220 protein-coding genes, 1 tRNA gene, 2 pseudogenes and 4 riboswitches (2 of these 227 only partly in view) are annotated in these 224,053 nt (G+C 68.2%); of the genes and pseudogenes, 109 read left to right on the top strand and 114 right to left on the bottom strand.

Annotation, left to right across the window (positions count from 1 at the left end):
* Together FHS55_RS12395 and FHS55_RS12390 are read right to left on the bottom strand one after the other, a co-directional pair.
* Nucleotides 1–77, bottom strand: partial view of a phosphodiesterase gene (locus FHS55_RS12395; RefSeq protein ID WP_183190059.1) — the 5' end (the start) only. 721 nt of this gene lie to the left of the window's left edge; 77 of the gene's 798 nt are visible here — the first part of the coding sequence; the start codon lies at nt 75–77; its stop codon lies off the left edge, out of view.
* A 139-nt stretch (nt 78–216) separates the two neighbouring features.
* On the bottom strand, nt 217–876 hold the full coding sequence (locus tag FHS55_RS12390) for a hypothetical protein (RefSeq protein ID WP_246340087.1): 660 nt from the start codon (nt 874–876) through the stop codon (nt 217–219).
* Between the two features lie 299 nt (nt 877–1,175).
* On the opposite strand from FHS55_RS12390, the gene FHS55_RS12385 reads away from it, so the two are divergent.
* The 8 genes from FHS55_RS12385 (at nt 1,176) to FHS55_RS12350 (ending at nt 7,398) form a co-directional block, all read left to right on the top strand.
* Complete coding sequence (locus FHS55_RS12385; protein ID WP_183190058.1) at nt 1,176–1,862, top strand: cysteine hydrolase family protein; 687 nt, start codon at nt 1,176–1,178, stop codon at nt 1,860–1,862.
* A 125-nt stretch (nt 1,863–1,987) separates the two neighbouring features.
* Nucleotides 1,988–3,604, top strand: coding sequence for a regulator (locus FHS55_RS12380; protein WP_183190057.1), 1,617 nt, complete (start codon nt 1,988–1,990; stop codon nt 3,602–3,604).
* A 119-nt stretch (nt 3,605–3,723) separates the two neighbouring features.
* Nucleotides 3,724–4,077 (top strand): cupin domain-containing protein, encoded by a 354-nt coding sequence (locus tag FHS55_RS12375; protein WP_183190056.1) that lies wholly within the window; start codon nt 3,724–3,726, stop codon nt 4,075–4,077.
* A 122-nt stretch (nt 4,078–4,199) separates the two neighbouring features.
* Nucleotides 4,200–4,754: a hypothetical protein gene (locus FHS55_RS12370; protein ID WP_183190055.1), complete on the top strand. Its 555-nt coding sequence runs from the start codon at nt 4,200–4,202 to the stop codon at nt 4,752–4,754.
* 2 nt (nt 4,755–4,756) lie between these two features.
* Nucleotides 4,757–5,440, top strand: coding sequence for a ribonuclease T2 family protein (locus FHS55_RS12365; protein WP_246340137.1), 684 nt, complete (start codon nt 4,757–4,759; stop codon nt 5,438–5,440).
* Between the two features lie 55 nt (nt 5,441–5,495).
* The gene (locus FHS55_RS12360) at nt 5,496–6,371 is read left to right on the top strand and encodes a 23S rRNA (adenine(2030)-N(6))-methyltransferase RlmJ (RefSeq protein WP_183190053.1); all 876 of its coding nucleotides are present in this window, start codon (nt 5,496–5,498) and stop codon (nt 6,369–6,371) included.
* Between the two features lie 99 nt (nt 6,372–6,470).
* Nucleotides 6,471–6,686, top strand: coding sequence for a cold-shock protein (locus tag FHS55_RS12355; RefSeq protein ID WP_183190052.1), 216 nt, complete (start codon nt 6,471–6,473; stop codon nt 6,684–6,686).
* Nucleotides 6,687–6,789: 103 nt separating this feature from the next.
* The gene (locus FHS55_RS12350; RefSeq protein ID WP_183190051.1) at nt 6,790–7,398 is read left to right on the top strand and encodes a glutathione S-transferase family protein; all 609 of its coding nucleotides are present in this window, start codon (nt 6,790–6,792) and stop codon (nt 7,396–7,398) included.
* Nucleotides 7,399–7,525: 127 nt separating this feature from the next.
* On the opposite strand, the gene FHS55_RS12345 is transcribed toward FHS55_RS12350, so the two are convergent.
* Nucleotides 7,526–8,170, bottom strand: a complete 645-nt coding sequence (locus FHS55_RS12345; RefSeq protein ID WP_183190050.1) for an outer membrane protein — start codon at nt 8,168–8,170, stop codon at nt 7,526–7,528.
* A 398-nt stretch (nt 8,171–8,568) separates the two neighbouring features.
* Entirely contained in the window at nt 8,569–9,180 is a 612-nt protein-coding gene (locus FHS55_RS12340) for an outer membrane protein (RefSeq protein WP_183190049.1), read from the bottom strand.
* A gap of 326 nt (nt 9,181–9,506) precedes the next feature.
* On the opposite strand from FHS55_RS12340, the gene FHS55_RS12335 reads away from it, so the two are divergent.
* Complete coding sequence (locus FHS55_RS12335) at nt 9,507–10,289, top strand: SDR family oxidoreductase (protein WP_183190048.1); 783 nt, start codon at nt 9,507–9,509, stop codon at nt 10,287–10,289.
* 14 nt (nt 10,290–10,303) lie between these two features.
* Here the strand turns inward: FHS55_RS12335 and FHS55_RS12330 are convergent, their stop codons facing one another.
* Nucleotides 10,304–11,308 carry a DMT family transporter gene (locus FHS55_RS12330; RefSeq protein WP_183190047.1) on the bottom strand — a complete coding sequence of 335 codons (1,005 nt, stop codon included), beginning with the start codon at nt 11,306–11,308 and terminating at the stop codon, nt 10,304–10,306.
* A gap of 312 nt (nt 11,309–11,620) precedes the next feature.
* Here FHS55_RS12330 and uvrC point away from each other — a divergent pair, with 312 nt between their 5' ends.
* The 4 genes from uvrC to FHS55_RS12310 all read left to right on the top strand — a co-directional run bounded on the left by uvrC (nt 11,621) and on the right by FHS55_RS12310 (nt 15,303).
* Entirely contained in the window at nt 11,621–13,735 is a 2,115-nt protein-coding gene (gene uvrC / locus FHS55_RS12325; protein ID WP_183190046.1) for an excinuclease ABC subunit UvrC, read from the top strand.
* Between the two features lie 183 nt (nt 13,736–13,918).
* Nucleotides 13,919–14,512: a CDP-diacylglycerol--glycerol-3-phosphate 3-phosphatidyltransferase gene (gene pgsA, locus FHS55_RS12320; protein ID WP_183190293.1), complete on the top strand. Its 594-nt coding sequence runs from the start codon at nt 13,919–13,921 to the stop codon at nt 14,510–14,512.
* On the top strand, nt 14,509–14,760 hold the full coding sequence (gene moaD / locus FHS55_RS12315; RefSeq protein ID WP_183190045.1) for a molybdopterin converting factor subunit 1: 252 nt from the start codon (nt 14,509–14,511) through the stop codon (nt 14,758–14,760). Before pgsA ends, moaD begins: the two co-directional genes overlap by 4 nt.
* Nucleotides 14,761–14,844: 84 nt before the next feature.
* A complete protein-coding gene (locus tag FHS55_RS12310) occupies nt 14,845–15,303 on the top strand; it encodes a molybdenum cofactor biosynthesis protein MoaE (protein ID WP_183190044.1) in 459 nt (152 codons plus the stop codon).
* 84 nt (nt 15,304–15,387) lie between these two features.
* On the opposite strand, the gene FHS55_RS12305 is transcribed toward FHS55_RS12310, so the two are convergent.
* The gene (locus FHS55_RS12305; protein ID WP_183190043.1) at nt 15,388–16,275 is read right to left on the bottom strand and encodes a branched-chain amino acid aminotransferase; all 888 of its coding nucleotides are present in this window, start codon (nt 16,273–16,275) and stop codon (nt 15,388–15,390) included.
* 249 nt (nt 16,276–16,524) lie between these two features.
* Between FHS55_RS12305 and FHS55_RS12300 the strand changes: the two genes are divergently transcribed.
* The 3 genes from FHS55_RS12300 to FHS55_RS12290 are packed head-to-tail and all read left to right on the top strand — an operon-like array spanning nt 16,525 to nt 19,313.
* Nucleotides 16,525–17,175 (top strand): MarR family winged helix-turn-helix transcriptional regulator, encoded by a 651-nt coding sequence (locus FHS55_RS12300; RefSeq protein WP_183190042.1) that lies wholly within the window; start codon nt 16,525–16,527, stop codon nt 17,173–17,175.
* A gap of 12 nt (nt 17,176–17,187) precedes the next feature.
* Nucleotides 17,188–17,913, top strand: coding sequence for a response regulator (locus FHS55_RS12295; protein WP_183190041.1), 726 nt, complete (start codon nt 17,188–17,190; stop codon nt 17,911–17,913).
* Nucleotides 17,910–19,313, top strand: a complete 1,404-nt coding sequence (locus FHS55_RS12290) for an ATP-binding protein (protein ID WP_425485808.1) — start codon at nt 17,910–17,912, stop codon at nt 19,311–19,313. The genes FHS55_RS12295 and FHS55_RS12290 overlap by 4 nt, the downstream gene beginning before the upstream one ends.
* Before the next feature lie 51 nt (nt 19,314–19,364).
* On the opposite strand, the gene FHS55_RS12285 is transcribed toward FHS55_RS12290, so the two are convergent.
* The 5 genes from FHS55_RS12285 to FHS55_RS12265 form a co-directional block, all read right to left on the bottom strand.
* A complete protein-coding gene (locus tag FHS55_RS12285; protein WP_183190040.1) occupies nt 19,365–19,718 on the bottom strand; it encodes a tRNA-binding protein in 354 nt (117 codons plus the stop codon).
* Between the two features lie 27 nt (nt 19,719–19,745).
* A complete protein-coding gene (locus FHS55_RS12280) occupies nt 19,746–20,543 on the bottom strand; it encodes a TetR/AcrR family transcriptional regulator (RefSeq protein WP_246340086.1) in 798 nt (265 codons plus the stop codon).
* Nucleotides 20,544–20,682: 139 nt separating this feature from the next.
* A complete protein-coding gene (gene proC, locus FHS55_RS12275; protein WP_183190039.1) occupies nt 20,683–21,507 on the bottom strand; it encodes a pyrroline-5-carboxylate reductase in 825 nt (274 codons plus the stop codon).
* A 372-nt stretch (nt 21,508–21,879) separates the two neighbouring features.
* Nucleotides 21,880–22,377, bottom strand: a complete 498-nt coding sequence (locus FHS55_RS12270) for a type III secretion system chaperone family protein (RefSeq protein ID WP_183190038.1) — start codon at nt 22,375–22,377, stop codon at nt 21,880–21,882.
* Between the two features lie 238 nt (nt 22,378–22,615).
* Nucleotides 22,616–22,882 (bottom strand): accessory factor UbiK family protein, encoded by a 267-nt coding sequence (locus FHS55_RS12265; protein WP_183190037.1) that lies wholly within the window; start codon nt 22,880–22,882, stop codon nt 22,616–22,618.
* Nucleotides 22,883–23,119: 237 nt separating this feature from the next.
* Between FHS55_RS12265 and lgt the strand changes: the two genes are divergently transcribed.
* From lgt to FHS55_RS12200, 13 genes are all read left to right on the top strand, one after another.
* A complete protein-coding gene (gene lgt, locus FHS55_RS12260; RefSeq protein ID WP_183190036.1) occupies nt 23,120–23,986 on the top strand; it encodes a prolipoprotein diacylglyceryl transferase in 867 nt (288 codons plus the stop codon).
* Nucleotides 23,983–25,098, top strand: a complete 1,116-nt coding sequence (locus tag FHS55_RS12255; RefSeq protein WP_183190035.1) for a class I SAM-dependent methyltransferase — start codon at nt 23,983–23,985, stop codon at nt 25,096–25,098. Before lgt ends, FHS55_RS12255 begins: the two co-directional genes overlap by 4 nt.
* Nucleotides 25,088–25,849: a peptidoglycan editing factor PgeF gene (gene pgeF / locus FHS55_RS12250; protein ID WP_183190034.1), complete on the top strand. Its 762-nt coding sequence runs from the start codon at nt 25,088–25,090 to the stop codon at nt 25,847–25,849. Before FHS55_RS12255 ends, pgeF begins: the two co-directional genes overlap by 11 nt.
* A 179-nt stretch (nt 25,850–26,028) precedes the next feature.
* A complete protein-coding gene (locus FHS55_RS12245) occupies nt 26,029–27,180 on the top strand; it encodes a M24 family metallopeptidase (protein ID WP_183190033.1) in 1,152 nt (383 codons plus the stop codon).
* Nucleotides 27,181–27,281: 101 nt separating this feature from the next.
* Nucleotides 27,282–28,040 carry a hypothetical protein gene (locus FHS55_RS12240; protein ID WP_183190032.1) on the top strand — a complete coding sequence of 253 codons (759 nt, stop codon included), beginning with the start codon at nt 27,282–27,284 and terminating at the stop codon, nt 28,038–28,040.
* Nucleotides 28,041–28,195: 155 nt separating this feature from the next.
* Nucleotides 28,196–29,149 (top strand): ribose-phosphate pyrophosphokinase, encoded by a 954-nt coding sequence (locus FHS55_RS12235; protein WP_183190031.1) that lies wholly within the window; start codon nt 28,196–28,198, stop codon nt 29,147–29,149.
* Nucleotides 29,150–29,283: 134 nt separating this feature from the next.
* A complete protein-coding gene (locus FHS55_RS12230; RefSeq protein WP_183190030.1) occupies nt 29,284–30,201 on the top strand; it encodes a hypothetical protein in 918 nt (305 codons plus the stop codon).
* A gap of 197 nt (nt 30,202–30,398) precedes the next feature.
* Nucleotides 30,399–31,022, top strand: a complete 624-nt coding sequence (locus tag FHS55_RS12225; protein WP_183190029.1) for a 50S ribosomal protein L25/general stress protein Ctc — start codon at nt 30,399–30,401, stop codon at nt 31,020–31,022.
* Nucleotides 31,023–31,174: 152 nt separating this feature from the next.
* Complete coding sequence (gene pth, locus FHS55_RS12220) at nt 31,175–31,786, top strand: aminoacyl-tRNA hydrolase (RefSeq protein WP_183190028.1); 612 nt, start codon at nt 31,175–31,177, stop codon at nt 31,784–31,786.
* 104 nt (nt 31,787–31,890) lie between these two features.
* On the top strand, nt 31,891–32,988 hold the full coding sequence (gene ychF / locus FHS55_RS12215; protein ID WP_183190027.1) for a redox-regulated ATPase YchF: 1,098 nt from the start codon (nt 31,891–31,893) through the stop codon (nt 32,986–32,988).
* A 217-nt stretch (nt 32,989–33,205) separates the two neighbouring features.
* Nucleotides 33,206–33,667, top strand: a complete 462-nt coding sequence (locus tag FHS55_RS12210; protein WP_183190026.1) for a MaoC family dehydratase — start codon at nt 33,206–33,208, stop codon at nt 33,665–33,667.
* A gap of 14 nt (nt 33,668–33,681) precedes the next feature.
* Nucleotides 33,682–34,158: a MaoC/PaaZ C-terminal domain-containing protein gene (locus FHS55_RS12205; protein WP_183190025.1), complete on the top strand. Its 477-nt coding sequence runs from the start codon at nt 33,682–33,684 to the stop codon at nt 34,156–34,158.
* Entirely contained in the window at nt 34,158–34,907 is a 750-nt protein-coding gene (locus FHS55_RS12200) for an endonuclease/exonuclease/phosphatase family protein (protein ID WP_183190024.1), read from the top strand. The genes FHS55_RS12205 and FHS55_RS12200 overlap by 1 nt, the downstream gene beginning before the upstream one ends.
* Before the next feature lie 214 nt (nt 34,908–35,121).
* On the opposite strand, the gene FHS55_RS23820 is transcribed toward FHS55_RS12200, so the two are convergent.
* From FHS55_RS23820 to petA, 3 genes are read right to left on the bottom strand one after another with little or no spacing between them, the layout of a single operon-like run.
* Entirely contained in the window at nt 35,122–35,964 is an 843-nt protein-coding gene (locus FHS55_RS23820) for a cytochrome c1 (protein WP_246340085.1), read from the bottom strand.
* Nucleotides 35,965–35,987: 23 nt separating this feature from the next.
* Entirely contained in the window at nt 35,988–37,262 is a 1,275-nt protein-coding gene (locus FHS55_RS23815; protein ID WP_183190022.1) for a cytochrome b, read from the bottom strand.
* Nucleotides 37,263–37,286: 24 nt separating this feature from the next.
* Complete coding sequence (gene petA, locus FHS55_RS12185) at nt 37,287–37,853, bottom strand: ubiquinol-cytochrome c reductase iron-sulfur subunit (RefSeq protein WP_183190021.1); 567 nt, start codon at nt 37,851–37,853, stop codon at nt 37,287–37,289.
* Between the two features lie 283 nt (nt 37,854–38,136).
* Between petA and FHS55_RS12180 the strand changes: the two genes are divergently transcribed.
* Nucleotides 38,137–38,601, top strand: coding sequence for a tRNA (cytidine(34)-2'-O)-methyltransferase (locus FHS55_RS12180; protein WP_183190020.1), 465 nt, complete (start codon nt 38,137–38,139; stop codon nt 38,599–38,601).
* A 40-nt stretch (nt 38,602–38,641) separates the two neighbouring features.
* On the opposite strand, the gene hemF is transcribed toward FHS55_RS12180, so the two are convergent.
* Both hemF and FHS55_RS12170 read right to left on the bottom strand, forming a co-directional pair.
* A complete protein-coding gene (hemF, locus tag FHS55_RS12175) occupies nt 38,642–39,523 on the bottom strand; it encodes an oxygen-dependent coproporphyrinogen oxidase (RefSeq protein WP_183190019.1) in 882 nt (293 codons plus the stop codon).
* Nucleotides 39,524–39,623: 100 nt separating this feature from the next.
* Complete coding sequence (locus FHS55_RS12170; protein WP_183190018.1) at nt 39,624–40,319, bottom strand: VIT1/CCC1 transporter family protein; 696 nt, start codon at nt 40,317–40,319, stop codon at nt 39,624–39,626.
* Between the two features lie 132 nt (nt 40,320–40,451).
* On the opposite strand from FHS55_RS12170, the gene FHS55_RS12165 reads away from it, so the two are divergent.
* Nucleotides 40,452–42,314, top strand: coding sequence for an ABC transporter ATP-binding protein (locus FHS55_RS12165; RefSeq protein WP_183190017.1), 1,863 nt, complete (start codon nt 40,452–40,454; stop codon nt 42,312–42,314).
* A 26-nt stretch (nt 42,315–42,340) separates the two neighbouring features.
* Here the strand turns inward: FHS55_RS12165 and FHS55_RS12160 are convergent, their stop codons facing one another.
* From FHS55_RS12160 to FHS55_RS12140, 5 genes are all read right to left on the bottom strand, one after another.
* Nucleotides 42,341–43,558, bottom strand: coding sequence for a DUF3616 domain-containing protein (locus FHS55_RS12160; protein ID WP_183190016.1), 1,218 nt, complete (start codon nt 43,556–43,558; stop codon nt 42,341–42,343).
* 121 nt (nt 43,559–43,679) lie between these two features.
* Nucleotides 43,680–44,927, bottom strand: a complete 1,248-nt coding sequence (locus FHS55_RS12155; protein ID WP_183190015.1) for a CCA tRNA nucleotidyltransferase — start codon at nt 44,925–44,927, stop codon at nt 43,680–43,682.
* Nucleotides 44,924–45,184 carry a DUF6111 family protein gene (locus tag FHS55_RS12150; RefSeq protein ID WP_183190014.1) on the bottom strand — a complete coding sequence of 87 codons (261 nt, stop codon included), beginning with the start codon at nt 45,182–45,184 and terminating at the stop codon, nt 44,924–44,926. Before FHS55_RS12150 ends, FHS55_RS12155 begins: the two co-directional genes overlap by 4 nt.
* Nucleotides 45,184–45,816 (bottom strand): CoA pyrophosphatase, encoded by a 633-nt coding sequence (locus FHS55_RS12145; protein ID WP_425485807.1) that lies wholly within the window; start codon nt 45,814–45,816, stop codon nt 45,184–45,186. Before FHS55_RS12145 ends, FHS55_RS12150 begins: the two co-directional genes overlap by 1 nt.
* 44 nt (nt 45,817–45,860) lie before the next feature.
* Nucleotides 45,861–46,451, bottom strand: coding sequence for a DUF1285 domain-containing protein (locus FHS55_RS12140; protein ID WP_183190012.1), 591 nt, complete (start codon nt 46,449–46,451; stop codon nt 45,861–45,863).
* Nucleotides 46,452–46,667: 216 nt separating this feature from the next.
* Here FHS55_RS12140 and FHS55_RS12135 point away from each other — a divergent pair, with 216 nt between their 5' ends.
* The 5 genes from FHS55_RS12135 (at nt 46,668) to FHS55_RS12115 (ending at nt 54,454) form a co-directional block, all read left to right on the top strand.
* Nucleotides 46,668–47,678: an AAA family ATPase gene (locus FHS55_RS12135; RefSeq protein WP_183190011.1), complete on the top strand. Its 1,011-nt coding sequence runs from the start codon at nt 46,668–46,670 to the stop codon at nt 47,676–47,678.
* 125 nt (nt 47,679–47,803) lie between these two features.
* Entirely contained in the window at nt 47,804–48,775 is a 972-nt protein-coding gene (locus FHS55_RS12130; RefSeq protein WP_343056134.1) for a DUF58 domain-containing protein, read from the top strand.
* 5 nt (nt 48,776–48,780) lie between these two features.
* Nucleotides 48,781–51,654: a DUF4159 domain-containing protein gene (locus FHS55_RS12125; protein WP_183190290.1), complete on the top strand. Its 2,874-nt coding sequence runs from the start codon at nt 48,781–48,783 to the stop codon at nt 51,652–51,654.
* 109 nt (nt 51,655–51,763) lie between these two features.
* Nucleotides 51,764–53,836, top strand: coding sequence for a hypothetical protein (locus FHS55_RS12120; protein ID WP_183190010.1), 2,073 nt, complete (start codon nt 51,764–51,766; stop codon nt 53,834–53,836).
* A gap of 75 nt (nt 53,837–53,911) precedes the next feature.
* Nucleotides 53,912–54,454, top strand: coding sequence for a dihydrofolate reductase family protein (locus tag FHS55_RS12115; RefSeq protein WP_183190009.1), 543 nt, complete (start codon nt 53,912–53,914; stop codon nt 54,452–54,454).
* Nucleotides 54,455–54,466: 12 nt separating this feature from the next.
* On the opposite strand, the gene FHS55_RS12110 is transcribed toward FHS55_RS12115, so the two are convergent.
* A complete protein-coding gene (locus tag FHS55_RS12110) occupies nt 54,467–54,979 on the bottom strand; it encodes a GNAT family N-acetyltransferase (protein ID WP_183190008.1) in 513 nt (170 codons plus the stop codon).
* Between the two features lie 257 nt (nt 54,980–55,236).
* Here FHS55_RS12110 and FHS55_RS12105 point away from each other — a divergent pair, with 257 nt between their 5' ends.
* The 3 genes from FHS55_RS12105 to FHS55_RS12095 all read left to right on the top strand — a co-directional run bounded on the left by FHS55_RS12105 (nt 55,237) and on the right by FHS55_RS12095 (nt 57,404).
* Nucleotides 55,237–55,800: a helix-turn-helix domain-containing protein gene (locus FHS55_RS12105; RefSeq protein ID WP_183190007.1), complete on the top strand. Its 564-nt coding sequence runs from the start codon at nt 55,237–55,239 to the stop codon at nt 55,798–55,800.
* Nucleotides 55,801–55,820: 20 nt separating this feature from the next.
* On the top strand, nt 55,821–56,336 hold the full coding sequence (locus tag FHS55_RS12100) for a GNAT family N-acetyltransferase (RefSeq protein ID WP_183190006.1): 516 nt from the start codon (nt 55,821–55,823) through the stop codon (nt 56,334–56,336).
* Between the two features lie 99 nt (nt 56,337–56,435).
* Nucleotides 56,436–57,404: a glutathione S-transferase family protein gene (locus FHS55_RS12095; RefSeq protein WP_183190005.1), complete on the top strand. Its 969-nt coding sequence runs from the start codon at nt 56,436–56,438 to the stop codon at nt 57,402–57,404.
* Here FHS55_RS12095 and FHS55_RS12090 read toward each other — a convergent pair.
* From FHS55_RS12090 to mnmA, 3 genes are read right to left on the bottom strand one after another with little or no spacing between them, the layout of a single operon-like run.
* The gene (locus FHS55_RS12090) at nt 57,401–58,666 is read right to left on the bottom strand and encodes an alpha/beta hydrolase family protein (RefSeq protein ID WP_183190004.1); all 1,266 of its coding nucleotides are present in this window, start codon (nt 58,664–58,666) and stop codon (nt 57,401–57,403) included. The genes FHS55_RS12095 and FHS55_RS12090 overlap by 4 nt on opposite strands.
* 46 nt (nt 58,667–58,712) lie before the next feature.
* A complete protein-coding gene (locus tag FHS55_RS12085; RefSeq protein ID WP_183190003.1) occupies nt 58,713–59,396 on the bottom strand; it encodes a class I SAM-dependent methyltransferase in 684 nt (227 codons plus the stop codon).
* A 57-nt stretch (nt 59,397–59,453) separates the two neighbouring features.
* Nucleotides 59,454–60,641 (bottom strand): tRNA 2-thiouridine(34) synthase MnmA, encoded by a 1,188-nt coding sequence (gene mnmA, locus FHS55_RS12080; protein WP_183190002.1) that lies wholly within the window; start codon nt 60,639–60,641, stop codon nt 59,454–59,456.
* Nucleotides 60,642–61,051: 410 nt separating this feature from the next.
* Here mnmA and sciP point away from each other — a divergent pair, with 410 nt between their 5' ends.
* Nucleotides 61,052–61,327 carry a CtrA inhibitor SciP gene (sciP, locus tag FHS55_RS12075; RefSeq protein WP_144342224.1) on the top strand — a complete coding sequence of 92 codons (276 nt, stop codon included), beginning with the start codon at nt 61,052–61,054 and terminating at the stop codon, nt 61,325–61,327.
* A gap of 167 nt (nt 61,328–61,494) precedes the next feature.
* Here sciP and phnN read toward each other — a convergent pair whose 3' ends face one another.
* From phnN to phnG, 9 genes are read right to left on the bottom strand one after another with little or no spacing between them, the layout of a single operon-like run.
* Nucleotides 61,495–62,085: a phosphonate metabolism protein/1,5-bisphosphokinase (PRPP-forming) PhnN gene (gene phnN, locus FHS55_RS12070; protein WP_183190289.1), complete on the bottom strand. Its 591-nt coding sequence runs from the start codon at nt 62,083–62,085 to the stop codon at nt 61,495–61,497.
* Between the two features lie 53 nt (nt 62,086–62,138).
* Nucleotides 62,139–63,278 (bottom strand): alpha-D-ribose 1-methylphosphonate 5-triphosphate diphosphatase, encoded by a 1,140-nt coding sequence (locus tag FHS55_RS12065; protein ID WP_183190001.1) that lies wholly within the window; start codon nt 63,276–63,278, stop codon nt 62,139–62,141.
* A 7-nt stretch (nt 63,279–63,285) separates the two neighbouring features.
* Nucleotides 63,286–63,987 (bottom strand): phosphonate C-P lyase system protein PhnL, encoded by a 702-nt coding sequence (gene phnL / locus FHS55_RS12060; protein ID WP_183190000.1) that lies wholly within the window; start codon nt 63,985–63,987, stop codon nt 63,286–63,288.
* Between the two features lie 10 nt (nt 63,988–63,997).
* Nucleotides 63,998–64,774, bottom strand: a complete 777-nt coding sequence (gene phnK, locus FHS55_RS12055; protein ID WP_183189999.1) for a phosphonate C-P lyase system protein PhnK — start codon at nt 64,772–64,774, stop codon at nt 63,998–64,000.
* On the bottom strand, nt 64,771–65,250 hold the full coding sequence (locus FHS55_RS12050; protein WP_183189998.1) for a GNAT family N-acetyltransferase: 480 nt from the start codon (nt 65,248–65,250) through the stop codon (nt 64,771–64,773). The genes phnK and FHS55_RS12050 overlap by 4 nt, the downstream gene beginning before the upstream one ends.
* Complete coding sequence (locus FHS55_RS12045) at nt 65,247–66,161, bottom strand: alpha-D-ribose 1-methylphosphonate 5-phosphate C-P-lyase PhnJ (RefSeq protein ID WP_425485806.1); 915 nt, start codon at nt 66,159–66,161, stop codon at nt 65,247–65,249. The genes FHS55_RS12050 and FHS55_RS12045 overlap by 4 nt, the downstream gene beginning before the upstream one ends.
* Entirely contained in the window at nt 66,158–67,243 is a 1,086-nt protein-coding gene (locus tag FHS55_RS12040) for a carbon-phosphorus lyase complex subunit (RefSeq protein WP_183189997.1), read from the bottom strand. Before FHS55_RS12040 ends, FHS55_RS12045 begins: the two co-directional genes overlap by 4 nt.
* Nucleotides 67,244–67,247: 4 nt before the next feature.
* Nucleotides 67,248–67,856 (bottom strand): phosphonate C-P lyase system protein PhnH, encoded by a 609-nt coding sequence (phnH, locus tag FHS55_RS12035; RefSeq protein WP_183189996.1) that lies wholly within the window; start codon nt 67,854–67,856, stop codon nt 67,248–67,250.
* A 1-nt stretch (nt 67,857) separates the two neighbouring features.
* Entirely contained in the window at nt 67,858–68,271 is a 414-nt protein-coding gene (phnG, locus tag FHS55_RS12030) for a phosphonate C-P lyase system protein PhnG (protein ID WP_246340084.1), read from the bottom strand.
* Nucleotides 68,272–68,441: 170 nt separating this feature from the next.
* Between phnG and phnF the strand changes: the two genes are divergently transcribed.
* A complete protein-coding gene (phnF, locus tag FHS55_RS12025; RefSeq protein WP_183189994.1) occupies nt 68,442–69,218 on the top strand; it encodes a phosphonate metabolism transcriptional regulator PhnF in 777 nt (258 codons plus the stop codon).
* A 9-nt stretch (nt 69,219–69,227) separates the two neighbouring features.
* Nucleotides 69,228–69,836 carry a pyridoxamine 5'-phosphate oxidase family protein gene (locus FHS55_RS12020; protein ID WP_183189993.1) on the top strand — a complete coding sequence of 203 codons (609 nt, stop codon included), beginning with the start codon at nt 69,228–69,230 and terminating at the stop codon, nt 69,834–69,836.
* A gap of 54 nt (nt 69,837–69,890) precedes the next feature.
* On the opposite strand, the pseudogene FHS55_RS12015 reads toward FHS55_RS12020, so the two are convergent.
* From FHS55_RS12015 to FHS55_RS12000, 4 genes and pseudogenes are all read right to left on the bottom strand, one after another.
* Nucleotides 69,891–70,016, bottom strand: a pseudogene (locus FHS55_RS12015) (tyrosine-type recombinase/integrase); the annotation flags it as partial.
* A 65-nt stretch (nt 70,017–70,081) separates the two neighbouring features.
* Entirely contained in the window at nt 70,082–70,729 is a 648-nt protein-coding gene (locus FHS55_RS12010) for a GntR family transcriptional regulator (protein WP_183189992.1), read from the bottom strand.
* Nucleotides 70,730–70,890: 161 nt separating this feature from the next.
* Nucleotides 70,891–71,937, bottom strand: coding sequence for a Gfo/Idh/MocA family protein (locus FHS55_RS12005; RefSeq protein ID WP_183189991.1), 1,047 nt, complete (start codon nt 71,935–71,937; stop codon nt 70,891–70,893).
* Nucleotide 71,938: 1 nt separating this feature from the next.
* Nucleotides 71,939–73,354 (bottom strand): NAD(P)/FAD-dependent oxidoreductase, encoded by a 1,416-nt coding sequence (locus FHS55_RS12000; RefSeq protein WP_183189990.1) that lies wholly within the window; start codon nt 73,352–73,354, stop codon nt 71,939–71,941.
* A 218-nt stretch (nt 73,355–73,572) separates the two neighbouring features.
* Here FHS55_RS12000 and FHS55_RS11995 point away from each other — a divergent pair, with 218 nt between their 5' ends.
* The 6 genes from FHS55_RS11995 (at nt 73,573) to FHS55_RS11970 (ending at nt 80,169) form a co-directional block, all read left to right on the top strand.
* Complete coding sequence (locus FHS55_RS11995; RefSeq protein WP_210286954.1) at nt 73,573–74,460, top strand: transporter substrate-binding domain-containing protein; 888 nt, start codon at nt 73,573–73,575, stop codon at nt 74,458–74,460.
* Nucleotides 74,461–74,698: 238 nt separating this feature from the next.
* Nucleotides 74,699–75,607 (top strand): amino acid ABC transporter permease, encoded by a 909-nt coding sequence (locus tag FHS55_RS11990; protein ID WP_183189989.1) that lies wholly within the window; start codon nt 74,699–74,701, stop codon nt 75,605–75,607.
* Nucleotides 75,608–75,615: 8 nt separating this feature from the next.
* Nucleotides 75,616–76,410, top strand: a complete 795-nt coding sequence (locus FHS55_RS11985) for an amino acid ABC transporter ATP-binding protein (RefSeq protein WP_183189988.1) — start codon at nt 75,616–75,618, stop codon at nt 76,408–76,410.
* A gap of 39 nt (nt 76,411–76,449) precedes the next feature.
* A complete protein-coding gene (locus tag FHS55_RS11980; protein ID WP_183189987.1) occupies nt 76,450–77,922 on the top strand; it encodes an aldehyde dehydrogenase in 1,473 nt (490 codons plus the stop codon).
* A 77-nt stretch (nt 77,923–77,999) separates the two neighbouring features.
* Nucleotides 78,000–79,037, top strand: coding sequence for an Ldh family oxidoreductase (locus FHS55_RS11975; RefSeq protein ID WP_183189986.1), 1,038 nt, complete (start codon nt 78,000–78,002; stop codon nt 79,035–79,037).
* Between the two features lie 169 nt (nt 79,038–79,206).
* Complete coding sequence (locus FHS55_RS11970) at nt 79,207–80,169, top strand: dihydrodipicolinate synthase family protein (RefSeq protein ID WP_183189985.1); 963 nt, start codon at nt 79,207–79,209, stop codon at nt 80,167–80,169.
* A 219-nt stretch (nt 80,170–80,388) separates the two neighbouring features.
* Here the strand turns inward: FHS55_RS11970 and FHS55_RS11965 are convergent, their stop codons facing one another.
* The 6 genes and pseudogenes from FHS55_RS11965 to FHS55_RS11940 form a co-directional block, all read right to left on the bottom strand.
* Nucleotides 80,389–81,294 (bottom strand): dihydrodipicolinate synthase family protein, encoded by a 906-nt coding sequence (locus tag FHS55_RS11965; protein WP_183189984.1) that lies wholly within the window; start codon nt 81,292–81,294, stop codon nt 80,389–80,391.
* A gap of 22 nt (nt 81,295–81,316) precedes the next feature.
* Entirely contained in the window at nt 81,317–82,375 is a 1,059-nt protein-coding gene (locus FHS55_RS11960) for a proline racemase family protein (protein ID WP_183189983.1), read from the bottom strand.
* The gene (locus FHS55_RS11955; protein ID WP_183189982.1) at nt 82,372–83,481 is read right to left on the bottom strand and encodes a mandelate racemase/muconate lactonizing enzyme family protein; all 1,110 of its coding nucleotides are present in this window, start codon (nt 83,479–83,481) and stop codon (nt 82,372–82,374) included. The genes FHS55_RS11960 and FHS55_RS11955 overlap by 4 nt, the downstream gene beginning before the upstream one ends.
* A 251-nt stretch (nt 83,482–83,732) precedes the next feature.
* Nucleotides 83,733–84,340 (bottom strand): annotated as a pseudogene (locus tag FHS55_RS23920) (tyrosine-type recombinase/integrase).
* A 248-nt stretch (nt 84,341–84,588) separates the two neighbouring features.
* Nucleotides 84,589–84,665, bottom strand: a tRNA-Met gene (locus tag FHS55_RS11945).
* A 154-nt stretch (nt 84,666–84,819) separates the two neighbouring features.
* Nucleotides 84,820–85,317: an NUDIX domain-containing protein gene (locus FHS55_RS11940; protein ID WP_183189981.1), complete on the bottom strand. Its 498-nt coding sequence runs from the start codon at nt 85,315–85,317 to the stop codon at nt 84,820–84,822.
* Between the two features lie 30 nt (nt 85,318–85,347).
* On the opposite strand from FHS55_RS11940, the gene FHS55_RS11935 reads away from it, so the two are divergent.
* The gene (locus tag FHS55_RS11935; RefSeq protein ID WP_183189980.1) at nt 85,348–86,277 is read left to right on the top strand and encodes a metallophosphoesterase; all 930 of its coding nucleotides are present in this window, start codon (nt 85,348–85,350) and stop codon (nt 86,275–86,277) included.
* Here FHS55_RS11935 and FHS55_RS11930 read toward each other — a convergent pair.
* A complete protein-coding gene (locus tag FHS55_RS11930) occupies nt 86,264–86,863 on the bottom strand; it encodes a hypothetical protein (RefSeq protein WP_183189979.1) in 600 nt (199 codons plus the stop codon). The genes FHS55_RS11935 and FHS55_RS11930 overlap by 14 nt on opposite strands.
* A 333-nt stretch (nt 86,864–87,196) precedes the next feature.
* Between FHS55_RS11930 and FHS55_RS11925 the strand changes: the two genes are divergently transcribed.
* Nucleotides 87,197–88,324, top strand: a complete 1,128-nt coding sequence (locus tag FHS55_RS11925; RefSeq protein ID WP_183189978.1) for an alpha-hydroxy acid oxidase — start codon at nt 87,197–87,199, stop codon at nt 88,322–88,324.
* A 93-nt stretch (nt 88,325–88,417) separates the two neighbouring features.
* Here FHS55_RS11925 and FHS55_RS11920 read toward each other — a convergent pair whose 3' ends face one another.
* Nucleotides 88,418–88,657, bottom strand: a complete 240-nt coding sequence (locus FHS55_RS11920; RefSeq protein ID WP_183189977.1) for a hypothetical protein — start codon at nt 88,655–88,657, stop codon at nt 88,418–88,420.
* A 384-nt stretch (nt 88,658–89,041) separates the two neighbouring features.
* On the opposite strand from FHS55_RS11920, the gene FHS55_RS11915 reads away from it, so the two are divergent.
* Complete coding sequence (locus tag FHS55_RS11915) at nt 89,042–89,254, top strand: hypothetical protein (protein ID WP_246340082.1); 213 nt, start codon at nt 89,042–89,044, stop codon at nt 89,252–89,254.
* 103 nt (nt 89,255–89,357) lie between these two features.
* Here the strand turns inward: FHS55_RS11915 and thiC are convergent, their stop codons facing one another.
* Nucleotides 89,358–91,184 (bottom strand): phosphomethylpyrimidine synthase ThiC, encoded by a 1,827-nt coding sequence (thiC, locus tag FHS55_RS11910; protein ID WP_183189976.1) that lies wholly within the window; start codon nt 91,182–91,184, stop codon nt 89,358–89,360.
* Between the two features lie 96 nt (nt 91,185–91,280).
* A riboswitch (TPP riboswitch) is annotated at nt 91,281–91,414 on the bottom strand.
* A 180-nt stretch (nt 91,415–91,594) separates the two neighbouring features.
* Between thiC and FHS55_RS11905 the strand changes: the two genes are divergently transcribed.
* From FHS55_RS11905 to FHS55_RS11890, 4 genes are all read left to right on the top strand, one after another.
* On the top strand, nt 91,595–92,299 hold the full coding sequence (locus FHS55_RS11905) for an SDR family oxidoreductase (protein WP_183189975.1): 705 nt from the start codon (nt 91,595–91,597) through the stop codon (nt 92,297–92,299).
* Between the two features lie 216 nt (nt 92,300–92,515).
* Complete coding sequence (locus FHS55_RS11900) at nt 92,516–92,707, top strand: hypothetical protein (RefSeq protein WP_183189974.1); 192 nt, start codon at nt 92,516–92,518, stop codon at nt 92,705–92,707.
* Between the two features lie 174 nt (nt 92,708–92,881).
* Complete coding sequence (locus FHS55_RS11895) at nt 92,882–93,799, top strand: LysR family transcriptional regulator (protein WP_183189973.1); 918 nt, start codon at nt 92,882–92,884, stop codon at nt 93,797–93,799.
* A 350-nt stretch (nt 93,800–94,149) separates the two neighbouring features.
* Complete coding sequence (locus FHS55_RS11890; protein WP_183189972.1) at nt 94,150–95,259, top strand: glycosyltransferase; 1,110 nt, start codon at nt 94,150–94,152, stop codon at nt 95,257–95,259.
* Between the two features lie 56 nt (nt 95,260–95,315).
* On the opposite strand, the gene FHS55_RS11885 is transcribed toward FHS55_RS11890, so the two are convergent.
* Both FHS55_RS11885 and FHS55_RS11880 read right to left on the bottom strand, forming a co-directional pair.
* Entirely contained in the window at nt 95,316–95,819 is a 504-nt protein-coding gene (locus FHS55_RS11885; protein WP_246340081.1) for a BA14K family protein, read from the bottom strand.
* 273 nt (nt 95,820–96,092) lie between these two features.
* Nucleotides 96,093–96,527, bottom strand: coding sequence for a GlcG/HbpS family heme-binding protein (locus FHS55_RS11880; RefSeq protein ID WP_183189971.1), 435 nt, complete (start codon nt 96,525–96,527; stop codon nt 96,093–96,095).
* Between the two features lie 307 nt (nt 96,528–96,834).
* On the opposite strand from FHS55_RS11880, the gene FHS55_RS11875 reads away from it, so the two are divergent.
* A complete protein-coding gene (locus tag FHS55_RS11875) occupies nt 96,835–97,248 on the top strand; it encodes a hypothetical protein (RefSeq protein ID WP_246340080.1) in 414 nt (137 codons plus the stop codon).
* Nucleotides 97,249–97,259: 11 nt separating this feature from the next.
* Here the strand turns inward: FHS55_RS11875 and FHS55_RS11870 are convergent, their stop codons facing one another.
* Nucleotides 97,260–97,859, bottom strand: a complete 600-nt coding sequence (locus tag FHS55_RS11870; protein WP_183189970.1) for an FMN-dependent NADH-azoreductase — start codon at nt 97,857–97,859, stop codon at nt 97,260–97,262.
* A 62-nt stretch (nt 97,860–97,921) separates the two neighbouring features.
* On the opposite strand from FHS55_RS11870, the gene FHS55_RS11865 reads away from it, so the two are divergent.
* A complete protein-coding gene (locus FHS55_RS11865) occupies nt 97,922–98,404 on the top strand; it encodes a winged helix-turn-helix transcriptional regulator (protein WP_183189969.1) in 483 nt (160 codons plus the stop codon).
* A 450-nt stretch (nt 98,405–98,854) separates the two neighbouring features.
* On the opposite strand, the gene FHS55_RS11860 is transcribed toward FHS55_RS11865, so the two are convergent.
* From FHS55_RS11860 to FHS55_RS11840, 5 genes are all read right to left on the bottom strand, one after another.
* Nucleotides 98,855–99,868 carry an amino acid ABC transporter substrate-binding protein gene (locus FHS55_RS11860; protein ID WP_183189968.1) on the bottom strand — a complete coding sequence of 338 codons (1,014 nt, stop codon included), beginning with the start codon at nt 99,866–99,868 and terminating at the stop codon, nt 98,855–98,857.
* A gap of 169 nt (nt 99,869–100,037) precedes the next feature.
* Nucleotides 100,038–100,658 (bottom strand): L,D-transpeptidase, encoded by a 621-nt coding sequence (locus FHS55_RS11855; protein WP_183189967.1) that lies wholly within the window; start codon nt 100,656–100,658, stop codon nt 100,038–100,040.
* A gap of 231 nt (nt 100,659–100,889) precedes the next feature.
* Complete coding sequence (gene xylA / locus FHS55_RS11850) at nt 100,890–102,215, bottom strand: xylose isomerase (RefSeq protein WP_183189966.1); 1,326 nt, start codon at nt 102,213–102,215, stop codon at nt 100,890–100,892.
* Nucleotides 102,212–103,669: a xylulokinase gene (gene xylB / locus FHS55_RS11845; protein ID WP_183189965.1), complete on the bottom strand. Its 1,458-nt coding sequence runs from the start codon at nt 103,667–103,669 to the stop codon at nt 102,212–102,214. The genes xylA and xylB overlap by 4 nt, the downstream gene beginning before the upstream one ends.
* A gap of 38 nt (nt 103,670–103,707) precedes the next feature.
* Nucleotides 103,708–104,745, bottom strand: coding sequence for a LacI family DNA-binding transcriptional regulator (locus FHS55_RS11840; RefSeq protein WP_183189964.1), 1,038 nt, complete (start codon nt 104,743–104,745; stop codon nt 103,708–103,710).
* 280 nt (nt 104,746–105,025) lie between these two features.
* Between FHS55_RS11840 and xylF the strand changes: the two genes are divergently transcribed.
* The 8 genes from xylF (at nt 105,026) to FHS55_RS11800 (ending at nt 111,672) form a co-directional block, all read left to right on the top strand.
* Complete coding sequence (gene xylF, locus FHS55_RS11835; protein ID WP_183189963.1) at nt 105,026–106,066, top strand: D-xylose ABC transporter substrate-binding protein; 1,041 nt, start codon at nt 105,026–105,028, stop codon at nt 106,064–106,066.
* Nucleotides 106,067–106,154: 88 nt separating this feature from the next.
* Nucleotides 106,155–107,474 (top strand): sugar ABC transporter permease, encoded by a 1,320-nt coding sequence (locus FHS55_RS11830; RefSeq protein ID WP_183189962.1) that lies wholly within the window; start codon nt 106,155–106,157, stop codon nt 107,472–107,474.
* A gap of 10 nt (nt 107,475–107,484) precedes the next feature.
* Nucleotides 107,485–108,300, top strand: coding sequence for an ATP-binding cassette domain-containing protein (locus tag FHS55_RS11825; protein ID WP_183189961.1), 816 nt, complete (start codon nt 107,485–107,487; stop codon nt 108,298–108,300).
* Nucleotides 108,301–108,402: 102 nt separating this feature from the next.
* Nucleotides 108,403–108,783 (top strand): hypothetical protein, encoded by a 381-nt coding sequence (locus tag FHS55_RS11820; RefSeq protein ID WP_183189960.1) that lies wholly within the window; start codon nt 108,403–108,405, stop codon nt 108,781–108,783.
* A 90-nt stretch (nt 108,784–108,873) separates the two neighbouring features.
* Nucleotides 108,874–109,422 carry a copper chaperone PCu(A)C gene (locus FHS55_RS11815; RefSeq protein WP_183189959.1) on the top strand — a complete coding sequence of 183 codons (549 nt, stop codon included), beginning with the start codon at nt 108,874–108,876 and terminating at the stop codon, nt 109,420–109,422.
* 101 nt (nt 109,423–109,523) lie between these two features.
* The gene (locus FHS55_RS11810) at nt 109,524–110,897 is read left to right on the top strand and encodes a PepSY-associated TM helix domain-containing protein (RefSeq protein ID WP_183189958.1); all 1,374 of its coding nucleotides are present in this window, start codon (nt 109,524–109,526) and stop codon (nt 110,895–110,897) included.
* An 88-nt stretch (nt 110,898–110,985) separates the two neighbouring features.
* Nucleotides 110,986–111,423: a winged helix-turn-helix domain-containing protein gene (locus FHS55_RS11805; RefSeq protein WP_183189957.1), complete on the top strand. Its 438-nt coding sequence runs from the start codon at nt 110,986–110,988 to the stop codon at nt 111,421–111,423.
* Between the two features lie 51 nt (nt 111,424–111,474).
* Nucleotides 111,475–111,672 (top strand): hypothetical protein, encoded by a 198-nt coding sequence (locus tag FHS55_RS11800; RefSeq protein WP_183189956.1) that lies wholly within the window; start codon nt 111,475–111,477, stop codon nt 111,670–111,672.
* Here the strand turns inward: FHS55_RS11800 and modC are convergent, their stop codons facing one another.
* From modC to FHS55_RS11780, 4 genes are all read right to left on the bottom strand, one after another.
* Nucleotides 111,673–112,773: a molybdenum ABC transporter ATP-binding protein gene (modC, locus tag FHS55_RS11795; RefSeq protein ID WP_183189955.1), complete on the bottom strand. Its 1,101-nt coding sequence runs from the start codon at nt 112,771–112,773 to the stop codon at nt 111,673–111,675.
* Complete coding sequence (gene modB / locus FHS55_RS11790) at nt 112,770–113,468, bottom strand: molybdate ABC transporter permease subunit (RefSeq protein WP_183189954.1); 699 nt, start codon at nt 113,466–113,468, stop codon at nt 112,770–112,772. The genes modC and modB overlap by 4 nt, the downstream gene beginning before the upstream one ends.
* Before the next feature lie 124 nt (nt 113,469–113,592).
* Nucleotides 113,593–114,435: a molybdate ABC transporter substrate-binding protein gene (modA, locus tag FHS55_RS11785; RefSeq protein ID WP_183189953.1), complete on the bottom strand. Its 843-nt coding sequence runs from the start codon at nt 114,433–114,435 to the stop codon at nt 113,593–113,595.
* Nucleotides 114,436–114,658: 223 nt separating this feature from the next.
* Nucleotides 114,659–114,898 (bottom strand): hypothetical protein, encoded by a 240-nt coding sequence (locus FHS55_RS11780; protein WP_183189952.1) that lies wholly within the window; start codon nt 114,896–114,898, stop codon nt 114,659–114,661.
* Between the two features lie 310 nt (nt 114,899–115,208).
* On the opposite strand from FHS55_RS11780, the gene FHS55_RS11775 reads away from it, so the two are divergent.
* Complete coding sequence (locus tag FHS55_RS11775; protein ID WP_183189951.1) at nt 115,209–115,460, top strand: hypothetical protein; 252 nt, start codon at nt 115,209–115,211, stop codon at nt 115,458–115,460.
* Here FHS55_RS11775 and glgX read toward each other — a convergent pair.
* From glgX to cbiE, 10 genes are all read right to left on the bottom strand, one after another.
* Nucleotides 115,423–119,592 carry a glycogen debranching protein GlgX gene (glgX, locus tag FHS55_RS23810; RefSeq protein WP_183189950.1) on the bottom strand — a complete coding sequence of 1,390 codons (4,170 nt, stop codon included), beginning with the start codon at nt 119,590–119,592 and terminating at the stop codon, nt 115,423–115,425. The two genes, FHS55_RS11775 and glgX, sit on opposite strands and share 38 nt — an antisense overlap.
* Nucleotides 119,589–121,046, bottom strand: a complete 1,458-nt coding sequence (gene glgA, locus FHS55_RS11765; protein WP_183189949.1) for a glycogen synthase GlgA — start codon at nt 121,044–121,046, stop codon at nt 119,589–119,591. Before glgA ends, glgX begins: the two co-directional genes overlap by 4 nt.
* 149 nt (nt 121,047–121,195) lie before the next feature.
* Nucleotides 121,196–122,464 carry a glucose-1-phosphate adenylyltransferase gene (glgC, locus tag FHS55_RS11760; protein ID WP_183189948.1) on the bottom strand — a complete coding sequence of 423 codons (1,269 nt, stop codon included), beginning with the start codon at nt 122,462–122,464 and terminating at the stop codon, nt 121,196–121,198.
* Between the two features lie 13 nt (nt 122,465–122,477).
* Nucleotides 122,478–124,730 carry a 1,4-alpha-glucan branching protein GlgB gene (gene glgB, locus FHS55_RS11755; protein ID WP_183189947.1) on the bottom strand — a complete coding sequence of 751 codons (2,253 nt, stop codon included), beginning with the start codon at nt 124,728–124,730 and terminating at the stop codon, nt 122,478–122,480.
* A gap of 170 nt (nt 124,731–124,900) precedes the next feature.
* Complete coding sequence (locus FHS55_RS11750; RefSeq protein WP_183189946.1) at nt 124,901–127,405, bottom strand: glycogen/starch/alpha-glucan phosphorylase; 2,505 nt, start codon at nt 127,403–127,405, stop codon at nt 124,901–124,903.
* 85 nt (nt 127,406–127,490) lie between these two features.
* Nucleotides 127,491–127,868 (bottom strand): DUF423 domain-containing protein, encoded by a 378-nt coding sequence (locus FHS55_RS11745; protein ID WP_183189945.1) that lies wholly within the window; start codon nt 127,866–127,868, stop codon nt 127,491–127,493.
* Nucleotides 127,869–127,903: 35 nt separating this feature from the next.
* Nucleotides 127,904–129,214 (bottom strand): cobyrinic acid a,c-diamide synthase CobB, encoded by a 1,311-nt coding sequence (locus tag FHS55_RS11740; RefSeq protein ID WP_183189944.1) that lies wholly within the window; start codon nt 129,212–129,214, stop codon nt 127,904–127,906.
* Nucleotides 129,211–129,969: a precorrin-4 C(11)-methyltransferase gene (cobM, locus tag FHS55_RS11735; RefSeq protein WP_183189943.1), complete on the bottom strand. Its 759-nt coding sequence runs from the start codon at nt 129,967–129,969 to the stop codon at nt 129,211–129,213. Before cobM ends, FHS55_RS11740 begins: the two co-directional genes overlap by 4 nt.
* Nucleotides 129,966–130,364, bottom strand: coding sequence for a cobalamin biosynthesis protein (locus tag FHS55_RS11730; RefSeq protein ID WP_183189942.1), 399 nt, complete (start codon nt 130,362–130,364; stop codon nt 129,966–129,968). Before FHS55_RS11730 ends, cobM begins: the two co-directional genes overlap by 4 nt.
* Nucleotides 130,361–131,674, bottom strand: coding sequence for a precorrin-6y C5,15-methyltransferase (decarboxylating) subunit CbiE (gene cbiE, locus FHS55_RS11725; RefSeq protein WP_246340079.1), 1,314 nt, complete (start codon nt 131,672–131,674; stop codon nt 130,361–130,363). The genes FHS55_RS11730 and cbiE overlap by 4 nt, the downstream gene beginning before the upstream one ends.
* Nucleotides 131,675–131,726: 52 nt before the next feature.
* Here cbiE and FHS55_RS11720 point away from each other — a divergent pair, with 52 nt between their 5' ends.
* Nucleotides 131,727–132,512: a cobalt-precorrin-6A reductase gene (locus FHS55_RS11720; RefSeq protein WP_183189940.1), complete on the top strand. Its 786-nt coding sequence runs from the start codon at nt 131,727–131,729 to the stop codon at nt 132,510–132,512.
* Between the two features lie 17 nt (nt 132,513–132,529).
* Here the strand turns inward: FHS55_RS11720 and FHS55_RS11715 are convergent, their stop codons facing one another.
* The 6 genes from FHS55_RS11715 to cobW form a co-directional block, all read right to left on the bottom strand.
* Nucleotides 132,530–133,318 carry a precorrin-3B C(17)-methyltransferase gene (locus tag FHS55_RS11715; protein WP_183189939.1) on the bottom strand — a complete coding sequence of 263 codons (789 nt, stop codon included), beginning with the start codon at nt 133,316–133,318 and terminating at the stop codon, nt 132,530–132,532.
* A complete protein-coding gene (locus FHS55_RS11710) occupies nt 133,315–134,052 on the bottom strand; it encodes a precorrin-2 C(20)-methyltransferase (RefSeq protein WP_183189938.1) in 738 nt (245 codons plus the stop codon). Before FHS55_RS11710 ends, FHS55_RS11715 begins: the two co-directional genes overlap by 4 nt.
* Entirely contained in the window at nt 134,049–134,684 is a 636-nt protein-coding gene (locus tag FHS55_RS11705; protein WP_425485805.1) for a precorrin-8X methylmutase, read from the bottom strand. Before FHS55_RS11705 ends, FHS55_RS11710 begins: the two co-directional genes overlap by 4 nt.
* A gap of 14 nt (nt 134,685–134,698) precedes the next feature.
* Nucleotides 134,699–135,964, bottom strand: coding sequence for a precorrin-3B synthase (gene cobG, locus FHS55_RS11700; protein WP_183189937.1), 1,266 nt, complete (start codon nt 135,962–135,964; stop codon nt 134,699–134,701).
* Nucleotides 135,961–139,251 carry a cobaltochelatase subunit CobN gene (gene cobN, locus FHS55_RS11695; RefSeq protein WP_183189936.1) on the bottom strand — a complete coding sequence of 1,097 codons (3,291 nt, stop codon included), beginning with the start codon at nt 139,249–139,251 and terminating at the stop codon, nt 135,961–135,963. Before cobN ends, cobG begins: the two co-directional genes overlap by 4 nt.
* Before the next feature lie 127 nt (nt 139,252–139,378).
* The gene (cobW, locus tag FHS55_RS11690; RefSeq protein ID WP_183189935.1) at nt 139,379–140,446 is read right to left on the bottom strand and encodes a cobalamin biosynthesis protein CobW; all 1,068 of its coding nucleotides are present in this window, start codon (nt 140,444–140,446) and stop codon (nt 139,379–139,381) included.
* 116 nt (nt 140,447–140,562) lie between these two features.
* A riboswitch (cobalamin riboswitch) is annotated at nt 140,563–140,779 on the bottom strand.
* Nucleotides 140,780–140,858: 79 nt separating this feature from the next.
* A riboswitch (cobalamin riboswitch) is annotated at nt 140,859–141,064 on the top strand.
* Nucleotides 141,065–141,097: 33 nt separating this feature from the next.
* On the opposite strand from cobW, the gene FHS55_RS11685 reads away from it, so the two are divergent.
* The 6 genes from FHS55_RS11685 (at nt 141,098) to FHS55_RS11660 (ending at nt 144,988) form a co-directional block, all read left to right on the top strand.
* The gene (locus FHS55_RS11685) at nt 141,098–141,283 is read left to right on the top strand and encodes a CbtB domain-containing protein (RefSeq protein ID WP_183189934.1); all 186 of its coding nucleotides are present in this window, start codon (nt 141,098–141,100) and stop codon (nt 141,281–141,283) included.
* A 19-nt stretch (nt 141,284–141,302) separates the two neighbouring features.
* Nucleotides 141,303–142,034 (top strand): CbtA family protein, encoded by a 732-nt coding sequence (locus tag FHS55_RS11680; RefSeq protein WP_183189933.1) that lies wholly within the window; start codon nt 141,303–141,305, stop codon nt 142,032–142,034.
* A gap of 4 nt (nt 142,035–142,038) precedes the next feature.
* Nucleotides 142,039–142,545, top strand: a complete 507-nt coding sequence (gene cobU, locus FHS55_RS11675) for a bifunctional adenosylcobinamide kinase/adenosylcobinamide-phosphate guanylyltransferase (RefSeq protein WP_183189932.1) — start codon at nt 142,039–142,041, stop codon at nt 142,543–142,545.
* Nucleotides 142,542–143,159, top strand: a complete 618-nt coding sequence (gene cobO / locus FHS55_RS11670) for a cob(I)yrinic acid a,c-diamide adenosyltransferase (protein ID WP_183189931.1) — start codon at nt 142,542–142,544, stop codon at nt 143,157–143,159. The genes cobU and cobO overlap by 4 nt, the downstream gene beginning before the upstream one ends.
* A 124-nt stretch (nt 143,160–143,283) precedes the next feature.
* Nucleotides 143,284–143,508, top strand: coding sequence for an NINE protein (locus tag FHS55_RS11665; RefSeq protein ID WP_183189930.1), 225 nt, complete (start codon nt 143,284–143,286; stop codon nt 143,506–143,508).
* A 40-nt stretch (nt 143,509–143,548) separates the two neighbouring features.
* A complete protein-coding gene (locus FHS55_RS11660; protein WP_183190282.1) occupies nt 143,549–144,988 on the top strand; it encodes a cobyric acid synthase in 1,440 nt (479 codons plus the stop codon).
* Nucleotides 144,989–145,097: 109 nt separating this feature from the next.
* On the opposite strand, the gene cbiB is transcribed toward FHS55_RS11660, so the two are convergent.
* On the bottom strand, nt 145,098–146,072 hold the full coding sequence (gene cbiB / locus FHS55_RS11655) for an adenosylcobinamide-phosphate synthase CbiB (RefSeq protein WP_183189929.1): 975 nt from the start codon (nt 146,070–146,072) through the stop codon (nt 145,098–145,100).
* Between the two features lie 114 nt (nt 146,073–146,186).
* Between cbiB and recQ the strand changes: the two genes are divergently transcribed.
* The 4 genes from recQ to tmpT all read left to right on the top strand — a co-directional run bounded on the left by recQ (nt 146,187) and on the right by tmpT (nt 150,551).
* The gene (recQ, locus tag FHS55_RS11650; RefSeq protein WP_183189928.1) at nt 146,187–148,040 is read left to right on the top strand and encodes a DNA helicase RecQ; all 1,854 of its coding nucleotides are present in this window, start codon (nt 146,187–146,189) and stop codon (nt 148,038–148,040) included.
* 127 nt (nt 148,041–148,167) lie between these two features.
* The gene (locus FHS55_RS11645; RefSeq protein ID WP_183189927.1) at nt 148,168–148,713 is read left to right on the top strand and encodes an SRPBCC family protein; all 546 of its coding nucleotides are present in this window, start codon (nt 148,168–148,170) and stop codon (nt 148,711–148,713) included.
* A 141-nt stretch (nt 148,714–148,854) separates the two neighbouring features.
* Nucleotides 148,855–149,796, top strand: a complete 942-nt coding sequence (locus tag FHS55_RS11640; protein WP_246340129.1) for a YVTN family beta-propeller repeat protein — start codon at nt 148,855–148,857, stop codon at nt 149,794–149,796.
* A gap of 116 nt (nt 149,797–149,912) precedes the next feature.
* Nucleotides 149,913–150,551, top strand: coding sequence for a thiopurine S-methyltransferase (gene tmpT / locus FHS55_RS11635; RefSeq protein ID WP_183190280.1), 639 nt, complete (start codon nt 149,913–149,915; stop codon nt 150,549–150,551).
* Nucleotides 150,552–150,578: 27 nt separating this feature from the next.
* On the opposite strand, the gene FHS55_RS11630 is transcribed toward tmpT, so the two are convergent.
* Entirely contained in the window at nt 150,579–151,679 is a 1,101-nt protein-coding gene (locus tag FHS55_RS11630; RefSeq protein WP_183189926.1) for a sulfate/molybdate ABC transporter ATP-binding protein, read from the bottom strand.
* Nucleotides 151,680–151,828: 149 nt separating this feature from the next.
* Here FHS55_RS11630 and FHS55_RS11625 point away from each other — a divergent pair, with 149 nt between their 5' ends.
* Nucleotides 151,829–152,455, top strand: a complete 627-nt coding sequence (locus tag FHS55_RS11625) for a GNAT family N-acetyltransferase (RefSeq protein WP_183189925.1) — start codon at nt 151,829–151,831, stop codon at nt 152,453–152,455.
* A gap of 3 nt (nt 152,456–152,458) precedes the next feature.
* On the opposite strand, the gene FHS55_RS11620 is transcribed toward FHS55_RS11625, so the two are convergent.
* Nucleotides 152,459–152,857, bottom strand: coding sequence for a flagellar export protein FliJ (locus FHS55_RS11620; RefSeq protein WP_183189924.1), 399 nt, complete (start codon nt 152,855–152,857; stop codon nt 152,459–152,461).
* Between the two features lie 548 nt (nt 152,858–153,405).
* On the opposite strand from FHS55_RS11620, the gene ctrA reads away from it, so the two are divergent.
* Nucleotides 153,406–154,107, top strand: a complete 702-nt coding sequence (gene ctrA / locus FHS55_RS11615; protein WP_183189923.1) for a response regulator transcription factor CtrA — start codon at nt 153,406–153,408, stop codon at nt 154,105–154,107.
* A gap of 161 nt (nt 154,108–154,268) precedes the next feature.
* Here ctrA and copM read toward each other — a convergent pair whose 3' ends face one another.
* The 4 genes from copM to chpT all read right to left on the bottom strand — a co-directional run bounded on the left by copM (nt 154,269) and on the right by chpT (nt 157,232).
* Nucleotides 154,269–154,580: a CopM family metallochaperone gene (copM, locus tag FHS55_RS11610; protein WP_246340128.1), complete on the bottom strand. Its 312-nt coding sequence runs from the start codon at nt 154,578–154,580 to the stop codon at nt 154,269–154,271.
* A gap of 206 nt (nt 154,581–154,786) precedes the next feature.
* Nucleotides 154,787–155,218 (bottom strand): hypothetical protein, encoded by a 432-nt coding sequence (locus FHS55_RS11605; protein WP_183189921.1) that lies wholly within the window; start codon nt 155,216–155,218, stop codon nt 154,787–154,789.
* Between the two features lie 119 nt (nt 155,219–155,337).
* Entirely contained in the window at nt 155,338–156,465 is a 1,128-nt protein-coding gene (locus FHS55_RS11600; protein ID WP_281379591.1) for a chemotaxis protein CheW, read from the bottom strand.
* 71 nt (nt 156,466–156,536) lie between these two features.
* A complete protein-coding gene (gene chpT, locus FHS55_RS11595; RefSeq protein ID WP_183189919.1) occupies nt 156,537–157,232 on the bottom strand; it encodes a histidine phosphotransferase ChpT in 696 nt (231 codons plus the stop codon).
* A gap of 175 nt (nt 157,233–157,407) precedes the next feature.
* On the opposite strand from chpT, the gene cysQ reads away from it, so the two are divergent.
* From cysQ to FHS55_RS11570, 5 genes are all read left to right on the top strand, one after another.
* Nucleotides 157,408–158,259 (top strand): 3'(2'),5'-bisphosphate nucleotidase CysQ, encoded by an 852-nt coding sequence (cysQ, locus tag FHS55_RS11590; RefSeq protein WP_183189918.1) that lies wholly within the window; start codon nt 157,408–157,410, stop codon nt 158,257–158,259.
* A gap of 155 nt (nt 158,260–158,414) precedes the next feature.
* A complete protein-coding gene (locus FHS55_RS11585) occupies nt 158,415–158,996 on the top strand; it encodes a DUF1134 domain-containing protein (RefSeq protein ID WP_183190279.1) in 582 nt (193 codons plus the stop codon).
* Nucleotides 158,997–159,176: 180 nt separating this feature from the next.
* On the top strand, nt 159,177–160,574 hold the full coding sequence (locus tag FHS55_RS11580) for a coiled-coil domain-containing protein (protein WP_183189917.1): 1,398 nt from the start codon (nt 159,177–159,179) through the stop codon (nt 160,572–160,574).
* A gap of 129 nt (nt 160,575–160,703) precedes the next feature.
* Nucleotides 160,704–162,074, top strand: a complete 1,371-nt coding sequence (locus tag FHS55_RS11575) for an NAD(P)H-dependent oxidoreductase (RefSeq protein WP_183189916.1) — start codon at nt 160,704–160,706, stop codon at nt 162,072–162,074.
* 319 nt (nt 162,075–162,393) lie between these two features.
* Complete coding sequence (locus tag FHS55_RS11570) at nt 162,394–162,948, top strand: DUF2087 domain-containing protein (protein ID WP_183189915.1); 555 nt, start codon at nt 162,394–162,396, stop codon at nt 162,946–162,948.
* Between the two features lie 34 nt (nt 162,949–162,982).
* On the opposite strand, the gene FHS55_RS11565 is transcribed toward FHS55_RS11570, so the two are convergent.
* The 5 genes from FHS55_RS11565 to FHS55_RS11545 form a co-directional block, all read right to left on the bottom strand.
* A complete protein-coding gene (locus FHS55_RS11565) occupies nt 162,983–163,588 on the bottom strand; it encodes a thiamine phosphate synthase (RefSeq protein ID WP_183189914.1) in 606 nt (201 codons plus the stop codon).
* Nucleotides 163,589–163,596: 8 nt separating this feature from the next.
* Nucleotides 163,597–164,427, bottom strand: coding sequence for a thiazole synthase (locus tag FHS55_RS11560; protein WP_246340075.1), 831 nt, complete (start codon nt 164,425–164,427; stop codon nt 163,597–163,599).
* Nucleotides 164,428–164,438: 11 nt separating this feature from the next.
* The gene (gene thiS, locus FHS55_RS11555; protein ID WP_183189913.1) at nt 164,439–164,636 is read right to left on the bottom strand and encodes a sulfur carrier protein ThiS; all 198 of its coding nucleotides are present in this window, start codon (nt 164,634–164,636) and stop codon (nt 164,439–164,441) included.
* Nucleotides 164,614–165,618: an FAD-dependent oxidoreductase gene (locus tag FHS55_RS11550; protein ID WP_183190277.1), complete on the bottom strand. Its 1,005-nt coding sequence runs from the start codon at nt 165,616–165,618 to the stop codon at nt 164,614–164,616. Before FHS55_RS11550 ends, thiS begins: the two co-directional genes overlap by 23 nt.
* Before the next feature lie 50 nt (nt 165,619–165,668).
* A riboswitch (TPP riboswitch) is annotated at nt 165,669–165,789 on the bottom strand.
* A gap of 124 nt (nt 165,790–165,913) precedes the next feature.
* Nucleotides 165,914–168,232, bottom strand: a complete 2,319-nt coding sequence (locus FHS55_RS11545; RefSeq protein ID WP_183189912.1) for an MHYT domain-containing protein — start codon at nt 168,230–168,232, stop codon at nt 165,914–165,916.
* A 357-nt stretch (nt 168,233–168,589) separates the two neighbouring features.
* Between FHS55_RS11545 and FHS55_RS11540 the strand changes: the two genes are divergently transcribed.
* A complete protein-coding gene (locus FHS55_RS11540) occupies nt 168,590–169,327 on the top strand; it encodes a phosphatase PAP2 family protein (RefSeq protein WP_343056131.1) in 738 nt (245 codons plus the stop codon).
* Nucleotides 169,328–169,414: 87 nt separating this feature from the next.
* Complete coding sequence (locus tag FHS55_RS11535; RefSeq protein WP_183189911.1) at nt 169,415–169,624, top strand: hypothetical protein; 210 nt, start codon at nt 169,415–169,417, stop codon at nt 169,622–169,624.
* 129 nt (nt 169,625–169,753) lie between these two features.
* Here FHS55_RS11535 and FHS55_RS11530 read toward each other — a convergent pair whose 3' ends face one another.
* Nucleotides 169,754–170,152: an MAPEG family protein gene (locus FHS55_RS11530; RefSeq protein WP_183189910.1), complete on the bottom strand. Its 399-nt coding sequence runs from the start codon at nt 170,150–170,152 to the stop codon at nt 169,754–169,756.
* Between the two features lie 177 nt (nt 170,153–170,329).
* On the opposite strand from FHS55_RS11530, the gene FHS55_RS11525 reads away from it, so the two are divergent.
* A complete protein-coding gene (locus tag FHS55_RS11525) occupies nt 170,330–170,740 on the top strand; it encodes an NUDIX hydrolase (protein ID WP_246340073.1) in 411 nt (136 codons plus the stop codon).
* A 15-nt stretch (nt 170,741–170,755) separates the two neighbouring features.
* Here the strand turns inward: FHS55_RS11525 and FHS55_RS11520 are convergent, their stop codons facing one another.
* Nucleotides 170,756–172,012 (bottom strand): multidrug effflux MFS transporter, encoded by a 1,257-nt coding sequence (locus FHS55_RS11520; protein ID WP_246340071.1) that lies wholly within the window; start codon nt 172,010–172,012, stop codon nt 170,756–170,758.
* Nucleotides 172,013–172,302: 290 nt separating this feature from the next.
* Between FHS55_RS11520 and FHS55_RS11515 the strand changes: the two genes are divergently transcribed.
* Nucleotides 172,303–172,794 (top strand): hypothetical protein, encoded by a 492-nt coding sequence (locus FHS55_RS11515; protein ID WP_183189909.1) that lies wholly within the window; start codon nt 172,303–172,305, stop codon nt 172,792–172,794.
* A gap of 70 nt (nt 172,795–172,864) precedes the next feature.
* On the opposite strand, the gene FHS55_RS11510 is transcribed toward FHS55_RS11515, so the two are convergent.
* The 8 genes from FHS55_RS11510 to FHS55_RS11475 form a co-directional block, all read right to left on the bottom strand.
* Nucleotides 172,865–174,277 carry a TRAP transporter large permease gene (locus FHS55_RS11510; RefSeq protein WP_183189908.1) on the bottom strand — a complete coding sequence of 471 codons (1,413 nt, stop codon included), beginning with the start codon at nt 174,275–174,277 and terminating at the stop codon, nt 172,865–172,867.
* A 68-nt stretch (nt 174,278–174,345) separates the two neighbouring features.
* On the bottom strand, nt 174,346–174,885 hold the full coding sequence (locus FHS55_RS11505; protein ID WP_183189907.1) for a TRAP transporter small permease subunit: 540 nt from the start codon (nt 174,883–174,885) through the stop codon (nt 174,346–174,348).
* A gap of 295 nt (nt 174,886–175,180) precedes the next feature.
* Complete coding sequence (locus FHS55_RS11500; protein ID WP_183189906.1) at nt 175,181–175,534, bottom strand: hypothetical protein; 354 nt, start codon at nt 175,532–175,534, stop codon at nt 175,181–175,183.
* Between the two features lie 385 nt (nt 175,535–175,919).
* Nucleotides 175,920–176,756, bottom strand: a complete 837-nt coding sequence (locus tag FHS55_RS11495) for an alpha/beta fold hydrolase (RefSeq protein ID WP_183189905.1) — start codon at nt 176,754–176,756, stop codon at nt 175,920–175,922.
* A 245-nt stretch (nt 176,757–177,001) separates the two neighbouring features.
* The gene (locus FHS55_RS11490) at nt 177,002–177,190 is read right to left on the bottom strand and encodes a hypothetical protein (RefSeq protein WP_183189904.1); all 189 of its coding nucleotides are present in this window, start codon (nt 177,188–177,190) and stop codon (nt 177,002–177,004) included.
* A gap of 203 nt (nt 177,191–177,393) precedes the next feature.
* A complete protein-coding gene (locus FHS55_RS11485; protein ID WP_343056130.1) occupies nt 177,394–179,016 on the bottom strand; it encodes an MFS transporter in 1,623 nt (540 codons plus the stop codon).
* A complete protein-coding gene (locus FHS55_RS11480) occupies nt 178,997–180,115 on the bottom strand; it encodes an HlyD family secretion protein (RefSeq protein WP_183189903.1) in 1,119 nt (372 codons plus the stop codon). The genes FHS55_RS11485 and FHS55_RS11480 overlap by 20 nt, the downstream gene beginning before the upstream one ends.
* A 30-nt stretch (nt 180,116–180,145) precedes the next feature.
* Nucleotides 180,146–181,048 carry an AraC family transcriptional regulator gene (locus tag FHS55_RS11475; protein ID WP_183189902.1) on the bottom strand — a complete coding sequence of 301 codons (903 nt, stop codon included), beginning with the start codon at nt 181,046–181,048 and terminating at the stop codon, nt 180,146–180,148.
* 421 nt (nt 181,049–181,469) lie between these two features.
* Here FHS55_RS11475 and FHS55_RS11470 point away from each other — a divergent pair, with 421 nt between their 5' ends.
* The 8 genes from FHS55_RS11470 to FHS55_RS11435 all read left to right on the top strand — a co-directional run bounded on the left by FHS55_RS11470 (nt 181,470) and on the right by FHS55_RS11435 (nt 190,504).
* Nucleotides 181,470–182,672 carry an efflux RND transporter periplasmic adaptor subunit gene (locus FHS55_RS11470; protein WP_183189901.1) on the top strand — a complete coding sequence of 401 codons (1,203 nt, stop codon included), beginning with the start codon at nt 181,470–181,472 and terminating at the stop codon, nt 182,670–182,672.
* Between the two features lie 2 nt (nt 182,673–182,674).
* Entirely contained in the window at nt 182,675–185,776 is a 3,102-nt protein-coding gene (locus tag FHS55_RS11465; protein ID WP_183189900.1) for an efflux RND transporter permease subunit, read from the top strand.
* 195 nt (nt 185,777–185,971) lie between these two features.
* Entirely contained in the window at nt 185,972–187,438 is a 1,467-nt protein-coding gene (locus FHS55_RS11460) for a PAS domain-containing sensor histidine kinase (RefSeq protein WP_246340069.1), read from the top strand.
* Complete coding sequence (locus FHS55_RS11455) at nt 187,435–188,082, top strand: response regulator transcription factor (protein ID WP_183189899.1); 648 nt, start codon at nt 187,435–187,437, stop codon at nt 188,080–188,082. Before FHS55_RS11460 ends, FHS55_RS11455 begins: the two co-directional genes overlap by 4 nt.
* Before the next feature lie 120 nt (nt 188,083–188,202).
* Nucleotides 188,203–188,580 (top strand): response regulator transcription factor, encoded by a 378-nt coding sequence (locus tag FHS55_RS11450; RefSeq protein ID WP_183190272.1) that lies wholly within the window; start codon nt 188,203–188,205, stop codon nt 188,578–188,580.
* A 79-nt stretch (nt 188,581–188,659) separates the two neighbouring features.
* Nucleotides 188,660–189,187, top strand: coding sequence for a hypothetical protein (locus FHS55_RS11445; protein WP_183189898.1), 528 nt, complete (start codon nt 188,660–188,662; stop codon nt 189,185–189,187).
* Between the two features lie 152 nt (nt 189,188–189,339).
* Nucleotides 189,340–189,858 carry a Dps family protein gene (locus FHS55_RS11440; protein WP_183189897.1) on the top strand — a complete coding sequence of 173 codons (519 nt, stop codon included), beginning with the start codon at nt 189,340–189,342 and terminating at the stop codon, nt 189,856–189,858.
* Nucleotides 189,859–190,099: 241 nt separating this feature from the next.
* Nucleotides 190,100–190,504, top strand: a complete 405-nt coding sequence (locus FHS55_RS11435; protein ID WP_183189896.1) for a (R)-mandelonitrile lyase — start codon at nt 190,100–190,102, stop codon at nt 190,502–190,504.
* 28 nt (nt 190,505–190,532) lie between these two features.
* Here the strand turns inward: FHS55_RS11435 and FHS55_RS11430 are convergent, their stop codons facing one another.
* The 4 genes from FHS55_RS11430 to ppk2 all read right to left on the bottom strand — a co-directional run bounded on the left by FHS55_RS11430 (nt 190,533) and on the right by ppk2 (nt 193,738).
* Nucleotides 190,533–191,765, bottom strand: coding sequence for an HlyD family secretion protein (locus FHS55_RS11430; protein WP_183189895.1), 1,233 nt, complete (start codon nt 191,763–191,765; stop codon nt 190,533–190,535).
* On the bottom strand, nt 191,758–192,189 hold the full coding sequence (locus tag FHS55_RS11425) for a hypothetical protein (RefSeq protein ID WP_183189894.1): 432 nt from the start codon (nt 192,187–192,189) through the stop codon (nt 191,758–191,760). Before FHS55_RS11425 ends, FHS55_RS11430 begins: the two co-directional genes overlap by 8 nt.
* A gap of 176 nt (nt 192,190–192,365) precedes the next feature.
* The gene (locus FHS55_RS11420) at nt 192,366–192,866 is read right to left on the bottom strand and encodes a hypothetical protein (RefSeq protein ID WP_183189893.1); all 501 of its coding nucleotides are present in this window, start codon (nt 192,864–192,866) and stop codon (nt 192,366–192,368) included.
* A 65-nt stretch (nt 192,867–192,931) separates the two neighbouring features.
* Complete coding sequence (ppk2, locus tag FHS55_RS11415) at nt 192,932–193,738, bottom strand: polyphosphate kinase 2 (protein WP_183189892.1); 807 nt, start codon at nt 193,736–193,738, stop codon at nt 192,932–192,934.
* 413 nt (nt 193,739–194,151) lie between these two features.
* Here ppk2 and FHS55_RS11410 point away from each other — a divergent pair, with 413 nt between their 5' ends.
* The 3 genes from FHS55_RS11410 to fabI all read left to right on the top strand — a co-directional run bounded on the left by FHS55_RS11410 (nt 194,152) and on the right by fabI (nt 198,195).
* On the top strand, nt 194,152–196,377 hold the full coding sequence (locus FHS55_RS11410) for a DUF3141 domain-containing protein (RefSeq protein WP_343056129.1): 2,226 nt from the start codon (nt 194,152–194,154) through the stop codon (nt 196,375–196,377).
* The gene (locus FHS55_RS11405) at nt 196,370–197,335 is read left to right on the top strand and encodes a phosphate acetyltransferase (protein WP_183189891.1); all 966 of its coding nucleotides are present in this window, start codon (nt 196,370–196,372) and stop codon (nt 197,333–197,335) included. Before FHS55_RS11410 ends, FHS55_RS11405 begins: the two co-directional genes overlap by 8 nt.
* A 74-nt stretch (nt 197,336–197,409) precedes the next feature.
* Nucleotides 197,410–198,195 carry an enoyl-ACP reductase FabI gene (gene fabI, locus FHS55_RS11400; protein WP_183189890.1) on the top strand — a complete coding sequence of 262 codons (786 nt, stop codon included), beginning with the start codon at nt 197,410–197,412 and terminating at the stop codon, nt 198,193–198,195.
* A 42-nt stretch (nt 198,196–198,237) separates the two neighbouring features.
* Here the strand turns inward: fabI and fabG are convergent, their stop codons facing one another.
* Entirely contained in the window at nt 198,238–199,017 is a 780-nt protein-coding gene (gene fabG / locus FHS55_RS11395; RefSeq protein WP_183189889.1) for a 3-oxoacyl-ACP reductase FabG, read from the bottom strand.
* A 235-nt stretch (nt 199,018–199,252) separates the two neighbouring features.
* Between fabG and FHS55_RS11390 the strand changes: the two genes are divergently transcribed.
* From FHS55_RS11390 to FHS55_RS11360, 7 genes are all read left to right on the top strand, one after another.
* Nucleotides 199,253–200,404 carry an ABC transporter substrate-binding protein gene (locus tag FHS55_RS11390; RefSeq protein ID WP_183189888.1) on the top strand — a complete coding sequence of 384 codons (1,152 nt, stop codon included), beginning with the start codon at nt 199,253–199,255 and terminating at the stop codon, nt 200,402–200,404.
* Nucleotides 200,405–200,502: 98 nt separating this feature from the next.
* Nucleotides 200,503–201,636 carry an ABC transporter ATP-binding protein gene (locus FHS55_RS11385; protein WP_183189887.1) on the top strand — a complete coding sequence of 378 codons (1,134 nt, stop codon included), beginning with the start codon at nt 200,503–200,505 and terminating at the stop codon, nt 201,634–201,636.
* 3 nt (nt 201,637–201,639) lie between these two features.
* Nucleotides 201,640–202,542 carry an ABC transporter permease gene (locus tag FHS55_RS11380; protein ID WP_183189886.1) on the top strand — a complete coding sequence of 301 codons (903 nt, stop codon included), beginning with the start codon at nt 201,640–201,642 and terminating at the stop codon, nt 202,540–202,542.
* Nucleotides 202,543–202,545: 3 nt separating this feature from the next.
* Complete coding sequence (locus FHS55_RS11375; protein ID WP_183189885.1) at nt 202,546–203,340, top strand: ABC transporter permease; 795 nt, start codon at nt 202,546–202,548, stop codon at nt 203,338–203,340.
* Entirely contained in the window at nt 203,337–204,146 is an 810-nt protein-coding gene (locus FHS55_RS11370; RefSeq protein ID WP_183189884.1) for a DeoR/GlpR family DNA-binding transcription regulator, read from the top strand. Before FHS55_RS11375 ends, FHS55_RS11370 begins: the two co-directional genes overlap by 4 nt.
* 96 nt (nt 204,147–204,242) lie before the next feature.
* Nucleotides 204,243–205,310 carry a phosphotransferase enzyme family protein gene (locus tag FHS55_RS11365; protein ID WP_210286951.1) on the top strand — a complete coding sequence of 356 codons (1,068 nt, stop codon included), beginning with the start codon at nt 204,243–204,245 and terminating at the stop codon, nt 205,308–205,310.
* Nucleotides 205,307–206,650 carry an aspartate aminotransferase family protein gene (locus FHS55_RS11360; protein WP_183189883.1) on the top strand — a complete coding sequence of 448 codons (1,344 nt, stop codon included), beginning with the start codon at nt 205,307–205,309 and terminating at the stop codon, nt 206,648–206,650. Before FHS55_RS11365 ends, FHS55_RS11360 begins: the two co-directional genes overlap by 4 nt.
* An 81-nt stretch (nt 206,651–206,731) precedes the next feature.
* Here FHS55_RS11360 and FHS55_RS11355 read toward each other — a convergent pair whose 3' ends face one another.
* Nucleotides 206,732–207,295, bottom strand: coding sequence for a hypothetical protein (locus tag FHS55_RS11355; RefSeq protein WP_183189882.1), 564 nt, complete (start codon nt 207,293–207,295; stop codon nt 206,732–206,734).
* Between the two features lie 196 nt (nt 207,296–207,491).
* On the opposite strand from FHS55_RS11355, the gene FHS55_RS11350 reads away from it, so the two are divergent.
* A complete protein-coding gene (locus FHS55_RS11350; protein WP_183189881.1) occupies nt 207,492–207,905 on the top strand; it encodes a carboxymuconolactone decarboxylase family protein in 414 nt (137 codons plus the stop codon).
* Between the two features lie 6 nt (nt 207,906–207,911).
* On the opposite strand, the gene glpK is transcribed toward FHS55_RS11350, so the two are convergent.
* From glpK to alr, 10 genes are all read right to left on the bottom strand, one after another.
* Nucleotides 207,912–209,417 carry a glycerol kinase GlpK gene (gene glpK, locus FHS55_RS11345; protein WP_183189880.1) on the bottom strand — a complete coding sequence of 502 codons (1,506 nt, stop codon included), beginning with the start codon at nt 209,415–209,417 and terminating at the stop codon, nt 207,912–207,914.
* 299 nt (nt 209,418–209,716) lie between these two features.
* Entirely contained in the window at nt 209,717–211,471 is a 1,755-nt protein-coding gene (locus FHS55_RS11340) for an ABC transporter substrate-binding protein (RefSeq protein WP_183189879.1), read from the bottom strand.
* Nucleotides 211,472–211,524: 53 nt separating this feature from the next.
* Nucleotides 211,525–211,830 (bottom strand): DUF2160 domain-containing protein, encoded by a 306-nt coding sequence (locus tag FHS55_RS11335; protein WP_183189878.1) that lies wholly within the window; start codon nt 211,828–211,830, stop codon nt 211,525–211,527.
* Nucleotides 211,831–211,841: 11 nt separating this feature from the next.
* Nucleotides 211,842–212,651, bottom strand: coding sequence for a carbohydrate ABC transporter permease (locus tag FHS55_RS11330; protein ID WP_183189877.1), 810 nt, complete (start codon nt 212,649–212,651; stop codon nt 211,842–211,844).
* Nucleotides 212,648–213,565 (bottom strand): carbohydrate ABC transporter permease, encoded by a 918-nt coding sequence (locus FHS55_RS11325; RefSeq protein ID WP_183189876.1) that lies wholly within the window; start codon nt 213,563–213,565, stop codon nt 212,648–212,650. Before FHS55_RS11325 ends, FHS55_RS11330 begins: the two co-directional genes overlap by 4 nt.
* A complete protein-coding gene (locus FHS55_RS11320) occupies nt 213,565–214,653 on the bottom strand; it encodes an ABC transporter ATP-binding protein (RefSeq protein ID WP_183189875.1) in 1,089 nt (362 codons plus the stop codon). Before FHS55_RS11320 ends, FHS55_RS11325 begins: the two co-directional genes overlap by 1 nt.
* Before the next feature lie 12 nt (nt 214,654–214,665).
* The gene (locus FHS55_RS11315) at nt 214,666–215,790 is read right to left on the bottom strand and encodes an ABC transporter ATP-binding protein (protein ID WP_183189874.1); all 1,125 of its coding nucleotides are present in this window, start codon (nt 215,788–215,790) and stop codon (nt 214,666–214,668) included.
* Nucleotides 215,787–217,370 carry a glycerol-3-phosphate dehydrogenase gene (gene glpD / locus FHS55_RS11310; RefSeq protein ID WP_183189873.1) on the bottom strand — a complete coding sequence of 528 codons (1,584 nt, stop codon included), beginning with the start codon at nt 217,368–217,370 and terminating at the stop codon, nt 215,787–215,789. Before glpD ends, FHS55_RS11315 begins: the two co-directional genes overlap by 4 nt.
* A gap of 259 nt (nt 217,371–217,629) precedes the next feature.
* Complete coding sequence (locus FHS55_RS11305; RefSeq protein WP_183189872.1) at nt 217,630–218,883, bottom strand: D-amino acid dehydrogenase; 1,254 nt, start codon at nt 218,881–218,883, stop codon at nt 217,630–217,632.
* 65 nt (nt 218,884–218,948) lie between these two features.
* Complete coding sequence (alr, locus tag FHS55_RS11300; protein ID WP_183189871.1) at nt 218,949–220,070, bottom strand: alanine racemase; 1,122 nt, start codon at nt 220,068–220,070, stop codon at nt 218,949–218,951.
* A gap of 134 nt (nt 220,071–220,204) precedes the next feature.
* On the opposite strand from alr, the gene FHS55_RS11295 reads away from it, so the two are divergent.
* Nucleotides 220,205–220,666, top strand: a complete 462-nt coding sequence (locus FHS55_RS11295; RefSeq protein WP_183189870.1) for an Lrp/AsnC family transcriptional regulator — start codon at nt 220,205–220,207, stop codon at nt 220,664–220,666.
* Nucleotides 220,667–222,058: 1,392 nt separating this feature from the next.
* Nucleotides 222,059–222,769, top strand: a complete 711-nt coding sequence (locus tag FHS55_RS11290; protein WP_183189869.1) for an acetyltransferase — start codon at nt 222,059–222,061, stop codon at nt 222,767–222,769.
* A 13-nt stretch (nt 222,770–222,782) separates the two neighbouring features.
* Here FHS55_RS11290 and FHS55_RS11285 read toward each other — a convergent pair whose 3' ends face one another.
* Nucleotides 222,783–224,053: the 3' portion of a class I adenylate-forming enzyme family protein gene (locus tag FHS55_RS11285; RefSeq protein WP_183189868.1), read on the bottom strand. 208 nt of this gene lie beyond the right edge of the window; only the last 1,271 of its 1,479 coding nucleotides appear in the window; the start codon falls outside the window, past its right edge — the gene reads right to left on this strand; the stop codon is at nt 222,783–222,785.

The following is a 224,053-nucleotide window of genomic DNA, read 5'->3' as shown; positions in this document are numbered from 1 at the left end:
GCATTGGAATCGACCACGCCCTGGTAGAGCTGGCCGCGCGGCCGCACATGCGGGTCGGAAAGGTGGGCGATGAGCATGATCTGTCCTTCAACGGGCAACCGATTGTGTGGCCGCCCGTCGGGACTTTGGCAAGGCTGCGTATGGCAGGCGTGGCGTCGACTGCCATACGCGGACATGGAGCGTGGGCGCTGGCCAGCGGAGGAGCCGGCGGGCGCGTCAGTACCCCGCAGCCGTACGTTTCTCCGCGACAAAGGCGAAAACCAGCCCCTTGCCGCTGAAACGAAGGTCCGTATCGGCCGCCAGCGCCGCCTGGACGGCGGCCGGGCTCAGCGTGCCCGACAGGTTGCCGCCGGTCTTCCGCCGGAAAACGATGTCGCCCACATAGGCCTTCGTCACCTGATACACCTTGCCGTCCGCGGCCTGTTTCGCCACCTCCTGCCGGCAGCCCGGCTGCTTCATCAATTTTTCGAAGACCACGGCAGCGGAGGTCAGGTCGATATCGTAGGATGTCGCATTGACGATCTTATACTCGTAGTAGCTTGAAATATCGCCCGACAGGCCGGCCTGCCCTATCGCCGTATTCAGCTGCGCGACTGCCGCCGAAAGTTTTCGCGTGCGCAGGAGGTCGATGTCACTGACCGTCTCTCCTTGCGGGGGGCTGACGCCGAATTCGGCCAGTGTGCGGGAAACAACGCATATCCTGCCTAGATTTACCGGCCCCGACCGGCTCAACGATGTGCCGAGGGGCTTGTAGAGCCCGCCGACATACACGCCCGTCGTTGGCGGCTCGATATCTCTCGCTCCCGGGACAACTCCATTTGCGCATCCCCCGACGCACAATCCCAACACGACGGCAACCAGACCCAACGCGTTCATTGCAGCCCCCAATATGCAAAATACACGTTAAACGTGCAATATTTCGTGAGAACACTCAATCGGTATTTTGTGCGGGCCAATCACACGGCAACTGGCTCGCATAAAATGCCTATGTTTTATGCATATCTGAAATGCCCAGCCCTTCGGGCCCGTAACCTCACTTCGGAATGGCCAAGAGTTCAACTAAATAACTTATTGATATAACTTATCTTTTTAACAACGAAACCTAAGTAAACTTGTGGCACGCGTTATGCATGCATCAATGTATGCAATAGGATCGCCTTCACGCGGAGCCGCCCATGCCCGAAAGCCTACTCGCCGCCGAACCCGCCCCGCTCGCCTTCCACCCCGCGCGTGCCGCGCTGGTCATCATCGACATGCAGCGCGATTTTCTCGAGCCGGGCGGCTTCGGTGAAACGCTTGGCAATGACGTGTCGCTGCTTCAGGCGGCGGTGGGCCCGTGCCAGGCGGCACTGGCGGCCGCCCGCGCGGCCGGCCTGCTGGTCATCCACACCCGTGAGGGCCACCGCCCGGACATGGCGGACGCGCCCCCGGCCAAGGTCGAGCGCGGCGCGCCGACGGCGCGGATCGGCTGCGCCGGGCCGATGGGGCGGATTCTCATCCGCGGCGAACCCGGCCACGATATCATCGCCGAACTCTACCCCGCTCCCGGCGAGGTCGTGCTCGACAAGCCCGGCAAGGGCGCCTTCTACCAGACCGACCTCGAGATCATCCTGAAGAATCGCGGCATCGACACGCTGCTGGTCGCCGGCGTCACCACCGAGGTCTGCGTCCACACCACCATCCGCGAGGGCAATGACCGCGGCTATCGCTGCGTCGCGCTGGCCGATTGCTGCGCCTCCTATTTCCCGGAATTCCACCGCATCGGCCTTGAAATGATCAAGGCCCAGGGCGGCATCTTCGGCTGGGTGTCGGGCTCATCGGCACTCACCGCCGCGCTCGCCAACAAGGCCGAAGCCGCCTGAGTACCGGGACCTGAGTATCGGGGCCTGCGCATCGCCGTCCGAACGGCGCCCGCGTCGCCCCGCCGATCCAACCGTTTCCGCTCGCGCCCTCACGCTCGACACCATTTTCAAAGGGGATGAAGTCCATGTCCGCCAGTGAGATGATCCCAATTTCACCTTCCCGAATCGGCATGCGGCCGACCCTGTGGACCCGGGGTGACTGGAATGCCCTGTTCGGCTTCGGCACCAACATTCTCGTCAACATGCTGGTGCTCACCGGCCTGCTGCAATTCGTGCTGAAGATGCCGCCGGAGATCGTGTTCGGCCGCATCCTGCCGGCGGTCGGGCTGATGATGTTCCTGTCCACCAGCTATTATGCCTGGCTTGGCTACCAGCTGGCCAAGAAGACCGGCCGCGACGACGTCTGCGCCCTGCCCTCGGGCATTTCGGTGCCGCACATGTTCGTCGTCACCTTCGTCATCATGCTGCCGATCGGGGCTGCCACGGGCGACCCCATCCAGGGCTGGGAAGCCGGCCTGGTCTGGGTGTTCTTCCAGAGCTTCATCCTCATGATCGGCGGCTTTGTCGCCCCGTGGATCCGCCGCATCACCCCGCGCGCGGCGCTGCTCGGCACGCTGGCGGGCGTGTCCATCGCCTTCATCGCCATGCGCCCGGCCTTCGAGATCTTCACCACGCCGGTCATCGGCCTCACCTGCTTCGCCATCATCATGGTGAGCTGGTTTGGCGGCGTGAAATACCCGAAGGGCATTCCCGCCGGGCTGGTGGCCATCGCGGTGGGCATGATCATCGCCTGGGGCTCCACCGCGCTCGGCCTCAACTATGGCGGCATGAGCGTCGACAAGGTCGGCGCGGCCTTCTCCAGCTTCGGCTTTTCCGTCCCGCTACCGGCTGTGGATCACGTGTTCCACGGCTTCAAATATCTCGGCGTCATCCTCGTCACCGCCATCCCCTTCGGCATCTACGACCTGGTCGAGGCGATGGACAATGTGGAGAGCGCCGAAGCGGCGGGCGACCATTACCCCACGACCCGCGTGCTGACCGCCGACGGCGTGGTGAGCCTCATCGGCTGCCTGATGGGCAACCCCTTCATCAACGCGGTCTATATCGGCCACCCCGGCTGGAAATCCATGGGCGGGCGCATCGGCTATTCCGTCGCCACCGGCCTGATGGTGATCGTGCTCTCCTGGTTCGGCATCATCGCGCTGCTGCTGGCGCTGATCCCGGTCGTCGCGATCTCGCCCATCCTGCTCTATATCGGCATGCTCATCGGCGCGCAGGCGTTCCAGACCACGCCGAGCAAGCACGCACCCGCCATCGTGCTGGCGCTGTCGCCGCACCTGGCCGCCTGGGCCAAGCTGCTCATCGACAATTCGCTCGCCGTGGCCGGCACCTCGGCCGCCGCGCTCGGCCTTGACAAGCTTGGGGCTGTCGGTGTGCTTTACCATGGACTTGAGGTAATGGGGGGTGGTGCCATCCTGGTCGGGCTGGTGCTGGGCGCGATTGCCGTGTTCGTCGTGGAACGCCAGTTCGTACAGGCCTCGGCATTTGCGCTGGCCGGCGCGGTGCTGACGTTCTTCGGCTTCATGCACGGGGAAACCGTGGGCTTCGCTGTCACGCCCGGTGTATCCGTGGCCTATCTCATCGTCGCCGGGTTCCTGTTCGTGTGCTCCCGCATGGAGGTGACGGCATCGGCGCCGGTGGAGACCCTGCCGGAGGGAGCCCAGCCGGCCCCTGCGGAATAAGCCTTCCGCTTCGTTGATCCGGGGGCGGATCGAAGCGGCTTGAGACGGCGCGGCGCATCGCACAGGATGGCCGCGCCGCTCTTGTTCCATCCCCCGCCCTTCTGCCGGCCGAGGTTCGCATGTCCTTCCTGCTGCGTTTTACCCCTGAGACCCTCGGCGAGCCGGAGGAGACGGCACCGCCGGCCGACCGCATCGTCGCGGGCGATCCACGCCACCTCACCTGGAATGCCGAGACCCTACCGGACGGCGCGCTGTTTGCCGGCGTCTGGGAATCGTCGCCCGGTGCCTGGCGAGTGGACTATGAGGAATGGGAATTCTGCACTCTCACGTCCGGAGTCACGATCCTGCGCGAGGACGGCGAGCCGCCGGTGACGCTGAACGCGGGCGACAGCTTTGTGATACGGCCGGGCTTCAAGGGCGTGTGGGAAGTCGTCGAGACCACGCGCAAATTATACGTCATTCGGCTGATCTGACCTCGGCGTGTCGGAATGCAGCTTCTCGGCGATTGCAGATTATCTGAAGGTGTGTCCTTGCCGTTATTGACCGCTTGACGCGGGCGACGCATCTTCGCGGCAAAGGGCTTGGGAGACGTAGGATGCGTGCTGAACGGAACGAAGCGACTGGTCTGCTGCGTAAGGTCGTGACGGGCGCGGCGGCCGTTGCCATGCTGGCTTCGTCCCTGGCCTCGGCGCAGGCGGCCAATTTCTTTGAAAAGAACTTCTGGCTGTCGGGGCCCAATTATAGCGGCAAGGTGCCGGCCTGCGATCTGCCGGCCGCCATCTCCGAGATTCGCGGCCGCTTCGCCACCACCGAATCGCGCTTCTGGAACTCGTCGCTGAAGATCGACAGCTTCGACCATGTGCGCGAGATCGCGTTCCGGCCGTGGGGCGAGGAATACATTCCCCGCCGCTATTGCTCGGCCGAGGTCGTCATTTCCGGTACCGAAGGCCCGGTGCCTCACGCCCCCGCCCAGTATAATGGCGGCAAGGCGGCCGGCAGCACCATGGTCCATCCGGCGCGCCACACCATCTATTATTCGCTGATCGAGGATGGCGGCTTCCAGAGCTTCTCCTGGGGCGTGGAATGGTGCGTCGAGGGCTTCGACCGCTCGTGGACCTACGCGCCGAACTGCCGCATGGCGCAGCCGTGAGGCTGGCCCGCGGCGGGCATTTCCGGCTCGTCGCATATCTGCGGGCTACAGGTCTGCTGGTCGCATGTCTGCTGGCCGGCGGCCCGGCTTTCGCGCAGACACGCGGGGAGCCCGGCCGGTTCGATCATTACGTGCTGTCGCTGTCCTGGTCTCCGACCTATTGCGAAATGCGCGGCGACAAGGCCGAGCCGGCCCAGTGTGCCCGCACGCGCCCCTTCGCCTTCGTCGTGCATGGCCTCTGGCCGCAATATGAGCGCGGCTGGCCGGAATCCTGCCAGTCGCCGGCGCCCTTTGTGCCGGAGCCCGTGCTGCGCGGCATGCTCGACATCATGCCGAGCCGCGCCCTCGTGCTGCACGAATGGCGCAAGCACGGCACCTGCGCGGGCGTGGACCCCACGGCCTATTTCGCCACCGTGCGCGAGGCCTATGCCAAGGTGACGATTCCCGAACCGTTCCGGCGGCTGGACGCGTATCGCACCGTCTCGCCGGACGAGGTGGAGGGCGCCTTCCGCGCCGCCAATCCGGGACTGGCCGCCGACATGATAGCGGTGCAGTGCCACAGCCGCCGCCTCACCGAGGTGCGCATCTGCCTCACCGCACAACTCGATTTCACACCCTGCGCCGAGGTCGACCGGCAGGCCTGCCGCACCGCGCGCATGGTGATGCCGCCAACGCGCGGCGGCTGAGAATCGCGAGCGCCGGCTCGCTTGGCCCGGTGACGATCCCCACGAACGAGTGCCGATGAATTACCGCCACGCCTTCCATGCCGGCAATTTCGCCGATGTCGTCAAGCATGTCGTGCTCGTGCGCATCCTCGCCTATCTCGCGAAGAAGGAGGCGCCGTTCCGCGTGCTGGATACCCATGCCGGCGCCGGGCTCTACGACCTCCACGGCGAGGAAGCCCAGCGCACCGGCGAATGGGAGGGCGGCATCGGCGCCGTGCTCGCGGCCGAGTTTCCGCCCGCCGTCGCCACCTTGCTGGAGCCCTGGCTGGCGGCGGTGCGCGCGGTCAACCCGGCGGCGGCGGACGACGTCACGCTGGCGGGCGCGCTCCGCCGCTATCCCGGCTCTCCGCTCATCGCCCAGGCGCTGGCGCGGCCGCAGGACCGGCTGATCTTCTGCGAGACGGTCGAGGGGGTGCGGGCGGCGCTTGCCGAATCGGTCGGCCGTGACGGCCGCGCCAAGGTGCTGGCGACCGATGGCTGGCAGGCCTTGCAAGCCTATCTGCCGCCGAAGGAGCGGCGCGGCGTGGTGCTGATCGACCCGCCCTTCGAGCAGCCCGGCGAATTCCAGCGCATGGCCGAGGGCCTGATCGAGGCGCATCGGCGCTGGGCGACCGGCATCTATGTGCTGTGGTACCCGATCAAGGACGTGCGCGCCGTCGATGCGTTCCGCCGCGAGATCGAGCGGGCCCGCATTCCCAAAACGCTCAACGTGCAGTTCGACCTGAGGGCCGTACGTCAGATCGACGCCATGTCGGGTTGCGGGCTGATCGTCGTCAACCCGCCCTTCACCCTCGCGGAGGAGTTGCGCACCGCGCTCAGTGCCCTGACGCGGGTGCTGGCGACCGATGGCGAGGGCCGCCTGCGCATGGGCTGGCTCACACCGGAGCGTTGAATCCGCTTTCGAACTCCGGCATCGGTCTTGCTTGCTCCTGCTCCCACAGGATCCCAGCGGACGGGGACGCAACCGTCCGGGGGTTTGAGGGAGAGGCGCATGGCGACGACGGGTACCATTAAATTCTTCAACACGGAAAAGGGTTACGGCTTCATTCGTCCCGATGATGGCGGGCGCGACGTGTTCGTCCATGTCTCCGCGGTCACGCGTTCGGGGCTCGGCACGCTGGCCGAGGGCGAGCGGGTGAGCTTCGAGATGGAACCCGACAAGCGCGGCAAGGGACCGAAGGCAATCGACCTGCAGCGGGCCGACTGATAAGTCCCTCCGTGAAGCTGGAACATTCCGTTCCCGCCGGGATCGACCGCCGGACCGCGTTGTGGCGCGCCTTGGCGTGCGCCCATCGCCAGCGATATTTCCGATGCAGCTTCGTTCGTCTCCCGCCTCGCCGTTCGGTCGCAAGGCCAAGATCGCCGCCGTCCTGTGCGGCATCCATCTCGACATCGAGCCCGCCAACACCGTCGACCCCTCCGATTCGGTGCGCCTCCAGAACCCGCTCGGCAAGATCCCCGTGCTGGTGCGGGCGGATGGCGCGCCGCTGTTCGATTCGCGCGTGATCGTCGAATATCTCGACGCGCAGGCTGGCGGGGGTTGCCTCATCCCGTCGTCCGGCGCGCCGCGCTTCGATGTGCTGGTGGCCCAGGCGCTCGCCGACGGGCTGATGGATGCCGCGCTGCTGCAGGTTTACGAGACGCGCTTCCGGGCCGAGGAGGCGCGCAGCGACGCGTGGATCGACAATCAGGCGGGAAAGGTGGCGCGGGCCCTACGGGCCTTCGAAGCCGCCCCGCCGGTGCCCGGGCATGTGAGCGCGGTGGCGAATATCGGCGAGATCGCGCTTGCCTGCGCGCTTGGCTATCTCGACCTGCGCTTCCACGGCGTGTGGCGCGAGGACCATCCGGCGCTGGTGGCCTGGCTGGACGCGTTTGCCGCACGCGTGCCTTCTTTCGAGGCAACCCGACCGACGGCCTGAATCGGCGCCCGCCCTTAGGAGCGAGTGTCCGATTTTCGGGGCACCCGCGGGAGAAAAGCGAAAGGCCCCGGACGTCGCCGTCCGGGGCCTTTCCGTATCAGACCGATGGCCGTCGCCGGCCGGCGGATCAGAACTTGTAGTTGACGCCGGCGCGAACGATGTTCGCGGTCAGGCCGGCGTTGGCGCCGATGCTGTTGTAGTAATCGTCGCCGAGATCCATGTAGAGATACTCGGCCTTGACGGTCCAGTTGTTGGTGAGGGCGTACTCGACGCCGCCGCCGACGGTCCAGCCGGTGAGGTTCTGGCTGTCCGAGAAGCCCGTGAGCTGATCGGTCAGCTTGCTGTGGCCATAGGCGAAACCACCGGTGAAGTACGGCAGGATGTGGTCGAAGGCATAACCGATACGGCCACGGACCGTACCGAAATAGTCCATCTTCGACTCGTAGCCCCAACGGGAGGCGCTGACATCGCCACCCTGGAGGTCGGCTTCGATACCGATGACGACGTTGTTGTCGAACTGGTAGTTCACGCCAACCTGGCCACCGCCGACGAACCCGTCGGGATCGAGGCCGAGATTGGAGGCGGCAGCGTTGCCCGAACCCCAGGCGCCGCCGAGATTGCCGCCGATATAGAAGCCGGTCCACGAGAAGACCGGCTCGGCGACCACCATCGGGGCCTTGGTGGGATAGGGCTTCGCCAGGTCGGCGGCGAAGGCAGGCACCGCAACGAGGAGGGCGGCGACGGCAACGCCCGAGCTGATGATCTTCTTCATGGATACTCTCCGAGCAACTGCAAGCGAGAACTCAATTCAAGTTCGAGAAATGAGATAGGCAGGCAGCTGGGCATGTCGAGGGCTGGATTGAGGCGGAATTCGGCATCAGGGCGGTGCAATCGGCCCTCACTCAATCGTGAGGAGCATAGGCAAAGCATTGCAACGGCTGATTCACGGGAGGTAATTTCGCTAGTCATAACCTCAGTCAACCCGCAACAGTTCCGCCATATTCGGAATCCGATTGCCGTGAGCTGTTGCCAAATGACAACAAAATCCGGCTTGAAAACCCCGATCCGCCAGTATTCGCTGGGGTCGCGGGGAAGCCGAGCCCCCCACCGCCCTGCCCCGGCGGGTCGCCAGAGCGCCGGAAAGGCGCCTGGCGCCGCCGAATCCGCCGGTCAGAAGTGGTAGTTCACGCCGGCCCGCACGATATTGGCCGTCGCGCCCACATCCACCGGGCCGACCACGCTGGTGTAGGTCTGCTTGTTGAGGTCGACATAGAGATACTCGGCCTTCACGCTCCAGTTCGGGTTGATCGCGTATTCGCCGCCGGCGCCGATCGTCCAGCCCGTATGGGTCTGGTCGTTGGAAAGATAGGCCAGTTCATAGGTGCCGCCGCCATAGGCGAAGCCGGCCGTGCCATAGAGCAGGAACTGGTCGAGGGCGACGCCGGCGCGGGCGCGCACCGTGCCGAAATAGTCGAGTTCGAACGTGCGGCTGCCGATATTGGCGCCCTGAAGATCGGTTTCCAGGCCGAGCACCAGCGAATTGAACTGCCAGTTGTAGCCGGCCTGGAAGCCGCCCGAGAAACCGTTGAGGTCCTTCGAGGTGTTGGCGTCGCCCCAGCCATAGCCGGCATTGGCACCGAGATAGAAACCCTGCCAGGTGAAGGCGGGCGCCGGGGCGGCATAGGCATAGTTGTTGGGCGCGCGATAACTGAGATCCGCGGCGGCGGCGGGGGTGGCCAGCAGGGCCACGAACCCCAGTCCTGCGATGATTTTGGTGTTCATTTTCGTCTCCTGCATCAGGCGGCGGCGCCTCTCTCTGTCGGTCGGCCCCGGCTCGCCATCCGGTAACGGTGACGATCTCATAAATCCATGCAGCGAAACTCCGACCCCCGGGAAAGGATACGTTATGCTTAACTATCGGTTTACGGCACCGTAAGGGGCTGTAATACTTTCAAGATCGATCGTCTCCGCGCCAATTCCGTGCAGAATACAGTGCCCTCGCGCACGCACTCGTGTTCGTGTTAAGTCAGACATCAACACTGCCGGTTGCGCCGGGCAACATCTCGCGCATAACCGTCGCCAGGACGTATTCCTTGAGGCAAGGTCGCATGAATGACGGAGCTGCTCCCTCGCCCTCCCTTCGCCCGGTGGCTCTCGTCACCGGCGGCGGCATCCGCATCGGGCGCGCGATCTGCCTGACGCTGGCGACGGCCGGCTACGACGTCGTCATCCATGCCCGCCATGCGGACGAGGCAGCGCAGACCTGCCTTGAGGCCGCCATGGCCGTCGGCGCGCGGGCCGCCATCGTCACCGGGGACCTCGCGGACAGCGTGGCTGTCGCCGCGCTCATGCCGGCCGCCGCGGCCGCGCTGGGCCCGGTCAGCCTTCTCGTCAACAATGCCTCGGAATTCCATCCGGACGGCCTGGGCGCGCTCGATATCGCCCGTTGGGACCGGCATTTCGCGGTCAATCTGCGCGCGCCGGTGTTCCTGGCCGAGGCTTTCGCCGGGCAGCTTCCCGCGGACAGGCGCGGCGCGATCGTCAACCTGATCGACCAGCGGGTGCTGAAGCCGACACCGGCCTTCCTCTCCTACAGCCTCACCAAGAACGCGCTGTGGGCGGCCACAGGAATGATGGCGCAGGCGCTGGCACCGCGCATTCGCGTCAACGCGGTGGCCCCCGGCCCGACGCTGGCCAATCTGCGGCAGAGCGCGGACGATTTCAGCCGGCAGAGCGCATCCGTCCCGCTCGGGCGCGGCCCGACGCCGGAGGAGATCGCCGACGCCGTGCTGTTCCTCGCCCGCGCCGAGAGTGTCACCGGGCAGATGATCGCGGTGGATGGCGGCCAGCACCTCGCCTGGCAGACGGCGGATGCGCTGACGCCGGAATAACCCCGGCCGATCGCTCAGCGCCGCCGGCTGTCGCTGAGGGTGAACCAGCCGATGCTGGCCAGCACCAGTCCCGCGCCCGCAAGCTCGACCATGGAGGCCGCCTCGCCCAGCACGAGGAACGCCAGCATCATCGTGGCCACCGGGCTCACCGTGCTGATCATCGAATTGGCCTGCGCGGAAATGCGCTTGAGCGCCGCGTTCATCAGGAAGCTCGGCAGCACCGTGGCGCCGATCGCGATCATCAGCCCCAGCGCCAGCATGTGCCGCGACACCAGCAGCGAATCGAGCGGACGCAGCAGCGAGAACTGCCCGATGGCGAGCACCGAGGCCGAGATCATGGCGATGCAGGTGAACAGCGCCGAGCCGATATGGTTGAGCAGCCGGCGCGCCATCAGCTGGTAGAGCGCGAAGCTGATCGCACACACGCTGACGAGGCTCGCCCCGCGCGCGACGTCCGCGCCGATCGTCGCCAGCCCTTCCGCGAAGATCAAAGCGAGGCCGGCATAGGCCACCGCGAAGGTCCACAGTACCTTCAGCCGGACCGGCTGGCGGAACAGCAGCGCCCCGAACAGCACCACATAGAGCGGGTAGGTGAACAGGATCAGCCGCTCGAACGAGGCGGAGATATAGTGCAGGCCAAGGAAGTCGACATAGCTGGAGAACCAGTAGCCCAGCGCGCCGACGCCGGCCGACTGCAGCACGACCCGGGTCGTCGGCAGGGCTTCGCCCCGCATGCGCAGCCCGCGCAGTGCGAACGCCCCGATCACCAGGTAGAACGGCAGCGAGAACGCCATGCGCAGCGCGAGCAACGTCTCGGCATCGATGCCCTCGCCATAGGCGAGCTTGATGATGATGCCCTTGGAGGCGAACAAGATCGCCCCCGCCGCGCCGAGCGCATAGCCGGCGAGCGGCAGCCCCTCCGCAGGCACGGGGGCAGCTGCGTGGAGAACGGCCGGCGCGGCGGACGATGCCTCGGCAACCGACGCGCCGGGGGTGGCCGGCTCGGGAACGCTGGACATGGAAATGTAGACCTCGTGGTCGAGGCAGGCGGGCGGCACCCTGGATCGGAAGAACCGGCGGCGCGCATCCCGCGTGCCGGTGGCAGACCGATCGGTCGCGATCAGTCGTCCCGCCGGACGCCCGGGGCGCCGGTAAGCAGAAGGACGAGATGACGGTGCGCGCGATCGCTCATGATGCGCCCGCTTAGCACGCGCCGCGCCGGCGCCGCAACGCTGCCCATGCGTCACCTCTGCACAGGACCGCCGCGTCGCGACGCCATCCGTTGCCCGCCCCCTGTTGTACAGGCCCCCGAATCCTTATGTTGCGCGCGTATGAGCCGACATCCCACACAAGCGACCGATCTCGACCCCGATCTCGACGACGCCGACGAATTCGCCGGCGCGGAGACCGAGGACGAGCTGCTGCTCGTTGCCGAGGAGAGCGAGGAGATCGAGCCCGCCGCCGGCACCGTCGCGCTGGGCCGGGCGGCGATCCTGCGCGCGCTCAAGCACGCGCCAAACGGCCCGGGCGTGTATCGCATGATCGGCTCGGACGGCAGCGTGCTCTATGTCGGCAAGGCCAAGAGCATCAAGCGCCGCATCGTCGCCTATACGCGGCCGACCGGGCTCACCGCCCGCATCATGCGCATGGTGGCGGGCACCGCCGAGATGGAATTCGTCTCCACCGGCACGGAGACCGAGGCGCTTCTGCTGGAAGCCAACCTCATCAAGCAGTTGCGCCCCCGCTTCAACGTGCTGCTGCGCGACGACAAGTCGTTTCCCTATATCCTCATCACCCGCGACCATGGCGCCCCGCAGATCACCAAGCATCGCGGCGCGCGCAACCGGCCGGGCGACTATTACGGGCCCTTCGCCTCGGTCTGGGCCGTAAACCGCACCATCAACGCGCTGCAGAAGGCGTTCCTGGTGCGCTCCTGCTCGGACTCGTTCTACGAGGCGCGCACCCGCCCCTGCCTCCTGTTCCAGATCAAGCGCTGCGCCGGCCCCTGCACCGGCGAGGTGAGCCACGCCGACTATGGCGAATATGTCCGCGAGGCGCGCGAGTTCCTGTCCGGCAAGAGCCGGGTGGTGAAGGAGCAGCTTGCCCGCGAGATGGAATCCGCTGCCGAGGAGCTGGAATTCGAGCGCGCCGCCGTGCTGCGCGATCGCCTCGCCGCACTTTCCGCCGTGCAGGGCACGCAAGGGATCAATCCGCGCGGCGTGGAAGAGGCGGACGTGTTCGCCATCCACCAGGAAGGCGGGGCGACCTGCGTGCAGGTGTTCTTCTTCCGCACCGGGCAGAACTGGGGCAACCACGCGCTCTACCCGCGCGCCGACCGTTCGCTGGAGCCCGGCGAGGTGCTGGAATCCTTCCTCGCCCAGTTCTACGAGGACAAGCCCTGCCCCCGCCTCGTCCTGCTCAGCCATGACATCGCCGAGCGCGAATTGCTGGAGGAGGCGCTGGCCACCCGCGCCGGGCATCGGGTGGAGATCGCCACGCCCCGGCGCGGCGAGAAGCGCGAACTTGTCGAGCACGCCTTGCAGAACGCCCGCGAGGCGCTCGGCCGCAAGCTGGCCGAGAGCGCCAGCCAGGCCCGGCTGCTGGACGAGCTGGCCCGTGCCTTCTCCCTGCCGGCAAGCCCGAAGCGCATCGAGGTCTATGACAACAGCCACATCATGGGCACCAACGCGGTGGGCGGCATGATCGTGGCCGGGCCGGAAGGCTTCGCCAAGAGCCAGTACCGCAAGTTCAACATCAAGTCGGCCGACCTCACCCCCGGTGACGATTACGGCATGATGCGCGAAGTGCTGACCCGTCGCTTCTCCCGCCTGCTGAAGGAAGCGCCCCGCGATACTTCCCCTCTCCCCGACGGGGAGAGGTCGACGGAGCAGCCGGCGGGTGAGGGGGAGGCATCGCCCTCCACCCTCCCCTCGCCCCAGCCCTCTCCCCGTCGGGCAGAGGGAGACGAGGACGCTTCCGCCGCCAACACCGCGTGGCCGGACCTCGTGCTGATCGACGGCGGCCCGGGGCAGCTCAAGGCGACGGCGGAGACGCTGGCCGCGCTCGGCATCAAGGACGTGCCGCTGGTCGGCGTCGCCAAGGGCCCGGACCGGGATGCCGGCCGCGAGACCTTCCATGTCGAGGGACGCGAGCCGTTCCGGCTGGAAGCACGCGACCCCGTGCTCTATTTCATCCAGCGCCTGCGCGACGAGGCGCACCGTTTCGCCATCGGTTCGCATCGCGCGCGGCGCAAGAAGGACATCACCCAGGCCGGGCTGCAGGAAATTCCCGGCATCGGGCCGACCCGCAAGCGCGCGCTACTGCGCCATTTCGGCACGCTCAAGGCGATTGAGCGCGCCTCGCTGGCCGATCTCGAAGGCGTGCCCGGCGTCAACGCGGCGACGGCGCGGGCGGTTTACGATTTCTTTCACGCACGGTCGGGATAGTTCGGCCATGGGCCATGGCCATGCGATGGTCACAGCCCGCGCGCATCATGCATTGTTGAGAGTGACCGGGATGAGATTGCGGCGGACGAGATTGACGCGAACCTGCCGCGTGATTACGTCCGTCGTGTGGGAGACGGACAAGCCATGGCCGATGTCGCGAGCAGCCAGCAGGAGCCGGGCAAGATGAGCCGCGGTCACGCCTTTTCGCTGCCAAATATCCTCACCTATGGCCGCTGCGTCGCGGTGCCGCTAGTGGCCGGCTGCCTGTTCTGGGCCGACATCCTCGAAGGCGGGCTGTGGCTGCGCTGGCTGGCGCTGGTGCTCTACATCGTCGCCGCCATCACGGACTTCTTCGACGGCTATCTCGCCCGCGCCTGGCAGCAGCAATCGGCCATCGGCCGCATGCTGGACCCCATCGCGGACAAGCTGCTGGTCTCCACGTCGCTGCTCATGCTGGCCTCGGACGGCACCATTCGCGGCTGGTCGCTCTGGGCGGCCGTGGTCATCCTCTGCCGAGAGATCCTGGTCTCGGGCCTGCGCGAATTTCTCGCGGAACTGCGCGTGAGCGTGCCGGTGACGCAGCTCGCCAAATGGAAGACCACCGCGCAGCTGGTGGCGGTCGGCGTGCTACTGGCGGGCCCGGCGGCGGACAAGCTGGTGCCGGGCATCACGCTGGGCGGCATCGTGCTTTTGTGGATCGCCGCCGTGCTCACGCTCTATACCGGGTGGGATTATTTCCGCGCCGGCGCGCGGCACCTGATCGGGGACGGCCGGTGAAGATTCTCTATTTTGCCTGGGTGCGCGAGCGTATCGGGCTGGAGGCCGAGGAGGTCGATCCGCCGGCTTCCGTGCGCACCGTGGCCGACCTCGCGGCCTTCCTGAAAGAGCGCGGCGAAGGCTATGCCCATGCCTTCGAGAACCCCAGCGTGGTGCGCGCCGCGCTCGACCGCACCCACGCAAGGCCGGATACCCCGCTCGGCGCGGCGCGCGAAGTGGCGTTTTTCCCGCCCATGACGGGCGGCTAGAGCCATTCCGGTGAACGCCGGTTCGCCCGAATGGCTCTGCCAATTTGTCTCAACGCGTTTTCTTCGCTCGAACAGGAGGACGGCATGTTCACCGTCCGCATTCAGGCTGGCCAATTCGACGCCGCCGCGGAGATTGCCGCGCTGGCGCAAGGCCGCACCGATATCGGCGCGGTCGTCACCTTCACCGGCCTGTGCCGCGACGACATCGCACCCGGCGGCGCGCGGCTGGTGGCGCTGACGCTGGAACATTATCCCGGCATGGCGGAGGAGGAAATCGCCCGGCTCGTCGAGGAGGCCCGCACGCGCTGGCCGCTGACCGGCGCCACCGTCATCCACCGCTTCGGCCGGATGATCCCCGGCGACAATATCGTGCTGGTCGTCACGGCTTCGTCGCACCGTACCGCCGCCTTCGAGGCCGCCGAATTCCTCATGGACTGGCTGAAGACCCGCGCGCCGTTCTGGAAGCTGGAAGAGCGCGAGGCCGCCCGCAGCTGGGTCGCCGCCAAGGACACGGACGATACGGCGGCGGGACGGTGGGGGTGAGCCACCCGCTCCGGATCATCACGAGGAACAGCAAAATGCCGGCCCGAAGGCCGGCATTTTCATGTCGTCGATCTGGAAACAGCCTCAGGCCGCCGCCTTCTTGGGCTGCACCTCGGCCGTGTAGTCGTCGAACAGCTGCTTGGTCACCGGGCCGGGCTGGTAGTGGCGGCCGGCGATCTCGGAGACCGGCGTCACCTCGGCGGCAGTGCCGGTGATGAAGCACTCGTCGAAGCTCTCCAGCTCCTCCGGCAGGATCGCGCGCTCATGCACGGCGATGCCGCGGCGCTTGGCCAGCTCGATCACCGTCTTGCGGGTGATGCCATTGAGGAAGGCATCGGCCTCCGGCGTGTGCAATTCGCCGTTCTTCGCGAAGAAGATGTTGGCGCCGGTGCATTCCGCCACGCGGCCGCGCCAGTCCAGCATCAGCGCGTCGGCATAACCTTCGCGCTCGGCGGCATGCTTGGAGATGGTGCAGATCATGTACAGGCCCGCCGCCTTCGAGGTCGAGGGCGCGGTCAGCGGATCGGGGCGGCGATATTTCGCCTGCCCGATGCGGATGCCCTTCAGCCGCTCGGCCGGGTCGAAATAGCTCGGCCATTCCCACGCCGCGATGGCCAGGTGGATCTGGTTGTGCTGCGCCGAGACACCCATCATGTCCGAGCCGCGCCACGCCACCGGGCGCAGATAGGCATCGGAAAGGTTCTGCCGCGCCAGCAGCTCGCGGCAGGCCGCGTTGATCTCGGCCTCGTCATAGGGAATCTCGAAGTCGAGCAGCCGGGCGCTTTCCTTGAGGCGCGCCGTGTGGTCCTCGAGCTTGAAAATCTCGCCGCCATAGGCGCGCTCGCCCTCGAATACGCAGCTGCCATAATGCAGCCCGTGGGTCAGCACATGGACCTGGGCATCCTGCCACGGCACGAAGGCGCCGTCATACCAGATCCAGCCCGTGCGTTTGTCGAAAGGCTCGCTTGCCATGGGTCAGTCTCCCAAACGGGCCGCCCACGCCCATGGAGACGCCGCGGCCCTCACATCTGTCAGCCTGGTGGCTTCGCTGCCGCTGCGAGAGCGCAATGCTTTGCCTCGCGGCCGAAGTCCCGTTATCGTTCGCCACCCCCGGAAGGGGCGGCTAATCTATCCCGTTCCGAAGCGGATCGCACGGCTGAACCGAACGATCCTTTCGTTGAACGGGACATCTGGGTAACGATCATAACGAAAAAAGTCAACATGGCTGACATAAATGTCTCGGCATCCTCCCGCCCCGCCAAGGGCGATCCCGGCGTCCCCGCCCGTTCCGGCGGCTTGGGCGAAGGGGATCCGCTGGTCGATGTGATCGAGCTTTTCTTCTTCGCCTACAGGAACTTCGTCAGTGATCCCGATGAGATCTTGCAAGGCATCGGCTTCGGCCGCGCGCATCACCGGGTGCTGCATTTCGTCAATCGCCACCCTGGTATGCGCGTGACGGACCTGCTCGACATCCTGCGCATCACCAAACAGAGCCTGGGCCGGGTGCTGCGCGAGCTGGTCGACCAGGGCTTCATCGACAGCCGCGCCGGCGCGTCCGACCGCCGCCAGCGGCTGCTCCATCTCACGCCGAAGGGCGAGGCGCTGGCGCAGCAATTCGTCACCCTGCAGTCGCACCGCATCCGCCGGGCGCTGGAAGAGTGCGGTCCCGACTCGCGCGAGACGGCGCGCCGCTTTCTTGTCGCCATGATCGACCCGGAAGATCGCGGCCCGGTGGAAAAGCTCATCGCCCGCGCCGACCAGCAGGCGGAAGCGAAAACCTCCGGCGCATCGGGCAAGGCCTCGCCTCCGGCGGGCGGGAGCCTGGGTGCGACGGGCAACCGGCCCGCGCCCCTCGTGCGGCCGGCTGGCTGAGGAGACCGCAACATGCTGAACGCCACCCCGGACGAGGTCGCCCGCGCCATGCCGGCCGATGACGCCGTCCACCTGCTGATCGTCGACGACGACCGGCGCATCCGCGATCTGCTCTCGCGCTTCCTCAGCGAGCACGGCTACCGCGTCAGCACGGCCGAATCGGCGGCCGACGCCCGCGCGCGGATCGGCGGCATCGCCTTCGACCTGCTCATCCTCGACGTGATGATGCCGGGCGAAAGCGGCTTCGACCTCGCCCGCGCGGTGCGCGCGGAATCAGGCGTGCCGATCCTCATGCTCACCGCGCGCTCCGACGCCGCGGACCGCATCGAGGGGCTGGAAATCGGTGCCGACGACTATCTCGCCAAGCCGTTCGAGCCGCGCGAATTGCTGCTGCGCATCGGCAATATCATCAAGCGCGCCGCCACCCCGACGCAGCAGGTGATCGAGACCCTGCGCTTCGGGCCGTTCACCTTCCATATCGAGCGCGGCGAACTCATCCGCGAGGGCGAAATCGTGCGCCTCACCGATCGCGAGCGCGACATGCTGCGCGTGCTGGGCGAGCGGCCGGGCGACACCGTGCCGCGGCAGGCGCTGGTCGCCCCCGGCGCCGCCGCCGGCGACCGCGCGGTCGACGTGCAGGTCAACCGCCTGCGCCGAAAGATCGAGCGCGACCCCGCCAATCCCGCCTATGTGCAGACCGTACGCGGCGTCGGCTACCGGCTGGTCGTCGCGCCTTGAGCCTGCTCGACACCCATATGGTGGGCGCCGCCCGGGAGCGGCTGAAGCTGACCCAGGCGCGCATGCGCGAGAACAATGCCCGCTTCGGTGCATGGTTCAACCGCATCATGCCGAAAGGGCTCTATGCCCGCTCGCTCATCATCATCGTCACGCCGATGGTGATCCTGCAATCGGTGCTCGCCTTCGTCTTCATGGAGAGGCACTACAATACCGTGACGCGTCGGCTCTCGGCGGCGGTGTCGCAGGACATCACGGCCATTGCCGATCTGGCGGTCAGCTTCCCCACGCCGGAGGACCAGGAGCGCATCCGGCAGATCGCCCAGACCACGATGGGGCTGACGGTCGATTTCCAGCCCGGCGAGCGCCTGCCCCCGCCGGGCACCAAGCCGTTCTTCTCCATCCTCGATTCCGCCTTCACGGGCGAGTTGGGCAAGCGGCTCGGCCGCCCGTTCTGGACCGACACGGTGGGCCGCTCCAACCTCATCGAGGTGCGGGTGCAGTTGGACGGCACGGTGATGCGGGTCTTTGCCCGGCGCAGCCAGGCCTATCTCTCCAACTCGCACATCTTCCTGGTGTGGATGGTGGGCACCTCGCTGGTGCTGCTCGGCGTCGCCATCGTGTTCCTGCGCAACCAGATCAAGCCGATCGAGGCGCTGGCGGACGCGGCCATCGCCTTCGGCAAGGGGCGCGACGTCTCCGGCTTCCGCCCGCGCGGCGCGCGCGAGGTGCGCGGCGCGGCGCTCGCCTTCCTCGAGATGCGCCGGCGCATCGAACGGCAGATCGAGCAGCGCACCACCATGCTGGCGGGCGTCAGCCACGACATGCGCACCATCCTCACCCGCTTCAAGCTGGAGCTGGCGCTGATGGGCGACACGCCCGACACCGAGGCGCTGCGCAAGGATGTGGACGAGCTGCAGAGCATGCTCGAGGCCTATCTCGCCTTCGCCCGCGACGACACCGGCGAGGCGCCGGTCGTGGCCGACATTGCCCGCATCGTCGACGATACGCGCTTCAACGCCGAGCGCCACGGCGCGAAGGTGACGGCGAGCTTCACCGGCGACCCCATGGTGATGATCCGTGCCGATGCGTTCCGCCGCTGCCTCGCCAATCTTGCCGCCAATGCGTGGCGGCACGGCACGCGGATGGAGATCACCGGCACGCGCGACGACCGCTGGCTCATCGTGACGGTAGATGATGACGGCCCGGGCATTCCGGCCGCCAAGCGCGAGGACGTGTTCCGCCCCTTCGTGCGGCTGGACGACGCGCGCAACCAGGATGCCGGTGGTTCCGGCCTCGGCCTCACCATCGCCCGCGATGCCGCCCGCTCGCATGGCGGCGACGTGTCGTTGAGCGACAGCCCGCTGGGCGGGCTGCGGGCCATGGTGCGCATCCCGGTGTGATGGCGCGGCCGTTCCTCTCCCCCGCGGGGATAAGGCGAACCGGCACCCGGCTCAGAACAGCCGCGCCCCGTTGGGCACCTCGCGGTCGGGCTTGAACAGCACCACCGCGCCATCCGCGTCGGGAAAGCCGAGGGTGAGAACTTCGGACATCATCGGGCCGATCTGGCGCGGCGGAAAATTCACCACCGCCGCCACCTGCCGGCCGACCAGATCCTCCGGCGCGTAATGCACGGTGATCTGCGCCGAACTCTTGCGGCAGCCGATATGCGGGCCGAAATCGATCACCAGCTTGATCGCCGGCTTGCGCGCCTCCGGAAAGGGCTCGGCCTGGATGATGGTGCCGACCCGGATGTCGACTTTCAGGAAATCGGCGAAAGAAATCGGCTCCAGCGGCGCCAGGCTCACGGCAGGCTACTCCCTTGATGGTTCAACTCAGGCGGCGGCGGGCGTTTCCGATGAGGGCGGCGGCGCACTGGAGCGACGCCCGCGCCGGCCCCCCGTCGCCAGGCCGACCGCGCCTTCGAGAAGGCCGAGCGCGCGCTCGCCCTTGGCCAGTTCGCGATCGAGTGCAGCCATGGTGGGGGCAAGGCCCGGATCCTCATCGCGCAGATAGGTCTGCAGCACCCGGGCAAAGACCAGCGCCAGCCCCTGCGCGCGCACCGCGCCCTTGAGGCCGGCCGTGTCGATCTTTGCCGCCGCCAGCATCCATTGCTGCGAGCGCACCGCCAGCCGGTTCAGCGCCAGCGCGAAGAACGGGTTGCGCCGGGCGGATTCGGCGAGCGAGCGCAGCGCCGGGCGATGCGGGGCCAGCACGTCGAGCCGGCGCATCAGCACGTCGAACAGCCGGTCGCGCGCCGGCTGGTCCGCCATGTCGTCCGTGGGCCCTGCGAGCACCTTCGCATCGGTGTCGCGCACGAAGGCGGCCAGCAGGTCGAAGGTCGAGCCGAAGGCGCCGCGCAGCTCCGCCAGCGAGAGTCCCGCCTCCGTCGCCACATCGCCGAGGCCGATGCGCTCGAACGGGCGATGCGCCAGCACGGCGAGAAAGCCGGCCAGCGCCTTGTCCCGCAGCGCCTGCACGGAAGAGGGACCAACGGCTGCCGGGCTCTCGGAGGGGGGCGTGTCCGCCGGCGTCGGCGTCGCGGACGGACCGGCGGGTGCCGCCTCGCTCGCCGCCGAGGATGGCGCGGCGACCTTCGCCGCTTTCGTCGTCGTTCCGGAAGAGCGTGCCATGAAGACCTCCTGACCTGAACGTTGCCCGTCTGCTCAATCTAGGGCCGGCGGGGCGTGAGGAGAAGATCATCCCCCGCACGCGCCGGCCTTGACCCCTCGCAATTGGTCGTGACATCCGGGCCGGATGGGCCGGCGCCGTTCAGCCCGCCAGTTCGCGCGAGCGCCGCGCCGCCGCCTGCACGGCCTCGTCCAGCAGCGGCCCGAAGCCCTTCGCCTCGTCCATCAGCACCGCCAGCGCCGCCGCCGTGGTGCCGTTCGGCGACGTGACGTTGCGGCGCAGCTGCGCCGGATCGATGCCCGATCGCGCGATCAATTCGCCGGCGCCCGACACCGTCGCCCGCGCCAGCCGGTCCGCCATGTCGACCGGCAGGCCGGCCTTGGCGCCCGCCGCCGCCAGTGCTTCCGCCAGCAGGAACACATAAGCCGGGCCCGAGCCCGAGACGGCGGTCGCGACATCGATCAGCGCCTCGTCCTCGACCCATTCGACGCCGCCGGTCGCGCGCAGCAGGCTGTCGGCGATGGCGAGTTGCTGAGGCGTCACCGCCGCGTTCGGCACCGCCACGGTCACGCCGCGCCCGATGGCTGCCGGCGTGTTGGGGATGGAGCGCACCACCGCCGTGCCCGGCTCGAAGGCGGATTCGAGAAAACCGAGCGTGCGCCCGGCCATGACGGAGACGATCAGCGTCTGCGGCCCCGCCAGCGGCGCCACCTTGGCCAGCACCTCCGGCGCCACCTGCGGCTTGACCGCCAGCAGCATCACCGCCGGGGGGCCGCCATTGAGCGGGTTGAGTGCGACGCCGCGCGCCTCGATCATCGCCGCGACCTCGGGCGGCGGGCCGGGATCGAGCACCGCCGCGCGCGCCGGATCGAGCCCCAGCGCCAGCCAGCCCTCCAGCATCGCGCCGCCCATCTTGCCGGCGCCGACCAGCAGCACACGCCCGGGAATGTCGGAAAGTGAAGCCATGATAGAACTCTGAATCTCAGACTTGGGAGAACGGCACGGCGACAATGTCGTCGCGCAGGGGCAGCATAGCGTGTGCCGGAACGGCGTGTCCGGCCTCGCGTGAGGCATCCACCACTTTGGCGCACACGGATCGCGACTCAGGCATCCGGTCCCGCCGCATTCTCCGCCGGACAGGAATGTCGCCGCCTTTCCGGGAACCCGCATCCCGAACAGCCACAGGCGGATCCGCAACGACAGGGCACGCGGATCGTAGCCCCCTCCCGAAAGCGCCAGCCCAGCCCAGGGCCGCGCGCGGGCCGGGATGACAGGCGTGCGCGGAGGCAGTGACGCCGCTCGCCGCACCTCCTCGCGAAACGCCGCACAGGCGCGCCCTCACGCCTCGCCGACGGTCTCGAACAGCGTGGCGTCCATCGCCTCGCGGGCGGACTTGCCGGCCCAGACGACGAACTGGAACGCGGGGAAATAGCGCTCCACCGCCTCGATGGCGCATTCCATCAGCACCTCGCACTGCCGATCGGTGGCCTCGGCGCCGGCCAGCAGCAGCGCGTGGCGGAACATGATCACGCCCTCCTTCGACCACAGGTCGAAATGGCCGATCCACATCTGCTCGTTGATCAGCGAGAGCAGGCGCAGCACCTCGGTCTTGCGCTTTTCCGGCACCTTGAGATCGAAGGCGCAGGCGATATGCAGCGCCTCCACCTCGTCCATCCACTGGAAGGAGACGTGGCAATCGGTCCAGCGGCCTTCGATCGAAAGGGTGATCTCGTCATCCGCCGAACGTTCGAACGACCACTCGTTGAGCGCGGCCATGCGTTCGATGAGATCGAGGGGATTGAGGCGGGTATCGGCTTCGAAATCGGTATAGGTCATGCAAGACCTCGCGAGGATGGCACGCACGCAGTCGAATGCACGCAGCGCCTAAGGCCAATGCGGCGAGGGCTCAGGGCGAGCGTCTTGCCGTGATCGACATTATCGCGCTGGATTCGTACCTCGCTACGACGGCTGGCCGCAGGCTCCGGCGCGGAGCCCATGAAGGAAAGTGTCGGGATTCGCCGCGCTGCCGCAAGCACCGATATGCGGCCGCGCGGCCGCGTCCACAGGGGCGGCCTCAACCGAGCGAGTCAGGCGGGTTAAGCCTGGCCTCGAGCGCCGCGATGCGGGCTTCCAACCGTTCGTTTTCCTCGCGCGCGGTGGCGGCGAGTTCCTTGACGGTCTCGAATTCCTCGCGCGTGACCACGTCGAGCTCGCGCAGCACGCGCTCGGCCTGCGCGCGCATCACGTTCTCCGCTTCGCGGCGCACGCCGGTGGCGACGCCGGCCGCGTCGTTCATCAGACGGGCGAAATCATCGAAGATGCGGCTGGTGGTCTGGGTCATGATGGTCTCCCGGCAGGATCGTTCACGCTAGCAACGCTTTGCGGGCAGAATGGGGCGGCATGCTGCGGTGCGCAAGGGTGCCACGGAGTTTGATGCGCGGGCCGCGTGTGCTTTTCCCGCCTTGATCCCGTCACGCGGGACAGGCAAGAGCAGCCGGCACCACACGTCCGAAACGCTGGCCGACGCCGCGCCGCCGCTTTTTCGTCCCGCTCCCTCCGACCCCCCATTGCCCGCGCCATGCTGCTCCTCGGCCCGCCACTTCTCGCCCCGCCGCTCTTCGCCCTGACCTTTCCCCAGATCGATCCGATCCTGATCGAGCTCGGCCCGTTCGCGATCCGCTGGTACGCGCTGGCTTATGTCACCGGCCTGCTGTTCGGCTGGTGGATGGCCAAGCGGCTGTGTGCGTCCCCCGCGCTGTGGGGCGGCAAGTCGCCCATCGCGCCGGAGGAATTCGACGACGCGGTGGTGTGGATCGCCTTTGGCGTCATCCTCGGCGGGCGCATCGGCTATGTGCTGTTCTACAACCTGCCCTATTACGCGGCCCATCCGCTGGAGGCGCTGACCGTCTGGCACGGCGGCATGGCCTTCCACGGCGGCTTCCTCGGCTCCATCCTCGCGATGTACCTGTTCGCGCGCCGGCGCGGGCTCTCCTTCATGTCGATGCTCGACATCGCCGCCACCGTGGTGCCGGTCGGGCTGTTCCTCGGCCGGCTGGCCAATTTCATCAACGGCGAATTGTGGGGCCGCCCCTCCGATGTGCCGTGGGCCATGGTCTTCCCCCATGCCGGCCCGCTCGCCCGCCATCCGAGCCAGCTCTACGAGGCGGGGCTGGAGGGATTGACCATCTTCGCGATCCTGATGATCGCGGTGCGCGCGGGGGCGCTGGCCCGGCCGGGCCTCGTGGCCGGCATCTTCGTGTTTCTCTATGGCTGCGCGCGCATCTTCGTCGAATTCTTCCGCGAGCCGGACGCGCAGCTCGGCTATCTCGCGGGCGGCTTCGTCACAATGGGCATGGTGCTTTCGCTCCCGATGCTCGCCGTGGGCGCCTGGCTGGTGCTGCGCGCCCGCCGCCGGCCGAAGCTGAATGCGGTGAGCCCGGCATGACGGCGCTGCGCGCGGAGATCGCCCGCCGCATCGCGCAGGACGGGCCGATCACCGTCGCCGACTACATGGAACTGTGCCTGTTCCACCCGCGCCACGGCTATTACACCACGCGCGAGCCCTTCGGCGCCTCCGGCGACTTCGTCACCGCGCCGGAAATCAGCCAGATGTTCGGCGAGTTGCTCGGCCTGTGGGCGGCCGATAGCTGGATGCGGCTCGGCTCGCCCCCCGCCTTCGTGCTCGCCGAGCTTGGCCCCGGGCGCGGCACCATGATGGCGGACATGCTGCGCGCCACGCGCGTGGTCCCCGGCTTTCATGCCGCCGCCCGGATCCATCTGGTGGAAGCCTCCCCGCGCCTGCGGGAGAGGCAGGCGGCGGCGCTGACCGGCCATCGCGTGGACTGGGCCGGTGCGTTCGAGGATCTGCCTGACGGCCCGCTGATCCTGCTCGCCAACGAATTCGTCGACGCCCTGCCGATCCGCCAGTTCGTGCGTACACCGCAGGGTATCGCCGAGCGTATGGTGGGGCTGGATGCGGAAGGCGCCCTCGCCTTCGGCCTGCGCCCCGGCGCGCGGCTGGACCAGTGGGCGCAGGCGCGGCTGCGCGCGGCATCGCCCGGCGCCCTGCTGGAGATCTGCCCCGCCGGCCTCACCCTGGCCGAACGGCTCGGCGCGCGGCTGGCAACGGGTGGGGGAGCCGCGCTGTTCATCGATTATGGCTATGCGGGCGGCTTCGGCGACACGCTGCAGGCCCTGCGCGCCCACGCGAGCGACGATGTGCTGGCCCATCCGGGCGAGGCGGACATCACCGCCCATGTCGATTTCTCGGCTCTCGCCCGCGCCGCCACCGGCATGGGTGCGCGCGCCTTCGGCCCCATCGGACAGGGCGCGCTGCTGGCGCGGCTCGGCATCGAGGCACGGGCCGCCCGGCTGATGCGCGACGCGGATGAGCCGACCCGCGCCACGATCGAGGCCGCGCGCCGCCGCCTCACCGCGACCGGCGATACGGAAATGGGAACCCTCTTCAAGGCGCTCGCTCTCGTGCATCCTGCTCTCGGCGTCGTCGCCGGATTCGCACCGGGCGAGGCATTCGGGGAACTGCCGCATGAAGGTTGAATCCAACGCGCTCAAGGCCCTTCCGGGCATCCGACACGCCTTCTTCACCCGCGAAGGCGGCGTGTCCGAGGGCATCTATGCCGGGCTGAACGGGGGCACCGGTTCGCGCGACGACCAGGAGCGCGTCGCCGAAAATCGCGCGCGCATGGCCGCGGCGCTCGGTGTGCCGGACGGGCACCTCCTCACCGCCTGGCAGGTTCATTCGCCCGATTGCGTCGTCGTCTCCACCCCATGGGCGGAGCGGCCCAAGGCGGATGCGGTGGCGACAAACACGCCGGGCATCGCCGCCGGTGTCTCCATCGCCGATTGCGGGCCGGTGCTGTTCGCCGATGCGCAGGCGCGCGTGGTCGGCGCCGCCCATGCCGGCTGGAAGGGCGCGGTCGGCGGCATTCTCGACGCCACCCTCACCCGCATGGAGGAACTGGGCGCCCGGCGCGAGAACGTGGTGGCCGCCATCGGCCCGCTCATCCGCCAGCCGAGCTATGAGGTCGGCCCCGACTTCATCGCCAAGCTGATCGGGCTGGACGCGACCAACGAGCGCTTCCTCGTGCCGTCCGGGCGCACCGATCACGCCCGGTTCGACCTGCCCGGCTATATCAGGGCCCGGCTCAAAGCGCTCGGCGTCGGCACGATCGACGATCTCGGCCTCGATACCTATGCGGACGAGGCGCGCTTCTACAGCTATCGCCGCGCCACCCATCGCAATGAGCCCGATTACGGCCGGCTGATCGCCGCCATCACCCTGGTCTGAAGGGCGGACGGCCTCACTCGTCCCTCTCCCCGTCGGGGCGAGGTGGCCCGCAAAGCGGGTCGGTAAGGGGTGACACGGCGGCGGGAGCCCCCTCACCTCACCCCTCTTCCCCCGGTGGAGAGGGGCAAAGCGCGTCGCGTAGACGTGAGAACCCTGATCGACACGCGAAGGATCTGGCCATGGCCCTGCACTTCACCGCCCCGGAATTCGCCCGCCGCAAGCAGCGCCTGCTCGCCGAGCTGGCCGCACGCAAACTCGATGGCCTGCTGATGTTCCAGCAGGAATCCATGTACTGGCTTACCGGCTATGACACGTTCGGCTTCTGCTTCTTCCAGTCGCTCTGGCTCGGGGCGGATGGGCGGATGGCGCTGCTCACACGCTCGGCGGACCTGCGGCAGGCGCAGCACACCTCGCTGATCGAGGATATCCGCATCTGGACCGACCGGGCCGACGCCACGCCGCAGGAGCAGCTGCGCGCCATGGTGGCGGATCTCGGCGGCGCCGGCGGGCGCATCGGCGTGGAATATGAGAGCTACGGCCTCACCGCCGCCAGCGGCAAGAAGCTCGATGCGGCCTTTGACGGCTTTGCCACGCTGGAGGATGCCTCCCGCCTCGTGGATCACCTGCGCGTGGTGAAATCGCCGGCCGAGATCCTCTATGTGCGACAGGCCGGCAAGCTGGCGCTGGCCGCGCGCGATGCCGCAATCGCCGCCATCGCTCCCGGCATCGACGAGGGCGAGGTGCTCGCCGCCATGCAGGGCGCCGTGTTCAAGGGCGGCGGCGACTATCCCGCCAACGAGTTCATCATCGGCTCGGGCACCGACGCGCTGCTGTGCCGCTACAAGTCCGGCCGCCGCGTGCTGGAGAGCGAGGACCAGATCACGCTCGAATGGGCCGGCACCTATCGCCACTACCATGCCGCGATGATGGAGACGGTGGTGGTCGGCCCGCCGCGCGATCGTCATCTCGAACTGTTCGCCGCCGCGAAGCAGGCGATGGAGGCCTGCGCCCACGCGCTGGTGCCCGGCAAGACCGCCGGCGACGTGTTCGCGGCCCATGCCCATGTGATGGACGGGCACGGCCTTTCAAGTCATCGCCTCGCCGCCTGCGGCTATTCGCTGGGCGCCAAGTTCACCCCCTCCTGGATGGACCCGCCGATGTTCTATGCGGACAATCCCTGGGTTCTGGAGGCGGGCATGGTGATGTTCGCCCACATGATCCTGATGGACAGCGAAACCGACACCGCCATGTGCCTGGGACGCACTTTCCTAATCGGCGTTAACGCTAACGAGTGCCTAACGGATGCCCCTCTGGACCTAATCGTTAATTAGTTTTAACCATTTCCCCGGACCGCCGACGACGGCTGCGAATCACCTGCGGGCTTGCCCTTCGGTGAGAGACGCGGCCGGGCCGGCACGAGGGGGACGGGTTCATGATCGATCGACTCCGCCGGCATCTGAGCCGGCGCCTGCCGACGACCGCGGCGCTCCTCGCCGCTCTTGCCCTTGGGGCTTGCCAGACCAATGGCGGCAAGCCCGTCGCCTCCGCCGCCATCGCCTCTCCCGCCAAGCAGTCCATCGCCTTCGATTCGATCGATGGCCCGCCGCAGCCGGTCTTCGAAAAGCTGGTCGCCAATCTCTCCACCGAGGCGCAAACCCGCCAGATGCCCATTGTCTCGCGCGAGGGCGAGGCCGCCTATCGCGTGCGCGGCTATCTCGCCACCGTGGTGCAGAACGGCAAGGGCGAGGTCGACTGGGTGTGGGACGTGTTCGACGCCGACCGCGAGCGGGTGCTGCGCGTCGCCGGAACCGAGAAGGTCGGCCCCGGCAAGGACGTGTGGAACAAGATCGACGACGAGACACTCGGCCGCATCGCCGCCCAGAGCCTCGACGAGATTTCCACCCGCCTCGCCGCCAATACCGGCCGGCCCAAGTCTGCCGCCACCAGCGCCGCTCGGCCGGCGGTCACCCCTGCCGAAGAGCCCGGCTTGCCCGAGGATCCCGCCGCCTCGCCGCCGATTGACCCGACGGACGGCCCGGCCATCGCCCGTGACGCGACGCCGGGATCCGGCACGCGCAACGCCGCGGCGCCCGGCTCCGTCACATCCGAGGCCGAGGAGCCCGGCGCGGCCTTTGCCGAGAGCCCGGCCGCGCCCGCAGGCCCCGCGCTCACCTTCGCCGCGCGTCCCTGAGGCCGGGTTTTCGTGCGTGCCGGGCGCAACACGTCCGAACAAGCGGGCGTGGCGAAAACGAGTCGTCTTTACAGCGCCGACCGGCCCGCCTATCAGGGCTGCGCGACGGCCATGCGACGGCCGGCGGTGGAAGTACGGCTTGGAGCGCGCCGGAAATGTCGAATAATAACGGGTCGATCAAGCTGGTCGCCGGCAATGCGAACCGGCCGCTGGCGGAAGCGATCTGCACCTATCTGAAGACGCCGCTGACCAAGGCGGTTGTCCGCCGCTTCGCGGACATGGAAATCTTCGTCGAGATTCAGGAAAACGTCCGCGGCAAGGACGTGTTCGTCCTGCAGTCGACCTCTTTCCCGACCAACGACCATCTCATGGAGCTGCTCATCATCACCGATGCGCTGCGCCGTTCCTCCGCCCGGCGCATCACCGCGGTGATCCCCTATTTCGGCTATGCCCGCCAGGACCGCCGTTCCTCCGGCCGCACGCCGATCTCCGCCAAGCTGGTGGCAAACCTCATCACCCATGCCGGCGCCGACCGCGTGCTCACGGTCGACCTGCATGCCGGCCAGATCCAGGGCTTCTTCGACATCCCCACCGACAACCTATTCTCGGCGCCGGTGATGGTGGCGGATATCAAGGCGCGCTTCGACCTGTCGAACCTCATGGTGGTCTCGCCGGATGTCGGCGGCGTGGTGCGTGCCCGCGCGCTCGCCAAGCGCATCGACGCCCAGCTCGCGATTGTCGACAAGCGTCGCGAGCGGCCGGGCGAGAGCGAGGTGATGAATGTGATCGGCGATGTGAAGGGCAAGCGCTGCATCCTCGTCGACGACATCATCGATTCCGGCGGCACGCTGGTGAATGCGGCCGATGCGCTGCTGGCGCGCGGCGCCACCGAGGTGCACGCCTATATTACCCATGGCGTGCTGTCGGGCGGGGCTGTGGCGCGCGTTACCGCCTCCAACCTCAAGGAGCTGGTGATCACCGATTCCATCCAGCCGACCGAAGCGGTCCGCGTGGCGCGCAATATTCGCGTGGTCTCGATCGCCAGCCTGCTGGCCGAGGCGATTGGCCGAACGGCGCATGAAGAGAGCGTTTCCAGCCTGTTCGACTGAGACGCCGCAGACGGCACGGTTTTACCTAACCGCCGGATATTTAATAATAAGTCGGGATCATGGTGCGCTGCGCCATGATCGTTCCACAGTTCGACGCCACCGTTCCGGCTCGCGACCACGAACCGGACAACGACATGACGCGTACCCCCATGCTGCGTGCGGGCTGGGCAAGTTGCCTGATGACGGCGCCGAGAATCGCGCGCCGGCACCCGCTCAAAGCCACCCTTCCCGCGCTGCTGACGCTGGCCCTCGCCGCCCCCGCACAGGCTCAGTCGCTCGGGCGCGCATCGTCCTCGCCCTCCGTCAATCCCTGGCAGGGAATCGCCATCACCGTCTCCCCGCCCGACGATTCCGAACCGGCCCCGAGCGCCTCCCCCTATGAGGCCGCGCAGCAGGCGGCCCAGCCGGCCGAGCCCCAACCGGGGGCCGAGCCCGCGGCCACGCCGGTTGTCGCGCAGCCCGAGCCGGATCCCGAGGCTCCCTCGCTCTGGCAGGTGCTCAACCTGGGTCTGGGCGGCGATACGCCGGAACCGGTCAAGCCGCCGCCGGCGCCCAACCAGCTTCTGCCCGAGCGCAAGCCGGCCGTGACTCGATCGTCCGATCCGCTGCCGACCAGCGTCGACCTCAGCCATGGGCCGGCCAGCGTCGGCGTCTCCACCAGCGCGAGCGGATCGGCGCCGAAATCGGGCCTGGCCGGCGCCAGTGCCGGCGGTGCCTCGGCCGCCGTCACCGGCCGGGTGGGCTATGAGCAGGACAATCTCGCCGTCTACAGCACCGGCACGCTCAGCGCCTCGGCGAGCACGAGCGCGCCCTCGGTTTCGGACAACATGGCGGTTGGCAGCAAATATACCGTGCCCCTCGCCCCGCTCGGACTCGGCGACCACAAGCTGGACGCCAGCGTCGAGGTGAACAATTCCCGCACCACCACCGCCGGTGTGGAGCTGCGCACGCCGGGGAACGGCTATGAGCGCTTCATCTCGGTGGAGCGGACCTCGCCGGCCGATGCCAATGCCAGTGGCGTGGTGAAGGCCGGCGTGCTCGGCAAGTTCTGAGCCGGCCCCTTGCAACATGCCGGCCGGGCGGCTTCTGCGCTGCGGACGTTGCCCTGCAACGCTTTTGCTGGTATTAGCCCGCCCGTCCGCAGCCTTTCCGCACCCCTGGAGGCGCGCTGCGGGCGAAACCTGCCAAGCCTGAAGGACCGGGCCGCGCAAGCGGCCTTCTCCTTTTGCAACCATGTAAGGATCAAGCCATGACCGCCATCAAGGAACTGAAGGCGTCGGCGCGCACGAAGATCGGCAAGGGGGCCGCCCGTGCAGAACGCCGCGCCGGTCGCGTACCCGCCGTCATCTACGGAGCCGGCAAGGCGCCGGTCGGAATCACGCTCGACTATACCGAGATCACCCGCATCATCTATGCGGGCCACTTCCTCACCACGCTGTTCAACATCGACATCGAGGGCGAGAAGCACCGCGTCATTCCGCGCGACTACCAGCTTGATCCGATCAAGGATCTGCCGCTGCATGTCGACTTCCTGCGCGTGGTCGCCGGCGCCAGCCTGACCGTCGACGTGCCGGTGCACTTCCTGAACAACGACAGCGCCCCGGCGATCAAGCAGGGTGCCACCCTGAACATCGTCACGCATGCCGTTTCGCTGAACGCGCCGGCCGATGCGATCCCCGAGGCGATCGAAGTCGACGTGGCCCAGTACAGCTTCGGCGATTCGATCCACCTGTCGGCGATCACCCTGCCGGCGGGCGTGACCTGGGCCGGCCATGGCGACGACACGCTGGCGACCATCACCGCGCCGACCGGCCTCAAGGAGGCCGAGGCCGACGAGGCCGCCGCCGCCGCCGCGGATGCCGCCAAGGGCTGAGCCCCGCGCCACGGTGGGCTGTCGCCCGCCGGCGCCTGACGTCGATGGAGCCGGAAGTTCGCTTCCGGCTCCTGTCGTTTCGACCGGAGACGGATTTGCCGTCCGGCCACGGGCGTCGTTGCCGGTGAAGCCGTCCTCCAGGGAGATGAGCGGTGTTCCTCTTCGCCGGCCTCGGCAATCCGGGCCCGAAATATGCCGGCAACCGGCACAATATCGGATTCATGGTGGTGGACGCGATCGCGCGCCGGCACCGCTTCTCGCCGTGGCGCCGTCGCTTCCAGGGCGCGGCCTGCGAAGGCGAGATCGAGGGGCAGAAGGTGCTCGCCCTGCTGCCCGAGACCTTCATGAACGAGAGCGGTCGGGCGGTCGCCGAGGCCCAGCGCTTCTACAAGATCGAACTCAGGGACGTGTTCGCCTTCCATGACGAACTCGACCTGCCCCCCGCCAAGGTGCGCGCCAAGATCGGCGGCGGCAATGCCGGGCACAATGGCCTGCGCTCCATCACCGCCCATTGCGGCAATGATTACGGCCGGGTGCGCCTCGGCATCGGCCACCCCGGCGACAAGGCACTGGTGCACAGCTTCGTTCTGGGCGACTTCGCCAAGGCCGAGCAGGGCTGGGTAGAGGCCGTGAGCGATGGCTGCGCCGAGCTGGCCGGGCTGCTGGTCGCGCGCAAGCTCGACGAATTCCAGAGCCGGCTGCATCTTCTCATGGAGGCGCGCGGCTTCGGCACCGTCGACCTGGCCGGCGCGGGCAAGCGCTAGAGCCTTCGTCCCGACGCCGGCCCCGACACTCTTCGCCCCTTGCGCGGGCGGCGCCACTTGCCTAACCACGGCGGCAAACATCTCACCGGACAGAGCATCGCATCATGGGCTTCAAATGCGGCATTGTCGGCCTGCCGAACGTCGGCAAGTCGACCCTCTTCAACGCGCTGACGCAGACTGCGGCAGCGCAGGCGGCGAACTATCCGTTCTGCACCATCGAGCCCAATGTCGGCGACGTCGCCGTGCCCGACCCGCGGCTTGAGACGCTGGCGACAATCGCCGGCTCCGGCCAGATCATTCCCACCCGCCTGACCTTCGTCGACATTGCCGGGCTGGTGCGCGGCGCCTCCAAGGGCGAGGGCCTCGGCAACCAGTTCCTCGCCAATATCCGCGAATGCGACGCCATCGCCCATGTGGTGCGCTGCTTCGAGGATTCCGACGTCACCCATGTCGAGGGCAAGCTCGCCCCGATCAGCGACATCGACACGATCGAGACCGAGCTGATGCTGGCCGATCTCGACAGCCTGGAGAAGCGGGCCGGCGCGCTGGAGAAGAAGGCCAAGGGCGGCGACAAGGATTCCAAGGAACTGCTCGACCTGATGACCCGCGCGCTGGTGCTGCTGCGCGAGGGCAAGCCGGCCCGCCTCGTCGAGGTGAAGCCGGAGGAGGAGAAGGCCTTCCGTATGCTCGGCCTGCTCTCCTCCAAGCCGGTTCTGTACGTCTGCAATGTCGAGGAGGCCTCGGCGAAGGCCGGCAATGCGCTTTCGGCGGAGGTCTTTACCCGCGCGGCCGAGGAAGGCGCGAAGGCGGTGGTGGTCTCGGCCAAGATCGAGAGCGAGATCGCCGTGCTGCCGGCCGACGAGCAGAAGGACTATCTGGAGGCCATCGACCTCGAGGAGCCCGGCCTCAACCGCATCATCCGCACCGGTTATGAACTCTTGAAGCTCGTCACCTATTTCACCGTCGGCCCGAAGGAAGCCCGCGCCTGGACCATCACCGCGGGCACCAAGGCGCCGGCGGCGGCGGGCGTGATCCACTCGGATTTCGAGAAGGGCTTCATCCGCGCCGAGACCATCGCTTTCGACGACTACGTCAAGGGCAAGGGCGAGGCCGGCGCGCGCGATGCCGGGCGGCTGCGGCTGGAAGGCAAGGAATATGTCGTCGCCGATGGCGACGTGCTGCATTTCCGCTTCGCCAACTGAACGGGCCTGATAGCGATACCGGCACTTGACCCAGGGCGCGCCGTCCCGTGTGATCGCAATCCGGCACGGGGGCGGAAGCGTAACGCCTTCGCCCGCGCCAGAGCCTTTGCGGGGAACCCCGGTTCTCCGGCAAGGCTCTAGCTTATTGGCTTGACGTGCTTTCGAGCGAACCGACGTCCGCTTCGCTCGAAAGCGCTTCTGGGGTGAAGGAAGCTAGATGCAGCAATATTGGGAGGACTTCACCGAAGGCCACGTCGCCACATGCGGGCGCTATGTCGTCGGACGCGAGGAAATTGTCGCCTTCGCCCGGGAATATGACCCTGCCCCCATCCATCTCGACGATTCCGCCGCCGAGGCGACGCGGCTCGGCGGTATTTCGGCGTCCGGCTGGCACCTGTGCTGCATCTTCATGCGCCTCGCCGCCGACGGCTTTCTCAGCAATGCCGACTGCCTCGGCTCGCCGGGCCTCGACGAGGTGCGCTTCCTCAAGCCCGTTCATCCCGGCACCGTGCTCAGCCTCCGGCGGCGGGTGCTGGAGACCCGCTCATCCAAGAGCCGGCCGGAACTCGGGCTGGTCAAGTTCCGCTTCGAGCTGATCGACGCGGGCACGGAGGTGATGGCGGATCTCGTCGGCACCGTCATGTTCGGCCGGCGCAATCCCGGCTTCCGGCTGCTTTGAGGCGGGAGGAACCCATGCTGTTCTTCGAGGATATCGAGATCGGGCAGATCACACCGCTCGGCTCCTACACCTTCCGGGAGGCGGAGATGATCGCCTTCGCCCGGGCCTGGGACCCGCAGGCCTTTCATCTCGACAGCGCCGCCGGCGCGCGCACCCATTTCGCCGGGCTGGTCGCCTCCGGCTTGCACACCGCCGCCATCGCCTCGCGCCTGCGGGCGCAGGTCTGCGCGCAGCAGCACGAGGCGCTGCGGCGCGCGGGCAAGAAGGTGCCCCGCGTCGGCCCCTCCCCCGGCTTCAAGGACCTCAAATGGCTGCGCCCGGTAAGGGCCGGCGATACGCTGACCTTCTCCAGCGAGTTCGTCGCCAAGAAACCGAGCCAGTCGCGCCCCGAATGGGGCCTCGTCTTCACCCACGACACCGCGATCGACCAGGAGGGCCGCCTCGCCTTCGAGCTGACGAACTGCGTGTTCGTGGAGCGGATCGAGGCGTGATGGCAGAGGCCGAGCTGCGCGTTCTGCTCTGGAGCGTCGACAAGCGGCATGCGGGCTCGCCGACGGGTGCCGCTGCCCGCACCTTCATCGCAGCCCAGCCGGCCGATCTCGTCTGTCTGACGGAAGCCTCGCCAGATCTGCTGCCAGAGGGTCACTGGGTCGCCAGCCAGGCGTTCACAGCCGCCCGGGTGCATTCCGGCGTGCGCAAGGTTGTTCTATGGAGCCGCCAGCCCTGGAGCGAAGTGGATCCGACGGGCGATCCCGAGCTTCCCGCCTCCCGGTTCATACAGGCAACGACCCTGACCCGGCTGGGGGCGATCACGGCGACCGGCGTCTGCATCCCCTGGCCTGACGCCGGCCGCCCGAACGGCCGTGCGCGCTGGGAGGAACATCGCCGTTACCTCGACGCGCTCGATCGCTTCCTGCCGAGGCCGTCAGGGGATTTTCAATTGCTGCTGGGCGATTTCAATCAGCACATTCCCCGCATCCGCGAGCCTGTCGCGCTGGCGGCCCGTCTGATGCAGGTGCTGAATGGGCGTTTCCAGGTGGCCACGGCCGGCGACCTGCCCGCGCCAGACCCGGAGGCGGTATCGCTGCGAGCCATCGACCATCTCGCCCATGGAGCGGCGCTCGCGTGCACCGACATCGCCGTGCTCGGGCACGATCTGCCGGACGGCCGCCGCATGTCCGACCGGCCCGCGCTGATGCTCACCTTGGCCCGCGCGGGATTTCGCTCTCCGTCAGCCTGACCCACGCCGCCCGGCTCAACCCGTCACGGCCGGGCCGCTCGGCAATCCCCGCCTTGCGGCGACGAGCCGGCACCGGGAGCGAGGGAGGCGTGGGCTGCTGGAAACCCCTATGTGACCGTTTCGCGATCGGCGCCAACGGCACATGCCCGTGCAACAAAAAGGGCCCCGTCCGGGGCCCTTCGCGTGTCCGTATCCGTGGCGGTGTGCGTCGCGCTCAGTGCTCGACGCTCTTCCACACCTTCTTCTTCGTGAAGTAGAGCAGGCCGGCGAAGATGATGAGGAAGATCATCACCTGGAAGCCAAGGCGCTTGCGCGCTTCGAGGTGCGGCTCGGCGACCCACATCATGAAGGCGGTGACGTCGTGCGAATATTGCTCGACCGTCTCCGGCGACCCGTCGGAATAGGTCACCTGCCCCTCCGAGATCGGCTGCGGCATCTTGATGGCGTGGCCGGGGAAGAACTCGTTATAGTGCGCGCCTTCCGGCAGGCTGAAACCCTCGGGGGGATCCTTGTAGCCGTTGAGCAGCGCGTGGATGTAGTCGGGGCCCTGCTCCTGATACTGCAGCAGGATGTCGATCAGGAAGCCGGGAAAGCCCACCTCATAGGTGCGCGCTTTGGCCAGCGTCGAGAAGTCCGGCGGATAGGCGCCGCCATTGGAGGCGCGCGCCGCCTGCTCGTTCGGGAAAGGCGAGGGCCAGTGGTCGGAAAGACGGCCGGGGCGATCGAACATGTCGCCCGCGTCATTGGGTCCATCCTGCACCTGGTAGCTCTCGGCCACCGCCTTGGCCTGCGCCTCGGAGAATTGCGGGCCGCCTTCCTGCGCCAGGTTGCGGAAGGCCAGCAGATGCGCGGAGTGACAGGAGGAGCAGACCTCCTTGAACACCTGGAAGCCGCGCTGGAGCTGCGCCCGGTCATACTTGCCGAACGGACCGGCGAAGCTCCAGTCCTCGCGCGGGGGATGGGGCGCACCCTCGGCGGCGAGCGCCGGGGCGAAGCCGATGCCGAGGACCAGCGCGCAGGCCGCCAGCGGACGCAGAAGGAAAGAACGGAAGGACATGGTCGTGCTCATGATGATCCCGCTCAACCCTTGGTCTGCGGCGCCGAGACGCCAGCCGAGGCGGGCGCGCCGCCCTTGTTCTTCCCCAGTACCGCCTCGGTGATCGAAGCCGGCACCGCCTTCGGCTTCTCGAACAGGCCGAGCAGCGGCAGGACGATGAGGAAATGCGCGAAATACCACACGGTGAGGATGCGGCCGGCGATCACGTAGCCGCCCTCGGCCGGCTTGGAGCCGAGCCATCCCAGACCGATGCAGACCGCGATCCAGATCCAGAAGAACTGCTTGAACAGCGGACGGTAGCGGCCCGAGCGCACCTTCGAGGTGTCCAGCCACGGCACGAAGAACAGCACGATAATGGCGCTGAACATGGTGAGCACGCCGCCCAGCTTGGAAGGCACCGCGCGCAGCATCGCGTAGAACGGCAGGTAGTACCATTCCGGCACGATGTGGGCCGGCGTCACCAGCGGGTTGGCCGGGATGTAGTTGTCGGCGTGGCCGAGATAGTTGGGAATGTAGAACAGGAACCACGCGAAGAAGATCAGGAAGCACACCATGCCGAACCCGTCCTTGATGGTCGCGTAGGGCGTGAAGGGCACGGTGTCCTTTTCCGACTTCGGCTCGACGCCGGTCGGGTTGTTCTGGCCCACCACATGCAGCGCCCAGACATGCAGGACGACGACGCCCGCGATCATGAAGGGCAGCAGGTAGTGCAGCGAGAAGAAGCGGTTCAGCGTCGCGTTGTCGACCGAGAAGCCGCCCCACAGCCATTCGACGATGGTCGGCCCGACCACCGGGAAGGCGGAGAACAGATTGGTGATGACGGTGGCGCCCCAGAAGCTCATCTGGCCCCACGGCAGCACATAGCCCATGAAGGCGGTGGCCATCATCAGGAGGTAGATGATGCAGCCGAGGATCCACAGCACTTCGCGCGGGGCCTTGTAGGACCCGTAATAGAGACCGCGGAACATGTGGATATAGACCGCGATGAAGAACATCGAGGCGCCGTTCGCATGCATGTAGCGCAGCAGCCAGCCATAGCTGACGTCGCGCATGATGTGCTCGACCGAATCGAACGCCATCGATGCATGCGGCGTGTAATGCATCACCAGCACTACGCCCGTCGCGATCTGGCAGACCAGCATCAGCGAGAGAATGCCGCCGAAGGTCCACCAGTAATTGAGGTTGCGCGGGGTGGGGTAGGAGACGAAGGAGGAATGGAGAAGGCCGACCAGGGGCAGCCGGCTCTCAAACCACTTGAGCGCCGGGTGCTTCGGCTCGAAGGTGGAGTGTCCGCTCATCTGTGAGTATCCCTGAACGCCGGCTCAGCCGATGGAGATCTTCGTGTCGGACACGAACTTGTAGGGCGGAATGGCCAGGTTCTCCGGCGCCGGCCCGCGCCGCACGCGACCCGCGCTGTCATATTCCGAACCGTGGCAAGGGCAGAACCAGCCGTCATACTCGCCTGAATGGCCGATCGGCACGCAGCCCAGATGCGTGCAGATGCCGATGACGACCAGCCATTTCTCGCGGCCCGCGCCTTCGGCGGCACGGTTCTCGTCGGTGGCGGGCGCGTCGGCGGCCAGATTGGCGTTGCGCGCCACCGGATCCATCAGCGCGGAAAGCGCCGTCGCCTTCGCCTTGGCGATATCCTCGGGGGTGCGGTTCCACACGAAGACCGGCTTGCCGCGCCACTTCACGGTGACGATCTGGCCCTCGGCGACCTGCGTCAGGTCAACCTCGGTGGAGGACATCGCCAGCACCGAGGCGTCCGGCTGCAGCTGGGAGATGAAAGGCCACGCCAGAGCCGCAGCGCCGACCGCGCCCATCGCGCCGGTCGCGAGATACAGGAAGTCGCGGCGGGTAGGTTCCGCCGTCCCGGATGTTGCCACGATGGTTCCCTTCCCCTTGTGCCTATGACCGCGGCGCTCCCCCACGCCGTCGCCTTTGCTCCGAACCGTGCCCCGCGTCGTGCGAACGCGACAGGAACGGTCCGCGGTCGACCTTACCTTCGAGTGCCTCTAATTGCATCGGAACCGGCCCTTGTCCAGATGAGTGCCGTGCGGCAGTGCGTCCTGCCCCCGCCCGCTCCGGCCTTGCCTCGGGCCGGATCCGGCGGCAAAGATTCCCCTGCGTCCTCGCGCCGCCCCCGCCCCTTCGCCGACAGGTGACGTGATGCCCCTCGCCCTCGCCCTCTATCAGCCCGACATTGCCCAGAATGCGGGCACTCTGGCGCGCACCGCGGCCTGTTTCGGCTTGCCGCTGCATATCATTGAGCCGGCCGGCTTTCCCGTCGGCGATGCCGGCTTCCGCCGGGCGGGTATGGATTACCTCGACCGTGTGGCGATCCGCCGCCATGCCAGCTTCACCGCGTTCGAGGCCTGGCGGCGCGCGGAGGGGCGACGGATGGTGCTGTGCACGACGCGCGGCGCGGTGCCCCATACCGGCTTCGCCTTCGCGGACAACGACGTGCTGCTGCTCGGCCGCGAGAGCGCCGGCGTGCCGGAGGAGGTGCACGCGCTGGCGCAGGCGCGAATCATCATCCCGCTCATGGCGGACGCGCGATCGCTCAATGTCGCGATCGCCGGCGCCATCATCCTGGGCGAGGCGCTGCGGCAGACCGGCGGCTTTCCCGGCTGACCGCGATCCACCGGTGCGAGATCGCTCAGCTCAGCTCAGCTCACGGCCATTTCACCACGGGGGGCATGGAGGAGAGGATCGATTCGATATTGCCTCCGGTCTTGAGCCCGAAGATCGTGCCACGGTCATACAGAAGGTTGAATTCGACGTAGCGCCCGCGCCGCACCAGCTGCTCCTCGCGCTCGGCCTCGGTCCACGGGCTGTCGAAATTGGCGCGCACGAGGCGGGGGTAGATGTCGAGGAAGGCGAGCCCGACGGCCCGGGTGAAGTGGAAATCGGCCTCCCAGTCGCCGGAATCGAGCCAGTCGTAGAAGATGCCGCCAATGCCGCGCGGCTCCTTGCGGTGCGGCAGATGGAAATATTCGTCGCACCACGTCTTGTAGCGCTCATAGTCGATCTGCGGGCGCCCCTCGCAGGCCCCGCGCATCGCCGCGTGGAAGGCGATGGCGTCCGGGTCCTGCTGGCTGCGGCGGACGTCGAGCACCGGGGTGAGGTCGGCGCCGCCGCCGAACCACGCCTTGGAAGTGACGACGAAGCGCGTGTTCATATGCACCGCCGGCACATGCGGGTTGTGCATGTGGGCGATGAGCGAGATGCCGGTGGCGTGGAAGCGCGGGTCTTCCTCCGCGCCGGGGATCTGCTTGCGGAATTCGGGGGCGAACTCGCCATGCACGGTCGAGCAGTGCACGCCGACCTTCTCGAACAGCCGGCCATGCATCATCGCCATCACCCCGCCGCCGCCCGCCCCGCCCGCATGGTCGGTGCGCTGCCACGGGGTGCGGGTGAACCGCCCCGCCTCGCCCGGATAGAGGCTGGCGGGCGCCTCGTCCTCCAGCGTCTCGAAGGCGGCGCAGATGCGGTTGCGTAGGTCCTCGAACCAGGCGCGGGCGGTCTGCTGGCGGCTCTCGATATCGGCGGTCATGGCAACTCCCCGGATGCGCCTCCCCCGATGCGCGTGATGCGCTTCTAGCGTCTCCCGGCAGGCGCTGGAAGGGCACCGGGCCAAAGGCGGCCGGTCGCGCCTAGACCATGGTCCCCGACAGCGCACCGATCGCATAGGTGAGCGCCATGGCGAGCGCGCCCCAGAAGGTGACCCGCGTCGCCGCCTTCAGCGGATCGGCACCGCCGGCCTTCGCGCCGGCCACGCCGAGCACGGCGAGGAAGAGGAGCGCGGCCACCGACACGGTGATCGGCAGCCCCGAGCTGGGCGCGACCAGCACCGTCAGCAGTGGCAGGAACGCGCCGGCCGCGAAGCTCGCCGCCGAGGCGAAGGCTGCCTGCACCGGCCGTGCGGTGGTGATCTCGTTGATGCCGAGCTCGTCGCGGGCATGCGCTTCCAGCGCGTCCTTGGCCGCCAGCTGGCGGGCGACCTGATCGGCCAGCGCCGGATCGAGCCCGCGCGCCACGTAGATCGCCGCCAGCTCCGCGTGCTCGGCGGCGGGGTCGGCGGCCAGCTCGGCCTTCTCGCGCGCCAGGTCGGCATTCTCGGTATCCGCCTGCGAGGAGACGGAGACATATTCGCCCGCCGCCATCGACATGGCGCCCGCGACCATGCCGGCAATGCCGGCGAGCAGCACCGCGCCGTGGTCGGCATTCGCCGCGGCGACGCCGACGATCAGGCTGGCGGTGGATAGGATGCCGTCATTGGCACCGAGCACGGCGGCACGCAGCCACCCGGCACGATCGACGAAATGGTTCTCAGTATGGCGTGGCCGCATGATGTGTCCCCCGGTCCCTGCTGGAGGGCCTGTCTGCAATCCTTACCTTACCGCGCTGTGACACCGTGCGGGGAAACGCTCGGCGGCGCCATCTGACACACTGGCGCCGTATCCGCGGTTCAGAAGGCGCCCATGTTCACGCGCATCTTTTCCTGGTTCGAGAATCTCGTCGATCCGCTGCGCCCGGTGCCCATCGTGCGGCCGCCGGAAGGGTTGCTGGCGTTCTACTGGCACTTCGTGCGGCAGAGCGGATGGATCTTCGTCGCCGCGCTGGGCGCCGCCTTTCTGGTCGCCATCGTCGAGGTGTCGCTGTTCCGCTATATCGGCCAGATCGTCGACCTGCTGCAGTCTTCCAGCCCGGCGACGATCTTCGCCGACCATGGCGGGCTGCTCCTGTGGATGGCCTTCGTCGTGGTCATCGCCCGCCCGGCCTCGAACGCGCTGCACGATCTGCTGGTACGCCAGTCGATCACCGCCAATGTCGGCAGCCTGGTGCGCTGGCAGTCCTATCGCTGGGTGGTGCGCCAGTCGCTGGCCTATTTCCAGAGCGACTTCGCCGGCCGCATCGCCACCCGCGTGTTGCAGGCGGGCCCGGCCGTGCGCGGCTCGGTGGTCGAGGTGATCGATGCGCTGTGGTACGTCACGGTCTATGCCGTGAGCGCGGTGGTGCTGTTCGCCGAGGCCGACCTTCGGCTCGCCATTCCCATCGTGCTGTGGATCGCGCTCTACATCCTCGCCCTCTCGCGCTTCGTGCCGAAGGTGCGCCAGCTCTCCAAGACCACGTCGGAGAGCAACTCGCTGCTCTCGGGGCGCGTGGTCGACAGCTACACCAACATGATGACGGTGAAGCTGTTCGCCCATGGCGACCGCGAGGACGGCTATGTACGCGAGGCTCTGGAGCGGCACAATGGCGACTTCAAGAACCAGCAGCGCCAGATCACCCGCATGGCGCTGACGGTCAGTATGCTGAACAGCCTGATGCTGGGCGGCGTCGGCGCGCTCGGCATCTGGCTGTGGTCGATCGAGGCGATCAATCTGGGCGCCATCGCGCTCTCCACCGGCCTCGCCATCCGCATCACCAACATGTCCGGCTGGATCATGTGGGTGGTGACGGGCGTGTTCGAGAATGTCGGCACGGTGCAGGAGGCGATCCTCACCATCGCCCGCCCGCACACCGTGGTCGACCAGCCGCAGGCGCCGGCGCTGGCCGTCACCCGCGGCGAGATCCGCTTCGAGGACGTCACCTTCCACTATGGCAAGGGGTCCGGCGTCATCGATCACCTGTCGCTGACCATCCGGCCCGGCGAGCGGGTCGGGTTGGTCGGCCCCTCCGGCGCGGGCAAGTCGACGCTGATGAGCCTGCTGCTGCGTTTTTATGACGCGGAGGGCGGGCACGTGCGGATCGACGGGCAGGACGTCGCCACCATCGCGCAGGACACGCTGCGCGCCAAGATCGGGGTGGTGACGCAGGACACCTCGCTGATGCACCGCTCGGTGCGCGACAATATCCGCTATGGCAAGCCCGAGGCCGGCGAGGAGGCGATCCGGGAAGCGGCGCGGCGCGCCCATGCCGATGCCTTCATCGACACGCTCTCCGATCCGCACGGCAATACCGGCCTCGACGCGCAGGTCGGCGAGCGCGGGGTGAAGCTCTCCGGCGGCCAGCGCCAGCGCATCGCCATCGCCCGCGTGCTGCTCAAGGATGCGCCGATCCTGGTGCTGGACGAAGCGACCTCGGCGCTCGATTCCGAGGTCGAGGCGGCGATCCAGACCAATCTCGACGAGCTGATGGCCGGCAAGACGGTGATCGCCATCGCCCATCGCCTCTCCACCATCGCCCGCATGGACCGGCTGGTGGTGATGGAGCACGGCCGCATCGTCGAGAGCGGCACCCATGCCGAGCTGGTGGCCCGGGGCGGCCTCTATGCGCGGCTGTGGCAGCGCCAGTCCGGCGGCTTCCTCGATGCGGACGAGCTGGAGGCGGCGGCAGAATAGGCAGTCGGGTCCGAGGGGGACGTCGATCAGGGCGATGGCGGATTCGCGGTGACCGTGGGCGTCTCGGGGGCATCGAACGTCACCGTCTGCCCGCCGCCTTCATCCGGGCCGTCGAACAGCAGCAGCACCTCGACCTTGCCTCCGTCGTCGGTAAGCGGCAGCAGCCCCTCCGGCTTCACCTTGGCGCCATAGGATTTGAGGTTGAGCCGCTTGGTGAGCTGGCCATCCGCATATTGGAACAGCGCATAGTCGCCCGCGGCGACGGCATCGCCCGGCGGATCGTTGGCCGGGCCGGCGATGATGAGAAAGCCGTCGCGGAACGGGACGAGATCGCGGATGCCGCGCGGGCCGCCGCGGCTATCGGGGCCGAGCGCGAGGGGGTTCAGCTTGGCGTCCAGCGGGCCGGACCCGAACAGGGGATCGGCCGCCACCGAGAGGATGAATGCCCGGCCGTCGATGACCGGCGTGCGCAGGCCGGCATAGAGCCGCCCGTCGCGCACGGCGAGGCCCTCGATGGACAGGCCCTGCTGCTGCAGCGGGGCGTTGCTCAGCGCCGCCAGCTCCGGCTGCGCGGCGATGGCCTCATTCAGCCGGCCGGTCGCGCAGAACGACAGCGGCGCCATCTTCAGCTGGTCGGCGGGCCGGGGCGCGGCGCCGGACGCGCACGCCTCCAGCGCCTTGCCGGTCCATCCACCGAACAGGTCGACCGCTCCCGGCCCGACGACGACGCGGAACAGCCGCCGGCTGGCCTGCGCCTTCGCGTCCTCCTCGGCGGCCTTGTCGGCCGGCTGGCCCGCGCTTTCGTGGCGCGGGCGGCCATGCGAACCGGTGACGTAGAAGGCGCCATCGCCATAGGCGACCGCCTCGCCATCAAAATCGAGCACCTTCTCCTTGCCCTTGGCGTTGCGAAAGATCTGGCTGGGGAACGGAATGAAGCCGCCGGCCTGACCGCCCTCCTTCTTGGCGATAAGGATCTGCGCGCCCTGTGTCTGGTCATCGACGACGATGCACAGACGCGGAAAGCCGGCATCCAGAGCGCAGGCGATGCCGCTGATATTCTCGGCCTTGGCGTAATCTCCGGCATCGGCCGAGCCGATGGGACGGTCCTTCTTCAGCTCGCCGAACAGCTTGCCCTCGACGGGCCAATCCCGCGCCGACGCCGCGCTCGCCAGTGTGAGGGGAAGCAGCGCCAGAATGACCCGAACCACCCGGCGCCCCGTTCGACACCATTCGCCTGCGCTCATGCCGAATCCCCTCTCGCCGTCCCCACGCCCCGTATCGAGATGGCGAGCCCGCATTGCGCCGGAAATCGGGCCGCACCAACCCTGACGCGCGAGAAACGCCGGCACAATCCGCAAAACGCGCTTAATCGGCCACTGTGAGGCTGGCCTGCACGATGGCGGCGAGCGCGTCCGCGCCCATCGGGAAGCCGGCCTCGATCCAGGCCTCCTCGGCGCGCTTGAGCGCGGCGCCTAGCGCCGGTCCGGGCGACAGGCCGCGAACCACGAAATCCGCCGCCCGCAGAGGGAAGACGGGCAACGGCCAGTCGGCGGCGAGAGCGGCGAGCGCCCGCCAGCCGGCATCGTCCAGCGGCGCGCGGGAACGGGCGAAGGCGATCAGCGCGCGGTCCTCAAAGGCCTCGCGCCCCATGCGGTAGAGAAACGCCTTCTGCCCCTTCTCGCACATGCCCGGGGTCGGCGCGGGACCGGCAAGGGCGGCGAGCCGCGCGGCTTCCGCGTTGGAGAGCCTCAGCTCCCCGCGCAGCGCCTGCGCATCCCCCTCGCCCCGCACGGCCAGCGCCCCGAGCCGGCGGATAGCATCCGCCCCCCGCCCCAGCGCCGTCTCCACCTCGGCCAGACGGGCAAAGGTCTCGACCGCGCCGGGCCGGCCGAGCACCGGCTCCAACAGCCCGGCGCGCTGCATATCGGCCAGCGTCGGCGCCGCGCGCGGGGCCACCAGCAGCTTCATCAGCTCGGCCCGAACCCGCTCGCGCGACAGCCGGGCAAGACCGTCGCGGTTGCGGATCGCCGCCGCCAGCGCGTCCTCGTCGAAGGGCCCGCGCCCATAGGCGGCGTGAAAGCGGAACAGGCGGAGAATGCGCAGATAATCCTCGCGGATGCGCCGGTCCGGGTCGCCGATGAAGCGCACCCGCCCCACCTTCGCGTCCGCCGCGCCGCCCACGAGGTCGATGAGGTCGCCCGCCCGTGTGAGATAGAGCGCGTTCATGGTGAAGTCGCGCCGCGCCGCGTCATGCGCCCACGAACGGCCGAACACCACGCGCGCGCGCCGCCCGTCGGTCTCCACATCCTCACGCAGCGTCGTCACCTCATAAGGTTCGCCCTGCGCGACAATCGTCACCGTGCCGTGCTCGATGCCGGTGGGAACCGGCTTCAACCCGGCGGCACGCGCGCGGCGGATCACCTCGTCCGGCGGGGCGGTGGTGGCGATGTCGATATCCGAGCGCGAGCCGCGCCCGATCAGCCAGTCGCGCACCGCGCCGCCGACGATGCGCGCCTCCTCGCCATCGCGATCGAGCGCGTCGAGCACCTCGACCAGCCCAGGCCGCCCGTCGAGCAGCGGATTGCGCGGTGCAGCGGTCGTTGGCGCACTCATTCGATATGGCCGGGCGTGAGCACGCCGTCCTTCCAGCTCGGCGGAACATAGGCGCCGGTGGTGGGCCCCCGCCCCGAGGCCTCGACCAGATAGAGGCTGGCCGCCACCAGCAGCACCGCGACAAGCGAGCAGATGAGAAAGGCCCGCGTCGACCAGCCGCCGAGCCAGCTATCCACCTGACGGCCGAAGCGCAGATAGAGGGCGAAGGCGATGAAGGGCAGGAGGAACAGCCCGATTTCCGGGAGAATGCGCAGCATCAGCCATAAATCCTGTCATAGAGGCTGCGCAAAATACCTCCGGTGATGCCCCAGATGCGCCGTTGCTCATAGGTTATGGCATGGAAGGTGCGCGTGAGGCCGAGCCATTCGCGGCTTTCGCGCTGGTGGTTGGCGGGGCTCATGAGGAAATCGAGCGGCACCTCGAACGCCTCGTCCACTTCGCCGGGATTGAGCGTCAGTCCGAAATCGGGTTGCACCAGCCCGACCACCGGCACGATGCGGAACCCGGTGCGCGAGAGATAGGCGTCGAGATAACCGAGCGGCGCGACAAAGCCGCGCCCCAGCCCTACTTCCTCTTCCGCCTCGCGCAGCGCCGCATCGAGTGGCCCTCGATCCTGCGGGTCGATCTTGCCGCCCGGAAAGGCGATCTGGCCGGCATGGTCGGGCAGATGCGAGGAGCGCAGCGTGAGCAGCACGGTCGGCTGCGGGCGCGCGATCACCGGGATCAGCACGGCCGCCGCGCGCGCCGCCACGATATCGACCATCGCGCGGAATTCCGGCGTCAGCTCATGGTCGCCGCGCGGCGGCTCGCCGGTGAGGTCGGGCGCGGGGAGCAGGCGCGTTCGGGCGCGGGCGAGGAAATCGTCGAGTGTCACGGGGATTTGCGTCACGGCGTTTTCCGCGTCCTCGGCGGCACCAACGGACAGGGCATGCGTCATAGGCTGGCCTTCACGGTCTCGGCCGTCGCGAGGGGGAAGAACGCGCCGGCGGAAGCGGCGCCGAACACGGCGCGCCCCTCGACCTCGCGCTCCTCGACCCGCTCGGCGAGGTCGAGAAACACCGCGCGGGTCAACCGGGCCCACAGGCCCCGGCGCACATAGATATAGGGTCGCAATTCGTCGCTGCCCGGCTGGGAATCGAAACGCAGGGGATGATCGGCGTCGCAGCGCACCAGATCGTCGAGATTGGTGCGGAACACGAGCGTCGCGCCGCCCGGCGTTTCCTCCACCGCCATGTCGACGGCGAGAAGCGGCGCGTCCTCGACGCGGATCCCCACCTTTTCGGCCGGCGTCACCAGCACATAGCGCCCATCCTCCCGCGTCAGCACGGAGGCGAACAGCTTCACCAGCGCCGGCCGGCGGATGGGCCGGCCCTCGTGAAACCACACGCCGTCGCGGTCGATGCGGATGTCGATGTCGCCACAATCGGGCGGATTCCAGCGCTCGATCGGCGGCAGAGCGCGCTGCGGCGCATCGCCCACCGCACGCACCAATTCGTCAAATCGCGCGGAAGTCTCTGAAATCACGGCCACATTCCTGTCATACGGGCGTAATCGCGCTTTCGTGATGCCCCGCCCGATAGTCGACGCGGTGTGAAGATAGCGTAAGCTTGCATCTGCGAAAGTCCGCGCCGGTCACCCGGACCATCGAGATGGTATCGGGCGAGTGCATTGCAATAAATATTGTTGCGATGCACCATGACCGACACGGAACGCGGCAGGGTTCGGAACGAGGATCAGCGCATGACGTCAGCCACCGGCGAGAATTTCGAGTCCCTCGACGACATGATCGTCCGCTCGGCGGAGACGACGGCGGCCAATGTGCGCGCGGCCCGTGCCGGTATCGGCCAGGTGATCTTCGGCCAGGAGGCGGTGGTCGAGCGCACGCTGATCACCATCCTGTCCGGCGGCCACGGCCTGCTGGTGGGCGTGCCGGGCCTCGCCAAGACCAAGCTGGTGGAAACGCTGGGCATCGTGCTCGGGCTCGATGCCCGCCGCGTGCAATTCACGCCCGACCTGATGCCCTCGGACATTCTCGGCGCGGAAGTGCTGGAAGAGGCCGCGGGCGGCCGGCGCTCCTTCCGCTTCATTCCCGGCCCGGTCTTCGCGCAGCTCTTGATGGCCGACGAGATCAACCGCGCGAGCCCACGCACCCAGTCGGCGCTGCTGCAGTCGATGCAGGAAGGCCATGTCACGGTGGCCGGCGTGCGCCACGACCTGCCCAAGCCGTTCCACGTGCTCGCCACCCAGAACCCGCTGGAGCAGGAGGGCACCTATCCCCTGCCCGAGGCCCAGCTCGACCGCTTCCTGATGCAGGTGGACGTCGACTATCCCGACCGCGATGCCGAGCGGAAGATCCTGTTCGACACCACCAGCGCCGAGGAGACCAAGCCGCGCGCGGTGATGACCGCCGACGAGCTGGCCGCCGCCCAGCGTCTGGTGCGGCGCCTGCCGGTGGGCGAATCGGTGGTGGAGGCGATCCTCTCGCTGGTGCGCTCGGCCCGTCCCGGCGCGGATGCCGGCGAGTTTGCCAAGTTCATCGCCTGGGGCCCGGGCCCGCGCGCGTCGCAATCGCTGATGCTGGCGGTGCGTGCACGCGCCCTGCTGGACGGGCGCTACGCGCCGTCGGTGGACGACGTCGTCGCCCTCGCCGAACCCGTGCTGAAGCACCGCATGGCGCTGACCTTCGCCGCCCGCGCCGATGGCGAGACGGTGTCCGGCCTGATCGCCAAGCTGGCCAAGCGGATCGGCTAAGGCCATCAACGCGAACGGCGGCGCGCCAGCCGCCGAGCCTTCCCCCGCCGCAATCGCGGGGCACGTGCATCGCCCCTGAAAGGCCGGCCCCGCCGCGCCTGTCGACATGACGGAGACCTGATCGGGTGGAGTTCGACGCCGATAATGCGGTGAGAAGTGCGGCGCAGGATGCAGCCGGCCTCGTCGCGGCCATGCCCCGCCTAGTTCTGGAAGCGCGCCGCATCGCCGCCAGCGTCTATCACGGCCTGCATGGCCGCCGCCGCGCCGGATCGGGCGAGAATTTCTGGCAGTATCGCCGCTTCATGGATGGCGAACCGTCCGCCCGCGTCGACTGGCGCCGCTCGGCGCGCGACGATCATCTCTATGTGCGCGAACGCGAATGGGAAGCCGCCCACACGGTGTGGATCTGGCCGGACCTGTCCAGTTCCATGGTGTTCGCCTCCCCGCTGGTGTGGGAAACCAAGCGCGACCGGGCGCTGGTCGTCGCCTTCGCGCTGGCCGAGGTGCTGGTGAAGGGCGGCGAGCGCGTCGGCATTCCCGGCATCCTGCGCCCCACCGCCGCCCGCAACATCGTGGAGAAAATGGCGGAATCGCTGGTGCACGCGCCGAGCCTGCCCGAGAGCCTGCCGCCCGCCTTCGCCCCCTCCCCGCTGGCCGAGGTGGTGGTTCTGTCGGACCTGTGGAGCCCGACGCCCGAGGTGGTGGCGAGCCTTGACGGCCTTGCCGCCAGCGGCGCGCATGGCCATGTCGTGCAGATCTGCGATCCGGCCGAGGAGACCTTCCCCTTTTCCGGCCGCGTCGAGTTCCGCGAGCCCGAGAGCGGCGTGCAGCTCACCATCGGCCGCGCCGAGACGGTGCGCGCCGAATATGTGGCGCGCGTCGCCACGCACCGCGCCATCATCCGCCGTGAGGCCGAGCGGCGGGCCTGGAGCTTCATCATCCACCGCACCGACCGGCCGGCGAGCGAATTGCTGCTGGCGCTGCATGCGCGCATGAGCGGCGGCAGCTTCGGTGTCACCGCCCATCCCGAAGGCGCACAGCCGGCCGCGTCGACGGACGACATGCCCGCGTCCCGTGATGCGGGGCACGCGGCATGAACGGGCTGTTCGGGCTTCCCCTCGCCTTCGCCACGCCGCTGGTGCTGACCGCACTGATCGGCCTGCCGCTGCTGTGGTTCCTGCTCCGGCTGGTGCCGCCGCGCCCGCGCCGCATCGCCTTCGCGCCGACGCGCCTGCTGCTGGACATTCCCCCGAAGGAGGAGACGCCGGCCCGCACGCCCTGGTGGCTCACCGTGCTGCGGCTGCTGCTCGCCGCGCTCATCATCCTGGCCGCCGCCGGCCCGATCTGGAATCCGCCGGTGGCCGGCCCCGCCGCCTCCGGGCCGGTGGTGCTGCTGATCGATTCCGGCTGGCCGGCCGCCGCCAGCTGGGAAGCGCGCCGCGCCAGCGCGCAGGGCGTGGTGGCCGATGCCGACCTGCAGGGGCGCGGCGTCATTCTCATTCCCACCGGCGAGCCGCCGCTCGACCCGCGCGTGCTGCGGCCGACTGAGGCGCGCGAGCGGCTGCGCACGCTCAGCCCCGTGCCCCATGTGCCCGACCGCGCCCCGGCGCTGGCGAGCCTTGCCAAGGCGCTGGAGGCGACACCGGGCGCGGCGGTCATCTATCTCTCGGACGGCGTGGCGCTGGAGGGGGGCGAGGGCATCCCCGCCGAGATCGTCCGGGTCGTCGGGCAGCACCCGCTGACCACGCTCGCCGATGGCGTGCGCGAACCCCTCGCGCTGGCGGGCGCCGACAACGCCATCGACGCGCTGACCGTGAAGGTGCTGCGCGCCGACCGCGATACGCAGCCGCGTCAGGGCGTGGTGCGGGCGCTCGACATGCGCGGCCTCGCACTCGGGCAGGCCGCGTTCGATTTCGAGCCCGGCGCCCGGGAGACGCAGGCGCGGATCGACCTGCCGGTGGAGATCCGCAACGAGATCGCCCGGCTGGAAATCGTCGACGAGGCCTCGGCCGGCGCGGTGCAACTGCTGGACAAGCGCTGGCGCCGGCGCACGGTCGGCCTGGTCTCCGGCACCGCCGCGGACCAGCGCCAGCCGCTGCTCGCGCCCTCCTATTACCTCACCCGGGCGCTGGCCCCCTTCGCCGATGTGCGCACCGCCGAGGGCGCCGGCACCTCCGAGGCGATCGACCGCTTCATCGACCAGAAGCTGCCCGTCATCATCCTCTCCGATGTCGGCACGCTGCCGGACGAGACCCATGCCCGCCTCGCGCGCTGGATCGAGGGCGGCGGCGTGCTGGTGCGCTTCGCCGGCCCGCGCCTCGCCAACGGCTCGGACGACCTCGTGCCGGTGACGCTGCGACGCGGCGGCCGGGTCCTGGGCGGCTCGCTCTCCTGGGAGCAGCCGCAGACACTGGGCGGCTTCACCGCCGAGGGCCCATTCCGCGACGTGCCGGTGCCCAATGACGTGACGGTGCAGCGGCAGGTGCTGGCCGAGCCGGACGGCCTGCTCGCCGCGCGCACCTGGGCGACGCTGTCTGACGGCACGCCGCTCGTCACCGGCGAGCGGCGCAGCGCGGGGACGCTGGTGCTGTTCCACGTCACCGCCGACACCTCCTGGTCGAACCTGCCGCTGTCCGGCGCCTTCGTCGACATGCTGCGGCGCGTGGTGGCGCTCGGCGGCTCGAGCGCGGCGGAAGCCGACAATGGCGGCACCACCGCCACGGCGACCACGGGCGAGACCGTGGCGCCGAGCCGCCTGCTCGACGGATTCGGCGCCTTCCGTCCGACCACACCTACCGCCAAGGCGATCCCCGTCGGCTATAATGGCCGCGCCAGCGCGGACCATCCGCCGGGCTTCTACGGCCCGCCCGAGGGGCTTGTCGCGGTGAACGCGCTGCTGCCGCGCGACCGGCTGGTGGCGCTGGACCTCACGGGCCTCGGTACGCTGGAACCCTACCGCGCCGGCACGCCGCAGGACCTGCGCACGCCCCTTCTCATCGCCGTCATCGCCCTCCTGCTGGTGGATTCGTTGATCGTCTTCGTGCTCGGCGGCGGCCTGTCGCGCCTCACCGCGCGGCGCGCGGCCCCCGCCGCCGCGCTCGTTCTCGCCCTTGCCCTCGGCCTGGTAGCCGGCCTGCCCGGCGGCATCGCCCTCGCCCAGACGGCGCCGCCCTCCCCGCCCGCGGCAGCGGCTCCCGCGCCCAAGCCGATGACGCCGGCGGAGATGGACTTCGCCGTCAAGGCCACCAGTTCCACCCGCCTCGCCTATGTCATCACCGGCGACGCGGAGACCGACGAGGTCAGCCGCTCGGGCCTTGCCGGCCTCACCCGCTTCCTCGGCGAGCGCACGGCGCTGGAGGCCGGCGAGCCGATGGGCGTGGATCTGTCGCGCGACGAACTCGCCTTTTTCCCGCTGATCTACTGGCCGATCGTGCCGGGCGCGGCCAAGCCCTCGCCGGAGACGCTGGCGCGGGTCGATTCCTTCATGAAGCAGGGCGGCACCGTGGTGTTCGACACGCGCGACGCCGAGACCGTGCTGCCCGGCTCCAACGGCGCCGGTTCGCCGGCCAATGACACGCTGCGCGCCATTCTCGCCGGGCTCGATATTCCCGAACTGGAGCCGGTGCCGCGCGACCATGTGCTGACCAAGGCGTTCTATCTGCTGCGCGATTTTCCCGGCCGCTTCTCGGGCGGCAAGACCTGGGTGGAGGCGCTGCCCGCCGCCGAGGAGGGCGAGGAGCGCCCGGCGCGCGCGGGCGACGGCGTCTCGCCCGTGGTCATCACGTCCAACGATCTCGCCGGTGCCTGGGCGGTGGCGGAAGACGGCCAGCCGCTGCTGCCCATGTCCTCCGCCGGTCCGCGCCAGCGCGAACTCGCCTTCCGCGCGGGGGCCAACCTCGTGATGTATGTGCTCACCGGCAACTACAAGGCCGATCAGGTGCATGTCCCGGCCCTGCTGGAAAGGCTCGGGCAGTGAACGCATTCCGTGTCACGGCACCGCATGTCGCACGCCCGCACCTCCTCCCTCTCCCATACCAGGAGAGGTGGAACATCCCGGCCCGTCTCTTGAATGAAGGAGCCGGCGCATGAATTTCGGCCTCGCCTTCGATCCGCTCATTCCCCTGCCCTGGCTGATCGGCCTCGCCGCCGTCGCGGCCGTGGTCGCGCTGCTGGTGATCGCCTCGCGTACGCGTGGGGCGGTGCTGCGGGCGCTCGCCCTCGTTCTCGCGCTGCTCGCCCTCGCCAACCCCTCGCTCACCCGCGAGGAGCGCGAGCCGCTCTCCACCGTCGTCGCCGTGGTGGTCGACAAGAGCGCCAGCCAGGATTTCGGCGACCGTACGCAAATGACGCAGGCCGCCCGCACCGAACTCGAAACGCGCCTCGCGCGGCTCAAGGAACAGGGCGCCGAAATCCGCTTCATCGATGCCGGCGGAGGCGCCGGCGAGGTGGACGGCACGCGCCTGTTCACCGCGCTCTCTGCCGGCCTTGCCGACGTGCCGCCCGAGCGGGTGGCCGGCGCCATCTTCCTCACCGACGGGCGGGTGCACGACATCCCCGCCACCGTCGCCGCGCTGGGCTTCCATGCCCCGGTGCACGCCATCGTCTCCGGCCAGCCCAATGAGCGGGACCGCCGGGTCGCGCTCACCTCGACCCCGCGCTTCGGCATTGTCGGGCAGTCGCAGACCATCGGCTACCGCGTGGAGGACGAGGGCGCCCCGGCCGGTGCCCGCGTTTCCGTCACCGTGCGGCGCGACGGCGAGGTGGTCGGGCGCCCCATCGTCACCGCCGGCCAGCCGGCCAGCGTGGATGTCGAGATCACCCATGCGGGCGCCAACATCGTCGAGATCGAGGCCGCCGGCCTTGAGGGCGAGCTGACCCCGGTGAACAACCGCGCGGCGGTGTCGATCGACGGCGTGCGCGACAAGCTGCGCGTGCTGCTGGTGTCCGGCGAGCCGCATGTGGGCGAGCGCACCTGGCGCAACCTCTTGAAATCCGACGCCAATGTGGACCTCGTGCACTTCACCATCCTGCGCCCGCCGGAGAAGCAGGACGGCACGCCAATCAACGAATTGTCGCTGATCGCCTTCCCCACGCGCGAGCTGTTCCAGCAGAAGATCAAGGATTTCGACCTGATCATCTTCGACCGCTACGCCCAGCAGGGCGTGCTGCCGATGATCTATTTCGACAACATCGTGCGCTATGTCGAGGAAGGCGGCGCGCTTCTGGTCGCCGCCGGCACCGATTTCATCTCCGACGGCTCGGTCTACAACACGCCGCTGGAAGCCATCCTTCCCGCCGCCCCCACCGGGCAGATGACGGAAAGCCCGTTCCGCGCCGCGCTCACCGAGGCGGGCCGGCGCCATCCCGTGACCCGCAACCTGCCCGGCTCCGAGACCAGCCCGCCGCGCTGGGCTCCGTTCTTCCGCGTCATCGACACGCAGGGCGCGCGCGGCACCAGCGTGATGGACGGGCCGAACGGCAAGCCGGTGGTGCTGCTCGACCATGTGGGCGAGGGTCGCGTCGCGCTGCTGCTGTCCGATCATTTCTGGCTATGGGCGCGCGGCTTCGATGGCGGCGGCCCCTATATCGATCTGCTGCGCCGCCTCTCGCACTGGCTGATGAAGGAGCCGGACCTGGAGGAGGAGCGCCTCAGAATGGTGGCCCATGGCGGCGATATCGTCGTCGAGCGGCAGACCATGGGCGATGCCGCCCCGCCGGTGACGATCACCACGCCCACCGGCACCACCCGCACGCTGAACCTGACCGCCGCCGAGCCCGGCCTGTTCCGCGCCACCTTCCCGGCCGACACGCTCGGCCTGTGGCGGGCGAGCGATGGCAAGCTCACCGCGCTGGTCAATGTCGGCCCGCTCAACCCGCGCGAATTCGCCGAGGTGACCTCCACTACCGAGGCGCTGCGCCCCATCATCGAGGCCTCGGGCGGCGGCATCTGGCGCATGTCGGCGCTGCCGGACGGCGTGCCCCGCGTCATCCCGGTGCGCTCGGGCGAGCGCTTCGCCGGCGAGGACTGGATGGGATTTGCCATGCGCGACGTTTCCGTCGTGCGCGGGCTCGGCCTGTTCCCGATCTTCGCCGGCTTCTCCGGCCTGCTCCTCCTGCTCGCGGGCGTGGCGGCGGCCTGGGCCCGCGAGGGGCGCTAGGCCGTCGCAAGGGCCTGGCCGGGGCACCCGCCGCCGGTCTTGCTCGCTGGCCCCGAATCGACAGGAAGCGCCCTCATGAGCCTCATTCGTGGCTTCATCGCCGCCAGCCTTGACGGCTACATCGCGGACCGCGATGGCGGCATCGGCTGGCTCGCGCCCTTCGACGAGGTCGATTACGGCTATGCCGGTTTCATCGCCGATATCGGCAGGGTGGTGATGGGCCGCGGCACCTTCGACGTGGTCACCGGCTTCGAGAGCGGTTGGCCCTATGCCGGCAAGGGGGGCATCGTCGTCACCTCGACGCCGCTGGCAAACGCCCCCGCCGGCGTCGAGGCATGGCACAAGGGTGTGCCCGCGCTCATCGCCCATCTGCGCGCGCGGGAGGGGGAGAACGCGGGCGGCGACATCTGGCTGGTCGGCGGTGGCGGGCTGCAGGCGGCGTTCATCGAGGCCGGCGCGCTCGACCGGCTCGACCTCTTCGTCATCCCAGTGCTGCTGGGCGAGGGCGTGCCGCTCTTCCCGAGGACGCCGGCGCCGCCCCGCACCCTCACGCTGGAGGCCAGCCTTGCTCTGGACAAGGGAATGGTGCGGCTGACCTACACATTCCACCGCCCGTGAGCGGTCTGCCCCTCACGCCACTTCCGCAAAGCCCTTGCGCACCGGGCCACGCACGGCCTCGACCGGCGTGTCGTCCAGTGTGCAGACCAGAACACGGGCGGGGTCGACCGGCCCCGGCAGCGTCACCTGGCCGTGCGGCACGCGCTTGAAGCCCATACGCCCGTAATAAGGCTCGTCGCCCACCAGCAGCAGCAGGTTGGCGCCGTCCGCCTTCGCCGCCGCCAGCGCGCGCTCCACCAGCCGCCGGCCGATGCCGTGCGAGCGGAAGGGCGGCTCCACCGTGAGCGGACCGAGCAGCAGCGCGGGCGCCTCGCCGATGAGGATCGGCGTCAGCCGCACCGAGCCCACCAGCATGGTGCCGATATAGGCGGTGAAGGACAGGTCGCGCCGGTGCGGATTGCCCTCGCGCAGCCGATAGGCGGTGCGGGCATAGCGGCCCGGCCCGAACGTGCGGGCCACCAGCCGCTCGATGGCGGCATCGTCGGCGGGGCGTTCGGTGAGAAGGGTGATCGACAGCTCGGTCATGGGAGTCTCGGCGCTCAAGGCATCTGCAAGCCGCCGCGCCGAGCGGCCGGGTATCACGGCCGCAGGCGGACGGGGACGAAAAGGCACGCAGGCGCCATCGCGCCGCGGGCACGCTCGTCTCGTCGTCGCTGGGCCGGCATCCGATACATCGCTGCATCCCTGAGAGGGCGACCCGGATAGCACAGGCGCGCCGGCAGGTCGAGGCCGTTTGGCACAGCGCCTTGCCCATCATCCGTCCTGTATCGTATAAGTTACGAATGGCTACTATCATGGACGATACAAGCATGCGTCTCGCCTGTCGCATCCGGCTGGAGCGGGAGGCGCGCGGCTGGTCGCTGGCCGATCTCGCCGCGCGGGCCGGGGTGTCGAAGGCCGCCATCAGCAAGATCGAGCGCGCGGAAACGAGCCCGAGCGCGGCGACGCTGGTGCGCCTCGCCAGCGCGTTCGATCTCTCCCTCGCCGGCCTGCTGCTGCGCACCGAGGGCGGTGAGCGGCTCGCGCGCGCCGCCGACCAGCCGCTATGGCGCGACCCGGCGAGCGGCTATGTCCGCCGGCAGATCTTCGCCCAGCCCGACCATCCGGTCGAACTGGTGGAGGTGGTGCTGCCGCCGGGCGCGCGGGTGGATCTGCCGGCCGCCTCCTATGCGCGGCTGCGGCAGGTCCTGCAGGTGCGCCAGGGCGAATTGGTGCTGACCGAAGGAAGCCAGCGCCATGAGCTGAAGGCCGGCGACTGCCTCGGCTTCGGCCCGCCCGCCGACGTGATCTTCGCCAACGAGACGGACGCGCCCTGCCGCTATCTCGTCGCCCTCACCCGCCTGTAACCGCCCCCTGCGAGCCCCCCATGACCACGCCAGTCATCCGCCCTCTCCTGCCCGATCCACGTGACGTCGACGCCCTCGCCTCGATCCTCGTGGCGACCGTCGCGGGTGGCGGCTCGGTCGGCTTCCTGCATCCGGTGAGCCGTGAGGTGGCCGCCCGCTTCTGGCAAGCCGGGCTCGAGGGCGCGGCGCGGGGCGAGCGCATCATCCTCGGCGCGTTCCTGGCGGGGGAGCTAGCCGGCACGGTGACGCTGCAGCTCGCCCTGCCGGAGAACCAGCCGCACCGGGCGGAAATCGCCAAGATGATGACCCTCCCCGCCTTTCGCGGTCGCGGCATCGCCTCCGCGCTGCTGGAGGAAGCCGAGCGTCTGGCCCGCGCGCGGGGCCGCACGCTGCTGGTGCTGGACACCGCGAGCGAGGGTGGCGCGGCCGGCCTGTACGAGAAGCGCGGCTTCCTGTGCGCGGGGGAAATTCCCGGCTTCGCGCTGAAGCCGCAGGGCGGCCTCACCGGCACGCGGCTCTATTTCAAGCAGATCTAACTCGCAGCGGCACAATTGCCCCTTTGCCTTTCCGCATGGGAGGGCGGGGTGTCCTGCGGCCCGTTTCGCTCTAACTTGGCGGTGAAACGGGAGGATCGCATGGGACTGCTGGTCGACGGCCAATGGGTCGACAAATGGTACGACACCACGAGCACCGGCGGGCGCTTCGTGCGCACCGTCACCCGCTTCCGCAACTGGGTGACGCCGGACGGCGCACCGGGCCCTTCCGGCCAGGGCGGCTTTCCCGCCGAGGCGGGGCGCTATCACCTCTATGTCTCGCTGGCTTGTCCCTGGGCCCACCGCACGCTGATCTTCCGCGCGCTGAAGAAGCTGGAAGAGGTCATCTCCGTCTCGGTGGTCGATCCGTTCATGGGCGCGGAAGGCTGGGTCTTCGCCGATCATGCCGCCCACCGCACGGAGGGCGCCACGAGTGATGCCGTGCTCGGCGCCAAGCGGCTCTACGAGGTCTATCTCGCCGCCGACCCCGCCTTTTCCGGCCGCGTCACCGTGCCCGTGCTGTGGGATCGCAAACGCGGCACCATCGTGAACAACGAATCCGCCGAGATCATCCGCATGCTCAACTCGGCTTTCGGCGCCTTCACCGACGACCGGCACGATTATTACCCCGCCGCGCTGGCCGACGAGATCGACGCGCTCAACGCGCGCATCTACGACGCGGTGAATAACGGCGTCTACAAGGCCGGCTTCGCCACCGCGCAGGACGCCTATGAGGAAGCCGTCGCCGCGCTGTTCACCATGCTGGACGAGCTGGAGGCGCGGCTCGAGGGCCGGTCCTGGCTGATGGGCGAGGCACTCACCGAGGCGGATATCCGGCTGTTCACCACGCTGGTCCGCTTCGACCCGGTCTATGTCGGGCACTTCAAGTGCAACATCCGCCGCATCGTCGATTACCCGAACCTCAAGCGCTTCGTGCAGGCCCTCTACGCGCTGCCGGGGGTGAAGGAGACGGTGAACCTCACTCACATCAAGCGGCACTATTACGAGAGCCACACCACGATCAACCCGACCGGGGTCGTGCCGGTGGGGCCGGATATGGGCTGGCTCTAGGGCTGGATCGGATCGGAGTTCTGAGCCGGGGCGCGCTCCCCGGCTCGGAGCCCGTCGAACCACAGTTTCCACTGCGGTACGGCGCGGACGAAGGTTCCGCGGTGCGTGGTCGGGCCGGTGGAGACCGCCTCCACGGTCGTGTTGCCGGCGCCGATCGCCCGCTGATAGGTCATGGCCAGCTGCCCGAGACCGACGCTGATGACCTCGTCCTGCTCGCCATAATAATTGCGTACCGGCGTGCGGATGATCCAGCGATAGGCATTGGTCGCCGCCACCAGCCGGCCATAGGCCGAGCCGGCAAAGAACTGCGGATCGAAGTAATCCTTGCGGATCAGCTTGCCGACGTCGGTCGGAATGTCCTTGGCGTCAAAAGGCTGGCGTTCATAGGCCTTGCGCGCGACGTCGTAATACGCGTCGTTGATCAGCGAGCGGGCGAGACCGGGCACGCCGTAGTAATTCTCGAAAGAGAAGGACGACAGGATGAACAGCGTCGTCACCCAGGAGGCGTCGTTCGGACGGGGAAAATCGAGAAAGCCGCTCAGCGCCATGAAGATATCGAGCGGCGCGCTCGCGGTGGCGGCAGCCAGGACAGGGACGCCGGCGCTCTCCAGCTTTTCGAGAAAGGCCATGGTGACGAAGCCGCCCTGCGACCAGCCGGCGAGGAACAGCCGGGGGCTGGTGAGCTTCATCTGCGCCAGCACGCTGCGGCTGGCCACCAGCATGTCATAGCTGGCCTGCTGGTGGCTGGCCTTCACCATATAGCCCTCGGGCTCCGGCGACAGGCCGAGGCCGAAATAATCGGCGCCGATCAGCACATAGCCCTGCCCGGCAAACTGCGCGATCATCAGCGCCGTCTCGGAAGACTGGTCGGCGAAGGACGGCACCTCCTGTTTTCCATACACCGTGCCGTGCTGATACGAGACCATCGGAAAGCCGGTCTCCGGCGTGTCGGGAATTGCAAGCAGGCCGGTGGCCACGGTCGGCTTGTTGCCGCGTTCGGGAACCACGGACGGGTAGGTCACTCGATAGAGCCGCACGGCGTTGCGCGCGGGCGTGAAGCTCTGGGTGATGCCGGCGAAACGGGGCGTATCGACCTCGAGTATCCGGTTCAGCCGCTCCACATCCCAGCGCTCCAGGAACTCGTATCGCACGCCGGAGACGACCTCCACCGGCCCGTCCTGCGCACGGGCGGCGGATGCGGCAACGAGGAACAGCGGAACGAGCAACGCAAGCGCTATCCGCAGGCGGCGAACCAAATTCATGAGGTCTCCTGGCGTCCGATCGAAGGGAGGGAGTGCGGCGCGCCCCTCACCCCGCCAGCGCCACGCTCTCGCTCGCGGACGCGATCTCCGCCTGCGTGCGCTTGCGGAAGCGCACCAGCGTGTACATGCCGAGCGCCACGTCGCGCTTGATCGGCAGATCCACCGTGCCGTTGCGCACCGCCCAGTTGCGCAGGCGGGCGAACTGGAATTCCGGGCGCCAGCCGAGCTTGCGCGCCTTGCGGGCGAACCATTTCTCGAACACCGCGCGCGGGCCGTCCTCGGCGCCGAGGTGGTTGACCAGGATGATCTCCCCGCCGGGCTTGAGCACGCGGGCCATCTCGTCCAGCGTCTCCTCGGGCTGCGGCACCACGGTGATAACGAACTGGGCCATGACCACGTCGAACGAATTGTCGGCGAAGCCCATATGCGCGCCATCCATCAGGACCAGGCCCTCGACATGGGGCAGCCCTTCCTTCTTCACCCGCTCGCGCGCCTTTTGCAGCATGGGCTCGGAAATATCGACGCCGACGAAGCGGTTGCTGCGCTTGTAGTTGGGCAGGGCGATGCCGGTGCCGACACCGAATTCGAGAATACGACCGCCGATCTTTTCCGCCGCCTTCGTCGCCGCCTTGCGACCGGCCTCGAAGACCGCGCCGAACACCACATCATAGACCGGCGCCCAGCGGGCATAGGCTTCCTCGACGGTGGCACGGTCCAGATCGGTCGTCATGAAGTTCACCCCTGCTGCTGCCCGGGCCGATCGCCCGGCCCATCCGGCCCGTTCGACTCACGCCGAGCGCGCCATCATCTCCGCGTCGCGTGTCAGCGCCGTAACGGGTGCCCGTGAACGGCGGATGACGCCGCCGCCGAGCAGGCGCGCGCCCGCGCCGGCGTCTTCGTAGAAAACGCAGGCCTGCCCCGGCGCCACGCCCTCTTCGGCCGCGCTCAGATGCACCTCCAGCGCCCCGTCCGCCGCCAGCGCGAGGCGGCCGGGCGCGGGCGCACGCGCCGAGCGCACCTTCACGTGAAGGTCGCGGCCGGCAGCGGCGGCCGTCTCCAATGGCTCGTCGCCGATCCAGTTGACCTCGTCGACGCGAATGACCGTGACGCCGAGCGCCGAGCGCGGGCCAACCAGCACGCGCCGAAGGCCGGCATCGATGCCCACCACGTAGAGCGGCTCGGACGAGGCGATGCCGAGCCCCTTGCGCTGGCCGATCGTGTAGCGCATCACGCCGGCATGCCGGCCGAGCACGCGCCCGTCCAGATGCACGATCTCGCCCGGCTCCGCCGCCTCGGGCCGCAGTTTCTCGACGATGGCGGTGTAGTGGCCGTTCGGCACGAAGCAGATGTCCTGGCTATCCGGCTTGTCGGCCACCTTCAGCCCGAAGCCCTCCGCCAGCGCGCGCACCTCCGGCTTGGTGGTCTCGCCGAGCGGAAAGCGGAGCATGTCGATCTGCGGCTGCGTCGTCGCGTAAAGGAAATAGCTCTGGTCACGATTCTCGTCGAGCGGGCGGAACAGCGCGCGCCGCCCGTCGGCCAGCGGGCGGCTGGTCACGTAATGGCCGGTGGCGAGAATGTCGGCGCCGAGATCGCGCGCGGTTTCCAGCAGGTCGCGGAATTTCACCGTGCGATTGCAGTCGACGCAGGGGATCGGCGTTTCCCCCGCCGCATAGGCGTCGGCGAAGCGCTCGATCACCGCGTGGCGGAAGCGGCTCTCGTAATCCAGCACGTAATGCGGGATGCCGAGCTTCTCGGCGACCGTGCGCGCGTCATAAATGTCCTGCCCCGCGCAGCAGGCGCCGGGGCGGTGATGCATCGCCTCGCCATGGTCATAGAGCTGCAGCGTGACGCCCAGCACATCATAGCCCGCCTGCGCGTAGAGCGCGGCCACGACGGAGGAATCCACGCCGCCCGACATCGCCACCACCACACGGGTCTGGCTCGGGGAACGGGAGGTGTCGTCGAGACGGATCATGGCCAAGCAGGATTGGAGAACGCGGCGGCGCGCGGGGGGAAGCCGAACATAGCTCCCCTATATAGGGCAGGACGGCCGATCTATGAACCCTTGGCAGGCGCCTAATCGGTGTGACGGCGCGCATCGTTCCGACCCGCCCTCGGGATGGCAATGCCGGGCCTCCTGACACCCGCCGCATGGCCCCCTTCCGCGCAACGCGTTGAACGGTAAGGGAGGACCGGTAATCATCGGAAGCAGCGCCGGCACCGGAAATGCTGCCGTTGCGTCATGAAAAGTAAATAAAGTCCTTCGGTAATATTAACAATGCGACCGAGTCTTGACACTCACTGATACGTGATTCGCTTAGGGAAATATTTAAAGCTCGTCCTTTATGCTGCAGGCATTGGTCGTGTGTATTGAGTGAGCGTGGCATGACAGAACCCTATCGCCCGAGGGTGAAATATGTAATCGGGCCGGACGGAAGTCCGTTAACCATTGCCGACCTTCCCCCGCCCAACACCCGGCGGTGGGTCATCCGCCGCAAGGCGGAAGTGGTCGCCGCCGTCCGCGGGGGGCTCCTCAGCCTGGAGGAGGCCTGCAAGCGTTACACCTTGACGACCGAGGAATTCCTGTCCTGGCAGGCCTCGATCGACCGCCATGGCCTGGCCGGCCTGCGCACCACGCGCATCCAGCAATACCGGCAGTAAAGCCGGCACGAAGACGTATTTTGCTTGAACGATAACTTCACGATCTCATGGCCGGGCAACACCCGGCCATTTTCGTATCGTCTCCCGGCCGGGCAACACCCGGCCATTTTCGTATCGTCCCCCGGCCGGGCAACACCCGGCCGTTTTCGTGCGTGCCGTCGCGCCTGCTACAGTCCTCGCAGGAAGGCCGCCAGCCTCTCGCCAGCCTCGAACGGGGCGCCGACATTGAGGATTCGCAGATCGGGCTCCCCGTCGAGTACCGGTTCGCGGGCCAGCCGCTGGGCGAGCGCGACCTCGCCTTCACGCCCTCGGGCCGTGATGCGCGCCGCCAACACCTCGGGCGGCGCGGTGACATGCACCAGCTTCACATGAAGGAAACGCTCGCGCGCCTCGGGCACCGCCGCGCGCGAGCCGTTGGCGACCACGATACGGCCGGCCGCAAGATCCTCCGCCACCTCCTCGCCCAGCGCGTAGCACAGGCCGTTCGCGCGCCAGTGGAGGGGGAAACGCCCGGCCGCCACGCCCGCCGCGAAGGCGTCCTCGTCCAGCGCGATGTGGTTCTCCGTAGCGTCGGCCGCGCGGGTGATGCGCCGGCGCGCGAAGCGGATATCCGTCCGCGCCGCCAGGCGCTCGCGTGCATGGCCGATCAGCGTGTCCTTGCCCGCGCCCGAGGGACCCACCACCAGAACCAGCACGCCCGGCCCGAAGCGGCGATTGCCGGGAACGCAGCTCTCTTGCGCCCCGCCCTCTTGCGCCAAGCTATCTTGCGCCAAGCTATCTTGCGCCAAGCTCTCGCCCGCGTCGTTCTCGCTCACGCCACCCGCTCCCCGGCTCGCCACACGGCCCGCGCCACCGGCACCGGGCCGGCATCGGAAACCCGCTGGAAATCCGCCCGCAGGCCTATGGCGAGGCGTCCGCGATCCGCCAGCCCGGCCGCATCGGCCGGGTTGGCGCTCACCATCCGCACCGCCTGCGGCAGCGTGATCGCCTCCACCCGGCGCGGCAGGTCGAAGGCGGCCAGCAGCAGGCTACCCGGCACGTAGTCCGACGACATGATGTCCAGCACCCCGCGCCGCGCCAGCGTCTCCGCCGCGACATTGCCGGTATGCGAGCCGCCCCGCACCATGTTGGGCGCGCCCATCAGCACGCGGATGCCGACGGCATGCGAGCCGTCCGCCGCCACATCCGTGGTCGGAAATTCGGCGATGGCGATGCCGTCCTCGATGGCCTCGACGATGTGATCATGCGTGGCATCGTCATGGCTCGCCAGCACGATGCCACGCGCGCGGGCCATTTTCACCAGCTGGGCGCGGTTCGGCCGCGCATGGAGGCGGTGCGCCTCCTGCCGCTTCTCGACGATCACGTCCATCTCGGCCACCGAGATGCCGCTCTTCTTCATGTAATAGGCGCGGAAATGCTCCTCGGTGAGGAACTGCCGCTGGCCCGGCGTGTGGTCCATCAGCGAGATGAGCCGCACATCGGCGCTTTCCATCAGCGCCTGCGCATCCTCCACCACGCCCTCGGCGGCCACCTCGCAGCGCAGGTGCACGAAATGCTCCGCGCGCATCAGGCCGGCCTCGCTCGCCTCGCGAAGGGTGGCGGCGAGCAGCGGGGCATCGCCGTCCATGCCCACGGCCCGCTTGTCCGGCCACACGCGCAGCGAATCGAACACGGTGGTGATGCCGGCCGTGGCGATCTGCGCGTCATAGGCCGTCACCGCCGCGAAGGCGTTCCACATCACGCGCGGGCGGGGATAGAGATGGCCCTCGACATGGTCGGTATGCAGTTCGACGAAGCCGGGAAGCACATAATCGCCGCCCATGTCCTGCGCCGTCGGCGGCGCGCTGCCCTCGCCGATCTCGGCGATGACGCCATCGCGCACCACCAGATGGCCGTGCCGCACCTCATCGGGCAGCACCAGCCGGGCATTGGCGTAAACCGTCTCGGTCATCTCGTCCTCACGCCGCTTTCGCGAATTCCGTCACGTCGATCACCCGGTCGCACACGGCGTCCCGCACCTCGGCATCGTGGAAAATGCCGAGAATGGCGACACCGGCGCGCTTCTTCTCCCCGATGAGGTCGACCACCACCTGCCGGTTGGCGGCATCGAGCGAGGCGGTCGGCTCGTCCATGAGGAGCAGCGGGCGGTGGGCGATCAGCCCGCGGGCGATGTTCACACGCTGCTGCTCGCCGCCCGAGAAGGTGGCAGGCGGCAATGGCCACAGCCGTTCCGGCAGGTTCAACCGCGCCAGCAGATCGCCCGCCCGCGCCGTGGCTTCCTCGCGCGCGACCCCGTCGCCTACCAGAGGCTCGGCCACCACGTCGAGCGCGCCGATGCGCGGGATCACCCGCAGGAACTGGCTGACATAGCCCATGGTGCGCGCGCGCAGGCGGATCAGCCGGCGCGGGTCAGCCGTGGCGACATCGACCACCTCGCCGCCCTCGCGCACGCGGATATGGCCCGCGTCGACGCGGTAATTGCCATACACCATCTTCAGCACGGAGCTTTTGCCCGCGCCCGAGGGGCCGCCCAGCGCCACGCATTCCCCGGCCAGCAGTTGAAAGCCGGCGCCCGACACCACCGGCAGCCGCGCGCCCTCGCGCAGATGCAGGACGAAGGTCTTGGAGACGCCGGCGACGGACAGGATGGGTTCGTTCATGTCTTTCCCCTCACGCCGCCAGAACCGAGGAAACGAGCAACTGCGTATAGGGCTCGCGTGGATCGTCGAGCACCTGGTCGGTGAGCCCGGTCTCGATCACCCGGCCCTGCCGCATCACCACCAGGCGGTGCGACAGCAGCCGCGCCACCGCGAGGTCATGGGTGACGATGATCACCGCCAGTCCCATCTCGCTCACCAGCCCGCGAATGAGATCGAGCAGCCGCGCCTGCACCGAGACGTCGAGCCCGCCGGTCGGCTCGTCCATGAAGACCAGGCGCGGGCGGGTGACGAGGTTGCGGGCGATCTGCAGGCGCTGGCGCATGCCGCCGGAAAAGGCGCGCGGGTCGTCGTCGATGCGGTCGCCGGCAATCTCCACCTTGGCCAGCCAGTCGAGCGCCTCGTCGCGGATCTGCCCGTAATGGCGCCAGCCCACCGCCATCAGCCGCTCGCCGACATTGCCGCCGGCCGAAACGGCCATGCGCAAGCCATCGGCCGGGTTCTGCCGGATGAGGCCCCAGTCGGTGCGCATCAGGAGCCGCCGCTCGGCCGCCGAAAGGGTGGACAGGTCCGCCATCCGCCCGTCGCGCAGGCGATAGGAGACGCGGCCGGCCGTGGGGACCAGTTCGGTGGAGAGCAGGCCGAGCAGGGTCGACTTGCCCGAGCCGCTCTCGCCCACCACCGCCAGCACCTCACCGGGATAGACCTCCAGCGACACGTCGCGGCAGCCAAGGCGCGCGCCGTAATTCTTGCCCAGGCCCTCGGCGATCAGCAGGGGTTGTTCGCTCATGCCGCCTCCCCGGATGCCGGGGCCTCCTCGAGATGGATGATGTAGCTGAATCCGTGCCGCTCGAAGCCGAGGCTTTCATAGAAGGCGTGCGCCCGCTCGCGCGACATCCGCGTCGACAGGCTCGCCTTGTAGCAGCCCTTCTCCCGCGCCAGATCGAGCGCCGCCCGCATCATGGCGCGGCCGATACCCCTGCCCTGCGCCGCCCCCGCCACGGCCACCGCCTCGATGATGGCCGAGCGGGCGCCGGCATGGGCGATGTTCTCCATCGCCAGCAGCGTGAACGTGCCGAGAGCGGCCCCGTCCACCTCCGCCACATGCAGGGTGTAATCGGGATAGCTCGCCATGCGATCGAAGATCGCCCGCGCCTCCCCAAGGTCGGTGGCGTCCTGCGCGTCCAGTTCACGATAGAGCGCGAGCACCGCCGGCAGGTCGGCCGGCATGGCGGGGCGGATGGTGAGAGAGCCGGGCGCGATCATGCCGCGTCCTCCGCCGGCACGCCCAGTTCGCCCACGTGGCCCTGCGCCTGCCGCGTGTTGCAATAGTCGGTGTCCGAGCACACGAACATTCGCCCACCCTTGTCGTCGAGGATCACCTCATCGAGATAGACCCCGGTCGCCGCGCACAGCGCGCAGGGCTTGGCGAAGTGCTGCACCTTGAACGGATGGTCCTCGAAGTCGAGCGAACGCACGCGGGTGTGCGGGGGGATGGCGTAGATCCGCTTCTCGCGGCCGGCGCCGAACAGCTGCAAGGCCGGGCAGTCGTCCATTTTCGGGTTGTCGAATTTGGGGATCGGCGAGGGGTCCATCACATAGCGCCCCGCCACTTCCACGGGGTAGGCATAGGTGGTAGCGATGTGGCCGTGGCGGGCGATGTCCTCATAGAGCTTCACATGCATGAGCCCGTATTCGGCGAGCGCGTGCAACTGGCGCGTCTCGGTCTCGCGCGGCTCCAGAAAGCGCAGCGGCTCGGGGATCGGCACCTGGTAGACGAGAATCTGGTTCTCGTTCAGCGCCGTCTCGGGGATGCGGTGGCGGGTCTGGATCACCGTGGCTTCCGCCGTCGCGGTGGTGGTGGCGACGCGCGCCGTCTTCTCGAAGAAGCCGCGAATGGCCACCGCATTGGTGGTGTCGTCGGCACCCTGATCGATGACTTTCAGCACGTCCTGCGGCCCCAGCACGGCGGCGGTGACCTGCACCCCGCCCGTGCCCCAGCCATAGGGCATCGGCATTTCGCGCGCGGCGAACGGCACCTGATAGCCAGGCACGGCGATCGCCTTGAGGATGGCGCGGCGGATCATCCGCTTGGTCTGCTCGTCGAGATAGGCGAAATTGTAGGTGATGTCGGGCATGGAAGATCGGGGCATGGAGGATATGGGCTGCGCGCTCATTCCGCGGCCTCCTTCATCTGCGCGGCCTGCTCGGCCCGCATGCGGCGCACGAGATCGAGTTCCGCCTGGAAATCCACATAATGCGGCAGCTTCAGGTGCTCGACGAAGCCGGTCGCCTGCACGTTGTCGCAGTGGGAGAGCACGAATTCCTCGTCCTGCGCCGGGCTGCCGGGCTCCTCGCCCAGCTCCTGCCAGCGCAGCGCCCGCTCCACCAGTGCCATGGACATGGCCTTGCGCTCGCACTGGCCGAATACCAGCCCATAGCCGCGCGTGAACTGCGGGGGCACCTCGGCCGAGCCCTTGAACTGGTTCACCATCTGGCACTCGGTGACCTGCACCGTGCCGAGCGAGACCTCGAAGCCGAGTTCCGGCACATCGAGCACCACCTCGACATCGCCGAAGCGGATCTCGCCGACGAACGGGTGCGAGCGGGCATAGCCGCGCTGGGTGGAATAGCCGAGCGCCAGCAGATAGCCCTCGTCGCCCCGCGCGAGCGTCTGCAGCCGCGTCGCGCGGTCGACCGGGAAGGACACCGGCGCGCGGGTGATGTCGAACGGCTCGGACCCGTCATCTTCGGGCGCCGCCTCGATCAGCCCCTCCTGCCCCAGAAGGTCGGTCACGCGCGGCATGGCGAGCGGCGCGTCGCTGCCGGTCTCGACCGCATGTTCGCCGCCCTCCCCGCCCAGCGACGTGTCGAGCAGGCGGTGCGTGTAGTCGAAGGTCGGGCCGAGCAACTGCCCGCCCGGCAGGTCCTTGTAGGTCGCCGAGGCGCGCCGGCGCACCAGCATGTCGCCCGTGTCGAGCGGGCGGGAATTGCCGAAGCGCGGCAGCGTGGTGCGGAAGGCGCGGATGAGGAAGATCGCCTCGATCAAATCGCCGCGCGCCTGCTTCACCGCCAGGCTCGCCAGTTCGACATCGTAGAGCGATCCCTCCGCCATCACCCGGTCCACCGCCAGCGTCAGCTGCTGGGCGATCTGGTCGAGCGTGATCGAGGGAAGCCCGGCATCGCCGCGCCGGCGCTTGCCCAGAAGCGCATGCGCGTTGCGGATGGCCTTCTCGCCGCCTTTTGCCGCCACATACATCGGCTCAGCCCTCTTTCACGATCACGGAGCGGGGCAGCCCGGCGACGCCGCCGGCTCCGGCCAGCAGCAGGTCCACCCCGCGCGGAAACAGCGCCCGGTTGGCCGCCATGCGCGCGCGGAAATCCGCCGGCAGCGGCGCGGCATCGAAGCCGTCCGTGCCCTGGATGCCCGGCCCTTCCAGCACCAGCCCGCTTTTGCCGAAATATTCCACCTGCAGGATCAGCGTTACCGAGGCATCGGGATAATCCGGCGAGCCCTGCGGGAAGGCGGTGAAGTCGATCACCCCGCGCGGATCGGCGATCAGCGCGAAACGCGCCGCACCGGGATCCACGACGATCGGCGCCCCGGCGTGGAATCGCAGGAAGGCGCCCACCGCCGGCGCCGCCGCCAGCGGTGCGTCGAGCCAGATCGGCGTCTCATAATCGCACAGCGCCAGCGCCAGCGCGGCGGCCTCGCGCGAGAGCGGCGCGGGCGGCTCCAGCCGCGCGTCCAGCCGCTCGACGCGGCCCGGCCGGGCCAGCGCCCACATGGCGGCCCGGAAGCTCGCCTGCGCATCGAATACGGGATCGTCGAAGCCAGCCGACAGCGCGGCGGCGGCAGCCGGATGGGACATGTCAGTCCTCCCCGCGCACGAGGGTGAAGAAGTCGACCTTGGTGGCAGCCGTTTCGGCGCGCACCTGCGCGACCTCGCCCGCCAGCCGCGCCCGCACCGGCTTCAGCGCCGCCTCCACCGCCGCCCGGCGGTCGGCGTCCTGCCACAGCGCATCGATGATGGCGGCGGCGCGGGCAGCCCGCGCGTCGCGCCCGAGCCGATAGGCGAAGCCGCTCGCGCCATCGGCCAGCCGCACCGCGGCCCGCGCCACCGTCGCCTCGCCGAGATTGAACGGCGCGCCGTCGCCGCCGGTGCGACCGCGCAGCATCACCAGCCCAACCTCGGGCGGACGCAGGTCCGCGGCGGAGGGAAGCGGCGCAAGGCGCGCCAGCACCGCATCGATCTCGCCCGCCTCGGCCCGCGCCAACGTGGCCATCAGGCCCTGCCGATCTATCTGCAAAGCGTTGTCGGGGCTTGATTGTTCAGGGATAGACATTGTCGGGGATCCAGACCTTGACGCTCTGAAAGGTCATTTACTTTCCGGCGAGTTTGTATAATCATCTATACAAACAGGCAAGGGCAGTTTTCACTCCGACGGCGGAAAACATGAACGGCAGCGACGACACGCCGATGACGACGAGCGCGGACGAGACGGAATACGCGGCACCCGCTCGGGGAACCGGGGTGGCGCTGTGGAAGCAGATCGTCGAGCGCATCGAGCTGGACATCGCCGAGGGGCGGCTGTCGCCCGGCATGCGCCTGCCCACCGAGATGGAACTGGCCGAGCGCTTCGGCGTGAACCGCCACACACTGCGACGCGCCCTCTCGACGCTCACCGAGCAGGGGATCGTCGAGGCGACGCCAGGGCGCGGCACTTTCGTCAAGCAGCTGCCCATCCGGTATCCCATCGCCGCGCGCACGCGCTTCTCCGAAATCGTTTCCGGCGAGGGCCGCGCACCCGGCGGACGGCTGGTGCGCTCGCTCATCGAGCCGGCCAGCGCCGCGGTGGCCGAGGCGCTGCGCCTGCCCCTCGGCCAGGAGGTGCTGCGCATCGACATGGTGCGCGATGCCGATGGCGTGCCCATCACTGTCGGCTCGCACTGGTACGAGGCAACACGCTGCCGCGACCTCGACCTGCTGGTCGCCTCCACCGGATCGGTCACCCGGGCGCTGGAAGCTCTCGGCCTCGGCGATTACCGGCGGCTGGAGACACGCATCACCGCCCGCGTGGCGGATGAAGAGGAGCGCCAGCTGCTGAGCCTGCCGGCGGGGCGCACCGTGATGGTGATCGACGCCATCAACGGCGATGCACGGCGCCAGCCGATCCAGTATTCTCGCGCGCGTTTCGCCGCCGACCGCGTGCAGCTTGTGGTCAAGAACTGAGGAATCGCCATGAGCCACATCACCACGCTCGACCAGCTCCGCGCCCTCTATGGCGAGCCCCGCGAGCGCAGCCGCCGCAAGGTGCTGGGGCGGCTCGACGCGCATTGCCGCGCGCTGATCGCGCTCTCGCCGCTGGTGATGGTGGGCAGTTTCGGCCCGGACGGGCGGGCCGATGTCACCCCGCGCGGCGATGCGGCGGGCTTCGTCGCGATCGCCGATGACAGCACGCTCCTTATCCCCGACCGTCCGGGCAACAACCGGCTGGATACGCTCACCAACCTCCTCGCCAACCAGGCCATCGGCCTGCTTTTCCTCGTGCCGGGCGTGGATGAGACGCTGCGCGTGAACGGTACAGCGGAGATTCGCGACGATGCGGACCTGCTCGCCCCCTTCGCGGTGGAGGGAAAGCGGCCGGTCACGGTGCTGAGGGTCACGGTTCAGGAAGCCTATCTGCACTGCGCCAAGGCCTTCATGCGCTCGCGCGCCTGGGACCCGGCCAGCCATGTCCCGCGTTCCCGCCTGCCGAGCATGGGCGAAATGCTGCGGGACCAACTCGATCTCGCCACCGCCGAAACGCAGGCGGAAATGCTGACGCGCTACCGCGAGACCCTCTACTAGCTGTGGAGCCTCAACAGGTTGCCCATCCGGTCCCGAGCGATCGCCGACATCGCCTACGGCCGTGGTGTCGAGCTTGCGATGCCCGTGCAGCACCTGGACGACGCGGATATCGGTCTTGCGCTCCAGCAGATGGGTGGCGACGCCGTGCCGCAGGGTGGGCATGGAGACGCGCTTGCCGAGCCGGGAGCGTGGATCGATGGCGCTTTCATCCGGTCTCCGTCGATTATTTTGTCGAGGATACTAGACTATCCAGCCCAATCGCCAACGAGATGGCTGAGATGATCCGTCATGAGCTTGATGACGCGGGGCTGATCTCCACTTATTATGGCATCAAGGATCGGCTGATGTTCCTCGGCGGAGTTAATTAACCCGCAGTCGCGAGCAAGTGCCTGCAAACCATATTGCCGTGTCTGATCACGTAAATTCTCCACGATTGTCGTGAGTTGTTCGTTATCAAGAATGCCCAGCAATCCGAGATGAAAGCTGCGATCGGCATCCAGATAGCGAACAATATCGCCGCTCTTGGCGCCCTCGACAATCTCGGCCGCGATCTTGGAAAACTCGTTCTTGCGCGGGATGACCTTTTCCTTCATCGAGGCGAGACGAGCCATCGACGGTATTTCCAGTAGAATGCGCAGGTCGTAGACGTTGCGCCTATCCTTGTCGCTGAGCGGAATGACACGAAAGCCGCGATTGCGCACCGCTTCCATGAGGCCCTGGTTGACCAGGGTCAGCATCGCCTCGCGCACCGGGCTGTTGGAAACGCCCAGCTCGGCGGCCAGCGACGAGGCCGAATAGATCTGCCCCGGCGCCAGGTCCCCCGAGACGAGGCGCAATTTCAGCACCGCCAGGGCCTGGTCCCGCAGATTGGTCTGATGCAGATGGTTATCCATGCACGCCCCGCACGCGAACTCACTACCGGTAATATACAATATGCTACTTTGCTTTTACAGCCGGTGCGCGCGCTTTCCGCGCCGCGCCCTCGCGCGGGCTTCGGCGGGCGGACTTCGGCGGGTGGACTTCGGCGGATTGTGTCGGGGCTGGGCCCGAGGTCTCAGTCCGCCGGCCCGGGCGCGATCCGCACGGGCATTCCTTCCCGCGCCGACCGATAGATCGCATCGATGACCCGCGCGGCCCCCAGCAAGTCGTCGGCGTCGATAGTCGGCACCGATCCCGCCGCCAGCGTCGCGACGATGGTCTCCAGTTGCGCGCGATGGCGCGTCGTGGGGTAGTCGCGCGGGTCGATCGGGTCGCCGAAGCTGAAATCCGCCGGAATGGCACTCGCCTCCCCGCCCCGGACATGGCGGAAGACGATCTGGTCGTGCTCGCCATTGAAGATGAGCGAGCCCTCTGTGCCGGAAATGGTCAGGAGGTGACGCTGGCCGGGAAAGGCGGCGGTGGAGGATGAAAAGGTGCCGAGACTGCCATTGGCAAATTCGAACACCGCCGCGGCCACATCCTCGGTCTCGATGGCGTGATGGCGCGTCGCGGTGCGGGCGAAGACCTCGCGGATCGGCCCGAGGATGAATTGTGCAAGGTCGATCAGATGGGTCGACTGCGTCATGACGCAGCCACCGCCCTCGATCGCCCATGTGCCGCGCCAGGCATCGTTCTGGTAATAGCTGGGCCGGCGGAATTCGTTGTCGACGATGTTGACGAGCACGATCCGGCCAAGGGCCCCCGAGCGCACGTCTTCCAGCGCCTGCGCCGCGGCGGCGGAGTGCCGGCGCTGGTAGACGACGAAAAGCCCGACGCCGGACTTTTGGCAGGCGTCGAGGATCGCGCTCGCCCTCGCCTCGGTGATCTCCAGCGGCTTCTCGACGATGAGGTGCTTGCCCGCCGCCGCGACGGCGATCGCGTGGTCGAGATGAAGGCCGTTCGGCGTGGCAATGATCACGGCATCGAGCGCGGGATCGGCGAGAAAGGCCGAGAGGTCCGCGTAATGCCGGGGAATGGAGAAGGTCGCGGCAAAGGCAGCCGCCTTCGTCGCGTCGCGCGCGAACACCGCCTGCAGCGAGGCCCCCGCGACGCGCGCCAGTTCGCGCGCATGGGTTTCCGCGGCGACGCCCGCGCCGATGAGGCCGAACCGGATGGTCGTCATCTCAGGCGGACCTTGCGGTCGGAGCATCCGCCGCCCGTGATGTCTGGGCTTTCCGTTCCCGGCTCATCAGGCGCACCCGCGCGCGCCGGGCCGCTTCGTGGGCCGAACCGGTGGCAATTTCCATGTTGCCGATCTCGGCGAAATAGTCGCCAGCGAAGTGGATATCGACGTCGTCGCGCTCGCAATAGGCCAGCATGGGATCGAAGTTGAAGCCCGCGGGACGATAGGTGTTGCCCGGCTCCCAGCGCTGCACGATCGTCTCCTTGATGTGGCCCTTGAGCTGGGGAAACATCCGGAAGACATCGGCGAGATAGGTGTCGCGGATCTGCTCGTCCGAGAGCTTGAGCATTTCCCGCGCCGGCGTGCCGCCGGAATAGACCATCAGGCTGCCTCCCGGCTTGCGTGGGCCGGTGCGCAGCGGATTGGCGTGGTTGAAGAACATGTCGAACGAGGCGTCCGGCGTGGTGATGGCGTAAATGTCGTCATAGGGCATCGGCCCCGTCTCGTCGGTGATGATCCCCATCGTCGGAAACGGCCCATACTGCACCTTGCGCAGCGTGGCGCGCACGTCCTCGGGAATGTCGCGGGTGATTTCGGCTGCCTGATAGGCGGGGACGGCGACGATCACCTGCGTGGCGGTCACGCTATGCGACACGCCGTTCATGTCATAGGTGACGGTGACATGGTCGCCGGTCTTCGCCACCGACGTCACCGACGCGTGGTAATGCACCCGGTCTCCCAGCAGCTCCATCATGACCTCGCCGAAGCGGCCGGAGCCGCCATTGAGGTTGACCGCCATGGAATCGCCCTTGCCGGCCCACACGGCGCCGAACAGCGAGACGCCGACGCCGGCATTCTGGTCCTCCATCTCCGCCGCGGCCCGGCGGGCGGCCGACTGGAACAGCTGCTCGACCCGCCGCGGCGGGCGGCCGATGAAGTCGCGGAACGAGATGTCCGACATATAGCGGGCCACCCGGGCGCGGCGCACCTGGTTGCTCTCGCCATAGACGATCTGCATCTGCTGCTGCCAGCCCTTCACCGCCTTGAGGATCCGCAGGCCGATGGCGGCCAGCGACACGCGCTCCCTGAAGCTCATGGCGAGGGTGAGCGGCAGGGCGGATACCGACTTGGGCGCGTAGACCTTGCCGCCCCAATAGATCGCGAACTTGTTTCCGGGAATGCGGATGATGTCGAGGCCGATGGAATGCAGGATGTTGCGCATGTGCGAGCCCGGCGCCGGAAACAGATGGCCGCCGAGATTGAGCCAGTAGTCGCCGCGCGACATGGAAAAGAGACGTCCGCCCAGACGATGTGTCTTCTCCAGCACGAGAATGCGCCGATCCCTGAGCTCCCAGGCCGCCGCACTTCCCGCAGGCCCACCCCCGATCACCACAACGTCGTAGTCCGTCTTGTCCATCGTCGTTCTCGTTCAACTGGATGCTTGCAACAGAGGACCGGATTGCGCGCCGGCCGCATCAGCGAGGGTGCCGCCCGCTCGGGCGATATCGAATTCGGCGGGCAACATGCTTGTCAGCGCAGCCGACAAGCGATAATATATAACCCGTAAGATATCATTGTCAACAAACGACCTCCTGGGCCGGGCCTTCCGGCGACAGCGAGGAACAGAGGGAAGTCATGATGAGCTCCAATTGCCGGAAGACTTTTCGCGTGATGCTGGCCGCTGCGGCGGGCGTGATGGTGATGGCGACGGCGGATATCCGCGAGGCTGCCGCCAAGGTGGATTCGGTCGCCGCCCTGCTGCCGAAGTCGATCCAGGAAGCCGGCGTGCTGCGTATCGCCATTCCCGATGTCGGCAAGCCGCTCGCGTACAAGGAGGGGGCCGAGCTCAAGGGCATGGATCCCGATCTGGCCCAGGCGGTCGCCGGCGTGCTCGGGCTCAAGGCCGAACTCAGCCTCATTCCCTTCGCCGCCGCGCTGACCGGCCTGCAGTCGAACAAGTTCGACGTCTCGTACGGCGAGTTCTACGTGACCGCCGAGCGCCTGAAGGTCGCCGACTTCGTCACCAACTGGCAGGACTACAGTTCCTTCCTGGTCGTGAAATCCAAAGGTTATGCGCCGACGGCACTGGCCGATGTCTGCGGCCATATTGTCGGGGCAATGGCGGGCTCCGCCGAACTGGAGACACTGAAAGGCGCCGCTGCCAAATGCGCTGGCAACGCCGCCACGGTGAGCGCGTTCCCCTCCGTGAGCAATGCCATTCTCGCGCTGAACAGCGGCCGCGTCGACGGCGTGCTGATCAATCGCGGCGGCGCCCAGGAAGCGATCCACCTGGACGGCACGCTCTCCGCCTCCGGCGAGATCGGCGGCGGCCCGACGGCGACCGCCGTGGCCCGGACGGAGAACTCCGCGAAGCTGCTGGAGGCCATCAAGGCGGCCTATGATCACCTGATCCAGAGCGGCGAATACGCCAAGATCCTTGAGAAGAACGACACCGCCTACGGGGCGGCGAAGACCGCCGTCATCTACAAGGAAGGCTCGACGCCGCCGAAATACGGCTTCTGATCCGCACAAGGGCGCCCCCGCGCGATGACGCGGGGGCGCCCTGGCGGGGCGAGCAACCGCCCATGGCAGGGGTGGGTTGTTCCCCGCCACTACCGGTCGGCGGGAAATTCCCCCGTATCCTCAAGACTTAAGCCTTGACTTCCCATCGGTCGACCTTCAAGCTGTAGATGGTTATCGATTACATTCTACATGATAGCGGCTCGGCTGATGCGATCTTGGCACCGGTGCCGTCAGGGGGATGCGCGTGACACAAGGATCGGGATGGCCTGTCGGCCGCGATGTCGAGAAGATGGAAGTGGTGCCGCTGCGCTATTACGGGCGCTGGATCACCGCACTTGCGCTCGGGGTCGTGCTTGCCGGCCTTCTCGTTTCGATGATCACCAATCCGCGCTTCAAATGGGACATCGTCGCGCATTACCTGTTTGATGATTCCATCATTGCCGGCCTGATGATGACCATCTGGCTGACCGTCGCGGCCATGGGGATCGGCATCGTGCTGGGCACAGCCGTCGCGCTGATGCGCATCTCCGATAATCCGGTGCTGAGCAACATCGCCGGCGGCTATCTCTGGATCTTCCGCGGCACGCCGCTGCTCGTGCAGCTGATCTTCTGGTACAACCTCTCCGCGCTCTATCCGCAGATCACGATAGGGTTTCCCTTCGGACCCTCGCTCGGCTCTTTTGACGCCAACCGCTACATCACCGTCTATGTCGCGGCGCTGCTCGGCCTTGGCCTCAACGAGGGGGCCTACATGTCCGAGATCGTGCGCTCGGGGCTGAACGCGGTGGCCACCGGCCAGCGGGAGGCGGCGGAGGCCCTCGGCATGTCGCGCTTCCGCGTCATGGCGCGCATCATCCTGCCGCAGGCGATGCGCGTCATCATCCCCCCGACCGGCAACCAGCTGATCGGCATGCTGAAGACCACGTCGCTGGTCAGCGTCATCGCGCTTCAGGAACTGCTCTATTCGGCGCAGCTGATCTACACCGCGAATTTCCAGACCATTCCCCTGCTGATCGTGGCGTCGGCCTGGTACCTCGTGCTGACGACCTTGCTGTCGATCGGGCAATATTTTGTCGAGCGGCATTTCGGGCGCAGCGACCGCCGGGTCGCCGCCGCGCCCGACGTCGCCATCGAAAGCGGAAAGTGATCATCGCCATGCCCGCGCCCGCTGATTCACGAGATTCGCTGGAGTCCTTCGCCGTCGTCGCGCGCGGCGTGGAGAAATCCTTCGGCTCGCACAAGGTGCTCAAGGGGGTCGACCTCAGGGTCGAATACGGCAAGGTCGTCTGCATTCTCGGCCCCTCCGGTTCCGGCAAGAGCACGTTCCTGCGCTGCATGAACCACCTGGAGCGCATCGAGGCGGGCTTCCTGCGGGTCGGCGGCCAGCTGGTCGGCTATCGCCAGCATGCCGGAAAGCTCTACGAGATGCGGCACAGCGAAGTCGCCCGCCAGCGGGCGGACATCGGCATGGTGTTTCAGAGCTTCAATCTGTTTCCGCACATGACCGTGCTGCAGAACATCATCGAGGCCCCCATCGGTGTGCGCGGCATCCCGAAGCGGCAGGCGATCGAGGAGGCGATGACGCTGCTCGCCAAGGTGGGCCTGACAGCGAAGGCCGACGCCTATCCGCGCACCCTCTCCGGCGGCCAGCAGCAGCGCGTGGCCATCGCCCGGGCGCTGGCCATGCGGCCCAAGCTCATGCTGTTCGACGAGCCCACCAGCGCGCTCGATCCCGAACTCGTCGGCGAGGTGCTCGCCGTGATGAAAGGGCTGGCCGCCGAGGGAATGACGATGGTGGTGGTGACCCATGAAATGGGTTTCGCCCGCGATGTCGGCGACAGCGTCGTGTTCATGGATGGCGGCGTCGTCGTCGAGCAGGGCACGCCATCGGAATTCTTCAACAATCCCCGTACCGAACGCGCCCGGGCCTTCCTCGGCAAGGTCCTGTGAACCGCGCGCCTTTTCCATTGAAGTGAGATCGGAACGTCCATGTCGTCTCTTCCTCCCGGAACCCACACCCAGGCCTTCATCGACGGCGCCTTCGTCGCCGCGGAAAACGGGGCCCTGTTCGACGATCTTGATCCCGCCACCGGCCGGCTGCTCGTGCGGGTCGCCGCCTGCTCGCCGGCCGATGTCGACACGGCGGTGAAGGCCGCCCGCGCGGCTTTCCGGAGCGGTGTCTGGAGCCGCATGGAGCCGCGCGCGCGCAAGAAGATCCTGCTGCGCTTCGCCGACCTCGTCGAGGCGAACGGCAAGGAGATCGCCCTGCTCGACTCGATCGATGCCGGCAAGCCGATCTCGGATTGCGAGAACCTCGACCTTCCCGACGTCGTCAACAATATCCGCTGGTATGCCGAGGCGATCGACAAGGTGTTCGGCAAGATTTCACCGACCGGGGACGGCAATCTCGGCCTGGTGACACGCGAGCCGGTCGGCGTGGTCGGCATGGTGCTGCCGTGGAACTTCCCGGCCGGCACGCTGTCCTGGAAGATCTCCCCGGCGCTTGCCGCCGGCAACTCCATCGTGGTGAAACCGGCGGAGCTGGCGCCGCTCTCGACCCTGAAGATCGCCGAGCTGGCGCTCGAGGCGGGCATTCCCGCGGGCGTGTTCAATGTCGTGCCGGGGCTTGGCCATGTCGCCGGCAAGGCGCTCGGCCTGCATGCCGATGTCGACGTGATCTCCTTCACCGGCTCGACCGAGATCGGCCGCCAGTTCCTGCGCTATTCCGCCGACAGCAACCTGAAGAAGGTCGTGCTCGAATGCGGCGGCAAGAGCCCGCAGATCGTCATGGCCGATGTCGGCGGCGCTCTCGATGCCATCGCCGAGAATCTCGCCGGCGCGGCGTTCTGGAACATGGGGCAGAACTGCACCTGCGGCTCGCGCATCCTGGTCCAGTCCTCCATCAAGGACGCTTTCGTCGCGAAGCTGGTCGAGGCCGCGCGCGGCTGGGTGGTCGGCCCGCCGACCGACCCTGCAAGCAAGCTCGGCCCGCTCATCGAGGCGTCCGCGCTGGAGCGCGTCGTCGGCGCCATCGAGCAGGCGAAGGCGCAGGGCAGCCGGGTTGTCGCCGGCGGCAACCGCCTGTTCCCGGAAAGCGGAGGCTGGTTCGTCGAGCCCACGATCATCGATGACGTGGACCCGGCCAGTGCTCTGGCACGGGACGAGATCTTCGGCCCCGTCGTGGCCGTGCTCGGCTTCGAGAGCGAGGAGGAGGCCGTGCGCCTCGCCAATGATACCGCCTACGGCCTCGCCGCCACGGTCTTCTCCAACGACATCAATGTCGCGATGCGGATGGCGCGCAGCATCCAGGCGGGCACCGTCGCGGTCAATGGCTATGGCGAGGGCGACATCACGACGCCGTTCGGCGGCTACAAGACATCCGGCTTCGGCGGATACGACAAGGGCATCGAAGCATTTGACCAGTATACGCAACTCAAGACGATCTGGGTGACCCTTGCCTGAGCGCTGCACTTCCCGGTGGTCGCACCGCATGCGGCGGGGCCGGCCTGGCTGCCAGACCGGCCCGGCGCGTGATCGTCATGGGCAATGACGTCACGCTCTCGCTCGACGACGCCGGCGCGCTCTGCCGGCGCGTGCTGGCGGGCGTCGGCCTGAGCGCCGCCCATGCTGACGCGGTGGCCGAGGTGATCATGGCCGCCGAGCGCGACGAATGTCGCTCGCACGGGCTCTATCGCCTGCTCGGCTGCGTCCATACCGTACGTAGCGGCAAGGTGAACCTGGATGCCCGGCCGACGGTGACGAAAAGCGCGCCGGCGATCGTGACGGTGGATGCCGATTTCGGCTTCTCGTCCTTTGCGCTGAAGACCGGGCTGCCGCTGGCGATGCGGACGGCCCGCCGACTGGGCATCGCCGCGCTGGCCATCAACCGGTGTTTCCATTTCTCGGCCCTGTGGCCGGAAGTGGAAGAGTTGGCGGAACATGGCTTCGCGGCCATCGCCTTGACGCCCAGCCATAGCTGGGTTGCCCCGGCGGGCGGCAGCCGGCCGGTGTTCGGCACCAACCCCTTCGCCTTCGCCTGGCCGCGGCGGCAGCAACCGCCCTTCATTTTCGATTTCGCGACGAGCGCGACGGCGCGCGGCGATATCGAACTGATGCTGCGCGCCGGCCAGGCGCTGCCGCCGGGCGTGGCGATCGATGCGCAGGGAAACCCGACGACCGATCCGGCCGAAGCGCTGCGCGGTGCGATGCTCACATTCGGCGGCCACAAGGGCTCGGCGCTGGCCGCCATGGTGGAACTGCTCGCCGGTCCGCTCATCGGCGACATGCTGAGTCTGGAGTCGCTCGCCTTCGCAGAGGGCACCCAGACCGTGCCCTGCCATGGCGAATTGCTGGTCATCCTCGACCCCTCGCGTTTTCTGGGCGACCGGCTCGGCGAGAACCTCGATCGCGCGGAACGGCTGTTCGACGCCATCACCGAGCAAGGTGCGCGCCTGCCCTCCGAACGACGCTACAATGCCCGATCGCGCAGCATCGACAATGGTATAAAAATACCCCCTCCGCTCTATGAAGAGCTGATGAAGCTGGAAGCGGCGGCGGATGTCGCCGAGAATGTCTGAACGTGCATCTGCGTTCGTCCGCGGGGCGGGAGCGATCATGACTTCATCGACGTCGCCCGTGAAGGGAAGCCAACCATTCGGCAGCGTCCGATGCTGGGTCCTATCGACGGATGGCGGCCGATCTTGGCTACGATGACGACCGAGTGCCGCCACTAAGGGAGAGTTTACTATGACGGCCAACGTTTTTTCCGGCTGCATGCCGGCGCTGATGACCCCGTGCACGGGCGATCGGCTTCCTGATTTCGATGCCCTCGTCCGCCAGGGGCAGGACATGATCGCGCACGGCATGTCCGCGGTGATCTATTGCGGGTCCATGGGCGACTGGCCGCTGCTCACCGACGGGCAGCGCATGGAAGGCGTGGAGCGGCTGGTGCAGGCCGGGATCCCCGTCGTGGTCGGGACAGGCGCCATCAATACCGCCTCAGCCGTGGCGCTCGCCGCGCATGCGCAGCGTGTGGGCGCGCAGGGATTGATGGTGATTCCGCGCGTGCTGTCGCGCGGCTCGTCGCCGCTGGCCCAGCGCAACCACTTCAAGGCCATTCTCGACGCCGCGCCCGCTATTCCCGCCGTCATCTACAACAGCCCGTATTATGGCTTCCAGACGCGGGCCGAGCTGTTCTTCGCCCTGCGCGCGGAGCACGCCAACCTCGTCGGCTTCAAGGAATTCGGCGGCGTCGATTCGCTGAGCTATGCCGCCGAATTCATCACCAGCCAGGATGACGATGTCGCGCTGATGGTAGGCGTCGATACGGCCGTGGTGCACGGCATCGTCAATTGCGGCGCCACCGGAGCCATCACCGGCATCGGCAACGTGCTGCCGCGCGAGGTGCTGCACCTGTGCGCCCTGGCGCATGCCGCGGCGAAAGGCGACGCGCAGGCCCGCCTGCGGGCGCGGGAGCTTGAGCAGGCGCTGGCCGTCCTCTCCACCTTCGACGAGGGTCCCGACCTCGTGCTCTATTTCAAGTATCTGATGACGCTGAAGGGCAAGGCCGAATACGCCCTCCACTTCAACGCGACCGACGCGCTCTCGCCCAGCCAGCGCGGCTTTGCCGAGAGCCAGCTGAAGCTGTTCGACGCCTGGTACGCCGAGTGGAGCCAGCAGGGCGGGATTCAGGAATATCGCGCCGCCTGAGACGCGACGGCCTGTCGCAAGAGCCCCCACGCCTGTCCGGTAACGCCCGTTTACCGGACAGGCGTGTTTTTTTGGGTGCGCGCTTTCCGCACACCAACGGCGACCGGCTTTCCGGGATGCGCGCTGACAAAAAAACCCGCGGGCTCGGCGTGCGGCGCCCGCGGGTGGGTGTTCGGCGTGGCGAGAAGGGGCCGGGCCTGTCAGCCGGCCCGGAACCGGTCAGCGGGACGCGGCCGTCAGGAAGGAGGGATCCAGCAACTGCAGCGCGGCCTTGAGCGCGGCGGTCTGGTCCTCGCTATAGGGCTGGATGGGCGCGCGAACCTGGCCCACCGGCAGCCCGAGCAGTTCGCAGGCCGCCTTGATGCCGCTGTTGTAGGATGCGTTGCCGAGGATGCGCACGACCGGGTTGATCTGGCGCCAGATCGCCACGGCTGTCGCGTCGTCGCCGGCTTCCATCGCGGTCTGCGCCTTGATGAGGGCCGGCGCCATGAAGTTGGCCACGCCCATCACCATGCCCGGCGCCTTCATCATCAAGGCCGGCAGCATGAGGACATCCTCGCCGTTGAGGAAGCCGATCCGGTCGCTGTAGTCGGAGAGCAGCGTGTTCATCTGCGCGATATTCGCGGACGAATCCTTCACGAACGTCACCTGCGGGATTTCCGTCGCCAGCTTGACGAGGAAATCGACATCGAGGTGAAGACCGGTCGCCGGCGGGAAATTATAGGCGCAGATCGGCAGGCTGGTCGCGTCGGCGACGGCGGCGTAATAGGCGAAGGCCTCCCGATAGCCGATCGGCTCGTAATAGGGCGTCGCCAGCATGATCGCGGTGGCACCGACTTTCTCGGCATGGCGAGAAAAGGCGATCGCCTCGCGCGAGGAGGTCGCGCCGGTATGGGCGAGCACCGTGGCGCGCCCGGCGGTCTGCTCGACCACGATCTCCACCAGCCGCAACCGTTCCTGGTGCGACAGCACGGAAAACTCGCCCGTGCCGCCCGCCGGAACGAAGCCGTCAATGCCGTCGGCGATGTTCCAGTCGATGAGATTGCGCAGCGCCGCCTCGTCGATCTGCTCGCCATCGGGCGTGAACGGAGTGACGATTGCCGAAAGTACACCCTTCAGGGCCATTCTCTTCTCCTGTGATATCGATTCAAAGCGGGGCAAAACCATCGGCGAGGTCGTCCGCACTGTCGGCGGCGATGGTCAGAAAACCATTGATATGGGCGCTGCCGGTAAGCAGCGGCGTGACGTAGAGGCGCCCCTCCTCGCGGCGCACCGTGGCGGCCGCGACCGTGAAGGTCGAGCCGATGATGCTCTGCGTGGTGAGCACCTCATCGGCCCCGATGAGCCCGTCCGTGACGAATTTGGCGAACAGCGCGCTCGACCCGGTGCCGCAGGGGGACCGATCGATGACGCCGGGCGGGGCGACCACCACGATCTGAGCCTGCCGTGCGGCGTGCGGATCGCGGCGATAGAAAAGCACCTGATAGACGTCGAGGATCGCGTCGGTCAGCGGGTCGAGCACCACTTCGCGTGTGTAGGCGGCCTTGAGCTGGCGCGCGAAACGCACGATTTCCGTCGCGTTGTCGCGCTCCAGCGAGAAGCCGATGCGGTCGGCATCGACGCTGATATAGTAATCGCCGCCATAGAGCAGTTCGACCGGCACCGTCCTGCCTTCGACATGGCACGGGCCCGCCGATACGACGAAGGATTCCACATTGGTCAGCGTGATGGCGGACAGGCGCCCGGCCTCCATACGCGCCGTCGCGCCCACCGGTCCGGCCGGGGTGCGGATGAGAAAGCTCACATCGCCCGCTTCCGGCGGCCGCAGGTCCGGCAGCAGGCCGAGTTCGACGATCACCGAGGCGAAGCCGATCATGCAATGGCCGCACATGGGCGGGTAGGATCCCGGCTCCAGGATGACCGCGCCGATGTCGCAGTCGTCCTCGCGTGTCGCTATCGGCAAAACCGCGCAGGTCAGCCCGCCCCCGCGCGGCTCGTGCACCAGCCGGCGGCGCCAGTGGTCCGCATGCTCGCGCAGCCAGGTCCGCGCCGCGTCGACGCCCATCGGCGCGGGCAGGTCGATGCCGGACAGCACGATGCGGGTCGGATTGCCGGCGGTGTGCGAATCCACCGCCACCAGCACCTGCCGGTCGGCACGCTGGAGCCATGCGCGGGCGCTGGCGGGAAGGTCGAAGGGGGAGCTCATGGACGCGTCACCTCGAACAGCGCCGGCCCCAGCGCGCCGGTGTCGACGTGGATGCCGAGGCCCGGGCCAGTCGGCGCGCGGCCGCGCCCTCGCTCCGAACGCGGCGCATAGCCAGCTATGTGTTCTTTCGTCCAGTCATTGAAGAACGAGGCGTGCAGCAGCGCTTCCGGCTGGGTACTGGCGGCGACATGGGCGACGGCGGCGGTGGTGACGTCGCCACCCCACACATCCTCGATGCACATCGTCATGCCGAGATCCTGCGCCTGTGCTCGCATGCGCGCCGCGCCAGTGATTCCGCCGAGCCGCGCGAGCTTGATGTTCACCGAGCCCGCGCCGGCCTCGTATTTGGCGCGAAAGAGTTCCGCGCTGTTGGTGACGGATTCGTCCATCACCAGCGGCAGGGTGCTCATCCGCTGCACGATGGCGCAATCGGCGGTGTCGCGGCAGGGCTGCTCGACATAGATGTTGAGGCCGGCAAGTTCGCGCACAGCGATGATACCCGCCTGCGGGTTCCAGCCTCCGTTGGAGTCGGCGATGATGACGGCATCCTCGGGGCAGGCCGCGACGACCGCTCGGGTGCGCCGGGCATCGTCATAGGGATCGTTTCCGACCTTCACCTGAAAGCGGCTGATGCCCGCCGCACCCCGCATACGGACGAAATCGGCCATCTGCTCCGGAGATGCCAGCGGCACCGCCTCATAGAGCGGAAAACTGTCCTGCGTGACGCCGCCGAGCAGGGTGGCGATGGGCAGGCCGGCGACTTTGCCCAGAATGTCCCAGCAGGCGATGTCGAGGGCGCTCTTCGCGCTGTTCTGGCCGAGGAGCACCGCGTCCATCACCGCGTGAAGCTGCGAGAGGTTGGTCGGATCGAGCCCGATGAGATGAGGGGCGAGAACCCGCACCGCGGCTTGGGTGCCCTCGGCGAAGGCGGGAAGATAGGTGCCGCCGAGCGTGCTGCTCTCACCCCAGCCTTCGAGGCCGCTATCGGTGTGGATGCGGACCAGCGTCGATGCCTGGCTCTGGGCCGCGCGGCCTTTCGACATGACGTACTCACCGTGAGCGTAAGTGAGCGCATAGCCGAACGCATCGATTGCGCTGATTTTCATCGTGTTTTCCCCGACAGGCAGCCAGAAACGGATAGTTCAGGATTACCTGTTATATATTACACGTGACATATCGACGTCAATCGGTTCGGCAACGGCTGGGCCGACACAAAGGGGTCATGGACGCGTTACCTCGGCCGCCCTCCCCGCTGTGGGCCGGATGCGCCGGGAGTCCGCTCGTCCCCGGCGCCTCCGTCATATCGATCGCCGTCTCGAGCGGCTGGATCGGGATCTCGGCATCTCCACCGAGGCTCTCACCACCTTGATTCGCTCCCGGCTTGCCACCACCCTCGCGCTGACCGAACCGGCCGGCCAGGCCGCGCGGGCCAGGGTATCTCGCTCCAACTGGCTCCGATCACTTCCTTCGGCCGCGCAGCAAGCGCATCGCTGACATCGGCGGCAGGGTCGCGCTTGCACCATCCATTCGCGACGCCGTAGCGGAACAAGGCGCCGACGGATTGCCGAATGCGCTTGGTTACGTCGAGCGCGTCACGGGCCTCGACCGTCTTCAGCATCGCCAGTCGGAGGCCTCGATCTGTCCGATGTACATCGAGCCAATCTCGGGGAACCGGTCATTCTCGAATCGCGAGGCTACGCGGGCGAAATGCGCCGGCTCCCATGCCGCCTTCTGTCCCTCAAACCACTCGCGGGCTGGTGTTTCAAAGGAGTGGCCGAATGAGCCCGCGTGCTTGTTTGCGCCAGGGTCGAAGCCCTCGCGAAGCACCTGTTTTGCCTTGTCGCGCATCGCCCGCGCGGTGGCCAGACGGATTGCGGGATAGACGCCGAATGAAAGCGTCCTCTCTTTGCCGTCGAATCGGCAGGCGAGGTGCCAGAGTTTTGATCCGTTTGGCTCGACGGTCAGGCGCGATCCATCCGATCCGAGAGCCTGCGAGCTTTCTCAAAGGGCTGCGCGTTTCGGCATGCGATGTCGGTGAGGGGGATGCTTGTCGATCCTGTCGGAAACGCCTCGAACCACCGTTTCCCACTTTGTTGCCCGCAAGGGGCTGGGACTGGGGGGAGCGTTCTTAGGACGACAAAATAGGATTGAGTTTGATTATATTCGACTTTCTCTCTCGGCCGAGACGCTTTGGGGCGACCGAGAGAGGGTGTTGGTAGCGGGAGAGGGACTTGAACCCCCGACCCCAGGATTATGATTCCCGTGCTCTAACCAGCTGAGCTACCCCGCCACGGCAAGCCGGCGCGGCGGCCGGTTCGCAGAGTGGCGCGATATAAGGAACCGGGCCGGACGGTGTCAAGGCGCCAGATGCCGATCCGTCGCGCTTTCCCCTGGCGACCTTGCCGGCGGGGCCTTCCTCGCGGTGTGCCGGCGCACTGTCGCCCTCACCAATGCGGCGACGGCGGCGTGCCGCCGAGCACTTCCGCGATGCGCCGGCGCGTCGGGCCGGTGGTGTCTTCGGGCAGGGCGTGCGGGGCGAAGAAGCCGATCTCGCGGATCTCGCGATTCGGCACGTCGGGGCGCCCTTGCGCGAAATGCTCGACCACGAAGACCGCCACATGGTCGCGGCGGGCGAGGTTGAGGTTGAGCAGCAGGCCGTGCAGGCGCGGCGGCCCGATCAGCGTCACCGCCACCTCCTCGGAGAGTTCGCGGACGAGGGCGTGCTCGGCGGTCTCGCCCACCTCGACACCGCCGCCCGGCAGGTGCCAGCCGGGCACATAGGTGTGGCGAACCAGCAGAATCTCGCCGGCCGGATGGATCACCACGCCCTTCACTCCCAGCGTCATCCCGCGGGAGAGCCGGCTCCACCCGTGCATGAGGCGGGTGATGAGGCGCGTGCCGATGTGCTTTTGTACGGCCACGTGCGCCGACGCCGATTCCATCGATGCGGCGTGGCTGGTAGGGAGTTGTCCGTGTTTGTCCTCGCCCATCTCACCGACGCCCATCTGGGACCGCTGCCGCGCGCGCGCTTCGCCGAGCTCGCCGGCAAGCGGGCGCTGGGCGTGCTGAACTGGCGACGCGGCCGGCAGCGCCGTTTCAACATCGCCACCATCGACCTGCTGGTGGCCGACATCAAGGCGATGGCGCCCGACCACATCGCGGTTACCGGCGATCTCGTCAATGTCGGCCTCGCCGCCGAATATGTCACCGCGCTCAACTTCCTGCGCACGCTGGGCGAGGGTCGCGACGTGACCGTGGTGCCGGGCAATCACGACGCCTATATCCGCTCCACCGCCCACCACGCGCTGCTGAACTGGGGCGACTACATGCGCGGCGACGGGGCGAATGCCGACGTCACGGCGGAGAGCGCCTTTCCCTTCGTCCGCCGGCGCAACGGCGTGGCGCTGGTCGGCGTGTCGACCGCGGTGCCGACCCATCCCTTCATGGCCACCGGCCGTGTGGGGGAAGCCCAGCGCGAGCGGCTCGGCCATGTGCTGGACGGGCTGGCGGCGGAAGGGCTGTTTCGCGTGGTGCTGATCCATCACCCGCCCTGCGGCCAGCGCGCCGGCCACAAGCGGCTGATCGACGCCGAGGCGGTGCGCGACCTGCTCGCCCGGCACGGGGCCGAACTCGTCATCTGCGGTCATGATCATGTGCAGATGGTGGAGATGCTGCCGGGCCCGAATGGCGGGCTGATCCCGGTGGTGGAGGCGCCCTCCTTCGCCGCCGGGCCGGAAGATCGCCACTGGCCGGGCGGCTATCATCTCTACCGGATCGAGCGGGTGGAGGATGCGCGCTTTCCCTGGCGCTGCACGCTGGAGGCGCGCGGCTTCGGCAGCGGCGACACGGCGGTCGAGACGCGTACGGTGCGCGTGCTCAGCACCGCCCTCAGCGGAGGCTGACCTCGACGCCGAGCAGCGCCGCCGCGCCGATGGCGCCGAGCGCGCCGGCGGCGAGGCCAAGGATGAACATCGCGAGTCGGCCGGGCGCGGGGGCCGGGGCGGCAGGCGTCGGCGTGGGGTGATGGGGAGCGGGATGCGGCTCGCCCGTGGTCTCGGCCGGGTAGAAGGCGGCCACCATGGCCTGCTCGCGGGCGATGAGGCGGCGGGCGACATAGCGGGTGACGGCGTCGATGACATCGTGCGGATTGGCGCTCTCCACCAGCACCCGCCGCCCGGCGCGGCTGTCCTGCAGGAAGCGGTAGGTGCGGCGGTCGCGCGCGAGGCAGACATGCGCCACCATGTCGATGAACAGGCGCGGCGTCTCGCCGGGCATCAGGCCACGGTCGAACAGGTCGGCATGTTCCAGCGGCACGTCGGCGAAGATCGGGTCGAGCATCTCGTTGAGCATGGAGAGGCGCGCGAGGCTGGCATCGCGCAGCTCCACGATCACGCCCGAGCGTTCGGCGGCTTCGATGCGGGCAGCGCGGATCGCCTCGCGCAGCGAGGGCGCCGGCGTCTCGCCGCGAAGGCGGTCGTTCTCGTCCATCCCCCGCTCCTGTGGGCGTGTCGCGTCCCGAGCACGTCGATCCGGCTCCAGGCGATTGATGGAGACCGCGTGACCCGATCGGATTGCGCTGCCATCCGATCGGCGCGGGCTCCCGTGGTGTCACCATCGTGCGCCGGTTCGCGCATTCAGCCTAGCGGGAGCCGGTTAATGCGCCGTTGGTGGGCCTATTGCCGAATCCTCTGGTACGCCCCTTGGCGCGTCCCTTGGCGCGCTCGCGGCCTCGCTGTCGCTGGACGTGTCGGCTCAGGCGATTATGAAGCGCGGCGGGAGCGTCGAACCGGGGCGTACGAGGGCCGGAGCGAGTGAGGGTTGATGTCCGACGCGGTCGTGACCAGACAATTCGATGTGCCGCCCGGCGTGGTGGCGGTGGAGGATTACGAGCCGATCGCCCGCGAGCGGCTTTCGCCCGAGGCCTATGCCTATTATAGCGGCGGCGCGGCGGACGAGATCACTATTCGCTGGAACCGCGCGGCGTTCGAGCGGCTGAAGCTGCGCCCGCGCGTGCTGGCTGATTTCTCGCGCGGCGGCGGCACCGGGCTCGACCTGTTTGGGCAGCACTTCGAGCACCCCATCCTCATGGCGCCCACCGCCCATCACGGGCTCGCCCTGCCCGAGGCCGAGATCGCCAGTGTCATCGGTGCCGGCGGCGCTCGGGCCGGCATGGTGGTGAGCACGGAGGCGGATGTGACGCTGGAGGAGATTGCCGGGGTCGCCCGGCGTTCGGCCGCGCCGCTCTGGTTCCAGCTCTACATCCAGCACGATCGCGGCTTCACCGCCGATCTGCTGCGCCGGGCCGAGGCGGCGGGCTATGGCGCGCTGGTGGTGACGGTGGACGCCCCGATCCACGCGCTGCGCAATCGCGAGCAGCGCGCCGGCTACCGTGCGCCCAAGCTCTCGCAGCACGCGAATCTGCGCGGTTTGCACACGCGCCATGTCGCCGAGGCGGCGCTGGGCGAGAGCCTGATGTTCCGCGGGTTCCTCGATGTCGCGGTGCGTTGGGAGGATATTGCCTGGCTGCGCGGGCTCACGCGAATGCCGATCCTCCTCAAGGGCATACTCACGGCGGAGGATGCCGAGCTGGCGCTGCGGCACGGGGCGGATGGGCTCATCGTTTCCAACCATGGCGGGCGGGTGCTGGATACCGTCCCGGCGAGCATCGAGGCGCTGCCGGGCGTGGTGCGGCAGGTGGCCGGCCGGGTGCCGGTGCTGATGGATGGCGGGGTGCGGCGCGGCACGGATGTGCTCAAGGCGCTGGCGCTGGGCGCGGCGGCCGTGCTGGTGGGGCGGCCGTGCCTCTACGGTCTCGCGGTGGCAGGGCCGGCCGGCGTCGCCCATGTGCTGCACCTGCTGCGTTGCGAACTGGAAATCGCCATGGTGCTGACCGGCTGCGCCAGGCTGGCGGATATAGGGCCCGGGGTGATCTGGCGCGACGAGGCATGACGGCGCTTCACGCCCGACGGCGGGCGGCGTGAACGCGCGAGGCCGCCGCAAACCTGTTCGCGGCGGCCTCGGTTGCGAACGGATCGGGTGGTGCTAGCGGTCGCCTTCCCGGCGCACGCCATCGCGGGTGCGCTCATTGGCGCCCTGAACGGTTTCGTCGTGCTGGCCGCCCTGCTGGCCATGCACCGCGCCGGTCTGGCTATGCTGCGGATCGGCCGCGCGGCGCTGCGCCTCGACGCTCTCGCCCCTGCGATCCGTTCCGCGCGTGCGCTCATTGCCGGAATGAACCGTCTCGCCGTGGTGTTCGTCGTGCTGCTTCTGATTGTCTGCCATGTCGAAAGTCCTTCTCCGCTGGTTTCCCTGGCAGGACAACGGATCAGCCCCGGCTCCGTTCCGCGGTAAAATCCGCCGCATCGGCAGGGTCATCGCACGGATCACAGGCGCGCGAGGGGCGCTGATCCGAGACCCTTTTCTGGACCGCCGGAAGCGGGAGTGATCCACCTCGCACAAGAGCCGAGCGGATTCGTCGAATCCCGTCCCGGCGCGGGACATCCAGCAGCCTCCCCGATCCGCTTTTATGTGCACTATTGCGCATTCCACAGTGGTGGTCAGGTGCTATGCTGACTTCAGATTGCTGGTGTGCCTTTGAGGCCCAGCTCTGAGCCGGAGCAGCTTCCCCGGTGGCGCCGGCCCCTTGTCTGGCGGAACGGAGGCTTGATGATGAACAGCAATGTGGAACATCGTGCGCGTGCCCTCTGCGCGATCGACGCCCAGATGGCGGCCGTCCCGTCGGATGAGATACCAGCCCTTGTGGAGCGGCTCTGGCCGGTCGCCGCACTTGAGATGAGCGGCGGCGCGGTTGAATCCGACACGCCCCAGCCCGCCGATCTCGCCGAACGGATGAGCGAATACCAGCGGCTGAAGCGCTGACGCTCCGCGGCGCCCGGTTGCGGGCCAGCCTTCGCCTCGTCGGTAGGCTGGCCCTTCGTTGCAAGCGTGGGCGGGAGGCGTCTGCAACCGCCCGCCCCGGCTCTCAACCCGCGGGCAGATAAAGCTGCCCGGCCTCGCGGTATTTCGCCGCCATCGCCGCCATGCCCTCCTTCTGCGCTTCCGCCCTTATGTCGTGGGAGATGCGCATGGAGCAGAATTTCGGACCGCACATCGAGCAGAAATGCGCGACCTTGTGCGCCTCCTTCGGCAGCGTCTCGTCGTGGAAGGCGCGCGCCGTCTCCGGGTCCAGCGACAGGTTGAACTGGTCCTCCCAGCGGAACTCGAAGCGCGCGCGCGACAGCGCGTCGTCGCGCAGCCGCGCCGCCGGATGGCCCTTGGCGAGGTCGGCGGCATGGGCGGCGATGCGGTAGGTGATGACGCCGGTCTTCACATCATTGCGATCGGGCAGGCCGAGATGCTCCTTGGGCGTGACGTAGCAGAGCATCGCCGTGCCGAACCAGCCGATCATCGCCGCCCCGATGCCGGAGGTGATGTGGTCATAGCCCGGCGCGATGTCGGTGGTCAGCGGCCCGAGCGTGTAGAACGGCGCTTCGCCGCAGATGGCCAGCTGCTTGTCCATGTTGGCCTTGATCTTGTGCATTGGCACATGGCCGGGGCCCTCGATCATCACCTGGCAGTCCTTCGCCCAGGCGATCTTCGTGAGCTCGCCCAGCGTTTCCAGCTCGGCGAACTGCGCGGCGTCATTGGCATCGGCGATGGAGCCGGGGCGCAGCCCGTCGCCCAGCGAGAACGAGACGTCATAGGCACGGCAGATGTCGCAGATCTCCGCGAAATGCTCGTAGAGGAAGCTCTCGCGGTGATGGGCGAGGCACCATTTTGCCAGGATCGAGCCGCCACGCGAGACGATGCCGGTCACCCGGTCGACGGTGAGCGGGATATAGGCGAGCCGCACCCCGGCATGGATGGTGAAATAGTCCACCCCCTGCTCGGCCTGCTCGACCAGCGTGTCGCGAAACACCTCCCAGGTGAGGTCCTCGGCGATGCCACCGACCTTCTCCAGCGCCTGGTAAAGCGGCACGGTGCCGATCGGCACCGGGGAATTGCGCAGGATCCAGTCGCGGATGTTGTGGATGTTGCGGCCCGTCGAGAGGTCCATCACCGTGTCGGCGCCCCAGCGGATCGCCCACACCATCTTTTCCACCTCTTCCGCCATGGAGGAGGTGACGGCGGAATTGCCGATATTGGCGTTGATCTTGACGAGGAAGTTGCGGCCGATCGCCATCGGCTCGGCTTCCGGATGGTTGATATTGGCGGGAATGATCGCCCGCCCGCGCGCCACCTCCTCGCGCACGAATTCCGGCGTGACGAAATCGGGAATCGCCGCGCCGAAACTCTCGCCATCGCGCTCGCGCGCGCCCTGCATCTGCTGGCGCCCGAGATTCTCGCGGATGGCGACGAACTCCATTTCCGGCGTGATGATCCCGGCGCGGGCATAGGCCAGCTGCGTCACCGCCCGCCCACCGGTCGCCCGCAAGGGCCGGTGCCGCACCGGGAAGGCCGGGGTCAGTCGCTCGGCCGAGACGAAGCCGTTATCCGCCGGCTTCACCTCGCGCCCCTCCTGGGCGGCGACATCGCCGCGCGCCGCGATCCAGGGCGCGCGCAGACGCGGCAGGCCCTGCTCCAGCACGATGCGGGCGGATGGATCGGTATAGGGGCCGGAGGCGTCATACACCGTCACCGGCGGCTCCCCGGCGCTCGCATGCACCGCGATCTCGCGCATCGGCACGCGGATGTCGGGGTGCAGCGTGCCGGGCTTGAACACCTTGGTGGAAGCCGGCAGCGGCCCGGTGGTGACGGTCGGGATCGACGCGACCGTCGTCTCGGGTGTCGTGGTCTCAAGGGTCGTCATGGGTCGAGGCTCCTCGCGAAACGCATGGAGACCCAGCTCTGACGGGAAGATGTTGGGAGGAGTCCCCGCGCATGGGGAAAACCGGTCGCGCTCACGCACGACGCACCCGCACCGTCCCTACGCCAGTATGAACTGGATCAGGTTCAACGGGTCACTGCGCCGCGACGCCCCCCGAGGGAGCGCACCTGGCAGTATCTCAGCCCCGTGTCGGGACCCCCCTGGTGAATGCACGAAGCCTGCGCACCGGCGCGCGCCTTGTCAAGCCGGCGTCGGGCCCGCCGAGGCTATGGCGGCCCCACTGCGCGCCATGGGGAAAGCGCGCGCCGCCGTGCCATCCCGGTTTCTATCCGTCCAAAACCGGCGTAGGAAAACCGCAGAAAGCATGTTTCCAGGGTTCAGAAGAGGCCGAAATGTCGATCGAAAAAGTGGCGTTGATCACCGCGGGCGGCAGCGGCATGGGCGCGGCGGCGGCGCGCCGGCTCGCGGCGGACGGCTTCAAGGTCGCCATCCTCTCCTCCTCCGGCAAGGGCGAGGCGCTGGCCGAGGAACTCGGCGGCCATGGCGTGACCGGCTCCAACCAGTCCAACGAGGATCTCAAGCGTCTGGTCGATGGCACGCTCGCGCGCTGGGGCCGCATCGACGTGCTGGTGAACAGCGCCGGCCACGGCCCGCGCGCCCAGATCATCGAGATCACCGACGAAGACTGGCACAAGGGCCTCGACACCTATCTGATGAACGTCATCCGCGCGACCCGGCTGGTCGCGCCGGTCATGCAGGGCCAGAAGTCGGGCACGATCATCAATATCTCGACCGCCTGGGCCTTCGAGCCGAGCGCCATGTTCCCCACCTCCGCCGTGTTCCGCGCCGGGCTGGCCGCCTATGCCAAGGTCTTCGCCGACACCTATGCACCCGACAACGTGCGGATGAACAATGTTCTCCCAGGCTGGATCGACAGCCTGCCCGCAACCGAGGAGCGCCGCTCCAGCGTGCCGCTGCAGCGCTATGGGACGAGCGAGGAAATCGCCGCCACCATCGCTTTCCTCGCATCGGACGGGGCCGGCTACATTACCGGCCAGAACCTCCGCGTCGACGGCGGACTTACCCGCTCGGTGTAAGCGCTCATCGGACGCCGGCGCGGCCTATCCACATGCGAGGACGGCCCTTTTACCGCTTCGCATGGAAAAAACCGGCCGCGCCTATGCAAGGGATCGCATTGCGCTCAAGCTGTGACGATCAAGCCGCGGCGCGGCGGCGGTTCCGACCTGACGCGCCGCGGGACAGGTAACGGACCGATGCCGCGTATCGCATCGGCCGCACATAAGGACATTCCCATGCCGAACGCCGCAACGCTTATCGAGCTCGATGAACGCATCGCCATCCTGCGCGCCAACCTCTCGGAACTCACCGAGCAGGCTGCCGCCTATTCCGGTGCCGCCGACGAGGACCGCGCCGCCGAGCGCATCTCCGAGCAGCAGGCGCAGCTCGACGAACTGCTGAAGCAGCGCGAGCAGCTGGCGCGCTGATCCCGCGCCTCCTCCGGGCGGCTGCCACGCGCTGCGGAGCGACCACGAACGCCATCTACACGCCGCGGATCCCGCATGTCGCCGCGTGGCAGGCGGGAGGCCGGGCTCCACGCCTTGATGTTCACCGCGATCGCCGCATTATCTGTGAAGTCATTTCACAGCCAAGGGCGGCAGATGGATAATCGCGTAGGCGAGATGCAGGTCTTCCTGCGGGTGGTCGAGGTTGGCAATTTTTCCGAGGCCGCCCGCCTTCTGATGATGACGCCGTCCACGGTAAGCAAGCTCATCGGGCGCATCGAGACCCGGCTCGGCGTGCGCCTGCTGGAGCGCTCCACACGCCGCCTGTCGCTCACCACGGAGGGACAGATCTATTACGAGAAAAGCCTCGCCCTGATCGGCGAGCTGGATGAGCTGGAGAAGGGCCTGTCGCGCGGCGCGGCCACGGCCGGCGGCACGATACGGGTGAACGTCTCGGTGGCCTTCGGGGTTTTGGGTCTGGAGCCGCTGCTGCCGGCCTTCTGGGAGGCTCATCCCAACATCGTGGTGGACGTCTCGCTCTCGGACGAGATCATCGACCTCTATCTCGACCGCACCGACATTGCCTTCCGCGTCGGCCCGCTGCAGGATTCCACCATGATCGCGCGCCGGATCGGCGCCCCCCGACGCAAGATCGTCGCGTCTCCCGATTATCTGCGTCGCCATGGCGAGCCGAGGACGATCGACGAACTCGCCCACCATAATTGCCTCGGCTTCAATTTCCGTCGCAGCACGCCGGTCTGGCCGTTGAAAGAGCGCGGGCGCATCGTCGACCGCGCCGTCAGCGGCTCGCTTCTGGCCAATAATGGCGAGACCGTCCGGCGCATGGCAGTCGCCGGCGTCGGGCTGGCGCGACTCGGCGACTATCACGCGCGTCCCGATATCACCGCCGGCCGTCTGGTCGAGGTGCTGTCCGAGGCGATGGTGGGCGATGACGAACCGATCCACGCGCTCTATCTCGGCGGACCGCGCCTGCCACACCGCGTGCGGACCTTCCTCGATTTCATCTGCCCGCGGATGCAGGCCTTTCTGGAGGGCGAAGCGGCAGGCGCGTGAACCGCCGGCCGGGATATCGGCTTGAGGTTCCGCGCCGGCGGATGCGTTTCCCGGCCGATCCCGATGAGTGACTTCAAGGCTCAAGACACGCTCGTCCGCCGAGGAAACATTCGGAAACATCGCGCCCTTTCCCGACGGCTCCCGACGAGTGACTTCAAGGTTCAAGACACGCTCGTCCACTGTGGAAACACTCGGAAACATCTCGTATGCAAATTAGCCAAATCTGAAAACTTCCATTCTGCAGGCAATAGCCTCACCGGGCCGGTTTACTCATTGAATTGCCCATATCGCCAGTATAGTCCCATCCCGCCTACGGTACGGCGGCGCCCGGTTGGGAGGAGTGCGGGTCAATGCAGATCAAATGGCCGTTCGCCGGAAGGACGGCTCGCCAGCCCGACGTGCTGTTCGTCGATGACGCGGTTCCCGATGTGCGGGCGGGGGCGGGTCAGCCGCGGGCGGCGCTGATCGTCGCCATGCTCGCCCGCTCCGGCGCGCGCGTGCGGGTGCTGGCTGCCTCGGAGGCCAACGCGAACGGAGGCTCCTCGCCCGAGGGGAGCCATGCCGATTCCACCAGCCTCGAAAGGTCATTTCACGAACAGGCCCACCAGGCCGACATGGTGATCATTTCGCGCCCCCACAATATGGCGCGGTTCCTGCCGCTCTGGAATGGGCGCCGGCGCCCGCGGGCGCGGCTGGTCTATGATGCGGAGGCCCTGTTCTCCAGCCGCGAGCGCGTCCGGCGCAAGGTGCTCGGCCTTGCCGACGGCCCCGATCTCGACGAGGAGATGAACCGGGAACTCGCGCTGGTGCGCCATGCCGATGTCGTGCTGGCGGTGAACCGGCAGGAGGCGGCGATCTTCCGCAATGCCGGCCACAAGGACGTGCGCGTGCTCGGCTATGCCTCGACCTACCGGGCGACGCCATCGAGCTTCCACGCGCGCAGCGGCTTCCTCTTCGTCGGCCCCATCTACGATCCCTCAACCCCCAACGGGGACAGCATCCGCTTCTTCAGCGAGCACGTATGGCCCTCGGTGCGTCGCGCCCTTCCCGAGGCGGGGTTGACGCTGGCAGGGCGCGCCCATGCCGACATTCCCGCCAATGACGATGGGGTGGTGAAGCTCGGCGCGCTCGATGACCTCTCCAGCGTCTACCGGGAGGCACGGGTCTTCGTGGCACCCACACGCTTCGCCGCCGGCATTCCGCTGAAGGTGCTCGACGCCGCCTCGGCCGGCGTGCCGATCGTCATGACCTCGCTGCTCGCCGAACAACTCGGCTGGCGTGATGGCGTGGAGGCACTGGTGGCGGATGCTCCGGTGGATATGGCGCAGGCCTGCATCCGCCTCCATGGCAGCGAGCCCTTGTGGACCTCCATCCGCGCGAAGGCGCTGCAGCGGGTTGAAGCAAGCCACAGCGCGGATGGAATAGGTCAGGCGGTGCATGATCTGCTGCGGACGATCTGACCGCAGCAGGCAGGGCCCGGCGAACCGGGCCCGTTCCGCGCCCCGCTCAGGAAGCGTCAGCCATAGGGCGAGACGCACTGCCGGCGCGGCCCGTTATTGGGCTGGAAGCTGTTATCCGAGGCGCGATAGGAGCGATACTGGCTCGCGCACCACTGGTAATGGGCATTGCCGGCGGGCGCGACCTGACGCGGCTGGGCGGCGATGGCACCGCCGATCAGCGCGCCCGCGGCGAAGGCTCCGGCGGGGAACCACCAGCCATTATACTGGCGATAGCCGGGCCGGGCATAATTGTAGCCGCGATGGCCGTTATAATAATAGTTGCCCCTATTGTTGTAGAAGCCCTGCCGGTAACCCTGCCTCTGGCCCTGGCGATACCCCTGCCGATAGGCCGGGCGGGACTGATAGCCGGGGCGATACTGAACGCTCTCGACCATCGACGCGGGAACCGCGATTGCACTCGCGCTCACGGGGGCCGACAGCGCGGGAAACGCGCTTGTGGCCATCAAGGCGGCCGCCGCCGTCATCACCATGACCGTCTTCTTCATCGGGCTCTTCGTCATCGGTACATCCTCCAAGATACAGTCCAAACCGACCCCACCGGCGGTGGGAGCCGGCGGCAAGCGCGTGGGTCGGGCAGGCAGCCCCTCCTGGACGGCATCGATCGTCCGACAGGTGAAATGCCGGATGATCCATCCTTCCGGGAGGTGCGCAGGTCGCAGGTTGCCGTCCGGATGGACGGTCTGAACCCAGGGGAAACGCCGAAGGGCGCCCGACGTTCCCGCCGGGCGCCCTCACGATTTCGTTGGGGAAGAAGACCGGGGGAGGAGAACCGGTCAGTCGGTGCCGGGATCGGCCTTGAAGCCCGCGGCCTCGATGCCGGCCATGGCCGCCGCCTCGTCATTGTCCGAGGTATCGCCGGAAATGCCGACCGCGCCGATGACCTCGCCGGCATTGTCGCGGATCAGCACGCCGCCGGGCACCGGCACCAGCGCGCCATCCACCACATGGCTGACCGCCGCCACGAAGAACGCCTGTTCCTTCGCCCGCTTGTAGATGGAGCGGGAGCCCATGCCGAGCGAGAGCCCGCCATAGGCCTTGCCATGGGCGACCTCAAAACGCTTGAGGCTGGTGCCGTCCTCGGCGGCGGCAGCTTTCACCGCCCCGCGCGCATCCAGCACCACCACCGCCATCGGCTTGAAGCTGCCCTTGCGGCTGTGGTCGAGCGCGGTGGTGAGAATGGTCTGCGCGGCTTTCAGGCTGAGCGTCATGGGCGTTCACTCTCGCTGGCGGCCGGGCCGTTCGAGGCTAAGCCCGTGCCGCGGATCAAGTCGATGATCTCTCCGATAAGCGTCTCGAACAACAGGATCAAGGCCGGCGTGGCAATGGCGTCGCGTCCGCCTGTGCGGCGTGACGCGGCGACCCGGAACGGGCTCGGACAATGACTCCGGCATGATTCCGGAGAGGTTTCCGGAGAGGTTTCCGGCACCTTGCCAATATTGCGCGACGGGGCCGTCTAGGGGCGAATTCTGTCGCAGGCGCCCGGCAGGGGGGCGACCCGTCCGCAGGAGTCACCGCATGGCGTTGTCGGGTATGGCCATCCTTCCCCCTCGCGGCTTGCCGGACGAGTGGGCGGCGCAACTGCGCGACGCGCCCACGCGCGGCGACCTCAAGGCCGGCGACACGATCTCCGAACGAGCGCTGCGCCCGGTTCGGCATCTCCCGCACGCCGCTGCGCGAGCCGCTGAAGGTGCTGGCCATGAAGGCGGGTCATCCACTCGCTCAATCGCGGCGCCGGGGTACAGTCCCTTCATGACCAGATGCTGGCCTGTCTACGGGCGCGAGGCGGTGGATGAGCACGAGACGATTATGGCGGCCAAGGCGCGCGCCGTCGCGCGCCTTGGCCGCCGTCTCAAGGAGCACCTGCGCCACACGGCGGCGATGGTGCAGGAATCGCTCATTGTCCCCGGTCAGAGCCGGGCGGCCGAATAGCCCGGTACCGATCAGGCCGCGCGCAATTCGCCCGCACGGACCAGCGCGCCGTTCAGCGCGGCGTCGCGCTGGCCTCGCGCGATGCCGTCGGCGCGGATGAATTCCGGCGCGATGCCGATAAAGCCGAAGATCCACGTCAGATAGGTCTCGGCATGCTCGGCCGCCTGCACGAAGGCCGGATCCTCGAACACCCCGCCGCGCGACAGCGCCACGATCACCCGCTTGGCTCCCACGAGCCCCTTCACCGTGCCATCCTCGCCATAGGCGAAGGTCTTGCCGGGCACGAGAATGCGGTCGATCCAGGCGCGCAGCTGGGTGGGGATGGAGAAATTGTACATCGGCGCGCCGATGACGACGATGTCCGCGGCGAGAAACGCGTCCAGCGCCTGCTGGCTCGCCTCGTCGCCCTTGCCGCCCGACAGCGGATGGTCCGCCGGCATGCTGGCAGGGGTTGCGTGCGGCAGCGGATCGGCGGCGAGGTCGCGATAGACCACGCCGAGCGAGGGATCGAGCGCGGTCAGGCGCGCCACGATGGCCGCCGTGACCTGCCGGCTCACCGAATGCGGGCCGAGGATCGAGGAATCGATGTGGAGAAGCGTGCGCTGGGTCATGGAAGGGCCTCGAACAGATGGTTACGATTTGTCACCTGGACTAGTTATGTGCCCATCCCCATATGCCGCAAGAACGCACATGTTTCATACCGAGGCACACGGAAGTGACTGAGGAACATCACGGTTTCCAGAGCGAGGGTTGCCGCGAGGTGTCCCGCCTTCTGGCGCGGGTGGGCGACAAGTGGAGCGTGCTGATCGTCATGCTGCTGGCCGACGGCCCCCGGCGCTTCAACGAGATGAAGCGGATGATCGAGGGAATCTCGCAGCGCATGCTCACCCTTTCCCTGCGCGGGCTGGAGCGCGACGGGCTGGTCTCGCGCACGGTGTTTCCCACCATTCCCCCGCGCGTGGACTATGAACTCACGGCGCTCGGCCATTCGCTGCGCGAACCGGTCATGGCGCTGGGACAGTGGGCGCAGGCCAATACCCGCGTCATCGCGGCGGCGCAGGCCGCGTTCGATCAGCGCTGCATCGCCGAGGGCAAGAACGGAGCCGCCAGAACGGGGGGCCTCGGTAGCGGCAGCTACGGGCCGCGCGGCGTGTGAGGGCGGCGCCCCGCCGGATTCACTCTCGCAGCCATTGCCCGCAAGAGCTTGAGGTGATTCCGGTTTTCGCGAGGGCAGCGCTCCGCGCACGCCGGCGTGTCGCGCCCTCCTGATGTGACGTGGCAAAGCCCGCCCGTAAATGATTGACGGGGCGAGCCGGGCGGCTGGGCCGGGGCGGCGCGCCGGATTCGCCATGGCAAAGCCTGCCGCCAAGTAATTGGCCGGCCTACCCTCTACCGCCCACGCGCGCGATCAGCCGGCAGGCCCTTCTGTGCCGGCCGATGTGCCGGCCACCGCCGTGGTGGCGGCGAACATTTCCGGCGAGCCAACCGGCCGGATTTCATCCGCGGTCCATAGCGGCGACGAGCACGTTCCGCCGATGAGAAACAGAAAAGCCGGCACTCCCGCCCTCGGGAGTGCCGGCCTTTTGCCGTCAGCCGTGCGGGCCGCTCAGCGGATCGGCGGTGCGTATTGTATGCCGCCGACGCTCCACAGCTGGTTGATGCCGCGCGGAATGCCGAGCTTGGAGGTCGCGCCGATATTGCGCTCGAACACTTCGCCGTAATTGCCGACACTCTTCACGATGAGCACCGCCCAGTCCTTGCCGAGGCCGAGCTGCTCGCCGTAATTGCCTTCCGTGCCGACGAAACGCTTCACGTCGGGCTTCTCCGACGCCAGCGCCTGGTCGAGCGTCGCCGTGCTGATGCCGAGTTCCTCGGCGTTCAGCAGCGCGTAGAGGCTCCACTTCACCACGTTGAGCCAGCGATCATCGCCCTGCCGCACCACCGGGCCGAGCGGCTCCTTGGAGATGACGTCGGGCAGCACGATGTGATCGGCCGGCTTGGGCAGCTTGAGGCGCAGCGCATAGAGCTGCGACACATCGGTGGTGATCACGTCGCACTTGCCGTCGGCATAGGATTTGACGACCTCGTCGACGCTCGGCAGCTCGATCATCTCCAGCTGCAGGTTGTTCTGCCGGGCATAGTCGCGTGCGTTCAGCACGCTGGTGGTGCCGGCCTGCACGCAGACCTTCGCGCTGCCCAGTTCCAGCGCGCCGTTGATGTTGCGGGCGATCGGCACGAGAAAGCCCTGGCCGTCATAATAGGAGACGCCGGCGAAGATCAGCTTGAGATCGGCCTCGCGCGACAGCGTCCAGGTCGAGTTGCGCGAGAGCAGGTCGATCTCGCCCTTCTGCAGCGCCGGGAAGCGCGCCTCGGCCGAGAGCGGCACATACTCCACCTTGCCGGCGTCACCGAGCACCGCGGCCGCCACGGCCCGGCACAGATCGACGTCGAAGCCGGTCCACTGGCCCTTGTCGTCCTTCGCCGAGAAGCCGTCCAGCCCCTGATTGACGCCGCATTTGAGCGTGCCGCGGGCCTTCACCTCGGACAGCGTATCGGCCTGCGCGAGCGAGGCGGACAGCAGGGCGCCGGCAGCCGCCAGCGCGAAAGCGAACTTCTTCATGTTTCCCCCAGTCGAGCCCGGATCACGTGTCCCGCCAAAAGCAGCGCGCCCCTGATGTGCAGACCCCTGCCCCAGCGCGGACCCGTGTCCCATTCCCTCGTTTCGCGATCGTCATCAACCTGCCGGCCGAACCGGCGGCACAGCGGCGATCGCAGCGCCGTGCCGGGCGTCAGAGCGCCGGCGCCTGGCGGATGATGACCTTGGTGCCCACCGGCACGCGGCTGAACAGGTCCGCCACGTCCGAATTGACCAACCGGAAACAGCCCGACGATACCGCCATGCCGATCGTATTGGGCATGTTGGTGCCGTGGATGCGATAGACGGTCTGGCCGAGATACAGCGCGGCCGCGCCCATCGGGTTGCCCGGGCCGCCCGCCATGAAACGGGGCAGATAGGGCTGGCGCTCGATCATTTCCGGCGGCGGCGTCCAGTCGGGCCACTCGGCCTTGCGGCTCACCTTCTGCAGGCCCGACCACTGGAACCCGTCGCGCCCGACGCCGATGCCGTAGCGCAGCGCGCGGTTGTCGCCCATCACGAGATAGAGGAAGCGCTCATCGGTGTGGATGATGATGGTGCCCGGCGGCTCGGTGGTGCGGAAATAAACCGGCTGGCGGCGGAACGCCGGATCCAGCTGCTCTTCCTCCGGCGACGGGACATAGCCCGGCTTCTCCGGCACATCGACGATTCCCGAGCCGCCCACGGCCGCCGAGGGCCGCATCTGGGCATTCGCCGCGGAAAGGGAAAGTCCGGCCATGACGGCCAGTGCGATCCCGAAGACGCTCAGACGCATTCTCGTTCCCTCTCAAGGCCTCGCGCCGGTACGCCGGTCTGCCACCGCGCAGCCGGACGTGAATCCGACGGGAGGCGCGGGCGCCAGCGGTCAGGCGCGATTCAGACAGTCGCTCCCGGAGCCCGATCGAACGGGGGAAATGCCCGTAAGTCAATCGCAGAAGTCGAATGTGAAAAAGTGCCTCCCGCCCCGGCATGCGGGGTGCCGGTGCGGGAGGCCCATTTGCGCCATTCAGCGCAAATAGCTGACCGCGAGCGCTTCAAGCCGCTCCTGACGGCCCGAACGCGGCTGCGGATCGAGATTTTCGGCCTCGACACGCGCCGCGATGGCATCGAGCGAGGAGTCCTTCGCCAGCATCGCCTTGTTCTGCGGGGCGTCCCAGCCGGCATAGCGCTCGTCGACCGCGCGCTGCAGCGCGCCGTCCTCCAGCATGTCGGCGGCCACGATCAGGGCACGCGCGCACACATCCATCGCCGCGGCATGGGCGAGGATGAGGTCCTCGGGGTCGATCGACTGGCGGCGGACCTTGGCGTCGAAATTGGTGCCGCCGGTGGTGTAGCCGCCGGCTCGCAGGATCTCGTAGAAGGCGAGCGCGGTGTCCTCGACATTGGTCGGGAACTGGTCGGTATCCCAGCCGGACTGCGCGTCGCCCTTGTTCATGTCGATCGAGCCGAAAATGCCCAGCGCCGCCGCCATGGCGATCTCGTGCTCGAAGCTGTGGCCCGCCAGCGTGGCGTGGTTCGCCTCGATGTTGAGCTTCACTTCCTTCTCGAGGCCGGCGCGGCACAGCAGGCCATAGACCGTGCTCACGTCGAAATCATACTGGTGCTTGGTCGGCTCCTGCGGCTTGGGCTCGATCAGGATGGTGCCCTTGAAGCCGATCTTGTGCTTGTGCTCCACCACCAGGTTGAGGAAGCGGCCCATCTGGTCGAGTTCGCGCCTCAGGTCGGTGTTGAGCAGCGTCTCGTAGCCCTCGCGGCCGCCCCACAGAACATAGTTCTCGCCGCCCAGCTCGTGGGTGATCTCCAGCACGTTCTTCACCTGCGCGGCGCCATAGGCGAACACGTCCGGATCGGGATTGGTCGCGGCACCGGACATGAAGCGGCGGTTGGAGAACAGGTTCGCCGTGCCCCACAGCAGCCGGGTCTTCGAGGTCTCCATCTTGCGCGCGAAGATGTCGGCGATGGCGCGCACATTCGCGTTGCTCTCCTTCAGGCTCTTGCCTTCCGGGGCGATGTCGCGGTCATGGAAGGCGAAGAACGGCACGTCGAGCAGGTGGAACAGGTCGAACGCCACATCCGCCTTGGCGCGGGCCAGCGCCATCTCGTCACTGCCGTGCATCCACGGGCGCAGGAAGGTTTCGCCACCGAACGGGTCGCCGCCCGGCCAGGTGAAGCTGTGCCAATAAGCGACGGCGAAGCGCAGATGCTCCTCCATCCGCTTGCCGAGCACCACGCGGTCCTTGTCGTACCAGCGGAAGCTGAACGGATCGCGGCTCTCGGGGCCTGCATATTTCAGCGGCTCGCTGACGGGAAAGAAACGAGTGGGGGCAGTCATGACGTCACTCCCTTCAATGCGGGGTAGAGCGCCCGGTAGAGCGCGTGCCGTTCCGCATAGGCTTGTTGAAGAACGGGGTCGGGATGGATGGTCTCGATGCGGCGCGGCGGCAGGCAGATCGCGTCCGGCGTCTCGCCGGTCGCCGCCATGCGGGCGAGCCGCGCGGCGCCGAACGCCCCGCCCCGCTCGCCGTCCTCGATGCGGTTGAGCGGCAGGCCGAGCACATTGGCCAGCACCGCGATCCAGAAGCGCGAGCGCGAGCCGCCCCCGATCACGTCGGCCTGCGTCAGGCGGGTGCCGGCGGCACCGAGCGCGTCGAGGCAGTCCTTGAAGGCGAAGGCGACACCCTCCAGCACGGCCTGCGTCAGCGTCTCGCGCGAGGTGTCGTGATCGAGGCCGATGAAGGCGCCGCGAATGGAGGTGTCATTGTGCGGGGTCCGCTCGCCCGAGAGATAGGGCAGGAAGGTCACGCGCGAGGGCGCGGAGGGCGCATCGCCCAGCGGCGCCAGCAGGTCGCCGGGCGACACCTTGGAGACCTCCGACCACCAGCCCAGCGCCGAGGCGGCGGACAGGATCACCCCCATCTGGTGCCAGGTGGCGGGAATGGCATGGCAGAAGGCGTGCACGCTGGATTCCGGGTTGGGCGCGTAGCGGTCCGTGGTGGCCCACAGCACGCCCGAGGTGCCCAGCGAGACGAAGGCGTCGCCCGCCTGGATGGCGCCGAGGCCGATGGCGCCGGCGGCATTGTCGCCCGCCCCGCCCGCCAGCACCGGCGGCGTCGCCATGCCCCAGCGCGCGGCCAATTCCGGCGTGATGCGCCCGGCCGCCGCGCTGCCCTCGACCAGCCGCGGCATGTGGGTGCGCGTCAGATACGTCGCCGCCAGCGCCTCGTCCGACCAGTCACGCGCGCCGACATCGAGCCAGAGGGTGCCCGAGGCATCCGACATTTCCTCGACCATCTCGCCGGTCAGGCGATAGCCGACATAGGCCTTGGGCAGCAGCACCTTGGCGGTACGCGCGAAGATATCCGGCTCATGATGGCGCACCCACAGGAGCTTGGGCGCGGTGAAACCGGGAAAGGCGAGATTGCCGGCGGTGGCGTGCAGCGCGGGGAAGCGCTCCTCCAGCTCGCGGCACTCGGCGAAGGCACGCCCGTCATTCCACAGGATGGCCGGCCGCAGCACCGCGCCGGCGGCATCGAGCAGCACCGCGCCGTGCATCTGGCCGGACAGGCCGATGCCCTGCACGGCCGAAAGCGCGGCCGGCGCCTCCTGCTTCAGCGCATCGATGCTGGTGAGCGTGGCCTGCCACCAGTCCTCGGGATTCTGCTCGCTGAAGCCCGGCTGGGGGCGGGAGATGGCGAGCGCCGTCTCCGTGGTGGCGACGACCTTCTGGTCGCCATCGACCAGCACCGCCTTGACGGCGGATGTACCAATGTCGAGGCCGAGAAACATGCCTCAGATTCCTTGCTTTATGTACGGGTTAGGGCGGGTCACGGCAGATTGTCCCGCAGGAAGATGTCGATGCGGATACGCTCCTGCTCGCTGAGCAGCGGCTCGCCGGCGCAATGGGACAGCAGCACGCGGGCCGCCGACCGCGACTGGTGGCCGGCATCCTGGTTGATCACCGCGTCCATCACCCCGCGCAGCAGGAAGCGGCTGGTATCCTCGGTGAGGTCATGGCCGATGAAGATGAGATCCGACGCGCGATTGGCCGCCGAGATCGCCGCCGCGATGCCGCGATTGCCGGCGCCGACATTGTAGAGGGCGACAAGGTCGGGCGCCTCGCGCAGCAGGCGGGACGCGATCGCCTCGGTGCGCTCGTCCTCGTCGAGACTCTCCTGCGCCGCCAGCACCTTGAGCGCCGGATATTCGCCGGCCAGCACCTGGGTGAAGCCGAACTGCCGCTCGGCATGGTCGCGCAGCGCCGGCGTGCCGACGATGAGGCCAACCGCCCCGCGCCGGCCGGCGGTGAAACGGCCGATCAGCGTGCCGGCGGTCCGGCCGGCGGCGATATTGTCGATGCCGACATAGTGCAGCCGGTGCGAGGACGGCACGTCCGACACCAGCGTCACCACGGCGATGCCGGAGGCGGTGAGGTCGTCGATCGCCGCGCGGACGCGGGGATGGTCGAGCGCCACCACGGCGACGCCGTCATAGCGCCCGATCAGCCCCTCCAGCGCCGAGGCCAGCGTCTCGGGCGCGAACACGTCGACGCGCAGCGTGTCGATATAGGCGTTGTTGGTGGCCAGCCAGTTCGCGGTGTTCGCCACCTGCTCGGCCAGCATGCGCATGAAGACATTGGCGCCGGCCGGCAGCACGAAGCAGAAGCGATAGGTCTCGCCCCGCGCTAGGCGGGCGGCGGCAAGGTTCGGACGGTAGCCGAGCCGGGCCACCGCATCCCTCACCCGATCGGCCGTGGCACCGCGCACGCCGGCCCGGCCATTGAGCACACGGTCGGCCGTGGCCAGCGAGACACCGGCCTCGCGGGCGACATCCTGCAATGTGATGCGCGAAACACCTCTGGACATACGGCAAGGATGCCCTCAAAATCTGAGGTACGCAACTCAAGACATGAAGCGCCTGTTTACAACCAAAAGCGAAGGGTCAAGGCGCGGCATATCTGTTAACTCTCGCCCGCTTACCGATTTTTCGGGGTTTTCAAAAGGCCTGTCGATCTGTGAGGATCGACCAACACGTCGATGTTCCGGCTTCATTCTGAGGTTCGGACATCAGAAAACGGATCACGGCAGCGCCTCATCTGGCGCAGGCCGGGCGCAACAACCCGTGGCATCCCTTGGGAGGAAAAGCATGACGTCGAAACTGACCCTTACCCTCGCCGCGCTGGCGACGGTCGCCACCATCGGCGTGGCCCGTGCGGCCGACACCGTGGTCGGCGTGAGCTGGTCGAACTTCCAGGAAGAGCGCTGGAAGACCGACGAGGCCGCCATCAAGAAGGCGCTCGCCGCGGCCGGCGCCAAGTACATCTCGGCCGACGCGCAGTCGTCCGCCTCCAAGCAGCTTTCCGATGTCGAGGCGCTGATCGCGCAGGGCGCCAATGCCCTCATCATCCTGGCGCAGGATTCCGACGCCATCGCCCCGGCGATCGCCAAGGCGCAGGCCGAGGGCATTCCGGTGGTCGGCTATGACCGGCTGATCGAGATCCCCTATGCCTACTACATCACCTTCGACAACAAGGAAGTCGGCCGCCTCCAGGCCGCCGAGGTGCAGAAGCTGAAGCCGAAGGGCAACTACCTCTTCATCAAGGGCTCGGCCTCCGACCCCAATGCCGACTTCCTGTTCTCCGGCCAGATGGAACAGCTGAAGGCCGCGATGGACAAGGGCGACATCAAGAATGTCGGCGAGGCCTATACCGACAGCTGGCTGCCGGCCAACGCCCAGCGCAACACCGAGCAGCTGCTGACCGCGAACAACAACAAGGTCGACGCCGTCGTCGCCTCCAATGACGGCACGGCCGGCGGCGCCATCGCGGCGCTCGCGGCGCAGGGCCTTGCCGGCTCGGTGCCGGTCTCCGGCCAGGACGCCGACTTCGCCGCGCTCAACCGCGTGGCGCTCGGCACGCAGACCGTTTCGGTGTGGAAGGACTCGCGCGAACTCGGCAAGAAGGCCGCCGAGATCGCCCTGGCGCTGGCCAAGGGCACCGACGCCAAGGCGATCCCCGGCACCGCCACCTTCACCGGCGGCCCGAAGAAGCAGGCGATGAACTCGACCTTCCTGAAGCCGCTGCCGATCACCAAGGACAATCTCGACGTGATCATCGAGGCCGGCTGGGTGCCGAAGGCGACCGTTTGCCAGGGCGTGAAGCCCGGCACCGTGAAGGCCTGCAACTGAACGACGCAACGCGCGGCGGCGGGCTTCGTCCCGCCGTCCGCCCTGTGAGCGCACCGCGCGGCGAAGCGCGGGCAGAAGGAGGACGCTCATGAGCGACACCACGACGGCCCCCCCGGCCCCGACTTCGGCGCCAAAGGGCGCGCCGGCCACGGCGCCGACGACATTCATCGGGGCGCTGGAGATCGACATCCGCTTTCTCGGCATGATCGGGGCGCTCGCCGCCATCTGGATCGTGTTCGATTTCCTCGCGGACGGCACCTTCCTGACGCCCCGCAATCTCTGGAACCTCTCGGTCCAGAGTTCGTCGATCGCGGTGATGTCCACCGGCATGGTGCTGGTGATCGTGATGCGCCACATCGACCTGTCGGTCGGGTCGATCCTGGGCGTCACCGGCATGATCATGGCCGTCTTCCAGGCCAGCTACCTCATGCCGACCTTCGGCTTCAACAATCCGGCGGTGATGGCGCTGACCCTCGTTGCCGGCATTGCCGCGGGCGCCGCCATCGGCGCGCTGCACGGCTTCGTCATCGCCTATCTCGGCGTGCCGGCCTTCATCGTCACGCTGGGCGGCCTCCTCGTGTGGCGTGGCGCGGCCTGGGCGGTGGCGCAGGGCAAGACGATTCCGCTCACCGACGACAATTTCAAGCTGCTGGGCGGCGGTGCCGATGGTTCGATCGGCGCTACCTGGAGCTGGGTCGTCGCCGCCTTTGCCTGCCTCGCCATCGTGTTCGCCGCGATTCAGGCGCGCCGCCAGCGCCAGCGCTTCCATTTCCCGCTGAAGCCGCTCTGGGCCGAGGTCGTCACCATCTCGGTCGGCTGTCTTGCGGTGGTCGCCGCCACGCTGGTGGTGAACGCCTACACGCTGCCCGCCAACCTCGCCCGCCGCTATGCCGAATCCGCCGGCCTGACGATCCCGCCGGAGGGCATCTCCATCAGCTTCGGCTATGCCGTGCCGGTGCTGGTCGCGGTCGCGGTCGGCATCGTGATGACCTTCATCACCACCCGCACCCGCTTCGGCCGCTATGTGTTCGCCATTGGCGGCAACCCGGAGGCGGCCGAACTGGCCGGCATCAACACCAAGCGCGTCACACTCACCGTGTTCGCGCTGATGGGCGCGCTCGCCGCCATCGGCGCCGCCATTTCCACCGCCCGCCTCAACTCGGCGACCAACGCGCAAGGCACGCTCGACGAGCTCTATGTGATCGCCGCGGCGGTCATCGGCGGCACCTCGCTGGCCGGTGGCTCGGGCACCATCGCGGGTGCCATGATCGGCGCGCTGGTGATGCAGAGCCTGCAATCCGGCATGGTGCTGATGCGGGTCGATACGCCTTATCAGAACATCGTCGTCGGCATCGTGCTCGTCTTCGCGGTGTGGATCGACACCGTCTACCGCAAGCGCTTCAAGTGAGGGCCGGCAGATGAACAACCTCGCCTCGACCCCCGTCGCCACCCCTTCCGCTCGCGCGGGCACCCCGCTGGTGGAGATGCGCGACATCCGCATCGCCTTTGGCGGCGTCCATGCCGTCGACGGCGTCTCCGTCGATCTCCATCCCGGCGAAGTCGTCGGCCTGCTCGGCCATAACGGCGCCGGCAAGTCGACGCTCATCAAGATCCTCGCCGGCGCCTACCGGCCCGATTCCGGCGAGATCCGCATCAATGGCGCCAAGGCCGATATCGGCAATCCGCGCGACGCGAAGCGTTACGGTATCGAGACGATCTACCAGACCCTCGCGCTCGCCGACAATGTCGACGCCGCCGCCAACCTGTTCCTCGGCCGCGAGCTGATGACCCCCTGGGGCACGCTCGACGACGTGGCGATGGAGGCGGCGACGCGCGAGGTGATGGGCCGGCTCAACCCGAACTTCCGCAAGTTCAAGGAGCCGGTGCGCGGCCTCTCCGGCGGCCAGCGCCAGTCGGTGGCGATCGCCCGCGCCATCCACTTCAACGCCAAGATCCTTATCATGGACGAGCCCACCGCCGCGCTCGGGCCGCAGGAGACCGCGCAGGTGGCCGAGCTGATCAAGCATCTCAAGGCCGAGGGCATCGGCATCTTCCTGATCAGCCACGACATCCATGACGTCTTCGACCTCGCGGACCGCGTGAGCGTAATGAAGAACGGCAAGCTGGTGGGCACCGCCTCCACCGCCGACGTCACGAAGGACGAGGTGCTGGGCATGATCATCCTGGGCAAGAGCCCGCCCGGCGCCGTGGCCGGCCCCGGCGCCTCCAACTGACGGCAGGACGCCGAGAGACACGTTGGGGGCAGCGGCACCGCGCCGCTGTTCCCCGCCCCGGAGGCCCGTGCTAAAGGCTGGTCAGGGGAAGATGCCACGACGATGACCACTGACCGCCACACGCTGCGCCGGATGACGATGGCTCTCGCCGTCGCCTATCTGCTCGTGTTGCAGGCGCTGCTCGGAGGCATGGCCACCGGTGCCCATGCCGGCAGCCTCGCCACGGTCGACGCCTTCGGGCAGGTCCTGTGCCTCACGGGGCACCAGCCCCCCGCCTCGCCCTCCGCCCCCGCCCATCACACGCCCGATTGCTGCACCACCGGCTGCCAGATCTCGGCGCTGGCCACCCTGCCGCCGCTCGCGGCCGGCGTGGCGGCGCCGCTCCCGGTTGTGGCCGGACCTGCGCGTCTGCCGGCGGATGCCGCCGTCGCCGCCGGACTTCAGCGTTCGCCGAAGAACGCACGCGCGCCTCCCCTCGCCTGACACGCCGCCTTCGCGCGGCCCTGCCGCCTGTCAGTCGAAATGCGCCGGCCGCTGCCGCAGCAGGCATGCCGGTATTCCGGGAGTCCCTCCATGATTCGCTTCGCCTTCACGCGTGTGCTCCGCCACGCCGAGGACCGCATCGGCTTCCTCATCCTCGCCGCCGCCCTCGCTTTGTTCGCCATCCAGCCGGCCTTCGCGCATGGCTTCAAGATCGGCGAACTGGAAATCGGCCACCCCTGGGCGCGGATGACGCCGGCCGGGGCCAAGGTCGGCGGCGGCTACCTCTCCATCGAGAACGAGGGCAAGGAAGCCGACACGCTGGTTTCCGTCACCGCCGAGGTCGCCGGCCATGTCGAGATTCACGAAATGGCGGTCAAGGACGGCGTCATGACGATGCGCCCGCTGCCCGATGGCATCACCATTCCGCCCGGCGGCGAGGTGAAGCTGGCGCCCGGCGGCTACCATCTCATGCTGATGGACCTCAAGCAGCCGCTGAAGGAAGGCGAGAGTTTCAAGGGCACCCTCACCTTCGCCAAGGCCGGCACCGTGAATGTGGTGTTCAAGATCGAGGGCATGGGCGGGCCGAAAGGGAGTGAGCCTGCGCATGGCGATCACACCATGCCGATGCCGGCAAACTAGCCACAGCTAACCGACCTCATCGTGCCAGCACTGCCGCCCGGCCACCCCGCCGGGTGCCGCGGTCGCGCGCGCCCATGCCTCCTTTTCCGGATGTCCTTTCGATGAACGCCACCCCTTTGCCTGCCGCCGCTCCGGCCGAGCACGCGGCCAACGTCTACCGCGCCGTCTGGCGCTGGCACTTCTATGCCGGCCTGCTGGTGCTGCCCTTCATGATCCTGCTCGCGGTGACGGGCGGGCTCTACCTTTTCCGCGACGAACTGGACGGGCTGTGGCACCGGGACCTCAAGCAGGTCGCGGTGCAGGCGAAGCCGGTCGAGGCCCCCAGCGCCTGGATCGACGCCGCCCTCAAGGCCCGGCCCGGCACGGCGCTGAAGATCATCACCCCGGCGACGCCGGGCTCCTCGGCCGAGGTGGTGATCAAGACCGCGGACGGCGCGCGCCGCTCGGTCTATGTCGACCCCTATGATTCGCGCGTGCTCGGCGAGCTTGCCGATCGCGGCACCGTCATGTGGCTGGTGCGCCGGCTGCATAGCCTCGCCGAATTCGGGACCATCACCAACGGCATCATCGAGATCGTCGGCGGCTGGGCCATCCTGCTGGTCGGCACCGGCTTCTATCTCTGGTGGCCGCGCACGCAGACCGGCGGCGTGGTGAGCGTGCGCGGCGCACCGCGCCAGCGCGTGTTCTGGCGCGACCTGCACGCCGTCACCGGCGCCTTTGCCGGCCTCGCCATCGGCTTCATGGCGCTGTCGGGCATGCCGTGGTCGCTGGTCTGGGGCGAGAAGGTCAACGAACTCGCCAACAGTTCGAATTACGGCTATCCCGCCGGCGTCTATACCGACGTGCCGATGTCGGACGAGCATCTCGCCCATGCCAACGGGCCGACCGCCTGGTCGCTGGAACAGGCGAAGATGCCGGAATCGACCCCGGCCGCCGGCGCCGCCACGCCCCAGCCCATCGGCATCGATGCGGCGGCGGCCATCGTGGACAAGCTCGGCATCTCTCCCGGCTACACGCTGAGCCTGCCGGGCAAGCCCACCGGCGTCTATTCCGCGACCGTCTATCCCGACGATTTGTCGAAGCAGCGGGTGGTCCATCTCGACCAGTATAGCGGCAAGCCGTTGATCGACATGAGCTATGCCGATTACGGCCCCATCGCCAAGGCGATGGAGTTCGGCATCAACGTGCATATGGGCCAGGAATTCGGCCTCGCCAACCAGCTGTTCATGCTGGCGCTGTGCCTCGCCACGATCCTGATGTCGGTCTCCGCCGGCATCATGTGGTGGAAGCGCCGGCCGAAGGGCTCGCTCGGCATCCCCCCCGCGCCGGCCGATCGCTCGGTGATGCGCGGGCTGATCGCCATCATGGCGGTGGTGGGGCTGATCTTCCCGCTGGTCGGCGCCTCGCTGCTGGTGATGGTGCTGCTCGACCTCGCCTTCGCCTATCGCCGCCGGCCTAGCGCCCGGACAGCCTAGCGCCTTCCCCGTTCCTGCCGCGCGCCTCTTGCCCTAACATCAGGGCGGGAGGCGCGCCCCACCCGGGGGCCGCAGGCTTGGCGGGACGATGGATCCGACAGATACCGACGACATACCGGCACGACCGGCGCGCGCGCGCGATGGCCTGTTCATCCGCGTCTATTTCGGCGACGGGCGCCATATCGGCCCCGGCATGATCGATCTGCTGGAGACGATCCGCCGCGAGCGCTCCATCCTCTCCGCCGCGCGCCACATGGGCATGAGCTATCGCCGCGCCTGGCTGCTGGTGGACGCGATGGCCCGCACCTTTCGCGAGCCGGTCGTCGAGACCCATCCCGGCCGACGTGGCGCGGGCACCGATCTCACCGCCTTCGGCGAGCGGCTGATCGCGCTCTATCGCGGCATCGAGCAGAGCAGCGCCGCCGCCAGCCGCGCCGCGGTGGAGGAGTTGCGCGCGGGCCTCGCCCCGCTGCCGGTCGCGACGGAAGCGAAGGCCGAGGCAGAGGTGGAGACGAACGAGGGGTAGGAAGGAACCTTTTCGCCCGCTCGACGGTTCTCGGGTAGCATCGGAGGCGCCATGCAGACCCTTATCATCATCATCCTCATTCTCGTGCTGCTCACCGCGACCGGCTATTTCGGCCACCGCGCCAATGGCGTGCGCGGCGTCATCATCGCGCTGGTGATCGCGCTGCTGGTCCTTGCCGTGGTCGGCTTCTTCAGCGACGAGTTCGCCATCGGACCTGGCGTGGCCCCGATCATGGAAGCGCCGAAATAATCAGCCGGGGCCCCCGAAATCCGGGCTCCGACTCTCCACCGCCACCGATTTGACCATGGCCCACACGGCAAGGCCGGGGCGGAGTGTGAGCCGATCCACGCTCTCGCGGGTCACGGTGGCCGCCAGCCGCGTCTCCCCGACCACGAGTTCGATGTCCGCATAGGGCCCTTCCTGTTGCCGCACCGCCTCGATCCGCGCTGCCAGCAGGTTCGAGACCGAGACCCCCTCGGGCCTCGCCAGCGCGAGGGCCACGTCGCGCGCGCGCACCCGCGCCCGCACGGCGCTGCCGATCGGCATCGCCACCTGCGGCACGCGCAACTCGCCGCCGGCGAAGGTCAGGGTGGACAGCGCGTAGTCCCCATCGTGCCGGCTGACCACGCATTCCAGTAATGTGCCGACATCGAAACGCCCGATGACCGGCAGGATCTCGGGGCGCGACATCACATCCGCCACCGGGCCGATGGCGAGCGGGCGCCCGTCGCGCAGCGCCACCACCACGTCGGCAAGGCGCAGCACCTCGTCGACGGCGTGGCTGACATAGAGAATGGGCAGGCCCATGCCGTCCCGCAGCCGTTCCAGATAGGGCAGGATCTCCGCCTTGCGCGCCTCGTCCAGCGCGGCCAGCGGCTCGTCCATCAGCAGCAGGCGCGGCTGCGAGAGCAGGGCACGGCCGATGGCCACGCGCTGGCGCTCACCGCCCGAGAGCGTGTGCGGCCGGCGGCCGAGCAGATGGCCGATGCCGAGCAGATCGACCACGGCGGCAAAGCCGATCGGCTTGTGCGAGAGCCGGCTGCGGCGCTCGCCATAGCGCAGGTTGCTCTCGACCGAGAGATGAGGAAACAGCCGCGAATCCTGGAAGACATAGCCGACCCGCCGCCGCTCGATGGAGAGGTCGATCCGCGCGGCGGCATCGAAATACACCTCGCCCTTCACCACGATACGTCCGGCATCGGGGCGTACCACCCCGGCCACCGCCTGGATGATGGTGGTCTTGCCCGCGCCCGAGCGGCCGAACAGCGCGGTGACGCCCGCCTCCGGCGCGGTGAAGGCCGCCTCCAGCGTGAAGCCCGGGCGGCGCAGGCGAATGTCGATCTCGATCATGTCCGCCCGATCAGCACGCGGATGCGCCGGTCCACCAGGCTGGCCAGCAGCAGCGAGCCAAAGGCCAGCACGATGGAGACCACGGTCAGCCGCAAGGCCATGGCGTCGCCGTCCGGCATGTGGGTAGCGCTGTAGATGGCGAGCGGGATGGTGCGGGTCTTGCCCTCGACATTGGAGACGAAGGTGATGGTCGCGCCGAATTCGCCCAGTGCCGAGGCGATGGCGAGCAGCGCGCCGGAGAGCACGCCGGGCAGCATCAAGGGCAGCGTGATGGAGATGAACACGTCCAGCCGCGAGGCGCCGAGCGTGCGCGCCGCCGTCTCCAGCCCGCGATCCACCGCCTCCAGCGCCAGCCGGATGGCGTTCACCGTCAGCGGAAAGCTGACCACGGCCGCTGCCACCGTGGCGCCGGCGGTGGAGAAGATCAGCTTGATGCCGAACCACGCATCCAGATACTGGCCGATGAAACCCCGCGCGCCGAGGGTGAGCAGCAATATGTAGCCCACCACCACCTTGGGCAGCACCAGCGGCAGGTAGATCAGCCCGTCGAACAGCCCCTTGCCGGGAAAGCGCGTGCGCGCCAGCAGCCAGGCGGTGAGGATGGCGAAGGGCAGGCTCCAGAAGGTCGCCCAGAAGGCGACCTTGAGACTCAGATAGACCGCGGTCCACTCGTCCGGGGTGAGCAGCACATCCATCGAAACGTCGTCATCCCCGCCTGGAAACCAAAACCGTCGAAGCCATCGCCGTCATTCTGCACGCGATCCCGAACCCGGCCTATGGCCTCCCGAGACCCCGCCACGTGTCGGCCAAGCGCATCGCTCACTTCACGAGGAAGCCGTACTTCGCATAGACGGCTTTCGCCTGCGGGCCGACGAGGAAGGCGAGCAGAGCCTTCGCCGCCGGCGTATCCTGACCCTTCACCAATTCGAACGGGTATTCCACCGGCGGGTGGCTGTCGGCCGGGAAGGTGGCGACGATCTTCACGTTCTTGGCGATGGCGGCGTCGGTGGAATAGACGATACCGGCGGTCGCCTCGCCACGCTCCACCAGCGCCAGCGCGGCACGCACGCTCTCGGCCCCGACCACGCGCTCGCGCACCTTGTCCCACTGACCCAGATTGGTCAGCGCGGTCTTGGCGTAGACGCCAATCGGCACGCTGTCGGTGAGGCCGGTGGCGATCTTGCCGTCGGTACCGAGGAAGGCGAGCCAGTCGAACGACTTGTCGATCGTCACGTCCTTCGCCTTGTCCGCCGGCATGATGAGCACGAGGCTGTTGCCGATCGGCGTCACGCGAGTGGCCTTCAGCGTCAGGTCCCGGTTCTCGGTGTAGTCCATCCACTTGGTGTCCGCGGAGACGAAGATCGCGGCCGGCGCGCCCGCCTCCAGCTGCTTGGCGAGCGCCGAGGAGGCGGCGAAGGAGAACGTCACGTCCTTGCCGGTCTCATCCTTGTAGAGCTTGCCGATATCCTGGAAGGCATTGGTCAGGCTCGCGGCGGCGAACACCGTCGGCGCCTCCTCGGCCCGCGCGGTCGCGAACGGGGCGGCGACCAGCGCGGCGAGCGCGACCGCCACCGCGGCATGGCTCAGGACCAGGCGACGCGAGGACAGGAGGGGCGAGGCGATGAGGCGCAAGGACGAGAGGCGCGAGAGGCGCGAGGACATGGCGGGAGCTCCCTTTACGTATATCCATCCATATACATGTATCCGCCCATATACATGATGAGACGCACGATACCAGCCGAAAACCTCGGCGGAGCCATGAGGGGATCGGGATCGCCCGGCGCGGGTGATGCCGCGCGGTTAAGGGAAGACGCCACGGCACGACCCGTCGTGCCGGTGGTGCTGTCTGGATGGTCTGTCCGTTATCGTCGCGCCCGCGCGAGGCTCAGTCGATGACGCCGGTCTGGCGGGCCGTGTCGGCCGCGACGCGCTCGGCCGCCGCGACGAGATCCCAGGCCGGCACGGGATCGCCGCAGCCGAACACGATGGACGGGCCGCCGGAGACGACGCGCCGCCCGCAGCCGTCATCGACGACGGCGAATTCGTAGATGTGATACGCGGTTCGATGCATGACACGCACGGTGGAAGGCGAAAGCGTGACCACGTCAAAATCGGCGTGCGGCATGACCATCCTCCCTGTGTTGTCCCGGCGTTTGCCGCCGGAAGCCGCCGGGCGAAACGGCACCGGCCTTGATTGCCGCCCCGTGAATATGGCGAGCGGAATGACGAATGGAACTTTCGTTCAATTGCGGCGTTCAGACAACGGAAATCTGTCCGGAATGGGCGCGGCGGCGACATTTGGAGCCAGTCCAATGCGACACGGCAGGTTCGCAACCGCCGCCTGAAATCCGGCGCAGGGCCGCAACGACACGGGCACCGCGCCACATCGCCCCATCCTGCTGATCTCCGCACCGGCGGCAGGCAGGAGATGCACCATGAGCCGCACGACAACGCTTGTCATCGCTACCGCCGCGTTTGCCCTCGGCGCCTTTGTGCTCATGCAGGGCATGGGGCGCAGTTCCCGGCACATGGCGGCCGACCCGCTGCCGATCGTCGAGGCGGATACGGGCGGCATCACGGAGGGCGACGCCGCCGGTCCCGCCGGCATTGACGAGCCGGACCGCGAGCCGCTGGATGATCCCGCGCGCTTCAGCTATTCGCGCCGCGTTCCCGCGCCATGGCGTTGAGCGCCGCGACGGCGCGCGGTTCGCTCATCACGCTCTGCAGGGTGTGGCCAATCCGCCGCCGCCAGTTGGGCCGTTCGCGGTCCGTCCCCGGCAGGTTGACGGCCACCGTCTCGCCGGCGAGATCGTCGAGCTGGGCCAGCGCCAGCGCGGATCGGGTGCGCGCCACATAGGCGTGCAGCGCCGCGACGAAGGCATCCGACAAAGCCGCCCCCGGCTCCGGCGCGGCGGCGATGAGCCCCTCGCCCACCAGGGCAGCGGCAAGCTCGGCCTTTTCCACCGCCCGCGCGGCAAGCGCGGTGGCGAGCGAGATATCGTTCTCCAGCCCCAGCGTGCGCCGCTCGGCAAGGTCGACGCCGTCCCACCAGCCGGCCAGCGTCGGCAGATCATGGGTGGACACGCACGCCGCCGCCAGCACGGGATAATCCTCCGGCGGCAGGAAACGCGACCCCAGCCGCTCGAACCACAGCACCCGGTAGGACAGCATGCGCTCGTCGCTCAGCTGCTCGCGCATGCCCGCCGGCACCGTGCCGAGATCCTCGCCCACCACGAGGCAGCGCGCGCGATGGCTCTCCAGCGCCACCTGCCCGGCGAGGTCATCGAACGGCATGGCGAGATAGGTCCCCTCCGTCCCGCTCGCGCCCTCCGGAATGAGGAACAGCCGGCGCAGCCCCATCACGTGGTCGATCCTGAGCGCGCCGGCATGGCGCATATTGGCGGCCACCAGCCGGGCGAAGCCCTCATAACCCTCGCGCTGCCAGGCCAGCGGATCGAACGGCGGAAGGCACCAGTTCTGCCCTTCCGGCCCCAGCGGATCGGGTGGCGCGCCAATATTCACGCCCGACATGAGCAGCCCCGCCTCGGACCACGCCTCCGCCCCGTCCGGCGCGGTGCCGACGGCAAGGTCGCGATAGAAGCCGAGCGACAGCCCCGACTGGCGGGCAAAGCGCGACGCCGCCGCCAGCTGCGCATCCGCCACCCATTGCTGCCACAGCGCGAAGCGCACCTCGGCCGGATGGGCGCCGGCAAAGCTCTCCACCGCCGCGCTCGCCGCATCGCTCAAGCCTTCCGGCCACTGGCGCCAACCCTGTTGCGGATGCGCCGCCGCGATGGCCTGGAAAATGGCGAAGCGACGCAGCGTCGGCCCGCCCTCCGTGACGAAATGGGCGAACCCGGCATCGGGTTGCTGCTCGAACGCGGCGAAGGCCTCGCGCAGCGCCGCCTCCTTGAGGGCCCACACGGCGCGATAGTCCACCGCCGGGCGAGCCGCCAGCGCCGCGAAGTCGGAGATATCGGCGCCCAGCGCCGCGACATCGATATAGATCGGGTCGAGGAAGCGCCGGTCGCAGGGCGAATAGGGGCTCGCCCGCTCGCGATCCTGCGCGAACAGCGCATGCAGCGGGTTGAGACCGATCACGTCCGCACCGCGCGCGGCGGCGAGCGCTGCCAGTTCGCCGAGCGCGGTGAAATCGCCGATGCCCTGGTCCTCGTGCTGCCGCCGCAGCATGTAGAGATGGGCACCGATGCCGAAGCGGCGTCCGCCATCCGCCAGTTCGGGCGGCACATAGCAGGCGTGCGGCGCCACTGTGAGGCGGCATTCATCCCCGCCCAGCACCAGCGTATGACGCCCCACCGGCAATTCGGGCAGGTCGATCGCGCGGGTCAGCGCCCGCCGCCCGTCCGGGCGCATGACGTGCGTGCGATGCCCGTCCTCCGGCCGCACGGCGAAATCGATCTCGCCACCATCCTCCAGCCGGATCACCAGATCGAGCCGGCGCACCGCATCGGCCGCGCCGGCCGCCAGCGTGAGGGTCGACACCTCGCCGGATGTCTGCCCCTGCCGCAGCACACGGGCGAAAGGAACCGCGCGGCCGAAGCGCTGCTCGGAGAGCGTCGCGAGGCTGTCGCGTACCTCGCCGGCGCTCGCGGCCGGCAGCCGCAGCGCCCCGAGCAGGGCGCGCTTGGTGTCGTCGCTCACAAGGTGATGCGTGCCTTCGACATCCCACCATTCGTGAGTGATGCCGGCGGCCGCGGCGAGCGTCTCCAGCAGCGCCGGATCGGCCGGCCGCCGCCGGGCGCCCGGTGCCGGCGCCTCGGTGAGAATGAACGCGGTACGCGCCGGCAGCGTTCCGCCGGCATCGCCCTCGCGTTCCGGCTGGCCCGTGTCGGCCGCGAGCCGCCAGGCAAAGCCGTCGCGCGGCTCGGGCAGCACCAGTTCCATGGGCCTCGCCGAGGCGTTGAGCGCCACCGCCACCCGGTCCGCCGCCGCGTCATCGCGCGCCGGCGCATAGAACACCGCCACCAGGCAGGGGGCGGAAGGGTCATCCCAGGCCGGAGTGCCGCCCGAGGGCGCGCGCCATTCCACATCGGCAATGCCGCTGGCGTCGAGCGGCAGGCCGGTCAGCGGCGTTTCCAGCCGCAAGGCGCGATGCGCGCGGCGGAGCCTGACCAGCCTCGCCGTGAAGGCGGTGAGAGCGCCGTCCAGCTTCGACCAGTCCAGCCAGGTGAGTTCGTTGTCCTGCGCATAGGCATTGTTGTTGCCGGCCTGCGAGCGCCCGCATTCGTCGCCCATGGTGAGCATCGGCGTGCCGCGCGCCGACAGCAGCGTCGCCAGCAGCGCGCGGACATCCCCCCGGCGCGCCGCGATCAGCGCCGGGTTGTCGCTTGGCCCCTCGACGCCATGATTCCAGCTGTGGTTCTCGCCGGTGCCGTCGCGATTATCCTCGCCATTCGCCTCATTGTGCTTGCCCGCATAGGAGACCAGATCGGCGAGGGTGAAGCCGTCATGGGCGGTGACGAAATTGATGGCGCGCGAAAGCGGCCGCGTGCGCCGCGCGAAGACATCCGCCGAGCCGGCGAGGCGCGTGGCGAGTTCGCCGGTCAGGCCCGCATCGCCGCGCCAGAACCGCCGGGCGGCATCGCGGAACTTGTCGTTCCACTCGCCCCATCCCGATGGAAACTGGCCGACCTGATAGCCGCCCGGGCCGATATCCCAGGGCTCGGCGATGAGGGCGAGATTGCGCAGCCCCGGGTCCTGCTGCAGCGCGGCGAGGAAGGGCGCCTCGGGATCGAAGCCGTCGACACGCCGCCCGAGCGTGGCCGCGAGATCGAAGCGAAACCCATCCAGACCGGTGGCCGCCCAGCGCCGCAGCATGTCCATGCCGAGTCGCAGCGCCGGAGGGCGCTCCAGCGCCAGCGTATTGCCGGTGCCGGCATCGTTGAGCAGGAGGCCGGCATCGTCCCGTGCGTGGCGGTAATAGGTCGCGTTGTCGAGTCCGCGCAGGCTGAGCGTCGGCCCGAGCGCATCGCTCTCGCCGCTATGGTTCAGCACCACGTCGAGCACGACCTTGATGCCCGCGCCGTGCAGCGCCGCCACCGTGCGCGCCACCTCCTCGAAACCGCCGGGCGCGAGGCGCGGATCGGGCGCGCCGAATACGACCGGGTTGTAGCCCCAGTAATTGCTCAGCCCGAGCGGAGGCAGGTGCCGCTCGTCGATCCACGCCATGGCCGGCATCAGTTCGACCGTGGTGATGCCGAGATTGACGAGATGGTCGAGCGCCGCCGGATCGGCCAGCGCCGCGAAAGTGCCGCGCAGCGCGAGCGGAATCCCCGGGTTGAGCATGGTGAAGCCGCGCACATGCAGCTCGTAGAACACCTCGTCGTCCCAGCGGAAGGCCGGCCCGGCCGCACCGGACGCGACTTCGCCGCTCTCGACATGGGGCACGATGGCCTTGGGCACGGCGGCCGCGCTGTCGGTCTCGTCGCGCTCAAGGCCACGGGCGCGCGCGTCGAACATCGAGGCGTCGAGGCGAAACGGCCGGTCGAGCCGGCTGGCATAGGGGTCGACCAGCAGCTTGAAGGGGTTGAAGCGGTGCCCCTCCCCCGGCGCCCACGGGCCGCTGGCGCGCAGGCCATAGCGCGCGCCGGGCGGCACGCCGGCGATATGGCCGTGGAACACGTCGCCAAGCCGCGCCGGCAGGGCGAGCCGGACCAGTTCGCGCGCGCCCGAGGCGTCGAACAGGCAGAACTCGATGCGGGTGGCGTGGGCGGAGAACACCGCGACATTGACGCCGCGTGCATCCACTGTAACGCCGAGCGGCTCGGGCGAGCCGTCCGAGACCCGCCAGTCGCTCACGCGCCGCGCTCCGCCACCAGATCGCGGAACAGCCGGTCATACTCGCGCGCGGCGCGCTCCCAGGAGACGTCGGTCGCCATCGCGTTGCGCTGCAGCTTCTTCCACAGCACCTTGTCCTGCCACAGCCGGTGCGTGCGGTTGAGCGCTAGATGCAGCGCCGAGGGCGTGACGGGCGAAAACTGCACGCCGGTGCCGACCCCCGCCGAGCGGGCCATTTCGTTGACATCGATGACCGTGTCGGCCAGCCCGCCCACCCGCGCCACCACCGGCAGCGCGCCATAGCGCAGCGCCGAGAGCTGGGTGAGGCCGCAGGGCTCGAAGCGCGAGGGCACCAGCAGCGCATCCGCACCCGCCTGCACGAGATGGGCGATCGCCTCGTCATAGCCGAGCCATACGCCGATCCGTCCGGGATGGGCCTGCGCCGCGCCGGCGAAGCGGCCGGCAAGATCGGGATCGCCGGCGCCGAGCAGCGCCATCTGCGCGCCGAGGCCGAGCAGCGTGCCGATATTGTCGGCGAGGAGGTCGAGCCCCTTCTGCCAGGACAGCCGGCTGACCACGCCGAACAGCAGCGCGTCCGGGTCGGGATCGAGGCCGAAGCGCCGCTGCAGTTCCGCCTTGTTGGCGGCGCGCGCCTTCATCCGCCGCGTGTCGAAGCGGGCGGCGATGAGCGGATCGGTCGCCGGGTTCCACGCCGCCGTGTCGAGCCCGTTGAGAATGCCGGAGACGACGGAACTTCGGTCGTTCAGCAGTCCCTCCAGCCCCATGCCGCCCTCCGGCAGCAGGATCTCGCCGGCATAGCCGGGCGAGACGGTGGTGATGCGGTCGGCGAATTTCAGCCCGGCCTTGAGATAGCCGACCGTGCCGTAATACTCGATGCCATGGATCGAGAAGGCATCGGCCGGGAAACCCAGCACCGGCGCCAGTGCCGCGTCGAACTTGCCCTGGAAGGCGATGTTGTGGATCGTCATGACGGAGCCGGGCCGGCGCCCGCCGGAGTAATGCAGATAGGCCGGCGTGAGGCCCGCCTGCCAGTCATGCGCGTGCACCGTGTCGGGCACGAAGCCCGGCACCAGCCCCAGCCCGAGGCCCGAGCCCACCGCCCCCAGCGCGGCGAAGCGCAGGGCGTTGTCCTCCCAGTCGAGCCCGTTCGGCCCGACATAGGGCCCGCCCGGCCGGTCATAGAGATGGCCCGCCTCGATGACGAAGAGCTTCAGACCCGCCGCCTCCGCCGCCAGCAGGCGGGCCGGGCCGCCGAACAGATGATCGAAATGGTGGACCGGCTCGGCGGTCTCCAGCGCCCCCATCACGGCAGGATAGCCCGGCACCAGCGTGCGCATCTCGATGCCATGCGGCACCAAGGCCGACGGCAGCGCGCCGACCACATCGGCCAGCCCGCCGGTCTTCACCAGAGGATAAATCTCGGAAGCAACCGATAGTACCTTCAGATCCGTCACCAGCCCCGTTGCCCCTGTTGCCTTGCCTCGACCCAGCCCACCCGCGCGCCCGCTTGGCCCACGCCGACCGGCATGGCCCCCGCCGGCCGGAAGCAACCTGCCCCGTCCGGACGCGCCATTCGGACGGGGCCCTTGAACCCAGCGTCGGGCTAGAGTTCGAGCCGGTTGATCATCGATTGCGTAATGAGACAGATTCCCTTGTCAGTCCGACGAAAGCGCCGTGCGTCCTCCTCGGGATCCTCGCCCACCACGAGCCCCTCGGGAATGCGCACATGCGCGTCGATCACCACGTTCTTCAGCCGCGCCCCGCGGCCGACCTCGACATAGGGCAGGATGACGCCGTTCTCGATCGCCCCGTAGGAATTCACCCGCACGCCGGTGAACAGCAGGGCGCGGCGCAGCGAAGAGCCGGAGACGATGCAGCCGCCAGAGACCAGCGAGGAAATGGCCTGTCCGCGCCGGCCCTCGTCGTCATGCACGAATTTCGCCGGCGGGGTGATCTCGGCATAGGTCCAGATCGGCCAGTCGCGATCATACAGGTCAAGCTCCGGCACCACGCCGGTGAGGTCGATATTCGCCTCCCAATACGCGTCCACCGTGCCGACATCGCGCCAGTAGGGCGCGGTTTCCATGTCGGAACGCACACAGGAGCGGGCGAAGTGATGCGCGTGCGCCTTCCCGTGCTTGACGAGGTAGGGAATGATGTCCTTGCCGAAATCATGCGTCGAGAGCGGGTCGGCCGCGTCACGCCGCAGTTGATCGATCAGGAACTTGGTCTCGAAAATATAGATGCCCATCGAGGCGAGCGCCTTGTCCGGCTGGCCGGGCATGGCGGGCGGGTCCTTCGGCTTTTCGAGGAAGGAGATGATGCGGTCGGTGGCGTCGACATGCATCACGCCGAAGGCGCTGGCCTCCAGACGCGGCACTTCGAGACAGCCGACGGTGACATCGGCGCCCTTGTCGACATGCTCCTGCAGCATGATCTCGTAGTCTTGCTTGTAGATGTGATCCCCGGCCAGGATGATGATGTGCCGTGTGTCATAGGCCTCCACGATGTCGAGGTTCTGGTACACCGCGTCAGCCGTGCCGAGATACCACATGGTTTCCGAGACGCGCTGGCTGGCCGGCAGCACGTCGAAACTCTCGTTGCGCTCGTGCCGGAAGAAGTTCCAGCCGCGCTGCATGTGGCGGATGAGGCTGTGCGCCTGGTACTGCGTCGCCACCCCGATCCGGCGGATGCCGGAATTGAGGGCGTTGGAGAGCGCGAAATCGATGATGCGCGACTTGCCGCCGAAATAGACCGCCGGCTTGGCGCGACGATCCGTCAGCTCCATGAGGCGGCTACCGCGGCCACCGGCCAGCACATAGGCCATAGCCGTTCGCGCGAGTGGGGCGTTCTGGACCGTCGGCCGTGCCATGTGGCGTCTCTCCCTAGTTTGTCTGTTTGCGGACCGTGCGGCGCGCCTTGGCGAGCGGCGGCTCTGCAGGGCCCGGATCCCATGTGAAGTAAAGCGTCGCCAGCGGGGGCAGCGTCACCTCCGCACTCGCCGGCAGGCCATGCGCCGGCTCGCTGATGGCCGTCACCGACCCGAGATTGCCCATCCCCGAGCCGCCATAGATTTCGGCGTCGGTGTTGAGCAGTTCCCGCCAGCGGCCGGCCAGAGGCAGGCCGAGACGGTAGTTGGGGCGCGGCACCGGCGTGAAATTGGCGATCATCACCACCGGCGCATCGCCATCGCGGCCGATGCGCAGCCAGGCGAAGATCGACTGCTCCCGGTCGTCCACCACGATCCAGCGGAACCCTTCCGGGTCGCAGTCGCGGGCATGCAGTGTGACGGTGTCGCGATAGACCCGGTTGATCTCGCGCACCAGAAGCTGCGTGCCGCGATGGTGCGGGCCCATGTCGACGAGATGCCAGTCGAGCGAGCGCTCCTCGCTCCACTCGCCGCGCTGGGCGAATTCCTGGCCCATGAACAACAGCTTCTTGCCGGGATAGGCCCACATCATCGCGTAATAGGCGCGCACCGTGGCGAAGCGCTGCCAGTCGTCGCCGGGCATGCGGGTGAGCACCGTGCCCTTTCCGTGCACCACCTCGTCATGCGAGATCGGCAGCACGAAATTCTCCGAGAAGGCATAGACCAGCCCGAAGGTGATGCGGTCATGGTGCCAGCGCCGGTACACGGAATCGACCGAGAGATAGTCGAGCGTGTCGTGCATCCAGCCCATGTTCCACTTGAAGCCGAAGCCGAGGCCGCCGGCATAGACGGGCTGCGACACGCCGGCCCAGGAGGTGGATTCCTCGGCGATCACCACCGTGCCGGGATGCTCGGCATAGATGGTCTCGTTGGCGCGCTGCAGGAAGGCGACGGCGTCCTTGTTGTCGTTCGAGCCGTCGGGATTGGGCGCCCATTCGCCGTCGCGGCGCGAATAATCGAGATAGAGCATGGAGGCCACCGCATCGACCCTCAGCCCATCGATGTGGAAACGGTCGAGCCAATAGAGCGCGTTGGCGATCAGCATATTCGCCACTTCGCGCCGGCCGAAGTCGTAGATCGCCGTATTCCAGTCCGGATGGAAGCCGCGCCGCGGATCGGCATGCTCATAAAGCGGGCCGCCGTCGAAATGCGCCAGACCATGAATGTCGGTGGGGAAATGCGCCGGCACCCAGTCGAGGATCACCGACAGGCCGGCCTGATGCGCGCGATCGACGAAGCGGGCGAAGCCGGCGGGATCGCCGAACCGGCTGGTCGGCGCGAACAGGCCGATCGGCTGGTAGCCCCAGGAGGCGTCCAGCGGATGCTCGGAAATGGGCAGCAGCTCGATATGGGTGAAGCCCATCCACGCGACATAGCCGATGAGTTGATCGGCAAGTTCGTCATAGGTGAGGAAGCGATTGCCCTCCCCGCGCCGCCACGAGCCCAGATGCACCTCGTAGATGGACATCGGCTTCTCGCGCGCCGCGCCCTGGCCTCGCGCGGCGATATGCGCGGCGTCGTTCCATTCGAACGCGTCGGTCCGCGCCACCACGGAGCCGGTGGCCGGGCGGAACTCGCCGCGAAAGCCGAACGGATCCGCCTTCAGCGGCAGCAGGCGGCCGTCGGCGGCGACGATCTCGTATTTGTAGATGCTCCCCTCGCCCACCGCGGGCGCGAAGATTTCCCACAGGCCGCTGTCGATGCGCTTGCGCATCTGGTGGCGGCGCCCGTCCCACTGGTTGAAATCACCCACCACGGAGACGCGCGAGGCGTTCGGCGCCCACACCGCGAAACACACGCCCTCCACGCCCTCATGCGTGCAGGGATGCGCGCCGAGCCGCTCATACAGCGCCTTGTGCGTGCCCTCGACCAGCAGATAATCGTCCATCGGTCCCAGCACCGGGCCGAAGGAATAGGGGTCGTCCAGTATCCACGCGCCGCCGGGATTGCCGGCGCGCAGCCGGTAGCGCGCCCAGGCCGGGCGACCGGGCACCAGCCCTTCGAAGAAGCCCGCGTCGTCGCGCCGCGTCAGCTCGACGATCACGCGGCCATCCGCCTCGATCGCCTCCAACGTGTCGGCATGCGGCACGAAGGCGCGGATGACCAGCCCCTCGGGCGTCTCATGCGGACCCAGCAGCGCAAACGGGTCGGGATGACGGCCTTCGACCAGTTGCTCGACCTCACGATCGGGCGCCTGCCACTCACACATGTCACCAACCCTCTGCGCCGAGCCGCCACCTTCAAGGTGGCCACCATCAAAACCCACGCGCCGTGAAGGTTCCTTTACCGTCGACCAGAAGTCCACAATCAGCGTTCACTCAACCACTGTCAGGCAACGCAGGAAGGCCGCCCGGGGCATTGCCGGGCGGCCCGTCGAGTTCAGCGGACCGGCCGGACCGGCACGTTCCAGATGTCGGTGGCGTATTCGGTGATGGTGCGATCGGACGAGAACCAGCCCATGTTGGCGGTGTTGATCGCGCTCGACGTCCACCACTGCGCGCGCGTGTTCCAGCGCTGGTCCACCTTGCGCTGGGCCTCCCAGTAGGCATCGAAGTCGGTCGTCACCAGGAAATAGTCGTGGTGGCGCAGAGCATCGACCAGCGGCTTGAAGCGGTCCGGCTCGTCGGGCGAGAACACGCCCGATTCGACCGCGTCCAGCACTTCCGCGAGCAGCGGCGAGCGCTGGATAGTGCCGTATTCGTCGATTCCCGCCGCGCGGCGCTCCTCCACCTCCTGGGCGGTCAGGCCGAAGATGAAGATGTTGTCGTCGCCGACATGCTCCTTGATCTCCACATTGGCGCCGTCCAGCGTGCCGATGGTGAGCGCGCCGTTGAGCGCCATCTTCATGTTGCCGGTGCCCGAGGCTTCCATGCCGGCGGTGGAGATCTGCTCGGAGAGATCCGCCGCGGGAATGATCACCTCGGCCAGCGAGACATTGTAGTTCGGCAGGAACACCACCTTGAGCAGGTCGCGCACGGTGGGGTCGTCGTTGACCACCCTGGCGACGTCGTTGGCGAGCTTGATGATCAGCTTGGCCATGTGGTAGCTGGCCGCCGCCTTGCCCGAGAAGATCTTCACCCGCGGCGCCCAGTTCTTCGCCGGGTTGGAGCGCATCGATTCGTAGAGCGCGATGGTCTCCAGCACGTTGAGCAGCTGGCGCTTATATTCGTGGATGCGCTTGATCTGCACGTCGAACAGCGCGCCGGGATTGACCTTGATATCCAGCCGGTCGCGGATGAGGCGCGCCAGCGCGACCTTGTTCTGCCGCCGCACTGCCGCCAGCCGGTCGTGCAGCGCGCTGTCACCAGCCTTTTCCGCCAGTTTCCGGAGATTGGCCGGGTCGTCCAGCACGGCCGGGCCGCACACGTCCACCAGCAGGTTGGTGAGGCCGGGATTGGACTGGTAAAGCCAGCGGCGGAAGGTGATGCCGTTGGTCTTGTTGTTCATCCGGTCGGGGAACAGCCGGTAGAAGTCCTTGAATACCGTGGTCTTCATCAGCTCGCTGTGCAGCGCGGCGACGCCGTTGATGGAATGCGAGCCGAGGAAGGCGAGGTTGCCCATGCGCACGCGCCGGCCGTGATCCTCCTGGATCAGCGAGACGGAGGAGAGCAGCGCGTCGTCGCCGGGGAATTCGGCGCGAACCCGCTCCAGATGCTTGGCGTTGAGCAGATAGATGATCTGCATATGGCGGGGCAGCACACGCTCCATCAGCGGCACCGGCCAGGTCTCCAGCGCCTCCGGAAGCAGCGTGTGGTTGGTGTAGGAGATGGTGCGCACCGTGATGTCGAACGCCTCGTCCCACTCGATGTCGTTCTCGTCGACAAGGGTGCGCATCAGCTCGGCGACCGCGATCGAGGGATGCGTGTCGTTGAGCTGGATGGCGACCTTGTCGGGCAGCGAGCGGATATCGCCGAAGCTGTCGACATGGCGGCGGATCAGGTCGCGCAGCGAGGCGGCGGTGAAGAAATATTCCTGCCGCAGCCGCAATTCCTGTCCCGCCGGGGTCGCATCGCTCGGGTAGAGCACCTTGGAAATGGCCTCGGCCTTCACCTGGTCGACCAGCGCGCCGACATGGTCGCCCTGGTTGAAAGTATCCAGCCGGAGTGGATCGGCGGCACGCGCCGACCACAGGCGCAGCGTATTCACATGGCGCCCGCGCCAGCCGACGATGGGCGTATCATACGCCACCGCCTCGACCGTCTCGCTGGGGTGCCAGACCTGCTTCTTGCGGTCGCTGCCGACCGCGACCGCCTCGACCGAGCCGCCGAAGCCGACATCGTAATAGACCTCGGGCCGCTCGAACTCCCACGGATTGCCGAAGGACAGCCAGTCCTCGGGATATTCCTGCTGCCAGCCATTCTTGATCCGCTGCCGGAACAGGCCGTTCTCGTAACGGATGCCGTAGCCGTAGGCGGCGACGGAGAGCGTCGCCATGCTGTCCATGAAACAGGCGGCGAGACGGCCGAGGCCGCCATTGCCCAGCGCCGCGTCCGGCTCCACCTGCCGCAGCCGATCGAGATCGACGCCGAGATCGCCCAGCGCGGAGCGGGCGGTTTCCAGCATCTCGATATTGGTCAGCGCATCGAACAGCAGGCGGCCGATGAGGAATTCCAGCGAGAGGTAATAGACCCGCTTGCGGCCTTCCGAATAGGTCTGGCGGGTGGACGTGATCCAGCGATCGACGATCCGGTCACGCGTGGCGAAGGCGGTGGCGAGAAACCAGTCGCGGTCGCTCGCGGCAGCCGGATTTTTGCCCACGGCATAGGTGAGCTTGGAGATCACCGCCGCGCGAAACTTCGCGACGTCGTCCCCCAGGGTGGCAACGGCGGGGCGGGGGGTGGTCTCCGGCTTTTCCAGCATCTTGTCTTCGACCTCGACTGACATCCAGTTCTGCTCCCGTTGCGGCCTTCCGCCTCCGTCCATGCCGGAGAAGCGGTGCCGTCTGTCGTCATGCAACCTTTTGGCCAACTCAGGCCGAACGGCCGCCCCGCTCGAAGGCGGCGAGCCCCAGCACCAGCCACCCGACGATCAGCATAGTGCCACCGATCGGGGCAGCCATAGGAAAAATGATGATCCCCCAAAGGGCTCGCGCCGCCAGTGTGCCGCCGAACAGCGCCGCCCCGAGCGCGATCACCGACCCGCCGGCATCGGCGAAGGACAGGCGCGGTCCCCGCGCGGCCGCCAGCGCCGCCGCGCCCGTCGCGCCCGCCGCGCCGAGCATGAGGAAATAGGCCGCGGTAGTCAGGTTGGGGTCGGCGTTCACATGCGCGCCGGCGGCGGCGGCGGCGACGCCGGTCGCCCCCATCAGCCCGGCAACCAGAATAAGGAGACGACGCAACCCGTTCATGACCCACTCCAACTCACGCACGCGCCCCGCCCGCGTCAGTCGCGGGCGATGGCATGAAAGAAGGTACCCGAGACCAAGCCGCGACGCGCGCCCGCCGGCCCCATCTCCTTGCCCTGCCCGTCGCTCAGCGCGACAAGCGGTGCATCCTCGCCCGCCGATGTGACGCTGGCATAATGGAATTCGTGGCCGCGCAGCCGCGTGCCCTCAGGACCGAGCGGCGAGGCCGCCAGCGTCACCGCCCGGCGGTAGCCCAGATTGAGCCGCCGCCGGGCAAAGCTGGTGGCGTGGCCGAGCAGGCCGAGCATCGGGTGGCGCCCTCCCTCGGCATCCTCGATCGACTGGCCCAGCACCATGAACCCCCCGCATTCGCCATGCACCGGGCGGGTTTGCGCGACGTGCCGCACGCCCTCGAGAAAGCGCGTCGCGCCCGCCAGCCGCCCGCCATGCAGCTCGGGATAGCCGCCCGGCAGCCAGCACGCATCGCAGCTCGGATCCGGGGCCTCATCGGCCAACGGCGAAAAAGGCAGGATCTGCGCCCCTGCCCGCCGCCAGCCGGCGATCAGATGCTCATAGGCAAAGGAAAACGCCACGTCCTGCGCCAGTGCGATGCGCTGGCCCGGCGGCGGCAGCGCGATGGGGGCGGCACCGGACGCCGCGATCGGCCGGGCCAGCGCCACCAGCGCGTCGAGATCGACATGCGCCTGCGCGAGCGCGGCGAGGCGCTCCAGATGCGCCTTAAGTTCCGCATGCTCGCCGGCCTGCACGAGGCCGAGATGGCGCTCGGGCAGGCTGCTCGAGGCATCGCGCGGCAGGCTGCCCAATATCTGGATACCCAGCGCCGCGATCGCCTCGCTTGCCTGCAGCCGGTGGCGCTCGCTCGCCACCTTGTTGAGCACCACGCCGGCAATGCGCACGGCCGGATCGTGCGTCGCAAACCCCCGAACCACCGCCGCCGCCGATTGCGACTGGCCGGAAATGTCCAATACCAGCACCACGGGCAGCGCGAGCCGGGCGGCGAGGTCGGCCGCCGCGCCGCTGCGCCCCGCCTCGCCGGAAATGCCGTCGAACAGGCCCATCGAGGCCTCGATGACGACGAGGTCGGCACCCGCAGCCGCCTCCCCCGCCAGCGCGTCGACAAGGGTGGGCGGCATGGCGAAGCTGTCGAGGTTCAGCCCCGGCCGGCCGGTTGCCGCGGCATGGAAGGCGGGGTCGATATAGTCCGGCCCGGATTTCACCGCCCGCACCACCAGCCCGCGCCGCGCCAGCGCCGCGGTCACGCCCAGCGTCAGCGTGGTCTTGCCCGAACCCGAGCGCGGGGCGGCGATGATGAGGCCGCGCGCGCTCATTCCCGCCCCCGGAAGCGGCGCTGATAGGCGGCATCGTACAAGGCGCTCTCGCGGAACTGCGCGGCCGCCAGCGCGCGCCCCACCAGGATGAGCGCGGTGCGCTCCACCGGCTCGGCCGCCACCAAGGCGAGGATGTCACCGAGCGTTCCGCGCATCACCCGCTCGCTCGGACGCGTCGCCTCCACCACGACAGCGACCGGGCAGTCGGCGCCATAGAGCGGCGTGAGATCGGCCACCACCTTGTCCAGCGCGTGGATGGCGAGGTGAATGGCGAGCGTCGCCCCGGTCGCGCCGAAGGCCTTGAGCGTCTCGCCCTCCGGCATGGCGGAGGCGCGGCCCGAGACGCGGGTGAGAATGACACTCTGCGCAAGCCCCGGCACGGTCAGTTCGCGCCCCAGCACCGCGCTGGCGGCGGCGAAGGCCGGCACGCCGGGGGTGAGTGTATAGGCAATACCGGCCCGCTCCAGCCGGCGGATCTGCTCGGCCACCGCGGAATAGATGGACAGGTCGCCCGAATGCAGCCGCGCCACGTCCTGCCCGGCGGCATCGGCCGCCACATATTCGCGTTCGATCTCATCCAGCGACAACGGTGCGGTATCGACGATGCGCGCGCCCGGCGGGCACCAGGCGAGCACCTCGGGCGGCACGATGGAACCGGCATAGAGGCAGACGGGACAACGGCCGATGAGGTCGCGCCCGCGCAGCGTCATCAGGTCCGCCGCGCCGGGCCCCGCGCCGATGAAATGAACCGTCACGCCCCCTCGCCTCCCGTCTGTGCTTCGCGGGCGAGCGCGCAGGTCACCGGCCCCAGCACGAAGCGCGGGCCGATCAGCGTGGAGCGCCGCCCGGCCACCGCCAGCGCCGAGGCCTCCGCCACCGAGGGCAGGCCCATCAGCGCCACCACCCGCTCGGAGCGGGTCGCCGCGCGCGCGCCGGCCGCCTCCAGCTGCGCCTGCGGCACCATGACCAGCAAAAGGCCGAGATCGAGCGCCGCCTTCAGGATGCCGGCCTCGCTGCCCTTCATCGCCGGGGTCGCCATCAGCGAAATCTCGCTCAGCTTCACGTCGTGCCGCGCCAGCGCCCCGCGCACGGCGGCGCAGACTTCCTCCGCCGTCACGCCACGACGGCTGCCGACCCCGGCGACGATCATGCGGGCGTTCCCTTCACGGCTTCACCCGGCACCCGGGGCTTCACCCAGCTCCCCGGCTTCTCCCAGATCCATTGCGTCACCGGCATGGCGGCGCGCCAGCCGGTGAGCCCGCCCACCGGCGCGGCGCGGGCGACGGACAGGCGAAGGAGCTCGCCCCCGCGCGCGGCATGCTGCGCCAGCAGCACGGCCTCGGTCTCCAGCGTCACCGCGTTGACCACCAGCCGCCCGCCGGGCTTCAGGCATGCGAGCGCCGCCTCCATCACGCCGGCATCGCCCGCCCCGCCGCCAATGAAGATGGCGTCCGGCGCCGGTAGGCCGGCCAGCGCCGCCGGCGCGCGCCCTTCCACCAGCAGGAGCCCCGGCACGCCGAGCGCATGGGCGTTGCGATGGATGCGCGCCGCGCGGTCCGCCCGCTCCTCGATGGCGATGGCAGCCAGCGAGGGGTCCGCCAGCATCCATTCGATCGCGACCGAACCCGCCCCGGCACCGATGTCCCACAAGAGTTCGCCCCGGCGCGGGGCGAGCGCGGAGAGTGTCACCGCGCGGATCTCGCGCTTGGTCAGCTGGCCGTCATTCTCGAACCACGCATCCGGCAGGCCCGGCGCGCGGGGAAGGACGCGGGCGTCTCGCGACCCCTCCACCTCGATGCCGACGAGGTTGAGCGGATCGACATCCATGAGCGCGAAGTCGCCGGCGACGGTGCTGCGCAGCCGCTCGCGCGGGCCCCCCAGCGCCTCGCCCACATGCAGCGTCGACCCGCCGAAGCCGCCCTCCACCAGCAGGCGCGCGATGGCGGCGGGCCCGTCGGCATCGGAGGTCAGCACCAGCAGGCGGCGGCCGGGGTGGAGATGCGGGCGGATGAGATCGAGGTCCCGCCCGTGCGCGGTGAGGCACGCCACCTCCCCCAGCGCCCAGCCGAGCCGGGCGGCCGCGAGACTGAACGAGGACGGCGCGGGAAACACCCGCATCTCCTGCGCCGGTACATGCCGCGCCAGCGTGGCGCCGACGCCGTGGAGGAACGGATCACCGGAGGCGAGCACGCAGACCCGCTGCCCGCGCCGCGCCAGCACCAAAGCGATGCCGCGCTCGAAGGGCGAGGGCCACGGCTCGCCCCGCCCCTTCACCGCCGCGCCCGCCAGCGCCAGATGGCGCGCGCCGCCGAACACGATGTCGGCCGCCTCGATGGCGGCACGAGCGGCGGGGGCGAGGCCGGCGAGCCCGTCTTCGCCGATGCCGACAATGGACAACCAGCGCGCTTCCGGGGCATCGTCGCGGCGCGTTCCCAATGGGGCCGCGGAAGAGGTATCCAAGGACGTTCCCTGTGGCGTCGCCGATTCCGGCGCGATGGATTCAGCCTGCGACATGAACCCGCCTTCTGCCGGCCGGGAGGCCGGCGCCCCGCGCCTGCTCATCCTCGGCGGCACGTTGGAAGCCCGCGAACTGGCCGCGACGATTGCCGCGCAGGGAGGCTTTGACGCCAGCCTGTCGCTGGCCGGGCGCACGCGCAACCCGCAGGGCCAGCCCCTGCCGGTGCGCTCGGGCGGATTCGGCGGCGTCGAGGGGCTTGTCGAGCACCTGAAGGCAGAACGCATCGACGCGCTGGTCGACGCCACCCATCCCTTCGCCGCCATCATCTCGCGCAATGCCGCGGAGGCCGCCCGCCGCGCCGGCGTGCCGCTGCTCGCGCTGGTGCGCCCCGTATGGGAGCAACGCGCCGGCGACATCTGGACCGCCGCAGCCGACATTCCCGAGGCGGTCGGCAAGCTGGGCGACGCGCCCCGCCGCGTGCTGGTGACGCTCGGGCGCAACGAGGTCCGCGCGCTGGAAGCCGCGCCGCAGCATCATTATCTCGTGCGCAGCATCGATGCCGTCGAGCCGCCGCTCGCGCGGGCGCATGCGCGCTATATCGAGGCGCGCGGGCCGTTCGCGGAGGGCGACGAGCGCGCCCTGCTGGCTGATAACCGCATCGACGCCATCCTCTCCAAGAACAGCGGCGGCGCGGCGACCTATGGCAAGATCGCGGCCGCCCGCGCGCTGGGCATCGAGGTGATCATGGTCGCCCGGCCGGCCCGCCCCGTGGTCGCGACGGTCGAGAGCGTCGCGGCGGCCATGGCGTGGCTGGAGCGGATCCGGCGGGAGACGACCTGACGCGAGCGGTTGCCCCATCACGCATCCCCGGCCCGGCGCGGCGTATAGACCAGCGCCGGCAGGCCGGGGCGCTCGACGATGCGGGTTTCCGGCGAACCGACGATGATGCAGGTCGCCATGTCCGCCATGTGGCCGCGCGCATTGGTCAGAGGCACCAGCCGCATGCGCTCGTCCGGCCGTCCGACCGCGCGGCCGAAGATCACCGGCACGGTGCCCGCCAGTTCCTCGCGCAGAACCTCGAACGCCCGGTCCAGCTGGTGCGGGCGAGCCTTCGACACCGGGTTGTAGAAGGCCATGGCGAAGCCCGCCTGCGCGGCGAGGCGCAGCCGCGTCTCGATGATCTCCCAGGGCTTCAGATTGTCGGAGAGCGAAACCGCGCAGAAATCATGGCCGAGCGGCGCGCCCGCCCGCGCCGCCACCGCCAGCATCGCGGTGATGCCCGGCACGATGGTGAGGTCGAGAGCGCGCCATTCGGCCGGCCCCGTCTCGATCGCCTCGATCACCGCCGCCGCCATGGCGAACACGCCGGGATCGCCGCCCGAGACCATCGCCACCTTTGCCCCGGCGGCGGCATGGGCGAGCGCGGCGCCGGCCCGCGCCAGTTCCTCGCGATTGTCGGAGGCGAAGCGCTGCTGGCCCTCGCGCACCGGCACGCGCTCCAGATAGGGCATGTAGCCATAGAGCGCCTCCGCCTCCTCCAGCGCGGCGCTGGCCTGCGGGGTCAGGAAGCGCGGCTCGCCGGGGCCGAGGCCGACGACGGCGATCTTTCCGGCGGTGGTGTTGCCGAAGGTGAGAGTCGCATTCATGCCCGTTCCCTCCATCCCGGCACCAGCACGATGGCGAAATAGGGCGCCGGGGCCTCGCCCCGCGTCGCCAGCCGCTCGCACAGGCTACCCGTCATCGTGCCGCGCTCCACATAGAGCGCGCGGTCCAGCCGGCCGGAGGCTTCGAGCGCCCGCCGGATCTTCGGCAGATTGCGCCCGACCTTCATGATGACGGCCGCATCCGCCTCGCCAAGCCGGCGCGCCAGCTCGGCCTCGGGCAGCGTGCCCGGCAGCACGCTGAGCACATCGTCGCCCTGCGCGATCGGCGCGCCGGCCTGCGACCAGCAGCCGGACATGCCGGTGACGCCGGCAATGACCTGCGTGGGGTAGCGATCGGCGAGGCGCACATGCAGGTGCATGTAGGAGCCGTAGAAGAGCGGGTCGCCCTCGGACAGCACCGCCACCGTGCGCCCGGCATCGAGATGGGCGGCGACGCTGGCCGCCGAGGCGTCGTAGAAGGCGGTGATCGCCGTGCGGTAGGGCGCCTCATCCTTCGGCATTTCCGTGGTCACGGGATAGAAGAGCGGCATTTCCTCGATGCCGGTGCGGAAATGGGCATGGGCGATGGCGCGGGCATGGCTACCATTGCCGAGCTTAGCGAAATAGGCGACGACATCGGCCGCGCCGAGCGCGCGCACCGCCTTCAGCGTCAGCAGTTCCGGATCGCCCGGCCCGACACCCACGCCGATCAGCCGGCCGCTGGAGGTTCCCGTCATAGGCCCGGCCTCGCCAGCGCATTGATCGCCGCCGCCGTCATCGCCGAGCCGCCGAGCCGCCCGCGCACCACCAGCCATGGCACGCCATGGTCGCCCGCCGCGAGCGCATCCTTGGATTCCGCCGCGCCGACAAAGCCGACCGGAATGCCGAGGATCGCCGCCGGCCTGGGCGCGCCGGCATCGATCATTTCCAGAAGCCGGAACAGCGCGGTCGGCGCGTTGCCGATGGCGATGACCGCCCCCTCCATCCTCTCGCGCCACAGTTCCAGCGCCGCGGCCGAGCGCGTGGTGCCCAGCCGTTCGGCCAGCTCGGGAACGGAAGGATCTTGCAGGGTGCAGATCACCTCGTTGCCAGCGGGCAGGCGCGCGCGGGTGACGCCATGCGCCACCATCTGCGCATCGCACAGGATCGGCGCGCCGGCCTGCAGCGCGCCACGCGCCGCGCGCACCAGACCGGGCGAGAAATCGATGGCGAAGGCGGCTTCCACCAGCCCGCAGGCGTGGATCATGCGCACCGCCACGTCCGCCTCATCGGGCGTGAAGCGGCCGAGATCGGCCTCCGCGCGGATGATGGCGAAGGAGCGCTCATAGATCGCCGTGCCGTCACGCACATAATCGAACGGGATGGACACTCAGGCCAGATCCTTCATCGCGCAGCCGCCTTCCTCACGCATTTGCCTCCCCCCAACGTCTCCGCAACCGCTTTCGCCACGGCCTCCCGCAGCTGCGCCACGGGCATGATCCGTGCCGGCAAGGTCGCCGCGAGAATGTCGCGCGGCGTGCCTTCGACCACGAGACCTGCCCCCTCGTCCAGCCCCACGATGGTGAGCGTCGCCGGCGCGGGGTGCGCGCAGCCCTTCACGCAGCCGGACACATGCAGCGTGCCGCCCGCGATGAGAGGAGCGATCTGCGCCGCCAGAACATGGGTCTCAAGCCGGGCGGAGGCGCAGGCGGGCTGCCCGGCGCAGGCGAAGACGCGCCGTCGCGGATCGGCCGGATCGGTGATGAAGCCGAGTTCCGCCGCGCGGCGCTCCAGCCCCACGGAGGCCTCGGGCGCCAGCCCGGCCAGCAGCAGCGCCCGCCCCGCCGCCGGCTCGACATGGCGCACGTCCGCATCCCTCGCCAGCACCGCCAGCGCCGCCAGCGTCTGCGCCCGAACCTGCCCGAAGGCGAGGCCGAGCCCCAGCGCCACGCAGCCGTCCCTCAGCCTATGGCGCCCCACCGGCTCGGCATCCGGCCGCACCGCGCCCTCACCCCGTGGCAGGGGCGCGAGGGCGTTGAGATCGCGGAGCCGCGCGGCGCCGTCCCCCGCCATCACGTCGTCCATGCGGGCGGCGGGCCCGTGCGCGGCGAGGCGCTCCAGCAGATCCAGCACGAGCCGCTGGGCATGGGCCTGCGCGACCACGCCGACCGTTCGCCCCGCCAGAACCACCCGCCAGCACTGATTCGCGTCGGCCACCAGCGCGATATCCGCTTTGAGCGCGCCCGCGTGGAGCGACCCGCCGCCATCGACCACCAGCGAGACCTTGGGCGCGAGGCGCGGCAGCAGCGTCGCCGCCCGCTCGCTGAGAGCACGGGCGAGCGGGCGCGGATCGGCCCGCTCGGCGGGATCGAGCCCGGCCAGCGCGCTCGTCTCGACGGCAAAGCCGGTCGGCACCTCGATGCCCAGCCCCGCCACTGCCGCCGGCAGCGCCGCCGCGCTCGCCTCGCTCAGCCCGCGCAATTGCAGCTTGCCGCGCGCCGTCACCTCAAGGATGCCATTGCCGAGCGTGGCGGCAAGGCTGGCCAGCCCTTCCAGCTGGTCCACCGACAAGGGATCCGCCGGCTGGATCCGCGCCAGCAGCCCGTCGCCAGTCAGCATCGGCCGGGGCAGCGTCGGGCAGGCCCCGCGTCGCAGGGGCGCCGCGCTCATTCCGCCGCCTCCCCGGAAAGGGTGGCGAGATCCGCGCCGACATCGTTGCGGCGGGGGTGCCAGAGCCCGCTCAGCCGCGCCCGCTCGAAACGGGCGGCAACGAAGCGGGCGGCCTCCGGCGACGCGGCGCGCAGGAAATCGCGCACGCTCTCGTCGCCGACATAGGCGGCGTGCAGCGCGTCGACCAGATGGCCGGGCACGGCGCGGGTGGCTTCCGCAAAGCCGATCAGCCGATCCACCGTCTCGGCGATCTCGGCCGCCCCGCGCGGGCCGTGCCGCAAAAGCCCGGCGATATAGCGCGGGTTGGTGCGCCCGCGCACGATGCGGGCGATGGCCTGGCCAAGCGGGCGCGCCGTGGGGCGGGCGGGATCGGATGTGTCCAGCACGACCAGATCGGGCACGCGCCCCAACCGCTCGGCCGCCGCCGCGAAGCCGCCGATGAAGGCGAGGTCGGCATCGCCTTCGAGCAGGTCGCGGCCGGGATCGTCGGCGCCATGGACAAGCATGTCCGCCGCCGCCACGCGGGCCGCGAAGGCCGCGCCGGCCTCAAATGCCGTGCCCTCCGCTCCGCCATAAGCGTGCGAGGCGCTGGCGAGATAGGCGTCGCCCAGCGCCTCGCGCTCGATTCCATCGCCCGGCCGGTCGAGCCCCGCGCCATAGGCGCCCGGCGCGCTGCCGAAAATGCGCGGCGCGCCCTCGCCATGTTCGCGCAAGGGATTCTCGTCCGCCGTCTCCTCGCGCCGCGCCACCGCCCGCAACGCGGCGTCGAGCAGGGCGATCTGCGCGGGAAACAGGTCGCGGAACAGCCCGGAAATGCGGAAGGTGACGTCGACACGCGGACGCCCGAGCACGGCGGTCGGCAGCACTTCCACCCCCGTCACCCGGCCGGTCGCGTTATCCCAGAGCGGGCGCGCGCCGATGAGCGCGAGCCCCTGCGCGATCTCCTCGCCGCCGGTGCGCAGCGTGGCGCTGCCCCACAGATCCAGCACCAGCGCGCGCGGCCAGTCGCCATGTGCCTGCGCATAGGCGCGCAGCACCTCCTCCGCCGCCAGCCGGCCGAGATCCATCGCGGTCGCCGTCGGCAGGGCGCGCGGATCGCTGGCGAAGAGGTTGCGCCCGGTCGGCATCACGTCGGTACGCCCGCGCCCCGGCGCCCCGGCCGGGCCCGCCGCCACGCGTCGTCCGTCCAGCACGGCCAGCAATCCGTCCCGCTCCGCCGCCCCGCACGGGCCGCGACCATAGACATGGAAGCCGTCCTTCAGGCGCATCTCCTTGATGTCGCACAGGAACGCGTCGATCTGCTTCAGCGCCTCGTCCGGCGAGGCATCGGCGGAGAGCCCGGCATCGCGGGCAAAGCCGGTGCGGCTCGCCTCCTCCACGATCAGCCGTGCCAGCCGCTCGCGCCGGCGGCGGTCGAGCCCGTCGGCCTGCGCATATTCATCCACCAGCCGCTCCAGCTCGCGCCCCTCGCCGGCGAGCCCGGCTTCCAGCGTCGGCGGCGGCAGGTGGCCGAGCGTGACGGCGGCGATGCGCCGCTTGGCCTGCGCCGCCTCGCCGGGATTGGAGACGATGAAGGGATAGGCCACCGGCAGGCTGCCCAGCACGAGTTCGGGGAAACAGGCGCTTGTGAGCGCGACATGCTTGCCCGGCAGCCATTCGAGCGTGCCATGCGCGCCCATATGCACCAGCGCGTCCGCCTGCCGCCGCAGCCACAGGCCGAAGGCGAGCAGCCCATGGCGCGGCGGCAGCGCGGGGTCATGATACTGCGCCCGCCGCTCGGCACGGGCGCCGCGATCGGGCGCGATGGCGACGGTGACATGACCGAAGGCGCGGGCCCTGAAATGGAAAGCATCGTCGGACACGTCCGGATCGTCTTCCGGCGCCCCCCACGCCGCGTGAACGGCCGCGACGGACGCGGCGGGGAGCGTCGCCAGATGAGTGCGGTAATCGGCGAGGGCGAGGGTCGAAGGCGACGCGAAGCCCTCGCCCCGCACCGCCTCCAGCAAGGCCCGCGCATCCGAAGGCACCCCGTCCACGCGATAGCCCGCCGCATCGAGATCCGCCATCAGCGCCAGCACGCTGGCCGGCACGTCGAGGCCCACCGCCCAGCCGGTTCGGCCGGGCGCGCCGGCATATTCCGGCATGAGCACGGCGATGCGCCGCTCGCCGCGCGGCATCGCCTGGAGCCGCACCAGCGATGCCACCCGCTCCGCAACCTGCGCCACACGGTCGGGCTCGGGCCGGTTGACCAGCGCGGTGAAGCCCGGCACGGCGGGGGCGTCGGCCGGCGCCTTGAAGGAGAGCGCTCCCGCCAGCACCCGCCCGTCGAGCTCGGGCAGCACGACATGCATGGCGAGGTCCGCGCTCACCAGCCCGCGCACGCCCTCGGCCCAGGCCGCGCGCGGCGTGGTGGCAAGGATGGCCTGCAGCACCGGCACGCCGGGCGCGTCGAGCACGGTCTCCTCGCCCGGATCGCCAGCGGCGAAGGCGGTGAGCGTGACGATGGCCGCCGGCTTCATCTCCGCCAGAACGGTGCGCAGGAAGGCGATGGAGGCCGGCTCGCGCAGCGAGGCGACGAAGATCGGCCGGGGGTCCAGCCCGCGCGCGGCGAGCGCGGCGCACAGCGCCTCGACCGGCGCGGTATCCCCCGCCAGCCACATGGAGCGGTAGAAGATGACGGGAATGGCGGGGGCGCCGGCCGTCTCCTCACCGCCCCACTCATGAAATCCCGCCAGCGGCACCGGCTGCGGCGGGGGGGCCTCGACCGCGCGCCCCGCATGCCTCGCCAGCCGGCGCAGCAGCGCGCGCAGGTTGGCCGGGCCGCCGGCGCGGAAATAGCCGAGCAGCGCCTTCAGTTCCTCGTCCGGCAAGGTCGAGGCCTCGGCGAGGCGGGGATCGTCGCGGTCCTCGCCCGGCAGCAGGGCGAGGAGGATGCCCCGCGCGCGGGCCACAGCGGCCAGCCGCTCCACGCCGTAGCGCCACCAGTCCAGCCCGCCGAGCAGGCGGATGACGATGATGCGCGCCTGCACCGCGCTGCGGTCGATCCACAGATCAACCGACATCGGATGCCGCAGATCCCGCAGGTTCACGAGACGCAGGCTCGGCAGTCCCTCGGTGCCGGCGCCCTCCGCCCGCTCCTCCGCCTCCGCATGCGCCCGCGCCGCAGCCAGCCCCACCAGATCGCTGTCTGTGAAGGACAGCACCACCACCTCGCCCGGCGTCTGGGCGAGGTCGACCGGCTCGACCAGATCGTCGAGGCTGGTGGACGTGGTGGTGAGGATGTGCATGAGGCGTGGGCGCTCCTGTAATCGTCATCCCGGCCGAAGCATCGGGCAGAGTCGGGATCGGCTGCCATCCACGAACGGGCGGACGATCGCGGATCGGCCTGTCGGCCGTCCGCGATGACGGGTCGGCTCACGCGGCCGCCAAGGCTCCGGCGAGGATCGCCTCCACCTTCGCCCGGTCGAGCCCCTTGAGGCCGATCGCCACCAGCCGGCCGCGGCGCGTCTCCGCGCCCCACGCCCGGTCATAATGATGGGCCACGCGCGGGCCGACCGCCTGCACCAGAAGCCGCATCGGCTTGCCGGTGACCGAGAGGAAGCCCTTCACCCGCAGCACGTCCGCCTCCTCGGCGGCGCGGGCGATGCGGATGGCGAATTCGGCCGGGTCGGCGATTTCCGGCACCTCGACGATGAAGCTGTCGAAATCGTCGTGGTCGTGGTCGGCCTCATCGTCGTGATGGGTGTGGCGGTTCTCGATATCGTCCTCGGTGCCCACCCCGAGGCCCATGAGGATCGCCGGATCGATCGCCCCGCCTGTCACCGGCACAACGCGCACGCCCCGGGGCAGTTCGGCGTCGAGCGCGGCGCGGGCACGGGCCGCGCCGGCTGCGTCGATCAGGTCGCCCTTGGTGAGGATGACGAGATCGGCGCAGGCGATCTGGTCGTCGAACACTTCCTCGATCGGGTCGTCATGGTCGAGCGAGGCATCGGCCGCGCGCTGCTCGGCCAGCGCGTCATGATCGTGGGCGACCCGGCCCGAGGCCAGCGCCTCCCCGTCCACCACGGCGACGACGCCGTCCACCGTCACGCGGCTCCGGATCGCCGGCCAGTGGAAGGCCTGCACCAGCGGCTTGGGCAAAGCGAGGCCGGAGGTCTCGATGAGGATGTGGTCGACCTTCGGCTCCAGCGCGAGAATGGCATCGAGCGCGGGCACGAAATCATCCGCCACGGTGCAGCAGATGCATCCATTGGCCAGTTCGACGATGTTCTCCTCCGGGCAGGTGTCGATGCCGCAGCCCTTCAGGATCTCGCCATCGATGCCGACATCGCCGAACTCGTTGACGATGACCGCGAGGCGCTTGCCCCGCGCATTTTCCAGCACATGGCGGATGAGCGTGGTCTTACCCGACCCGAGGAAACCGGTGACGATGGTGCACGGCACCCGCGAAAGAACGGTCGAACTGGTTGCGGCGGCGGTCATGCGGCGTCTCCACGAAAGCCCAAGAGGTCCATGGGATGCGCCGGTCGCGGAAAAATTCCGCGCGAAGCCGCGCCGGTGGAGCGCCGCTCTGCCTGCTGCCGGGCACCCCGCCGGCGGACAAGACCGAACCGCCGGCAGGTCTCCTGGCTCGCGGGTCGCGGCCCTGTCTCCGCCTTCCCGGCGCGGGCGCCAGTGGCTGATGGAGACGGGCTCGCCGCTTACAGTTGCGGGGGCAGCCGCGGAATTGGAGCACGCCGCCTGAAGGCCCGCTCCGCACCGCATTCCCTTTTCGTCCCTCTCCGGAAAGAGGAAACCGATGGTCGCCGTCACTTAAGGAGCGTCCGGAGGGAATGTCAAACCGCCCCCGGCCCCGGCCCGCGTCGCCGCCATTGCGGCGCGGGGATTGGCGGGTATAGTCGCGAGCGTCGTCGGTTCCCGTGAGACGCACGGGACGCAAGACGGGAACGCGGTGGGGCGGAGACATCCGCCGAATCCTCGGCTGCCCCCGCAACTGTGAGCGGCGAGCCCTCCTCCATCAGCCACTGGCCTTGTGCCGGGAAGGCGGAGACGGGGCCGCGACCCGCGAGCCAGGAGACCGGCCGGCGACGGAAACCGCAACGGCCCTCGGGTGGAGGGCCAAAGGAGACTGTCATGACGACCCGGAACGGCCTGAATCTGGCCGCCTCGCACGATTCGCTCGCCGCCCGCGCGGTGGCCATCACCTTCGCGGCCCTCATCGGCGTGGTCGTGCTCGGCGGCGTGGGCTTCTCCCATGTCAGCGCCATGCACAACGCGACGCATGATGTGCGCCACGCCAACGCCTTCCCCTGCCACTGACCGTGCCGGGGGACTCTTCATGTCGCTTTTCAGGACGATTCTTTTCGTCGCCGCGCTTGCCGGCATCGGCACCGGGCTGGTGGGCGCCGGCCTCCATCTCCTCACCACCGTCCCGCTGATCCTCAAGGCCGAGACCTTCGAGCAGGCGGAAGCCGCCGCGCCCGCCCATGACCATGCGAATGCCACCGCGCAGGCGGCCGGCGCGCAGGAATCGGCTGCGCACGAGCATGACAGCGAGGCCTGGGCACCGGCCGACGGCTTCGAGCGCAACGGCCTCACCCTGCTGTTCACCGTGCTCACCGGCTTCGGCTTCGCCTTGCTGCTGGTGTCGGCGAGCGAGATCGCCGGCGGATTGCAAAACTGGCACCAGGGCGTGATCTGGGGTCTGGCGGGCTTTGCCGTTTTCACCCTGGCGCCCGGGCTTGGCCTGCCCCCCGAACTGCCGGCCATGCCGGCCGGCGACCTCGCGGCGCGCCAGCTCTGGTGGGTGGGCACGGCGGCGGCGACCGCCGGCGGCCTCGCGCTTCTCGCCTTCGGCCGCTCGCCCCTGCTCGCCGTGGCCGGCGTCGCGCTCATCGTCGCGCCGCAGCTGATCGGCGCGCCGCAGCCGGACAGCTATGAGACGGCGATTCCCGAAGCTCTGCATCACCGTTTCGTGGTCGCGAGCGTAGCGGTGAGCTTCGTGTTCTGGGCGCTGCTCGGCGGCCTTGCCGGCTGGCTGCGCCCGCGCCTCGCCGCGCCCGCGGCCTGACGGGGTGACGAGCCTCACCTTCATCCTCGGCGGCGCCCGCTCCGGCAAGAGCCGGCACGCCGAGGAACTCATCGAGCGCCTGCCCGCGCCCTGGAGCTATATCGCAACCGCCGAGGCCTATGATGCCGAGATGGCGGAGCGCATCGGCCTGCACCGCGCGCGCCGGGGCGAGGGCTGGCAGACGCTGGACGCCCCGCACGATCTCGCGCGCACGGTGGCCGGGCTTCCCCCCGGCCGGCCGGTGCTGGTCGACTGCCTCACCCTGTGGTTGACCAACCGCCTGCTCGCCGAGGCCGACCTTTCGGCCGAATGCGCGGCGCTGGTCGCGGCGCTGGGTGCCCATGACGGCCCGGTGGTGGTGGTCTCGAACGAGACCGGCCTCGGCATCGTGCCCGACAACGCGCTGGCCCGCCGCTTCCGCGACGCGCAGGGCCGGCTCAACCAGATGGTGGCGGCCCGCGCCGACACGGTGATCTTCATGGTCGCCGGGCTGCCGATGAAAGTGAAATGACGACCGATATTTCCGAGGAGGACGCCGCCCGCCACCGCGCCAAGATGGAAAAGCGCAAGGCGGTGCAGGATGCCGAAGTGGCGGGCAAGACGGTGGAGAAGGGTCTTCTCATCGTCCACACCGGCACGGGCAAAGGCAAGTCCACCGCCGCCTTCGGCCTTGCGCTGCGGGTGCTGGGCCATGGCGGGCGGGTCGGCGTGGTGCAGTTCATCAAGGGCGCCTGGCAGTCCGGCGAGCGGGACGCGCTGGCAAGCTTCGGCGAGCGGGTCGTCTGGCACGCCATGGGCGAGGGCTTCACCTGGGAGACGCAGGACCTCGCCCGCGACATCGCGGCGGCGCGCCGCGCCTGGGAAAAGGCCCAGGAATTGATGGCGGATCCGACCATCGGCCTCGTCATCCTCGACGAGCTCAACATCGCGCTGCGCTACGACTATCTCCCGCTGGAGGAGGTGATCGCCGCGCTTGCGGCGCGCCGGGCGGGGCTGCATGTCGTCGTCACCGGGCGGAACGCCAAGCCGGCGCTGGTGGAAGCCGCCGATCTCGTCACCGAGATGAGCCTGGTGAAGCACCACTTCAAGGCCGGGGTGAAGGCGCAGCCAGGCATCGAGTTCTGATGCCATCCCGATGCCTTTCCGGGGAGGAATTGAACCGTGCGCTCTCACAATTTGCCGATGACATTCCTATGTGATGAGAGACGCCGAAACTCGCGGCGTGGCCCATCTACGGAGAAACGCTTCGATGCGTTCCACCCCTGTCGCCTACCTGTTCTGGTTCTTCGGCCTGATCGGCGTTTGCGGCATTCATCGCTTCTATGCCGGGCGCTACTGGACCGGCGCGCTGTGGCTGCTGACGCTCGGCCTGCTCGGCATCGGGCAGATCATCGACCTGTTCCTCATTCCCGGCATGGTGCGCGAGGCCAACCTCGAGCGCCGCGTGGACTATCTGGAAGCACGCCGCTCATAACGGCCGGCCTGGGGGACGCGCGGTGATAACGCGCGCCCTCATGTTCCAGGGCACCGGCTCGGATGTCGGCAAGTCGCTCGTCGTCGCCGGCCTCGCGCGCGCCTACACCTTGCGCGGGCTGAGGGTTCGGCCGTTCAAGCCGCAGAACATGTCCAACAATGCCGCCGTCACGCCGGACGGCGGCGAGATCGGCCGCGCGCAGGCGCTGCAGGCCCGCGCGGCGCGCGTGCCGCCCTCCGTCCACATGAACCCGGTGCTGCTGAAGCCGCAGAGCGAGATCGGCGCGCAGGTCGTGGTGCAGGGCCGTGCGCGCGGCACCGCGCGGGCCAGCGAGTATCAGGCGCTGAAACCCGCCCTGATGGCCGCCGTGCTGGAGAGCTATGAGAAGCTGCGCGCGCAGGCCGACCTCGTGCTGGTGGAAGGCGCGGGCTCGGCTTCCGAGATCAATCTGCGCGCCGGCGACATCGCCAATATGGGCTTCGCCCGCGCCGCCAATGTGCCCGTGGTGCTGATCGGCGACATTGACCGCGGCGGCGTCATCGCCAGCCTGGTCGGCACAAGCGCCGTGCTTCCGGAGGAGGATGCCGCGATGATCCGCGGCTTCCTCGTCAACCGCTTTCGCGGCGACCCCACGCTGTTCGCTGCCGGCATGGATGAGATCGCGCGACGAACCGGCTGGGCACCGCTCGGCCTCATCCCCTTCTTTCCCGATGCCCGCCGCCTGCCGGCCGAGGACGCGCTCGCCCTCGATGCCCCCGCCCAGCCGAAGCCGGATGCAAGGCTGCGCATCGCCGTGCCGATCCTGCCGCGCATCGCCAATTTCGACGATCTCGACCCGCTCGACGCCGAGCCATTGGTGGAGGTGCTGCGCATCCGCCCCGGCGCCGCGCTGCCGGGCGATGCCGACCTCGTCATCCTGCCCGGCTCGAAATCCACCATCGCCGATCTGGAAGACTTCCGCCGCCATGGCTGGGATATCGACCTCCTCGCCCATGTGCGGCGCGGCGGCCGCGTGCTCGGCCTGTGCGGGGGCTACCAGATGCTGGGGCACACCATCGCCGACCCCGAGGGGCTTGAGGGCCCGCCCGGCAGCGTGGCCGGCCTGGGCCTGCTCGATGTCGAAACCGTGCTGGCGGGCGACAAGCGGCTGGTCGCCATCACCGGCACGGCCGACGACATCGCCTTCTCCGGCTACGAGATGCATATGGGCGTGACGCGGGGCCCCGGCCGCGCCCGCCCCTTCGCGCTCATCGATGGCGAGGGACCGGAGGGCGCCGTCTCCCCGGATGGGCGGATCATCGGCACCTATGCGCACGGCCTGTTCGCCGACGATCGCCAGCGCGCGCACTGGCTGGCGCGGCTCGGCGCGGCCCCCAGCACGCTGGCCTATGAAACCGGCGTGGAGGAGACGCTCGACGCGCTGGCCGCGCATCTGGAGCGGCATGTCGATCTCGACCGGCTGCTGGCGCTGGCGCGTTGATCGCCGCCGTTGTCATCCCGGCCGGAGCGAAGCTTCGAGCCGGGACCGCTCAGCGATTTCCGGCGAACCCGAAGCGGCTCTGCGGACGTCCGGAATAACGTTTCGTCCCTCACAGCGCCGTCGCCAGCGTGCCCGCCGCCAGCAGGGCGAGCATCACCGCATCCGCCGCGCGATAGAGCGCGAGCGCGCGGCGGATATCCTCCGCCGTGCATTCGCGCCGGCCGCCCTCGCCCATCACGCCATCGGTGGAGAGCTTGCCGCCATAATAGCGCGGGCCGGCAATGCCGATGCCGAGCGCGCCGGCCAGCGCCGCCTCCGGCCAGCCGGCATTGGGCGAGCGGTGCCGGGCCGCATCGCGCAGCATCGCTCGCCACGCCCGGACTGGCGAGGCCCCGCGCACGAACACCGCCCCGGCCACCATCAGCACCCCCGCGAGGCGCGAGGCTGGCAGGTTGACCAGATCGTCGAACCGCGCCGCCGCCCAGCCGAAGTGAAGGTGACGGCTGTCGCGATGGCCGATCATGCTGTCGGCGGTGTTCACCATCTTGTAGGCGGCCCCGCCCGGCAGCCCGCCGACCACCATCCACAGGGCCGGCGCGACGATGCCGTCGGAAAAATTCTCCGCCAGACTCTCGATGGCCGCGCGAGCCACGCCCGCCTCGTCCAACCGTTCCGGGTCGCGCCCGACAATATGCGATACCGCCTCCCGCCCGGCCGCCAGGCTGGCGTCGAGCCCGTCCGCGACGCGCGCCACATGCTGGTAAAGGCTACGCTGGGCAAAGAGCGAGGAGCCGACCAGCGCCACCAGCAGGAAGCCGAACGGCAGCCGCATCAACAGGTTCTGCACGCCCGCGCCCGCCGCCAGCGCGACGAGAAGGATGAGGATGAGCGCCGCCACGCCGGCGAGTCGGCGCGTGCGCGGGCTGTCGCTCTCGCGGTTGATCGTGGCGTCGAGGCCGCCGATCAGCCGGCCTGCCCACGTGACGGGATGGCCGATCGCCTTGAGCAAAAACGGCGGATAGCCTAAAGCGGCCTCGAACAGCAGCGCGACGAGGGTTAAAGCAAGGGTCAGTTCGAGGGCCATGGCGAGTGATTCTCTGGCGGGCTCGCGAATCCGGTCGGCGAGCGGCCCCACCATTTCCGTCCGCACGCCATCCTTCAAGGGTCCGAACGCCACCGAGGGGCACGCATCCACGCGATGAACATTTCCGTCCACCCCACGCCGGGCCCGACTACCCCCGGCCTGCTGCCCCCTGGCATCGAGGCGCTGAAGCGCGCCCGGCTGGCGGAGGTGTTCGGCTTCGATCGCTTCCGGCCGGGCCAACAGGATGTGGTGGACGCGGTGCTTGCCGGCGTGCCGACGCTGGCGGTCATGCCGACCGGCGCGGGCAAGTCGCTGTGCTACCAGCTGCCCGCTTTGGTGTTCGGCGGGCTCTCCATCGTCATCTCGCCGCTGATCGCGCTGATGGACGACCAGGTCAACGCGCTGAAGCTGCAGGGCGTCGCGGCCGAGGCCATTCACTCCGGCAAGTCCCGCGAGGACAATGTCGCCATCTGGCGCCGTGTCGCGGCCGGCGAGGTGAGCCTGCTCTATCTCGCGCCCGAGCGGCTGATGACCGAGCGGATGCTCGCCGCGCTGTCGCGCCTCACGCTCGGCCTGGTGGCGGTGGACGAGGCGCACTGCATCTCGCAATGGGGCCATTCCTTCCGCAACGAATATCTCGGCCTCGGCCGGCTGCGCGAGATCTTCCCCAACGTGCCGCTGGTCGCGCTCACCGCCACCGCCGACAAGGCGACGCGCGACGACATCGTCGAGCGGCTGTTCGGCGGGCAGGCCCGCGTCTTCGTTTCCGGCTTCGACCGGCCGAACATCTTCATCGGTGTCGAGGACAAGAAGGATCCGGCCCGGCAGATCGAGAGCTTCGTGCGGGCCCGCGAGGGGCTGTCCGGCATCGTCTACCGCATTTCGCGCAAGAAGGTGGACGAGACCGCCGAGCGCCTGTCCGCCGCCGGCATCCGCGCCCTGCCCTATCATGCCGGGCTCTCCACGGAGGTCCGCGGGGCCAACCAGGAGACCTTCCTCGCCGAGGACGGGGTGGTGATGGTCGCCACCGTCGCCTTCGGCATGGGCATCGACAAATCCGACGTGCGCTACGTGCTGCACGCCGATTCCCCCGGCACGCTGGAGGCCTATTACCAGGAGATCGGCCGCGCCGGTCGCGACGGCCAGCCGGCCGAGGCGCTGCTGCTCTATTCGGCAGGCGACATCGCCACGCGCCGCCGCTTCCTCGACGAGGAACCCTCCTCGCCCGAGCGCAAGATGGTCGAGGCCCGCCGGCTCGACGCCATGGTCGGCTTCTGCGAGGCAGTGACCTGCCGGCGCGCGGTGCTGCTGGGCTATTTCGGCGAGCGGGCGAAAGCCTGCGGCGCCTGCGACGTGTGCCGCGATCCCCCGAAGGTGGTCGACGCCAGCCGCGACGCCCAGCTCGTGCTGCGCATCGTGCGCGCCACCGGCGAGCGCTACGGTGCGGCCTATGTCGCCGGCATCGTCACGGGCCAGCGCACCGATCCGGTGACGGCGCGGGGCCATGACCGGCTGGCCGATTTCGGCACGGGGGCGGACAAGCCGGCCACCGAGTGGCGCGCGCTGCTGCGCCAGCTGGTGGCCACCAATGCGCTCCACGCCGACCCGCAGCGCTACGGCGCCCTCACCCTCACCGAGGCGGGCCTCGCCGTACTGGCCGGCACCAAGGCCTTCACCCTGCGCGCGCCCGCCAAGCGCGAGCGCAACCGCTTCGCCCGCTCCGAGCGCGGCGCCGAACTCGCCCCGGCGGAGAGCGCGCTGCTCGGCAAGCTCAAGGCGCTGCGCCGCGAACTCGCCGCCGATCGCGGCGTGCCGGCCTATGTGGTGTTTGCCGACAAGACGCTGGAGGAAATGGCGGTGGAGCACCCGCGCAACCGCACCGAACTGGCCGGCATCAAGGGTGTCGGCGCCGCCAAGCTGGAGGCGTTCGGCACGGCATTTCTGAAAATACTGAAAGAATTCTCTTAAGATTCTCTAAGAATTCACGGCAGCCATTTTTCGCCGTTTGGAGAGTTCACGAACGTCGATTCTGTCCCTAGATTAGTTCCCAACGGATGAGAAAAGTCCGCAACGAACCCTGTCCGGGATGGAAACGATGAAACTTCAGCTGTTTGCCGCGGCACTGGCCGCCACCTCGATGCTCGCCACGCTCGGTGCCGCCTCCGCGCACGGCCCGACCCGGCAGAAGGTCTCCGAGAAGATCGAGATCAACGCCGCGCCGGACAAGGTGTGGGCCGTCGTCTCCAACTTCCAGGACGGCGGGTGGATTCCCGTGGTCGCCAAGACCGAGGGCACCGGCGGCAACGCGCCCGGCGCCAAGCGTACGCTCACCCTGAAGAACGGCGCGACGGTGGACGAGGAAGTCGCCAAGCTCGACCCCGAAAAGATGACGCTCATGTACCGGATCGACCAGGTGGACGTGAAGGTTCTGCCCGTCACCAATTATTCGTCCTGGCTGATCGTGACGCCGGCCGGTGACGGCACCAAGTCCGAGGTCGAATGGCGCGGCGCGTTCTATCGCGGCTTCCCCAATAACGACCCGCCGCCGGAACTGAACGACGAGGCCGCCATCGCCGCCGTGACCGGGCTCTACAAGGCCGGGCTCGACGGCCTGAAGAAGCAGATCGAAGGCGGAAACTGAGCGGTGCGCAGGCCGGCCCTTGGGCCCTCTCCCCGGCGGGGAGAGGGCTTGGGTGGGGAGGAAGGCCGCCTGTCGATCCGCTGCGGGACCACGGATCGCGCCGGCCCCCTCACCCGGCCCTCTCGGTCCGGGAGAGGGCGTCTGTTCGCGCTCGCCGCCGTCACGACGCTGCTCCTCGCCCTCCCCGCCCGGGCGGACGAGGCCTTCATCACCTCGCAGCCGGCGGAAATGCTCTCCATCGTCGACCTCGCCACGCGCAAGGTCGTCGCCACCCTGCCCATCCCGGGTAAGCCCGCGGGCATCGCGGTATCGCCGGACGGCGCGCGCGCCTTCGTCACCTCGCCGGACGGCAAGGCGCTGACCATCGTGGATGCCGCCAGCCGCGCCATTACCCTCCGCGTCGAGGTCGGCGGCGGGCCGCTCGGCGTCGCCGTTCATCCCTCCGGCAGCCCCGCCTATGTCGCGGACTGGTACCAGCACCGCATCGTCGCCGTGGACGCGGCGAGCGGCGCGGTCACGGGCGAGGTGGCCGTGGGCCAATCCCCCTCCGGCCTCGCGGTGACGCCCGACGGCGCGCTGCTGCTTTCCGCCGACCGCGATTCCGATGCGGTGAGCGTCATCGACACATCGAGCCTGACCCGCCTCGCCACGATCCCCGTCGGCGCGCGCCCGTTCGGCGTGACCATCGATGCGGCGGGCCGGCGCGCCTACGCCGCCAATGTCGCCTCGAACGATGTGAGCGTCATCGACATCGCCGCCCGCACGGTGATCGCGACGGTGAAGGTTGGTCAGCGCCCCTATGCGGTGGCGCTGGCCGGGGGTCGCGCCTTCGTGACCGACCAGTATGATTCCACGGTCAGCGTGTTCGATCTGGAGACGCTGGCGCCGCTCGCCACCATCCCGGTCGGCGATTATCCGGAGGGAATCGACACCAGTCGTGACGGCGCCTTCGTCTATGTCGCCAACTGGGAAGCCAATACGCTGAGCGTGATCGACACCGCGACGCTGAAGCTCGTCGACGATATCCCGGTGGCGGACGGCCCGCGCGCCTTCGGCGCCTTCATCCGGCGCACCGCGCGCTGAGCGCGGATCGCGCCCGGCCGATGGGCCGTTGAACCCGCCCGGCCATAGGCCTATCCAGAGGCGGGGACGGTCTTTCCCCGCCGCACCGGCAAATTGGCTCGCAGGAGGGCCGCGTGATGGAACATGAATTCTGGCACCGGAAATGGGAAAACAACCAGATCGCCTTTCACGAGGCCGAGACCAATCCGCTCCTGCTGAAGCATGTTTCCGCGCTCGGCCTCGCAGCGGGTGCGCGCGTGTTCGTGCCGCTCTGCGGCAAGAGCCGCGATCTGCACTGGCTGCTGGCGCAGGGCTATGAGGTGGTCGGCGCCGAGCTGAGCCGGCTGGCGGTGGAACAGCTCTTCGCCGACCTGGCCCTCACCCCGCTCATCACCCATGCCGGCACGCTGGAGCGCTTCGAGGCGGAGCGGCTCACCGTCTTCGTCGGCGACATCTTCGATCTGGACCACGCCACGCTCGGCCATGTGGATGCCGTCTATGACCGCGCCGCGCTGGTCGCCCTGCCCGAGGCGGTGCGCACGCGCTATGCCGCGCATCTGGCGGCCGCCAGCCGCCACGCGCCGCAACTGCTCATCACGCTCGATTACGATCCCGCGCTCGACATCGGCCCGCCCTTCGCGGTGAACGAGCACGCGGTGCGCCGCCTCTATGGCGCCGCGTTCCACGTCACCAACATCGAGACGCGCGCGCTTGCCCAGGGGCTGAAGGGAGTTCATCCCGTCCGCGAGAGTGCCTTTCTCCTCACCGCGCGCTGACGCGACGGCGGCGGGCGCGATCGGGCATCAGATCGCGTATTCGCCGGACTGCTGCGCCGAGGGGGCGCGGCAGTCGACGCCGGGGCCGCCGCTGGCGAACAGCCGCGCGCGGTCCAGCCGCACCGCCACCGGCTCGCCGATCGGCACGCGCACGGTCGGGGCGATATCGGCCTCGAACAGCGCCGAGCCGACGCCGATCTCCACCCGGCGGATCGCGCCATGGCGGCGGAAGGCGCGCACCTCACCCTTGAGGCCGGGCGTGCCCGGCAGGCCGAGCGAGACATCGTGCGGGCGCACATAGAGCAGCCCCGGCCCGTCGGGAACCGGCTGGGTGGCGGCGGCGATCGCGGTCGTGCCGGCATGGGCGACGCCGTCCTTCACCTCGACCTCGATCCGGCTGGATTCGCCCATAAAGCCGAACACCGTCGCGCTGGCGGGCCGGTCATAGACATCGTCGGGCGTGCCCACCTGCTCGATCCGGCCCTTGCCCATCACCACCACGCGATCGGCGAGTTCGAGCGCCTCCTCCTGGTCGTGGGTAACGAACAGCGTGGTGTGGCCGGTGCGGTCGTGCAGTTCGCGCAGCCATTTGCGCAGTTCCTTGCGCACCAGCGCATCGAGCGCGCCGAACGGCTCGTCGAGCAGCAGCACCTTCGGCTCGATGGCCAGCGCCCGGGCCAGCGCCACGCGCTGGCGCTGGCCGCCGGAAAGCTGCGCCGGGAAGCGCCCGCCATAGGCTTCCAACTGCACGAGGGCGAGAAGGTCCGCCACGCGCGAACGGATCTCCGCCTCCGTGGGACGCTCGGCACGCGGGCGCGAACGCAGGCCGAAGGCGACATTCTCCGCCACCGTCATATGGCGGAACAGCGCGTAATTCTGGAACACGAAGCCGATGCCCCGCCGGCGCACCGGCACGGAGAGCGCGTCGTGCCCGTCGAACAGTACGCGCCCATGGCTCGGCTGCTCGAGGCCGGCGACAATGCGCAGCAGCGTCGTCTTGCCGGAGCCGGACGGGCCGAGCAGCGCCACCAATTCGCTCGGGCGAACCTCCAGCGACACGTTATCGAGGGCGGCGGGGCCGGGGCCGAAGCTCTTTCCCACCTTGTCGATCGTGACGGCGACGGTCATGAATTCACTCTCTTTATATGTATTAAATTCAATTCCCCGCAAGATATCTGAAAATTCGCGGCTGTGAACCCCGAAATGCCAGCCCCTGGCCCCGCCAGGCCGGGCCTTTGCGCTTTTCTCGGCCCTGCGAAGCATGTAGGCCTGCCGCCATGAACGAGATCGCCGATACCGCCCCGCCACTGAACCTCAACGGCTATACGAGCCTGCCGCCCGGCAAGCTCGCCGCCATCGTGACCTTCCTTGAGATGACCGCCCCGCCCCCGCCGTTGCCGGAGCGCGGCGATGGCGGGCTGACGCTGGAGCACGTCCCCGCGCCGGATACGGCGTGGTACCGCGAACTATTCCGCCGCGTCGGCGAGGAATGGCTGTGGTTCTCGCGGCTGGGCATGAGTGATGCGGAACTGGCCGCGGTGCTGGGCAGCCCGGCCGTCTCGGTGCATGCGCTGCGTCGCGACGGCGCGGATGTCGGGCTGCTGGAGCTGGATTTCCGCGTACCCGGCGAGGTCGAGCTGGCATTCTTCGGCGTGGCGCCGGATCTGGTCGGCAGCGGCGCCGGGCGCTTCATGATGAACCGCGCGCTGGCGCTGGCCTGGGCGAGCGGCCCGGCGCGGGTTCATGTGCACACCTGCACGCTCGACCATCAGGCGGCGGTAGCCTTCTACATGCGCGCCGGCTTCCGTCCCTATGCCCGTGCCATCGAGGTGGCGGACGACCCGCGCCGGACGGGGCTCATCGCCCGCGGCGCCGGCCGTCATGCCCCGCTGATCGGAGCGTGATCCTCACGCACCGAACGCAAGGCGCGCGGCGCGTCCGGCCCGCACGGGGATCTCCACCGGCGCGTCGAGGCCGCGCTCGCGCTCGTTGAGCGCCTCCACCTTCTTGAGGTCGTCCAGCGCCCCTTCCAGCTGGGCGCTGGCTTCGTCGAGCTGCTGCTTCAGTTCATCGGCCGAGCGACGCAGATTGTCGCGGCGGGTGGCGGCGGCGCGCGCATAGGTCGAATAGGCGAAATGCTGGGTGTCGGTGATGCCGGAGCGCTGCTCCTCGGCTTCGATCTCGCGGTCGAGGTCACGCGCCATCCGATCGAAATCCGCGATCATGGTCTGGATCTGCGTAAAATGACGGCGCTTTTCGTCCACCTGGAACCGCTTGAGGCGGACGAGCGTATCGAGCGACTTCATGGCCGGCGTTACTCCACTCTGTCGGTCCGGCGCGCGGCAGGCGGCACCAAGGCTGGCACCAACGGGCTGGCACCAACGCGCGTCCGGTCGAGCCGCCCTTTACGCGGCGGCACGCCCATGATCGCCAACAGATGTTGCCGGATCCTTACTCCGGCGGCTTTTGACGGTACGTGCCGACCGATTCGGTGAATCGTCAATGCGATCGAAACGTTTTGTTTACCGGCCTCGTTAATGATCGGTCCATCGTCCGGTGCGGACCGGCGGCATCTGCCGAAAAGCAGAGTCGCCGGACTCACTTACGGGCACACCTTAAGATTCGACTTGAACTGACGATCTGGCAAATTCTGATTTCCGGCCAGATGCTTGTGGAGACTCGAAGAATTTTCGCGTCTTCGCTTGCGCTCCGGAATCCGCTCTTGCTACCTCTAGGGACCAAGTAAACGAATCGGTGTGCCGGGCCGGGCGCGGGAGGGGTCACGCTCGGGCCGGGAGTTGTTCCGAGTCGAGCGCTGAAACCCCCGGGGCCGTGGCGAGGGAAGGGGATTGGCATGCGCGTCTTGCTTATCGAGGATGACCGCGCGACCGCGCAGAGCATCGAACTGATGCTCAAGTCCGAGAGTTTCAACGTCTACACGACGGATCTCGGCGAAGAAGGCGTGGATCTCGGCAAGCTCTATGATTACGACATCATCCTGCTCGATCTGAACCTGCCGGACATGTCGGGCTATGACGTGCTGAAGGGCCTGCGCGTCGCGAAGGTGAAGACCCCCATCCTCATCCTCTCCGGCCTCGCCGGCATCGAGGACAAGGTGAAGGGCCTGGGCTTCGGCGCCGACGACTATCTGACCAAGCCGTTCCACAAGGATGAGCTGGTCGCCCGCATTCACGCCATCGTGCGCCGCTCCAAGGGGCATGCCCAGTCCGTCATCACGACGGGCGATCTGGTGGTGAATCTGGATACCAAGACGGTCGAGGTGGCGGGAAACCGGGTGCATCTCACCGGCAAGGAATACCAGATGCTGGAGCTGCTCTCCCTGCGCAAGGGCACCACGCTCACCAAGGAGATGTTCCTCAACCATCTCTATGGCGGCATGGACGAGCCCGAGCTGAAGATCATCGATGTGTTCATCTGCAAGCTGCGCAAGAAGCTTGCGAATGCCAGCCAGGGCCACAATTTCATCGAGACCGTCTGGGGCCGCGGCTATGTGCTGCGCGAGACCGGCGATCAGGAACAGCGCATTCCGGCCTGAGGCCGTCCCGAGCTGTACTGCCCCTCCCCGCACACCGGGGCCCTCCCGAACTTCAACCCCGCCGCGAGGCGGGGTTTTTGTTTGTCGGCCGGGCCCCGCACGGCAGGCCGGCACACGGGGCGCAGCGATGCCGGCAAGGGCCGGCACCGCCTCCCCCGGCGCTATTTCGCGTTCCTGGCCAGCCAGGCCTTCAGGAAGGCGATCTCGCTCTCCTGCGCGGTGATGATCGCCTCCGCCAGCTTCCGCAGTTCCGGATCCTTGCCGGACTGCAGCTCGATCTTCGCCATGTCGATGGCGCCCTGATGATGGGGGATCATGCCGCGGGCGAAATCGACATCCGTGTTGCCGGTGAAGGGGATGGCCATGCCCTCGTGCATGCGCGCATTGGCCTCCTCGAAGGCCTGGGTCGAGGCGGCATCGGTGGGTGCTGCCATATGGGCGCTGTGGTCCATCGGCATGGCGCCATGCGGCATCGGCATGGACTGCATGGGCATGTTCTGCATGGGCATGGACGGGTTGTTCGGCGCCGCGCTCTGGGCAAGCGCGAAGGTGCCGGCAAATGAACCGGCAAATGAAAGCGTGGCCGCGACGAGCGCCGCCCGGGTCAGGTTCGACATGGGTTTTCTCCGTGAGATCGTGAAAAGGCGCGGCGGGTCACACCGCGCGCAGCTATCGACGATCAGACGGCGCGGGGCGGCGGCACCGGCGTCAGCGGCTCGCGACCGGCCAGCCGCAGGCCGGGCCGCAGCACGGGCGGCACATGGCGCGCCTCGGGAGGGGTGAAGGACGGCGCCGCGTGCGGCGGCGCGACGATCTGGCCGATCACGCAGCACAGGTGCTGGCGCGCGGGATCGGGCATATGCGCGGAGGGCGTGGAAGCGAAGGAACTGGAGGCGGAAGGCGTGGAGGCGGAGGCGACCGCCTCCCCCGTTTCATGGCACGGCATGCCCACGGGCGTGCCATTCCCTCCGGCGATGACCATGCTCGCCGCCGCCGGGCCGGCCAGCACGCTACTGAGCGCGAACACGGCGAGCAGCAGCCGCAGGCCCGCGCCAAGACCGATGCGGTCCCGGCCGCGCATACCGAACCTCATGGTCCATGCCCGTTTCATGCCCGTCTCATGCCGGCCTTCGTCTCCGGGGGAATCCCCCGCCTGCTGGCCAGACTAGCAGCCGCGTCGCCCGCCGTTGAGGCCGGGCAAATGCCTATGCCGCAGCTGTGATCGGCGCCTCAGGCGGCGCGCGCGCGCGTTTGCAGGAGGGCCGCCACCAGCGCCACCGGATCCTGCGCCGGCACCACCGCCTCGAAGCCGGGAGGAAGCGTAGCGAACACGGCGGAACTCACCCCGATGCGGCGCGCACGGGTTGGCATGCCCCGGTCCGCGCTGGCGTCATACGCATCGAGATCGAACAGCAGAATGTCGAACCGACCGCCTACCAGCCGTGCCGCGCGGGGATCGTCTGCCAGAGAAACCCGGTGGCCCATGGACCGCACGAGATCGCCCAGCCGCATGCGGGCCTCCCCGGCCGGGGCCGTCAGCAGGATGCGCGCGCCCTCCATCGCCACCGGCGCCGTGGCGTCGGGCTCCAGCAGCCGATAGCGCCCGCTCGGCGTCACCAGCATACGCGCCTCGCCCAGCCGCTCGATGCGCCCTTCGGGCGCTAGGCCGACCACCTCGTCCACCGCCAGCGTCTCACCGGCGCCGCCGAGCAACAGCAGCATGCGCGGGCCGGCCTCGGGCTGGGATTGCGCCATCTCCCGGATGCCGCTGAGCGAGGCAACGCGCACCGCCTCCAGTTCCGCGCGGCCCGTCCGCACCAGCAGATGCGCGCTATCGTGACGGTCCGCGCAGGCAGGCGACGCCCGCCGTGCCGCCACGCCGATGGCAAGGTCGATCGCCGCCGCCTGCGCGCCATCGGCAAGTCGCGCCACGCCGCCGATCATGTCCTCGCACGGGCCGAATGCCGCGCGCCAGGCGTCGGGCAGCACGGTCACGCGTCCATGGGTGCGCTCGGGAATATCGTCGATCAGCAGGGTCGCCCGCACCTTGTCGGCCGTGCCGAACAGCACCAGCGCGCCGCGCTCGGTGCGCGGCGGCTCCAGGCCGAGCCGTGCCGAAAGGCGGATGAGCGGCAGGCCGCTCTGCCCGAGCGTGCCGAGCTTGGCCATCTCCACCATGCGCCGCCAGCGCTCGCCGGACAGCGTCATCGCTTCCAGCACGCGCTCGGCCGGCAGGGTGAAACGCATGCCGTGAAGCTGAAACGCCAGCAGCGCGACCGGTCCGGCCGCTTCTTCGCCCGGAGCCCCCGGCAAGGCGGGGGGGGCGGCCGGAACAGCGCCGCGAGCGGCGGAAGACATATCAGCAGACAACATGAATGACCGGCGATTCGAAACTGCACCTGCGCCCCGTTCGGGACGCAGGGCGAGTTTCACCGGATCACGTTAATGTCGTCTGAAGGTAACGCTGCGAAAGCCGATCCGTCCCGCTCGACGACGATCGCCACGCCATCGCCCTCGACGGCGAGGCGGATAACGTAGCCGGTCGCGCGCGCCAGCAGGCCGGTATAGTGCGGCTGGATGGCGTGGGCATCCACCGAGCCGCCCTCGGAGGCATGGCCGGCGAGCAGGTCGACGAGATGGGGGGGAATGCGCGAATGACTGCCCTGGGTGGTGAGGCGGAAACCGCCCTCCTCTCCCTCGCCCGTCGCCACGACGGAAATTCGCCCGCCGCGCGGAATGGTCGAGGCTGCCACCATGATGAGGTTGAGCAGCAGCTTGACCTTGTTCTTTGGCGACAGGGTACGCGGCACCTGCCATTCGAGGCTGGTGCGATCATCCTGGATGAAGCCGCGCGCCACGTTCTCGGCGTCGCCCGTGTCGATCTGCGCGCCCGCGGAACCGGCGGCGCCGAAGGCGAGGCGGGCGAATTGGAGGCGGGCGGAGGCCTGTCGCGCGCTCTTGGCGATGAGGTCGAGCGCGAACGCCTTCATGCTGGCGTCGTCCTCGTCCTCCAGCACTTCGAGTCCGTTGACGATGGCCCCGACCGGGCTGATCACGTCATGGCACACCCGCGAGCACAGCAGCGCGGCAAGGTCGAGCTTGTCGAGATCGACGGCGGTCGTCATCCGGTCCCCTTCCGAACCTTCGGGACGCAAGCGTCCTGCGGGACAAATACAACGAATCGCCCGCACACGGTGCGGGCGACGCGGGGCATGTGATACACCGCGCCACCGATCGCGCCAACCGACCCGGCCCGCTTGGCCACAGCCGAGCGAGCGCCGCCGCGGAGACCAACATGCCATGACCGAGGTTTCAACTCCCGACGCCCGAACTCCCGACGCCCCAACGCCTGGCGACCTCTCCCTGCTCGCCGCCCTCGCGCAGGCCGCGCTCAAGGCCGGCGCGGTCATCCTGCGCATCCGCGCCGAGGGAATGCAGGCCCGCCTCAAGACGGACGAGAGCCCGGTGACGGCCGCCGACCTCGCCGCCGAGGAATTGCTGCGCGACGAACTGGCCCGCCTCCTGCCGGGCGTACCGGTCATCGCCGAGGAGGCGGTGGCCGAAGGGCGCGGCGAGACACCGGCCGACGTCTTCCTGCTGGTCGACCCGCTCGACGGGACGCGCGAATTCGTCAATGCAAGCGGCGAGTTCACCGTGAATATCGGCCTCGTCGTGGATGGCGTGCCCGCCTATGGCGTGGTCTACGGCCCGGCGGTGGAGAAACTCTATGCCGGTGCCGCCCTGGTCGAGCGCAGGGGCCATGCGTTCCGCGCCCGCCGTGCCGCGGGCGGGCCGGTGGAAGCCGCCGGCTGGGAGCCGATCCGCTGCCGGCCGATGCCCGAGCAGGGCCTCGTCGCGGTGGCCAGCCGCTCCCATCTGGATCCGGATACGGCGGCACTGCTCGACACGCTCGACGTGGCCGAGCGGATCAGCATCGGCTCGGCGCTGAAGTTCGGCCTGGTGGCGGAGGGAAGCGCCGATCTCTATCCCCGGCTCGGCACCGTGTGCGAATGGGACGTCGCGGCCGGCCACGCGCTGCTGCGCGCGGCGGGCGGCAGCGTGCGGCGGCCGGACGGCAGCCCGCTGCCCTATGGTCGCACCGCATCCCAATACCGGGTGCCGGCCTTCATCGCCTTTGGTGCCAAGCCTTGACGATCACAGATGGGTGGTGCGGGACGACGAGCCACGCGCCATGCCTTCTTCGCGTCGCACTCCGTGCTATTGATAGGTGGATCTGCCGTGCGCGGCAGGCACCACATTCGCCTGAATTCGCCGGATCAATGCCCCGACCTAACGCGAGACCGATGATGCCGACCTTGCGCAACCTGCTTGCCTGCCTCGCCCTGCTGTCCGCCCTGCCCTTCCTTGCCGACCCCGCCGCGGCCCAGGCCAAGCAGCCGGCGTCCAACACCTATTCGAGCGAGGAACTGGTCCAGCAGGGTCACGGCTTCTTCGGCGAAGTCTCGCGGGGTCTGGCCCTGTCGATCGAGAAGGCGGTGAGCCAGTGGGGCCAGCCCAATGGCTACATTCTGGGCCAGGAAGGCTCGGGCGCCTTCGTCGGCGGGCTGCGTTACGGCGACGGCACGCTCTATACGCGCAACGCCGGCGACCTCAAGGTCTACTGGCAGGGCCCCTCGTTGGGCTGGGATTTCGGTGGCGACGGCGCGCGCACCATGATCCTCGTCTACAACCTCAACTCCATCAACGACATCTTCCGGCGCTTCGGCGGCCTGTCCGGCTCGGCCTATTTTGTCGCCGGCTTCGGCATGACCGCGCTCGCATCCGACAATCTCGTGGTGGTGCCGATCCGCTCCGGCGTGGGCGTCCGACTTGGCGCCAATATCGGCTATCTCAAGTTCACGCCCACCGCGACCTGGAATCCCTTCTGATCCCGACGGGCGAATGCGACAGGCGGCCGGGAAGACCCGGCCGTTTCGGTTGGTGCCGTGCGTGTTTTGGTGTTCGTAACCCTTCGGCCCTAGCTTGAGGCCGCTCCGGCTCGACACCGCTGGACCTGGGGGCAGTCCTGTGACGGCGTACAAGACGGCGTACAAGAGTGAGATCGTCGCATGATCGAAGCGATGATGTACTGCGCAATCGGCTTCCTCGCCGCGACCCTGCTCGCGCTGCTGGCGCTTCCGGCGGTGTGGCGCCGCGCCGTACGTCTCACCCGCCGGCGCATCGAGAACGCGCTCCCCGTCACCCTCTCGGAAATCCAGGCCGACAAGGACGAGGCGCGAGCCGTCTTCGCCACGACGGTCCGCCGGCTGGAGATGGATGTCGAGCAGCTGCGCACCCGCCTTGCGGGGCAGTGGAGCGAGATCGCCCGCCAGTCGGCCGAACTCGCCAGCCGTCAGGCCCGGCTGGACGAGGCCAGCGGCCGGCTTTCCGCGCTGGAAAGCGAGCATGCCGAGCTTGTCGCCCGTGACCGTATGCTGGCCGACGACCTCGCCGCGCGCAGCCTTGAGCTCGATGAGATCCGCGCCCTGTTCGAAAACACCCGCGCGGACCTCGCCTCGACGCGCAGCCAGCTGGAAGAGGCGACGGCGCGGCAGGACGAGCTGAAGTTCGAGCATATTGCGCTGGCCACGCTGCGCGACACGCTCAAGGACCGCATCGCCGATCTGGAGCGGCAGGTGTCGGCCGCCAATGCCCAGCTGGCCAGCGAACGCTCCTCCCTCCAGAGCACGTCCGAGAGCCTCTCGGCCGAAATCGCCCGCGGCCGGGCGATCCGCCAGCGGCTCGAGGACACCGAGCATGAGTTCGGCACCATAAGCGCCGAAGCGGCGACGCTGCGCGCGCATATCGCCTCGCTGCAACTGCGCGCCGACGCGCTGCAGGACCGCACCCGCAAGGCAGAGACGCGGCGCGACAACGTGGAACAGGAGGCGGCCCGCGTCACCTCGCAGGCGTTTGCCGCCCGCGAGAGCGCGGAGAGCGCCGCCCGACAGGCCAATGACACATCCGAAATGCTGCGCGCGGAGAAAGCCATGCTGGAAGGCGCCCTCGCCAAGGCCCGGGACGACCGCACGCAATTGCAGGAGCGGCTCGACACGCTGCAGCCCGCCGCGCGTACCCCGGACGAGCCGGCCGGCATCGCGCTGCTGCGCGAGCGCCTGAGCGACATTGCCGCCGAGATGGCCCATCTCACCGCGACGCTGGAAGGTCCGGGCTCGACCGTGGATGCGCTGCTGGCAGGGGCACCGCCGCCGCTCACCGGCGCCGCCCCGACGCTCGCCGACCGCATCCGCACCCTGCGCGAGGGCGCGACGCGCCGAAGCGACGGCAAGGCGGAACTCGCCCGACCGGATGCCGCCAGACTGGAGACCCCCAGGCTGGAACCCACACTCGCCGAAGCCGACGAGGTCGCGCTCGCCCTGCGTTCGATCGAACGGACCGCGAAGGAACTCGGCAGCCGGGACATCGCGCCGGAAAACGGCCCGAAGGATCGCGCCGTCGCCGGTTGAACCGCCTGCGGCGCGCCAACGCCGCACCGGTACGCAGACCCGCCGGCGGGAGCGGCACGACCCCGCCTCAAGAGCGCGACAAAGCGCTTGTCCATAATCCAGGGAAGACCGCCCGATGGAGACCGCCCGATGAATCTCGCCCGCCTCCTCCAAGCGCGCGCCGATGCCGGCCGCCCGGTCCGTGTCGGGTTGATCGGCGCCGGCAAGTTCGGCTCGATGTTCCTCGCGCAGCTGCGCACCACGCCGGGGCTGCACCTGCTCGGCATTGCCGACCTGTCGATCCCGCGCGCCCGCGCCGCTCTGGAGCGCACCGGCTGGGATGCGGACGCCGCGATGGCAACCTCCTTCGACGAGGCGCTGCGCACCGGGCGCACCATGCTCACGCAGGATGCCGGCGCGCTGATCGCCGCCGGCGGGCTCGATGTCGTGGTGGAAGCGACCGGCAACCCCGCCGCCGGCGCGAACCATGCGCTGCTGGCCATCGCGCACGGCCGCCATGTCGTCATGGTCACGGTCGAAGCGGATGTGCTGGTGGGTCCGCTGCTGGCGGCCAAGGCGCGCGCGGCCGGCGTCGTCTATTCCATGGGTTCGGGCGACCAGCCGGCGCTGGTCTGCGAGATGGTCGACTGGGCGCGCACCTGCGGCTTCAACGTGGTCTGCGCCGGCAAGGGCACGAAATACCTGCCGAGCTTCCACCACTCCACGCCGGACACGATCTGGAGCCTTTACGGCCTCACGCCCGAGCAGGCGGCCGAGGGCGGCATGAACGCGCAGATGTTCAACTCCTTCGCCGACGGCACCAAATCCTCCATCGAAATGGCCGCCATCGCCAATGCCGCCAATCTGCGGGCGCCCTCCGACGGGCTGCTGTTCCCGCCCTGCGGGGTCGACGACCTCGCCACCATCCTGCGCCCGCGCGAGGCGGGCGGCGTGCTGGAACATTCCGGCACGGTGGAAACCGTTTCCAGCCTGGAGCGCGACGGGCGCCCGGTGTTCCGCGACCTGCGCTGGGGCGTCTATGTGGTGTTCGAGGCCGACCCCAGCCCGCGTGGCGATTATGCCCGGCGCTGCTTCAAGGAATATGGCGTGGTGACGGATTCATCGGGCCGCTACACCGCGCTGTACCGGCCCTATCACCTCATCGGGCTGGAACTCGGCATCAGCGTCGCCTCGGCGGCGCTGCGCGGCGAGCCGACCGGCGCCACCGAATTTTTCAATGCCGACGTGGTGGCGGTGGCCAAGCGCCCGCTGCGGGTCGGCGAGGTGCTGGACGGCGAGGGCGGCTACACCGTGTGGGGCAAGCTGCTGCCGGCGGCGAGTTCGCTGGCGCGCGGCGCGCTGCCCATCGGCCTCGCCCACCACGCGACCCTGAGGCGCGACATCGCCGAGGGCGAGGTGATCGGCTGGTCCGATGTCGCGGTCGAGGACAGCGCGATCATCCGCCTGAGGCGCGAGATGGAGCAGGCCTTCTCGCACGCCGAGACCGCCGCGATGGCGTGAGCCCACCGTCCCCCGCCGCCGCAGCCACGGCGGGGGACGAAGAGGCCGGCGGTGAGGGGCGATGCGATTGCGCAGCCGCGACGCCCTCCACCGGCCCTCGCCCGGCTGGGCGAGCGAACGCCCGATCCCCCCACTGGACTTCGCCCGACGCCGCGTCTATTTCTACCCGCACGGTCTGCAGTTCACCGAGGCGTTGCCGCCCCGCAAGGGGAGCTAAACCTGCATCCAAGCTTTCGCACCCCGCACTTGTCCCCGTGCCCGGTCGCAAGACGGCAACCGCGACGTCCTTCGAAAGGATCGGCACGACGGAGGATAAGTCATGACCAGAACCGTTCTGGCCTATGAGGCGCCGGATATTTCCGCCCTCGCCCGCACCCTGCACGGCCGGCTCGCCACGCTCGACCACGTTCCCGGCCATGTCGAGCTGCTCAACATTCTCGCCCGCGCGGCGGGATTCCGGAATTTCCAGCATCTGCGGGCCGACCGTGAGGCGCGGCGGCAGATCGATGCCCCGCCCCCGCCGCCCCCGCCGCCGGCCGACCACGCGCGCTGCGCGAAGGCGCTGCGGCTCTACGATGCGCAGGGCCGGCTGGCACGCTGGCCGAAGAAGCGAAACCAGCAGGAACTGTGCCTGTGGGTGCTGTGGTCACGCCTGCCGGCGGGGGAGACCTTCCCCGAGAAGACCATGAACGAGCTTGTGAACCGGCAGCACCTGTTCGGCGACCATGCCCTGCTGCGGCGCGAGCTGATCGAGATCGGCCTGTTCCGGCGCACGGTCGACGGGCGCGAGTATAGCCGCGTCGAGCAGGCGCCGCCGCCGGAACTCGGCGTCCTGCTCGCCCTGCTGCGCGGGCGAGCAGCGTCGCCCGCGTGACGGCGCATCCCCTTGGCGGCACGCGCGCGACGGGTCACACCGTCTCGCGCGTGGCCAGCACCCATTCACGGGCGCGGGCTTCCGGGTCGGCATTGAGCAACACGTCGGTGACGACGGCGACGCTGTCGGCCCCGGCATTGAGCACGCCCTGCGCGCGCTCGATGGTCAGCCCGCCAATGCCGACCAGCGGCAGGTCGCCGACGCGCTTTTTCCACGCACTCACGCGCTCCAGCCCCTGCGGCGCCCAGCGCATCTTCTTGAGGATGGTGGGGTAGACCGGGCCCAGCGCGACATAATCGGGCTGGGCCATCAGCGCCAGTTCTAGCTCGGCCTCGTCATGCGTGCTGAGCCCGAGCCGCAGCCCCGCCCGCTTGATGGCGGCGACGTCGGCATCGGCGAGGTCCTCCTGGCCGAGATGCACGAAATCACAGCCGAGATCGATGGCGAGCTGCCAGTGATCATTCACCACGAGCTGGGCGCCATAGCGCGCGCACACCTCCCGCGCGGTGGCGATCTCCGTGCGCAGCTGCGCCTCCTCCATGTCCTTGGCGCGCAGCTGGACCAGCTTCACGCCCTGCGGCAGCAGCCGCGGCAGCCAGGAGGCACGGTCGACGATGAGATAGAACGGATCGAGCTTCATCGCCTGCCTCATTCGCCGAACACGGCGCGGCCCATGACCGGGGTGGAGGGCGCCGCCATGTCGCGCACCTCCATCGGATCGGCGATCACCGCGTCGCGGCCCGCCTCGATGGCGCGGGCGAAGGCGCGCGCCATGCGCACCGGATCGCCCGCCTTGGCGACGGCGGTGTTGAGCAGCACGGCGTCATAGCCCATCTCCATCGCCGCCGCCGCATGCGAGGGAAGGCCGAGCCCGGCATCGACCACCAGCGGAACGCGGGGAAAATGCGCCCGCAGCGAGCGCAGGCCATAGGGGTTGTTCAGCCCGCGCCCGGAGCCGATCGGCGCGCCCCACGGCATCAGCACCTCGCAGCCGGCGGAGAGCAGCTTCTCCGCGACGATCAGGTCCTCGGTCGTGTAGGGGAACACCTGGAAGCCATCGCGTGACAGGATACGCGCCGCCTCGACCAGGCCGAACACGTCCGGCTGCAGCGTGTCGTCCTCGCCGATCACCTCCAGCTTGACCCAGGGCGTGCCGAACAGCTCGCGCGCCATCTCGGCCGTGGTGACCGCTTCCTTCACCGTCTTGCAGCCCGCCGTGTTGGGCAGCACCTTGACGCCGAGGTCGCGGATCAGCTGCCAGAAGCTCTGGCCGGCCAGCGGCTGGCCGGGCTTGGCGACGCCGGATTCGCGCCGCAGCGACACGGTGACGATCTCCGCCCCCGATCCCCGGATCGCTTCGGCCAGAATGGCGGGCGAGGGATATTGCGCGGTGCCGAGCAGCAGGCGCGAGCCCACCCTTGTGCCGTAGAACTCGACCGGATCGGCGTCGAACGCCGTCGTGTCCGTCATCGCATCCATGATCAGCCTCCTCAGCCCCCTTGCATCGGCGCGAGAATTTCCACCCGGTCGCCGGTGGCGATCGGGGTCGCGTCCCGCCGGACGGCACGCACCATCGCCCCGTTCACCGCGGTGGCGACGATCGCGTCGGCATAGCCGAGCTCGCTCAACAGCTCGGCGAGTGTCCCGGCCCGGATCTCGGCCGTCTCACCATTCACGATGATCTTCATCCATCACCTCCGGGCAGGCCGTCCCGTCAAAGGCGAGCGCCGCCGCCCGTCGCGCCAGAGCGGGCGCGGCGAGGAAACCGTGGCGGTACAGCCCGTTCAGATAGATCGTGCGGCCGCGCCGGCGCAGGCGCGGAATATTGTCGGGGAAGGCCGGGCGCACATCGGCGCCGATCTCCACGATCTCCGCCTCGCCAAAGGCGGGGTGCAGCGCATAGGCCGCGCCGAGCAGCTCCAGCATGGAGCGGCCGGTGACGCGCCCGCGCTCGTCATTCTCGATCGAGGTGGCGCCGATCATGAAATGCCCGTCGCCGCGCGGCACGATATAGACCGGAATGCGCGGGTGCAGCATGCGCACGGGACGCGCGAGCGCGATCTCGCGGGAATAGAGCACCAGCATCTCGCCCTTCACCCCGCGCAGATCGGCCAGCACATCGCGCGCCGCCAACCCGCGGCAGTCGACGATCACATCGGCCGGGGCCTCGCCGTCATCCAGCCCGTCCGCCTCGTAGCGGATCGTCACCTGATGCTCGTCGACCAGCTTGCGCGTGAGGGCGGCCAGGGCCTTGCGCGGCTCCAGATGGGCCTCGGTGGGAAAGAACAGGCCCTGGTCGAAGCGCCCGCCCAGGTCCGGCTCCAGCGCCGCGAGGCGCCCGCCATCGGCCCACTCGAAGCCCGAGGTCCGGCGCGCGAATCGCTTGAGGTCCGGCAGGTCGCGCGGCGGCGCCAGCACGAGGCTGCCCTCGTTTGGCACATCCGGCACGGCGCTGCGCCAGTATTCCAGCGATTCGAGGCCAAGCTCGGCGATGATCGGCTCGGCGCTCTCGCGCTCGCACCACGGCGCCAGCATGCCCCCCGCATACCACGAACAGCCCTGCCCGGTGGCCGCGCGGCGCTCGACCAGCGTGACCCGCGCGCCGCGCCGGGCAAAGGCGTGGGCGCTGGTGAGCCCCGCGACGCCGCCGCCAATGATGCGCACGCGCATCGCGTTGGCCGCCGGCGCGGCTGCGCCGTCATCGGTAGTGGATTGCTGCAGTGATGCCATCAACGCCTCCCTCCGCCAGTCTCAACTGGATCAGGTTCGAAGGGTCGCCATGCCGCGCGGCGCGCGATGATGGCCTCTCAGCCTCCTGACGAGGCTCCCCCGGACGGGTTGGATATAATCACTCGCCGGCGAAATGTCACCGTGCCGTCGTGGACAATATGCAAGGGCCGGCGGACCCGCGCCAACCTGCCGCGGAACCTGCCGCGCCGGTTGGCCCTCCGCACGGCCGCAGCGCTCAGCCCGTGCGGGAGGACAGCGCCACCACATTGTCCGGCCGCGTGGCATCGAGCACGGCGCGCCGCAGCGCCTCCCGGCTGAACGGCTTGCCCAGCCGCGTGAGGCTCGCCCCGGCATCGGCGGGCAGTTCGGCATAGCCGGTGCCCAGCACCACCGGCAGGCTCGGCCGGCGCTGGCGGATCACCGCCGCCAGCTGAACGCCGGTCATGCCCGGCATCGCCTGGTCGGTCAGCACCATGTCGAATGACAGGCCCTCATCCAGCAGATCCAGCGCCTGCTTGCCGGACGATGCCTCGGTGACGATGAAGCCGAGATCCTCCAGCATGGCCGAGGTCGCCGACAGCACCAGCGGATCGTCGTCGACGACCAGCACCCGCGTCGTGCCCGAGCCGGCCGGCGCTTCCTGGTCGATGGAGACTGGCGGGGTGGGCTCAGTGTCGCCACGCAGGGCCGTCCCGCGCGCCGAGGGCTCGGCGATCGGCAGGTAGATGGAGGCAATGGTGCCCTGCCCCGGCTCGCTGGCCAGAATGAGGGCGCCGCCCGACTGCGCCGCCAGACCATGCACCATGGCCAGGCCCAGCCCGGTTCCCTTGCCGACGCCCTTGGTGGTGAAGAACGGTTCGGCGGCGCGCGCCAGTGTCACCGCATCCATGCCGGCGCCGGTGTCGGAAATGGAGAGGCAGAAATAGCGGCCGGGCCGGAGCGCGCCCGGTTCCAACTCATCCGCCTGCGCGGGCACCGTTTCCTCCCGCGCGCCGATCACGATCATGCCACCATCGGTCATCGCATCGCGCGCATTGACGGCGAGGTTGAGCAGGGCCAGTTCCAGCTGGTTGGCATCCACCCGCGCCTGCGGCAGGCCGAGGGGGAAGCGCGTCTCGATGCGCACGCTCGGGCCGATGGAGCGGCGCAGCAGTTCGGCCATGCCCATGACCAACTCGGGCACATCCACGGGCTGCGGCTTGAGATCCTGCCGGCGGGCGAAGGCGAGCATGCGCTGGGTCAGCGCCGCGCCGCGCTGGGCGGCCTGCAGCGTGTTGTCGATCAGTGTCATCAGGCGCGGCTCGTTGGGCGCCCGCTTGCGCACCAGTTCGAGATTGCCCATCACCACGGCGAGCAGATTGTTGAAGTCATGGGCGATGCCGCCGGTCAGCTGGCCAACCGCCTCCAGCTTCTGCGCCTGACGCAGCGCCTCCTCGGCCCGGCGCCGGTCGGTCACGTCGATCAGCCCGCACAGCGTCTTGGTGATGCCCCCCTGGCCATCCCTCTCGGCCACGGCGGAGAGGATGCAGTCGATCAGCCGGCCATCGCGGGCGACAAGCCGGTACTCGGCCTCGCGCAGTTCGCCCGTTCCGACCAGACGCGGCCAGTGGTCCTCATCGCGCTCGCGCACGGATTCCGGCGTCATGAAATCGGTGAGCGGGCGGCCGATCACCTCCGCCCGGCGATAGCCGAGCAGGTCGAGCCAGCGGTCGCTGACCTGCTCGATTCGCCCATCCGGCCCGAGCGAATGCAGCGGTAGCGGCGTGCGGCGATACAGCGTGCGAAACCGCTCCTCACCCTCCCGCCACAGCGCCTTTTCGCGCTCGGCGAGAAGCGTGAAGCGCCGGTCATACATGGCGGCGAGCAGCGCCGCGGCAAAGATGGCGAAGCTGGCGGCGGAAACGGCGATGACCACATGGACATTGTCCATGCTGCCGCCGACATGGGCCATCGCCTCGGCGTCGCCGGCCGTGAAGGTCACGCCCGCCATGGCGACATAGTGCATGCCGGAAATGCCGACGCCCATCGCGAGCGAGCCGCCGAGCCGCTCAGCCAGCGAACTGCGCCGGAAAGCGAGCCACAGCGCCGATGTCGACGCCCCGATGGCGAGAACGACCGCGGCGCCGGCATAAAGCGGGTCATACACGATCGTGCCAGGCACCCGCATGGCGAACATGCCGGTGTAGTGCATGCCGACGATGACCAGCCCCATGAACACGCCGCTCAGCACCAGACCGGCCGGGGAGCGACCCGGTTGGCTAGCCGCTGTCAGCGCCACCAGGGTGCCGAGCACGGCGATGGCGAAGGACAAGGCGGTGAGCGGGAGATCGTAAGAGACCACCATGCCCAGATGCAGGGCAAGCATCGCCACGAAATGCATGGCCCAGACGCCGCCACCCAGCACCAGCGCCGCGGTGGCAAGCCAGCCGGCCCGGGTGCGCCCGGAATATTGCGGCACGCGCCCGGCAAGGTCCAAAGCGGTGAAGGAAGCGGCGATGGCGATAAGCACCGAGAGGGCGACAAGCCCCCAATGATGTGCGCCGACCATATGCATCGCCCCGTCCAACGCTCCCTCCCCCTCAGGACCGCGGATGCGCCCTTGTGGATGACGCAGCCTACGCTACGTCAGGCCCCGTTCTTCAACACCACTTGCATGGTCTGGCGCAACCATTTGTCCGCGAATCGCCCCCACGCGGACATGACCGTTCAACTGAGATAGCCAAGCAGCCAGAGCACGAGGATGATCGGCAGCGGAATGCCCACCAACCAGAGAAGTCCACCCTTGAACATGACGTTTCTCCATCCGAGTTGCGAGGGGAAACACTCATGTGGGCGTTTGAGTTCCCGATTGCGCGAGCCCGCCGGAAGCCGCTATCGAATCCGGCCACACAGGTGAGGAGCGTGATCTGACGTGAAGGCCCGACCTCAATTCATTCCCCGCTGGATCGCCACCGAATTCGGCCTGCTGCTGGCCCTCGCCGGCGCGGCGGCGGGGCTGCTCGCCTTCGCGCTGATCGCCGAGGAGATGGTGGAAGGCGATTCGCACGGTTTCGACGAGGCGATCCTGCTGGCCTTCCGCGCCCCGGGCGATTCCGCCGAGCCGCTGGGTCCCGCCTGGCTGGAAATCGTGGTGCGCGACATCACCGCGCTCGGCAGCACCACCGTGCTCGCATTGGTAACGCTGGTCGTGGTCGGCTTCCTCATCACCGACGGCAAGCGGTCCGCCGCGCTGTTCGTGGCGCTGGCCACCGCTGGTGGCGGCATCATGAGCTATGTGCTGAAGATCGGCTTCGATCGTCCGCGTCCCGATCTGGTCGCCCATCTGGTCGACGTGCACACGCTGAGCTTTCCCAGCGGCCATGCCATGGGCTCGGCCGTGACCTATCTCACGCTCGGCGCGCTCATCGTGCGTACCGAGGCGCGGCGGCGGCTGAAGATCTATGTGCTGGCGGTGGCCATCGCCCTCACGCTGGTCATCGGGTTGAGCCGCATCTATCTCGGCGTGCATTGGCCGACCGACGTGCTGGCCGGCTGGTCCGCCGGCAGCGCCTGGGCGCTGGCGTGCTGGACGCTCGCGCTGTGGCTGCAGCGGCGCGGCCGGATCGAGACCGACGCCCCCTCGCCGGAGAATGACCGGCGCGTGGATTGATTCACCCCATGGCGTTCGCCGGCCGTCGCGCTATCCTTGAATAGCGAAGAGGCCGCGAGGGCCCCCGTTGCTCCCAAGGAGACGCACATGTCACGAGCCGCCCCCGAAGGTCAGCTGATTTCCGAAATCGGCGTGATCGAAACCACCGAATCCGACAACATCCTGCGATGGGACGGCGACAATCTGTATGTCGAGCAGGACGTCTTTCACAACGGCCAGCTCGTTCACCGCAAATATCGCCGGCGCGTGACCAAGCAGGTTGCGCAGGCGATCGCCAAGATGCTCGCGCAGCACTGAGCCGGGCGAGCACGGGTGGCGCGCGGGCGACCTGCGCACCACCCGGCAGCCTCCGCCACATCCGCTGATTCGCGCGCGCGGCCCGGCGGCGCGGCCGGGTAGATAGGCGCGCCGTCCATGGCGGCGGGTTCAGGCCGGGCGCAGGATCGCGGCGAGGATCATGACCAGGCCGGCCATCGACACCATCCAGATGGCCGAGCGCAGATAGGCCACGCCCAGGGCATAGGCCGGCACATAGGCGATTCGCGCCGCCAGATAGAGCCAGGCACCCCAGAAGGTGAGCGCACCTTCGCGCCCCGCCACATGGGCGATCAGCACGCCGGTGGCGAAGAGCGGCAGCGTCTCGAGGAGATTCGCCTGCGCGCGCCGCAGCCGCCCGGTCATCACCCCCACCGGCGGGCCTGGCTCGTCCCGGGGCCCGGCATTATAGGTTGTTCCGGTTTCGCGGTTGCGAAACATCGCCGTCAGCATCACCTGAAAGAGGGCCAGAACGAGACTCCAGCCGAGCAATGTCAGTTCCGTGGTCATGTCGCCTGCCATACCCTCTGGATCCGTTTTTCATCGCATTCTCCGCGACATGCACTAGAGTTAAGCGCGATGAGCAAGTTGAAGCAATCTAGGCGCCTGGCCTCTGACGGGCGGGTCCTCCGGCAGGTTGCCGCCCTACCCTATCGGCTGCGGGCGGACGGCACTTTTGAGATTTTGTTGATCAGTTCGCGCGAGACGCAGCGTGCCGTCATCCCCAAGGGCTGGCCGATGAAGAACCGCAAGGATTGGAAGTCGGCGCAGATCGAGGCCCGGCAGGAGGCCGGAGCGATGGGCGAAATCAGCCGCAAGCGCCTCGGCCAATATCTCTACTGGAAACGACTGGACACACATTTCGCGCTGGTCAGCGTCTCGGTCTATCCCTTCGCGGTGAAACGCCAGCTTCATGAATGGCCGGAGCGTCACGAGCGCGCGCAGGTGTGGCTGTCGCCGGAGGACGCCGCCCTGCTGGTCGACGAGACCGATCTCGGTGGGCTCATCATCGAGTTCGCCCAATCGCGCAGTTGGCAGAAGACCGCCGGCAGCCACTTCCCGAAGGTCCGGCGGGCCTTTCCGATCGCCGCGCAATAACGCAAGCGCGACCCCCTATTTGTGCGCCGTTCCCCCCGCCGCCGCCGTGCTCCCGAACAGGCGCCCGCGCTCGGCGATGAGCACGCAGATGAAGGCGGCGAGACCGAGTCCCGCGAAGCCGAGCAGCAGCGGCAGGGTGGTGCCGTCGAACAGCTGGCCGAGCCCGAAGCCGACCAGCGCCCCCCCGACCGTGCTGCAGAAGCCCAGCGCCGAAGATGCCGTACCGGCAACGGCGCCCACCGGCTCCATCGCCATGGCGTTGAAGTTGGACATCATCAGGCCGAAACAGAACATCATCGCCGCCTGCAGGATCGAGAAGGTCCAGATGGTTTCCCACCCGGCCAGCCCGATCACCGCATGCACCAGCGTCACCGCGAGATAGCCCAACATCGCGGCATGCGAGACCTTGCGCGTGCCATGCCGGCCCACCACTCGTGAGTTGAGCAGCGACGACAGCGCCATGAAGACGGCGATCAGCGCGAAGATGAGCGTGAACAACTGCTCGGCGTGGAACGCCACGGCGAACACCTGCTGCGCCGAGTTGATGAAGCCGAACAGGCCGCCCATCACCATCGTCATCGCGCACATGTAGCCAACCGTGACGCGGCTGCGGAACACCAGGCCGAAGGCGAAGGTGATGCCGGCAATCGAGATCGGCGTGCGGTTTTCCGGCTTGAGCGTCTCCGGCAGCCGCGCCAGCGTCCACACGAACAGCGTTCCGCCGAACAGGCACAGCATCAGGAAGATCGCCCGCCACGGCGCCGCCAGCATGATGATCTGGCCGATCGAGGGCGCGAAGATCGGCACGGTGAGAAACACGATGAAGGCCAGCGACATCACGCGCGCCATCTGCCGCCCGGAATAGCAGTCGCGCACGATGGTGATGGCGAGGATGCGGGTCGCCGCCGAGCCGATGCCCTGGGTCGCGCGGGCCAGGATCATCACACCCAGCGATCCCGCGAAGAACGCGCCGATCGAGGCGATGGTGTAGATGGCGAGCCCGACCATCAGCACCGGCCGGCGGCCATATCGGTCGGCCAGCGTGCCATAGAGGATCTGTGCCCCGCCGAAACCGAGTAGATAGGCGGTGATCACGATCTGCGTATGGTTGGCGGTGTCGATGCGGAGCGAACGGCCGATCTCCGGCAGCGCCGGCAGCATGGAATCGATCGCTATGGCATTGGTCGCCATCAGCGCGGCTATGAAAGCCACGAATTGGCGGAAGCCCATTCCCGGATGAGGCGTGTCCGGCGTGGGTTCTGACTTGTTCATGTGAGGTCCGTCGCATGCGAGGCGCCCACCATTGGCGGGCCCGGCACGCCTTATGGCGCAAAAGTCGCTCCCGCCCAATGGACTTGAGGACACAGCTTCGCGAAATCGCCCGCCCCGGCGCCCGGCGCCGCGTCGGGCCGACCCGCGGACGGGGCTGGGCACTGGCCGACATTAAAATGATGGCTATCATGAAACATCGCCGCCCGGTTGTTCGAGCTGGCGGCGGCGCGCTGGTGGGGTCGGTGCGCCTCGATACCGCAACTGAGTTGGGGCCACACGGGAGCACCGCCATGTTCAATCCTGTTACCTGGACCGGGTTTCACACCTGGTTGAGCCTGATCGCCATCGCCGTCGGTTTTGTCGTGCTGTTCGATCTTTTCGCCGGGCGCGACCGGCCGCGGCTGACCGCCATCTTTCTCGCCACCGCCGTCGCGACCAGCGCGACCGGCTTCGGCTTTCCCTTCACCGGCCTCCTGCCCTCGCACATTGTCGGGCTGGTGGCGCTGGTGGTGCTCGCGGTGACGCTGCCCGCCCGCTACCACTTCCACCGTGCCGGGCACTGGAACTGGATCTACCCGGTGGGCGTGGTGATCAGCCTCTGGCTGCTGGTGTTTGTCGGCATCGCCCAGTCCTTCGCCAAGGTGCCCGCGCTCCAGGCGCTGGCGCCCACGCAGTCCGAGCCCCCCTTCGCCATCGCCCAGCTGGCGGTGCTGGCGCTGTTCGTGCTCGCCGGAATCGTCGCGGTGCGCGGCAGCCGGGCACCGGCCCGGCACGCCTTCTGAACGCGCTCGACCCGGGCCTCCCATTCGATGGGAGAGAGCCCGGGTCGTTCGTCATCATGCGATCGCCACCTCAGAACTTGGGCGGCCCCATGTCGAGCGCGGGAGGCTCGAACTGAGGAATGTTGAGCTCGATCGTGGAGGGGTCGACCGTCGAGCCCGGGCTCACCCAGTAGGTCACGGCTTCGGGCCACATGATCACCACGATCACGAGGATGAGCTGCATCGCCAGCCACGGGATCGCCCCCCAGTAGATCTGCGAGGTGCGGATCGACGGTGGAGCGATGCCGCGCAGGTAGAACAGCGCGAAGCCGAAGGGCGGGTGCATGAACGCGGTCTGCATGTTGACGCACAGCAGCACGCCGAACCAGATGAGGTTGATGTCCAGTTTCACCGCCACCGGTACCAGCAGCGGCACGATGATGAACGCGATCTCGAAGAAATCGAGGAAGAACGCGATGAAGAAGACGAAGATGTTGACGAAGATCAGGAAGCCGACCCGCCCGCCCGGCAGCTGAGACAGCAGATGCTCGATCCAGCGGGCGCCGTCCATGCCCTGGAACACCAGGCTGAACACGGTGGCTCCGATGAGGATGAACACCACCATCGCGGTCAGGCGCATGGTCGATTCCATGGCCTGGCGAACCAGCGTCCAGGTGAGCCGTCCGTGCATCGCCGCCAGCACGATGGCACCCACCGCGCCCATGGCGCCGGCCTCGGTCGGCGTGGCAAGACCCATGGCCAGCGTGCCGAGCACCAGCGCGATCAGCACGATGGAGGGGATCATGCCCCACAGCACCTGCTTGATCAGCGGCCAGCCACCCTCGCCGATCGCCTCCGGCGGCAGCGGCGGCATGTGATGCGGCTTGAACAGCGACAGCACGAAGACATAGGCGAGAAACAGCAGCACCTGCAGGATGGAGGGGCCGATGGCGCCCAGATACATGTCGCCCACCGGCTTCCCGAGCTGCTCGGCGAGAACGATGAGCACCAGCGAGGGCGGGATGAGCTGGGTGATGGTGCCGGACGCCGCGATGACGCCGGTGGCGAGTTTCTGGTCATAGCCGTAGCGCATCATGACGGGCAGCGAGATTACGCCCATGGCAATGACCGAGGCCGCCACCGTGCCGGTGATGGCGCCGAGAATCGCACCCACCACGATCACCGCATAGGCAAGGCCGCCCGGCACCTTGCCGAACAGCTTGCCCGTGCCTTCCAGCAGGTCCTCCGCCAGCCCGCAGCGCTCCAGGATCGCCCCCATGAAGGTGAAGAAGGGGATCGCCAGCAAAAGGTCGTTGGAGATGATGCCGTAGAAGCGCAGCGGCAGCGCCTGCAGGAAGCTCGGGTGGAAATGATCGGTCAATATGCCGAGCGTGCCGAAGAACAGGCCGACCGCGATCAGCGAGAACGCGACCGGGAAGCCGATGATCATGAAGCAGATCATGCCGCCGAACATGAGCGGGGGCATCACGCCGTGGGAGAACATGCCGGGCTCTCTCGTTCAGAATCGGGAAGGGGCGCGGATTCGCGAAGGGATCGACGGCGGCCGGCGGCTCACTGCAGCGGCTTTTCGTAATCGGTTGCGATCTCGATCGCGCCACCCAGGGCGGCCACGCGCTTGATGAGTTCCGAGATGCCCTGAATGGCGAGCAGAGCAAAGCCCAGCGGCAGGAGCAGCTTGGCGGGCCAGAGGATCAGCCCGCCGGCATTCTGCGACACCTCGTCGGAGACGAAGGACTGCCAGAAGAACGGAAAGCTGAGCCAGGCCAGATAGAGGCTGGCGGGAATGAGGATGATCGTGAAGCCGAGCGTGTCGACCCACAGACGCCCGCGCGGGGAGAGCGACATGTAGAGAAGATCAACACGCACATGCTCGTTGCGCTTGAGCGTATAGGGAGCGCCGAGCAGCACCACCGCGCCGAACAGATACCACTGGATCTCCAGGAGCCCGTTGGTGCTGTAGCTCAGGAGATAGCGGACGGTGGCATTGCCTGCGCTGATGAGGCAGGCGAGCAGCACGCAATAATCCGCCAGCCAGCCGAATTTCTCGTTCAGCCAGTCCACGCCTCGGCTGAAGGCCAGAAGCCCTGCCATTGAACGTCCCCCTTGGTCTGCGCCGACTTTTTGTCGTTGCGGCTTGGAATGCGATGCATTCGCCGGTTAGCCGATCCTCAGCAAGATAGACCATGGTCTCACGTAATTGAATATGCGCTGGGCCTCCGCGCATGGCAATCGCTTGAGAGGTGTTGCCCGCGCGCGCTACCGCAGCGTCAGCCGCATGACGCCTGCCCCTCCGAAAAAGACAGCGCCTCGCAAGGCGCCCGCCTGAAAACGACATCGCCGGCCACAAGGCCGGCGGTGTCCGCAGGTCTGACATCGGGTCGGACGGTCAGGCGAAGCGCCGCGCGGCGCCCGCCGTCTCGAAGTCCCCACCCCGCGCGAGCGGCGGCAGTTGCCAGCCCATCATCTCGCAGGTGATCAGCCGGTCCTGCCGATCGCGAATCTCGACCGGCCGCTGCAGGCCCGCGCGCAGCATCTCCATCGCCCGGTCCGCCGCCTCATGCGCACTTGCATAGCGCGCTCGCCGCAGCGGCCCCATCACGCCGGTGGTGGTCTGCTCGGCATAATAGAGGATGTAATAGACGTCCTCGCTGCCCTCGGGGCGGGCTGTCGCCGGCTTCGGCATGGGATGAAGCGCATCGCGCCATCCGCGGGTCACGGGAGGCGGGTTTTCCTGGGTCATCGGCATTCTCCCTGTCTGGTGAGAAGCGGGCCATGGGCCCGCAAGCGACCCGATCAGGAAACGCGCGACGGTGAATCCCGTCAATCAGTTAATTTTCGTACAGATCGTGGAACTATTCCGAAATTCGCGTCGATACCGGCGTCGAACGCATGATCTATCTTACGAAGATACCTGAGTTGATAATAATAATCGTAATCTCGACGATGCAATGACGAGAGCCTCTTTCTCTCATCTTTCCGTCTCATTCGGCCGGCCGATGCGCCATCCGGCGGAATCCGCTCACGTTTCGCCGCCGGCCATCCTTCCATTCCCCCCCCCGGCAAAACGCAGACGGCCGCTCCCCCGAAGAGGAGCGGCCGCCGCAGGCCGGCACGAGCCGGATCGTTCAGCCCTTAACGAAGGCGAGCAGGTCCGGGTTGATCACATCGGCATGAGTGGTGAGCATGCCGTGCGGGAAGCCCTCATAGACCTTGAGCGTGGCATTCTTCAGCAGCTTGGCCTGGAGCAGCGAGGCGTCCTTGTAGGGAACGACCTGGTCGTCATCGCCCTGCAGCACCAGCACCGGCACGGTGATGGCCTTGAGGTCCTCGGTCTGGTCGGTTTCGGAGAATGCCTTGATGCCCTCGTAATGGGCCTTGGCGCTGCCGGTCATGCCCTGGCGCCACCAATTGTCGATCACGCCCTGCGAGACCTTCGCGCCGGGACGGTTGAAGCCGTAGAACGGGCCGGCCGCGACATCGAGGAAGAACTGCGCGCGATTGGCGGCCAGCGCCGAACGGAAGCCGTCGAACACCTCGATCGGCGTGCCACCCGGGTTGCTCTCGGTCTTCACCATGATCGGGGGAACCGCGGAAACCAGCACGGCCTTGGCGACACGGCCCTGCGGCTCGCCGAACTTGGCGACATAGCGAGCGACTTCGCCACCGCCGGTCGAATGGCCGATATGCACCGCGTTCTTGAGGTCGAGATGTTCGGCCACCGCCGAGGCATCGGCGGCGTAGTGATCCATGTCGTGTCCATCCGACACCTGGGCCGAGCGGCCATGGCCGCGACGATCCGAGGCGACGACGCGGTAGCCATGGGCGAGGAAGAACATCATCTGGGCGTCCCAGTCGTCCGACGACAGGGGCCAGCCATGATGGAACACGATCGGCTGCGCGTCCTTCGGACCCCAGTCCTTGAAGAAGATCTCGACGCCGTCCTTGGTGGTGACGTAACCCATGGCGATATTCCTTTCAGGTAGACAAGCGATTGTTGAGGAAGAAGACGTGAGGGCCTCGGCGCGCCGCGGCATCCGTGTCGGCGCAACAGGGCCAAGGCCGAAATCTGTCACCCGCTGTGCGTCTGGGCGGTGACTGCGGGGTTGCCTGCGAGGTTCGACGTATCGGACATCCGTGGGTGTCCCGAAATGATGGGCAGGAGCGGCCCCGGGCGGATCTTGCTTTCCGCCCGGTCGAAAGGAGCATCTCAGCCCAACCCGAGCGGCAGGGCGAAGGGCAGCGCCAGAAGGCTGCCCGCCAGCAATCCGCCATCGAGCGCCACGAAGCTCGCCACCATCCACCGCCGCGGCGCCGGCATGTGAACGACCAGCGTACCGCCGATCACCATGAGCAGCAGGCCGGCAATGAGGGTGAGCAGGGCGAGGGCGAGAAACATCGTGGTGTCCTGACATTTCGGTTCTCGCCGTACCGCGCCGGCGGGTCGGCCGGTTCGCTTCGGTGAGTGACAGGAGACTACGCCAGTGCGGGTTCCGCTCCATCTGAACAAGCGTGTAGACAGCTTTACCGTTGGAATGCGCCCGGCATACCCAAGTATAGTCCCCTCCTGGGGGTGTCGCCCGGTCGGGCGGCACGCCGCCTCTAGCGGGAGATGCCAACCCGCCGCGCCGCGGCGGAGGCCGGCACCAGCGGACCCGCCGGCGCCGCCTTCAGCAGGGCCACGAGGATGAGCCCGATCAGGGCGATCCAGTAGGTCAGCTGGAAACCATCGATATAGGCCAGCACATTGGCCTGCTGGCTGACCAGCTGGTGCAGGCTCATGGTGCTGCGCGCCGCCAGCGCATTTGGCGAGGCGCCGTCCGCCGAAAAGGCGCTGCCGAGCTGGGCGAGTGCTTTCTCGGTATGATCGCCCCCGGCCGGAACATGCAGGCCGAGCAGATAGGAATGGAGCTGCTCGCGATGGCGCAGGAAGGTCGCCATGACCGATGTCGCCGTCTCCGCCCCGCCCAGCCGCACCACCTGGATATAGGCGGCGGACGCGGTGGCGTTGCGCGGATCGGAATTGGCCAGGATGAACACGATCACCGCCAGAAGGGTGAAGCCCTGCCCGATCGACTGGATCACGCCCATCGACGCGAAGCTCCAGGGCGACCAGACGAGCGTCAGCTCGGTTCCCATCCGCGCGGAGACGGCGAAGGCGATGAAGCCGACCAGCATCGACAGCCGCGCGTCGCAGTACCGCACGAAGAACACCGCGATCGGCGCGGCGACCAGAAGCGGCAGGCAGGCGGTGACGAAGATCGGCCAGCCGATTTCCTCGGGACGCAGCCCCGCGACATTGGTGAGGAAACCCGGCACCAGCTGGGAGTTCGACAGGCTCGTGCCGGTGTAGCACAGCACGATCAGGCAGCTGAGGCCGACATTGCGCGAGGCGATGACCTTGTAGCTCGCCCAGGGGTGTCTAACTACCGACTCGTTGATGAGAAACGCGACGATCAGCGCCGCGCCGCCGCCGATGAGCGAGGTGATGAGGCCCGATTGGAACCAGTCGAGCCGGTTGCCCTGGTCGACCCCGGCATAGATCAGCGCCCAGCCGGTGCCGAGCAGCGCCATGCCGCCCCAGTCGGCCCGCTCCAGCAGCCCGAAATCCACTTTCTCGCGCGGCGTGCCCAGCACCGCCAGCACCCCCATGACCGGGGCGATGAGCATGTCCTGCCAGTAGATCCACTCCCAGCCGAAGCGCACGTCGTAGAGGCCGATCAGCAGCGGCCCGCTATTGAGCGAGAAGGACAGGCGGAAGGCGTAGATCGCCAGCGCCGCCACCCACCAGCGCGGCGGCAGGGTGCGCAGCACGATCATGATGGTGGCGGGGATAAAGACGCCGAGCAGCAGGCCGCGCAGGCTGTGCAGCACCACCAGCGTCTCCCACCCGCGCACGAGCGGCAGGAGAAGGGAGATGACGGCATAGGCGAGGCTCGGCCAGAACAGAACGCGGCGCACGCCGAACGTGGCGGCGAGCCAGGCAACCGCGGGGGCGATCAGGATCTGCGGCGCGGTGGCGAAGGTGTTGAGCCAGGCGCCCTGGTCGAACGAGAGCCCGTAGGCGCCGCGCAAGTCCGGCAGCCCGATGGCGAACAGGCGGGTATCGAAGCCGACGAGGAAGGAGCCGAGCAGCACCGCCGCCACCGCGCAGAGCGGACGCGGCGAGCGCGACGGGGGGACCTGCGCCGAACCCGCCGCTGCGTCAGCGCCCGCCATCGACATGGATATGTGCCTCCACCGACATGCCGGCCCTGAGGCGGTTGGTGAGCGCCTGACCCGGATCGATCTCGATGCGCACCGGGATGCGCTGGACGACCTTGGTGAAATTGCCCGTCGCGTTGTCGGGCGGCAGCAGCGAGAACACCGCGCCGCTGGCCGGCGACAGGCGCCCGACATGGCCGCGCAGAACCTCGCCCGGGAAGGTATCGACCGTCAGCTCGACCGGCTGGCCTGAGGCCACGTGGGTGAGCTGGGTCTCCTTGAAATTGGCGATGACATAGACGTTGGGCACGGGCACCACCGAAATGAGGCTGGTGCCTATATTCACATAGTCGCCCGCCTGCACGCGGCGCGTGCTGGCGACGCCGTCGAATGGGGCGATGACCGAGGTATAGCCGAGCTTGAGCTGGGCGGTCTTGAGGTTCGCGCGGGCCGCGTCCAGCGTGGCGCGCAGCGTGCCCTCCTGTCCCACAAGCACGTCCAGCTGCGCCTGCTGGGCCTGCGTGGAGGCATTGGTCGCGGCGACATTCGCCACCGCCTCGTCATAGCTGGCCATGGCCTGCTGCAGCTTCTGCTCGGTTCCGGCGATACCGCCCTGAACCAGCGTCTGCTGCCGGTTGCGCTCCTCCAGCGCCCAGGTCTGGGCGGCGAGCGAGGATTCATGCTGCGCCTTGGCCTGCTCCAGCAGCGCGCGCTGCAGCGTCTCCTGATTGGCGAGGTTCGACAGCGCGGCCTGCGCACCGGCAACCGCCGCCTGCGCCCCATCGACCGCCGCCTGATAGTCGGCCGGATCGATCTCCACCAGCACCTCGCCGGCCTTCACCGGCTGGAAGTCATGCACGAGCACGTTGAGCACATTGCCGCTCACCCGCGCGCTCATCGTCGAGACATTCGCCTCGATATAGGCATCGTCCGTCGACTGCACCGCCGCTTCGCTGACCCAGAAGGCCCAGCCATGGTTGAACACGACGACGATCGCAACCACCGCAAGGATGGCGGCAGCCGGCAGAACCAGCCGCCGCAACCCGGCCCACCACGCAGCCGGCGGCGGATTGGTCCCGTCGGGTGAAGAATTGTTCCCGGCCGCTTGAACTGTCGACATGGCCGGCCCTCCCCCACTGCCCTGCACGCGTCAGCCACGGTTCCGGTTGGCGCAGCGCCACTGGTAGGGGGTGTCGCCGACGAAACGGCGGAACACGGTCGTGAAGTGGGCCTGCGTCTGGAAGCCAACGCCCAGCGCGATCTCGACCAGCGAGTCGCGGCTCTCCAGCAGCATTTCCTGGGCCCGCTCGATGCGGCGGCGCAGCAGGTATTCATGCGGGCGCACGCCCGTGGCGATGCGGAACTGGGCGGCGAAGTGCATGCGGCTCAGGCCGGCGGCCTCGGCCATGTCGGCCAGCGTGACCGCCTCGCCCAGATGCTCCTCGACATAGGCCGCGACGCGCTTGAAGCGCCACTTCGGCAGGCCGGTCTTGGGGCGGCGCGGCTGGTTGGACGGCGCGTCGATCTCTGAAATCCGGGCCGTCGGCATGCCCGGCTGCTCGCCCGCCTCTTCCTCGCAGCGCGTATCGGCAGCGAGAAGACGGGTCACGATGGCAAGGCGCAGCGCATCGGCATAGACGCCGCCGAACTCCTTGTCGCTGCGCTCGGCCGAGCCGAGGGCGAGGGCGAGGCGCTGGATCACCGGATCGGAGGAGGATGCGAGACGCCCCTCATCGCCGTGCTCCTCAACGAGAAGGCCGGCGAGCCGCTCGAAATCGGAGCGCGTGACGAGAAGCTGGATGGTATCGGCGCTCTCGGTGCGTGCCGGAGCCCGGAACGAGGCGCCGACCGGCCCGCCCTGGGCCGGAGTGGAGACGGCGATCACGACGCCCATGTGGCCGAGCTGGACGGAAAGACGCTCGTCCGGCAGCGCACCGGGCGCAAAGGTGTCGAAGGCGGGAGCCGTCCGGCCCTCGGAACGCGAACCAATGATTTCACCGGCGCGGGCGTTGACGGCGAAGGCTTCGAAAGGCGGCGTGACATGGAGCGACATGGCCTGATCCCTTGATCCCTTGAAATGGCGTTTGCTCCCGAATGGCGCCCTCCCGGACCGCAGGCACAGGCCACTTCCAGCATCCGCTTGGGGTGGCGTGTATCGGTTGCGATCAGTCTTCCGGTCGGCCCATCCAGTTCGCATCTGGCGGTGATCAAACAATAGCCTGGCCTGTCATCGTCTCCATTCTACGTGGGTTTCGGCGGATATATGATGAGTGTGAGGAATAGATACCTTGGTATAGGAGCGTGCGAGTTGGCACCCGCGGGCGGCGCGAGGGGGCGGATCGGCAAGACAGCGGCAATCGCGAAAGATGCCGAAGTCTGGAACGCTTCCAATGCAGGCCACTTGAGGATCCGCGGCACCGTGCCGCCGGAGCGGGCCGACCCGAGCGGCGGGCCCGCGGAACCTGGCCACCGCAATGCCCCAGAACCCGCCGCGCCGCCTCGCGCGCACCGCCCTCCTCGCCGGGGTCGCCCTCGCCGTCTTCGGCGTCGGCTACGGTCTCCTTCGCCTTGAGGATCGCCCGCCGCCGCCGCCGCCGCCGGTCGTGGCCGTGCCCGCGCAGGTGGCCCGCGCCACGCGGCAGGACGTGCCGGTCTATCTCGTGGGTATCGGTACGGTGGAGCCCTACAACACCGTCACGATCCGCTCGCGCGTCGACGGCGAGTTGCAGCAGGTGCTCTACAAGGAAGGTCAGGATATCCGCCAGGGCGACGTGATCGCCGTCATCGATCCGCGCACCTATGAGGCGGCGCTGGAAGAGACCAAGGCCAGGCTCGCGCAGGACGAGGCGGCGCTGGCCAATGCGGAACTGATCTACCAGCGCGATTTCAAGCTGGGCAAGGACGCCTTCGCCAGCCAGCAGGCGGTCGACAACGAGCAGAGCGCGGTCGCCCAGCTGCAAGCCCAGATCGCCCAGGACAAGGCGGCGATCGACAGCGCGCAGACCGAACTCTCCTATACGCGCATCACCTCGCCCATTGACGGGCGCGCCGGTATCCGCCTCGTCGACCAGGGCAATATCGTCCACACCACCGATACGAACGGCCTTGTGGTCATCAACCAGATCCACCCGATCTCGGTCATCTCCACCCTGCCGCAGGCCGATGTCGCCGCCATTCGCGACGCGCTCGGCCGCGGCCCGGTGGAAGCGCAAGCGGTCTCGCGCGACGACGGCACGGTGCTAGATACCGGTGTGGTGGAAATCATCGACAACAAGATCGACCCGCAGAGCGGCACGCTGCAGGTGAAGTCGAACTTCCCCAACCAGCAGGACACGCTCTGGCCGGGCCTGTTCGTCGACCTCAAGCTGCGGGTCGGCACCCTGCCCGCCGCCGTCACCGTGCCCGCCGATGCCATCCAGCGCGGGACGGACGGCACCTTCGTCTACACGGTGGAGGCGGGCAGCAAGGTGGCGCTCGCCCCGGTCGAGACCGGCCAGATCGCCAACAACATTGCGGTAGTGACGAAGGGGCTGGAGCCGGGCCGCACCGTGGTGACGCGCGGCCAGTATCGCCTCGCGCCAGGCACGCTGGTCACGCCGACCGAGGCGCCGTCGACAACGGCCCCGGCCCCTGTGCCCGGCGCCGCACCCGCATCCACCACCGCGACAGGAGGCTGACCATGTCGCTCTCCTCCTGGTTCATCCGCCACCCGATCGGCACCTCGCTGCTGATGGCCGGCCTGCTCGCGCTCGGCGCCGCCGCCTTCCCGCGCCTGCCGGTGGCGCCGCTGCCCGATGTCGATTTCCCGACACTGCAGGTCGCGACGCAATTGCCCGGCGCCAGCCCGGAAATCATCGCCTCCTCGGTGACGCAGCCGCTGGAACGCCAGTTCGGCGAGATACCGGGCCTGTCGCAGATGACCTCCATCTCGACGCTCGGCAATTCGTCGATCACGCTGCAGTTCAATCTCGGCGTTTCGATCAATTCGGCGGCGCAGGACGTGCAGACCGCGATCAACGCCGCCGGCGGGCAATTGCCCACCAACCTGCCGGCACCCCCGACCTACCGGAAGGTAAACCCGGCCGATCCGCCGATCCTCGTGCTGGCGCTCAGCTCGAAGACGCTGCCCATCATCCAGGTCGACGATTTCGCCGAAAACGTCCTGCAGCAGCATATCAGCCAGATCGGCGGCGTCGGTCAGGTCTCGGTGTTCGGCCAGCAGAAGCCTTCGGTGCGCATCCAGGTGGACCCCTCGAAGGTCGCCAATCTGGGCCTGTCGCTGGAAGATATCCGCAGCGCCATCGTCTCGACGACGGTGAACGATCCAAAGGGCACGGTGCAGGGCCGCCAGCGCACCTTCACCCTGTTCGACAACGACCAGCTGACCACGGCCGCGCCATGGCGCGACGCCATCCTCGCCTGGCGCAATGGTGCCCCCGTGCGGGTGCGCGACATCGGCACCGCGGTGGATGCGCCGGAGAACGACCAGCTCGCCGCCTGGGCGAATGGGCAGAAGGCCATTCTCCTGCCGGTGTTCAAGCTGCCCGGCGCCAACGTCATCGACACGGTCGACCAGATCAAGGCGCAGCTGCCCACGCTGATGGCGAGCGCCCCGGCCGGGCTCGATCTGGAGATCGTCAGCGACCGCACCGGCACGATCCGCGCCTCGGTGGCCGATGTGGAGAAGACCCTCGTCATCACCATCGTTCTCGTCGTCGCCGTGATCTTCGTCTTCCTGCGCAACGTCAGGGCAACGATCATCCCCTCGCTGGCCGTGCCGCTCGCCATCGTCGGCACGTTCGCGGCGATGTATGTGTGCGGCTACAGCCTCGACAACCTCTCGCTGATGGGCCTTTCCATCGCCGTCGGCTTCGTGGTGGACGATGCCATCGTCATGCTGGAGAACATCGAGCGACATCTGGAAATGGGCAAGACCCCTCTCCAGGCCGCGCTCGACGGCTCGGCCGAGATCGGCTTCACCATCCTGTCCATCAGCCTGTCGCTGATTGCGGTGTTCATTCCGCTACTGCTGATGGGCGGCATCGTCGGCCGGCTGTTCCGCGAATTCGCCGTCACGGTGACGATCACCATCGCCGTCTCGGCCTTCGTCTCGCTGACGCTGACCCCCATGCTGTGCGCGCTGTTCCTCAAGCCGAAGAGCAAGGAGGAGACGCACGGCCGGCTCTACCTATTTTCCGAGCGCGGCTTCGACGCGCTGCTCGCGGGCTATCGGGTGACGCTGGATATGGCGCTTGGCCATGCGCGCATCACGCTCGCCATTTTCCTCGCGGCGGTCGCGGCGACCGGCGTGCTGTTCTACGAAATTCCCAAGGGCTTCTTCCCCCAGCAGGATACCGGCCTGATCATCGGCGTGTCGGAAGCGGCGCAGGACATTTCCTTCGCCGAGATGGTCAAGCACCAGCTCGCCCTCGCCGAGATCGTCGCGGCCGATCCCGACGTGGTGACGGTCGGCATGGGGGTCGGCGCGGGTGCCGGCCAGACGGTGAATAACGGCAAGATGTTCATCACCCTGAAGCCGCGCGAGGAGCGCCAGGCCTCGGCCTTCCAGATCATCGACCGGCTGAACGCCCGGCTGGCCAAGGTCGAGGGAGCCGCGCTGTTTCTCCAGGCGGCGCAGGACCTCAACATTGGCGGGCGTGTGGCGCGCACCCAGTTCCAGTACACGCTGCAGGACGGCAATATCGACGAGCTCAACGCATGGGCGCCGAAGATGCTGGCGAAGCTGAAGACCCTGCCCGAGCTGACCAGCCTCGCCTCGGACCAGCAGGCCGGCGGCACCACGCTGACGCTCACCATCGACCGCGACCAGGCGGAGCGGCTCGGCATCAGTCCCGCGCTGATCGACAACACGCTGTATGACGCGTTCGGACAACGGGAGGTGACGCAGTATTTCACCCAGCTCAACAGCTACCACGTCATTCTTGAAGTGCTGCCGGAGCTGCAGAATTCGCCGCGCGCGCTCGACGATCTCTATGTCACCTCCCCGATCACCGGCCAACAGGTGCCGCTCAGCGTCCTCGCCAAGTGGACGTCGCTGCCCACCAGCTTCCTCTCGATCAACCACCAGTCGCAGTTTCCCTCGGTAACGCTGTCCTTCAATCTGGCGGCGGGCGTGGCGCTGGGCGACGCGGTGGCGGCGATCCACCGGGCGGAAACCGAGATCGGCAAGCCGGCGACGCTGACCGGCGCCTTCCAGGGCAATGCGCAGGCCTTCCAGCAGTCTCTGGCCAGCGAGCCCGCGCTGGTGCTCGCCGCCCTGCTGGTGATCTATGTGATCCTCGGCGTGCTCTATGAGAGCTATGTCCACCCCCTGACCATCCTCTCCACCCTGCCCTCGGCAGGGCTCGGGGCGCTGATCATGCTGTGGATGTTCGGCTTCGACTTCTCGATCATCGCGCTGATCGGCCTGATCCTCCTGATCGGCATCGTGAAGAAGAACGGCATCATGATCGTGGACTTCGCCATCGAGCGCGAGCGGGTCGACGGAATGTCGCCCCATGACGCGATCCGCGAGGCCTGCCTGCTGCGTTTCCGCCCGATCCTGATGACCACCTTCGCCGCGCTGCTGGCCGGCGTGCCGTTGATGCTGGGCCATGGCACCGGATCGGAGCTGCGCCAGCCGCTTGGCTACGCCATCGTCGGCGGGCTGGTGGTGAGCCAGTTGCTCACCCTCTACACCACGCCGGTGATCTTCCTGTTCCTCGACCGGATCGGCCGCCGGCGCCGGCCCGAGCCCTCCCCCGCCGGGGCGCATGGCTGAGAGGACGGTGCGGGCGATGGGGAAACAGGCTTGGGGGAGACTTGCCGTTGCGCCAGCGCGCCCACCCGCTACCCTCGCAGCGCGCTGAGGATCGCACGAGTGGCACCGTGCTATTCGACAAGCATGCAACCCTAGGGAAAGACGCCCGCCGCGGAAGTCTGGAATTTCGCGGCGGGGATAGACACGCAGGGGCAGATGGACCGTTTTCAACCACCGACCCGGCGAGACGCGCGCAGCGTCGCCACGACGCGCAACTGGCAGATGGCGATTCTCGTGATCGTGCTGGCCGCGGCGATTTTCGCGGTCGACACGTTCTCGCCGCTCGATATGGCGATCGCCGTGCTCTACGTCGTCGTCGTGCTGCTGTCGGCGCCGTATTTCGAGCGCAAGGGCGTCCTGGCGGTCGGCGGCCTGTGCATCGCGCTCGCCATGATGAGCTTCGTGTGGATGCACGCCCATGATCTCGACCCCGGCGCCATCATGCGCTGCCTCGTGAGCATCGCCGCCATTTCCGTCACCACGCTGCTGGCGTTGAGGAATGAAGAAGCCACGCGGTCGCTCCGGGAGCAGGCCGACCTGCTCGACCTGACGCATGACGCCATCTTCGTGCGCGAGGCCACCGACACCATCCTCTACTGGAGCAAGGGCGCGGAAGAACTCTATGGTTGGTGCCGAACCGAGGCCATCGGCCAGAAGACGGCGCAACTGCTGCGCACCGTGTTCCCTTCGCCGCCGGCCGACATTCGCGCGGAATTGCTGCGCACCGGCCGATGGGAGGGTGAACTCATCCACCGCCGCAAGGATGGGTCCGAAGTGGTCGTCATGAGCCGCTGGTCGCTGCAGCGGGACGAGCGCGGGCGTCCCGCCCTCACCATGGAGACCAACAGCGACATCAGCGAGCGGCGCAAGGCCGAGGACGCCCTGCACAAGGCCGAGAGCGAACTTGCCCATGTCACCCGTGTCACCACCATGGGCGAACTGACCGCCTCCATCGCGCATGAAATCAACCAGCCGCTCGCCGCCGTCGTCACCAATGGCGAGGCCTGCCTGCGCTGGCTCGGCCGGCCGGTTCCCGATATCGGCGAGGCCAGGGCCACGGTGGAGCGCATGATCAGCAATGGCCGGCGGGCCAGCCAGGTGGTCGCGCGGCTGCGCTCGCTCGCCCGCCGCAGCGATCCCGAGCACCGGCCGGTCGACGTCAACGAAGTGGTGGACGACGTCCTGCTGCTGCTGGAACGCGAATTGTCCACCCACCGCGTGGCGCTCGAACTGACGCTCGACCGCAGCCTGCCGACCATTCTCGGCGACCGTGTTCAGCTGCAGCAGGTCATGCTCAATCTGGCGCTCAATGCCGTCCAGGCCATGGATGCCATCGCGCCCAAGCGCCGACGGCTCGGCTTCGTCACCCGGCGGTCGGCTACGGCGGAGGATGACGGCGTGATCATCGAGGTCAAGGATAGCGGGCCGGGGATCGAAGCCGCCAATCTGCCCTTGCTGTTCAATGCCTTCTACACGACCAAGAAGGAAGGCATGGGAATGGGCCTGTCCATTTCCCGCTCCATCATCGAAGCCCATAGCGGGCGCATCGTGCCCACGTTGAGGGAGGGCGGCGGCATGCTCTTCACCGTCAAGCTGCCCATCGCGAAGGAAACCCAGCCGTGAATACCCGCTCGCCGAATGCCGCTTCCGCCGAACCGCTGGTCATCGTGGTGGATGACGACCAGGCCCTGCGCGAGGCGCTCTCCAGCCTGTTCCGTTCGGTCGGCCTGCAGGTGGAACTGTTCGCCTCGGCCAGCGAGCTTCTGGCCGCCCGCCTGCCCGAAGTGCCGCGCTGCCTCGTGCTCGACATCCGCCTGCCCGGCGTGAGCGGGCTGGACTTCCAGGGGCAGCTGGCTCGCTCGGAGATCGACATGCCGATCATCTTCATGACCGGGCACGGCGACATTCCCATGTCCGTGCGGGCGATGAAGGCCGGCGCGGTGGATTTCCTCACCAAGCCGTTCCGCGACCAGGACATGCTGGACGCGGTCGCCACTGCGATCCAGCTCGACCGTTCGCGCCGCGACGAGTTGAAGGCCGTGTCCGATGTACAGGGAATGTTCGAGACGCTCAGTCCGCGCGAGAAGCAGGTCATGACGCTGGTAACCTCCGGCCTGATGAACAAGCAGGTCGCCGCCGAGGTCGGTCTCAGCGAGATCACGGTGAAGATTCACCGCGGCCACGTCATGCGGAAGATGGGCGCCCGCTCGCTGGCCGACCTTGTCCGGCTTGCCGAGACGTTGGGCCTGCACAATGCCAAGAGATAAAGCGACAAACCTGCGTATAATTCGAAAGTCGGGTCTGTTCGGCCTATATTGTGGGTAGATCAGCGGCGCCACGCCGCGCGGCTTCTCCGAATCGAGGTACCTCACGTGTCCGCCACTCCGATGATTTCGATCATCGATGACGACGAGTCTGTGCGCGTCGCCACCGAAAGCCTCGTCAGATCGCTGGGCCTGAAGGCCCGCACCTTCGCCTCCGCCGAGGATTTTCTCCAGTCGGCGCTGGTGGGGACGACCTCCTGTGTGATCACCGACGTGCAGATGCCGGGCATGAGCGGCGTCGAGCTGCAAAGCGTGCTGCGTGCCCGCGGCGATACCACGCCGCTCATCTTCATCACCGCCTTCCCCGAGGAGCGCGTCCGCCGGCAGGTCGATGCGGGCGGCGCCGTCGGCTTTCTGGCCAAGCCCTTCGATGGCGCGGACATGATCGCCTGCATCGACCGGGCGCTGGGCGAGGGCAGTCTCGTCTCGCTCAATTCGTGACACCGGCCGCCGCGCCGGTTCATATCGCGCCGATCCCTTCCGCCCTGGAACCGGACCGAATCGCGGCGATGATCAGACCATGCCCGAGCCCACGGCCCCACCGCCGGCACGAAGGCGCTCCCTGCTGCTTGCAGCGCTGAGCTGCGTCTTTCGCCTCGTTGCCACGCTCGTCATCCTGCTCGACGAACTGGTGCGGCCGATCTATCGCCCCCTGATCCGGCGCCTTGCCGCGCTCGCGCTCATGCAGGCCTTCGAGCGCTGGATCGCGGCGCGCGGCCCCCTCACCGTGCTGGCGCTGCTGCTGGTTCCCTACGCCACCGTCGAGCCGCTGAAATTCGTCGCGCTGCTGTGGATCGCCAAGGGCACGGTGCGCTCCGGCACGGTCCTGCTCATCCTCGCTCACCTCGTCAGCTTCGTGCTGATCGAACGCATCTTCACCGCCGGCAAGCCCAAGCTCATGACCATCGGGTGGATGGCATGGATCATCACCTCGGCCAGCGCGATCCGCGATCGAATCGTCGCGCGGCTGCGCCTCGACACGCTCAAGCGGCGGGCGCGGGCACTGTTTCGCCGCCTGAGGGCGAGCCTGCGCCGCCCCCCGGAATAGCGGAGGCAAACGCACGTATAGGTCATCGACACGTCCGGTCACTTCTTACCGACACGCGCGCGCACTAGAACAGAGATGTTCCGCCTGCGAATGGTGGAACCGACCGGTCCCTTGTCGGGCCGACCGTCACCGAACGCCAATGGAGCGCCACAATGGATACCACCGCGGCAAAGGCCCGTCGAACCGCCCCCCTGCAGACGCCGACCGATCTCGGCACGGACGCCACGCGTGACGTCTCCGCCGCCCTCACGGCCCTCCTCGCCGACGTGTTCGTCCTCTACGTGAAGACCAAGAACTTCCACTGGCACATGTCCGGCCCGCATTTCCGCGACTATCACCTGATGCTGGACGACCAGGGCGAGCAGATCTTCGCCATGACCGACGCCATCGCCGAGCGCGCCCGCAAGATCGGCGGCACCACGCTGCGCTCGGTCGGCCACATCAAGCGTCTTCAGCGGATTCCCGACAACGACGCCGAGTTCGTGACCCCCGAGGACATGCTGGCCGAGCTGGCCGAGGACAACAAGAAGCTGACCTCGATCCTGCGCGAAGTACATGCGGTCGCCGAGGAATATAACGACGTCGCCACCACCAGCCTGCTCGAGGTCTGGATCGACGAGACCGAGCGCCGCACGTGGTTCCTGTGGGAAACCACCCGCGGGGTCAACTGACCCCTCAGGCCTCACGCCTCAGGCCTCACGCCGCGCCGGCATCCCGCTGGGCCGGCATCCCGCTGGGCCGGCAACCGCCCGGATGGATTGACGCCCGGGCGGCTCATGGCGTCTTCTCTCGCCGTCCGGTTGCCGGGCGCGTTTTCCCACGGCCCGAATACCGGTTCACCCTGTCGAAAACGCGCCGAGGCCGACATGGCGGGGCTTTCCGGCAGGGGCCGGCGGTGAGGGAGAGAGGCACATGGATATTCTGCGACACGGCGCGCTGCCCCCGATCGACGGGCCGGCGGAGTATTTCACCGGCTCCGTTCAGCTGGCCTCGCGCTTCCAGCGCAACGCCCCGGCGCGAGTGGGCGGCGCCATCGTCACCTTCCAGCCCGGCGCGCGCACCGCGTGGCATACCCATCCTCTGGGACAGACCCTCATCGTCACCGCCGGCCAAGGCTGGGCGCAGCGCGAGGGCGGCCCGCGCGAGGAGATTACCGTGGGCGACGTCATCTGGTTCGCCCCGGGGGAGCGTCACTGGCACGGCGCCACGACGGACAGCGCCATGACCCATGTGGCCATCAGCGAGGAGCTCGACGGGCGCAGCGTCGACTGGCTGGAGCCGGTCGCCGATCCCGATTACCGCGGCGAAGCCGGATAGGCCGCCGCGGGTCCTCGCATGGCGGGCCTCAGTGCCCGCCGAATACCAGCGTCTGAATGGGCATGATCAGAGCCTGCAGCCGCAGCAGCAGCGCGTGCACCAGCGCGACCGTATCCACCATGTGCAGGTAGAACGCCTGCATCATTCCCAGATCGCCTGCCGCCAGCCGCTCATGGTTGGACGAATAGGCGTTGGCGATGCAGCTCGACCCCGGCGGCACCCCGTCGAGCCCCCCTTCATAGAGCGGCTCGAGCTGGACCGTGATCGTGCCGGGCTGCTGCACCTGCCGCGCGTCGATCAGTTGCTCGGTGGCGCGGAACTGGCCGGCGGCGATGTATTCCTGCACCTCGGTAACGACCATCGGGATGATGGCGAAGGGCTTGGAGATGCAGGTGGCTTCCGCCACCATGCCCGGCTTCATCACCTGCGCCTCGATCTGGCCAAAACCGGCGATCAGCCGCTCCCGGCCGGCATTGTCGGGAATAAGCACCCCGGCCGCCCGGATCATCGGATTGACGAGGTCGCCCACCTTGAGCGCGAACTGCTCGACACGCCCGCTCACGCCGGCCCGCACCACCGTCTTGGCAAGTTCCGTCTCGGCCTGCGCGAGCGCGGCCACGGCGCTGGCCTTCTGCGCCGGCAGGAGGCTGTCGAGCCGGGCCTGCGCGCCCTCCCGCGCCGCATTGGCGGCGGCAAGCGCGCCCTGGCGCCCGTCCACCACGTTCTGCAGCCGCTCGATCTCGCGCCGCGCCACCACGTCGGCATTGCGGGCGTTGAGCTCCTGCTTGGTTTTCAGCTCATCCCTGGCCTGCTGCAGCGATTCCGCGGCCTGCAGGATCTGCCCGTCGGCCACCGCGATATCGGAGCGAGCGACGATCATCGACGCATCGGTCTCCTCGATCCGCCGGCGCGCCGCCTCGACCGCCGCCCGCTCGCTGGAATCGTCGAGACGCAGGATCGGCTGGCCCTGCTCCACATGGTCGCTGACACCGACATAGACCTCCGCCACCCGGCCCACCGCCTCCGGCAGGATCGACACGGTGCGGAAATAGGCGGTGACGTTGGTCGAGGCGGGATGGTTGTAGAAGATGATGGTGATGAGGCTGACCGTCAGCATCAGGCAGGTGGTGATGCCCCACCTGAGTTCGTACCACACCGAGTAAAGCGTGATCTCGCGGCCGAACCTCTTGCCCTGCGCGAAGCGCCGATAGAGGTAGTCCGGCAGCACGGTGAGCATCGAGCACAGCATGAGCTCAAGCATGATGGCCCCCCGTGCTGGCGCCGCGCTGGGCTGATGCCGGCGCGGAAGCCGGCAGTTCGGGCGGTAACGGGTCGGGAGGCGAAATATCGGCCACCGCCTCCGAGGCGCGGGCGATGCGGTTCAGCGGCGACACCAGATCCGGCAGGTCGATGAAGGCCAGCAATAGCGCGATCACCCAGAACAGGTGGTTATGCGTGAACAGCGCCAGCAGGCACAGCACCGCCACAATCTCGAACTGAAGCTTCTGGCCCTTGTGGGCCATGCGCTCGGGAAGCGAATGCAGCGTGAGGAAAAGCACGCCGATCAACGCGACCGAGACGATCAACGTCACCACGGCGGCGATCATCAACCCGTCCGTACCGTCCGGCGCGGTGATGAAGAACGGCAGATGGGCGGGAGCGGATAGGTGCGGCGCGGCCGTCATGGCCTTGGACTCCCCTGGCGTCGTCGCGCCCGCGCGGTGCTGGTCCGGGTCGCGCCGTGGACCCGCCATCGGCGGGTCCATTTCGTCCCGCGCCACCGGTCGGCGGGCTGTTCGGAGATTACCTTATCCCGACGCGCTTTCAGGGCGTCAACAGGCTTTCGCGTCGCCTACCCGCCTTATCTACCGCCCCAGGTGAGGAACAGCCCGACATCGCCCGGCATGCCCTTCGGCCAGTCGACGATCATCGCCGCCAGCCCGAAGCCGGCCGGCTTCAGCCGGTCGCGCCACAGTTCATAGGCCTGGCGCGGGCGGCCGGTCAGCGTGTCCGGCCAGCCCTGCAGCGTGTTGTTGATGGCGCGACCCTGGTCGGTGCACAGGCTGTTGGGAAAGCGCATCACCATCAATTCGGTTTCCCCGCGCTCGGCCGCAGCGCGAAGCTTGACCAGCAGGCTCTGGGTGATCTCCTCCAGCTTCTGCGGCGTCACCTCGATCGGCTCGGCCAGCGTCTTGGCGAGTTCCTCCCGCGCGCGGTCGGCCTTGTCCATCGCCTCGACCATCTCGTTGGCGCGCGCGGTGGCGACCTTGTCCATGTAGCCGCGCAGATCGGATGCCGACATGAAGCTCTCGTCACCGAGCTGCCGCTGGGCGGCGCCGGAGATCTTCTCGGTCTCACTCATTGTCTACTCCATGCCTTCGGTACAGAGGTTAGAAGGGTCGTCGCGCAGGAAGCGGGGCCGCCGGGTCAGAACGTGGCCGGCACATGGTGGCGGATGTCCTCGGGCTCGACATAGCCGTCGGCCTTCTGGCGCTTGGGCAGCTTGATCTTGACGTGCTTGGCCGCCTCATAGGGCAGCTTCGACAGAAGATGGGTGATGATGTTGAGCCGCGCGCGGCGCTTGTCGTTGGAATCCACGACATACCAGGGCGCCCACGGCGTGTCGGATGCCGCGAACATGTCGTCGCGGGCGCGGGAATAGTCGTACCAGCGGCCATAGGACTTGAGGTCCATGGGCGAGAGCTTCCAGATCTTGCGTGGATCATTGATGCGCGACTCGATCCGCCGGGTCTGCTCCTGCGGGCTGACCTCCAGCCAGTATTTCAGCAGCACCACGCCGGATTCGATCATCGCTTTCTCGACGCCGTTGATCGAATCGAGGAACTTCTTCGCCTGCTGCTCGGTGCAGAAGCCCATGACACGCTCGACGCCGGCGCGATTGTACCAGCTGCGGTCGAAGATCACGATTTCCCCCGCGGCGGGCAGATGCGGCAGGTAGCGCTGCGCGTACATCTGCGTCTTCTCGCGCTCGGTCGGCGGCGGCAGTGCCACCACGCGAAAGACGCGGGGACTGACGCGCTCGGTGATCGCCTTGATGGCGCCGCCCTTGCCCGCGGTATCGCGTCCCTCGAAAATCACGCAGACCTTGGCACCGGTCCGCCTGATCCATTCCTGCAGGCTCACCAGCTCGCCATGCAGGCGCTTCAGTTCCTGGTCATAGACCTTGCGCGAGAGTTTTTCGTCGTCGGCGGCTTCGTTGTTTTTCTCGCCCATGTTCCACCTCCCGGGCGGCCGGCTTCCCGCCGCCGCCTAGCCTCGATGAGTGCTCTCCGGACATTGCCGGCCGGAGACGGCATTCTCGGGCGGCCGGCATCGAACCCGCCCCGGCCCCGCATTGGCCGTCGACGCCCGGATCTGGAAGCATGTTCGCGTTGTCGAACCCGTGCGCATTTGGCACCATTGCGCTGGCAGCGCCCTTGATCTGGCTCAACGATGGGAGCGCGCTGCAACCAGCGGGGTAACTCTGCGGCAAGGACGTGCCGCTCGCAAGTCCAGAGACAGTGACCCGACAGAAACCGCGAGGGACCTGCCGGCCGAGGCGTTGATACCCGTCAAGGCGGCAAGCGCCGCCATCGGCGAGACTGCGGTGTGCGCTTATCGTGAAGCGACATAGCGGAGGAACGGACGTGAACGCTCACGGGGCGAATATCCTCTCCGACGCCGGGGCCTATCTCGTGGACGCGGGCCAGCGGTGGACGCTGTATCTCGACGCGATGCGTCGGCGCGGCCTGCAATATGAGGAGCACATGGCGCAAACCGCGCCCAACGTGCTCGACTACGAGGTGGAACTGGTCTGCGACGGGCGCGACCTGCCGCGGCCGGTGAATTACGGCCTGGTGCGCATCGTGCCGCCCGCGGGCGTGGAGATCGACGCGGCGAAGCGCGCCTTCATCATCGTCGATCCGCGCGCCGGCCACGGGCCGGGCATTGGCGGCTTCAAGGCCGACAGCGAGATCGGGGTCGCGCTGCAGGCCGGCCACGCCTGCTACTTCATCGGCTTCCTGCCCGATCCCATGCCCGGCCAGACCATCGAGGACGTCTCGCGCGCCGAGGCGGTGTTCATCGAGGCGGTGATCGAGCGCCACCCGCAGGCACAGGGCAAGCCCTGCGTCATCGGCAACTGCCAGGCCGGCTGGGCGGTCATGATGCTGGCGGCGGTACGGCCGGAACTGTTCGGCCCCATCATCATCGCCGGCGCGCCGCTCTCCTACTGGGCCGGCGTGACGGGGGCGAACCCGATGCGCTATTCCGGCGGCCTGCTGGGGGGTAGCTGGCTCACCGCGCTCACCAGCGACCTCGGCGCCGGCATTTTCGACGGCGCGTGGCTGGTGCAGAATTTCGAGAACCAGAACCCGGCCAACACGCTGTGGACCAAGCAGTACAACCTCTATTCCAAGGTCGACACCGAGGTCGACCGCTATCTCGGCTTCGAGAAATGGTGGGGCGGCCATGTCACGCTGAACGCGGAGGAAATCCAGTTCATCGTCGACGAGCTGTTCATCGGCAATCGGCTGGCCTGCGGCGAGATCCGCACGTCCGACGGCACCGCCATCGACCTGCGCAACATCCGCTCGCCGATCGTGGTGTTCTGTTCGCGCGGCGACAATATAACCCCGCCGCAGCAGGCGCTGGACTGGATCCTCGACCTCTATGACAATGTCGACGAGATCCGCTCCTACGGGCAGACCATCGTCTACACCGTGCACGACACGATCGGCCATCTCGGCATCTTCGTCTCGGCCAGCGTGGCGCGGAAGGAACATCAGGAATTCGCCTCGAATATCGACTTCATCGACATGCTGCCGCCCGGCCTCTATGAGGCGGTGTTCGAGCCGAAGGACGGGGACGACCCCTCGCGCGCCAACTGCGACTGGATCATGCGCTGCGAGGCGCGCGACCTCGACGATATCCGCGCGCTGGGCGGCAACGACATCGAGGACGAGCGCCGCTTCGCCACCGCCGCCCGCGTCTCGGACATCAACCTCGCGCTCTATCGCGCCGTGGCGCAGCCGGCGGTACGCGCGCTGGTCAATCCGGCGATGGCGCAGACGCTGCGCCGGCTGCATCCCCTGCGGCTGGGCTACGAATTGTTCGGTGCGCGCAATCCGCTTCTCTCAAATCTGGCCGACCTCGCCGCCAGGGTGCGCGAGGCGCGCCAGCCGGCCGCGCCCGACAACCCCTTTCTCAAGGTGCAGGAACAGGTCTCGCGCCAGATCGTCGAGGCCCTGGAAGGCTGGCGCAAGGCGGTCGAGCACCAGTCGGAGCAGACCTTCCGACAGATCTATGGCGCGCCGGTGCTGCAGGCCGCCGTCGGCATCGCGCCCACGCAATCGCAGCGTCCGCGCCGGGCGGCCAAGAACCGGCTTCACGCCGAACTCATCGCCAAGCGCATCGCGGAACTGCGCGAAGGCTTCACGCAGGGCGGCCTGCTCGCCGCCGGCGTGCGCACCCTGCTCTATATCGGCATGGCGCGCGGGCGGGCGGACGAGCGCGGCTTCGAGGCGCTGCGCCGGCTTCGCGAGAAGGGGCCGCTGGCCCGCCAGCTGACGCTCGAGGACTTCAAGCACCTTGTGCGCGAGCAGTTCTACATGCTGCTGATCGACCGCCCCGCCGCGCTGAAGGCCATCGCCGTGCTGCTGCCGGACGACCGCGAGACCCGGGCGGGCGTCTTCTCGCTGATCGAGGAGGTGCTCGGCGCCAGCGGGCCGCTCACCGACGAGGCGGCCCAGCGCCGTGAGGAGATGCGCCGTCTCTACGGCCTCGACACCCCCGCGCCGGCGTCCTCGCGAGACACCCCTCCCTCCGCCGGCCATCCGCCCGCCGCCCGCAAGGAACCGCACCCGCATGGCTGACACACGGCTCCCGCCCGGCACGGCCGGCCCCTCGAAATATGACCGGCTGATCGCCAAAGCCCGCGCCTGCGAGCCGGCGGTGACCATCGTCGCCCACCCGTGCGACGAGACCTCCCTGCGCGGCGCGCTGGAGGCCAGGTCGGCGGGGCTGATCGAGCCCATCCTGGTCGGGCCGCAAGCCAAGATCCGCTCGCTCGCGGCAAGCCTCGGCCTCGATCTCGCGGGGGTGGAAATCGTGGACGCGCCGCACAGCCATGGTGCGGCGGCCAAGGCGGTGGAGCTGGTGCGCGCGGGGCGCGGCGAGTTGCTCATGAAGGGCAGCCTGCACACGGACGAACTGATGAAGGAGGTTGCCGCCTCCGCCACCGGCCTGCGCACCGACCGGCGCATCAGCCATGTCTTCGTGATGGATGTGCCCGGTCATGAGGAAACGCTGTTCATCACCGATGCGGCGATCAACATCTTCCCCGACCTCGACGCCAAGCGCGACATCATCCAGAACGCCATCGACCTGTGGCGGGGTGTCGGCCTCGGCACGCCGAAGGTCGCCATCCTCTCGGCGGTGGAGACGGTGACGACCAAGATCCCCTCCACCATCGAGGCGGCGGCGCTGTGCAAGATGGCCGAGCGCGGCCAGATCACCGGCGGCATTGTCGATGGCCCGCTGGCCTTCGACAATGCCATCGATCCCGAGGCGGCACGCATCAAGGGCATCGTCTCGGCGGTCGCCGGGCACGGGCAGATCCTCGTCGTGCCGGACCTCGAGGCCGGCAACATGCTCGCGAAGAACCTCACCTTCCTCGCCCATGCCGATGCCGCCGGCATCGTGCTGGGCGCGCGCGTGCCGATCATCCTGACCTCGCGCGCGGACAGCGTGCGCACGCGGCTCGCCTCCTGCGCCGTCGCCACGCTCTATGCGAGCGCACGCCGCGGCATGACCCAGATCGTCGCCGACTAGAGCCGGATCCGGCTCTGGTCGTTGGACGGATAACGCGGTCCCCTCCGCCGTTTCCAACCCACACGGAGCGCGCCATGCCCATTCCCATCGCCAAGGCCAGGCTGCTTGACGGCAAGCGCGGGCTCATCGTCGGCATCGCCAATGACAGGTCGATCGCCTGGGGCTGTGCCCGCGCCTTCCGCGCCTTCGGGGCGGAACTGGCGGTCACCTATCTCAACGACAAGGCGCGCGCCCATGTGGAGCCGCTGGCGCGGGAACTGGAGGCGCCGATCTTCCTGCCGCTGGACGTCGCCGTGCCCGGCCAGATGGAAGCCGTGTTCGAGGCCATAGCGCGCGAATGGGGCACGCTCGACTTCGTGGTGCATTCCATCGCCTTCTCGCCGCAGGGCACGCTGGCCGGACGCGTGACCGACGCCCCGCTCGACGGCTTTCTCAAGACGATGGAAATTTCCTGCTGGTCGTTCATCCGCATGGCGCATCTCGCCGAGCCGCTGATGACGGAGGGCGGCACCCTGTTCACCATGACCTATTACGGCTCGGAGCGGGTGGTGGAGAACTACAACATCATGGGCGTGGCGAAGGCGGCGCTGGAGAGCGCGGTGCGCTACCTCGCGGCCGAGCTTGGCCCACGGGGCATCCGCGTGCACGCCATCTCGCCCGGCCCGCTCGCCACCCGCGCCTCCTCCGGCATCCCGGAATTCGACGCGCTGCTGGAGAAGGCGAAGACCAAGGCGCCCGCCCGCGAACTGGTATCGATCGACGATGTGGGCGCGGCCACCGCCTTCCTCGCCCATGACGCGGCCCGGCGGATGACCGGGCAGGTGCTCTATATCGACGGCGGCTACCACATCATGGACTGAGCGGCGCCGGAAACCGAGGGGCGATGGGCGCCCCTCCCCCGCTCAGGCCGTGCCCATCTCGTCCAGCGCCATCGGCGATTCCGGGAGAACCTGCCCGCCATCGATCACCAGCCCCTGCCCCGTGATGTAGCCCGCCTCCTCGCTGGCGAAGAACAGCGCGGCATTGGCGATGTCGGCCACCGCGCCGAGCTTCTTCATCGGCACGCAGGCGGCGGTGGCGGCGATATAGGCCTCGCCCATCCCTTCCATGCCCTCGGTGAGGATATTGCCCGGCATGACGGCGTTCACCGTGATGTTCCACGGCGCCAGCTCGATCGCGGCGGTGCGCATGAAGCCGAGCTGGCCGGCCTTCGACGCCCCGTAATGCGTCCAGCCGGGAAAGCCGGTGATCGGGCCGGTGATGGACGAGGTGATGACGATGCGCCCCTTTTTCTGCGCCTTCATCACTGGGAGCACGGCGGAAACCGAGAGGAACGTGCCCTTCAGGTTGGTGCCGATGACGTGGTCGAAATCGGCCGCCGTCATGTCGCCGAGCTTCGCGGCGGGAAAGATGCCGGCATTGGCGCACAGCACGTCGATCGCGCCATAGCGCTCCAGCGCCGCCTCGGCCATCGCCGCGCTGTCCTCGGGGCTGGTCACGTCGGCGGCGAAGGCCGAGGCATTGGGGCCGATCTCGCCAGCCACGCGCTGCGCGTCGGCAATGTGGCGGCTCACCACGAGAACGTTGAGCCCGGCCTCGCCGAAGCGCCGCGCGATGCCGCGCCCGATGCCCTTGCTGGCGCCGGTGACGATGACGGTTTTCCCCGCGAGCGACGTGAACATGGATCGTCAATTCCCGAATTTATATGGTGAAACAGGTAATTAGGCGCCCCGCCCGCTCCCGTCGACGTTGACTGCCGAGGAATTAGGCTGCCTTCCTTTTCATCACGTTGCGCCGCAAACTTGATGTTGTAAAGCCCAATTCGGCATGTTTAGGATCACACAGGATCCAACATAAGAACCACATTGATCGCGCGGCCGTCAGGGCACCGCGCCAACAATCCAGAGGGATTTCGCGATGGCAGGCATTTCCAGAAGGTCGCTGCTGCAGGGCATGGGCGCGGGAATCGGGGCGCTTGCCGCCAGCCCGCTCGTGGGCTCCGGCCCGGCGCTCGCGGCGCGCGAGAAGGAGCTGAACATTCTGTGCTGGGAGGGCTACAACTCCGCGCAGGTGCTCGACCCGTTCCGCTCCAGCACTGGCGCCACCGTGAAGGCCGAGAGCCTCACCAACGATCCCACCATGATCAACCGGCTGCGCGCCGGCGAGATCAACACCTGGGATCTGATCAACGTGAACAACCCATGGGCACGCAAGGTGATGCTGCCCGAGAAGCTGATCAAGCCGCTGCCCAAGGCCGAGTTCGAGCCCTTCTTCGCCAAGATGCTGCCGGAGTTCAAATGGCCCTATAAATGGGCGATGAGCGAGGACGGCTCCGAGCTGATCGGCATGGTCCAGCGCTTCGGGCCCTACAGCTTCGTCGTCAACACCGACAAGGTCAGCCGCAAGACCGCCGAGGATACCGGCTGGGACCTGTTCAACGATCCCGCGCTCGCCGGCCGCTACGGCATTCTCGAATCCGACGACTGGAACGTCTTCAACATCTTCATCATCGCTGGCATCGACCCGTTCAAGGTGCATACACCGGACGAACTTGCCAAGTTCGAGGAGACCGCCAAGCGCGTCTTCAAGGGCGCAAAGCTGATCGGCGACATCGCCTCGATGAACCAGGCGCTGATCTCCGGCGAGATCGACCTGCACATGACCGGCGGCACCTATTCGGTCTCGCCCGCCCGCGCCGATGGCCACCCGAACCTGCGCGGCATCACCCCGCTCAAGGGCCCGCTGCCGGGCGGCAAGGGTGGCATCTCCTGGATCGAGGTGACCTCGACGGTGAACAACCCGAACCTCTCGCCGCTGGCGATCGAGTTCCTGAAATATGTGCAGGCGCCGGACGTCGCCCACACCGTCGCCTTTGCCGAGGGCACGTTCAATCCCGTTGCGCAGATGGGCAATCCCGACTGCTTCAAGCTGTTCACCAAGGAGGAGCTCGACGCCATCCAGTGGGACAGCCTGGAAGAGGAGATGGCCCGCTCGGTCGAGTACGACATCGTGCCGGACTACGACAAGGCGCTCGACATCATGAACGCCGCCAAGCGCCTGCGCGGATAAGAGGGCGCGCGCCCCTCTCCCCGACGGGGAGAGGGAAGAAATGGGGGGCTCCATCCGCCCCTTGTCCTCGACCACCGGATCACGACCGAAAGACCCGCATGCTCCAGACGTCGCCCCCCGCCGTTCCCGCCCCCGCTTCCGCCCGCAAGCCGATCCTCCAGCTGGTCGGCGTGCGCAAGAGCTTCGGCGGATTCCACGCCGTGCAGGGCATCGACCTTGACGTGCGCGAGGGCGAGTTCCTCACCATTGTCGGGCCTTCCGGCTCGGGGAAGACGACGCTGCTGCGCATGCTGGCGGGCATGGACAGCCCGAGCGAGGGCAACATCACGCTGCATGGCGAACGCATCAACGACGTGCCGCCGAACAAGCGGCCGACCTGCCTCGTCTTCCAGTCGCTCGCGCTGTTCCCGCACAAGAGCGTCGGCGAGAACATCGCCTTCCCGCTCAAGGTGAAGGGCGTGGATGCGGCGGCCCGCAAGGCCCGCGCGCTGGAGCTGATGGCCATCGTGCGCCTGCCGGAGACCTATCACGACAAGAACGTGATGAAGTGCTCCGGCGGCGAGCGCCAGCGCGTGGCGCTGGCACGGGCGCTCGCCTACGACCCGGAAGTGCTGTTCTTCGACGAGCCGCTCTCGGCCATCGACTACAAGCTGAAGAAGACGCTGGAGAAAGAGCTGAAGGACCTGCACCGGGAAACCGGCAAGACCTTCATCTACATCACCCATTCGCTGGAGGAGGCGATGGTGATGAGCGACCGCATCGGCGTGATGCGCGCGGGCAAGCTGGTGCAGGTCGGCACGCCGGAGGAGATCTATGGCGCCCCGGTCGACCGCTTCGTGTGCGAATTCGTCGGCGAGGTGAACAGCATCGAGGTGACGCGCGGCGCCGATGGCGGCTGGAGTGGCGTGGATGTGCCCGGCGCCTTCAAGGTGCAGCCCCCACGGGGCAGCGCCGGCGACGGCGGGATGGACAGGGCCTTCATCGTCATCCGCCCGGAATATATGCGCGTGCTCGGCCCCGGCGAGAGCGCCGACAACCGGATCGAGGGTGTCGTCTACAACGAGTACTCGCTCGGCTCGCGCATCCAGTACCAGGTGCGGGTGACTGCCAGTGGCGGCGGGGAAAAGGTGATGCTGGTGGAACTCTCCCGTTCGCGGGCGCTGCCGGCGGGCGCCGACGCCCGCGTCACGCTCGGCTGGGATGCCCCCGACGCCTTCACGCTGAGGAGCTGAGCGATGGCGGACCTGACCATCGCTCATGCCGAGACGCCCCGCGAGGAGCGCCCGACGCACCGGCTCTCGGCAGGCGCGCTGTGCGCGCTGCCCGTCATCGGGCTGCTCGCCATCGGCTTCGCCGCGCCGCTCGTCGCCATCCTCGGCTATTCCGTGGCAACCCCGCGCTCCTTCGACGTGTTCCGCTCGTTCACGCTGGAGAATTTCGCCGCGCTGTTCGACCCCACCAACACGGTGTGGCTGTCCTTCCTGTGGTCATGTGGCTTCGCGCTGTTCACCGTCGCGCTGCTGGCGGTGATCGCCTACCCCATCGCCTATGGGCTGAACCGGGTGTTCGGCCGCGCCTCGGCCTTCATCAGCGTGCTGTTCGTGTTCCCGCTCTTCGTCTCGGAAAATGTGCGGCTCTATGGCTGGGTGCTGTTCTACATCAAGAACGGCGTGCTCGACGGCACGCTGAAATGGCTCGGGCTCGCGGGCGGGCCGGAAGTGCTCTACACGCCTGGCATCACGCTGTTCGGCATGGTCTACACCTACCTGCCCTTCATGCTGTTTCCGATGACGCTCGGTCTTGCCCTCGTGCCGCGCGACCTCGTCGACGCCGCGCGCGATCTCGGCGCGGGCCGCCTGTTCATCTGGCGGGAGATCGAATTGCCGCTCGCCATGCCCGGCATCCTGATCGGCATGCTGCTCACCTTCGTGCTGGCGATCGGCGCGACGGCCGAAGCGAAGATTCTCGGCGGCCAGTCGATCATCGTCATCTCGCACGATATCGAGATCGCCTTCACCTATTCGCAGAACTGGCCGGCGGGTTCGGCGCTGGCCGTCCTCGTCACCTTCTTCATCGGCGCGCTCACCTTGTTCGCGCTGTCGAAGCTGGACCTCGACCGCATGCTGGGGAGGCGCTGAGCCATGACACACCGGCGAACCCATGCGCTGATCTGGATCTGGACGCTGTTCGTCGTCGCGGTGGTCTATCTGCCCATCGCCTGCGGCGCGCTGGCCAGCTTCAACAAGAGCCGCTATTTCGGCTTCCCGGTGAAGGCCTACGCCACCGACTGGTGGGCCAAGACGCTCGATTCGATCGAGATCGGCATGATCGTGCGCAACTCGATCCTGATCGCGCTTCTGGTGACGGTGCTGTCCGTGCTCATCGCCACCTTCGGCGCGCTGGCCTTCGCGCGCTATGACTGGAAAGGGCGGCGGCTGTACCAGAAGCTCATCATGCTGCCGATCTTCTTCCCCCAGCCGGTGCTGGGCCTTGCCATGCTGCTCGGCTTCAGCGCGGTCGGCATCCAGACCAGCTGGATGACCGCGGTGTTCGCTCATCTCGTCTGGGTGGTGCCGGTGGTGACGCTGGTCATCGCCATCCAGGTCTATGGCTTCGACCCCTCGCTGGAGGAAGCCGCCATCGATCTCGGCTGCTCGCGCCTGCAGGTGCTGCGCGAGGTGACGCTGCCGCTGCTGTGGCCCGGCATCTGGTCCGGAATGCTGTTCGCGTTCCTGCTGTCCTGGAGCAATTTCCCGCTGTCGCTCTATACGGCGGGGGCGGATTCCACGATCCCGAAATGGCTCTACGCCAAGATGGTGGCGGGCTACACGCCGATGGTGCCCGCGCTCGGCACCCTGGCGACGCTGGGTGCCGCCGCCCTGCTCCTCACCGGTGGATTGGTCGGCCTCATGGTGCGCCGGCGGAGCGCATCATGAGCCATGACGACACAATGCGCGCGGCGGACCGGCGGCGCCCGCGCCTCGACAAGGCGGCCCGCCACGAGCGCATCCTCGGCGAGATGCGCACCTCCGCGACGCTGCGCGTGGGCGACCTCGCCGCCGATCTTGAGGTCTCCACCGAGACCATCCGCCGCGACCTGTTCGAGCTGCAGGAAAAGGGCCTCATCAATCGCACCTATGGCGGCGCGGTGCGCCCTTTCGGCGATGAGCCGGCGGTGACCGAGCGCCACCGGCTGATGGTGGCCGAGCGCGAGGCGATCGCCGCCGTGACGGTGAAGTTCATCAAGCCGAAGGAGGTGATCGCCATCGGCGCCGGCGCCACCACCACCCATGTGGCGCGTCGCATGGCCGCCGAGTGCCGCGATATCACCGTCATCACGCACTCCTTCTCGGTGGCGACCGTGCTCGCGCCCAATCCGACCATCGAGATCATCATGTGCCCCGGCCGCTACAATGCGCGCGAGGGCATGATGGTGGGGGCGGAGACCATCGACTTCCTGCAGAACTACAACGTCAACCGCGCCATTCTCGGCATTTCCGGCATCACCACCGATGGCCTCGCCGATGCCGAGGCGCCCGCCGCCTGGGTCTACAAGGCGATGATGAACCGCGCGGCGGAGACCATCGTCGTCTCCGACCACAAGAAGTTCGACGTGCAGGCGCTCGCCATCTGGGCGCGCATTCCCGACATCCAGCGCCTCGTGGTGGACGCAGCCCCGGCGGGCACGGTGGCCCGGGCGCTGGAGCGCGCCCATGTCGACGTCACGGTGGCGCGGAAATAGGGGCATGCGCATGCGGCATCATCGACACGACATCCGCGCAGGGCGGGCCCACGCCGCGCGCACCTGCGCCCATCGCCCCGATACGAGCCGGCTCCCATGACGCAACCCATGTATGACGACGCCTTTCTCGCCCGGCTGGAGGCCGGCCTGCGCGCCGCGCTGCCGCGCTGGGGCCTCTCGGCGGCCACCCATCTCCGGCTGCTCACCATCTCCGAAAACGCCACCTTCCGCGCCCGCGACCCCTCGGGCGCGCGGGAACTGGTGTTTCGCGTGCACCGGCCTGGCTATCACAGCCGCGCCGAAATCGAATCCGAGCTCGCCTGGCTCGCCGCGCTGGGCCACGAGCGCGTCATCGATACGCTCACCCCCATCGCGCAGAGCGACGGCACGCTGATCGCCGACATCGACGATGAGGGAGTGACCCGCCACGTCGTTGCCTTCGACCTGCTGCCCGGCCGCGAGCCGGCGGAGGGCGAGGACCTGCCGCGCTGGTATCGCGAACTGGGTGCCATCAACGCGCGGCTGCACGCCCATGCGAAGAGCTGGGCGCGGCCGGAAGGCTTCGTGCGCAAGGTGTGGGATTATGAGGCCATGCTCGGCGAGGTGCGGCTGTGGGGCGACTGGCGGGCCGGCCTCGGGCTCGACGCGCCGGGCCGGGAGGTGCTGGAGCGCACGGCGCAGGTGCTGCGCGAGCGCTTGGCGGCCTATGGCACGGGCGAGGATCGCTTCGGCCTCGTTCATGCCGACATGCGCGTCGCCAATCTTCTGGTGGAGGGCGAGCGGCTGAGCGTGATCGATTTCGATGATTGCGGCTTCAGCTGGTATCTCTACGACTTCGCCGCCGCCATCAGCTTCGCCGAGCACGAGCCCTATATTCCCGCGCTGCAGGCGGCGTGGATCGAGGGCTACCGCACGGTGGCGCCGCTCGCGGATGAGGAATGCGCCATCCTGCCGGTCTTCATCATGCTGCGCCGCATGCTGCTGACCGCCTGGATCGCCTCCCATGCCGAGACGCCGACCGCGCAGGCGATGGGCGACGCCTACACGCATGGCACGGTGGAACTCGCCCGCGCCTTCCTCGCCACCCATGACACGGACGCTAGCGACACGGACGCTAACGACACGGGCGCCTTGGAGCCGAACGGCGGGAGGGCCGCATCATGAAGAACCAGCCGACGCCCCTTCCGACGAGCCGCGAGCAGCCGATTCTCTCGCTCAACGCCTTCACCGGCGCCAGGGCGGCGCTGGCGCCCGACATCGCCGCGCTGGTCGAACGCCGCGTGCGCAGCTTCGGCGCCGGCTCGGTGCTGTTCTATGACGAGCCGTTGAAGATCGTGCGGGCCGAGGGCGCCTATCTCCATGCCTCGGACGGGCGAGCCTATCTCGATTTCTACAACAACGTGCCGACCGTCGGGCACTGCCACCCCAAGGTGGTGGAGGCGGTGCAGCGGCAGATCGGCGCGTTCAACATCCATTCGCGCTATCTCTTCGACATCGCCCACGACTATGCCGAAAAACTGCTCGCCACCTTCCCACCGGCGCTGAGCAATGTCGTGCTCACCTGCACGGGGAGCGAGAGCAACGACCTCGCCCTGCGCCTCGCTGCCCGCACCAGCGGCGGCACCGGCTTCATCGTCACCCGCACCGCCTATCACGGCAACACCGCGGCCGTGACCGAGGTCTCCCCCTCCTCCTACAAGCGCGGCGGCCCGCCGGCCCATGTGCGAGTGGTGCCCGCGCCCGACCCGGCGCTCTTCGGCAATGACGTGGCGCAGGGCTTCACCGACGCGGTGTCGGCCGCCATTGCCGGCATGGAGGCGGACGGCATCCGTTTCGCCGGCCTGCTGGTCGACACCATCTTCTCCTCCGACGGCGTCTTCGCCGACCCGCCCGGCTTTCTGCAAGGAGCGGTGGACGTGGCCCACGCGGCGGGCGGACTGTTCATCGCCGATGAGGTGCAGCCCGGCTTCGGGCGCACCGGCGCGGGCCTCTGGGGCTTCTCGCGTCACGGTGTCGAGCCGGACATCGTCACCCTGGGCAAGCCGATGGGCAATGGCTATCCGGTGGCCGGCGTCGTCACCCGGCCGGAGATCCTGTCCGATTTCTGCGCCGATTTCGGCTATTTCAATACGTTCGCGGCCAGCCCCGTGGCCACCGCCGCCGCGATGGCGGTGCTGGAGGCGATCGAGCAGGATGGCCTCGTCGCCAATGCCGAGCGCGTCGGCCGCCACCTCGCCGGCCGGCTGCGCCACCTTCAGGGGCGCACGCCCATCACCGCGGTGCGCGGCGCCGGGCTCTATCTCGGCGTGGAGTTCGGCACGCAGGATGGCCCCGCCCCGGACATCGCCAAGGGACTGATCAACGGCCTGAAGCAGCGCGGCATCCTCATCGGCGCCGCCGGCCAATATGGCAATGTGCTGAAGATCCGCCCGCCGCTCTGCGTCACCACCACCCATGCCGACCAGTTGGTCGAGGCGATCGAGGATGTGCTGGCGGCCGGGTGAGTTCGCCAAATCCCGGGCGATGTCCCGGGGTCCGCTCCGAAATCCCAGGCGAGACCGACGAAGGCGCCGTGCCCGGACAGCTCAGTCGACCACGTTGCCGTAATCGCCGATCAGCGCCCGGAGGCGCTCGTCGCTGGCGTCCGTCCGGCGTTGGAACACGGTCAGGTCCTCCACCTCGCTCACCGCCACCGCCACCGTCTCCAGCGCGTGATAGTGCGGGCGGGAGCGATAGTCATGCACCATCAGCCGGGCATCGGGCCCCGCCCGCAGCAATGCCTGGCAGAAGCAGGCCACGCGAAACCGCCCGTCGATCAGGTAGAGGTCGAAGCTCCGGCCGATCTCGTTCCAGATATGCTCGTGGTAATTGCCATAGTCCACCTCGCCCTGCGGCTTGAGCGGGCGGCCCCAGCGGCCGGTCGGGCCGATATCGGCAAAGATGAAGCGGCGCTCATAGTCCGTGCTGGAGGCCAGCGCGCGCATCTTGTCGATCCAGGCCGGATCGGATTCGACGCAGTAGACCGGTCCCTTCACCAGCCGGTCGGCCAGCAGCGTGCTGCCGCCCGCGCCGAATTCCATGTAGGATCCCGCGCGGCCGAGGCAGTTCTCGAAGAGAACGCGCTCGCGCGCGGTCATATGCGGTTCCATGGCCCCTCCATTGCGGCAACCAAGCACGACACCCGCGGCACCGCAACGCACGGGAGGCGCCAAGCCATGGCGAATGCACGCAGATCTGCCCGCGATCCACCGTGCAGATGCGAACAGGGCCTGCGCCCTTTGCGCCGGCAAGGACGAACGCTACAAGAATGACCGTTGACAGCATCACAGGTACGGAGGCGACGGCATGACCACGGTCCGACTCTGGAGCGATGAGGAAGCGGCCGCCGATCCGGCGGTGAAGCCAGTGTTCGACGACATCCGCGCCACGCGCAAATCGGATTTCGTCAACAATTTCTGGCGGGCATTGGCCAATGATCCCGCCGCGCTCGCGCGCACCTGGGGGAGCCTCAAGGCGGTGATGCTCGCGGACGGCCCACTCGACCCGCTGACGCGCGAGTTGATCTACATCGCCGTGTCGACCGCCAATGGCTGTTCCTACTGCATCCACTCCCACACCGCCGCGGCGCGCGCCAAGGGCATGACCGACGCCCAGCACGGGCACCTCTTGTCCATCATCGGCATGGCGGCGCAGACCAACGCGCTCGTCACCGTGCTACAGGTGCCGGTCGACGAGGCCTTTCTGGTCAAGACGGACTGAACAACCCTACGCCATGGTGAGGCGGCGCACGGCGTCGCGCCAGCCGGCCAGCTTCTCGGTGCGCGTCTCCTCCGGCATGGTCGGGGTGAAGCGACGATCCAGCCGCCATGTATCGGCAAAGCGCCCCGGCGCCGGCAGGATGCCGGCCTGGTGGCCGGCGAGATAGGCGGCGCCCAGTGCCGTGGTCTCGCGCACCACCGGCCGGTCGACCGGCGCGGCCAACAGGTCCGAGAGGCGTTGCATCGCGAAGCTGGAGGCCGCCATGCCGCCATCCACCCGCAGCACCGTCGGCCGGCGCGCGGCGGCGCCCGCCGTGCGGTTCCAGTCGTCGCGCATCACGTCGAGCAGGTCCGATGTCTGGTAGCAGACGCTCTCCAGCGCCGCGAGGGCGAATTCGGCGCGGGAGGTTGCCCGCGTCAGGCCGAAGATCGCCCCGCGCACATCCGGGTTCCAGTGGGGCGCGCCGAGACCGACAAAGGCCGGCACCAGATAAATGTGCTGCGCCGGATCGGCCGCCTCGGCCAGCGCCTCGCTCTCCGCCGAGGTGCCGATGATGCCGAGCCCGTCGCGAAGCCACTGCACCGCCGCGCCGGCGACAAAGATCGAGCCCTCCAGCGCATAGGTGCGCTTGCCCCCGAGTTGATAGGCGATGGTGGTGAGCAGCCGGTTCTGGGACTTTACCGGCGTCTCCCCGGTGTTCAGCAGCACGAAGCAGCCGGTGCCATAGGTCGACTTGATCATGCCCGGCTGGAAGCAGGCCTGCCCCACGGTTGCCGCCTGCTGGTCGCCGGCCATGCCGCCAATGGCAATGGCGCCGCCAAACAGCGCCGGGTCGGTGGTGCCGAAATCGGCCGCGGAATCCTTCACCTCCGGCAGCAGCGAGCGTGGCACGCGCAGCAGCGCCAGCAGGTCCTCGTCCCATTGCCCGGTATGAATGTTGAACAGGAGCGTTCGCGCGGCATTGGTGGCATCTGTCGCATGCACCGCGCCGCCGGTGAGCTTCCACAGCAGCCAGCAATCGACCGTGCCGAAGGCCAGTTCCCCCCGCTCCGCGCGGGCGCGGGCGCCGGGAACATGGTCAAGAATCCAGGCGATCTTGGTGCCGGAGAAATAGGGATCGAGAATGAGCCCGGTGCGCTCGCTCACCAGCGCCTCATGCCCCTCGGCCCGAAGCCGCGCGCAGTGTTCGGCCGTGCGGCGGTCCTGCCAGACGATGGCGCGATAGATCGCGGCGCCGGTCCTGCGATCCCAGAGGATGGTGGTCTCGCGCTGGTTGGTAATGCCGATGGCGGCGATATCGCGCGCGCTCGCCCCGGCCTGCGCGATGGCATGCCGGCAGGTGGCGAGCGTCGTCCGCCACAGGTCCTCCGCCTCGTGCTCGACCCAGCCGGAGGCTGGAAAGTGCTGGGGAAACTCCTGCTGCGCCTGCGCCGCGACACTGGTGTCCGGCCGGAACAGGATGGCCCGCGAGGAGGTGGTGCCCTGGTCGATGGCGAGGAGATAGGAGGTCATGGCAAAACCCTCACGGACAGGCGTCATCCCGCGAACGGCCGCGGGCCCCATCCGGGATCGCGGGTCGTTTTATCAGGCGAGATAGCGGGGAGCGATCCCGGCTATGCCGCGTCGTCTCCGGCGGGAAGGACGGAAGAGAAAATTCATCGGCCCCGAGCCGGACGAAAGCCCTCTCCCCGTCGGGGAGAGGGCTGGGCGAGGGGCATCATGCCCGATGACAAAGGTCACGCCCCTTCACCGGACGCCTGCGGCGTCGACCTCCCCCCGGCGGGGAGAGGTCAAGCGGCCGCTCCGTTCGTCTACTTCTGCGGCGGGGTCGCGGGCCAGCTCTTGATGAGCGTATCGTAGTCGATGGTCTCGCCCTGCGGCTTCTCGTTCGCCAGCTTCGGCTGGGGCGCGAGGTTGCCCTCCTTCTTGGCAAGGTCGACCCAATACTGCATCGGGTGCTTCTCGTTCAGCTTCGGGCCGCATTCGCCCTGCACGCCGGACTTCTCAAGCCGCGCCATCACCGATTCCTGAGCCTCGGCGAGCGCGTCCATCGCCGCCTGCGGGGTCTTGGCGCCGGAGGAAGCGTCGCCGATATTCTGCCACCACAGCTGCGCGAGCTTGGGATAGTCCGGCACGTTCGAGCCGGTCGGCGACCACTGCACGCGGGCCGGCGAGCGGTAGAACTCGACGAGGCCGCCGAGCTTGGGCGCCCGCTCGGTCATCGCCGGCGACCAGATGTCGCTCTCGCGGATGAAGGTCAGGCCCACCATGCTCTTCTTCAGCGACACGCTCTTCGACGTCACGAACTGGGCATAGAGCCAGGCCGCCTTGCGCCGCTCCAGCGGGGTGGACTTGAGCAGCGTCCAGGAACCCACGTCCTGGTAGCCGAGCTTCATGCCGTCCTTCCAGTAGGCGCCCTTCGGCGAGGGGGCCATGCGCCATTTCGGGGTGCCGTCGGCATTCATGACCGGCAGGCCGGGCTTCACCATGTCGGCGGTGAAGGCGGTGTACCAGAACATCTGCTGCGCGATGGTGCCCTGCGCCGGAACCGGGCCGGCCTCGGAGAAGGTCATGCCGAGCGCCTGCGGCGGCGTGTATTTCTTCAGCCACTCGATATACTTGACGATGGAATAGACCGCCGCCGGGCCATTGGTGTCACCACCGCGCTCCACGGTCGAGCCGGTCGGGCGGCAGCCTTCCATGCGGATGCCCCACTCGTCCACCGGCTTGCCGTTCGGCAGCCCGCGATCGCCATTGCCGGCCATGGAGAGCCACGCATCGGTGAACCGCCAGCCGAGCGAGGGGTCCTTCTTGCCATAATCCATGTTGCCATAGATCTTGACGCCATCGATCTCCTTCACGTCGTTGGTGAAGAATTCGGCGATGTCCTCATAGGCCGACCAGTTGAGCGGTACGCCGAGTTCGTAGCCATACTTGGCCTTGAACTTGGCTTTGATGTCCGGGTTGGTGAACCAGTCGTAGCGGAACCAGTAGAGGTTGGCGAACTGCTGGTCCGGCAGCTGGTACAGCTTGCCGTCCGGCGCGGTGGTAAAGCTAAGGCCGATGAAGTCCTTGAGGTCGAGCGTCGGCGAGGTCACGTCCTTGCCCTCGCCCGCCATCCAGTCGGTCAGCGGCACGGCCTGCTTGTAGCGGAAATGCGTGCCGATGAGGTCGGAATCGTTCACCCACGCATCGTAGATGTTCTTGCCGGACTGCATCTGCGTCTGGATCTTCTCCACCACGTCGCCCTCCTGGATGAGGTCGTGGGTGAGCTTGATGCCGGTGATTTCGGAGAAGGCCTTGGCGAGGGTCTTCGCCTCGTATTCATGCGTGGTGATGGTCTCGGAGACGACGTTGATCTCCATGCCCTTATAGGGCTCGGCCGCCTTGATGAACCATTCCATCTCCTTCAGCTGCTCGTCCTTCGAGAGCGTGGAGGGCTGGAACTCGGCATCGATCCACTTTTTGGCGGCCGCCTCATCCGCGCGCACCGGCGCGGCGAAGGCGAACAGTGCCGCCGCGCTGGCGGCGAGCAATAGGCGTGTACGGCGTGGTGACGGCTTCATTGGTCATTCCTCCCGTTTCTTCCCAGGTGCCGCGGCCTGCCGCCGCGTGCGATTCACACGAGGCGGAACACCGCCAGTGCGTAGACAAGGCAGAGCGCGAGCGCCCAGCCGAGATCGGGTCCCGCCAGGCCAAGCCAGGCGAGATTGATGAACGCGCTGCCCAAGAGCGTGATGAACAGCCGGTCGCCGCGCGTGGTGGGGATGCCCAGCACGCCCACGCGCGCCCGCTCCGGCTTGAACAGCGCCACCAGCGTGAAGACGATGAGCAGGCTGGCGATGATGACGAAGAACAGCCCAGTCTGCCACGTCCAGGCCATCCACGCGGCGTTCTCGGTGAGGCGGGCGGTGAAATCCTCCATGTCCCCCTCCCCTATACCCGCCCGAGGGCGAAGCCCTTGGCGATGTAGTTGCGCACGAACCAGATGACGAGCGCGCCGGGAATGATGGTCAGCACGCCGGCGGCGGCGAGCAGGCCCCAGTCCATGCCGGCGGCGGAGACCGTGCGAGTCATCGTGACGGCGATCGGCTTGGCGTTGGTGGCGGTGAGCGTGCGCGCCAGCAGCAGCTCGACCCACGAGAACATGAAGCAGAAGAAGGCGGCAACGCCGATGCCGGAGGCGATCAGCGGCATGAAGATTTTCACGAAGAAGCGCGGAAAGGAATAGCCGTCGATCGCCGCCGTCTCGTCGATCTCGCGCGGCACGCCGGACATGAAGCCTTCCAGGATCCACACGGCGAGCGGCACGTTGAACAGGCAGTGCGCCAGCGCCACCGCCCAGGGCGTGTCGAACAGCCCGATGGCGGAATAGAGATTGAAGAAGGGCAGCGCGAACACGGCCGGCGGCGCCATGCGGTTGGACAAGAGCCAGAAGAACAGATGCTTGTCGCCCACGAACGTGTAGCGCGAGAAGGCATAGGCCGCCGGCAGCGCGAGGCTTATCGAGATGATGGTGTTGAGCACCACATAGGTCAGCGAGTTGATATAGCCGGTGTACCAGCTCGCATCGGTGAAGATCTTGATATAGTGCTCGAACGTGATCGCCCGCGGCCAGAGCGAGACCGTGGTGTTGATCTCGAAATTGGTCTTCAGGCTCATGTTGACGAGCCAGTAGATCGGCAGCAGCAGGAAGAGAAGATACAGCACCATCACAATGGCGCCGCCGCGCGAGGAGCGGTTCATGCGGGCGTCTCCTCTTGCGGGCGCCGATTGCCGTCATAATCTTGGCCGGCATGGGTCATCACGGTGTAGAACACCCAGCACACGGCGAGCACGATCAGGTTGTACACGAGGCTCATCGCCGCCGCCTTGCCGAGGTCGAACTGGCCGAGCGCGAGCTTCACGAGGTCGATGGACAGGAAGGTCGTGGCATTGCCCGGCCCGCCGCCCGTCAGCACGAAGGGCTCGGTATAGATCATGAAGCTGTCCATGAAGCGCAGCAGAACCGCGATCAGCAGAACCCGCTTCATCTTGGGCAGCTGGATGGTGGTGAAGATCGCCCAGCGCGAGGCGCCATCGATCCGCGCGGCCTGGTAATAGGCGTCGGGGATCGACTTCAGGCCGGCATAGCACAAGAGCGCCACGAGGCTGGTCCAGTGCCACACATCCATCACCACGATGGTGATCCACGCCGAAAGCGTGTCGCCGGTGTAATTATAGTCGATGCCGAGCCAGTTCAGCCCATAGCCGAGCAGGCCGATATCGGCGCGCGCGAACACCTGCCAGATGGTGCCGACCACGTTCCACGGAATCAGCAGCGGCAGCGCCATGACCACGAGGGTGGCCGCCACCTTCCAGCCCTCGCGCGGCATGGAGAGCGCGACAAGAATGCCGAGCGGCACCTCGATGGCAAGGATGATGGCGGAGAAGGCGAGGTTGCGCCACAGCGCCGCGAAGAACCGCCCGCCAAGCTCGGTCGAGGGGTCCAGCAGTTCCTGGAACCAGCCGAGCCCGTTCCAGAAGAACTGGTTGTTGCCGAAAGTGTCTTGAACCGAATAGTTCACCACGGTCATGATCGGCACGATGGCCGAGAAGGCGACGATGAGGAACACCGGCGCGACCAGCAGCCAGGCCCGGTTGTTGATCGGCTTTTCCATCAGGCGCCCCCCTCGCCGGCCACCCGCGCGCCATCGGCGTAGATGTGGATCTGGCCCGGCTCCAGCTTCAGCCCGGCCGCATCCCCTTCGATCGACAGGCCCTCGGGCACGGTGGCCGCCGCCGCGTGGCCGGCGATCTCGATGCGGGCGATGCGGGTGCGGCCAAGATCGTCAATCCGCCGCACCTTCACCGGCACACCGGTGCCGGCGCGGGTGAGTTCGGCGAATTCCGGCCGCACGCCGAGCTCGATCCGGGCGCCGGGCGGCAGCGCCGGATAGGCGCTCGGCAGGGCGATGGCGATGCCCTCGATATAGGCGGTGCGCCCACGCACCTCGGCCGGCAGCACATTCATGCCCGGCGAGCCGATGAAATGGCCGACAAACGTGTGCGCCGGGCGCAGGAACAGCTCTTCCGGCGATCCGGTCTGCACCACCGAGCCGTCATGCATCACCACCACCGTATCGGCGAAGGTGAGCGCCTCGGTCTGGTCGTGCGTGACATAGATCATGGTGAGGTCGAGCGCGCGGTGCAGTTCCTTCAGCGAGGAGCGCAGCTGCCATTTCAGGTGCGGGTCGATGACGGTGAGCGGCTCGTCGAACAGGATCGCCGCCACGTCCGACCGCACCAGCCCGCGCCCGAGCGAAATCTTCTGCTTGGCGTCGGCGGTCAGGTTCTGCGCCTTGCGGTCCAGCACGGCGGAGAGGTCGAGCCGGCTGGCGATTTCCTCCACCCGGCGGACGATGTCGGCGCGCGGCACATGCCGGTTCTTCAGCGGGAAGGCGAGGTTCTCGCGCACCGTCATGGTGTCGTAGACCACGGGGAACTGGAACACCTGCGCGATGTTGCGCGCCTCGGTCGGCAGGTGCGTCACGTCGCGCCCATCGAACAGGATGCGCCCCGTGGTCGGCGTCACCAGGCCCGAGATGATGTTGAGCAGCGTGGTCTTGCCGCAGCCGGAGGGGCCGAGCAGCGCATAGGCGCCGCCCTGCCGCCAGACATGGTTGATTTCCTTGAGCTGGTAGTCCTGCGGCCCGCGCGGATCGGGCCGGTAGGCGTGGGCGAGGTGATCGAGGGTGATGCTGGCCATGACGCGTCTCCCTCAGGCCGCCACGTCGAGCACACGCCCGGCGCGGGCGCCGGCGGCATCGAACAGCAGGATGTGGCCGGGGTCGAACACCACGTCGACCGCCGCGCCGGGTTCATAGGTGCGGATGCCGGGCAGCAGCGCGATCAAAGCGCTCGCATCCGCCCCCTCGCCCGCCGCCACCATGTGCAGGAAGGTCTCCGAGCCGGTGATTTCCGCTACCGACACCGAGGCGCGCAGGCGGAATTCGCTGCCATCGGACGGCGGTGCGTCATAGGCCGCGCCATCCTCCACCCGCAGGTGATGCGCCCGCACTCCGATCGTGTAGGCCCCGTCCGGTACGTCGGCAAAGGCACCCGCCGCCGCGATGGCGTCCCCCGAGGCGAGGCGCACCCGGCCCCCAACCTTGGTCGCGCGCAGCACGTTGAGCGGGGGATCGGAGAACACCCGCGCGGTCGCCAGATCATGGGGATGGCGATAGACACCGGCGGTCGGGCCGAACTGGGTCAGCGCGCCCTCGCGCAGCGTCGCGGTGTTGCCGCCCAGCAGCAGCGCCTCGGTCGGCTCGGTCGTGGCATAGACGAATACCGCGCCGGTCGAGGCGAAAATGCGCGGCAGTTCCTCGCGCAGTTCCTCGCGCAGCTTGTAGTCGAGATTGGCCAGCGGCTCGTCGAGCAGCACGAGGTCGGCGCGCTTCACCAGCGCGCGGGCGATGGCGCAACGCTGCTGCTGGCCGCCGGACATTTCCAGCGGGCGGCGCTGGAGATAGGGCTCCAGCTTCAGCAGGCGCGCCGCCTCGACGACGCGCGCCTCGATCTCCGCCCGCGGCAGGCCGGCCACGCGCAGCGGCGAGGCGATGTTCTCGTAGACGCTGAGGGCGGGGTAATTGATGAACTGCTGGTAGACCATGGCGACGGAGCGCTTCTTGACCGACAGGCCGGTCACGTCCCGCCCATCCGCCAGCACGCGCCCCGAGCTCGGCGCGTCGAGCCCCGCCATGAGCCGCATCAGGCTGGTCTTGCCCGAAAGCGTGGCGCCGAGCAGCACGTTGAGGCTTCCGCGCTCCAGGCGCAGCGACACGTCGCTGATATGGGGAACGCCGTGCACGGCACGGCTGACCTTCTCAAGTTCGAGCGTCATGACGCGCGCCCCCGTGCGGCGGAAACCTGCGGCTGACGCATCAGGCTCGCCTGCATGAAGGCGTCGAGCGCCTCGACCTGCTCGCGGGTGAAACGCAGCCCCAGCTTGGAGCGCCGCCACAGCACGTCCTCGGCCGTGCGGGCCCATTCCTCGCGCATGAGATAGAGCACCTCCGCCTCGGTGAGGTCGGCGCCGAAGGTGCAGCCGAGATCGGCGGCCGTGCGGGCTCCGTCCAGCAGCCGCAGCGCGCGGGTACCATAGGCCACCACCAGCCGGCGCGCCTGCCGCTCCTCCAGAAAGGGATGCGCCCGCTTCAGTTGCGCGACGATGCGCATTTGTCCGTCCACCGGGAAGTCGCCGCCCGGAAGCGGCTCACCCCCGGTCCAGGAGGCGCGCGCGAGCGTGGGCAGGAAGGGCCCGAGCTTCTGCAGCGCATGCTCGGCCAGCCGGCGATAGGTGGTGATCTTGCCGCCGAATACCGAGAGCAGCGGCGGCCGGCCGGAGACCGCGCCCTCGCCCTCGCCGCCCTCCAGCTCCAGCACATAGTCGCGCGTCGCTTCCTGTGCCTTGGAGGCCCCGTCATCATAGAGCGGGCGCACCCCGGAATAGGTCCACACAACGGTGTCCGGCGTCACCGGCGTGCGGAAATATTCGCTCGCCGCCGCGCAGAGATAGGCGATCTCCTCGGGGCTCGCCACCGGCTTGCCCGGCACCCGGCCGAAGTCGCGGTCGGTCGTGCCGATCAGCGTGAAATCGTGCTCGTAGGGAATGGCGAAGATGATGCGCCCGTCGCCGTTCTGGAAGATATAGGCGCGGTCATGCGGGTAGAGCCTGGGCACCACGATATGGCTGCCCTGGACGAGGCGGACATTGGCGGGGGTGTTGATGCGCAGCACCTGCGCCAGCACCTCGTGCACCCACGGGCCGGCGGCGTTGACCAGCACCCGCGCCCGCACCATCTCGCGCGCCCCGGACGCGCCCGCCCCCTGCGGCTGAACCTCGATCTGCCAGTGGTCGCCGGCGCGCACCGCCCCCGTCACCTTCGTGCGCGGGCGGATGTCGGCGCCGCGCTCGGCCGCGTCCTGCGCGTTGAGCACGACAAGGCGCGAATCCTCCACCCAGCAGTCGGAATACTCGAACGCCTTGGCATAGCCCGCGCGCAGCGATTGGCCGGCCTCGTCGTGCCGCAGGTCCAGCGTACGCGTCGCCGGCAGGCGCTTGCGCCCGCCCAGATGGTCGTAGAGAAACAGCCCAAGCCGCAGCAGCCAGGCCGGCCTGAGCCCCTTGTGATGGGGCAGCACGAAGCGCAGCGGGCGGATGATGTGCGGGGCGATGGCCCACAGCACCTCGCGCTCCATCAACGCCTCGCGCACCAGCCGAAACTCGTAGTGTTCGAGATAGCGCAGGCCGCCATGGATCAGCTTGGTCGAGGCCGAGGAGGTCGCGCCGGCGAAATCGCCCTGCTCCAGCAGCACGACCGACGCCCCGCGCCCCGCCGCGTCGCGCGCGATCCCGCACCCATTGATGCCCCCGCCAATGATGGCGATATCGTATAGCGGATCGAGCGCACGAGCGTCCACGCCATCTCCTCCCGGAACCGGCTCCCTTTAGGTCAGGAGCGCTTTCGTTTTTATCTTCACATGGACGCTATACGAAAGCTTACCCGTCGACAACGGGCGGTGAAACGAAAGAGTCGAACTTTCGTTTGAGTGCAATGCAGCAAAATCGTGACGACGCGTGCCGCCAAAAGCAAACGCCCGCGAGCGCGCGGCTCACGGGCGTTTGGCGGCGTGGCGAATCGGCCGGGATGCAGCGCGTGCGGGCGCCTCGCGCGGGCGATCAGGCGTAGCGGGAAAGCGCGAAATCCGTGCCGTCGATATCCGGCTTCACTCCACTGACCAGATCGGCGAGCAGGCGCCCGGAGCCGCAGGACATGGTCCAGCCCAGCGTGCCATGGCCACCGTTGAGGAACAGGTTGGGATAGCGCGTCGCCCCGATGATCGGCGTGCCGTCCGGCGTCATCGGCCGCAGCCCGGTCCAGAAGGTCGCCCGGCTCTGGTCGCCCGCCCCGCCGAACAGGTCTTCGACCGAATGTTCCAGCGTGGCGCGCCGCGCCAGCGGCAGATCGAAGTTGAAGCCGGCGATCTCCGCCATGCCACCCACGCGGATGCGGTCGCCGAGCCGGGTGATGGCCACCTTGTGCGCCTCGTCCATCACGGTGGAGACCGGCGCGCGCGCCTCATCGACGATCGGCACGGTGATGGAATAGCCCTTCACCGGGTAGATCGGCAGGCGCAGCCCGAGCGGGGCCAGCAGCGCCGGGGCATAGCTGCCAAGCGCGGCGACATAGGCATCCGCGCGCACGTCGCCTTGCCCCGTCTCGACGGCGAGAACCCGGCCGGCCGAATGCTTGATGCGGCGGATATCGACCCCATAGCGGAAGGTAACGCCCAGCCCCTCGGCCAGCTTCGACAGCGCCTGGGTGAAGAGGAAGCAGTCGCCGGTCTCGTCGCCCGGCAGGCGCAGGCCGCCGACGATCTTCGGCGCCGAACGCGCAAGGCCTGGCTCGGCGGCGACACAGCCGGCACGGTCGAGCACCTCGAACGGCACGCCGTCCTTCTTCAGCACCTCGATGTCCTTGCCGATATTGTCGAGCTGCTTCTGCGTGCGGAACACTTCCAGCGTGCCCTGGGTGCGCTCGTCATAGGCGATGCCGGTCTCGGCGCGCAGGGCGATCAGGCAGTCGCGGCTATATTCGGCGATGCGGACCATGCGGCCCTTGTTCACCGCGTAGCGGGCCGCCGTGCAATTGGCGAGCATGGCCAGCATCCAGCGCCAGGTGGCGAGGTCCGCCATCGGCTGGATGATGAGCGGCGCGTGCTTCATGAACAGCCATTTCAGCGCCTTCTGCGGAATGCCGGGCGCCGCCCAGGGCGAGGAATAGCCGGGCGAGACCTCGCCGGCATTGGCGAAGCTGGTCTCCAGCGCCGGGCCCGGCTGACGCTCCAGCACCGTGACCTCGTGGCCGGCCTTGGCGAGGTAATAGGCCGAGGTGACGCCGATCACGCCGGCGCCCAGGATGACGACTTTCATGGAAGGCCTCTGGTTCTCTTCTTGCGACGTTCGGCGGCGGGCAGCAGGAGCGGCGGCGGGCGAGTTCAGCGGTAGACGCGATGATAGCGCGTCCCAAGGCGGGTCAGGATCTCGTAGGCGATGGTGCCGGCGGCGCTCGCCATATCCTCCAGTGTCTGGTGCGGGCCGATCAGCTCCACCAGGCTGCCCAGCCTGAGCGTACCCGGCGGCAGTTCGGTGACATCGAGCGTCAAGCTGTCCATCGACACCCGGCCGACCATGGGCAGGCGCGTGGCACCGAGATAGGCGGCACCGCGATCGCTGAGATGGCGCGGCACACCATCGGCATAGCCGGCGGCGATGGTGGCGAGCCGGCGCTCACCCACGGTCACATGCGCCCCGCCATAACCGACGCGGGCGCCGGCCGGCACGGCGCGGGTTTGGATCACCCGCACCTCCAGCCGCACCACCGGCGCCATCGGGTTGGCGATGCCCGCGACCGGCGCGCCGCCATAGAGCGCGATGCCCGGACGCACCAGCGTGCCGTGATAGTCCGGCCCGAGGAACACGCCGCCGGAATTGGCGAAGCACATCTCCACGCCGGGAAAGGCGCGCGCGAATCGCTGCATCTCGACCAGTTGCGCGGCATTCTGCGCATTGTCCGGCTCGTCGGCGCTGGCGAGGTGGCTCATGACATGGAGCACCCGCACGCCCTCCAGCCGGGCCGGCGCGGCGATCAGCGCCTCCACCTCGTCCGGCGCGAGGCCAAGGCGCGACATGCCGGTGTCGAACTGGAGGAGCGCGGGCAGCGTGCGACGCTGCGCGCCGGCCAGCCGCGACCAGCGCTCGATCTGCTCCAGGCTGTTCAGCACGGGCACGATGCCGGCCTCCGCCGCCGCCGGTTCGGCACCGGGCTGCAAGCCGTTGAGCACGTAGAGCCGCGCATCCGGCCCCAGCGCCGGGCGCAGCACCCGCGCTTCGGAAAGATGGGCGACGAAGAAATCGCGGCAGCCCGCCGCATAAAGCGCGGGAGCGACGCGCAGCGCGCCGAGGCCATAGGCATCCGCCTTGACCACGCCCGCCACCCGCGCCGCGCCAACCCGCGCCTGCAGCGCCCGGTAATTCGCGGCCAGGGCGCCGAGATCGATGGTCAGAATTCCCGGCGCCGCGTCGACCGCCAGTTGCTCGCTTGAAATCTCGCCGAACATCACCCGTCCTCGCAGCCTCCGAACGGGTACAGATTGTAATGCGTGAATCGCGCAAATTCCGGTCGATTTGCGCATGGATCCGTCATTCGATACTATTTTATGGACGGATCGATGAACTTTTCGAAAGAAGCACCATGAGCGCGCTCGACGCCACGGACCGCAACATCCTGCGCCTGCTGCGCCTCGACGCCCGCATGAGCACAGCGAAGATCGCCGAGGAGGTCGGGCTCTCCGCCTCCACCTGCCTGCGCCGCATCAAGCTGATGGAACATAGCGGTGTCATTCGCGGCTACACCGCCCTGATCGACCACGCCGCGCGCGAGGCCGGCATGGCGGTGATCATCAACATCACGCTGGAACGGCAGACCGAGGATTATCTCAACCGCTTCGAGGCCGCCGTGCGCCGCCATCCCGAAATTCAGGAATGCTACCTCATGACCGGCGGCTCGGATTACCTGCTGCGCGTCGAGGTGGAGACCCCCGGCGATTTCGAGCGCATCCACACCGAGATTCTCTCCACCCTGCCCGGCGTGCTGCGCATCCATTCCAGCTTTTCCATCCGCAACGTGCTCGGCGCGCGGCGGCGGGCGCGGTAGGGCCGGAGACGACGAGGGGTCAGGAGGAACCGGGCGGCTGCATCTGTGCGTCGCCTCGTGCGAGGTGACGCTGAAGTGGGCGTAGCATGCCTGGAGTGCCGGATCGAACAGTGCGGCCCCACCCGACAGCCCCAGAATTCCCGAATCGAGTGACGCCCCCGATCGTCCCCAACGAGGGATCGCGCCAAAGAACTTGCTGGCGATTCATCCGCTGTCACCGGAAATAACACGCGAGATTTATGTATAAGGTGTGTCGCACTTCACACGGGAAGCGCCCCCGACAGAGTACTTCCCCACGGAAATCAGCGGACCTCTGGCCGGGCCCGGACTCGACTCTCCGCCGGCCGATGTTACCTTTGAAACATCGGCCGGCAGCCTCCCACTCATCGGAACCACCACCGATATCAAGACGAACGACAAAGGACGATTACATCTGACGAGAGCCACATTATCGACCGCACAATGTACCGATTTTGATGTTTAGGGCCTACCGCTTAGTTGACAAAGGGACGTACTCGATGAAGAGGCGTACAGTTCGTATCGGTTTTTTTAGAATATCTCTTCTCTCTGCGGCCGCTACTGCCTTATATCTTATTCTTACTTCATCAGCGGACAATCTCGCACTTGGCTGCTGGCCGCGTATACTTCTCACTGTGGTGGCGGCCTTCATCATTCCATGGCTGGTGGGATCCGCCATTCGCGGGTTCATGCCGCGAGGGTGAGGCCATCCTGCGATCCGTGACGTCTCGACTTTGATATGACAGGCGAGACGACGAACAGGCCCCGCCCACGTTGCCGCCGCGCAGAGCGCGCCGTCCGGTGTACCGGAGGCAAGGATTTCGGAAGCGACGCTCCTCGTCCGCCAGATCAGAGGGAAAGCGCCCGGCCTTGCGGGCGTCGCTGGCCATCCAATTGTGCTTTTGTCGTATTCACATCCAAAGTGTGAATTACGCAGCCACCCACAGGAAATCCCAACCACCCATTCTCCAAACAGGCTCTGACGCTTGCAAGGGGAGCCGGAAAAGTGCCGGCTTGGCTCGGATGCTGCATTCAGGATCGGCCGTACGGGGCCATCGGCCCCAAGCGCCCACCTCCCTGAAGATCTCCGACCGCACAACCAACCCCACCGATGTAAAGCAGGCGGACGGCTCCGGCTCCCGGCGGTTCAGGAAAGGGGCTCCGACCACGTGCATTGCGCTGATGATCGGCCAGGATCACTTTGGATACCGACCATTCACGAGCAAGAGGTCGAGTCAGCTGCGCAGCCGCCGCTCGCAAGCGAGTTTTCAGCGTCTTGTCTGGTCAGACGATTGTGGATTATCCACGCAAAGGCTCACAAACCGAATCAACGAGCGATTTCAAGCGCCGGACAAATAATAAGAGGGAAAAAATATGGCCAACGTTATTATATTCGGGGTTTCCAATATTTCAGCTCTGAATTACGCGTATCTCACAAACGATTCACCCCATCAGGTAGCAGGGTTTGCTGTTGACCGAGCCTTTATAAGGCAGACGCACTTCTGCGACCTACCTGTTGTCGCCTTCGAAGACCTAGAGAACAGGTTCCCACCAACGGAATATGCAGTGTCAGTGCTGCTGGGCTATCGCGGAATAAACGAATTTCGCGAAGCAAAATATAGGGAAGCGAAGTCGAAGGGATACCAGCTGGTCTCCTACTTGAGTTCAAAAGCGACCGTCTGGCCGGGCGTCGAAATTGGCGAGAACACGTGCATATGTGAAGGCGCCGTGATTCAACCATATGCCAAGATCGGAAATAACTGCGTTATCGGGCCAACATGTTTTGTTGGTCACCACTCGGTGATCGGCGACCATTGCTTCATTTCCGCCGGCGCTAAAATTCTAGGCGACGTGAAGGTTGGAGACTGGTGTGTCATTGGCGCCAATGCCACAATTACAGATGGAGTAACGATTGGACAAAGATGCATTTTGGGCGCGCGCTCACTAATCACCAACAACGCTTCCGAGCGGGGAGTTTATATTGAGGCACCAACCAAGCGGCTTGCGAAATCTAGCGATGAACTCGGCCGCCTCTTAACGTGGTCGGAAGATACTAAGACAGCCCAGATTCCAAGTCGGGATTAAAGACTGCGTTTTCTTACGCAGCGGGCCCTGTGGCACCAACAGGCAGCGCCGAGTTTCGCTTTAGTTTGCCACTGGCTGTTTTCGGCAACTCGGCGACGTATCTTATCTTCTCCGGCACCTTGTAGGAGGTCAGATGCTTCGCGCAATAAGAACGAAGCTCCGCCTCTTCCGCATGGGCCTGCCCCGGAACGGCCAGCACCAGGGCGCAGGGAATCTCGCCCAGCCGGTCGTGTGGCTCGGCGTAGACATAGGCCTCCTGGACCCGCGAATGCGTCTCCAGCACGGCTTCCACCTCCTGAGGAAAAAGCTTCATTCCGGCAACGCTGATCATTTCCTTCGCTCGGCCGACAATGCTCAGAAAGCCGTCCGCGTCGAACTCACCCAAATCCCCCGTATAGAACCAGCCATCCGGCATGATCTCGGCTTGCGGGCGCCACGGGATATAATAGGCATCCAGCATGCCAGATCCTCGGACCGAGATCGCCTTGGGCCCTCCCGGCAGGATCTCCGTCAATCGAATGTCGAAGGCTGGCAAAGGCCTGCCCACCGAACCCGGCTTGGCCTCCTCGCCAGCCAGATTGATGCATGGCAGACCTATTTCAATAATCCCGTAGGCCTGACTTAAGGGGAGCCCGAAGCGGCGGAAAAAGGCCTGGGCAACATCATTCCTCAACGCGGTTGCGGTCGAGATGGCCAAACGGGCCTGCCCGAACAGCCGACCACTCGCGTCGCTCGCCATGGCTCGGTAATGCTGCGGCGAGCCATATATGAAGGTGGCGCCCCCCTCCGATGCGGCTTCCACCATTGTCGAGCCAAAATGGTCCTTGCACAGGATAATGGTAGCCCCGAACGATAGATAGGCAACAATCGATACCGTAAAATGGTAAGACATCGAGAGGAGCCACAGCACCCTGTCGTCCGGCCCGATGTTGAGGACGTCATTCGCGGCAAGAATGCGCTGAAAAACTGTGGAATGAGACAGAACAACACCCTTGGAACTGGCAGTTGTTCCAGAGGTGAAGCGGATGAAAGCAGGACGCAATGCGGAGAAGCCAGCGGGGCGCGGCGCTTCTCCGTCAATCGGGATATAGGCGACCTCTCCAGAAAATTGAGCGTCGCAAGCCCTTAACAGGCCATCAAAGATCGGCAGATCCCTTGTCAGCGTTATGACGCCGTTCAACCGGATCGTCGTGCAGATCTCCAGCTTTTCATCCTTGGCCAACTCGGTTGCAATCGGCACGATGGTGCCGCCGCACCGCCATATGGCATAAGCCCATACGATAT

The organism is Ancylobacter tetraedralis, assembly GCF_014195655.1.
In the GTDB taxonomy this organism is placed as follows: Bacteria; Pseudomonadota; Alphaproteobacteria; order Rhizobiales; family Xanthobacteraceae; genus Ancylobacter; species Ancylobacter tetraedralis.
Note: the sequence above shows the minus strand (reverse complement) of the source record. Positions and strands in the feature narration are given on the sequence as shown.

Coding starts and splice junctions, on each gene's coding strand:
- FHS55_RS11745 (WP_183189945.1), bottom strand. CDS start 127,868: ATGAACGGGTTGCGTCGTCTCCTTATTCTGGTTGCCGGGCTGATGGGG.
- FHS55_RS12345 (WP_183190050.1), bottom strand. CDS start 8,170: ATGAAGAAGATCATCAGCTCGGGCGTTGCCGTCGCCGCCCTCCTCGTT.
- FHS55_RS11680 (WP_183189933.1), top strand. CDS start 141,303: ATGTCGCTTTTCAGGACGATTCTTTTCGTCGCCGCGCTTGCCGGCATC.
- FHS55_RS11620 (WP_183189924.1), bottom strand. CDS start 152,857: ATGAAGTCGCTCGATACGCTCGTCCGCCTCAAGCGGTTCCAGGTGGAC.
- FHS55_RS11330 (WP_183189877.1), bottom strand. CDS start 212,651: ATGAACCGCTCCTCGCGCGGCGGCGCCATTGTGATGGTGCTGTATCTT.
- FHS55_RS12270 (WP_183190038.1), bottom strand. CDS start 22,377: ATGACCTATACCGATTTCGAAGCCGATACCCGCCTCAATCCCCTCGAT.
- modC (WP_183189955.1), bottom strand. CDS start 112,773: ATGATCGAGATCGACATTCGCCTGCGCCGCCCGGGCTTCACGCTGGAG.
- FHS55_RS12120 (WP_183190010.1), top strand. CDS start 51,764: ATGAATTTCGGCCTCGCCTTCGATCCGCTCATTCCCCTGCCCTGGCTG.
- FHS55_RS11715 (WP_183189939.1), bottom strand. CDS start 133,318: ATGAATGCGACTCTCACCTTCGGCAACACCACCGCCGGAAAGATCGCC.
- FHS55_RS12295 (WP_183190041.1), top strand. CDS start 17,188: ATGCTGAACGCCACCCCGGACGAGGTCGCCCGCGCCATGCCGGCCGAT.
- FHS55_RS11780 (WP_183189952.1), bottom strand. CDS start 114,898: ATGCCGCACGCCGATTTTGACGTGGTCACGCTTTCGCCTTCCACCGTG.
- FHS55_RS11580 (WP_183189917.1), top strand. CDS start 159,177: ATGATCGAAGCGATGATGTACTGCGCAATCGGCTTCCTCGCCGCGACC.
- tmpT (WP_183190280.1), top strand. CDS start 149,913: ATGGAACATGAATTCTGGCACCGGAAATGGGAAAACAACCAGATCGCC.
- FHS55_RS12385 (WP_183190058.1), top strand. CDS start 1,176: ATGCCCGAAAGCCTACTCGCCGCCGAACCCGCCCCGCTCGCCTTCCAC.
- FHS55_RS11995 (WP_210286954.1), top strand. CDS start 73,573: ATGATGAGCTCCAATTGCCGGAAGACTTTTCGCGTGATGCTGGCCGCT.
- modA (WP_183189953.1), bottom strand. CDS start 114,435: ATGTCCTCGCGCCTCTCGCGCCTCTCGTCCTTGCGCCTCATCGCCTCG.
- pgsA (WP_183190293.1), top strand. CDS start 13,919: ATGAGCCGCGGTCACGCCTTTTCGCTGCCAAATATCCTCACCTATGGC.
- FHS55_RS11490 (WP_183189904.1), bottom strand. CDS start 177,190: ATGTTTCTCGCCCTCGCCCTGCTCACCCTCATTGCCGGCCTGCTGCTC.
- FHS55_RS12280 (WP_246340086.1), bottom strand. CDS start 20,543: ATGGCACGCTCTTCCGGAACGACGACGAAAGCGGCGAAGGTCGCCGCG.
- ctrA (WP_183189923.1), top strand. CDS start 153,406: ATGCGCGTCTTGCTTATCGAGGATGACCGCGCGACCGCGCAGAGCATC.
- fabI (WP_183189890.1), top strand. CDS start 197,410: ATGCCCATTCCCATCGCCAAGGCCAGGCTGCTTGACGGCAAGCGCGGG.
- FHS55_RS11915 (WP_246340082.1), top strand. CDS start 89,042: ATGATGAACAGCAATGTGGAACATCGTGCGCGTGCCCTCTGCGCGATC.
- glpK (WP_183189880.1), bottom strand. CDS start 209,417: ATGACCTCCTATCTCCTCGCCATCGACCAGGGCACCACCTCCTCGCGG.
- FHS55_RS11485 (WP_343056130.1), bottom strand. CDS start 179,016: ATGTCGATGGCGGGCGCTGACGCAGCGGCGGGTTCGGCGCAGGTCCCC.
- xylB (WP_183189965.1), bottom strand. CDS start 103,669: ATGTTTCTCGGCCTCGACATTGGTACATCCGCCGTCAAGGCGGTGCTG.
- FHS55_RS12255 (WP_183190035.1), top strand. CDS start 23,983: ATGACGGCGCTGCGCGCGGAGATCGCCCGCCGCATCGCGCAGGACGGG.
- FHS55_RS11985 (WP_183189988.1), top strand. CDS start 75,616: ATGCCCGCGCCCGCTGATTCACGAGATTCGCTGGAGTCCTTCGCCGTC.
- FHS55_RS11965 (WP_183189984.1), bottom strand. CDS start 81,294: ATGGCCCTGAAGGGTGTACTTTCGGCAATCGTCACTCCGTTCACGCCC.
- FHS55_RS11665 (WP_183189930.1), top strand. CDS start 143,284: ATGCGTTCCACCCCTGTCGCCTACCTGTTCTGGTTCTTCGGCCTGATC.
- FHS55_RS12110 (WP_183190008.1), bottom strand. CDS start 54,979: ATGACCGAGCTGTCGATCACCCTTCTCACCGAACGCCCCGCCGACGAT.
- lgt (WP_183190036.1), top strand. CDS start 23,120: ATGCTGCTCCTCGGCCCGCCACTTCTCGCCCCGCCGCTCTTCGCCCTG.
- FHS55_RS12265 (WP_183190037.1), bottom strand. CDS start 22,882: ATGACCCAGACCACCAGCCGCATCTTCGATGATTTCGCCCGTCTGATG.
- FHS55_RS11460 (WP_246340069.1), top strand. CDS start 185,972: ATGGACCGTTTTCAACCACCGACCCGGCGAGACGCGCGCAGCGTCGCC.
- FHS55_RS12170 (WP_183190018.1), bottom strand. CDS start 40,319: ATGCGGCCACGCCATACTGAGAACCATTTCGTCGATCGTGCCGGGTGG.
- FHS55_RS11890 (WP_183189972.1), top strand. CDS start 94,150: ATGCAGATCAAATGGCCGTTCGCCGGAAGGACGGCTCGCCAGCCCGAC.
- FHS55_RS12150 (WP_183190014.1), bottom strand. CDS start 45,184: ATGCTGCGCATTCTCCCGGAAATCGGGCTGTTCCTCCTGCCCTTCATC.
- FHS55_RS12350 (WP_183190051.1), top strand. CDS start 6,790: ATGCAGCTTCGTTCGTCTCCCGCCTCGCCGTTCGGTCGCAAGGCCAAG.
- FHS55_RS11920 (WP_183189977.1), bottom strand. CDS start 88,657: ATGGCAGACAATCAGAAGCAGCACGACGAACACCACGGCGAGACGGTT.
- FHS55_RS12200 (WP_183190024.1), top strand. CDS start 34,158: ATGGCAGAGGCCGAGCTGCGCGTTCTGCTCTGGAGCGTCGACAAGCGG.
- FHS55_RS12165 (WP_183190017.1), top strand. CDS start 40,452: ATGTTCACGCGCATCTTTTCCTGGTTCGAGAATCTCGTCGATCCGCTG.
- FHS55_RS11980 (WP_183189987.1), top strand. CDS start 76,450: ATGTCGTCTCTTCCTCCCGGAACCCACACCCAGGCCTTCATCGACGGC.
- FHS55_RS11585 (WP_183190279.1), top strand. CDS start 158,415: ATGCCGACCTTGCGCAACCTGCTTGCCTGCCTCGCCCTGCTGTCCGCC.
- FHS55_RS11685 (WP_183189934.1), top strand. CDS start 141,098: ATGACGACCCGGAACGGCCTGAATCTGGCCGCCTCGCACGATTCGCTC.
- FHS55_RS12155 (WP_183190015.1), bottom strand. CDS start 44,927: ATGAGTGCGCCAACGACCGCTGCACCGCGCAATCCGCTGCTCGACGGG.
- FHS55_RS11810 (WP_183189958.1), top strand. CDS start 109,524: ATGAACGCCACCCCTTTGCCTGCCGCCGCTCCGGCCGAGCACGCGGCC.
- FHS55_RS11970 (WP_183189985.1), top strand. CDS start 79,207: ATGACGGCCAACGTTTTTTCCGGCTGCATGCCGGCGCTGATGACCCCG.
- FHS55_RS11720 (WP_183189940.1), top strand. CDS start 131,727: ATGAACCCGCCTTCTGCCGGCCGGGAGGCCGGCGCCCCGCGCCTGCTC.
- FHS55_RS12085 (WP_183190003.1), bottom strand. CDS start 59,396: ATGACGACCGATCTGGACCGTGCCACCGTCGAGGAAGCCTATGCCCGC.
- FHS55_RS12100 (WP_183190006.1), top strand. CDS start 55,821: ATGACCACGCCAGTCATCCGCCCTCTCCTGCCCGATCCACGTGACGTC.
- FHS55_RS12135 (WP_183190011.1), top strand. CDS start 46,668: ATGACGTCAGCCACCGGCGAGAATTTCGAGTCCCTCGACGACATGATC.
- FHS55_RS12330 (WP_183190047.1), bottom strand. CDS start 11,308: ATGTCCAGCGTTCCCGAGCCGGCCACCCCCGGCGCGTCGGTTGCCGAG.
- FHS55_RS11510 (WP_183189908.1), bottom strand. CDS start 174,277: ATGTTCTCCCACGGCGTGATGCCCCCGCTCATGTTCGGCGGCATGATC.
- FHS55_RS11865 (WP_183189969.1), top strand. CDS start 97,922: ATGCCGCAAGAACGCACATGTTTCATACCGAGGCACACGGAAGTGACT.
- FHS55_RS11565 (WP_183189914.1), bottom strand. CDS start 163,588: ATGAAGCTCGATCCGTTCTATCTCATCGTCGACCGTGCCTCCTGGCTG.
- phnG (WP_246340084.1), bottom strand. CDS start 68,271: ATGGCCACGTTGGCGCGGGCCGAGGCGGGCGAGATCGATGCGGTGCTG.
- FHS55_RS11905 (WP_183189975.1), top strand. CDS start 91,595: ATGTCGATCGAAAAAGTGGCGTTGATCACCGCGGGCGGCAGCGGCATG.
- thiC (WP_183189976.1), bottom strand. CDS start 91,184: ATGACGACCCTTGAGACCACGACACCCGAGACGACGGTCGCGTCGATC.
- FHS55_RS12210 (WP_183190026.1), top strand. CDS start 33,206: ATGCAGCAATATTGGGAGGACTTCACCGAAGGCCACGTCGCCACATGC.
- FHS55_RS12005 (WP_183189991.1), bottom strand. CDS start 71,937: ATGACGACCATCCGGTTCGGCCTCATCGGCGCGGGCGTCGCCGCGGAA.
- FHS55_RS11420 (WP_183189893.1), bottom strand. CDS start 192,866: ATGAGTGAGACCGAGAAGATCTCCGGCGCCGCCCAGCGGCAGCTCGGT.
- FHS55_RS11535 (WP_183189911.1), top strand. CDS start 169,415: ATGTCACGAGCCGCCCCCGAAGGTCAGCTGATTTCCGAAATCGGCGTG.
- FHS55_RS11875 (WP_246340080.1), top strand. CDS start 96,835: ATGGCGTTGTCGGGTATGGCCATCCTTCCCCCTCGCGGCTTGCCGGAC.
- FHS55_RS11900 (WP_183189974.1), top strand. CDS start 92,516: ATGCCGAACGCCGCAACGCTTATCGAGCTCGATGAACGCATCGCCATC.
- FHS55_RS12370 (WP_183190055.1), top strand. CDS start 4,200: ATGCGTGCTGAACGGAACGAAGCGACTGGTCTGCTGCGTAAGGTCGTG.
- phnL (WP_183190000.1), bottom strand. CDS start 63,987: ATGAACGAACCCATCCTGTCCGTCGCCGGCGTCTCCAAGACCTTCGTC.
- FHS55_RS11430 (WP_183189895.1), bottom strand. CDS start 191,765: ATGCTTGAGCTCATGCTGTGCTCGATGCTCACCGTGCTGCCGGACTAC.
- FHS55_RS12230 (WP_183190030.1), top strand. CDS start 29,284: ATGACGCGTACCCCCATGCTGCGTGCGGGCTGGGCAAGTTGCCTGATG.
- chpT (WP_183189919.1), bottom strand. CDS start 157,232: ATGACGACCGCCGTCGATCTCGACAAGCTCGACCTTGCCGCGCTGCTG.
- FHS55_RS11440 (WP_183189897.1), top strand. CDS start 189,340: ATGGATACCACCGCGGCAAAGGCCCGTCGAACCGCCCCCCTGCAGACG.
- FHS55_RS11390 (WP_183189888.1), top strand. CDS start 199,253: ATGGCAGGCATTTCCAGAAGGTCGCTGCTGCAGGGCATGGGCGCGGGA.
- FHS55_RS12235 (WP_183190031.1), top strand. CDS start 28,196: ATGTCGAATAATAACGGGTCGATCAAGCTGGTCGCCGGCAATGCGAAC.
- xylA (WP_183189966.1), bottom strand. CDS start 102,215: ATGACTGCCCCCACTCGTTTCTTTCCCGTCAGCGAGCCGCTGAAATAT.
- pgeF (WP_183190034.1), top strand. CDS start 25,088: ATGAAGGTTGAATCCAACGCGCTCAAGGCCCTTCCGGGCATCCGACAC.
- FHS55_RS11405 (WP_183189891.1), top strand. CDS start 196,370: ATGGCTGACACACGGCTCCCGCCCGGCACGGCCGGCCCCTCGAAATAT.
- FHS55_RS11370 (WP_183189884.1), top strand. CDS start 203,337: ATGAGCCATGACGACACAATGCGCGCGGCGGACCGGCGGCGCCCGCGC.
- glgB (WP_183189947.1), bottom strand. CDS start 124,730: ATGTGTGAGTGGCAGGCGCCCGATCGTGAGGTCGAGCAACTGGTCGAA.
- FHS55_RS11355 (WP_183189882.1), bottom strand. CDS start 207,295: ATGGAACCGCATATGACCGCGCGCGAGCGCGTTCTCTTCGAGAACTGC.
- FHS55_RS12335 (WP_183190048.1), top strand. CDS start 9,507: ATGAATGACGGAGCTGCTCCCTCGCCCTCCCTTCGCCCGGTGGCTCTC.
- FHS55_RS11600 (WP_281379591.1), bottom strand. CDS start 156,465: ATGTCTTCCGCCGCTCGCGGCGCTGTTCCGGCCGCCCCCCCCGCCTTG.
- FHS55_RS11515 (WP_183189909.1), top strand. CDS start 172,303: ATGTTCAATCCTGTTACCTGGACCGGGTTTCACACCTGGTTGAGCCTG.
- FHS55_RS11295 (WP_183189870.1), top strand. CDS start 220,205: ATGAGCGCGCTCGACGCCACGGACCGCAACATCCTGCGCCTGCTGCGC.
- FHS55_RS11325 (WP_183189876.1), bottom strand. CDS start 213,565: ATGGAAAAGCCGATCAACAACCGGGCCTGGCTGCTGGTCGCGCCGGTG.
- FHS55_RS11775 (WP_183189951.1), top strand. CDS start 115,209: ATGAGCCGCACGACAACGCTTGTCATCGCTACCGCCGCGTTTGCCCTC.
- uvrC (WP_183190046.1), top strand. CDS start 11,621: ATGAGCCGACATCCCACACAAGCGACCGATCTCGACCCCGATCTCGAC.
- FHS55_RS11545 (WP_183189912.1), bottom strand. CDS start 168,232: ATGCATATGGTCGGCGCACATCATTGGGGGCTTGTCGCCCTCTCGGTG.
- ppk2 (WP_183189892.1), bottom strand. CDS start 193,738: ATGGGCGAGAAAAACAACGAAGCCGCCGACGACGAAAAACTCTCGCGC.
- recQ (WP_183189928.1), top strand. CDS start 146,187: ATGAACATTTCCGTCCACCCCACGCCGGGCCCGACTACCCCCGGCCTG.
- FHS55_RS12115 (WP_183190009.1), top strand. CDS start 53,912: ATGAGCCTCATTCGTGGCTTCATCGCCGCCAGCCTTGACGGCTACATC.
- phnF (WP_183189994.1), top strand. CDS start 68,442: ATGAACGGCAGCGACGACACGCCGATGACGACGAGCGCGGACGAGACG.
- FHS55_RS12240 (WP_183190032.1), top strand. CDS start 27,282: ATGATCGATCGACTCCGCCGGCATCTGAGCCGGCGCCTGCCGACGACC.
- FHS55_RS11960 (WP_183189983.1), bottom strand. CDS start 82,375: ATGAGCTCCCCCTTCGACCTTCCCGCCAGCGCCCGCGCATGGCTCCAG.
- FHS55_RS11305 (WP_183189872.1), bottom strand. CDS start 218,883: ATGAAAGTCGTCATCCTGGGCGCCGGCGTGATCGGCGTCACCTCGGCC.
- FHS55_RS12340 (WP_183190049.1), bottom strand. CDS start 9,180: ATGAACACCAAAATCATCGCAGGACTGGGGTTCGTGGCCCTGCTGGCC.
- FHS55_RS11605 (WP_183189921.1), bottom strand. CDS start 155,218: ATGAAACGGGCATGGACCATGAGGTTCGGTATGCGCGGCCGGGACCGC.
- FHS55_RS11290 (WP_183189869.1), top strand. CDS start 222,059: ATGGCCAACGTTATTATATTCGGGGTTTCCAATATTTCAGCTCTGAAT.
- FHS55_RS12095 (WP_183190005.1), top strand. CDS start 56,436: ATGGGACTGCTGGTCGACGGCCAATGGGTCGACAAATGGTACGACACC.
- FHS55_RS11885 (WP_246340081.1), bottom strand. CDS start 95,819: ATGACGAAGAGCCCGATGAAGAAGACGGTCATGGTGATGACGGCGGCG.
- FHS55_RS11450 (WP_183190272.1), top strand. CDS start 188,203: ATGATTTCGATCATCGATGACGACGAGTCTGTGCGCGTCGCCACCGAA.
- FHS55_RS11930 (WP_183189979.1), bottom strand. CDS start 86,863: ATGGACGAGAACGACCGCCTTCGCGGCGAGACGCCGGCGCCCTCGCTG.
- FHS55_RS11445 (WP_183189898.1), top strand. CDS start 188,660: ATGCCCGAGCCCACGGCCCCACCGCCGGCACGAAGGCGCTCCCTGCTG.
- phnK (WP_183189999.1), bottom strand. CDS start 64,774: ATGAGCGAACAACCCCTGCTGATCGCCGAGGGCCTGGGCAAGAATTAC.
- FHS55_RS12045 (WP_425485806.1), bottom strand. CDS start 66,161: ATGAGCGCGCAGCCCATATCCTCCATGCCCCGATCTTCCATGCCCGAC.
- FHS55_RS11855 (WP_183189967.1), bottom strand. CDS start 100,658: ATGCGTCTGAGCGTCTTCGGGATCGCACTGGCCGTCATGGCCGGACTT.
- FHS55_RS11435 (WP_183189896.1), top strand. CDS start 190,100: ATGGATATTCTGCGACACGGCGCGCTGCCCCCGATCGACGGGCCGGCG.
- FHS55_RS11630 (WP_183189926.1), bottom strand. CDS start 151,679: ATGACCGTCGCCGTCACGATCGACAAGGTGGGAAAGAGCTTCGGCCCC.
- FHS55_RS11800 (WP_183189956.1), top strand. CDS start 111,475: ATGCAGACCCTTATCATCATCATCCTCATTCTCGTGCTGCTCACCGCG.
- FHS55_RS12225 (WP_183190029.1), top strand. CDS start 30,399: ATGACCGCCATCAAGGAACTGAAGGCGTCGGCGCGCACGAAGATCGGC.
- FHS55_RS23815 (WP_183190022.1), bottom strand. CDS start 37,262: ATGAGCGGACACTCCACCTTCGAGCCGAAGCACCCGGCGCTCAAGTGG.
- FHS55_RS12205 (WP_183190025.1), top strand. CDS start 33,682: ATGCTGTTCTTCGAGGATATCGAGATCGGGCAGATCACACCGCTCGGC.
- phnH (WP_183189996.1), bottom strand. CDS start 67,856: ATGTCCCATCCGGCTGCCGCCGCCGCGCTGTCGGCTGGCTTCGACGAT.
- FHS55_RS11475 (WP_183189902.1), bottom strand. CDS start 181,048: ATGTCGCTCCATGTCACGCCGCCTTTCGAAGCCTTCGCCGTCAACGCC.
- FHS55_RS11340 (WP_183189879.1), bottom strand. CDS start 211,471: ATGAAGCCGTCACCACGCCGTACACGCCTATTGCTCGCCGCCAGCGCG.
- FHS55_RS11425 (WP_183189894.1), bottom strand. CDS start 192,189: ATGACGGCCGCGCCGCACCTATCCGCTCCCGCCCATCTGCCGTTCTTC.
- FHS55_RS11575 (WP_183189916.1), top strand. CDS start 160,704: ATGAATCTCGCCCGCCTCCTCCAAGCGCGCGCCGATGCCGGCCGCCCG.
- FHS55_RS11815 (WP_183189959.1), top strand. CDS start 108,874: ATGATTCGCTTCGCCTTCACGCGTGTGCTCCGCCACGCCGAGGACCGC.
- hemF (WP_183190019.1), bottom strand. CDS start 39,523: ATGACCGCCGATATCGAGAGCCGCCAGCAGACCGCCCGCGCCTGGTTC.
- FHS55_RS12380 (WP_183190057.1), top strand. CDS start 1,988: ATGTCCGCCAGTGAGATGATCCCAATTTCACCTTCCCGAATCGGCATG.
- FHS55_RS12040 (WP_183189997.1), bottom strand. CDS start 67,243: ATGTATGTGGCGGCAAAAGGCGGCGAGAAGGCCATCCGCAACGCGCAT.
- FHS55_RS12390 (WP_246340087.1), bottom strand. CDS start 876: ATGAACGCGTTGGGTCTGGTTGCCGTCGTGTTGGGATTGTGCGTCGGG.
- proC (WP_183190039.1), bottom strand. CDS start 21,507: ATGGCTTCACTTTCCGACATTCCCGGGCGTGTGCTGCTGGTCGGCGCC.
- FHS55_RS11645 (WP_183189927.1), top strand. CDS start 148,168: ATGAAACTTCAGCTGTTTGCCGCGGCACTGGCCGCCACCTCGATGCTC.
- FHS55_RS11925 (WP_183189978.1), top strand. CDS start 87,197: ATGTCCGACGCGGTCGTGACCAGACAATTCGATGTGCCGCCCGGCGTG.
- alr (WP_183189871.1), bottom strand. CDS start 220,070: ATGTTCGGCGAGATTTCAAGCGAGCAACTGGCGGTCGACGCGGCGCCG.
- FHS55_RS11480 (WP_183189903.1), bottom strand. CDS start 180,115: ATGTCGACAGTTCAAGCGGCCGGGAACAATTCTTCACCCGACGGGACC.
- ychF (WP_183190027.1), top strand. CDS start 31,891: ATGGGCTTCAAATGCGGCATTGTCGGCCTGCCGAACGTCGGCAAGTCG.
- FHS55_RS11870 (WP_183189970.1), bottom strand. CDS start 97,859: ATGACCCAGCGCACGCTTCTCCACATCGATTCCTCGATCCTCGGCCCG.
- FHS55_RS11375 (WP_183189885.1), top strand. CDS start 202,546: ATGACACACCGGCGAACCCATGCGCTGATCTGGATCTGGACGCTGTTC.
- cysQ (WP_183189918.1), top strand. CDS start 157,408: ATGACCGAGGTTTCAACTCCCGACGCCCGAACTCCCGACGCCCCAACG.
- FHS55_RS12090 (WP_183190004.1), bottom strand. CDS start 58,666: ATGAATTTGGTTCGCCGCCTGCGGATAGCGCTTGCGTTGCTCGTTCCG.
- FHS55_RS11740 (WP_183189944.1), bottom strand. CDS start 129,214: ATGAGCGCGCGCGGCCTCATCATCGCCGCCCCGCGCTCGGGTTCGGGC.
- FHS55_RS12360 (WP_183190053.1), top strand. CDS start 5,496: ATGAATTACCGCCACGCCTTCCATGCCGGCAATTTCGCCGATGTCGTC.
- FHS55_RS11315 (WP_183189874.1), bottom strand. CDS start 215,790: ATGACGCTCGAACTTGAGAAGGTCAGCCGTGCCGTGCACGGCGTTCCC.
- FHS55_RS11940 (WP_183189981.1), bottom strand. CDS start 85,317: ATGGAATCGGCGTCGGCGCACGTGGCCGTACAAAAGCACATCGGCACG.
- FHS55_RS11550 (WP_183190277.1), bottom strand. CDS start 165,618: ATGCGCGTGCGCATCATTGGCGGCGGCGTCGCGGGGCTCACCAGCGCC.
- FHS55_RS11380 (WP_183189886.1), top strand. CDS start 201,640: ATGGCGGACCTGACCATCGCTCATGCCGAGACGCCCCGCGAGGAGCGC.
- FHS55_RS11840 (WP_183189964.1), bottom strand. CDS start 104,745: ATGTCCAGAGGTGTTTCGCGCATCACATTGCAGGATGTCGCCCGCGAG.
- FHS55_RS11830 (WP_183189962.1), top strand. CDS start 106,155: ATGAGCGACACCACGACGGCCCCCCCGGCCCCGACTTCGGCGCCAAAG.
- FHS55_RS11320 (WP_183189875.1), bottom strand. CDS start 214,653: ATGGCCAGCATCACCCTCGATCACCTCGCCCACGCCTACCGGCCCGAT.
- cobG (WP_183189937.1), bottom strand. CDS start 135,964: ATGAGCGCGGCGCCCCTGCGACGCGGGGCCTGCCCGACGCTGCCCCGG.
- FHS55_RS12160 (WP_183190016.1), bottom strand. CDS start 43,558: ATGAGCGCAGGCGAATGGTGTCGAACGGGGCGCCGGGTGGTTCGGGTC.
- FHS55_RS11820 (WP_183189960.1), top strand. CDS start 108,403: ATGACCACTGACCGCCACACGCTGCGCCGGATGACGATGGCTCTCGCC.
- FHS55_RS11880 (WP_183189971.1), bottom strand. CDS start 96,527: ATGACGCTCAGCCTGAAAGCCGCGCAGACCATTCTCACCACCGCGCTC.
- FHS55_RS11805 (WP_183189957.1), top strand. CDS start 110,986: ATGGATCCGACAGATACCGACGACATACCGGCACGACCGGCGCGCGCG.
- FHS55_RS11365 (WP_210286951.1), top strand. CDS start 204,243: ATGACGCAACCCATGTATGACGACGCCTTTCTCGCCCGGCTGGAGGCC.
- mnmA (WP_183190002.1), bottom strand. CDS start 60,641: ATGATCCGTCTCGACGACACCTCCCGTTCCCCGAGCCAGACCCGTGTG.
- FHS55_RS12105 (WP_183190007.1), top strand. CDS start 55,237: ATGGCTACTATCATGGACGATACAAGCATGCGTCTCGCCTGTCGCATC.
- FHS55_RS11505 (WP_183189907.1), bottom strand. CDS start 174,885: ATGGCAGGGCTTCTGGCCTTCAGCCGAGGCGTGGACTGGCTGAACGAG.
- thiS (WP_183189913.1), bottom strand. CDS start 164,636: ATGAAGATCATCGTGAATGGTGAGACGGCCGAGATCCGGGCCGGGACA.
- FHS55_RS12375 (WP_183190056.1), top strand. CDS start 3,724: ATGTCCTTCCTGCTGCGTTTTACCCCTGAGACCCTCGGCGAGCCGGAG.
- FHS55_RS11560 (WP_246340075.1), bottom strand. CDS start 164,427: ATGGATGCGATGACGGACACGACGGCGTTCGACGCCGATCCGGTCGAG.
- FHS55_RS11710 (WP_183189938.1), bottom strand. CDS start 134,052: ATGACGGGAACCTCCAGCGGCCGGCTGATCGGCGTGGGTGTCGGGCCG.
- FHS55_RS11520 (WP_246340071.1), bottom strand. CDS start 172,012: ATGAACAAGTCAGAACCCACGCCGGACACGCCTCATCCGGGAATGGGC.
- fabG (WP_183189889.1), bottom strand. CDS start 199,017: ATGTTCACGTCGCTCGCGGGGAAAACCGTCATCGTCACCGGCGCCAGC.
- FHS55_RS23820 (WP_246340085.1), bottom strand. CDS start 35,964: ATGTCCTTCCGTTCTTTCCTTCTGCGTCCGCTGGCGGCCTGCGCGCTG.
- FHS55_RS12010 (WP_183189992.1), bottom strand. CDS start 70,729: ATGGATAACCATCTGCATCAGACCAATCTGCGGGACCAGGCCCTGGCG.
- FHS55_RS11825 (WP_183189961.1), top strand. CDS start 107,485: ATGAACAACCTCGCCTCGACCCCCGTCGCCACCCCTTCCGCTCGCGCG.
- FHS55_RS11990 (WP_183189989.1), top strand. CDS start 74,699: ATGCGCGTGACACAAGGATCGGGATGGCCTGTCGGCCGCGATGTCGAG.
- FHS55_RS11895 (WP_183189973.1), top strand. CDS start 92,882: ATGGATAATCGCGTAGGCGAGATGCAGGTCTTCCTGCGGGTGGTCGAG.
- FHS55_RS11570 (WP_183189915.1), top strand. CDS start 162,394: ATGACCAGAACCGTTCTGGCCTATGAGGCGCCGGATATTTCCGCCCTC.
- FHS55_RS11470 (WP_183189901.1), top strand. CDS start 181,470: ATGCCCCAGAACCCGCCGCGCCGCCTCGCGCGCACCGCCCTCCTCGCC.
- FHS55_RS11975 (WP_183189986.1), top strand. CDS start 78,000: ATGGGCAATGACGTCACGCTCTCGCTCGACGACGCCGGCGCGCTCTGC.
- cobN (WP_183189936.1), bottom strand. CDS start 139,251: ATGCACATCCTCACCACCACGTCCACCAGCCTCGACGATCTGGTCGAG.
- FHS55_RS11350 (WP_183189881.1), top strand. CDS start 207,492: ATGACCACGGTCCGACTCTGGAGCGATGAGGAAGCGGCCGCCGATCCG.
- copM (WP_246340128.1), bottom strand. CDS start 154,580: ATGCCGCATGGCGCCATGCCGATGGACCACAGCGCCCATATGGCAGCA.
- FHS55_RS11955 (WP_183189982.1), bottom strand. CDS start 83,481: ATGAAAATCAGCGCAATCGATGCGTTCGGCTATGCGCTCACTTACGCT.
- FHS55_RS11385 (WP_183189887.1), top strand. CDS start 200,503: ATGCTCCAGACGTCGCCCCCCGCCGTTCCCGCCCCCGCTTCCGCCCGC.
- FHS55_RS11465 (WP_183189900.1), top strand. CDS start 182,675: ATGTCGCTCTCCTCCTGGTTCATCCGCCACCCGATCGGCACCTCGCTG.
- xylF (WP_183189963.1), top strand. CDS start 105,026: ATGACGTCGAAACTGACCCTTACCCTCGCCGCGCTGGCGACGGTCGCC.
- FHS55_RS12000 (WP_183189990.1), bottom strand. CDS start 73,354: ATGGACAAGACGGACTACGACGTTGTGGTGATCGGGGGTGGGCCTGCG.
- FHS55_RS12050 (WP_183189998.1), bottom strand. CDS start 65,250: ATGATCGCGCCCGGCTCTCTCACCATCCGCCCCGCCATGCCGGCCGAC.
- modB (WP_183189954.1), bottom strand. CDS start 113,468: ATGGATGTGCTGCTCACCCCGGACGAGTGGACCGCGGTCTATCTGAGT.
- FHS55_RS12245 (WP_183190033.1), top strand. CDS start 26,029: ATGGCCCTGCACTTCACCGCCCCGGAATTCGCCCGCCGCAAGCAGCGC.
- FHS55_RS11625 (WP_183189925.1), top strand. CDS start 151,829: ATGAACGAGATCGCCGATACCGCCCCGCCACTGAACCTCAACGGCTAT.
- FHS55_RS12300 (WP_183190042.1), top strand. CDS start 16,525: ATGGCTGACATAAATGTCTCGGCATCCTCCCGCCCCGCCAAGGGCGAT.
- FHS55_RS11495 (WP_183189905.1), bottom strand. CDS start 176,756: ATGGGTTACGTCACCACCAAGGACGGCGTCGAGATCTTCTTCAAGGAC.
- FHS55_RS12065 (WP_183190001.1), bottom strand. CDS start 63,278: ATGACCGAGACGGTTTACGCCAATGCCCGGCTGGTGCTGCCCGATGAG.
- FHS55_RS11750 (WP_183189946.1), bottom strand. CDS start 127,405: ATGTCAGTCGAGGTCGAAGACAAGATGCTGGAAAAGCCGGAGACCACC.
- FHS55_RS11335 (WP_183189878.1), bottom strand. CDS start 211,830: ATGGAGGATTTCACCGCCCGCCTCACCGAGAACGCCGCGTGGATGGCC.
- FHS55_RS11530 (WP_183189910.1), bottom strand. CDS start 170,152: ATGACCACGGAACTGACATTGCTCGGCTGGAGTCTCGTTCTGGCCCTC.
- FHS55_RS12310 (WP_183190044.1), top strand. CDS start 14,845: ATGTTCACCGTCCGCATTCAGGCTGGCCAATTCGACGCCGCCGCGGAG.
- FHS55_RS11860 (WP_183189968.1), bottom strand. CDS start 99,868: ATGAAGAAGTTCGCTTTCGCGCTGGCGGCTGCCGGCGCCCTGCTGTCC.
- FHS55_RS12305 (WP_183190043.1), bottom strand. CDS start 16,275: ATGGCAAGCGAGCCTTTCGACAAACGCACGGGCTGGATCTGGTATGAC.
- FHS55_RS11660 (WP_183190282.1), top strand. CDS start 143,549: ATGTTCCAGGGCACCGGCTCGGATGTCGGCAAGTCGCTCGTCGTCGCC.
- FHS55_RS12355 (WP_183190052.1), top strand. CDS start 6,471: ATGGCGACGACGGGTACCATTAAATTCTTCAACACGGAAAAGGGTTAC.
- FHS55_RS12180 (WP_183190020.1), top strand. CDS start 38,137: ATGCCCCTCGCCCTCGCCCTCTATCAGCCCGACATTGCCCAGAATGCG.
- cobW (WP_183189935.1), bottom strand. CDS start 140,446: ATGACCGCCGCCGCAACCAGTTCGACCGTTCTTTCGCGGGTGCCGTGC.
- FHS55_RS11500 (WP_183189906.1), bottom strand. CDS start 175,534: ATGACCCAGGAAAACCCGCCTCCCGTGACCCGCGGATGGCGCGATGCG.
- glgC (WP_183189948.1), bottom strand. CDS start 122,464: ATGGCACGGCCGACGGTCCAGAACGCCCCACTCGCGCGAACGGCTATG.
- FHS55_RS11360 (WP_183189883.1), top strand. CDS start 205,307: ATGAAGAACCAGCCGACGCCCCTTCCGACGAGCCGCGAGCAGCCGATT.
- cobO (WP_183189931.1), top strand. CDS start 142,542: ATGACGACCGATATTTCCGAGGAGGACGCCGCCCGCCACCGCGCCAAG.
- cbiB (WP_183189929.1), bottom strand. CDS start 146,072: ATGGCCCTCGAACTGACCCTTGCTTTAACCCTCGTCGCGCTGCTGTTC.
- sciP (WP_144342224.1), top strand. CDS start 61,052: ATGACAGAACCCTATCGCCCGAGGGTGAAATATGTAATCGGGCCGGAC.
- FHS55_RS11730 (WP_183189942.1), bottom strand. CDS start 130,364: ATGATCGTCGCCGGGGTCGGCAGCCGTCGTGGCGTGACGGCGGAGGAA.
- FHS55_RS12020 (WP_183189993.1), top strand. CDS start 69,228: ATGAGCCACATCACCACGCTCGACCAGCTCCGCGCCCTCTATGGCGAG.